Raw genomic sequence first — 227466 nt, 5'->3', positions numbered from 1 at the left:
AACCTGGCGAGCGCCGGGCGCACGTCGTCCCAGAGCGTGTCGTCGGCCATGTAGCCGGGGATGAGCAGGATAGACATCGCGCCATGATAGCAAAGGCCGGCAAGGCGCCGGCCCCAGCTACCCTGCGTCAGGTACCCTGCGTCAGGTACCCTGCGTCAGGTATTCCGTGACTGTGCCTGCGACACGTTGCTGCCCGGCGGGACGCTCTGCGTCAGCCAGACGTTGCCGCCGATGGTCGAGCCGGCGCCCACCGTGATGCGACCCAGCACCGTGGCGCCGGCGTAGATGACCACGTCGTCCTCGACGATCGGGTGGCGCGGCGCGCCCTTGACCAGGGCGCCGCTGGGGTCCACCGGGAAGCGCTTGGCGCCCAGGGTCACCGCCTGGTACAGGCGCACGCGCTCGCCGATGATGGCGGTCTCGCCGATCACCACGCCGGTGCCGTGGTCGATGAAGAAGCTGCCGCCGATGCTGGCCGCCGGGTGGATGTCGATGCCGGTGAGCGAGTGGCCGATGTCGGCGATCAGGCGCGCCAGGAAGGGCACGCCGAGGCGGTGCAGGCAGTGCGCCAGGCGGTGATACAGGATGGCGAGGGTGCCGGGATAGCACAGCATGATCTCGGCCACCGAGCTGGCCGCCGGGTCGCCCGCCAGCGCGGCCTGCACGTCGGACACCAGCAGCGCGCGGATCGCCGGCAGGCTGGCGGCGAATTCGCGCGTGATCGCCTGCGCGCGCTCGGCAAGCTGCGCTTCGGCGGCTTCCTCGAACTGGGGCGAGAAGCGCAGCGCGCGCCGTACCTGCCCGACCAGCCGGTCGAGCGTGACGTTGAGCGTGTCGCCGACGAAGTAGTCGATGCTCTCGTCGTTCAGGTCGGGGCGCCCGTAATGGGTGGGAAACAGCGCCGCCGAGACGCCGCCCACCACCTGCCCCAGCACCTCGCGCGAAGGCAGTTCGCGCACGCGGCCCTGGTGGCGGATGTTGTGGGTCGACTCGCGCGAGGTGCGCAGCGCGTCGATGATCGGGCCCAGGTGCCACTGCACCGAGCCGGTGGAGCTTGGAAAATCGCTGTTCATGCCGCCAGCCTAAGCGCTTTTGCGCCGCCCGCCAACGATTTACATCACAGATCGATATATGCAAAACCTTCGGTCGCATCGGCTGCGCATTCATTGAGCAACTTCATTACTTCCGGTCTATATTTTGCCTTATGGCAATGAACTGCGGTCCATCCATGACAGCACCGCCGACGCGGTGCGCCGCCGCCCCGCTCCGGGGCAGGCCGCACCAGCCTGGAAGCCCACCACCACCGGGAGCCAACGTGTCCAATGCCGTATCCAGTGTTCGTGCCCAACTACGCAGCGCTTTTGCGTTCGTCATCCTGATCTCCGCCCTGGCGACCGGCGTCGCGATCTGGCGCCTGCAGGTCATGGCCGGAGCAAGCGAAGCGCTCACCCAGCGCCCGCTGGCCAAGGAACGCCTGAGCGCGCAGTGGCTGCTCAACACCTCGGTCTCGGCCAAGCGCACCGCCGCGGTCGCCCGTTCGGCCGACCTGGAACTGGCCCGGGTCTTCGCGGCCGAGAGCACCGAGTCGAGCCGGCGCACCAGCGCCCTGCAGGAACAGGTCGGCGCCCTGCTCGACACGCCCGACGAGAAGACCTTGTTCGACGCCATCGCCGAGGCACGCAGCCAGTACATCGCCAGCCGCGACCAGGTCATGCAGCTGAAGGCCGACGGCCGTGCGCCCGAAGCGATGGCGATGTACGAGCGCGCCTTCGTGCCGGCCACCCAGCGCTACCTGGACGGGGTGTCGGCGCTGCAGGCGCTGCAGCACAAGGCCATCGACGCCGGCGCCCGGGCGGTGCTGGACGACGCCGGCGACAGCACGACCATGCTGGTCGCCCTGTGGCTGGTCAGCTTGGCCGGCAGCATCGCGGCATCCATGCTGTTCGCACGCGCGCTGTTCCGCCGCTTGGGCGGCGAGCCGGCGGAGGCGGCGCGCGTGGCCGGCGAGATTGCTGCCGGCAACCTGGAGGTGCGGGTCGACCTGCATCCCGACGACCAGTCCAGCCTGCTGCATGCGCTGCTGCGCATGCGCGACAGCCTGGCCGACATCGCCGGCCGGGTGCGCGCCGGCACCAACACCATCGGCGCCTCGGTGGCGGCCATGGCCGGCGAAGCGCAGGAACTGTCGCGCCGCACCGAGAGCCAGGCGGCGGCACTGGAACAGACCGCCTCCTCGATGAACGAGCTGGCGCACGCGGTCCAGCACAGCGCCGCCAGCGCCGAAGCAGCGAACGGGCTCGCGCTCGCCGCCTCGACGGTGGCGCAGCAGGGCGGCGCGATGGTCGGCCAGCTGGTCGATACCATGGGCGCGATCAATGCCTCGTCGGCGCGCGCCGGCGAACAGGGGCGCGGCTTCGCCGTGGTGGCCGGCGAGGTGCGCAGCCTGGCCCAGCGCTCGGCGGCGGCGGCGAAGGAAATCAAGGAGCTGATCGACGACTCGACCCGGCGCGTGTCGCTGGGCGCCGACCTGGCAGGCCGCGCCGGCACGACCATGACCGGCATCGTCGAGGGCATCGCGCGGGTGACCGCCATCATGGGCGAAATCGTCGATTCGAGCACGGAACAGGCGACCGGCATCCAGCAGGTGCACCGGGCAGTGGCGGACATGGACAAGGTCACCCAGCAGAATGCCGCCCTCGTGGAAGAATCGGCGGCCGCCACCGAATCGGTGCGGGAACAGGCCGCGCGCCTGGGCCAGATGATGGCCGTGTTCAAGCTGGCCGCGCGCCCGTCACGCGCCGCCGCGGCAGTCAAGCCGGCGCCGCGCGTGAGCGCGCCGCGCAAAAACGAAGCGCAGGCAGACACCAGGCACGGCGCTGAGTCCGGGTCGCCGTCCGCCAGGCGTGCGGCGCCGACGGAACCGGCCAGGGGCGCCAGGCCGTCACGCCGCCCTGCCCCTGCCACCGCAGCCGGGCGCAAGGCGGCCGAGGCCGAGTGGGAGGAGTTCTGACGATCCCGAGACTGCTCGACCGGGTCGGCTGAACAGCCTGCCGTGCGTCGGCGCACGGCAGGCGCCGTTACCATCGAGGTTCGATCATTTTCCGGAGCGCGCATGAAAACCGTCCTGCTTGCACCGCTGTTCGTGGCCCTGTTGTTATCGTCCCCTGTCGTCCGCGCCGCGGACCAGGCAGCAGGCGCCGCCAATCCGCTCGTGGCTATTCCGTCCCTCGATGTGAAGCGCTACATGGGCACCTGGTACGAGATCGCGAAATTCCCGAATACCTTCCAGAAGAAGTGCGTCGGTTTCACTACCGCCACCTACAGCCTGCGCGAGGACGGCCGCGTCGACGTGCTCAACCGCTGCCGGCTGGACGACGGCAGCACCGACACGGCCAAGGGCGTGGCGCGCCAGCTGGGCGGTCCGACCTCTCCCAAGCTGGAAGTACGCTTCGCACCGGCCGTCCTGTCCTGGCTGCCGATGGTCTGGGGCGACTACTGGGTGATCGACCTCGATCCGGACTACCAGCTGGCCGCCGTCAGCGAGCCGGAGCGCGAATACCTGTGGATCCTGTCGCGCACGCCCCAGGTCGCCCCGGCTGCCTACAATGCCTTGCTGGGCCGGCTGGCCGCCCAGGGGCTGGACCTGAGCCGGCTGCAGCCGACCAGGCAGGGGCAATAGGACTGGCCTGGTCGATGTTGCGCGAGCGGATTTCGCATGAGAACAATTTCGCATGAGAACCTACCGCCGCGCCAATGCCTGTGCTAGAATGCGAGCCCTTGGCCTGGTAGCTCAGTTGGTAGAGCAGAGGATTGAAAATCCTTGTGTCGGTGGTTCGATTCCGCCCCGGGCCACCAAGAACATTCTTGACGAAACGCCGATCCATGCAGATCGGCGTTTTTGTTTTCGACGCAAGAAGTCCTCGTGTCCGGTCTATTTCCGGCCCACCGCCCGCCCCAGCCCCCGGCAACCGACCGAATCGTCTGATACGCTCTACACGTCGCAGGTCAGCGCCGACTTCGACTAAATCGCCATAAAGTTTATCTACTCCAATCATATGAGATAGAGTATGGGCTGACCTACCATCAAAAAATGTAAATGGTGCAAAAAACAACCCGAGACACGAGATTAGTCGTCGCTAAAATGCTCCCTGATGGGAGGATTGATCAATCCTCAATACAGTCTTTAGATCAGTGGCAACGTGGCCCACGTGACATTGAACTGATGCGCCATGGTTACGGGCACGATTTACTCGAAATTTTGACAGACGAACTTAATTTGGTTTCTGTTGATGAAGACGGCTTGCTACGTTCCAAGATTCTTATCGTAGCCAATGAAGAAGATGTGCGAAATAAAGTGATGCAGTTGCTTGGGAAAATTGCAGAAGCACTAATCGTTCGCAGCTGCAATTCCGACGTTTATGCAAATCGTCGCTGGGGGCAAATCGGTCGAAGGGGAGCGTATGTCCATCATTCCTTGGATCAATATATAGCGATAGGAACAGGGCTCGAAACAACTCGCCAAAAATACCTTCACAAGTATCAGCCAAGTGACACTCAACGAGATGTGATTTGGATCCATCGCAGTAATGTGAGGCAAGAACTACAAACACTGCTAAATGGTAGGGCTGCAGGATATTCGGCGGGGCTACAACTCAAGGTTAGTATGAATGGGTTCCAGTATATTTATCGTAGCGACATTCGGCGCGCAAAGTACGAAGTACCGCTAGTCTATTTTGACCTCTGCAATGATTATTATCAGCTCGCAAACGCGATCTACAGAGAGGATAGAAATTTCGTGCTCGGTACAGACCTTGTTCGAGGAAAGGATATTGATCCCGCGATTCACGACCAACTTTGTTCTTACTGGTGGCTTGTCGAACAGCTTGTTCTTGGCCGCATGAGCATTGATCAGCTAGCGAAAGATGACCTGTTGTTCGACGCACACAAGAAAGAGATTTTCGAGAGTTCGGGTAGTACCATTATCACACTCTAGTCTCGCCGCAAACGTCACATAACGTTCGTAGGTTGGCCTTTGACATCACAGCAAGCTACAGTCAATATGCCCAGTTGGGTGAAAATCCTAGAGACAATTGTTGAAAATCCTTGTGTCGGTGGTTCGATTCCGCCCCGGGCCACCAAGAACATACCTCACGAAACGCCGATCCATGCAGATCGGCGTTTTTGTTTTCCGGAGATGTAGTCCCCGTGTCCGGGCCATTTCAGGCCTACCGTCCCCCAGCCCAGACATCCGTTCGAATCGTCCAGCGCATCCCTTCGTCCCAGAGAGCCCTACTTCAATCGTCCGATTATGGTAGGTCGCTACTACAGCGCAGGCCACTCGTCGTAGCGAAGATGCACAAAAGCAACTATGATGTTGTATTTAGACGTCCTAGGAAAAAAGTATGACCACGATTCTTCGCTTTCTTCACACAATGCATGAGGCTGCCTTCCTTGAACAGGCATTAAAAGATGGGCTCATGCTAACAGACCACCCTGTAAAGTTTGCTCCTCTAGACATCAATGATGGGAGGTCGATCGAAATAATGCAAAGCTATTCGATTGCTGCGCTAAGCGAACGTGCCAGCGCACTTGGCGTAAGCGATCTGAACCTGAATGCATTAATGTACGGTCTTGGCACCATAGCTGGAAAGATTCCCATGATCTGCTTTACCGAAGTTCATGAGGGCCGCAGCCTGGTGCCGCACTATGCAAACTTCGGAGCATATGGTGTCGTCGTAAGTAAGGAATGGCTAGAAGCCAATGGTGGTGATCGGGTCTTGTATGCGGGCCCAACTTCGGCAGTTACGAAACGATTGCACCGACTCTTTGTCGATCTCCAGATCGCGAAGCTGTATGTTCAAAATGGGAAAATGCTCTTTAACAATTCCAGTCTAGAACCTGTCTTAAATCTTCTCGCATACATCCAAAGCAAAGATCAACTTGATGAAGTGGAATGGCGCATCGCCGGCGAACATGGCTTCACGGGGCGCAGACGTGAAACCGGAGATCGACTTACGCTGCCATTTGACGCCATACAGGCGGTACTGGTTAAAAAAGAAGATGAGGTAGAAAAGTTCACAGATATCCTGAAAGCACTATCCACAACGCCAGGTAAGGAATTGCCGCCAGTCTTGGTTCAACCACGGATCTTGCCACTGGATATAGGAGACGTATCCCCCGCGTTTCAGTACTTTCTTTCTGGTGGGGACGAAGACAAACCATTTAATAGCAAGAATGATTGAAAATCCTTGTGTCAGTGGTTCGATTCCGCCCCGGGCCACCAAGAACATCCTTGACGAAACGTCGATCCATGCAGATCGGCGTTTTTGTTTTCAGTGCACGAAGTCCTCGTGTCCGGTCTATTCCCGGCCCACCATCTCCGCGCTCGCATAACCGTCCGAATCGTCCAAACGTCCGCCCCACTCAGCTCCTCGCTCAGCAGCACGGACCTCAAACGTCCAAACGTCCAAACGTCCAAACGTCTATTGTGACCTCCAGGCTACGGTGACAGAACGGACTTTTGGTCCGATGCTCGCAGGTTCGAAGCCCGCATGGCCTATCACGAACTGCCTAGTCATCCGAATCCGCCTCCGGCTTGTCTCCCTTGGCCTCGTCGATTGGAATGCTCAGCAGCGCGGCATTCATCTGCCGGTAGAGCGGCTCGACATCAGATTCGACCTCGTCGTAGCACTCGGGGAGCAACATGCTGTACTTCTTATCGAAAACGGTTGTCTTGTCGAGCTGAGCGTCCGAGTGTTTCGTGACGCAGACTATGAGCTGCATGGAAACCGGAAGGCTCTCTGCGATGAACCCGAGGACGACGTGGAGGTTCAGGTCGTCTTGGTCCTGCTGGTTCGGAGAGTCTATGACTACGGGGATCGACATGCCTAACTGTTCGCCGTGGCAGACCTTCCACAAGGCTGCATAGTAAGCAAGGAGCAAACGAGGCCCTCCGCTGCCTGAACGGTTAGGTCTGCTGACAAGGTTTGGATTTCCCGAAGGATCGGGTACGTTAAGCGACTTCCTCGCTAACTGGTAGGCTTCCCTGAACGCAGCCACAATCCTTTTGGCACGCTTCTTGTCGGTCAACGCGCCCAGTCGCGCCTCGATTTCCGCAAGTTTGGCGTTCCAGTCTGCCAGTTCGCCGGCGATCTGTTCTCTTTCGGCGTCGAATGCCCTATGGGCAGCCTGGGCTCCTTGGGATTCCACTACCTCTTGGAATCGGAGGTCCCCGCGCTTTTGCTCAAGGATCCCGTTGATTCTGGCGTAGTTGCCGCGCAGCGTCCGAAGTTCCCCGTTCGTCGATTCCAGTTGGCGTCTCGCGGTAACGAGATCCCTCTGGAGCGTACGCGTAAGCTCCTCCAGGATCCTGGCATCCTCGGCATAGCCCAAGTAGTGCAGGAACGACTGCTCGTGTTCCGCCCCACACGTCGGGCAGACGATTTCATTGGCATTGGCAATGTTCGCAAGGTACTTCTGGTCTCCGGCGTATTCCCGCAGCGACGCGAAGGCGGTTTGGATCTGGTGGTTGATGCTTGCAACCACTTCGCCCTCGCGGACATACTTAGCGCGCAGAGTTTCTTGCAGGCCGTTGAGCTCGTTCGCCTCCAATGTCAGGCGGCGGATTTCATCTTCGAAGCCCGCCTCCGACAGCTTGACGGTGCCGACCGGAAGAGTCTGGCTCAGCCGACCGCGAGCGCGTTCCAGAAGCTTCATCTCGCTGACACGCGCGTCGGCTTCCTTCGATATTGCACTTTGCTCGCTCTTGAGCTCGTAGTATTCGGCAGGCTTAATACCGCTGAAATATTCGAGGATGCTGCGGACCGGTGCCACATACTGCATCGTAGCGGGGAAAGTGTCCCATTTTTCCCGCCAGCTCCCATCTTGGTCAATGTAAAAGGGGAGGAAAAAACAGGAAGGATCGGCCAATACGCCCTGCCCTGTCTTTCTGGAAGTCAGCATGAGCTTGAAACCTACCAGCGCCGCGAACGTTTCTGCCCATGCGGCAGGCGAATCAGTTGCCTTGAGAAGGTTGCCGGACGAATCGTGAAGCGAGCGCGCACCACTATGGTGGATGACGGTGAACGATTCACCGTCTACCTTGAACCTGACTGCGGAAACGGTCTGAGGATCCCATTGTTCGAGGGTTCCCAGCGGTTTGGCACCAAGCGTTACGAAGAGGTGCTTAACGAGGCTTGACTTGCCCGTGTGGTTCTCCCCTTGGATCAGGTTCCTGTGCGGGTGAAAGCTGACCTTCCTGGCTTTTTTGTCGCGGTGCGATAGCAGCGATATGCTTTCGAATTGGAAGATTCTCATAGGATTTTGTAGCTAGGGCGCGAAGGAGTTTTCTGAAATTAGGCTGCGGCATTTTTCGTTACCTGGATTAGCAAATACGCGAAGACTTCGGTGTTCTTGAAGGCCGGATGGGACGCGGCTATCCTCGCGGTTTCCGCTTCCAGTGCGGGAAGCAACGAAGAGGATGCCAGTAGCGGAGGTGCTGCCTTGGCGCACTCGTCGATCAGGGCGAGCTCGTCGGCCCCCTGCGTCCCAGAGACGACGGCGGAGAAGTACTTCGTCACGCCGACGTCAATCGAGATACGCCTAAGCGGAGCAAGCCCTTCCAGCAGCAGTCCGTCAAGAACCTTGTCGAGGTACGATTTCAGGTCGGGAACGCCTTTGAGATCGGCAAGCGCAGAGTTCAGCTCAGCCATCGAGTAACCCCGCTGGCGACGCAGTTCCTCAAACGACTCCACGGGCTGGGTCTGTCGTCCGAGGGCACTGAGCTGCGCGAAGAGAGCGTCCACGAACGCTTTCGCTTGGCCTGCGCTCGCCGGGAGGTGCTTGCTGAGGTAAGCCGTAGCCGCGCCGAGAGCCATAAGGTGAGGGTCGTCCGGGTGCAGGGTGGTTTTCCGCAAGGCGAGCCGTTTGAGGTCCGGGACTTCTCCGGGCGCGGCGTGGAGCAGGGCCAAACCCTCGGCCAAAGGTGACGCGTGCGAAGCGTCAAGCTCCGACGCCAGGCACTTGAGCAGGGCCGAGGCTGATCCACTCGTGACTAGCGGAAGGTCGCAGCCCGCGTTCGACACGAAGTGAGCGTTGGCTTCCAAATGCTGGACGGCCAAGCCAGCCTTATACAATTTGCCGAGAGGGCTCTTCTCTACCTTAGACAAAGTGGGGGGTACTTTTTTCTTTGTTCGGCCGTCTGGCTTCAGTAAGCCCGTCAGTTCGTTGAATGACCACTCGCCGCTGTCTTTCTTCTTGATCTGGTATATATCGACACGGCTGGGTGCCGTTTCGGAATCGAACTCGGCGACGTCCTGGATCGACTCGAAAAGCAGGAGGAAATCGGTTAAGCCGTCTTGCTTGAGCTCGAATATGCGGAGGATCGCCCAGTAGCGCTGGAAGTCCACTCCCTTCTGCCCATGACCGCCCCCAGCTTCCGCCAGCTCAGGATCCTGGCTCAGGGAAAATATTTCGGTGAATTTATCTTCCGCTAGCGCCATATGTAGAGTTGGAAAACATGGTTCGTCAATGTGGGATGGGGACCCTATGGGGTTGCTCAGCATAACTGTTGGTAATTTATCAGTGAACATGCAAATTGCCAATTTTTGTTAGCTGCCATGAGGATCATGACTTGAAAATCCTTGTGTCGGTGGTTCGATTCCGCCCCGGGCCACCAAGAACATCGGTCACGCAACGTCCACTCATGCAAGTGGGCGTTGTCGTTTCTGAATTCGTAGTCCTTGTGTCCGGTCCATTTCCGGGCTCCTCCCAGATCGTTTTCCAGCATCGTTTGAACGCCTACACCATCAATTCCGGCACTTGAGCACAGTCAAGCCACCTGCCACGAGAAAACTTACCGACCGCTTGGCGCCATGTTTGACCGTGCCAGGTGCCTTACTTGCCTAACAATACGAACGATCTAGTACTGCCCTCAGCACGCCTAACGAAACAGTCAGGGGCGGGCCCGAGCTCATAAGTCCGCGTCAGTGATAAATAGAAGCACTTGCAGTTTTACCATCAGTAGGGCACAATCAGGCAGTCAATTACGCGAACGGTAGCAGGTAATAATAGCTATCAATGTCGGGCGTTTCGCCAGACTGAGAACAGGTGGGATACCAACCACGACACGAAAGCGGCCCGCGCCAAATCCGTGTCCGGTAGGTCCCGATTCGGCGCGAGCCGCTTTCGTGTCTATTTAGGTAATTGAGCACATTTTCCTTACTACTTGCTGAATTTGTCGGGCAGGTGGGGTCTGTTCGCGCGCAGATCATCCACCTACCGTCCATCGTTTTCGTATTCGGTCGTCACCTCCGTGATGCCCCGGGCGACGCGCCATCAGGCATGCGCGACATGTTTGTTTCTTGGGCGCACGAAACTGGCCATGAGATTGCCTCTAGTCTGAAGTTACCGGAAGACTATCCAGAGTGGAATCAGTTCGATGGCTATGATGACCTAACCGCATTTGAGTCGGATGCCGGGTGTATTTCACGAGCAGTATTACTGTTTGTGGAAAGCGAAGGAGCATTTGCGGAATTAGGCGCATTTTGCACACAAGTAGTATTAGCCGAGCGCTTATTTGTTGTCCTATACAGCAAATATTATAGGGCCAATTCATATATCGCACTTGGCCCACTTCGCGTTCTCAAACGTGTACAAGGTGACGAGCCCTCAATTTGTCCAGTTGATGGCGATACGTTAACTGACTTTGAAAAAGTTTTACCTGATTTGGCGAGCGAAGTACTTGAAAAGAGCAAACAGGCTCTGAAAGTCCGTGCGTTTGATCCGCAACAGGTCCGCGATCAATTCCTATTTATCGCCGATATAGTGGAATTATTCGGAGCTCTCACTCTCAAAGAAATAACTCAACTCTTGACTGCCTTTGGCATGGTGCTTACAAAGCAGCGAATTGGTCAAATGTTGAACTTACTCTGCCTTCTTGAAGTAATACAACCTTCTGAGCATTTGTCACGCCACTTTTACGTCCCGCCAAAAGGCAAGCGCGAAGGATTTATCGGATATAAGTTCCTGGACTCCAGTGCTCGAATAGACCGCGTCCAGTTTAAGCTACGCGCTATGGAATTTCTAAAGCAGGACCCATTTCGACGCCAAGCTTACGAGAAAGTCCATGGACGCCACTAATTCGGAACTGCTGGAATTGCTGTGCGACGAGCATCCGCTTACCCGCGCGGAGGCTTGGGAGCTCATTCTTACGGCACCTAGGCGATATAAAATCCACTATATAGAAAAGCGCAACGGACGTGGCAGACGATTGATTGCTCAACCAACTGCAGAGCTTAAAGCTATTCAACGTTGGATTATCAGCAAATACATCGCAGCAATGCCAGTACACGAAGCGGCGACAGCATATCGTCCGCACAAAAATATTTCAGACCATGCACGAGTACACGCAAAAAACAAATATCTTCTCAAGGTTGATTTTAAGGATTTCTTTCCCTCAATAAGAGATCGCGATTTCGTGCAGCATGCAGTTAAGCATCTTGGAATTAGTACAAGATTAGCATCTGAATTGTCATTCTTGCTTTTTAGGCGCGACGAGAATAAAGGGTTGTCCTTATCAATAGGCGCACCAAGCTCGCCTTCGGTTTCCAATTCTCTTATGTACGAATTCGACCTCAAACTATCGGAATATTGTGACGCCAATGAAATTGTCTACACTAGATATGCTGACGACCTAGCGCTATCGACTAACAAACCACACGAATTAGATAAAGCAAATGAGTTTATACGTGAATTGCTAGGCTGCATTAGATATCCACGCATAGAAATAAATCCGGAAAAGACCGTATTCACCTCTAAAAAATTTCAACGCCAGTTGACCGGCCTAATTTTATCCAATGAAGGTAAGGTATCGTTGGGAAGAGACCGAAAGCGATCTATACGTGCGATGGCAGACCATTACCGAAAAGGGAAGCTTGCACCGGAATTGCACACAAAACTTAAAGGCTGGCTGGCATTTTCACTCTCGGTTGAGCCTGATTTTGTTAGAAGTATCAGGACGATGATGGGTGAATTTCATTACTTCAAATTAGTTTCCGTAAATGAGAAAATGGAAGCAGAAGGCATTATTCCTTCCGGTGATGAGTGGTAATATCATAGGTTAATAGGTGTTTAGACTCGTGGGATCATGTACCCATCCGTAGCTGGCCGCTCTTCAAGGCCAGGCATGTTTTGCGGACACTATCCCAATCCGATCTTTCAGTGGCAACTCGATGACCCAGGCACTGCACAGCCGAGCCCGTACTACGCACCGGATCCGCGAGGAAATCAGGAACTCAACACTGCCGCAAGCCGAACTGGCTAGGCTGTACAACATGACCCGTCAGACCATTCGGAAGTGGCAGAACCGCGAGTCGCCTGAAGACAAGTCGCACGCTCCCAACAAGATGTACACGACGCTCTCGCCCGAGCAGGAACTCATCGTGGTGGAACTGCGCAAGACGCTGCTGTTGCCCACCGACGACCTGTTGGTGGTCACACGCGAGTTCATCAATCCAGCGGTCTCGCGTGCCGGCCTTGGACGCTGCTTGCGCCGACACGGCGTTTCGGACTTGCGCGACCTGGCACAGCAGGAAAGCGGTGCGCCAGCCACGAAGAAAACATTCAAGGACTACGAGCCAGGCTTTCTGCACATCGACATCAAATACCTGCCGCAGATGCCCGACGAGACCGCACGGCGCTACCTGTTCGTCGCCATCGACCGCGCTACGCGCTGGGTCTACATCGACCTGTATGCCGACCAGACCGACAACGGCAGCCAATTCACTGACCGCTTCACCGCTGGTGGCAAGAAGAAGGAACCCAGCGGTATCCACGTGTTCGACCGGCTATGCAAGCGGCTCGGCATCGAGCACCGCCTCATTCCGCCGCGCCATCCACAGACAAACGGCATGGTCGAACGCTTTAACGGCCGCATCAGCGACATCGTCAACCAGACCCGCTTCGGCTCAGCCGCCGAACTGGAATCGACGCTGCGCAATTACGTCAAGATTTACAACCACAGCATTCCACAGCGAGCGCTCGACCATAAAACACCTGTTCAGGCACTCAAGGACTGGCACGAAAAACGCCCTGAATTGTTCAGGAAACGCGTGTATAACCAGCCGGGTCTTGACACATAGAGCGAGCAAAAGCATTCATCCGTGAATACGAATTCACCGAGAAAGATGTCTTCCCAAACATCAAAAAATAGTGTGGCACTACCACCCGGCCTGCTTGCGCCACCGCGCCTAGCAGGCCGGGTATTACAATCACGCACTCATCAATTTACCTGCCTGCGCGCGAGAGAATACCCCACAAGGGCTTCCGATTGTCCTGTGCTGGTCTTTTCGTATGGTACTCAAGCAGGATGGGGCGGGGGCGAAACTATCGCGTCGGGAAGATACCTCGCCTCTATGTTCTCGATGCATTCAAACCGGCCGGTCCGTGGCCGGTCTCTTGTGCGAATTTCGCCGTCTGAGCGACCATGATGCTTGTTCAGAAGATCCCGCATGAGCAGGCAGAACCGCCGCGCGATACGCCAGCGGATCTGCCGTGGTGTTTGACCGGCGACCAGCTATGCAAAGTTGACGGGCCTTAGCAGAACCTCGGTGCGGCAAACCGATGAAGTAGTGGCAGACACGGCGCGAAGATTGAAAATCCTTGTGTCGGTGGTTCGATTCCGCCCCGGGCCACCAAAAACATCCCTCACGCAACGCCCACTCATGCAAGTGGGCGTTGTCGTTTCAGGGAGCCGTCGGTCTTGGCGCCGCACCCTGTTTCTGCACGATGGCATTGATCATGCTCGCCGAATACAATTCGCCTTCGGTTTCCGATACCTCCATCATCGCGCGCCACAGCGGAACGATCGCGAGGCCGGCATGGTTGAATCGGACCAGGCCGCAAGCGTAGATGTCGTCATACGAGTCCACGGAATTGCCCAGCTTGTCGCAGACTGCCGCCTGCTGCGTGTTGTAAGCCGCTACGGTATCCTCGCTCCACAGTCCTGTCTGCAGCACGCCATCGAGGGCCATCGAGGGCCATCGCATTGGCGCCCCCTTCGTGGATTCAGGGATCGTCCCCGCCCCAGCCGCCGCGGACAAGGTTCATTTGCCAGAGATGCGCCAGTTCATGTGCGACCAGTCGTTTCAGCACCTCGCGATATCTTGGATGATCGATGAGTGCTGCCTTGCCATCGAAGCGGTAGCTCATCTGACCCTTGACCGCACCGCCTTTGATTGACATCCCTGGCGCGTCGAATCCCGATACGGACAACATAATGAGCAACTCGTCCGTCAGCGGGCGCCCGTAGGCTTGTTCATAATAGGCGGACAGCTTCGCTCCCGCGTCCAGGAAAATGTCGCGCACCCAGCCGGGGGTGGCCGGATCGATCAGGAATGCGTCGCACCGGAGCGCGTGGGGCGGGCAGGTCCGAAATACGCGTAGCCTCGTTCGCCGCCTGCCAGACGCTTGTTCGGTGGCGGTGCGATGACATTCTCCTGCGCCAGGCCATGCAGGTGGATGTCGGCCAGCATCGGAATCTGACGTTTTCCCTGATACCCGTCTCCCTGCAGAAAACCCAGGAAAAAGGCCGTTGCCCCATCCGAGAAACGGTTGAAGGGAGCATACGACTTCGGCTCCAAGCCGTCGAAGGTGCGGATCTGGATACTGGCATACCTGAACGGCTTGCCCTTGAAATCGATAAGATCGTGGTCGAGATAAAGATTCATGCGCATGCCAGGCGTCAATACTTTCCAGGCTTTCTGGCGAAGTTCGACTACCGACTCAAACGTCAAGGCGGAGACCGGTCGTGCAAACCGGTAGTCGACGCGCCAAATGTCTTTTGCGACTTGATGCACGACGATTCTGACGACCACGCCAGGTAATGTCTTAGCGTTGAGGAAGGGCGCAACACAAATACCGTGCACAGTTCGATCATACGTTGGCGGATCAGGTAGATCCACCGCTTGTTAAGCTTGTTTGCGCCGATTCGGCGCGTCGAGTATCCCGCGCGGCGCCCCCGAATATGCTTGCTTATCTACAAAGTATGGAGACAAACCGAAAGTTGGCCAGCGACATTCCGTCTTGACGGCGCCAGTGCCTGTTTTGAAAATCTTTGTGTCGGTGCTGCGATTCCGCCCCCCGGGGCCACTTGGAATATTCTTTGCAAAACGCCCACTCATACGAGTGGGCGTTTGTCGTTTCCGGAACATGCGTTTCCGTTGGCCAGTCGATTCCCGGCCCTTTTTATCCGGGCTTAGCCGCCTTGCCCTTGACCGCCACGACAGCACCCTGTTTCACCACCATGGCCGGTTTCGCCAGCCGGCCCAGATCATGCGCCGGATTCTCATCATATACGTTGAAACTCGCCTCGCAACCTTGCTCCAGGCAGCCGACGCGGCGTTGCGGAAACATCCAGCGCGCCGTCGCCGATGTCGACATATTGATGAGCTCGGCCGGCTGGAAAAGACCCGTACCGTCCAGTGCCTTGAGCTCATCGAGCACACTGCCCTCAAAACGATCGGATCCGGTCAAGAGTCTGACTTTGTATTTCCGCAGCAAGCGCAGATTGTGCAGATACACTTGCGCTATTGCAGGGGCATCCTTCGGATGGGCAGATACGTGATAGAACGAGGCCGCCATTGTCGGGATGACCGCCACGGCATTCGCCGCGGCCGTCTTCACGACATCGTCGGTCAGTTGGTAGTCGGCCACGCTGTGGTTTTCAGCGATCCGGTAGCCCGGAAGATGCGCAATCGTATCGACGCCGGCGTCGGCCGCGAGCTTGAAATCGGCGGCGGTGTCCACATGGGCGACTGTCCGCAGCCCGGCAGCGCGGGCAAGCGGCACAAGCGCTTTCAGTACCTCTCGAGTAACGCCATTGAAACCGTCGTACTCCCGTAGCCGGGCATTGCGCAAGCCATTTTCCTCATCGACCAGTATCACTTTCACGAAGTCGGTTTTCGTCTTCGCAAATTGCTTCCATTTACGCTGAAGCTCGGAAGCGCTGTCAGCTATCAGCATCCCATCGACCAGCTGGTCGAAACTCATCTCCAAGCCAGCTTCTTTCGCCCCCGCACGGGCGATACCGATCGGATGCCCGGTGCTGCTGGTGATGCCGATACGGGCAAACGCAGTCGACGGCGCCGCGCGGCTGTCGAACAGCGGTGCGCATTGCAAGCCGGCCGGATCGGTCGCGAAAAGCTGAGCGGAATACAGGATTCCCCGCTCCAGGTAGCCTTGCGCCATCTGCGGAGCCAGATAGCAGTTTTGAAGATTATGGTTGTGCGCTTCCGCCAATCCCGGAAGCACATAGCCGCCGTGCAAGTCCACGGTCCTCGCCGCATGGCCCGTGCCGACAATCATACCGTCGCGCACAGTCATGTCCTTTTTCTCGAAGTTCTTCCCATCGAACCAATAGCCATTTACATAGCTTACCGTTTCTGCAGCAGCTACCTGGACGACGCCAACCACTGATGTCAGACATACAATCGCGCTTACCGAGAACCATCTCATTACGTGAACACTCCAGCAAGTACCAACAAAATGTTGCGTCATAATGCCGTGCAATCATGTCAGTGTCCAGAAGGAGCTTGCCGCCTCTGATGCATCCATGCGGGCCGTTGTCGTGTGGATCGCGAATCCTGTTGTTCCCAAGCGGTCCGCGCCGCTTTGCCGAGGCATCCCTACCCGCAAGTCCCCCGACCTTGCCGCCTGGCCGATGAAACCGGACGCAACGTCCTCGTAGCGGCGCCGGGCCACCAGGAACATCCTCGAGTCACACCAAGCGCCGGCGCTGATCGTTAATAGTTTCCTCCGGTATCCGTGTATCCGGTCTCTTTCTAGTATCCTTCAAGTGATAACTTAAGACGGCAGGCTGTAGCAGCATTACGCCGTCCTTGCCAACCGCTGGTTGCATCCGCTCCCACCAATGTGGCATCACGACCGGCCCATGGACTCCAGGCAGCCGGCATCGAATCGAGGAGATACATGGCTACCGGAAGCAAAAAAGTCATTTATGTTGCGTTGCTGGGCAACCTGCTCATTGCGCTCACCAAGTTTACTGCGGCAGCCTATACCGGCAGCTCGGCGATGCTTTCCGAAGGCATTCACTCCCTGGTAGACACCGGCAACGGTGGCTTGCTGCTGTATGGCATGCGGCGCGCCAAGCGTCCGCCGGACAAACGCTTTCCATTCGGCCATGGCAAGGAAATTTATTTCTGGAGCTTCGTGGTGGCCCTGCTGATCTTTTCGCTCGGCGCCGGCTTTTCCATCTACGAAGGCGTCCGTCACCTGCAGGAACCGAGCGAGATCGATAATCCGCTGGTGAACTACATCGTCCTCGGCGTGAGCATGCTGTTCGAAGGAGGGGCATGGCTCGTCGCGCTCAAGGAGTTCAGGCGCCAGAAGGGTAAGCAAGGGTATCTCGAAGCCGTTGAGGCAGGCAAGGATCCAACCGCATTTGCGGTGCTGCTCGAAGACAGCGCCGCACTTCTGGGACTGCTCGTTGCCATGGCGGGCCTCGCATTAAGTCAGCTGACCGGAAACATGATCTTTGACGGGGGCGCGTCGATTGTCATCGGATTGATCCTTGCTTCGACTGCGGTCATCCTGGCCAGGGAGACGAAAGGCTTGCTGATCGGCGAGAGCGCGAGTCCAGAAGTCGTAGATGGTATTCGTGCGCTTGTTGAAAAGATGCCTGGCGTCGACCGCGCCAATGAAATTCTCACCATGCACGTGGGGCCGGATTACGTCCTGGTCAATATTAGCCTGATGCTGTCTTCCAAGCTGGACCGCGCCCAGGCGCATGAAACCTTCGATCTCATCGACGCACAGATCAAATCGCGCTACAAGCGCATCAAGCGCGTCTTTATCGAATCGGAAACGCGTCTTCAGCCCGGCGATGGAGCGCATCATTCCACTTGAACGTCTCTTCGTTTCGGGAACGAGAAGCCGGCCGGCCCCGCCCTGCCGCCCGCGCTGATTACTTTGAAAACGAACCGGCTTGCCTAACCTGAGAACGGCGGGCATGCCAGTCCGGCAGCACCGGCACCGGCGCCCCGCTCGCGCACTGAGGATTGAACCGCCCCGCGCAGGGATGCTCGTGCCGTAGGTCGGTGCAGCCCCGGCCACCAGGAATGACGCCCGGTTGTCGCGCCCGGCCTTGTCGTTTTCGCCGCCGGGACGAAGCCGGGGCCGGCGCGGGGCTGCGCCATGGAAGGAGTATGCTGTTGGCATGTCCCCTATCCAGAAAAACCCGCCATGAATGCTTCCGCCCAGCACTCCCGCCGCGTCGCCAGTCCCTGGTCCACCCGATGGCTGGCCGGCCTCGCCTGCCTCTTGACGCTGTCGCTGCTGCCCGCGGCAAGCCACGCGATCGAAGAACCCGCTTACACCACGCTACGGTCCTTCCCCACGTTCGAGATTCGCCGGTATGCGGCCTACACGGTCGCCGAGGTGGTGGTGCCGGCGCCTGCCGATGATGCGGCGAACCGTGCCTTTCCCATCCTGGCCGGCTATATCTTCGGCAAGAACAAGGGCGAACGCAAGCTTGCCATGACCGCCCCGGTGACCCAGGCGCCGGTCCCGGCCAAACTGGAGATGACGGCGCCGGTGACGCAAAGCGCCGGCCCGGACGGCATCCTGGTGCAGTTCGTCCTGCCCAGCGATATCAACATGGACAATGCGCCCCTGCCGATCGACCCGCGCGTCAGGCTGCGCGAAGTGGCGCCGAGGCAGGTGGCGGTGATCCGGTACTCCGGCTTCTGGTCGCGGGCCAATTACGCAAAGCACCTGGCCGAACTGCAGGACGCGCTGCGCGCAGCGCATATCGCCTGGACCGGCGAACCGGTGCTGGCCCGTTACAACGGCCCGATGACGCCCTGGTTCATGCGGCGCAATGAGATCTGGCTGAACCTCGACTGAGCGGCGGCACCCATTCCCCGCTAGCGCGGGGCGGGCATGCGCCGCCATTTGAGCAGGCCGAGCACGACCGCCGCCACCGCCAGGCCGAGCAGCCAGGCCAGCTCCTGGCGCACCTCGTGCAGCGAAGCACCCATCTGGTTGGTGGCGACGAAGCCCTGGATCGCGGCGGTGGACGGCAACAGCCTGGCCAGCGCCTGCAGCGCGGCCGGCAGCGCGCTCATCGGCCAGGTCAGGCCCGACAGGAACATGATCGGCAGCGAGGTGGCGACCAGCAGCTGCATGCTGCGCTCGCGGGTTCGGAAGAACATGCCGATCAACATGCCCAATGCCGCCACGCTGCAGGCGAACAGCAGGGTCAGCACGGCGGTGCCGGGCAGGTTGCCGCCACGCGGGTAGTCCTGCCACCAGAACACGAAGCCAAAGAAATACAACGCATTCAGTATGACGACCAGCGCGAACGCAGCCAGGGCGCCGCAGTACGAGGCGGCATCCTGCCCGTAGGGATAGCTCTGCTCGCTCGTCCAGTTGCCGAACAAGAGTCCGATCCCGAGCAGGAAGGTTTGCTGCATCACCAGCACCATCACGCCAGGCACGACATACGAGGCATACCCCTCGCGCACGTTAAACAGGGGCAGCGCTTCGACCGCCAGGGGCTGGCGCAGCGCCGCGGCCTGCTCCGCCGACGGGCTTGCCGCCGCCAGGCGCTTGAGTTCAATGCCCGCCGAGACAGTGCCGACAAGCTCAGCCAGGCCGTTCAGGGCTACCTTGTTCAGCAAGGGATAGGACCCATGGCCGCTGACCTGCACTTCCGGCTGCAGGCCGGCCAGCACCTTGCGGCTGAAGTCTTCGGGAATGAAGATCGCCCCGGCCGCCTCGCCGCGCCAGATCATTTCCTGCGCGTCCTCCGGCCGCGCGCTGACGCCGGCCACGGCGATGCCGGGATGCGCACGGGCATAGCGGATCAACTGGCGAGACAGGGCCGACTGGTCCTGGTCGACCACCGCGACCGGTACCCGGCGTACCGTCTCGGTGCTGTAGGGAAGCGGGTAGAAAAACGAATAGATGATCCCGGAAATAAAGAACAGCAGCAGCGCCGCCTTGTCCCGCACGATGGCTTGCCAGGTGAGCACGAAGGCGTGCCAGGCCCTGCGCGGGGCGTTCACGTCTTGCCCCAGGTGGCCGGTTGCTGCACGCGCTGCCCCAGGCGCAGCCAGCCGAGCGCGCCCAGGCCGAGCGTGAATGCCAGCAAAATCGCCAGGGGTGCGAGATTGACGCGCAGCGGCGCGCCCGCCATCCAGGTGTTGTTCAGCATCTGCAGGTAATGGGTCAGCGGCAGCGACTCGGCCCAGATGCGCGCGCCCAGGGGCATGGCCAGCAGGGGAAAGCCCTGGCCGGCAAACGCGAACGCGGGTGCGGTGACGAAGGCGCTGGCCGACAGCGCCGCGCGCAGCGAGGATGAGACTGCGGCGATCGCCACGCCCAGGGCCAGGCAGGCGGTGATGAACAGGGCCGTCCCCGCCAGCATGGCCACCGCACTGCCCTGCACCGGCCAGCAAAGCACGACGCCGAACAGCAGGAACAACAGCAGTGCATGCACGGTGAACACGGCGCACGGGATGAGTAACTTCCCCAGCAGGGCCGCGGCCAGCTTGCCGTCGGCGGCGGCCAGCCATTCGGCCACCGTGGCGGCGCGGAATTCGCGGCCAATGGCCGTGACCGCCGCCAGCGTCACGAACATGTGCAGCAGCGTGAAAGCCACCGGCAGCGCCAGCGATGGGATGTAGCTGCCGTTCTCATTGAACAGCGTGCTGGTGCGGGTGCGCAGCGGTTCGAGCTGGGCGCCGGCCTGGCCGGGGCCGGCGCCGCGCTGCACCCGGCCCTGCAGTTCGATCCCCGCCGACAGCGTCGCCACCACGGTGCGCACGTCGCGCGTCATGGCGCCCGTGTGCGCCGCGAACTGGGCGTTGTAGGCCCATAGCACCCTGGCGCCCCGTCCCGCGCGCACCGCCTCCTGCAGGCCGGCGGGGATCGACACCAGGCCGAAGGCCTGGCGCGCGCGGATCAGGCCCAGGGCCTCGGCGTCGTTGTCGGCGGCCCGCAGCACCCGCAATCCGGGTGAAGCGTCGAGCATGCGGATCAGCTGGCGCGACATGACGGAGTGGTCGCGGTCCTGCACCACCAGCGGCAGCTCGCGCGCCACGCCGGCCGAGAAGATCCACCATGTCAGCAGGTAGAGCACGACCGGTATCGAGCTCAGCATGGCAATATCCCAGGGGTCGGCGCGCAGGCGCGCCCATTCGCGCCGCAGCGAAGACCGGATGGCATGGCCGGAGCGGCGCATCGGCTGGGCTCAGGGCTCGAACACGACCGTCATGCCCGGCCGCAGCCCCGGCACGGGCGTGACAGGACGCAGGCGGACCTCGAAGGTGCGCAAGTCGGTGCCGCCCGGGCGCGCCGCGCGCCAGGTCGCAAAGGCCGGCAATGCCGATACGGCGGTGGTCCGGAACTGGGCGCTGGTCTTCAGCGCCGGAATGCTGCCCCGGTGCACGGTGCCCTTGGCGTAGGCCTTGAATTCGTCTTCGCGCACCGCCACCACGGCCCAGGCATCGGACAGGTCGACCAGGGTTATCACGGGAAAACCCTGCGGCGCCAGCTCGCCGGCCTGGATTGCGACCTTGCTCACTTCGCCCGCGGCGGGCGCCTCGATGCGCGTCTCGTCGAGCGCCGCGGCGGCTTCGTCGGCCACGCCCGCCACCTGGCGCGCCTGCGCTTCGGCGGCCAGCCGGTCTTCCGGCCGGGCGCCCTGGCGCGCCAGCATGTATTGGGCCCGGGCCGCGGTGGCCAGTTCGCTGGCCGAACGCGCCTGCGCCTCGGCGTCGTCGCGCTTCTGGCGCGCGACGACGCCTTCGGCATACATTGCCCCGATGCGCTGGGAGGTCAGCCTGGCAAGCTTCGCGCCGGCCTCGGCGCGCTCCCAGTTGGCGCGTGCGGCCACGATTTCCTGCGGACGCGCGCCGGCCTGCACCTTCGCGCTGGTGGCGCGGGCGGCATCGCGCGCGGCCTCGGCCTGCGCCACCTTGGCGCGCACCTCCGGGCTGTCGAGCTCGAACAGCAGCTCGCCGCGGGCCACCACCTGTCCCAATTCCACATGGACCTGGCCGACCCGGCCCGGCACTTTCGACGAAACATTGATTTCCTGCGCCTCGATCTGCCCCTGGACCGGAATGCGGACCGGCTGGAAAGCCAGGTACAAGCCCCAGCCGAGCAGGGCGAGGACGACGAGGGCGGCGCCGGCGTACAGGCGCCTGGTGGACGGTTTGGCCATGGTGTTCATTCTTTCGGCGTATTTTCGGCTGATTCTGTCGTGAGGTCGACGATGTGCGTTGCGGTCCGCGACAAGGCGACCAGCCGGTCGGGGTCGCCGGTGGTGGCCAGCAGCCTGGCCAGTGCGACGACGTAGTCGTAGGCCGCCTGCGCGCGCTCGAGCGCGGACTTGGTGTAATTCAGCGAGGCGTCGGCCACGTCGGCCGAGGTCGCCTGGCCGTTCTCGAAAGCCACCTGCGCCAGGCGCCGCGTCTCGTGGGCCAGCTCGATCGCCGATGCCATCGCCAGGTAGCGCTGACGGGCATCCTCCATTGCCCGCCACTGGCTTTCCGCGAGGGTCGGAATGTCGCGTCCGGCCTGTTCGGCGGCGACCTCGACCCGCTGCTGCTCGAGGCGGGCGGCGGAGATCATCTTTGCGCGGTCGATCCGCTCGATCAGCGGGATGCTGAGCGACACGCCGACCAGCCAGTTGGCGCGGCTGGAGCTGCCACGGTTGAGGTTGTAGTTGGCGATCCCGATGACGGTCGGGCTGAAGGCGCGTCCCTGCAGCTGCACGGCCCCCTCGGCCTGCTTGCGCTTGCTGTCGATCTGTTTCCAGGCAGCGTTCGAGGCCATGGCCGCATCGATGAACGAGGCCAGCGAACCAGCCGGCCGCGCATGGACGAACAAGGGGGTGGTCGGCATGACGGCGCCGGACGCGTCGAGCAGGCGGCGCAGCGCCAGCTGCGCGATCTCGAGGTCGCTGCCCGCCTTTGTCGCTTCCCGGAGAGCATTGTCGACGGCCACATCGGCTTTCAGGCGCTCGACCTTGGCGATCAGTCCCGCGCGCTCCATCTTGCGCGCCATGCGCTGGTGCTCCTTGGCGACGTCCGCAGCGGCCTCGCGCAGTTGCAGGGCCTTCCTGGCCAGCTGCACCGTGAAGTAGCGCTGCGCCAGCTGGGTCGCCGCCTCGTCCTGCGCGGCCTGGACGCCGGCGCCGGCCTCGTCGGCGCGGGCGGCGGCGATCTGCTTCACCGCATCCAGGCGCCCGCCGGTATAGAGCGGCCAGACCGAGCTCAGGCCGAGCGAACGCACATCGAACACACGGTCGACGTTGAGGGCCGGCGGGATGTCCGGCAGGTTCAGGCCCGGCAGCGGCGGCAGCGAGTCGAGCACCGGATTGGCCAGCTGCGCGATGGCGCCGGTGTCGACGCTGAGAGTCGTCGACACCCGTCCCGCAAAGCCGGACAGGCGCACATCGGGGCCGTCGATACGGCGCAGCGCGTCAGCCTGCAATTGTTTCGCCTGGAAATCAAGCCGGGCGCCATTGACCGAGCCGGCACTGGCGCGCAGGCGGCGCAGTGCCTCGGCATAGTCGACGCCGGCGTCGGCGTGCGCGGTCCCGGCCAGCGCCAGCAGTGCCGCGGCCGCCATCGCCCCAGGCCGGACAGTACGCATTCTCATGTCTCGCTCCGGTTTTCGCTCGTCGATCTTCCATCCATGCGATAAACGCCCGGGCCATAGGGCGCGCATGGAGGACCTTGTGGCTGGAATGATAACGCTTTTAGCGCATCTGGCCCAGCCATCATCGCGCGCGGCTCAGGCCGCGGGCGCATCGGCGCCGGCCAGCCAGTCCTGCTCGCGCAGCCGTTCCAGCGCCCAGGCTGCGCTGGCGGACAAGGGCCACTCGGCGCGAAACACCAGCCACAGGCTGTCGATTACCGGCAGCGCGGTATCGACCACCCGGATCGCCTGCTGCTGTGGATAAGCCTGAACGGCGAAACGCGGCAGCACCGTGAAGCCCAGGCCAAGCGCCACCGGATCGAGGATGGCGACGATCTGGTTGGTAAAACCGCGCACCGGCAGCTGGTCGATGCGCCGCCCCGGATACACCCGCGCCAGCAGCCTGCGGCCCATGTCCATGCCATCCGGATGGTCGATGTAACCCAGCCGCGCCAGCGCCGGCCAGCTGACGTCGTCCACCTGCGCCGGCACCACGAGACACAGGCTCTCGCGTGCGAGCAACTCGCTCTTCAGGCGCTCATCGTCGGGCCGGTGCGTAACGATGCCCAGTTCCGCGCGGCTGGCCAGGACGGCGGCAATGATCTCGGCGGTCGGCGCCGCACGGTAGTTGACCGACAAGCCGGGATGGGCAGCCTGCAGCGCCAGCAAGCGCGGATACAACAGCAGGCCGATGCTGCCCGGGCTGGCGATCGCGATCTGCCCGACATGGGGATCATGGTCGGCAAGTGCCAGTCGCAAGCGCGCCTCCGCCTCTTCCATGTCGCGCGCGTAAGCGAGCACCTTTACCCCGGCCGGCGTCAGACTGGCCTGGCGTGCGCGCCGGATCAGCAAGGATCCGCATTCCGCCTCCAGGCGCTGTACCTGCTGGCTGACCGCGGCCTGCGTGAGATCGAGCATGGCTGCGGCGCGCGTGAAGCTGCCGGTATCGCACACCGCGGCGAACGCCCGCAGCCAGGCCGGATTCAGGTCTCCATTCATAAGAATACTTTATGGAATGCATTAGTTACCATCGGTTTTAATTATAGATCGCGCTGCCTATACTGAGATTCTTTCGCACAGGAGAATGCCATGACCTATCCCCGCAATTTTTCCCATATCGGCATCACCGTTACCGACCTCGACGCTGCCGTACGATTCTATGCCGACGTGCTGGGCTGGTACGTGATCATGCCGCCGACCTCGATCACCAGGGACGACTCGGCCATCGGCCTGATGTGCACCGACGTGTTCGGCCCCGACTGGACCTCGTTCAGGATCGCCCACCTGTCGACCGGCGACCGCATCGGCGTCGAGCTCTTCGAGTTTCCCCAAGGCGAGGCGCGCGAAAACAACTTCGAATTCTGGAAGACCGGCGTGTTCCACTTCTGCGTCCAGGACCCCGACCTCGAAGAACTGGCAGCGCGCATCGTCGCCGCAGGCGGCAAGCAGCGCATGCCGGTACGTTACTACTATCCGGGCGAAAAACCGTATCGGATGGTGTACATGGAAGACCCGTTCGGCAACATCCTGGAAATCTACAGCCACAGCTACGAGCTCACCTACGGTGCCGGCGCCTACCAACGAGCGGGCTGAACCGGCAAGGCCGCGCCAGAACGGCACGCACTCAAGACGACTGGTCTAATTTGCGCTATACTCCAGACCATGAGCACTGACCAGCACAGCGTACGGCAGCATATCCTCGCCACCGGCCGAGCGATCATCACGGGCAAGGGCTTTTCCGCCGTCGGCCTGAACGAGATCCTGTCGACCGCCGGCGTGCCGAAGGGCTCGTTCTATCACTACTTCAAGTCGAAGGAATTGTTCGGCCAGGCCTTGCTCGACGATTACGTCGGCAACTACCTGGCCGAACTCGACGCGCTGTTGGCGCCCGACGGCAACCCGGCCGCCACGCGCCTGCTGCGCTACTGGGATAGCTGGCGCGTCCTGTCCGACGGCGGCTGCGCCGGCAGCAACTGCCTGGTGGTCAAGCTCAGCGGCGAAGTGGCCGATATGTCCGAGGCGATGCGCGGCGTCTTGCTGCGCGGGACCAATGACATCGTGCAGCGCCTGGCCAACTGTATCGAGCAAGGTTTCGCCGACGGATCGATTCCCACCGGCCCCGATCCGCGGCACAGCGCGCTTGCCCTGTACGAAATGTGGCTGGGGGCCGCCTTGCTGACCAAACTGCGGCGCGAGCCGAGCGCCCTGGACGGCGCGATGCGCGCCACCCGGACCTTGCTTCGCCTGCCTGAATCCGGTCTCGCCTGAGGCCGATGCCACATTGACGGCCTCGGTCTCCACCGAGGCATTTTTTTCAAACAATTCTAGACGACCAGTCTAATAGGAGAAAGCATGCTGAATTTCGATTTTTACAACCCGACCAGGATCGTGTTTGGTACCGGCACCCTTGCATCACTGTCCGAACTGGTGCCGCAAACGGCGCGCGTACTGGTCCTCTTCGGCGGCGCCAGTGCCGAGAAGAACGGTACTTTGGCCGAAGTGCGCCAGGCCCTGGGCCAGCGCTTCGTGCAGGAATTCGGCGGCATCGAGCCGAACCCGAGCTACGAAACCCTGATGCGCGCGGTCGAGGGGGTGCGCCGCGAAAAGATCGATTTCCTGCTCGCCGTCGGCGGCGGCTCGGTGATCGACGGCGCCAAGTTCGTGGCCGCCGCCGCCCATCACGAAGGCGACCCGTGGAATATCATGGAAACCGGCGGCGCCAGCGTGACCGGCGCCCTGCCCTTCGGCACCGTGCTGACCTTGCCGGCGACCGGCTCCGAAATGAACAATGGTTCGGTGGTCACGCGCAAGGCGACCCAGACGAAATTGCCGTTTCGTAGCGTTCACGTGTTCCCGCAGTTCTCGGTGCTCGATCCGACCAAGACCTATACCCTGCCGGAAAAGCAGGTCGCCAACGGCCTGGTCGACGCCTTCGTCCACATTACCGAGCAGTACCTGACCTATCCGGTGCAGGCGCTGGCCCAGGACCGTTTCGCCGAGGGCCTGCTGCAAACGCTGGTCGAGATCGCACCGCAAGCGATCGCCGTCCCTGAAGACTATGCCACCCGCAGCAACCTGATGTGGACCGCGACGCTGGCACTGAACGGACTGATCGGCGCCGGCGTGCCGCAAGACTGGGCCACCCACATGATCGGCCATGAATTGACCGCCCTGTACGACATCGACCACGCCCGCACGCTGGCGATCGTGCTGCCGGCCCTGCTCGATGTACAGCGCGACAGGAAGCGCGCCAAGCTGCTTCAATATGGAGAACGCGTGTGGGGAATTACCGCGGGCAGCGACGAACAGCGCATCGACGCCGCCATCGCCGCCACCCGCGGCTTTTTCGAAGGTCTCGGCATCCCGACCCGCCTGTCCGCCTACGACCTGGGCATGACGGCGGTCAACGAGGTCGTTGGCCAGCTCGCAGCCCACGGCATGACGCGCCTGGGCGAGCATGGCGATGTCGATCTTGCGCTTAGCCGCGCGATTCTTGAAAACGCTCTTTGAACGAAGGATCACCACCATGCCGCAAAACGCCACCATCAACCGCAGCATCGTGCTGCAACAGCGCCCGCAGGGCGCTCCCGACGCCGATACCTTCCGCCTGGTGGAAGCACCGGTGCCGGTTCCGCAGGACGGCCAGGTGCTGCTGCGTACGCTGTTCCTGTCACTCGACCCTTACATGCGCGGGCGCATCAGCGAGGCCAAATCGTATGCCGAGCCGGTCGCCATCGGCGCCGTCATGGTCGGCGGCACGATCTCGCGCGTGGAAGCCTCGCGCCACCCCGGCTTCGAGGTGGGCCAGCTGGTGCTCGGCTACAGCGGCTGGCAGGACTACGCGCTGTCCGACGGCACCGGCCTGAACAAACTCGGCGACGACGTGCAACTGGCCTCGCGCGCACTTGGCGTACTCGGCATGCCCGGCTTCACCGCCTACATGGGCCTGCTCGACATCGGCCAGCCGCGGGCGGGTGAAACGGTCGTCGTCGCGGCCGCCAGCGGCGCGGTCGGCTCGCTGGTCGGGCAGATCGCCAAGCTCAAGGGCGCGCGTGCGGTCGGCATCGCCGGCGGCGCCGAAAAATGCCGCTATGTGGTCGAGGAGCTCGGCTTCGATGCCTGCATCGACCACCGCGCACCGGATTTCGCGCAGCAGCTGGCCGCAGCCTGCCCAGGCGGCATCGACGTGTATTTCGAGAATGTCGGCGGCGCCGTGTTCGACGCCGTGCTGCCCTTGCTTAACACGAAAGCGCGCGTCCCCGTCTGCGGCCTGATCGCCGACTACAACGCCACCGCACTGCCGCCCGGCCCGGACCGGCTCGGCCTGCTGGCGCGCACCATTCTCACCCAGCGCATCAAGATGCAGGGCTTCATTATTTTCGACGACTACGGGCCGCGCTACGGCGAATTCTTTGCCCAGATGAGCGCATGGCTCCAGGACGGCAAGATCAAGTTCCGGGAAGACGTGGTTGATGGCCTCGAGAATGCGCCGCAGGCCTTCAGGGGCCTCCTCGAAGGAAAGAATTTCGGCAAGCTCGTGGTGCGCGTCGCATCCAATTAAACAACCCACAGGAGAATCGCATGAAAGTATTGATGGTAGTGACCTCGCATGACCAACTCGGCGATACGGGCAAGAAAACCGGCTTCTGGCTGGAAGAATTCGCCGCGCCGTACTACACCTTCAAGGATGCCGGCGCCGAGCTCACCGTGGTATCGCCACTGGGAGGACAGCCCCCGCTCGACCCGAAGAGCGACGAACCGGATGCCCAGACCGAGGCCACCCGCCGCTTCAAGGCCGACGCTGCCGCGCAGGCCGTGCTCGCCAAGACCGGCAAGCTGGCCGAGGTCAACGCCGCCGACTTCGATGCCGTGTTCTATCCGGGCGGACACGGCCCGCTGTGGGACCTGGCCGAAGACAAGGCATCGATCGCCCTGATCGAAGCGATGGCCGCTGCCGGCAAGCCGGTCGCCGCCGTCTGCCATGCTCCCGGCGTGCTGCGTCACGTCAAAGGCGCCGACGGTAGCCCGCTGGTCAAGGGCAAGCGCGTAACCGGCTTCACCAACACCGAAGAAGAAGCGGTCGGCCTCACGCAGGTGGTGCCCTTCCTGGTCGAGGACATGCTCAAGAAAAATGGCGGCCAATATTCGAAAGGTGAGGACTGGGCGTCGTATGTGCTGACTGACGGCAAGCTGGTCACCGGACAGAACCCGGCCTCGTCGGAAGAAGGCGCAAGAGCGCTGCTCAAGCTGCTGGCATGATCGAAGGCGCCTTCATTGGCGCTTTCATCAGAGGAGTACAGGCCTGTCGCCTGCGGGGTGGGCGTCGACGCCCGCGCTTAGCGAGCGGCTCATGTCCTGCCGGAACGGGCCCTTACTCTTTCTTTTCCCGGAACTCAGCGTCAATCACGTTGTCGTCGGTATGTCGACGCGTGTTTTGGCCAGGGGCGAACCTGGAGAAGGACGATAACAGTCGATCGACGATTGTTTTCCTCAACCATGGGTAGGCGAGAACAAAAGCCGTCGTGAACCCTGTAAATAATGCCGGCGCGTATGCGTGCCGCGAGAGAAAACTCAACAAGCACAGTACGAGCACGCTCACGATGAATGGTCGCCGCACCGCTTTCGGCAATACGCCGACAATGCGCAGCCTACCATTACTTATCCAGGGAAACCTTGCCAACAAAGCGCCAAGCAGCAAGCCTGCCATGAACCGGCCTGTGCCGAGCTGTTCGGCCAATACCCCGACGACAAGGAAACCAGTGTAGGTCATCGTGCCGGCCAAGGCTGCCAGCACGCATAGCGCAACGACGGTGGTCAGCCTGGGCCTGCTGAGCGCCGCTCTGATAAGAAAACCAAGGATGTTATGTACTCCTGCAAGTGAGTGATGAAAGGCTATCGCGAATTCTAACAACACATTCCATGTAAGGGTTTTCGACCCAGGTGAACCCCGCAGATGTGCAGCAGCGCAGGCAGACTTCCCTAACTACCTTCCTGGGCGCGCGCCATCTCGAGCGCGGGCAAGGTCACCGTCAGGAACGAGGACACCTGGCCGACCAGGTCGGCGGCTTGCTGGCGCACCTGCCCCATCTGCAGCACCGACAGCTCCGCCTGGCGCACGGCCTGCTGGATCAGCGTGCGGCGCTGCAGGAGCGCATCGGCCAGGCTGGCATCCGCCGCGTCACCGGCGAGGGTCGACACCACCGCCAGCACCAGGCCGTGCAGGGCCAGGTTCTTCGCCGATTCTTCCAGCGCGCGGATGGCGGCCTCGCTGTCCGCCACCAGCTGCACGAGCTCGGCACGGCTTGCCGTCAGCGCCGGCTTGTACTCGGCCGGCGATGCCGTGCGGCGGAACAGCTTGCCGAACATGCCCGCCGGCGCCCTGCTGCTCGCGAGCGCTTCGTCGAGCAAGGCGGGCACGGCCATCTGGGTGAATGTCAACACCAGTTCGGTCACGGGCTGAAGCAGTGTGGCCTGCTCCATCAAGGGCCCCTCCGCCCACTCCGTGACCAGGCTCAGCTTCACCGGCAGGATGCGGCGAAACAGGGCCGCCAGGCGTTGCTCGGCGTGCCCGAACAAGGCGGGATGCTCGGCCCTGGCAATCGCCAGGGCGTCGCGCACCGCCGGATGGTCCTCGCTGTCGAACAGCGGCCTGGCGACGGCTTTGGCGGTCATGCTCGACGTTGCCGGCACCGCGGGAAGATCGTCGAAGGACAGCGCCCCGGGCAAGCTGCCGCCGGCATGCGGCAGCGCCGGCGACGCGTCGGCCTCGCCGAAGTCGAAGGCCTGCGGCAGCGCAGGACGCGGGGGCGGATCGGCGGACGGCGCCGGCTCCCCGTCGAAATCGAATGCCTTGGGCGTCTGATGGCTCATCGGTCACACGGCATCGCGGAACAGGCGATTCAGACGGTGCCGCCGAGCTTGCGGATGAAGGTCGCCAGATTCAGCTTGAAGCCTGCGCCGACCGCCTGGAAGCGCCATTCGCCATCCTTGCGGTACAGCGAACCGAACTGCAGCGCGGTCTTGTCCGCGTAGTCTTCGTCCAGGTCGTATTCGGCGATCACTTCGCCGGTCTCGTCGTTGTACACCTTCACGTAAGCATCGCTGACACGGCCGAACGTCTGCTTGCGCGCCTCGGCGTCGTGGATGGTCACCACGATCGGCATCTCGACGACCTCCGCGTCGACCTTGCCCAGGTCGACGGTGATGACTTCGTCGTCGCCGTCCTTGTCACCGGTGCGGTTGTCGCCGGAATGCACGACCGCACCGTCCGGGGAGGTGGCGTGGTTGTAATAGACGAAGTGGGCATTGCTGATCATGACCGGATGGTCGCTCGCATCTTTCCTGCACAGGAATACCGACGCGTCGAGGTCGAAGGGCTGGCCTTCGACCGGGTTGACCTTCCATCCAAGGCCGATACGGACACGTTTCAGGCCCGGGGCGGTTTTTTCGAGGTTGATGCGATGGCCAGTTGCAAGCGTCGTCGACATGACTCTCCTTCCATGGTGAAAACGGTATTGTTGCCTGATTATGCCGCAGCCGGCGACCCATTCGCGGAGAAGCGCGCAATCAGTTCGCGCTCCAGCTCCTGCAGTTTCGGCAGCTCGTCCTTGCGGCGCTGCTGGCCTTCGTTCGAGATCTGCTCGAGCTTGTCGAACGCGGTCACCAGCTGCGCCTGGACGTGCTGGGCGGTTTCCAGGCTGACCAGGGAACGCTGCTTGACGCGGGCCACGGTCTCGGTATTTTCCAGCAGCATGTCGGCCTGGGCGCGGAACGCCGCGTCGGTGGCGTCGTAGGCGGCGTTGGCGACCGCCGCGCTCTGCTTGGCTTCCAGTTGCAGCAGATACAGCGAGAACACGTTGCGCCAGGCCGGAATCGACACGTTGACGATATCGGTGAAGGTGTCGGTCAGCGCGCGCGCATTGTCCTGCGACAGGCGGATCTGCGGCACCATTTGCGTGGCCATCAGCATGGCGCGCTTCAGGTCGTCGATGCGCTTTTCGAGCCGCTCGAGACGGCGCTTGAGCTCAGTCGCCTGCTGCGCCTCGAAGGCATTGGCCGGCGCAGCCTGCTGCGCCACTGCCTGCCGGAGCTTGTCGGCCCAGGCTTCGCCCTTCTTGACGTCGGCATCCAGGCCTTGATAGTACATTTCGAGGCCCTTGTACATTTCGTCGAAATCCTGGATGCGGTTCCTGTGCACGGTCGCATGGCGCGTCATCTCCCCCACCAGGGTGTCCATGCGCGATTCGACCACCTGGTACTGCGACAGCATCTTTTCCTTCACCGAGCCGAACATGTTCGTCACGCGCGACAGCAGGCCGCCGGAACGCAGCTTGGCCGGGTCCAGGCCCTTGGAGGTGGCGATCAGTTCGTTCAGCTGCGTGCCGAACACGTCCGCATCGGACGCACGCACGGTGCCGAGCAGCTTGGCCGAGACCTTCGCCACCCCGGCGCCGGTCGAGCCGCCCAGGGATTCGATGGCCTTGTCGTCGATACCGGAAATATCGACACGGACCAGCGGGGCCGTGCCGGCCTCCGGACGCGAGGCCGGCAGCATGTCCTGCGTGCCGGCCGGCTCCAGCAAGGGCGGGAACGCCGGCGCAGGCGTTGCCGGCACCGGGGATGCGGCCTGGGCTTCTTCGTCGGAGGAGAACAGCGGTTTCATGGGATTCCTTCAGGTTGGAATTGACAACATGATTAGCTTATCACCGGATAATCCGGCTGGGTGAGCATCCATTCATGGTCCTGGCCACTTCGTGCCGGCCGTGCCATCGCACCATGCAGCGTGGATAGCGCGCGCCAAGAAAAAACGCCAAGCCCTGCGGCTTGGCGTTCTTGTTGCCGGCTCAGCCTTGCGGACCAGCCTTCAGACCACGCTGTTCCACGAGGCCGAGAGGCGCATCGCACAATTGATCAAGCCCACCATCGAATAGGTCTGCGGGAAATTCCCCCACATCTCGCCGGTGACCGGATGGGTATCCTCGGACAGCAGGCCCAGATGATTGCGCGCCGCGAGCATGGCCTCGAACACGGCACGCGCTTCGTCCACCCTCCCGATCCGCGCCAGCGCGTCGATGCGCCAGAAGGTACAGATATTGAAGGCGGTCTCCGGTTTGCCGAAATCATCCGGCGCCTCGTAGCGGCGCATGTAGGGGCCATCGCACAGCGAGCGTTCCAGCGCATCGACGGTGGCGACGAAGCGCGGGTCTTTCGGATCGATGAAATTGATTTCCGCCATCAGGAGGACGCTGGCGTCCAGGTCACGGCCACCCAGGCTTTCGGCGAAGGCCTGGCGCTCTTCGCTCCAGGCTTCCTTCAGCAGGCGGTTGCGGATCAGCTCGGCACGCTCGGCCCACAGCGTGGCGCGATCAGGCAATTCCAGCTCGGCGGCGATCTTGGCCAGGCGGTCGCATGCGGCCCAATTCATCAGCACCGACGAGGTATGCACCCGTGCCCGCGTGCGCAGCTCCCACATGCCGGCATCCGGCTCGGCATGCAGGCGGAAGGCCTGTTCGCCCACTGCCTCGAGTTGCCGGAACTCGGCATGCCCGGCGCGACGGAACAGGCGGTGATCGAAAAATGCCTGCGCCGCGCCGAGCACGATATTGCCGTACACATCGTGCTGGAAATGCTCCTGCGCCTGGTTGCCGACCCGCACCGGCTTGGTATTGCGATAGCCGGGCAAATGGTCGACGATCGATTCGGGCAGATGCTCCTCGAGTCCGATGCCGTACAGGGGCTGGATGTGGCCGCCCTTGGCGCGCGCCACCACATTGTGCAGCCAGCGCAGGTAATCCTCCATGGTCCCGACTTCCGACAGGCTGTTGAGCGCCCGGATCACGAAGAAGGCGTCGCGCAGCCAGCAGTAGCGGTAATCCCAGTTGCGCTCGCTGCCTGGCGCTTCCGGGATGCTGGTGGTCATGGCGGCGATGATGGCGCCGGTGTCTTCGAACAAGGACAGTTTGAGCGTGATCGCCGCCCGGATCACGACATCCTGCCATTCGAGCGGCAGGGCCAGCCGGCGCGACCAGGTACGCCAGTAGCCGATGGTGTCCTTCTCAAAACGGTGCGCGGTCTCCTCGATCCCGTCGGCCAGCGTCTCGTCCGGTCCCAGCATGAAATTCATCGGGCGATCGAGCAGGAAGAACGATTCGGCCAGTACATAGCTGAGCGATGCATCGGTATTCAGGCGCAAGGTCTGCGTCGCACCGACATAGCGGATGTGGTGGCTGCCCTGCGTGATCTCGGGGCGGCGCGCGCCCCATTCGAAGCGGGGCCGCAGCTTGACCCGGATGCGCACGCCAGTGCCGAGCGGCCGGACCCGACGCACCAGCATCAGGGGGCGGAACATCCGGTCGCGGCTCAGGAAGCGCGGCGCGAAGTCGGTGATCTCGATGCCCTCGCCGGCGCTGTCGTACAGGCGCGTACGCAGCACCGCCGTATTCGGTTCATAGACCTGCTCGCTGCGCGCGAAGTCCTCGACCTCGATGCTCCACAAGCTGCCGTTCTCGCTCGGATCGAGCAAGGCGTTGAAAACCGGGTCGCCGTCGAAACGCGGCAGGCAGCACCACACCATCCTGCCCATGCGGTCGATCATGGCGCTGAAAGCGCAATTGCCGATGACGCCGCAATCGAGGGATCCTGGCGCTTCATGCAGCCCGGGCGATGCTGGCTTTTGCGAAACATCAATCATCGTGTGTCCTTTCCTATGGTTGGCGTGGCGGCCACCTGCGCCAATGCCGTGCGCAAGGCCTCCGCCGACGCGATGCGGCACCGGGCCGCACTCGGACCCGGTCCCACCTTGAGGCCGATCCCGTCGGTGCTCTGCACGTAATCGAAGCCCGCCTCGTCGGTTGTATCGTCGCCGACAAACAGCGGCCGGTGGCCGCGGAACGGGGCTTCGTCAAGGAAGTCGCGGATCGCCGTACCCTTGCTGACGCCCGCAGCCTTGACCTCGATGATCATTTTGCCCTCCATCAGGACCAGGCCGGCGCCCTCCTGGACCGCGGCCCCGAGCTGCGCGCTGCACAAGTCATACAAATCCGGTGCCTGGCGGCAATGCAAGGCCAGCGCGCCATGCTTTTCCTCGACCCACAGGCCGGGATGGCGGGCGGCCAGTTCCTGAGCCTGTGCGCGCACGCGCGTGAAGTCGGGCGGCGGCAGGCGCCGCAGCACGCCGTCGGCGCCGCGCCGCTCCATGCCATGCACGCCGGCGGCCGGCAGCACGAGCGGCGCCAGCAAACTGTCGAGCTCGGCGATCGGACGCCCGGAAATGACGGCCAGCCTGCCGCCGAGCCGCAGCTGCAGGACGCCCAGCGCGGCGAGCAGCGCAGGCGGCACGATCACCTGGCTCGGCAGCGGCGCGATGTCGACCAGGGTGCCGTCGAAATCGAGGAACAGCGCGCCTTCGTGCGCGGCCAGCAGTGCCAGCGCCGCATCATCGGTCGGGCCGCGCCCGGTCGGCTTACGCTCGGTATCGCTCATGCCCGCCCCTTGCGTGCCCGGTCCTGGCTGAGCGAGATGATGCGCGATTTCACGCGCTCGCGCTGGCGCAGGCGGGCGGCATCCTGCAGCATGCGGCCGGCCCAGCGGTAGACGTTGAAGTCGCGCACCCGACGGCGCATGCTGCGCATCCGTTCGCGCTGCTCGCCGGCCGGCATGTGCAGCGCCCGGTACAGCGCCTCCGCCCCCTCTTCGATATGGTAGGGATTGACGATCAGCGCTTCATGCAGCTCGCGCGCCGCGCCGGTGAACCGGCTCAGGATCAGCACCCCCTGCTCGTCGTCTCGGGCGGCAATGAACTCCTTGGCCACCAGGTTCATGCCGTCGTGCAGGCTGGTCACGCTGCACACCTCGGCTGCGCGGAAATAAGAACGCAGGGCTTTCTGTTCATGATGCTCGGCCTTCAGGATGATCGGCAGGTAAGCATCGTTGGCAAAGCGCTCATTGATGCGTTTGACCAGCGCCTGCACGCTTGCCTCGAAACTCTGGTACTCGTCGAGCGAGGAACGGGTCGGCGCCGCGATCTGCACGAAGGTGAACTTCCCGATCATCTCCGGATACAGCTCGAGCAGGCGTTCGACCGCCTGGAAGCGTTCGATGATGCCCTTGGTATAGTCGAGGCGGTCGACACCGATCCCCAGCAAGCGGTCCGCCGGCACACCCAGCGCCCGCCGGACTTCGGCGCGGCAGGCATCGATATCCTGCTCGTCCGGGGGCGGCTCCGGCCAGGCGATCGAGATCGGATAAGGCTTGACCTGGGTCAGCTGGTTGCCATAGCTGATGGTCGATGCCTCGTCCTCGATGCGCGTCTCCAGGTAGCGGTCCACGGTATCGAGGAAATTCTTTCTGTGAAATGGCGTGTGGAAGCCCAGGATCGTGCTGCCCAGCATGCCGTCGAGGATTTCTTCGCGCCACGGGCAGATACCGAAGGATTCGGGGTTCGGCCACGGGATGTGCCAGAAGGTGATGATGGTCGCCTTCGGCAGCACCGCGCGTACCATTCGCGGCAGCAGGGCGAAGTGATAGTCCTGCACCAGCACGACCGGGTTGTCGGAATGCGCCTCGCTGATCACGGCGTCGGCAAAACGCTGGTTGACCTTGACGTATTCATCCCAGTCCGACGAGCGGAACACCGGCCGCACGTGGGCGATATGGCACAAGGGCCACAAGCCTTCGTTGGCAAAGCCGTAGTAGTAGCCCTGCTCCTCTTTCTTCGACAGCCAGACGCGGCGCAGCGTGTAGCTCGGGTTCTCGGGCGGGACGCGGACGTGGTCGTTGGCGTCCACCGTGACGCGGTCGGCCGACCCGGCGCCGTGCGCGATCCAGGTGCCGGAACAGGCGCGCATCACCGCCTCCACGGCGGTCACCAGGCCGCTGGCGGGACGCTGCACCCTGACCCCGTCGGGTGTGTTCACATGAATGTAGGGCTCCCGGTTCGACACCACCAGGATTTCGTCGCCGGCCAGGTCTTGATTCAGCAAGGACTTGAGCGTTTCCGCATCCCATGTACTCGCCTCGACATTACTCCCTTGCAAATCGCGCTGGTATTCCTGCAGCATCGAGCGCAGGTCGCTTGCCAGCGGCGCCAACTCCGGCGACGCCAGGCGCGGCGATTTGGGCCACAGTTCACCACGCATCATTTCCCGAACACCCCTTACCCAGCCGTGCCAGCTGAGCTGTGCGATCAGTATCGTGATGATCGACACGACACATGCAACCAGTACAAACAGTCCCACGATGTATCGCTTGGCATCTGAACCGCGCAGTTCGATGAAGCGCATGTCCTGGACCAGGATCAGGCGACCGGCACGATTGCCGTCCCGGGTCAGTTCCTTGGCGGAAACGTGGACCGCTCCCTGCGGCAGATACAGCACGGGATTGCGCGCCGCTGCGCTGTCCGCGCCCTGCCAGCAGCCCAAGGCATTGGGGTAGGTAACGGTCTTGTGGGACAACTTGCCATCAGGACCGCAGAAACCGATCGCATACAGGCGTTCGTCCTGGATGGCACGGTTGAACATGTCATCGATTTGCTCGTCCGCATTCGACTCGATGTAGTTGAGCAGGGGCTGCTGCAATGTACTCGACACCAGGCTGGAGCGCGCATCCAGGTCGCGGACGAACCAGCGCACGGTCGTGCTTTCGATCCAGGGGAGGGCGAAGTAGCCGATCAAGGCCAGCACGCACGCCAGGGGAACGATGAAGCGTAGTGAAAGATGAAGCGATCTTAAGCGCATATTGTCCCTTATTGACCGGTAATACCACCAAGCGCTTGATGATAAGCTTGTAAAAATTACATTGTTGTAATTGTATCAAATTGGGGACCTGGGCTGCCAGCCGTCTCGGACAGCCTGCGCCGGCAGTGGGTGCAGGATGGGCGCCGCCGCTCCCGGCGTCAGGCCTTCTTGAGCGCCTCGGGCTTGTGCGCCGCCTCGGCGCCGGTCTTGTCGCTGACCACCAGGTACTCGGGATGCGCGCGCGAGGCCGCCACGTGGTGGCCCTTGATCTCGGTTGGCGCAGTCAGCTTCTTCTTGATGGTGCCGTGCACCGTTCCTTGCGACGATTGCCACTGCACCTTGTCGCCGGGTTTGAACGCGTCTGCCATATCGGACTCCTCGAAGGGGAAGGTAAAAGGCCGGCCCGTCCTGAAAGTGCACCGCATCAGGACAAGCATGAACCGCGATCTGTATTGGAACACGGATCGATTCGCCCCTCCGCACGCCACAAGGAAAACGGGCCCGGCATGCACCAGGCCCTTTCATCGGATTCCGTCAGCGATCGAAAGAAATCAGCCGGGCTTGCCAGGCATCGGCAAGCCTTCCGCCAGCGCCAGCCTTTCCATCGCCGTTTCCAGCACCATGCGTGCGCGCCCCGAGGCCAGCTCGAGCTCGCGGTGCAGGCGCGCATCTTCCTGGTTGCGCGCGGCGCACTGGGCGCTGTAGCGCTCGAAGCTGCCGACCATCATCAGGATCTCGGACAGGTGGCGCGGGCATTCGCAGGACAGGCGGTTGCCGGCCGCCGTGATGGCGGCCAGCGCCTGGTCGTCGAAGCGGCGCGGCGCCACCGGTTCGCCGGCCGGCTCGGACGCGGGCAGGCCCTGCCCCGCCAGCGCGGACCGGCACAGCAGTACCAGCTCGCCGATCTCGGCCGGCACCCGCGCAACCAGGCAGCCCTGGGAGCGCAGCGCGCGGATCGTGGCGCTGCCGCAGAAGCGGTACAGCACCACGGTCGCCACCGGCCGCGTGATGTCGCGCGCCGCCGCGATCTGCGCCACCGCGGCCTCGTCGAGTTCCGAGGCTTCGATCAGCAGCACGTCCAGCGCCCCGCTGTCCGCGAGCGACGCTACCTGGTCGATCCGGGCGCAGTGGCCTTGCACCTGCAGCGCACGACCGTCGCGCCCGCTGGCAGCGATGCGGCGCACCAGGCTGTCGCCCACCACCAGCGCCCGCATCGGTCCGCTGACGTCGGCCACGCGCGCCGTGTTCGGCGCAATCATTTCTTCCAGGCGCTCGACCGGCAGGCCGGTGAGGACGCCGATCGGGTGCCCCAGGTCGACCAGTTGCTTGAGCAAGCCCAGGCGACGCACCTGCTCGGCCGTGTAAAGCCGCTGGCCGTGCGCCGAGCGCTGGGTGTCCGACAGCGCATAGCGCCGCTCCCAGACCCGCAAGGTCTCCACGGGCAAGCCGGCAAGACGCGCGGCAACCCCGCTCCGGTAGGTGACTTCGCGGCTCTCGACCCGCTGTTCATCCATTCTGTCGTTCATATGACCCGCCCTTGAACCAATTACATGATGAGCTTCCCGCTACAATTGCGAGACATGCCAAGTGTAACTCAAAATCGTCAAAGATAGCAGTTCAATATCGATTCAGATGCATGCCGGGCGCTTACCAGGTGAAGTCGTCCGGGATCTTGAAGTCGGCATACGGGTCGTCCTCATCGACTGCCGTGCTGGCCTGCCTGACCTGGATGACGCTTTCCGGGTCGCGCTCGGCGATCTTCTCGCCGATGACCTTCGGCACCAGCTCATAGTTCCCTTTCAGGAACACGATCACCAGCCGCCCCGCCACCAGGTGCTGCTGCACCTGCCCGGACACATAGATACGCTCGATCTTGCTGCCATGCGTAAAGTGATAGGCGATGTCGCCTTTGCCGTTCTTGCTGCGCGGCTGGCGATTCTGCTCCACCAGCTGGGCGATCTGCGCCTTGACCGCCTGCTGGGCGGCGGCGGCGTCGCGCTGCGCATTCAGTTCGCGTGCCCGCTCGGCATTCTTGCGTTGCAATTCCAGCGCAGCCTCGCGCGACTCGTTCACCGTTTCGGCGCCGGTGCGGCGCTCGATTTTTTTCTGCTTGCTCTTGTCCTGGTTGACCTTCTGAACCTTCTTCTTGTCCACCAGGCCGGCTTTCAGCAACTGTTCCTGCAGCGAGACCATCGTTGTGCTCCTTACTTACATGGGTGGCCGGCGGCACGGCGCCGACAGCGAAGCCGCTAGCATAGCAAACCGGGCAAGCAAGGGAAGATCATCTTTCCGCCTTTCCTGCCTGCGCGCGACCGACGAGGTCCGAGGCAGGCGGGCTGCGGCCGCCACCCGCGACGGCCAGGCTGGCGCATCGGCGCCGGCCGTAAACACGAGCGCCCCGTCGCTGTCGAATACTTTTACATATTTATAATCTTTTCTAATAGCAAATAGGCTATTTATAAGCAAAATCAATGGTTTATCTTTCTGGCATGATCCGTGCTTTTATGCATTTGATGAGAGGCGGATGGTAGTTGGCATTACCCAGGATGCATACTCTTTCAATTCAACGCACGGAGGCGAAACATGATCAAGAAGTGGATGCTTGCCCTGACTTTGGTGTCCTCGATGGGCTGGGCACAGGCAGCGGTCCTGCTGGCGGAAGATTTCGACGACGTCAGCGCCCTGCCGGGCCAGGGCTGGATTTTCGATAACCAAAGCCAACCGCCGGGCGTGGCGCCAGGCTGGGTGCAGGGCAACCCGGCGGTGTTCGAGGCCCATGAGGGCGCTCCGGACGCCTATATCGCCTCGAGCTTCGAAAGCGCGGCGCCGGGCGGAGAGCTCGACGACCGCCTGTTCACGCCCGTGTTCTCGCTCGATAACGGCGCTGTCGCCAGCTTCTGGCTGCGCGGCGCCGCCGACGCGGGCTTCAGCGATATCGTGGTCTACGGCTATACCAACGGCGCGCCGGACACGGGCGCCTTCATCAAGTCGATGACGGTCACCGCCCCGCAGGACGGCTGGACCGAGTTCACCCTGACCATCGATCCGATGGCAGGCATGTTCGCGCGCCTCGGTTTCGTCCATGCCGGCGAAGAAGCACGCGCCAACTACGTGGGCCTCGATACCCTGCGCATCGATACCCTGCGCGCACCGCCGTCGGGCGTGCCGGAACCGGCCACCCTGCTGATCTTCGGCCTCGGCATGGCGGGCCTGGCCGCGGCGCGCCGCCGCTGATCCGGCGGCCGCCTCGCGCGGCCTACGGCAAGGGTACGCGCGCCAGTGCGTCCTTCAGGGCCGTGAAGCAGGCCGGGTCGAGCGCGCTGCCGACGGTCTTTTCCATCATGCCGAGCGCCTGTTCCACCGGAATCGCGCCGCGGTAGGGGCGCTCGGCCGTGATCGCATCGAAAATGTCCGCGGTGGTGATGATGCGGGTCTCGATGCCGATCGCCTCCCCGCTCAGCCCCCGCGGGTAGCCGCTGCCGTCGAGGCGCTCGTGGTGGGCGCCGGCAATCAGCGCCAGTTCCGCAAACGCATCGATCCGTCCCAGGATGGTCTCGGTATAGGCGGCATGCAGCCGCACCGCTTCCCATTCATCACGATCGAGCGCACCTGCCTTGTCCAGCACGCTGTTGCTGACCCCGAGCTTGCCCACATCGTGCAGCAGCGCGCCGCGCCTGAGCCAGCGCCGGCGCTGCGCCGGCAGCCCGAGCGTTTCGGCGATCATGTCGGTGTACAGCGCCACCCGCGCGCTATGCCCGCTGGTGTACGGGCTCTTGGCGTCCACCACCTGGCCGAAGGCCATGGCGATGTCGTCCAGGTAATCGTCATCCAGCGTCACCGCGTGTGCGCCCGGTTCCAGCGCGGCCACGGCGGCATCGACGCCGGGCGAGGCCAGCACCTGCCAGAAACCGGGATCGGCCGCCACTTCCTCGAAGGCGCGCACCAGGCGCGGGTCGAACCAGCTGCCGGCGCGACCGCGCGCTTCGCGCAGCGCGCTGTCGCGTCCCGAGGCCGTGTGGAACACGTCGATCACCTGGGCCAGCAGCGCGATGCGCGCGTACACGGGAATCGCCTCGCCGACCAGCCGGTCCGGCTTGCCCCTGCCGTCGACATGCTCGTCGAGCGAAAAGATGCCGGCGGCGACGCCGACCGGAAAACGCAGCAGGCGCGCGATCTCGGCGCCGCGCTGGCAGCGGGTCGCGATCAGGTCCTGGGCGATCGCCGGGCCGTCGCGCAGGATCGTCATCACGCTGCGGAAGCGCTCGGCCAGGCCGGCTTTCAGGCCGGTGTGGGTGAGCACGAAGGACAGCACCTGCGGCAGGCTGTCGCCCACCGTCTTGAAGTCGCGCTTGAAGTGCAGGTCGTCGGTCAGGTACAGCGCGCAGATGCGCGCGGCATTGCTGCTGCAGCCGAGGTCCTTGAGCAGCAGCGTGTAGTACAGCTCCCACAACTGCTGCTCCGGCAGCCCGGCCGCACGGCCGATATGCATGCCGATCCAGCAGCAGCGCACGCAATGTCCGGCCGGCTGGCCTTCGGTGATGTCGAGCGCATAGCTCAGCGCGCCGATGAGTTCAGACAGCTTCATGGCGCTGGGGGCGCGCACTTCGGGCGGGATGGCAAGGTCCATACGGTTCCTAGAGGCAATACTCTGCAGCAATCTTTCTTGATTCTACGCCACGCGAACATGTTTGCCACCAGATATTGACGGTTCTGTCGACCAATGCGATATCGGCGCCACAGCAAGCCGGCGCCATCGTGCTCCGGCCTTTTGCAGGCCACAGTAGACTGTCCAGGCTTCGATGGACACGCGCCGCCCTGTCCCTTCCTTCTTGCGGCGCCCTTGCACAGAAAGGATGCGACATGACTGCTTCCACCAACGGCGCCTCGGTCTCGGTCTGGATGGACACCGCCGAGCTCCCCTCCCGTCCACCCCTGCCCGGCGACCTCGATACCGAGGTGTGCGTGATCGGCGCCGGCATTGCCGGCCTTACCACCGCCTACCTGCTCGCAAAGGAAGGTCTCGAGGTCACGGTGATCGACGCGCTCGGCATCGGCGCCGGCGAAACCGGCCGCACCACGGCGCACCTGTTTCCGCCGGACGAGTGGTACACCTACATCGAGGACAAGTTCGGCGCCGACCGGGCGCGCCTGGTGGCCGACAGCTATGCCAGTGCGATCGGCCTGGTCGAATCGATCGCGGGCGAGATCAAGTCCACCGAACACATCGACTGCGAATTCGAGCGCCTCGACGGCTACCTGTATGCCCTGCCCGGCAACGCCTCGCGCGACCTGCGCAAGGAATACCACAGCGCCACGCGCGCCGGGGTGGCGGTGGAACTGCTGCCGCGCGTGCCCGGCCTGCCCTTCGACAGCGGCCCTGCCGTGCGCTATGCGAACCAGGCCCAGTTCCATCCGCTCAAGTACCTGGCCGGACTGGCGCAGGCGATCGAACGCCTCGGCGGCCGCGTCCACGGCGCTACCCATGCCCACCGTCTGCGCGGCGACAATACGCAGCAGACGATCAGTACCGACCACGGAGAGATCCGCGCCCGCCATGTGGTGCTGGCCACGCACACGCCCTTCAACGACCGGGTGGTGATGCACACCAAGCAGGCCGGCTACCGCACCTATGTGATCGGCATGCGCGTGCCGCGCGGGTCGGTGCCGCGCATCCTGCTATGGGACACGGGCGACCCCTACTACTACGTGCGCCTGGAAACCCCCGATCCCGGCGCGGACCACGACATCCTGGTCGTGGGCGGCGCCGACCACAAGACCGGCCAGGACGATCACCCGGAACACCGCTACGACGAGATCGAACGCTGGAGCCGCGCGCACTTCCCCATGGCCGGGGCGGTGGCCTACCGCTGGTCGGGCGAGGTGATGGAACCATCCGACGGCCTGGCCTACCTCGGCCGCAATCCGATGGACGACGACAACGTCTACCTGATCACGGGAGACTCCGGCAACGGCATGACCCACTGCACCATCGGCGCCATGCTGGTGAGCGACCTGATCGCCGGACGCGGCAACCCATGGACAGCGCTGTACGACCCGTCGCGCAAGCCGGTGCACGGGTTCACCGACTTCGCGCACGAACAGGCCAACACCATGGCGCGCTACGGTGAATGGCTGACCGGCGGCGACGTCGATTCGGTACAGGAAATCGCCGCCGGCGAAGGCGCGGTGGTGCGCGACGGCCTGCGCAAGATCGCGGTCTACCGCGATGCCCAGGGCGGCCTGCACGCCGTATCGGCCAAATGCACCCACCTTGGCTGCGCGGTGCACTGGAACTCGGCCGAGCGCTCCTGGGACTGCCCCTGCCACGCCTCGCGCTTCGACATCGAGGGCAATGTACTGCACGGGCCGGCGCCGGACCCGCTCGAGAAGGTGGAACTGGCAGACGACACGCCGCCGCCGCGCGCGTCGCGCCCCGGCATGCGGGGCCGCAGCGTGCGCTGATGCGCATCCGGGCTCGGCCACGCCCCTGAGCGACGCCCCTGAGCGACGACACCAGCCCGCAGGCTGGTGTCGCATGCGACCGCGCTGGCCGCATCAGGGCACGACCGCGGCGCGGCGCGAATCAGTAGCCGCGGCCGGTGGTGCCGGTGGTGCCGGTGGTGCTGGTGGTACCGGTGGTGCCGGTGGTACCGGTGGTGCCGGTGCTGCCGGTGCTGCCGGTGGTGCCGGTGGTGCCGGCACGATCAGTGGCGTCCATGGTGCCGGTGCCGGTACCCATCGACTCGCTGGTGCCGGTGCCGCTGGTGCCCATCGAACCGCTGGTGCCCGACGCATCGTTCCACTCCGACGAGCCGCTGGTCGAGCGACGGGTCTCCGGCTCGCTCGAATGACCGGTGCTGGTGCGGCCCGCCTCGACACCCGAACTGCCGGTGTCCATCGAACCGCTCTGGCCGCTCATGCTGCTGGAACCGCTCGTATCCGTCGAACCGCTCTGGTTGCCCATGTTGCCCATGCTGCTGGAGCCACTCGTCCCCATCGCACCGCTGTGGCCCGATCCCATCGTGCCACTGCTGCTCGATCCGCTCGCGTCCATCTTGCCGCGCTTCTTGTCCCACTTGTCTTTCTTGCCTTGCTTGTCTTGCTTGTACTGCTGGTCCGGGCTGCCGGTTGCGCTGGCCGACGAACTGCCGCTGCTTTGATCGTTCATGCTGCCGCTCTGCCGGGTGTCGGCACTGCCGGTACCGGCGCCGCGGGTGTTCTGGGTGCCGTCCGAGGATTGGGCATGCACCGTGGTGGCGCCGAACATGGCAGCGGCGACGGAAGCGCCGAGCAGGCCTTTCAGTAGCTTGTTCATTTTCATGTCGATCTCCTCATTTATTGTCGGGGGCCTAAAAACTCAACAATATCAATAAGATATTGAATTAGGACTCCGAGTGTAGAGAAGCCGATGTGAGGCAGGCGCACGGTAGCCGCCCGGCAAAAACAAAAAGTCACATCATCGCGTCGGCGGCGCAGCGGCCACGGTGGCGGCATCGGTCGCCCGCACGCCCGCCGCCTGTGCCGACAGGGTGCCGAGCTGGGTATACAGCGCCAGCACGTTGCTCTTGTCGTCCGGATAGACGCGGTTCGACAGGAAAACGTAGAAGCTGCGCGACTGCGGATCGACCCACAGGATGCAGCCGGTGAAGCCGGTATGTCCATAGGAGCCGACCGGGAACACGCTGCCGCGCGGGCGCTGCGCATAGGGCGAGTCGATGTCCATGCCCATGCCGCGCAAGGCCAGCCCGGCCGGCGACTGGACGGTGGTGAGCAGGCGCACGCTGTCCTCGCTCAGGACCCGTACGCCGTCCAGCTCGCCCTTGTTGACGAGCATGCGGCCGAAGCGCGCCACGTCGCGCGCGGTGGAAAACACGCCGGCCGAACCGCCCACGCCGCCCATGCGGCGCACGGTCGGGTCGTGCACGACGCCGGCCAGCAGTTGGCCGGACGCCAGGTCGCCGTGCAGGGCCTGGTCGGCTGCGCCGGTGGCCGCGGCCCCGCGCTGGGTTGGCGCGATGCGCGCGGCCGTCATGCGCGCCAGGGGCAGGTAGCCGGTGTCCCGCATGCCGAGCGGGCCAAAAATGCGCTGCTGCGCGAAGCGCTCCAGCGGCATGCCGGACACGCGCTCGACCAGCTGGCCGAGCAGGATGTAGTTGATGTCCGAGTAGCGGAACAAGCTCCCCGGCGGGTGCGTCACGGTCTGGGAACAGGCCAGCACGTGCGCCGCCTCCTTGCCTTCCCAGGCCGGCCTGGCGGGCAGGCCCGCCGGCAGTCCGGACGAATGGGTCAGCAGCTGGCGCACCGTGATCGCTTCCTTGCCGCCGCCCGCGCACTCCGGGAAGTAGCGCACCAGCGGCGCCTCCAGGTCGAGCTTGCCGTCCTCGGCCAGCAGCAGCACCGAGGGCGCGGTGGACAGCACCTTGGACAGCGAGGCGGCATCGAACACGGTGTCCGGCGTTACCGCCGTCGCCCCCTCGTCATAGGTAAAGCGTCCATACGCCTTCTCGTAGACCGCGCCCGCGCGCTCGAGGTGGAACACGGCGCCGGGCAGCTTGCGCGCCGCGACATTGTCCAGGATGGCGCGGTCGATGTCGGCCAGCCGCGTGGCGTCGAAACGGGCGAACTGCGGTGCTTCAGCACGCATGGCGCCGCCCGGCCCCGGCAACTGCGCGCAGCCGGTCGCCAACAGGGCGGTGCACAGCGTGGCGAGAAGGGGAAGGCGGCATGGCGAGGTCGGGATGCTGGTCATGGACAGGAAGGATGGATGGCTGAATGGTCGGTCCGATCATAAGGACGGGGCCGCCACGGGTCAATCTTTACGCATGCGTATCGTGAGGACAATTCAAGGCCGCCGCGCACGCGAAAAAACGCATCGGCGTATCATGAATGGATGATTCCATTCTCCATACTCGACCTCGCGCCCATCACCGAAGGCAGCGATGCTGCAACTTCTTTCCAACGCTCACTCGACCTCGCCCAGCACGGCGAGCGCTGGGGCTACCGGCGCTTCTGGCTGGCCGAACACCACGGCATGCCCGGCATCGCCAGTGCGGCAACCGCGGTCCTGATCGGCCATGTGGCGGCCGGCACCAGCACGATCCGGGTCGGCGCCGGCGGCATCATGCTGCCGAACCATTCGCCGCTGGTCATCGCCGAGCAGTTCGGCACGCTCGCCTCGCTGTTTCCGGGACGCATCGACCTCGGCCTGGGCCGCGCGCCCGGTTCCGACCACACCACCGCGCGCGCGCTGCGCCGCAACCTGGCCTCGGATGCCGACGCATTCCCGCAGGACGTCGTCGAGCTGATGGATTATTTCGCCGGTTCGCCGCGCCGGACCGTCACCGCGGTGCCGGGTGCGGGCCTGGAGGTGCCGCTGTGGATCCTCGGATCGAGCCTGTTCGGCGCCCAGCTGGCGGCGGTGCTGGGCCTGCCCTACGCGTTTGCCTCGCACTTCGCGCCGCAGATGATGATGCAGGCGATCGAGCTCTACCGCTCAAGCTTCCGCCCGTCGAAGCAGCTCGACCAGCCTTACGTGATGCTGGGCTTTAACGTGTTCGCGGCCGACACCGACGCCGAGGCCCAGGTGCTGGCGACCTCGATGCAGCAAGCCTTCGTGAACCTGCGCAGCGGCCGCCCGAGCAAGCTGCAGCCGCCCGTGCCGGGCTACCTGGAGAGCCTGGGGACGGCCGAACGCATGATGCTCGACAGCGTCCTGTCCTGCACCGCGATCGGTTCGCCGGCCACGGTGGAAAGCCAGCTGCGCAGCTTCATCGCGCGCACCAGGCCGGACGAACTGATGATCACCTCGCAGGTCTTCGACCACGCGGCGCGCCTGCGCGCCTACGAGATCACGGCCGAGATCAACCGGCAAGGCTGATGCCCGTAGGGTGGGCGGCTGTATCGGGCAAGCGGATCCGCCCGCCTACTTGGGAGCCGCCCACGCGTTCAGGCAGCGCATGAATAGCCGCTCTGCCTGCCCGACCTGCGCTTGAACGCGTGGGCGGCGCACGTGGCGCAGGCTGCTCCCGCATATCGGCGGAGCCGCCCACCCTACGAAGGCGGCGGTTCAGGCGTCGCCGGTACCCGCCTGCAGCAAATCGATCAGCGCCCGGGTCGAGCGCACCCGGCCCATGCGCGGAAAGATGTTCTTGCAGGCAAAATGGTGCGCCTCGGCGTCCATGCTGGTCATCGCATCCTCGGCGAACAGCAGGCCATAGTTGCGGTCGAAGGCGGCGCGCGCCGTCGATTCGACGCCGAAGTTGGTCGCAATGCCTCCCAGCACCAGCGTGTCGATGTGGCGCCGGCGCAGCAACTGGTCGAGCTCGGTGCCGTAGAAGGCGCCCCACTGGCGCTTGGTGACCACGACATCGGCGGCGTCGACGCCAGCCATGTCCGCCAGCTCCGAGGCGTCGTAGGGCGGCGCGCCGGACGGGCGCATCGGCGCATCGGCCAGCGGCGCCGGCAGTTCGCCCACCAGCACCCGCACGTACACGACCATTGCCCCGCGATTGCGCATTTCCTGCGCCAGCAGCACGCAATTGCCGACCGCCTGCTCGGCGGTATAGGGCGCCAGCGCGCGCTGTACGTTGCTGTTCTGCAGGTCGATCAGCACCAGCGCCGTGCGCGCCAGGTTCAGGGTGTGTTCGGTCATGGCATTCTCCCGCTGCGGTATGCCTGCAGTATTCACGATTCGCGTCGGCTTTGGCGCACACGGCTACAATGGGCTGAACGATTCTTTCTGGAGCAAGCATGCAACGTCGCCAGTTCATCCGTCTTTCCGCGCTCGCCGCGACCGCCCCCCTGCTGCCCGGCTGCGCCGCCATCGCCAGGCTGAGCACGGGTCCACTCATCGAGCGGCACCTGCCCAAGGACTATAGCGGGGTCGCGGCCGTGCGCAAGGACCTGCGCTCGCCGCTGGTGGTCCATGCCAGCGGCCTGGCGCTGCGCGAGGAAAAGCAGCCCGTCACCAGGGACACGCGCTTCCTGGTCGGCTCGATCACCAAGTGGATCACCGCCGTGACGGTGCTGCGCCTGGCCGACATGGGCACGCTCGAGCTGGACGCGCCGATTGCACGCTACCTGCCGGAGCTGCCGGCGGCGAACGGCGCGGTCACGCTGCGCCAGCTGATGTCGAACCGCAGCGGCATCCCGAACGGCCTGGCCGAGGCCATGAAAAAGGACCGGGAGGCGGTCCAGAAGCTCGAGATCGGCCCGGTGGAAGCGGCCCTGCGCTTCGGTGCGGGTACGCCGAGCGCCGCCCCGGGCGAGCAATGGGATTACTCGTACACGAACTGGATCCTGGTGGCGGCGGTCGTCGAGCGCGCCAGGAAAGAACCCTTTACCGAAACGGTGGAAGAGCTGGTGTTGGCGCCGAGCGGCGTGCGCGACACCAGTTTCGCCGCCACCGGCTACGAAGACGAAGTCGGCATGGCGGTCGCGTACAACGCGCAAGGCCTGCGCCTGACTTCGCCGGTCCCGCCGATGATCGCCGCCAGCGGCACGCTGTACAGCACGGCCGGCGACCTGGTGAAGATCGCCGATACCGTCTACTTCGGCAAACTGCTGTCGGACCAGGCCCGCAAGACCCTGTCCACCGTGGTGGTGCCGTCGGAAGACTACGCGCTGGGCGGGAAAATGAAAAGCGTCGCCACGAAACAAGGCGCCCGCTCCCTGGCATGGGAAACGGGCGCCATCGGGGCCTACAAGACCCTGCTCGCCTACGACCCGGCGGATGGCCAGGTCGTGGTCCTGCTGAACAACACCGACATGCCGCAGTCGGAGCAGGCGAAGATTGCAAGCGCGCTCTTCAAGGATATGTAGGGTGGTCGGCTCTGCCGACCGCGCGTTCACGTCACATTTGCATGGAAGCTGCGGCGTGTCATCGGCTGCCTGAACGCGCGGGCGGCAACGCCGTCCACCCTGCAAGAGCGCTTCCCGTCAGCTTGCGGGCTGGCCGGCTGGACGCCCGCGATGTCGCGGTACTCGCGCACCGGCTCCTGCAACGCCTTGTCGTGCCGATGCCGGCATCCCAGCAGCTTTTCTTATTACAGATCCGCGTGAATCCGGCAGCTCACTGCGGCACGATCCGCAGCAGGCGGCCCCGCTTTTCGTCGGTAATCGCATACAGGTGGCCATCCGGCCCCTGGCGCACGTCGCGCACCCGCTTGCCGATGTCGAGCCGCTCCTGCGCCGCCACCCTGCCCTGGGCATCGAAGGCCACGCGGCGGATGTCCTCGGTCGCCAGCCCGCCCGAGAACAGGCTGCCGCGCCAGGCCGGGAATGCAGAACCGGTGTACCAGGTCAGGCCCGATGCGCCGGTCGACGGCGTCCACGCGAGCACCGGCTGCACCATGCCCGGCACCACCCGCCTGCCGACCGGCTCGCGGGTCTTGTAGTCCAGGCCGTAGCTTTGCAGCGGCCAGCCATAGTTGTTGCCGCCTTCGATCAGGTTGATCTCGTCGCCGCCGCGCGGACCGTGTTCGCTGGCCCAGACGCGCCCCTGCGGATCGACGGCCATGCCCTGGATGTTGCGGTGGCCGATGCTCCACAGCTCCGGCAAGGCCCCCTGCTGCCCCGCCAGCGGGTTGCCCGGCGCCGGCTTGCCCTCGGCGGTGAGATGCAGGATCGACCCATTGTGGCTCTTGAGGTTCTGGGCCTGCTCGCGCGCCAGCATGTGGCCCACGCGTGCCGGCGGATTGCCGCCGTCGCCGATGCTCATCAGGAGCGTGCCGTCCTTCAGGAACACGATGCGCGAGCCGAAGTGCTGGCCGCCGCTCTTCGAGGGCGAGGCCGTGAACAGGGTCTTGATGCCATGCACGCGCTTGCCGTCGAAGACGCCCCGCACCAGCACCGTGCGATTCGCATCCTCGGTGCCGCCGGCCATGGTCATGTAGATGCGCGGGTTCGGGCCCTTGTCCGCAGGATGGACGGCGATGTCCAGCAGGCCGCCCTGCCCGCCCGTAAACAGCGCAGGCAGTCCTTCCAGCGCAATGTCCTGGACGCGCTTGCCGTCTACCAGATGCAGCGTGCCCTTCTTGCCGGTAACCAGCATGCGGCCGTCGGCCAGCCAGGCCATGGCCCAGGGCTGCGGCAAGCCGTCGACCACGGTCTCGCGTTTCCAGCCCTTGGCGGCGGGCGGCTCGCCGGTCGGCTCCAGTGCCTGCGCGGATGCAGGCATGCTGGAGAACGTGAGCAAGGTGGCAACGAACGCGGCAATACCTTGATAAGTCATGAAAATATCTCCCGGGATTGATCAAATGATTAACAATAAGCGCTTTTTAGCGTATTTTCCTGCATTTTCTCTGCACATTTAACACAGGAGGCGTAGAATTGACCCTTCAGCGAACCCGCCAAAAGGATCCCATCCGATGATGCCACGCCGAGCATTCCTGAAGTCTTCCCTCCTCCTTGCAGCTCCCTCCCTCAGCATCCCAGCCCTTGCCAAAACAGCACAAGCCGCACCCGGCGAGCGCACCCTGCGCCTGTACAACACGCACACGGGCGAAAAGGTGAACACCACCTTCTGGGCCGAGGGCGAGTTCATCCAGGACGGCCTGAAGGACATCAACAAGGTGCTGCGCGACCACCGCAACAACAAGGTGGCAGAGATGGACCCCGAACTGCTGCTTCTGCTCACCCAGCTCAACCACAAGCTGGACAACAAGCACGAACTGCACATCATTTCCGGCTACCGTTCGCCCGAGTCGAACGCCAAGCTGCGCGCCGCCAGCGGCGGCGTCGCCAGGCATAGCCTGCACATGGACGCGAAGGCGATCGACATCCGCCTGCCGGGCAAGGACCTGAAGATGCTGCACAAGGCGGCCATGTCCCTCAAGGGCGGCGGCGTCGGCTACTACCACAGCTCGCAGTTCGTCCATATGGACACCGGGCGCGTCCGTTACTGGTAAGACCATGGCGCGGCTTCCCGTCCGCGTCATCCTCAGCCTGGCGATCGTGTCATCGCTGGCCGGGCACCGGGCCGCCCACGCGCAAAGCGCCGGCCAGCCCGCGACCGTCAAGGTGCAATCCACGCGCGACCCGGTCGACAAATCCTACCGAAAAATGATCAAGGGGATGGAACGCTTCGCGCGTGCGCATGCCCTGGCGCCGGAGGCGGCGCTGCGCTTTCGGCTGCTTCCGCGAATGCCGGCCGTGGATATGAGCGGGATCACGCTGCGCATCGCGGGCGACAGCCTCAGCATCCCGGTGCCGGTGGCGCCGGACAACAGTTTCGTCCTGCCGCGCATCGACGCCGCATTACGCGAGGACGCCGCCGTGGTCGCCAACCGCAAGACCAGCAGCATGACCTGGCGCGCGCAGATCGTCACCCCCGGCCTGCCGCCCGGTACCCGCCGCCTGGGCGACCTGCGCCTGGAGTGCCTGGTCGGCGTCGAGGCCGGGCTGGTGTCCAACAGTTCACCCCTGTTCGGCTGGATCGCGGATGCCTTGACCACGCCCGAGCAGGTGTGCAACAGCCCGAACGGCAATTACCTGTTCTTCGCCGAGCGCCCGATCTTCGCGGTGCGCCTGCGTGCCGGCAGCGGGCCAGATGCGCGGGTCGACACGCTTCCCTTCAGCATGCTGTACGCCGGCGGCGAACAGACCAGGGCCGACCTGCAGTACTGCGACTGCCAGGTCATGCTCGACCGCACCTTCTATGCGCCGATCTGGGACAGCTCCTGGCCGGACGATACGCTGGTGGAGTTCGAGACCATGGAAGATGCGCCATGAGGCCGGCCCTGTTCAGCGCCTGGTTCGCCACCCTGCTGCTGGCCGGCTGCGCCACCACGGCCGCACCGCCGGGGACGCAGGTGCCGGCCGAGCGCCTGCAGCAGACCGTGGTGCCGGGCACGACCACCAGGGCGCAGTTGCTGGCCGCCTTCGGCCCGACGAAAGGCGTCGTGTTCGACAGCGGCTACGAAGCCTGGGTGTATCAGTCGCCGGCCGGCGCGGGGCGCTTCGCCGAGTTCGTCGTGCTCATCAATCCGTCGGGCGTCGTCACCAAGACGCGCACCCGCGCACCCGACCGGCCCTGAACGCCCTTGCCCTGGCGCCGGCGCGGCTCGCCGCCGAGACGGACGCTAGTTGGCGGTCTTCTTCCGTCCTACCGCTGCGCCGACCGCGACCAGCGCGCAGCCAGTCCCCGCAAAGGCAGGCTGGCGCATCATTGCGGCAGTGACGAAAAATGCGCAGCCGGATGCAATCAGCAGGCGAGCTGCGAGCTTGTTGTTCTTCCTGATTCTCACGTTTTCTCCCGGGTTGACGCGGCGATTCGGCCAAGCCATCCGGCACGCCGCGAGGCGCCGGCGGACACTCGATACGGCCCAGTGTACGGCGCAGCTTGTTCCGTTAGCAAGCGCAGGATTTGTTCCATACTTTTTGACGTAGTAAAGTTGCGCATCTTCATTGCTCAGGATTCGACATGCCACGCAAGCTCGCCCTCTCGCTCGTACTGACAAGCCTGCTCGCCACGGCCGTGCAAGCCCAGGGACTGTCCCCGCTGGAACAGCGCATTGCCGACGAGGTCAAGGCCTGGCAACCCGACGCCATCGAGCTGCTCGAGCGCAGCGCGCGCATCAATAGCGGCACCCTCAACCTGGCGGGCGTGCGCGCCGTGGGCGACGTGTTCCGCAAGGAGCTGGAGGCGCTCGGCTTCAAGACCGTCTGGATCGACATGCCGCGCGAGATGGGCCGCGCCGGCCACCTGGTGGCCAACCGCATGGGCCCGCAGGGCAAGGGCCGGCGCCTGCTCCTGCTCGGCCACCTCGACACGGTGTTCGAGCAGGACGACCCGGCGCCGCTGTGGGAACGCGACAGCGAAACCACGGCGCGCGGCCAGGGAGTGGCCGACATGAAAGGCGGGAACGTGGTCGCGATCGCCGCCCTGCGCGCACTGCACCGCGCGGGCGCGCTCGACGACGCCACCATCACCGTCGTGTTCACGGGCGACGAAGAAGAAGCCGGCCACCCGCGCGACATCTCGCGCCGCGACATGATCGCGCTGGCCAAACGCAGCGACGTGGCGCTCAGTTTCGAAGGCTCGGTCACCGGGCCGGACGGCCAGGCCATGGCCACGGTCGGACGCCGCGCCACCGCCTTCTTCGACCTCGACGTCACCGGACGGCAGGGCCACTCGTCGCGGGTGTTCGGACCGGGCGGCTACGGCGCCGTGTACGAGGCCGCGCGCATCCTCGACGGCTTCCGCCAGCAGGTGGTCGAGCCGGGCCTGACCTTCAATCCGGGGGTGATCCTGGGCGGCACCGAGGTCGCCTTCGACGACGCCAGCGCGCAGGGCTCGGTTACCGGCAAGACCAACATCATCGCCAACACGGTCACCGTGCGCGGCGACCTGCGCTACCTCGACTATGCCCAGCGCGACCGCGCCCACGCGCGCATGCGCGAGATCGTCGCGCAAAGCCTGCCGGGCGCCGGCGCCAGCATCCGCTTCCGCGATTCCTATCCGCCGATGGCGGTCACGCCCGGCAACCTGAAGCTGCTCGACCTGTATTCGCAGGCCAGCCTTGACGCCGGCATGGGGCCGGTGGGTACGGTGCCGCCGACGGCGCGCGGGGCCGGCGACATCCAGTTCGTGGCGCCCATCATCGACAGCCTCGACGGCCTGGGCGCCAGCGGCGGCGCGGCCCATTCGCCGAACGAGCACGTGGACCTCACTTCGCTGGAACGTTCCGCGATCCGGGCCGCCCTGCTGATGTACCGCCTGACACGCCAGGCGCCATGAACCGGCGAACGGCGTCCGGCCTGGTGCGCCGGGCCCCGCACGCTTGACCGGAATGCGATGGCAAAGCCCGCAATTGCTGGCAAAATGGCCAGGCCGATGTGTTGGCCAATACAGGAAATCCCGGAGGCTGTCATGCGTGCGTGGACCCGATTGCAGTGCCTGTTGCCGGTCTTTGTCGCCCTGTTCCTGGCGGCCTGCGGCGGTGGCGGAGGCAGCCCCGGCACCCAGGGCCCGACGCCGCCTGCCGCCACCACCGGCACGCTGGACGTCGTCGCCGGCGGCCTGCCGGCAGGCGTCGACGCCGCGCTGCGGGTGAGCGGTCCTGGCAATTACCTACAAGACCTGACCGGGCCACGAACGCTGTCCGGCCTGGCGCCGGGCAGCTACAGCGTCGTGGCGGCGCCGGTCACCGCCGCCGGCGTCACCTACATACCGTCCCCCGGCACGCAACAGGCCGTCGTCAGTGCGGGCGCGACCACCACCGCCACCGTGGCCTATGGCGGCGCGGCTGTCGGCATCGCGCTGCGCGAGGTCGTCGCCAATCTCGACAACCCGACCTATCTCACCGCCCCGCCCGGCGATCCGCGCCTATTCGTGCTCGAACGGGCGGGACGCATCCGCATCGTCCAGAACGGCGCTACCCTGGCGATCCCCTTCCTCGACATCGGCGGTCGCGTCTTCACCGGCGGCGAAGGCGGCCTGCTGTCGATGGCCTTCGATCCCCAGTTCACGCGCAACGGCTACTTCTACCTCTATTACACCGACCTGCAGCAGAACATCGTCATCGAGCGCTTCACCGCCGGCGCCAATCCCGACCTGGCCGACCCGACCTCGAGCCTGGTCATCCTGCGCATCCCGCATCCCGGCTTCAGCAACCACTTCGGCGGCCAGCTTGCCTTCGGCCCGGACGGCAAGCTCTATCTCGGCACCGGCGACGGCGGCGGCGCGGGCGACCCGAACAGGAATGCCCGGAACCTGGACTCCCTGCTGGGCAAGCTGCTGCGTATCGACGTGGGCAACGCCAGCGCCACGCAAGCCTACGCCATCCCGGTCGGCAATCCCTATGCCGGCCAGGCCGGCCGACGCGCCGAGATCTGGGCGGCGGGCCTGCGCAACCCATGGCGCTTCGCCTTCGACGGCAGCCAGCTCTACCTGAGCGACGTCGGCCAGGACCTGCGCGAAGAGATCAATATCGTCGCCGCCGGCGCGGCAGGACTCGACTATGGCTGGAACACGATGGAAGGCACGCTGTGCTACGACGCCGCCGCCTGCGACCGGACCGGGCTGACCCTGCCCGCCTTCGAATACGAGCATGGCGGCAACGACGCCAATGGCTGCTCGATCACGGGCGGCTACGTCTACCGCGGCAGCGCGATCCCGGAGCTTGCCGGACGCTACTTCTATTCGGATTACTGCCGCGGCTTCCTGAAAAGCTTCCTCGCCGTCCCCGGCGGCGTCGCGGAGCAGCGCGACTGGAACACCGGCGACATCGGCAACGTGGTCTCCTTCGGACAGGATGGCCAGGGCGAGTTGTATCTCATGACCGCGCGCGGCATCGTCTATAAAATTGGAAGATCGACTCCCTGAGTTTAGAATAGAGAAATGGCACGCTTACAACTTAACTTCCCCGAAGACCAGTTCTATTATTCCACCCCGATGTCGGTACGCGTCACCGACATCAATGCCGCCAACCACCTCGGCAACGATTCGATGATCTCGATGATCTCCGAGGCGCGGGCGCGCTTCCTGTTCGAGTTCGGCGTGGCCGAAACCGAGCGCGACGGCACCGGCATCATCGTCACCGACCTGGCGACCACCTACCGGGCCGAGGCGCATGCGCGCGACCAGTTGCTGTTCGAGGTGGGGGTCATGGACTTCAACAAGTACGGCGGCGACATCATCTTCCGCATCAGCCGCCCGCGCGACCGCACGCTGATCGCCATGGCCAAATCGGGCTTCGTCTTCTTCAACTACAAGACCAGCCAGGTCGTCATGATGCCGGAAGAATTCCGCGGCAAGTTCGACCGCGTCAACTGGATCGACTGAGCCGGGCACGCAACACGCAACGCCGGATGCAACCCGTCCGGCGACGCCTGCCACGTCCACCGCCCCTGCCCGCCGCGCACGCCGGCGTAGCCGCCCGTGCGCGCACTCCCCGCCTGTTGTGCTTCACCCCGCACTGCCGTCCCCACCACCCCGCACACCGTCTCGAACGGCGACCCTCCGCAATTTTCGAAAAATAGCTGGAACTTTTCACTTCCGTCATCGGAATAGAGGTAAAGATGACGACCATGACCGCCCCCGCCGATACCGCCGACCACGAACTGCTGCGCCAGAGCCATGCCGGGCGGGCCGAGGCCTTCACGGCGCTGTACCGGCGCCACCAGGGCCCACTCTACCGCTACGTCCTGATGCGCTGCGGTGCGCCGGAGATGGCGGCGGACGTGGTGCAGGAAACCTTCATGGGCCTGCTGACGCAGCGCTTCGGCTTCGATCCGCTGCGCGGCCAGCTGCAGCACTTCCTGTTCGGGGTGGCGCGCAAGCTGATCCTGAAGCTGGAACAGGCACGCCAGCGCCAGGTGGCGCTGCCGGAGCCGGACGAGGATGGGGCGCTGGAGCTCGACGTGGCCGCCGACGGCGCCGAGCCGCTCGCCCGCCTGCTCGGCCACGAGGCGGCCGAGGAAGTGCGGCGCGCGCTGGCACTGCTGCCGGCCCACTATCGCGACGCGGTCATCCTGTTTGAACTGCACGAGCTGTCGTACCAGGAGATCGCGGCGATCTGCCAGGTCGACATCGGTACCGTCCGCTCGCGCCTGTCGCGCGGCAGGGCGGCCCTGGCCAGGCGCCTGCAGGCGCATTCGCCGGCGTGCCACACGCATTGATGGAGTACGACATGGACATGAAACCCGGGGACACGCATTTCAGGGATACGAACGACCAGGCCGATGACGGGCTCGATGCTGCCTTCGCGGCGCTGCGCGGCGAACTGGCCGGCATCGATGCGCCGCGCTGCGTCGAGAAGGAACTGCTGCAGGCATTCCAGCGGCACTGCGCACCCAGGCGCCGCTGGTACCACGCCCTGAGCCTGCCGCAATGGGGCACCGCCGGCGCCCTGTGCTCGCTGACGGCGGTGGTGCTGCTGCTGGCGCAGGCGCCGCACGAAACCGTCAGCGTGCGCAGCCAGCCGCTGGTCGCCATCGACAGGGGCGGCGCCTTCGTCGCCCTCGATTCGCTCGAGCGCATCGAAGCCGAACCCGATGCGCGGCTGGTCGAGGCCGAGGTGCCGCGCACCACGCTGGCGCCGCTCGGCGTACCGGTCAGCCCGGACAACGCCGCCGACACCGTGCGCGCCGAAATGCTCGTCGCCGCCGACGGCCAGCCGCTCGCCGTGCGGCTCAGTTCCATCAATTAGCACATGCCATCCACCCACAAGAGGAAGCCACGATGAACAAGAAGATCCTGATTGCAGCAACGCTGGCCTGCGCCATCGCGCCGGCCCTGGCCGAGGAAATCGGTTTCGAGGACGAGCCGCGCGTCGAGCGCCGCATCGTTACCCGCAGCGGCGGCGAGCCGCATGCCGACCAGCATCCCGGTATGCAGTTCGCCGACGCCATGGGCGGCGGGGGCGCGATGCTGCACATGGCCGGCGCCAGGCTGGTCAAGAATGCGCCCTACAGCGCCGAGATGGTCTCGGAACGCACCCAGACCCTCGGCGACGGTAACCAGATCGTGCGCAAGACCACGTCGATGAGCTACCGCGACAGCGCCGGGCGCACCCGCACCGACATGCGCAACGAAGACGGCGACGTGATCACCGTGACGATCCACGACCCCGTGGAAGGCGTGCGTTACATCCTGCGCCCGCGCAACAAGACCGCGATCAAGGTCGCGGCGCCCGCGGCCGCGGCCAGGATCGCGCGCGCGCAGGCCCGCATCGCCGCCGTCGAGGCGCGCGTCGCCGGCACCCAGGCCCGCATCGCGGCAGACCAGGCGCGCATCCGCATCGAAGCGCTGCGCCGCGAAGGCAAGCTGCCCGAAGGCGAGCGCGCCATCCTCAAGCAGGTCGAGCGCTCGGGCGACCGGATCTGGGTCGCCCAGGTGGCGGGGGCGCAGGCCGCGGCGCGCGTGGCGCCACTGATCGCCGGCGCGCTCGGCGACCGCAAATGGGCCGCGAAGGCGGAAACCAGGGAGCTCGGCACCCGCGAATTCAGCGGCGTGAAGGCGAACGGCGTCCAGCGCAGCTACGAAATCCCGGCCGGCGAAATCGGCAACCGCAGCCCGATCGTGGTCAGCACCGAGACCTGGACTGCGCCGGAGCTGCAGGCCGTGGTGTACCAGAAGCGCAGCGACCCGCGCAGCGGCGAGTTCGTGTTCCGGGTGGATAGCCTGAAGCGCGACGAACCGGCCGCCGCCCTGTTCACCGTGCCCGCTGACTACACCGTGAAGGATACGGCAGCGCTGGCGAAAACCGCGGCCGAGAAGGCGGCGAACGCGCGCGCCAGGGCCAACGTAGACGGCTGACAAGAATGCTTTGGAAAATAACCGGCGCTGCAGGCGCCGGTGTGCATGCGCGCCCCGGGGACGTTCAGGACGGCTTGTGCAGGATGGTCTTGTTGAACCACGCCTCGATCATGCGCTTTTCATAGCGCAGGGTGTCGTTGTCGGTCAGGCGGTTGATCTGGTTCAGGTAGTTCATGTCGCTCAGCCTGGCCTTGCCGCTGTCGAGGACCTGGCCGTTGGCGCTCAGGGTGTAGCGCAGCTCGATGATCGGCCAGTCGGCGCCGCCCTGCAGCACACGCAGGTCGCGCGTGCCGTGGCTGGTCGGATACTCACGGCCCGCGAGATCGATGTCGGTGACGTCCACCGTCAGGTCCTGCCCGGCCGGCAGCGACTTGCCCAGCTCGGCGAAATACCGCGCCAGCTCATCCAGCACTTCCTTGCGTTCCCACGGTACGAACGGCAGGTCGGCAAACTTGTCCGACTCCACGTAGTTGACGGTCACGCCCGCCGAGGCGGCGCCGGCGGCACCCAGCGCGAGCACGGCCGTGAAGGCCGCTTTGCCGATCAAGGCTTTCATCGCTTTCCCTTTCCATGTTCCATATGCACTCATGCATCGAATATACGCCCTTTCCACCGGCTTTCCAGTCCCCCCTTGTCGCAGTTTTGTATCCAAATGTTAGACCGCGCACAGCGCCGATGCCGGCAGCGCAGGTCAACAAAAACGGCGCCTAGGCGCCGTTTTCAGGTGTCAGCGGCGGGCCGCTTATTTTTTCAGGATGGTCTTCTTGAACCAGTCCTGGATCATCCGCTTCTCGTAGCGCAGGCTGTCGTTTTCCATCGACAGCTTGGTGGGACGGAGCAGGTAGCTCTGGTCCCTGAGCTGGGCCACCCCGTTGTCGATGACCTGGCCGTTGGCGCTCAGGGTGTAATGAATCTCCACGTAGGGCCAGTCCGACTTGCCCTCGCGCACCCGCATGTCGCCGGTTGCGCGCTGGCCCGGGTATTCACGGCCGGCCAGGTCGATGTCGGTGATGTTCACGGTCAAGTCCTGTCCCGCCGGCAGATCCTGGGCCAGCTTGTCGAAAAACTTGACCAGATCGCGCAGCACGTTTTCCCGCTCCCAGTCGCTGGTCGGAAGATCCGAGAACTTCTCGGGGTTCACGTAATTGACGCTCATTCCCGCCGAGGCGGCGCCGGCACCCAGCACGCATATGGCCGCGAGGACGGCTTTGCACATCGATGATTTCATGGCACTCCCTTGGTTGTTCAATATTGCCCGATCATCGAATATACGCTTTTTGTGCCGACGGTCAACTCCTCTTTGTGTCGAAGTATTACAAGCGCCCGATGCGCTTTTTCCTGCTATGTGAGGACGCGCACGGGGCGAGTTCCGGGCTCGGCCGACAATGAGGGCAAGGAGGCCGCCATGCCGGAAGGACCGTCGCTGTATATCTTGAAGGAGCTGGTCGGGGATTTCAGCGGCCAGGAGATCGTCCGTGCCGACGGCAACGTCCGCGCCATCGATCCGGCCCGCCTGGTCGGCCAGCGCATCGACGCGATCCACACCTGGGGCAAGCACCTGCTCATCGAGACCCCCGCCATGGTGGTGCGCGTCCACTTCCTGTTGTTCGGCACCTACCGGATCGACGAGGGACGCGAGGGCAAGACGCCGCGCCTGTCGCTCGAGACCGCCAGCGGCCATGTGCTCAACCTCTACGCCTGCCAGGTCCGCGAGATCGACCGCGCCACGTATGCGGCCTATGACTTCAGCGCCGACGTCATGGCGGATGCCTGGGACCCGAAGAAAGCGCGCAAGAAGCTGCGCGCCAACCCGGACATGCTGGCCTGCGACGCCCTGCTCGACCAGGACATCTTCTCGGGCGTCGGCAACATCATCAAGAACGAAGTGCTGTTCCGCATCCGCGTGCATCCGCTGTCGACCGTCGGCGCCCTGCCCGCTGCCAAGCTGCGGCTACTCGTCGACGAAGCCCGCCAATACGCCTTCGACTTCCTGGAATGGAAGCGCCGGTACGTCCTCAAGCAGCATTGGCTGGCCCATGCGAAGCGCATCTGCCCGCGCTGCGACATCCCCTTCCACAAAGCCAACCTGGGACACAGCAAGCGCCGCAGCTTCTATTGCGAACGCTGCCAGAAACGCTACGTGTAGCCGGGTTCCAACGGTTTTTACGCATCCAGCGCGCTTGGCTTGCCGCATGTGACATCGTTAACCAACACTTTTAATGTTGCCTGTTGTTAAGGACTGATGGTCGTGCTACAATCGATTTGACTTGCGGCTAAGTCTCTTTTTGCTTTTGCCGCTCGATTTTGCGAACGATCAACTCAAGACAACGGTAAGCCTATGTCCTTCCTCTCCAACGCGGCGCCAAAGTTGGCTCCATGGAAAGTCCTGCTGGTCGACGACGAGCCGGATATCCATGACATTACCAAGCTGACCCTGTCGCGCTTCCGCCTCGACGGCCGTGCCTTGCAGTTCCTGCACGCCTACAGCGGGGACGAAGCCAAGCAGGTATTGGCACGCGAGAAGGACATCGCGCTGGTCTTCCTCGACGTCGTGATGGAGAGCGAGGACAGCGGCCTGGAAGTGGCGCGCTGGATGCGCCAGGACCTGGACAACCAGTTCACCCGCATCGTGCTGCGCACCGGCCAGCCGGGCCAGGCCCCGGAAGAGCGCGTGATCGTCGACTACGACATCAACGACTACAAGGAAAAGACCGAGCTCGATCGCACCAAGCTGTTCACCACTACCTTCGCCGCCCTGCGGGCCTACCGCGACATCATGAAGGTGGAAGAGGCGCGCCGCACCCAGCAGACCTATCGCGAAGGCCTGGAGCGCGTGATCGCCGCCTCCACCCACATCTTCCAGCAGCGCAGCCTGAAGGATTTCGCCAACGGCCTGCTGCAGCAGGTGGTGGCGCTGCTGCGCCTGGAGCAGAGCATGCTGCTGCGCCTGAAGGGCGCGAGCGTGATCGCGGGCGAGAGCCAGTACGAGGTGCTGGCCCGGATCGGCGACATCGAAGGCGACGAGATCGGCCCGGAACTGGTGGCCCAGCTCGACGACGCGCGCCACAACCGCATCTCGCGCCTGCATGGCGACACTTATGTCGGCTACTTCCCGAACCGCACCGGCAAGGCCTCGCTGCTGGTGCTCAAGGGCGTGGAAGAGATCGCGGAAATCGACTCCCAGCTGCTCGAGGTGTTCTGCTCGGGCGTGGCGGTCGCTTTCGATAACATCCTGCTGAACCAGGAAATCACCGACACCCAGGCCGAGCTGATCCTGCGTCTGGGCGACGTGGTGGAGTCACGCTCCAACGAAGCCGGCAACCACGTGCGCCGCATGGCCCAGGTCTGCCACCTGCTGGCGCAGGTCTCCGGCATGCCGGAAGACGAGACCGCGACCCTGATGCACGCCGCGCCGATGCACGACGTGGGAAAGATCGCCACCCCGGACGCGGTGCTGCTCAAGCCGGGCCGCCTGACCGAGGACGAGTGGGAGATCATGAAGCAGCACCCGACCGTCGGACTGCAGATCCTGGACGGCTCGCAGCGCCCGATCCTGAAGGCCGCGGCCGTGATCGCGCACCAGCACCACGAGAAGTTCGACGGCAGCGGCTATCCGCAGGGGTTGAAGGGCCATGACATCCACCCGTATGCGCGCATCGTGGCGGTGGCCGACGTGTTCGACGCCCTGAGCCACAAGCGCTGCTACAAGGACGCCTGGCCGGCCGCGAAGGTGACCGAGCACCTGCGCGAGGTGGCGGGGCACCACCTGGATCCGTACTACGTGGACCTGCTCATCAAGAACATGGACCAGGCGCTGCAGATCAATGCGCAGTGGCCTGACTAAGCAGCCGTCCGGCAAACACGCCACCGCGCATCACTTCTTGAGCGAGCGCGGGAAGCGCAACTGATACTGCAGCCCCTTCCCCGGCGCGCTGTCCGCCTTCACCGTCCCCCCCAGCACCCCGGTCACCAGGTTGTGCAGGATGTGCGCCCCCAGCCCGCTGCCACCAGTGCCGCGCTTGGTGGTGAAGAAGGGGTCGAACAGCTTGCCCAGGGTTTCCTGGTCCATCCCGGCGCCGTCGTCCCCATACTCGAACACGATCTGCTCGCCTTCGAGCGATGCGCGGATGGCGATATTGCCCGGCTGGTCGCGCTCGAAACCGTGCAGCAGCGAATTCATGAGCATGTTGGTGACGATCTGCGACACCGCCCCCGGCGAGCTGTCCAGTATCAGGTCCGGCGGGCAGTCGATCGCCACCTTCAGCGGCCGGCCCTTGAGCTTGGGCTGCAGCGACAGCAGCACTTCGTCCAGGTAGGCGCGCAGCTTGAAGTGACGGATGTCGCCCGAAGAGCGGTCCACCGCCACCTGCTTGAAGCTGCGCACCAGGCTCGCGGCGCGCTGGGTGTTGGTGGTCATGATGCGCAGCGACTGGTCGACGATGTCCAGGAAGGAATTCAGGCTGTCCTCGGTCATCTCGCCCGCCGCCAGCTCTTCGCGGGTGAGCTTGAGTTCCTGCACCAGGTGGCTGGTCGCGGTCACGCAGATGCCCAGCGGCGTATTGATCTCGTGGGCCACGCCGGCCACCAGGCCGCCCAGCGAAGCCAGCTTCTCCTGGCGCACCAGCTCCGACTGCGCCTGCTGCAGCTGCTGCAGCGCCTCGTTCAGCGCCGCGTTCTGCACTTCCAGTGCTTCCTTGGTCTTGCGGATCTTGCGGTCGGCCTGCATGCGCGCCAGCGCCACGGCGACGTGGCTGGCCATGAAGGCCAGCAGGTCGAGGTCGGCCTTGGTGTAGATCACCGACGGGTCGTAGCTCTGCACCACCAGCACGCCGTAGGGCTGCTCGTGCACCAGCATCGGCGCGCCCATCCAGCTGGCGATGTCGAGGTTGCCGAAGGGCGCGCGCACCAGGCCGTTGGCCACCAGGTGGCGGAAGCTGGTCGCGTCGTGGAGCTGCGCCTGCTTGCTGGTCAGGATATACGAGCACATGCCCTGCCCCACCGGAAAGCGCTTCACCGGCGCCTCGGCGTCCTTCTCGTCCACGAAATAGGGAATGCTGATTTCGGCGGTATCGGCGTGGTGCAGGCCGATCAGGAAGTTCTTGGCCACCATCAATTCGCCGATGATGCGGTGCAGGCTGATGCTCAGCGTCGCGGTGTCGAGCGCCTGCGCCGACAGGCTGGCGATCTGGTACAGCGCATGCTGCACCTGCTCGGCGCGGCGGCGCTCGGCCACCTCGACCGCCAGCGCCGCGGTGCGCTCCTGCACCGCGCGCTCGAGCCGGTCCATGCTCTGCAGGCCCTGCAGCGCGTGCGACACGTGGTTGGCGATCTCCGAGAACAGCGCCTGGTCTTCTTCGCTGTAGGTGACGCCCTCGGTATAGCTCTGGATCACCATCGCGCCCAGCGCCTGCTGGTGGCGGTCGAGCAGCGGCGCGCCCATCCAGTGTTCGGCGGTGGCGCCGTGGCCCCACTGCATGCCTTCGCGCTCGCGCGCCTCGAAATCGTCCGCCGTGATCATCAGGCGCCGCTTGTTCACCACCACCCACGCGGTGGGCGATTGCTCGGGAGCGGCCAGCGCAACCTTGCGCCCGGTCACCGGCACTTCGTCATCGGCCTCGTCGACGAAATACGGGAACCAGATCGTCCCCTCCTCGCGGTCGCACAGCGCCACATAAAAGTTGGCCGCATACATGATGCGGCCAAGCGCGCGGTGCACCGCGCCGATGAAATCGACGATGTCGTTGCAAGTGGTCGACAGCTCTCCGATGTCGAGCAGCATCGACTGGACGGCTTCCAGCCGGGCGAGACGTTCCATTGCTTCCCCAAAGTATTAATTCCGAGGGGAAATATTAGCAGCTCGTGCCCGGTAGCCGAAGCCTATTCGGCGAAATCTGTCCCGGATGTATCGTTTACAGCTTATCCGCGCGGGGCGCGGAAATCGTTCTCGATCCAGGCATGGGCCGAGGCCGGTGTCAGCTTGAAACTCGCCGGCACCCGCACCCTGGCGACCTGTTCGCCCATCTCATCGACGGCGGCCAGGATCGCGTACGGATCGTCGTCGTCGGGCACGATGTCGAGCGTGACCTTCAGCTCGCCGTTCTCGGTGGAGACCACGGTATTCTTGTGCAGGATCGCGTGCAGGTGCTGCTCATGGCGGCGGATGACTTCCGAGGCGGTCTTGACCAGGGTGTTGAAGGCATTCACGTCGAGCGGCTTCGGGTTCTTCTTGTCGCGCCCCATGGTCCAGGGGCCGACCAGCGCCGGTTCCGGTTCGCCATCCTTGTACATCGCGACGGCCCAACCTTCGTCGTCCTCGTTCTTGATCACGCGCGCGGTCCAGCCGTTGGCCTGCCACAGGCGGGCTTCCTGGACCGGCGCGTTCTCGTCGGCGCGATCCTGCTCGTCCTCGTGCTCGTGTTCGATGTTGTCGTTCATGCTCGTGTTTCCTCTGCTTCAAAGTACAGATCATAGAGGAAACCGAGCCCATGAAGAAGCCCGATTGGCGTCGACGCGGCCAATCTCAAGCGTAGCGCGGACAGCGCCAGTCGGGACCACGCGGCGGCCGTACCGGAGGGCGGGCGGGCGTCGGACGCGGATCGACGGCCGGAGGCGGCGCCTCCCGATTGAACGGATTGATGATGATCGGCGGAATGGTGGGCGGCGCCGATGGTGGGCCCTTGGGACCGCTGTTGGCCAACGCGGGATGCAGAACGGCCAGGTGGTCCCCCTTTTTATGGATGACAGCGTACATAGGATCCCCCTGCTTCGGAACAGGCTGTCAGTATAGGAAAGGATATGTTCATTGCAAGGCCAAATCGACCATCTTTGTTGCCCCATGCATGCAGCGGCGCTTGCACGGATACCGGCCCATTCATCCGGTCTGCACGCGTCCCGGCGCGCAAAAATTGCAGCCTGTCGCAAAGCCGTGGCCGGTGCGGCGCGCCGCGCTTACAGTACCAACATGCCAGCGACAAAACGCGCATCCAACCGACCAATGAGCTACCGATGAGGACCGCCATGAAAAAATATGCCCCGTATATCATCCTTTTCCTGTTTGCCCTGCTGCTGTGGGACGTCGCCACCGAACCGGACTTCATGACGGTGAACTTCGACGGCGAGGAAATCGGCGGCCCCCTGGGCGCCTTGCTGGCCGTGGTCTTCGCCGGCGGCGGCATGGTGATTGCCGGCGTGGTGCTGCTGGTGGTGGGCGTGGTGCTGGCGGTGGTGTTCGCCGGCCTGGGCGTGATCCTGCTGGGCGCGTTGGGGGTCGCGGCCGTGGCCGTGGCGCTGGCGATCTCCCCGCTGCTGCTGCCGCTGCTGGTGCCGGTGGCGATCATCTGGTTCCTGGTCAGCCGTAGCCGCAAGGCCCGCGTCGTGCAGCCGGCCGCCTGATTCCGCCAGGTTTGCCGAAGGAAAACGGCCGGGTTGTTCCCGGCCGTGTGTTTTGCGGCGTGCCGGGATACGGAACAGGTAGAATTTGCAGGAGATCATTGTGGAACCGCCATGCCGCCTCCCACCCCGCTCACCAGACACACGATTCGGCCTTATTCCCCGTCCCGGCTCGTGGTCGTCACGGCGGGACTGATCGCCGCCCTGGGCCTGATCACCGGCTCGATACTGCATGCCAGCTACCGGGACGCACTGCGCGCGCAGGAGGTCACCCTGCGCAACGTGGCCATCGCCTTCGCGGCGCAGACCGCGGGCGTGACCCAGGCCATCGACAGCGCGGCGTGGCAGGCGGCGCGCATGGTGCTGGCAACCGGCGCCAGCCCCTCATCCGGCCTGAGCAAGGGCCAGGAGGCGCTGGCCTATCCCTACCTGCTGCAGGTCGTGCTGTTCGACGCCGCCGGACGGCCGGTAGGCAGTGTCGCGCCCGGCGGCGGCATGCGCACGCTTCCCGGCATGCGCATGCTATCCGCCGAGACCGTGCGGCGCCGGATCACGATCACCAACGTCGACCGCGCCACCGGCCGCGGCATCCTGAACTTCGCCCAGCCCGTGCGCGATCGCAGCGGCCGCCTGATCGGCACCGCCGTGGCACAGGTCGATTCGGTGCGTTTCGAGCAGCTCTACAACCTCGTCGAGCTCGGTAGAGGCGGCTCGGTCACGCTGCTGCACCGCGACGGCACCATGCTGGTGCGTGGCCCCGGCTTTCCGGCCGGCATCGGCCGCTCCTTCGCCGATACCCCGCTGTTCCGCGAGCAGCTGCCGCGCGCCGACCGCGGCGCATTCCAGTCCGTGAGCCCGATCGCCGGCAGTCCCGGCGTGTACGGCTACGACGTCGTGGAGGGTGGCAAGCTGGTGGTCATCACCGGCATGGCGCGCAAGGTCGCGCTGGATGCCTGGTACGGCCGCCTGTGGACCGCACTCGCCTTTTACCTGCTGCTGGCGCTGGTGCTGTCGCTGCTGGCCTGGCGGGTGGCGCGCGACACGCGCCGCCAGTTCGGCCTGATCGACCTGCTCTCGGCCAGCGAAGCGCGCCTGAGCAAGAGTTTCGACTACCTGTCCGCGATCGTCAACGCGGTGGGCGCCCCGATCTGGGTACTGGACGGCGCGCGCCGCATCGTGCTCGCCAACGATGCCTTCGCGCGCCTGGTCGGCCGGCCGCGCGCGAGCCTGCAGGGCCAGGAAGAGCGCGCCGTGCTCGATGGTGCCGACCCGGACCGCGAACGCCGCTACGACGCGGTGCTGGCCCATGGCGGCACCGTGGACGCGACCGGCACCATGCACGACGGCAGCGGCGAGAGCCGTACCGTGATCCAGCTGACCTCCCGCCTCGCCGGCGACGACGGCAAGGCCCACCTGGTCAACGTGCTCACCGACATCACCGAGCGCGAGCGGGCCGAGGCGCGCCTGGCCTGGCTGGCCGAATTCGACGCCGTCACCGGGCTGCCGAACCAGGCGCAGTTCTGGCGCCTGCTGGGCGCGCGGATCGGCGCCGGCGGACGCGAACTGGCGACCCTCGCACTGGTGCTCGAACGCCTGCACGAAATCGTCGACCTGCTCGGCCACGATGCCGGCGACCGCGCGCTGCGCCAGGTGGCGGACCTGCTGCGCGGGGCCTGCGGCGACACTGCGGTGGCGGCGCGCATCCGCGGCGCCGAATTCGCCTTCCTGCTCGATGCCGACAGCGGACGCGCAGGCGTGGAGCGTTTCGCGCTGGCGCTGCACGCCTTGATGTCGCGCCCGCTGCCGGTGGATGGCCGCGACTTCTTCCTCAGCCCGGCACTGGGGGTGGCGATCTATCCGCAGGACGGCCGCAGCGTGGACGAGCTGTACCGAAACGCCCAGGGCGCGGCCAGCGGCGCGGGAATCGAGGTGGACGAAGCCGTGCACTTCTTCTCGGCCAGCAGGCACACCGAACTCGGCCAGCGCCTGACCCTCGAAGCGCACCTGCGCCGCGCGCTCGAGCGCGGCGAGCTGCGCCTGGTGTACCAGCCCAAGGTCACCGTGCAGGCGCAACGGGTGACGGGCTTCGAGGCCCTGCTGCGCTGGAACTCCTCCGAGCTGGGCACGGTGTCGCCGGCCGAGTTCATCCCGATCGCCGAGCGCACCGGCCTGATCATCCCGATCGGCGCCTGGGTGCTGGAAGAAGCCTGCCGCCAGATGGACGAATGGGCGTCCCGGCTGGGCCGCCCGGTCAAGGTGGCGGTGAACCTGTCACCGCGCCAGTTCCACCAGAAGGCGCTGCTCGACACGATCCGGCGCTGCCTGGCGCAATACCGCGTCGGCAAAGGCTGCCTGGAACTGGAAATCACCGAAACCGCCCTGATGAGCCGCGAGCAGGAAGTGGACGTCCTGATGCACGAGATCCGCAAGCTCGGGGTGGACCTGGCGATCGACGATTTCGGTACCGGCTATTCCAGCCTGGCCTACCTGAAGCGTTTCCCGGTGTCGCGCCTCAAGGTGGACCGGGCCTTCGTGCGCGACCTGGGGGGCGACGAGGACAGCGCCGCGATCGCGCGCTCGATCGTGAATCTGGCGCGCGGACTCAAGCTGCAGGTGGTGGCCGAAGGGGTCGAGACCGAGGCCCAGCTGGCTGCGCTGCGCGAGATGGCCTGCGACGAATACCAGGGCTTCCTGTTCAGCCAGCCGCTGGAGCGGGACCAGGTACCGGAACTACTGACGCGCGGCTAGCAGCCTCACCAGTTGCGAGCCGACAGCAGCGCGCATCGTGGCGCTTCGCAAGAATGTACGCGGTGCAGCGCTTGTGTGTGCGGGCCGGCAAGCTCGCGCCCTGGTCCCATGGAAATGCAGATCATGTAGCTGAACAGCCTTCAACCGCATCAGGAGCGTTGCCATGTCACCGGAATTGTCGATTGCCTATGAACGCCTCGAATCCCTGGGCACCGCTGCGATGCGCCTCTTGCCCAGCCTGGCGGTCGGCATCGTCGTCCTGCTGCTGTTCCTGTTCCTGGCCCGCGTGACGCGGCGCATGGTGCAGCGCATCAATACCGGCAGGTTCCACGAAAACCTGGTGATCGTGCTCGGCAGGATGGCCCAATGGGCCATGATCCTGCTCGGCATCCTGCTGTCCGTGACGGTGGCTTTTCCGTCCTTCACTCCCGGCAATCTCATCAGCGCCCTGGGCATCACCGGCATCGCGATCGGCTTCGCCTTCAAGGATATTTTTGAAAATTTTCTTGCAGGAATTCTCATCCTGATCACCGAGCCCTTCCGTATTGGGGACCAGATCGTGTTCGGCGCATTCGAAGGCACGGTCGAGCAGATCGAAACCCGCGCCACCAAGATGCGCACCTACGACGGGCGCCTGGTGGTCATTCCGAACGCCGAACTGTACAAGGGCTCATTCGTCGTCAACACCGCCTATCCGAGTCGCCGCCTGCAGTACGACGTGGTGATCGGCAACGGCGACGACATCGGCCTGGCCAAGCGCCTGATGCTCGACGCGATCGGCAGCCTGTCCGATGTCGAAGCAGAGCCGGCGCCGGACGCCTTGCTGCTTGAGTATGCGGATGCCGGGGCCAAGATCCGTATCCGCTGGTGGATCAAGCCACCCTACCGGGCCGATGCGCTGGCGCTGCAGGACCAGGTGCTGGTAAAGGTCAAGGCCACCCTCACCGCGCACGGCATCGACCTGCCCTATCCGACCCAGCAGGTGCTGTTCCACGACCAGACCGAGGAAACCGATGGCGACCGGCGCCGCCAGCGCGAAGGATGGCCGGCCGGACAGGGCGAGGCGCCGCGCCCGGCGCGCGAGCTCGACCGGCAGGAGTAAGCGGCATTTCTTGTCGCGCCGCAGGCGGGCGTCGCCGCCGCCGCCTGCCCTGTACCATTGGCAAGACTGCAATCGACACCCGAGGAGGAGAAACCCATGTTTTTCGACAGCTGGAACGACATCTTCCGCGTCGTGGTGGTAGGGGTGCTGGCCTATGCAGGGCTGGTTTTCCTGTTGCGCATCAGCGGCAACCGCACGCTGTCGAAGATGAATTCCTTCGACCTGGTCGTGACGGTGGCATTCGGCTCCACCCTGTCCAGTATCCTGATCAGCAAGGACGTCAGCCTGATGGAAGGCCTGGCGGCGCTCGCCCTGCTGGTGCTGCTGCAGTTGGTCATCACCTGGACCTCGGTGCGTTCGCGCTTGGTCAGCAAGGCGGTCAAGACCGCACCGACCGTGGTGCTGCGCGACGGCCGGCTCCTGCACGACGCGCTCAGGACGGTGCGCATCACGGAAGATGAAGTACGCGCCGCAGTGCGCCAGAACGGACACGGCTCGCTCGCGGCCATCGACCTGGCGGTGCTCGAGGCCGACGGCAGCCTGTCGGTGATTCCTGCCGACAAGGCCGGCGACCGCTCGGCCTACGGCGGGCTCGGCGCCTCCGAGCGCCAGGGCCTATCTGACTGAGTTCACCGTCGTGACAAGGACATTCTTGTCACCCGTGCCCGGTATGAGTCAAGACAGACCCTCGTCGCCGTCCGATCCTGCGCCGCGGCGGCCGCGCAGCGAACGCAGCACCAGGTACTGGGTGAGCCGCTGCAGCCCGAGGAGCACGACGGTGATCCCGAGCGCCAGGCAGAACAGGACAAGGTTGCTGGCGTCGCCGGCCCGCAGCCCGAAGCCGAGCGCCGTGGCCACGGCCGGCGGATGCACGGCGTCGAGCACGATCATCAGGACGATGGCGGCGATCATCGCCAGGCCGGCGGAGGCATAGCCCGGACCGATGACAAGATAGGCCAGCAGCCCGATCATTGCCGCCCCCATCTGCGACAGCACCAGGGTGCGCGCCTGGTTGACACTGTGGCCCGGGTCGAGATAGATCAGAAAGGCGCTTGATGCCAGCGAAGCGAACAGCAGGCGCTGCTGGCTCACGGCTTCGACCAGGGCCAGTACCAGCAGCACCGTGACGGTGGGCGCGACCGCCAGCAGCAGCTCCTTGCGCAGCCCCAGGCGGCGCCGGCGCGACGGCACGGGCCGCTGATCCATGGCCTAGCCCTTTCCGGCCGGCACGCGCGCCCCGGAGTCCTGTGTTGCGGCCTCGTGCTGCAACTCCTTGTTCAGGAAGAAGTTCAAGGCGGTGCGGATCACGGCGATCGCCGCCAGCTTGCCGATCTGGTCCCAGCTCGGCGACACCGACGTCGACAGGACGTCGGCGGCCAGCTGCAGCTCCAGCGCCAGCGTCAGGTAGCGCGCGAACGCCAGCCGGATCGGATTGAAATCGCCGCTCTGCCGCGACAATAGCCGGCGCACCAGCGCCACCACCACCAGCACGATGCCCACGGCGATCACCAGCGCGCCCAGGGTCTCGACCAGCAAGCGCAGCCACTCGACACCGGCGCGCACTCCCTCCTCCACCCGTGCGAACATCATGGCTCCCTGGAGGTACAGGGAACCAGCCGGCGTACCAGCCGCTCGACGGTCAGGCCCTGGACCAGCACCGAGAACACGACCACGATATAGGTGATGGTCACCAGCGCATTGCGTTCCGGTCCGGGCGCCAGCGACAGCGCCAGGGCGACCGAAATGCCGCCGCGCAGGCCGCCCCAGGTCAGCACCTGCCAGGCCCCCGCCGGCAGGCCCGAGCGCCGGCCCAGCAGCGCCACCGGCAGGCCGGCGGTCAGGAGCCGCGCGCCCAGGGTGATGCCGATGGCGGCCAGGCCGGCCGTCAACAGCGTGCCCGAGAACGGCAGCAGCAGCGCCTCGAAGCCGATCAGCACGAACAGCACGACGTTGAGCATCGAGTCGAGCAGTTCCCAGAAATGGTCGAGCTGCTCGCGGGTCAGGTCGGACATGCCGTGTTCACGGCCGCGGTTTCCGATCAGGATGCCGGCCGCCACCATCGCCAGCGGGCCGGACACGTGCAGCACGTGCGCCAGGCTGTAGCCGCCCAGCACGGCCGCCACCGTCAACAGGACTTCTTCCTGGTAGCTGTCGATCGCCTTGACCATGCGATAGACCACATACCCCAGCACCAGGCCCAGGACCACGCCGCCGCCGGCCTCGCGCAGGAGCAGCACCACGGTATCGGCGCCCTCGGGCGCGCTGTGCCGGGCCGCCATCGCGGCCAGCACGGTGAACAGGACGATGCCGACGCCATCGTTGAACAGGGACTCGCCGGAGATCACGGTCTCGAGGTTGGCGGGCGCGCCGACCTTGCGCAGCAGGCCGGTGACCGAGATCGGGTCGGTCGGTGCGATCAGGGCGCCGAACACCAGGCAGTAGGCCAGCGGCAGGGGCAGCCCCACCAAGGGCAGCAGGTAATAGAGCCCGGCGCCGACGAGCAGGGCCGCGGCGACGGTACCGAACACCGCCAGCAGGCCGACCTGCCAGCGGTAGCGGGCCAGTTGCGCCAGGTCGACCTGCAGCGCCCCGGCGAACAGCAGGAAGCTCAGCATGCCTTCCATCAGCACCGCGGAGAAATCGATGGTGCCGAACAGCTCGGCGGCATAGTCGCGCGGCAAGCCGTGACCCAGGAAGTCCAGCAGCAGGGTCGCCGTCGACAACAGCAGCGCCGCCACCATCACGCCGATGGTCGAAGGAAGTTTCAGATAGCGGGCATTCACCCAGGCCAGCACTGCCGTCACGACAAGAAATACCGGTATTACCTGGGGCATGCCTCCTCCTTTGCAGCACAACTTGACGAGTTGTCATGTATAGCGCAATTCCCCCGGCCGTGCCGCACCGCTACGGCCGGGCAGCTCAGCCGGCTTTAGCGGCCACGTACTGCGCGTATCCGCGCGCGCGCAGCGCGCAGGCCGGGCAGCTGCCGCAGCCATGGCCCCATGGATGCGCCGCGCCGCGCTCGCCCAGGTAGCAGGTATGGGTGTCGAAGCGGATCAGGTCGACCAGCGCGTCGCCGCCGCAGTCCTGGGCCAGCTGCCAGGTCTGTGCCTTGTCGATCCACATCAGGGGCGTCTCCACCTTCAGGCGCGTGGCCATGCCGAGGTTCAGCGCCACCTGCAGCGCCTTCATGGTGTCGTCGCGGCAGTCCGGGTAGCCGGAGAAATCGGTCTCGCACATGCCGCCCACCAGGACATCGAGGCCGCGCCGGTAGGCCACCGTGGCCGCCACCGTCATGAACAGCAGGTTGCGGCCAGGCACGAAGGTGTTCGGCAAGCCATTTTCCTGCATGGCGATGGCAACGTTGCTGGTGAGCGCCGTATCCGAGATCTTCGCGATCAGGGACAGGTCGATCATGTGATCCTCGCCCAGGCGCGCATCCCACGCCGGGTTCAGCGCGCGCATTTTCGCGAGCAGCGTCGGGCGGACTTCCAGCTCGATGGCATGGCGCTGGCCGTAGTCGAAGCCGATTGTCTCCACCCGTGCATAGCGCTGCAAGGCCCATGCAAGGCAAGTGGTGGAGTCCTGGCCGCCGCTGAAAAGGACGAGCGCGCTGTCGTTGGTATGCATGATCGAGGTCCGTAGTGAGGCGCCGGGCGCCAGGGAAACCGCGAATTCTGGCATAAAACCGGCCCTGGCGTGAACTGCCCGTCCCGCACGGCTGGGCTAAGAGTCCGTCATTGTTTTTGCCAATCCGCTAAGATTGCCGTGAACTTTTCCATCGGAGCGTTATGTTTCCTGCAAGATTGCCTCCCGGCCGCCTGCGTCCCCTGCCTCGTCTGTTGACAGGCCTCGGTGCATTGGTATTCGCAACGGCGCTGCATGCCCAGGGGATCGACTACCAGGTCCGGATCGATGCCCCGCGCCAGCTCGAGAACATGCTCGAAGAGAATCTCGACCTGATGCGCTGGCGCGGCAACCCCCGTGTGGACATGGAGCAGCTGCAACGCCTGGTCAAGGAAGCGCCCGAGCAGGCCCGGACCTTCATCGCCACCGAGGGCTATTATTCGCCCAGGATTTCCGCCGGACTCGACACCAGCGGCGGCCGTCCGGTCGCACGCCTGATCGTCGACCCGGGCCCGCCCACGGTGGTCGGCGACGTCGACCTGGTGCTGCAGGGTTTCGCGCCCATCGACGAGGGCAGCGCACCCTTCGACGCCACCGCCCTGCGCCAGCGCTGGACGCTCCCCACCGGCGCGCGCTTCATCCAGGCCGACTGGGAAGCCGCCAAGCGCGGCCTGCTGCGCGAAGTGACGCAACGGCGCTTTCCGCGCGCGCGCCTGGTCGAAACCAGCGCCATCGTCGATCCGGAAGAACGCCGCGCCATGCTGCGGGTGGTCATCGACAGCGGCCCCGAGATGCATTTCGGCGAGCTGCGCATCCGCGGCCTGAAGCGCTATCCGCGCCAGGTCATCACCAACCTGAACAAGATCGAGCCGGGCGACCAGTACAGCGAGGCCGCCCTCACCGCCCTGCAGTCGCGCCTGCAGGATACCGGTTACTTCAGCAGCGTCGAAGTGAGCGCCGACATGAGCGCCGTGCTCAACGCCGAGCTGCAGGAACTCAAGGAAGGCGACGACGACGCGGATGCCAATCCTGCCACCCCGCAGCCGCCCACCGACGCAGCGACGCCCGACGCAGCGACGCCCGGCCCCACCGTGCTGCCGGTGCTGGTGCGCGTGGTCGAGAACAAGCAAAAGAACGTCGAGGTCGGCGTCGGCTTCTCGACCGACACCGGGGCACGCGCCCAGGCCAGCTACGACGACCTGAATGTGTTCGGCAAGCGCATGAAGAGCGACCTGATCTACGAACAGAAGCGCCAGACCGCGCGCGTCGATTTCTTCTGGCCGACCACGCCGAAGGGCTACAACGACAGCGTCGGCGCCGGCGTCGAGCGCAACGACGTGCGCGGCGAAATCACCACCCTGGCCACCGTGGCGGCGCGCCGCTCGTGGGGTTCGCCGCTGCTCGAGCGCAGCCTGACGCTCGAGGCGCTGGTCGAGAAACGCGAAGTGCCGCCGAGCGAACCCACCACGACCCGCAGCCTGCCGCTCACCTACGCCATCACCAAGCGCAAGCTCGACAGCCTGATCATGCCGACCGACGGCTACGTGCTGCAGGGCCAGCTGGGCGGCGCCCTGCTGCCGATCCTGACCGACGAAAAATTCCTGCGCCTGTACCTGCGCGGCCAGATGTTCAAGCCGCTGGGCGACGCCGGCACCCTGGTGCTGCGCGGCGAGTTCGGCGCGGTGGCGGCCAAGGAAAAACTGGGCGTGCCGTCCACCTTCCTGTTCCGCGCCGGCGGCGACCAGTCGGTGCGCGGCTACGGCTACCGCGAACTGGGCGTGCGCGAGAACGACGCCATCGTCGGCGGCAAGTACCTGCTCACCGCCAGCGCCGAATACCAGTACTACTTCCGCCCGCCATGGGGCGTGGCCGTGTTCTACGACGTCGGCAATGCCGCCGACAAGGTGGGCGACCTGAAACCGAAGTCCGGCTTCGGCATCGGCGCGCGCTGGCGCAGCCCGGTCGGCCCCATCAATGTCGACCTCGCCTACGGCCACGCCGTCAAGAAGGCGCGCCTGCACTTCTCCCTGGGATTCACCTTCTGATGGACACCAACGATACCTCCCCGGCACCGGCACCAGCACCGGCGCCAGACAAAAAGGCGCGGCGCTGGCCGCGCCGCGTCGCCATCGGCGTGGTCGCGACCGGCGTGGTCGTCGGCGGCGCGCTCTGGTACCTGGGGCGCGAGAGCACCCTGCAGATGATCGCGCAAAGGGTCGCCGCCTCCACCGACGGCAAGCTCAAGCTCACCGGCGTCACCGGTTCGCTCTATGGCGACATGCACATCGACCGCATCGTCTGGCGCACCGACGAGCAGCTGGCCGTCGCCGAGGATATCGACCTGACCTGGTCGCCCGGCCAGATCGTCTCGCGCGGCATCCTCATCAACAAGCTGCAAGCGGCCAGGCTGCGCGTCGAGACGCTCAAGGAAACCACGGAACGCTCGCCGATGCCGGCCAGGCTGGCGCCGCCCTTCCCGGTCTCGATCGACGACGCACGCCTGAACCGGGCCACCTTCGTCAACAAGGGCGCGGAAACGCGCATCGACAATATCCGCCTGCGCCTGCATGGGGACAAGCAGCGCTGGCAGCTGCGCGACGCCGCCGCCGTCACGCCATGGGGCGACGTGGCCGCCGCCGGCACCATCGGCGCCCAACGCCCGTTCAAGCTCGACGTCGCCGCCAGCCTGAGCCAGTCGCAGGCCAACGCCGCGGCCGGGCCAACGTCGAAGGCCGCCCAGCTGCGCCTGAAGGTCGGCGGCGACCTCCAGACCACCGTGGTCGACGCCACGGGCAAGGCCGGCCGCGCCGTCGGCGACGCCCACTTCGTGCTGTCGCCCTATGCCGAGATCCCGCTGCGCGAGATGCGCATCAACGGCCGCAACGTCGATCCGGGCATCTTCAACCCGGCGCTGCCGACGGCCGACCTGAGCTTTGCCATCGTGGGCAAGCTCGATGCGAAGCGCAACATCAGCGGCAGCGTGAACATCGTCAACGAAGGCCCGGAAGGCACGCTCGACCAGCAGCGCCTGCCGCTGCGCAGCATGCGCGGCCAGCTCGGCGGCAACCTGGAAGCGCTCAAGGTCTCCGACGTGCTGATCGACTTCGGCGAGGCCGGCCGCTTCACCGGCCTGGGGGGCGTCCAGCGCGAGCAGGACGCGGAAGGCCTCGGTACCGCGCGCTTCACGCTGCACACCGACCGCTTCGACCTGCAGGGCATCTACTCCACCATGAAGCCGACCGCGATCCGCGGCGACATCCAGGTCACGAATGCGGGCGACACCCAGACCCTGCAGGCCAACCTGGCCGACAAGGCCATGCGCCTGGCCGCGCTGGCGACGCTCGAGAACAACCAGGTGACGCTGCGCGAAGCGCGCCTGTCGAGCGGCGGCAGCCGGGTCGACGTCAGCGGGAGCATGAAGCTGCTCGAAGACAAGGCCTTCAAGGCGAAGGCCACGGCGAGCCGCTTCAACCCGGCAGATTTCGGCAACTTCCCCGAGGCCGACATCAACGCCAGCGTCAACGTCGCCGGCGCGCTGGCGCCAGGCTGGCGGGTCGACGCCGATTTCGCCGTGCGCCGCAGCCGCCTGCTGAACCAGCCGCTGTCGGGCGAAGGCAAGCTGCACGCCGACGCCAAACGCATCAGCGGCATCGACGCCGACCTGGCGCTGGGCCAGAATACGCTGGCGCTGAACGGCGCCTTCGGCGGCGCCGGCGACCGCCTGCGCTGGCGCATCGACGGCCGCCAGCTGTCGGCGCTGCGCAGCGACCTGTATGGCGCCGTGACGGCAAACGGCGTCGCCACCGGCACCATGGCCGCCCCGCGCACCACGTTCGAGGTCGACGCCAATGGCCTCGGCTGGGTGGCGGCGCAGCGCAAGAACGCCAAGGGCAGCCTGCGTGCGAACGGCGAAGCCTGGCTTGCGGGCGCGGAGGGCGCGCGTTTCGTGGAAGCAAAGATGAGCGGCGCGATGCGGCGCTTCAATCCGGCTGCCTTCGGTTCGCCGCTGGCCGGCTCGATCAACGGCGCCTTCGACGCCAGCGGCCGCAGCGGCGCCGACTGGCGCGGCGCGCTCGACCTGCGCGTGCAGGACTCGACCCTGTCGAATTCGCCGCTGTGGGGCCACGCACGCTTGACCGCCGACCGCCGCCACATATCGAATGCCGACGTCGACCTGCACGTGGGCGCCAACGTGGTGGCCGCGAAGGGCAGCTTCGGCGCGGGCAGCGACCAGTTGAGCTGGCGCATCGACGCCCCCCAGCTGGGCGCGCTCGGCCCCGACTTCGGCGGCATCCTGCGTGGCCAGGGCACCCTGTCCGGCACCATGGACACGCCGTCGCTCAACGCCGCGCTGGAAGGGCGGAACCTGCGCCTGCTCGGCACCCACAGCATCGGCTCCCTGCGCGCCGACGCCAGGCTCGGTTCCGGCCGCGGCGCGCGCGACGCGCTGGCGAGCGACATCCAGGTGACCGACTATGTCAGCGGCGACACCCGCGTGGCGTCGGCCAGCCTGAAGACCGAAGGCACGCGCGGCGCGCACACCTTGCGCGCGGCAGCCGTCGGCGATGCCTTCGATGCCAGTCTCGAGGTGCGCGGCGGATGGAAAGGCGACGCCTGGAGCGGCACCCTGGCCACGCTGCGCAATCGCGGGCGCTATGCGCTGGCGCTGCGGGCGCCGGCGCCGCTGCGCATCGGCGTTGCCCCCGGCAGCGGCGTGATGGGACTGGCCAAGCCGCAGAGCCTCAGCTTCAAGGACGCCGTCATCACGCTGCCATCGGGCAGCATCACGGTCGACTCCCTGCTCAAGAACGGGCCGCGCTGGAGCAGCCGCGGCCATGCGGACAGCGTGCCCCTGACCTATCTGGCGCAGTTCTCGCCGGCAATCAGCGACAAGGTACGCGGCGACCTGAGCCTGGGAGCACGCTGGTCCTTCGACCTGCGCACCGCGAGCGCCACCGGCGGCGCCCCGGCGCTGGACGGCATGGTCCGCGTATTCCGCGAAAAGGGCGACGTGATCGCCGGCGGCGACCGGCCCGTGCCGCTCGGACTGCGCAAGCTGGAAGCGCGCGCCGAAGTCGATAGCGGTACGCTGCGCATGCACGTCGACCTGGACGGCACCCGTACCGGCACCGCGGATGTCGATGCCAGCGCCCAACTGCTGCAGGGACGCCTGGATCGCGACAGCCCGATGCGCCTGACCGCCAATGCCAACATGGATTCGATTGCCTGGCTGGCCTCGTTTGCCGGGCAACCGGGGCTGGAGCTGGATGGCGCGCTGCGCCTGGCCTTGACAGGCAGCGGCACCATCGGCGATCCGCGCCTGGACGGCACCGTCCAGGGCGACAAGCTGGCGGTACGCTGGCCGGAACAGGGCGTGCGCCTGCAAAACGGCCAGCTGCGCGCCGGCCTGGGCGGCGACCGGCTCCAGGTACAGCGCCTGTATTTCGAAGGTCCCCGGGGCGGCAGCGCCTCGGCCGACGGCTTCCTGCGCTTTTCGGGCGGCCTGGCGGAGGCCAACCTGCGCCTGGCGCTCGACAAGATCGAAGCCTTGTCGCGCCCCGATCGCACGGTGGTCCTCAGCGGCCAGGCTTCGCTGGTGCGCAATGCCGAACGCTTCGCGCTCGAGGGCAACATCCGCGCCGACCGCGCCTTGATCGAATTCGCACCGCAGGGCCGCCCGACCATGTCGGACGACGTCATCGTGCTGGGCAAGGGCGGCGCCAAGCCGACCCCCTCGAACAAGAAAGAGGAACTGCCCTTGAGCATCGACCTGCGGGCCGACCTCGGCGACCAGTTCCGCCTGCGTGGCCTCGGCATCGACGCCACCCTCGCCGGCAACGTGCGCGTTCGCAAGGTCGGCGCCGGCGCGCCGCGCGTCAACGGCACCATTCGCGCGGTCGAGGGCAACTACGCCGCTTACGGACAAAAACTGGCGGTCGAGCGGGCCGTCATCACCTTCAGCGGCCCGTACGACAACCCTGCCCTCGACATCGTCGCGGTGCGCAAGCAGCCGGAAGGCGAGCAGCTGTCCGAGACCAATGTGGAGGCCGGCGTGCAGGTGCGCGGAACGGCCCAGTCGCCCCAGGCCAGGCTGGTGTCCACGCCGAACGTACCGGACAGCGAAAAGCTGTCCTGGCTGGTGCTCGGCCACGGCATGGAAGGCACCAGCGGCAACGAGAAGGACGTGCTGGCGGCCGCCGCCGCGGCCCTGATCGGCGGCAAGGGCGGCACCGGCGGCATCACGCAGAAACTGGCGAACTCGCTCGGCGTGGACGAAGTGGGCCTGAAGCAGGCCAATGGCGGCGGAGGCGGCCTGGAGAGCACCGTGGTGACAGTGGGCAAGCGCATTTCGTCGCGCACCTATCTCAGCTTCGAGCAGGGCGCGACCACGGCCTCGAGCCTGGTGCGCCTGCGCTACAAGTGGACACCGAGGATCACGCTGCAGTTCCAGACCGGCACCAATACCGCGCTGGACATCCTGTATTCCTGGGCCTTCGACTAGACGCGGGGCCGGCCGCCTACCGGACCTGGTAGCGCGGCCGGCGCAGCACGATCGGGCGGATGTTCGTGCTCCAGTCGGTGATCAACTTCTTCCTCCATGCGGGCAGCGGTCAGGCGGCGCTGGCCAGCGCCAGCCGCCAGAGCGCCCTCCCCGCCTTCCAACGGGCGAACTGCCCACGCCGATGATTCCGACCTCGTGCATCACCGTTGGCGTGCTGGCCCTGGCCCGCCCTCGCCAGGTGTCGGGAAATCTGACACTTTGCTATTTTTAAAGAGAAATTTCAGAGTGGGAATCTTGCGTGGATCGGCTAAGTCCATGTTTTCAATATGAAATTTCCGATAAGAAAATTAGCTGGCACGCTTCATGCTTACTTAGCAGTACGCAAGAACCTAACTCATTCCGCTACCCGAAAGTCGATTATGAACATCAAGAAACTTCTCGCTCCTGTCGCCGGCACCGTCCTTGCACTCGGCATGTCGCTGCCTGCACACGCAGTCATCCTGAACGTGGGCGATCTGAAGATCACCATCAACGCGTTTGACGCGGGCACGGTCAACTACGGCAACACCGTGAGCACGAAGTGCACCACCGTCGCCCAGTGCGACGCGGTCGCCGGCATCAAGAAGGCGCCAGGCGCCATCGGTAGCGAAGACACCTGGGGCATTTTCTCGGTGCAAAGCATCTCGCGCGTGTCGGACGGCGGCCTGCTGTTCACCGCCGGCCTGAACGGTGAGTACCTGACCGGCATGTTCGGCGGCATCAAGGATACCTACGTCGAAGTCAACGGCAAGATCAGCCCAACCACCCTGGCGCTGGGCACCGGCGGCTGGCTGAACATGTACCTGACCGGCCAGAACTACAATGCGTCCTTCGGTCCAGGCGGTCGTCTCGGCGAATACGGCTACAAGGGCATCACCAACGTCGGCGGCACCCTGGCCCTGTCGGCCGTGTTCGGCGCCGGCGTCCTGGGTGGCGAGCCTGACTACACCTACGTGTCGAGCTTCGCCAACAACTCGATCTCGGGTGGCGGCCAGGGCTTCCTGGACGTGACCGGCGGTTCGTGGAGCAATCTGTTCAACACCAACCAGCAGTTCGACCCGAACGGCAACGCACACGACATGTTCCTGAAAGTTACCTACGGTCAGACCGGCTCGTCGAAAGGCGCTGGCTGGACCGTCGATGCTTCGGGCGACGTTCAAGGCAATGTTCCAGAACCAGGCTCGCTGGCCCTGCTGGGCCTGGGCATCGCCGGCCTGGCAGGCCTGCGCCGCCGTCGCGCTTAATCGTCGCGTCGACCCGATAAAACTGCATGGCTGCGCGCCATGCAGTTTTTTTTACGTCTGCATCTTTATAGCGCCCCGACGCCCACCGGGTGCCGTTCAGGCGAACATGCTGGGCCTGGGATCGGGCACCGGATCGTCGTTCTGCGGCAGGTGCGTATGGCCGGGTTGATGATGCGGATGGGGCGTGTCGAACGGCTCTGGCGACGGTTCCTCGATGGGCGCCGGGTCGGGAGCGCGATGCGCCTTGACGGAAAATTCGGCGGGCAACACAGCATTCATGGCGGGAATCTCCTGGGAAGCAAGGGAGCGAATACCTTACCATGATGCGCACAGCGACGCCGTTTGGCGCCGCCCAGGCGTGCTCTCCGGTTTACAATGACGGACTGACCACTTTTACCCCGCCATGGATATCTCGATTACCACCCTCATCCTGCTCGCCCTGACCCCGCTGCTGGTCTGGCGCGTCTACAAGCGCATCAAGGACCGCATGACGCGCCAGCGCTCGATCGTCTCGCGCCACTACACCGGCGTGCTGGTGTTCGGCGCCATGATCCTGGTGCCGCTCGCGCAGTTGCTCGACAACCTGACCAACCTGGCCGCGCTGCTGGTCGGCGCCGCCTTCGGCACCGGCTGGAGCATGTTCGCCCTGAAGCGCACCCGCTTCGAGGACACGCCGCAGGGCTACTATTTCACACCGCCGGCACGGCTGGGCATCCTGATGGCGATGGTCCTGGTGGCGCGCATCCTGTACCTCGGGGTCGAGATCTATGCAAACCAGGGCAAGGGCATTCCGGCGCCGAAGCTGACCGACGACGCGCTGACCATGCTGTGCGTGGGGCTGACCGCGGGCTACTTCGCATGGTATTCGGCGGGCCTGCTGCAGTGGCGCCGCAGGCTGCGCCGCGCGATCGACATGGAATAAAAAAAAGGGAGCCTGCCGGCTCCCTTCTGCTTTACGCGGCCTTCGCCTCTTCTTTTCTGCGCTGCAGCACGAAGATCGGCTGCGCCCACTGCACGTCCTTCTTCTTCTTGCTGGTGATGAGCGTCAGCTCCGACGGGTCGTACACGTCGGTGTTGTGCGTCAGCGGCGTCGTCATCAGGTACTGGGCGTCGGTGTTCTTCAGGAACTCGCCCACCAGCTGGATGTTGCGGATGTCCAGGTGCGCGAACGGTTCGTCGATGAACACGAAGCCGCCCGAACCTTCTTCCGACTTCAGCAGGCCGATCAGGAGCACCAGCGACTTCATCACCTGCTGGCCGCCCGAGGCTTCGCCGTCGTTCATGCCGATCTGGTCCTTGCCGTCGAACTTGAAGCGCACGTGCAGGCCGGCCTGGGCCAGCTGGACGTCGTCGTTCTCCAGGCGCACCGGATCGGCCTGCACGTCGATGCCCGCCAGCTCGCCCAGCTCCTTGATGTTCTTCGAGTAGGTCTTGATGGTGTAGCGCAGGCGCTCGATGTAGGCGCCGCGCGCGTTGGCGGTGGCCTCGATCGCGCGGTTGTTCTGGTAGCGGCGCTCCTCGGTTTCCGATTGACGGCCACTGAGCTGGTCGTTCAGGCGCTGGTACTGGTCGATCACGGTGCCGTCCTGTTCCCAGTCGTCGCGGCCCAAGGAATGCTCGAGCGTCGACAGGCGCAGGTTGACCTGGTGCGCGTTCTGGTGCTTGGCGACGATCGTGCCGCGCCAGGCCGCGTTCTTCCAGTTGGTGGGCACCTGGCGCCAGCCTTTGCGCAATTCCAGCAGCGCCTTGGCGTGCTCGCTGCGCTGCTCGATCGTGCGGCGGTTGTTCAGGCGCATGCCGGCTTCGGCTTCGGACAGGGCCATGCGCGCGTTCTGCCATACGGTGTCGGCACGGGTGCGCGCCACCGTTGCGTTCTTGGTCAGCATCGACAGCTCGCCCAGGCGCCCGCCCACTTCCAGGCGTTCGGCCTTGAGCGGGGCAATCGCGCGCGTGGCTTCCTCGAACTCGGCCTGGCGCGCCGCCAGTTCCTTGGCGGCGTCGACGCCGGCGATGCGGCCCTTCAGGGCGCCCACTTCGGCCGCCAGCTTGCTGATCGCCAGGGTCAGCGCGTCTTCCTGCGCCTCCAGGGCCGGGAGCGACTTCTGGATCGCTTCCAGGCGCTGGGTCTTGCCGGCCGAGCCGAAGCGGTAGCGCGAAGGCTCCACGAACAGCGAGCGGCCGCCGCGGCGTTCGCGGTGGTAGGCGTCCGGCGTGATCCATTCGTCGCAATCGGACTTGAAGCCGGCGTCCACCGAATCGACACGCTCGATGCGTTCCAACTGGTCGATCAGCCAGCCCGGCGCCTTGCCGGAGAAGCGCACCACCGACAGCAGGCTGTCGTCCTTGACCACCGGCGCCTCGACGCAATCGGGGACGATGAAGTGGCGGTAGCGCTCCTTCTCGGCCAGGCGGTAGGCCGCGGGCGCATCCTTGGCTTTTTCCAGCAGCACCACCGAGGCGTAGCCGCCCAGCACGCCCTCGACCGCACCCTGCCACTTCGGATCGGTCACTTCGACGATGTCCGACAGCATGGCGTGCGGGATGCCCTCGTCGCGCAGCGCGCGGCGCATCTGGCGCTGCGCTTCCGGTTCCGGCATCGCGCTCTTGCCCTGCAGCGCGGAGATGGTGGCCAGCTCGCCGGCGATCCTGGCGGCGACGTTGTCGCGCTGCTGCTTTTGCTTGGCCAGCTCGGCTTCTTTTTCGTTGAGCTGGTTGGCGACGATGGCCAGGTCGGCGCCGGCATCAAGCGCCAGCTTCTGCAGGCGTTCCTTCTGCTCGAGCAGGCTTTCCAGCGGCTTGAGCTTCTGGTTGACCTGGCTCAGGCGGCTGGCCAGTTCGGTGGCTTCCTGCTCGAGTTGCGTTTCCTGCTTCTGCGCCTCGGTCAGGGCGCGCTGCTGGGCTGCGAGCTGCTGGCGCTTCTCGGCCAGAATCGAATCGGCGGCCAGCAGGGGCTTGCGCGCCTCTTTCAGATTGCGGCTGATGACGGCCGCCTTTTCGCGCGCCTCGTGGTATTCGAGCGCGGGAAGCACGTCTTCCTGCAGTCCGCGCTTTTCCTTGTGCAGGTCTTCCCACTGGTGGTAGTTGGCCACCCGCAGGCGCAGGCCTTCCAGGTTGATGCGCGAGGTTTCCAGCTCGGCCTCGAAGCGCTTCAGTTCGGTCTCGGTGTCGCGCTGGTGGCGCTTGGCTTCGTCGTAGGCGTCCAGCACTTCCTTGTCGCCGAAGACCTGGAACACCAGGTCGAGCAGCTGGCGCGGCGCGTATTCGCACAGCTTGTCGGTTTCGCCCTGCTCCAGCGCCAGCACCTTCGACATGGCCGGCGACAGGCCGGCCGAGGCCAGGCGCTTCTTGTAGTTCTCGACGCCCAGCCAGTCGCTGGCGTCGGTGACTTCCTCGATCTCGACGTTCCCGGGACGCATCAGGTACTGGCGCTTCCAGTCGCCGCCGTTCTTCTGCACCTGGCAGAACAGGGTGACCTCGTCGTCGGCGAAGAAGCCGGAGTGGCGGAACGGGCGGTTCGACAGTTGCTTGCCGACCGGCTTGTTGTCGACCACGGCGCGCAGCCAGGCGCTCTGCTGGCCCGAATGGCGCGCATAGTGCTTGTAGGTGCGGCCCATCGAGCAATCCAGGCCGAACAGGGTGCGCAGCGCATCGAGCAGCGTGGTCTTGCCGGAGCCGTTCTGGCCGGCGATCGTGATGATCTTGGCGTCCAGTGGGATATTCTTGATCCGCTGCCAGTAGTCCCAGTGGACCAGCTCGAGTGATTTGATGTGGAACATGGGCTACCTCAGTTCGGGCTCAGTGGGGTCGGTTCTTCGTCGGCCGCGTCTGCGGCAACGTCGGCCGCGGCGTCGTTGGCGGCGTCGCTATCGACGGCGATGCGGCGCGGCGCGGCGGCCAGCGGCGCGCGCTTGAACACCTCGGCCAGCGCGCCGTTGATGATGCGTTCCTTCAGCAGGTCGGTGTCCATCATCAGGTCCAGCAGCGGGCCTTCCAGGATCACGTCGCCGCGGCGCTCGATGAAGCCGAGCTTCGAGAGCACGCCCAGGTTCATGTCCATGCGGGTCTTCTTGCCCAGCTTGTCGCCGAAGTCCGACAGCAGCGCGGTGTAGGAGATGCCGATCGAGGTGTCTTCGGCGCGCGGGATCGGCGCGTCCTTGTCGAACATGTCGGTCTGGTCGTCGTCCACCGTGACGTGGGTCTCCTGGCGCTCGCGCTTGGGCAGGATGATCTGCGCCCACAGCACCACCAGCAGGGCCACGCCGTCGCGGGTCAGGCCGAAGTTGTTGTTCTGCCAGATGTCCTTGGCGCCGAAGATCTTCGGCTCGACGTTGCGGTGCAGGGCGATCGTCACGTGGTCGGCATACACGTTGTCGAGCAATTTGAGGCCGCATTCGAGCAGGCGCTTGTCGACCTCGATGCGGAACTGCTCGTCCGACAGCGCGCGCTTGACCATCTTGTCGTCGCGGCGCAGGGTCTGGTGCGTCAGCAGGCGCGCGATCAGGATTTGTGCGTCGTCATTCATCTTGAGTACCGCCTTCGGGACTATCTAGGTTCAGTGAGAGGGTGGCGATCGACATCGCCGCCACTTCCGGGTCGTCGAGCTGGATCATGGCATCGATCGGCTCGAACTTCACCGGCAGGCGCGCCAGCTCGGCGGTCGCGCCCTGCAGGCTGGCCTCGGCGGCGTCGCCCAGCAGCGGCAGCAGCGAGGCGCGGTAGGACGCGACGGCGAAGCTGGCCGGCAGCAGCGACTCGTGCAGCGCCACCTTCTTCGGGCCGATGTCCGAGAACTCGGGGAAGTTGCCCAGGTTGGCGAAGTCGGCCAGCTTGTTGATCCAGTCGTTCAGTTCGGCCTGCATCGCCGGGTTGTCGTTGATGCTCAGGGGAGCGTCCTGGCCGCTCGGCAGTCCTTTCGGGCCGGTCGAGACCACGCGTTCGAGCAGCAGCTCGGTCTCGGCCACGTCGATCATCTCGGCCGGGGTGCCGAACAGCGGCACCACGGGGCGATCGATCGCGCCCTCGGCCAGGCTGGCCAGGTCCTCGTGGGCCAGCAGCCAGCGCTTCACGTCGGTGGTCGACAGGCCGGACTGGCCCAGGTGCACGCGCTGGCGCTCGATCTGGTTCAGCGCGCGCGAGAACATGCCCTGCATGTTCAGGAGCGCGCTCTGGGCGCGGCCGATGGCCTGCGCCGCCTTGTGGGTGGCAGAATCGGCGTTCGGATCCTGGGTGATGGCGCGCAGGATCACGGAGCCCTTCTCGACCCAGTCGCAAGCCATGTGCCACTTGGCCTGCGAGGTGCGCAGGCGGAATTCGGAACCCGAGGCGATCGCGTCGCGGAACTCCTCGGTGAGTTCCACCAGGCGGCCCAGCAGGTGGCGCAACTGCTCCACGGTGACGCCGCCCACGGCCTGGGCGCCGGCCACCTGGGACAGCAGGAAGCCCATCTCGGCGTCGTCTTCTTCCGGCTTGCCCAGCGCGATCAGGGTGTCCAGCGCGGACAGCACGTTGCGCGCCAGCGGCGTGATGCGGTAGACCGCGGCCGGGGCGTCCCAGGCCAGCAGGCCATGGCCGCGCAGGCGGTTCAGCACCGTCTCCAGGCTTTCCGCGGCCAGGTAGGCCAGCTTGTTGTTGATGTCGGCGCGCGAGAAAGCCGAGCTGCCGGTGTCGGCGGCCAGCTCGCGCAGTACCAAGAGGCGCACCAGCACGCCGTCCTGGGTGCCGTGGAACAGCGCCGTGAAGGCCGACAGCATGGGCTGGGCACGCTTGAGATGGTAGACCTGCTCGATCTCGTCGGGCGCAACGCCGTCCTGGAAGTGCGCCTGCAGGGGGTCGTCTTCCGAAGCTGAATTAAGAGCTGTAATGCGGGGATCCGCGGCGAGCGCCGCGCCGGCAAGGTGGTCGATCATATAAGTACCGTTCTCTGGCGCGGACAAGCTCAACCGGTCCGCGGGGGCGCCAGTATAACAGTTTAGGATCGGCAACTAGCAGTCCGCGGGGAGCGGACATGGCAGGAAAGACACACCCATCCATTGTCTTGAAAACAAGACAATGTTGCAGAAACCCGAGCGGCGCGCGGTGTTCCGGTCAGCGTTGCGTGACCGTGTCCAGGGTCTGTTCGACCCGTTCCTTGTCGCCGTCAGCATAGCGCAGCTTGACCGGATACCACTCGTGACGGGGCGCCAGCCAGATCTCCAGTGTCTGGTCTTTCTTGTCGGCCACCGGCTGGCGCGCCACCAGCACGGCCTCGACCTCGCCCAGGCCGGTGCGTACTTTTTCGCGCTTGACGACCTTGAACACCCAGGTTTCGGCATCACGGCGCCCGGCCACGAAAAACGGCCACTCGGAACCCGGCTTGAAGCGCTCGCCCGCGGCGCGCGCCACCGCCGCCAGCTGCCAGGTGATCGAGGCGCGATCCTGCTCGCCGCCCTTGAGCGGATAAACCTGCTTGCCTTCGCTGAAGCGCAGTGTTTTCGCATCGCGGTCGAAGGTGGTGGTGGTCGGGTCCTTGCGCAGGCGCTTTTCGACGAATTCGCCCGGCGCCAGGCCGAAGCCATCGACCGTGCCGCTGCTGCGGTCCGCGGTGATGGTGCCCAGGATGGGCAAGCGCGATTCGGCATTGACGCTGTATCGACCGCCGCCGGCGCGCCAGTTGACCACGGCTTCGCCCTTGAGGCTGAAGCCGCGCTGGCGGGCCTGCAGCGTGTATTGCAGGTCGGCCGAGGGCGGCAGTTCGAAGGCGCGCTTGATGGCGGCCGGCGCATCCTGGGCAGCGGCGCCGCCCAGGGTCAGCGCGAGCAGCAGGCCAGTGGTGGCGCGTGGAGCGAATCCTTGCATATCAAATTCCTGGTTGGGTCATGGCGATGTTCTTCGCCGTTTGTGTCGTGATGGCGCCGTTGGCTTCGCTGCTGCGGATCTGCACCGGCAGCCAGCCATGTGCGGGCGCGAGCCAGATGTCGAGCCGCGTCTTGTACGAGCCCTCCTTGGGAGGACGCGCCACGCGTACGGTCTGCAGGCGTCCCATGGGCGTATCGATCTCTTCCGGCCCGACGACATTGAAAGTGTATACGCTGCCCCAGCGTTCTTCGCCGACGAACATGTCGATGTCGCCGCTCAGCTGCGACTGGTCGCCACGGGCGATGGCGGCCAGCTGCAGCGGCACCGTGGCCTTGTCCTGCGCACCGGGCAGCAGCGCGTGATGGTTCTGCGAGGCCGAGAATGTGACTTTGTTGCCGGGCCAGTCGAAATGGGTCGCAGTGAGGGAGCGGCCGCGGCGCTTTTCCGTCATCTTCACCGGCGCCAGGCCGGTATTGCCGAGGTAACCCTCGCTGGTGAGCACCAGCAGGTTCACGCGGGTAAACACGATCCTGATACCGATCTCGACCCGGACCTGGTAGGACTGCCGCTGCGGTTTCCACGACAGCAGGGCCTCGCCGCTCCACTGGGTGCCGTCGGCATCGGTGCGCGCGACGTCGTAGCTGAGCTCGGCCGGCGGCGGCACATCCACCTGGTAGCGGCGGATCGTATGAACGATCGGCGCCGGGCCGGGTTCCGCAGCGGCGGGCGCAACAGCGGGCGCAACAGCGGGCGTAACATCGGGCGCAACAGCGGCCGTGGCCACCGGCGGCGCCGGAAGGGGTTCGGCGGGCGGCTGCGTGTCTTCGGCCGGCGGACCGGGCGGCGCCGGCTCGCCTACCGCGTCTTCGGCAATGGCGATGGTGGGCAGCGGCGAAAAGTCGGGCACGGGCGGCTGCACCATCTTCGGCGCAGGGGGCGGCACTGCTTCCTCGACCGGCGCGAGGGACGGAAGCGAGGGCAGCGCCGGCAATAGCGCCGTGCTGACCATCGCTTCGCCATCGCGCGCCGGCAGCGCGATGCCCCGCGTGCCTGCGGTGAGCCAGCCCAACGCCAGCCAGTGCAGCAGCACGACCAGCGTGCCCAGCACCAGCGCGCGGCGCCGCTGGGGGAGGAAAGCGGAACTCATGCCGCTAGTGTAGCCTGTGCGCGCCTCTGGCGCAGGGGCGGGCGCTGATATTGGTTGCCACGCACTGCACGGGCTTTGTCCCGTGTTATTTATCTGCTACGCTTGGCGTGCCTAACAAGGGAGAACACCGATGCTCAAGCCACCCATGCCGCATGCTGCCGGAATGACCGATACACTGGAATTCGTAAAAAACCTCTGGGGTAACATGAACATCCCCGGCGTCGGCATGCCGGGCATGACCGGCATGACCGGCATGACCGGCTCCGGCCTGTCCACCGAAGACCTCGACAAGCGGATCGCCGACCTCAAGGCGGTCGAATCCTGGCTGAACCTGAACCTCGGCATGCTGCGCGGGACCATCCAGGCTCTCGAAGTGCAGCGCGGCACGCTGGCCACGCTCAAGGCCATGGGCGACAGCATGGCGCAGGCCATGCAGCGCGCCGGTTCCGATCCGGCGATGGCGGCGCCGTTCGCGCAGTTCTTCGCGCAACCGGCGGCCGTGCCGACGCCGCCCCCACCGCCGGCCCCGGCCCCGCAGGCCGACAGCGCCAGTGCCGCCTCGCCGGACGAGGCGAATCCGGCCGCCGACCACGCTGCCGCCGGCGGCGCCATGCCGGCAGCGGTCGCCTGGTGGAACCTGCTGCAAGACCAGTTCCGCCAGGCTGTGACCAGCGCCATGCCGGCAGCCGGCAGCGCGCCGGAAGCGTCCGGCGACAAGTCCGATAGCGCGAACAAGGCGCCGCCAGCCGAACCGACAGCCCAGGGCGGTTCGCCGCTGGACGTCTCCGGCGGCGCGGAGCAGCCGGCGGCAGGCTCCAAGCGGGTTGGGCGCAACCCGCGCGTCAATCCCGGCAAGGGCTGAGCGGGCCGGCCCGACGATGGCCGACACCACAAGCGAGACCACCGCGTAGCACGGCAGCTGGTCTTTCCATCTCAGGGCCAGGCGCCTGCTTGCCGCTCTCCGCGTTCAGCCCACACTCCATATTGGAGCCCATGGCTGCCCCGGCCAGCCAATATGCACTGTCATGCGAGCCAGAGGAAGAACGCGGGTTTGAGCTGCATGAAGGTACCAGTGAGTACAGCGTTGCCATGCCTGCCGAATTGCGAATCACTCTACTGTGACTACCGTGCGTTTCCGGCTGGCAAAGTTGGTGGAAAACCTGGGCCACCACATAACGCAAGCACTTGGAGCGGGGCCGCAGTTCAACAGCCGCTCTTTACTTCCCTAAATACTCCGGTTCTGTTTGCCAAGACTCCCATTTATTTCTTGTCGAGTACTTAGCTCGATGCCTGCTCGACCTGCCCGGCCGTGCCTGGATGGGCGCCAGATTCGATTGCACTCACCCTTTCACTCAACGATTTCAGTTGCTGTTCAACGGTTCGCTGTTCGTCCTTCGGCTCTGGCGTCTTGAGTTTGGCATTTTTTGCCTGGTAATCGAGGCGATTTCGTGAAAACTCCGCCCCTGATCGGCCGAGCCTGAACGAAGCGATGAAGACATACATGCCTGTAAAAATCAGCAGATAGATAATATCCTTCTCCGTTGCGGGATGCGTGTCATCCACTATTTCCCGAACGCTAAGGCTGTGAGCCTGGAAGTCGATGATTGTCCGCTTGATATCTGCAATGACAGGATCACACTGGTTCTCTGTACAGATAACAGGAAGATCGCTTTGCAAGATAACCCCCGCCGTAACGTGGTTAGCACGCGGCGCGTACAGCGAACGCTGCATCCTGCGAATGACGTCGCAGGTTGCCACCGCCTCCGTGCTTACACCCTCCACAGGGCAAAATTTGTCCTGCGCGCGATTTATTGCGTAAATCGCGGACTCTTGTTTTCCAATACCGATATTTCGTTTGGCGACGTCAATCTGTGACTGCTCCATGCTGAGCAAAGGACTCATCAACTTAGCGACACCTACAATCGTCACCGTAACGGCGAGGATATCGGCGATTGACCATATTTGCCGCCAGCGGTAACTATCTCCGTGTCCAGGATTACGAACCCCGACCGAAAAGAAGATCGCACCGCAAATCAAAGCGACAACAACGATGTTGAATAATCTGGGGTCCAGCCCAAGAATCTCCATTTATTATTTTCCTGGAAGCGAACCGGTTAGTAGGGACTGGTTATCGATCATAGAGACAAAAAACGACTGGAAGTGGATGCGGCATCCTCGCACACTTTTGCTTTCCACCACCAGGGCCGAGTTCCTCGACACAATAGCCAGATGCAAGCCATCCTTTACTTGCATCTGGCACAAGAAAACGTCGGACTACCCTGTTAACGCTTTTCCTTGTTGATCATCTGCAGGAGCTTGAACGCTTCACGCTCGATCACCGCTTCCGCATCCGCCAGCTCCTTGCTTGCCTGGACATAGGCCGCCCGCTTGCGTTCTTTCTTTTCTTCCGGCGGCACCACCGGCTTCATGCCCGGCATGATGATCTGGGAGGCGCTGTTGTATTTCCTGTGGATCAGCTGCTTGCCGTAGGGCGTGTTATAGAAACGGGTCATCTCACGCGCGGTATCGGCGGAAATGCTGCGCGCCAGCGGCGCCGCCAGGCGCCGGTACACTTCGGCGGGCGGCGTCTTGGCGAGTTTGGCGAATACCGCCTGCCGTTGCGCTTCGCTCGTGTAACGGCTGCGGGCGGCGACGCCGCGCAATACTTTCTCGACCTGCATGGCGGCCAGCAGATCCTGCACGGCCTGGACGTGGGCAGGGCTGATGGCGGCAGCCTGCGTTGCGGGCGCCGGGGGCGCGGCAAAGGCAGGGACGGCAAGGACAAGCGATAGACCGAATACGGCCGGGGCTGCAAACTTCATGAAGATTCCTTTGGATCAGAATGGGCGCATCAGGGCCTCGATGATGCCAGATCACATCATGCGAAGACGCACACATTCCCACCTTCCGAAAACGCCCGGGATTTCCTTGTCTTTGCCGCGGGCAAGATTTCTATACGAACTTAGCCACGCACTCTTGCGCTAATCGGTAGCGCTCGCTTGCCCGGCGTGCTGAACTGGCTTAGCGGGACAGGCTTTCGCCATTCCGCTCCCGTCTTCAGCAGGAGTGCACGTGCCCTCTTTCGATCCAGCCAGCCTGGCCCCGGCGCAAATCGCCGACCTGCGCCGCAAACTCGAGGCCGCCGACTGCCACCCGCCGGCGCATGCCTGCACGCTGGGCGAACTGGCCGAAGCCATCGTCGAGTTTCGCCGGCGCGAAGGCATCGCCGGCCGCGGCGTGCTCGACGAAGCAACCCTGCAGCGCCTGGACGAAGTCAGCGGCGCGACCTTCCAGGACGTCTTCCGCGACGAACTCAGGCTCTTGCGCCCGGAACCCGACGCTGCCCTCGACGCCGGGTTGCCGTCGCGCGCCCATAAGGCCGGGCTGGTCGGCCTGGCGCTGTCCGGCGGCGGCGTGCGCAGCGCCACCTTCGGGCTCGGCGTCTTGCAGGCCCTGGCGGCAAACGGGCTGCTGCGCCATCTCGACTACCTGTCCACGGTCTCCGGCGGCGGCTTCATCGGCGGCTGGCTGTCCAAGTGCATCCACGAACAGGGCGGCGACGTGCGCAAGGTCGAGGAGATGCTGGCGCAAGGAAGTGGCAATGCGGGCGGCGCTGCCGAAGCGCCGTCGATCCGCTTCCTGCGCCAGTACAGCAACTACCTGTCGCCGCGCGGCGGGATGTTCAGCGCCGATACCTGGACCCTGATCGGTACCTATGTGCGCAACACCGGCCTGAACCTGACCATGCTGGTCGCCTGGCTGTGCGCCCTGCTCCTGCTGCCGCGCGCCGCCGTGTGGGCCGTGCACCGCATCGTCGACGCCGGCGGACCCTGGGCCGTGTACGCCGACCTGGCCTGGATCGCCGGGGTCCTGCTGTTCCTGTGCGCCGTGTTCTGCATCGCCCTGAGCATTTCCAGCAAGCCTTCCGGCTCGCGCGGCCGGCGCCGCTTTCCACTGTCGCAAGGCGCGGTGCTCTGGTGGATCAACCTGCCGCTGTTGCTGGCGGGCTTCCTCGGCAGCCTGGGCCTGTGGCGGCATGGCGGCGAAACGCCGTTCTGGGAATGGAGCGCGCTGCCGGCCCAATTGCAGGGCCGCGCGCACTGGCTGCTGGCGCCGGGCTTCGTCTACTTCGTGGTGTGGGCCTGCGGCTGGTACCTGGCGCACGACCGCACCAGCGTCTACCGGCGCGCCGGCTACACCTTCTGCACCGCGGCCTTCATCGCCGTGCTGGCCGTGCTGTGCGCGGCGGCGCGTGCCTTCGCCCCCGAAACGATCGTCCGGTTCATGGCACGCGAGAGCTACGACTATCTGGTGAACGGCTTGCTGGCGCTGTGCGTGGTGCTGGTCATGCTGGCCCTTGTCCTGGGCGTCGTGCCCCGCCTGCTGCAGCCCCATCCGCCGCCGCCCGACCTGACGCGCACCGAGGTCGTCGAAGGCGTGTCGCACCTGGCCTGCGCTCTCGGCGCACTCGGCATCGGCACGATCCTGCTGCTTGCCGGATTGTCCCTGCTGCCCAACCCGAACACGCATCCGGTGCTGAACAATGCGATCGCCCTCACCACCTTCGGCATGCCGCTGATGATGGCGCTGTTCGCCGGCACCATGACGCTCATGATCGGCCTGATCGGTCGCATGTACAGCGACGCCAGCCGCGAATGGTGGAGCCGCCAGGGCGCCTGGACCTGGATCTTCGCGCTGGCCTGGGTCTCGATGTTCGGCGTGACCTTCTTCCTGGCGCCGCTGCTGCACTGGGCCTGGCTGACCCAGAACCCGTGGTCGCACATCGGCACCGCGCTCGGCTGGCTGGCCATGACCTGGTTCGGCCTGAAGGCCGGCAGCGGCAACAGGACCGGCATGAGCGGCGCCGGCAACCACCCTGCCGACTCGCGGTTCGACCCGCATCTCGACCTGGTTGCGCGGCTGGCGCCCTACGTGTTCACGGCCGGCGTGTTCGCGCTGCTGAGCGCCCTGGTGCAGACGGTGGTGGCGCCGCCGCAGCTGGACTGCCCTGCTCCGGTGAGCTTCACCTGCGTCTACGCCGCCCATACCGGCGCCACGCTCGCGACCAGCGGCCCCAGGCTGGCGTGGGCCTTCGTCGGTTTCCTCAGCGCCGCGCTGCTACTCGGCTGGCGCGTCGACATCAACAAGTTCTCGCTCTACATGCTGTACCGGAACCGCCTGGTGCGCGCGTATTTCGGCGCCAGCAGCCGCGCGCGCAAGCCGCATCCGTTCACCGGCTTCGACCCGGGCGACGATCCGCTGCTGGCGGACCTGAAGCAGCAGCGTCCCTGCCACATCATCAACACCTCGCTCAACCTGGTCGGCGGCGAGGAACTCGCCTGGCGCACCCGCAAGGCCGCGTCGTTCACGTTCACGCCGCACTACTGCGGCTTCGAGCTGCCGGCCGGGTCGCTGGGAAGCGCGGCCCTCGCCGGCGCGCAGTCGTCCGATGCCGCGCGCGGCTGCTATCGACCCACCGGCGCCTATGGCTCGCGCTCCGGCGCCGGGGCCGACGACGACGCCGGCGTGCGGCTCGGGATGGCGGTCGCGGTCTCGGGCGCAGCGGCCAGCCCGAACATGGGCGCCCACTCCTCGCCGCCGCTGAACTTCCTGATGACGATGTTTAACGTGCGCCTGGGACGCTGGTGCCCCAATCCGCGCAAGGCCGCCTGGCGGCAGTCCTCGCCGCCGGTCGGGCTGTTCAGCCTGCTGGCCGAGCTGTTCGGCCTGACCAATGCCGACGCGACCTACGTCTACCTTTCCGATGGCGGGCACTTCGACAATCTCGGCATCTACGAACTGATACGGCGGCGCTGCCGCCTGATCATCGCGGTGGACGTGGCCAGCGACGGCCGGCTGGCCTTCGAAGACCTCGGCAATGCGATCCGCAAGGTCGGCACCGACCTGCACGTGCGCATCGACCTCGACGTCTCCAGGCTGGCGCAGCTGGGCGGCGATGGCCTGTGCGGCGCCAGCTGCGCGGTCGGCACGGTGCGCTACAGCCAGGTCGACCAGGGCGGGGTGGACGGCACCCTGCTCTACCTGAAGCCGAGCATCGTCGGCAAGGAAAATGCCGACCTGCTCAACTACCGCAAGGTGCACCCGGCCTATCCGCATGAGAGCTCGGTGGACCAGTGGTTCGACGAAACCCAGTTCGAAAGCTACCGGGCGCTGGGACAGTACGTCGGAAACTGCGCGCTGGACGGGGCGAGCGCCGCGGCACGCAAGCAGGATGGGGGCCTGGACGTGGGCGCGCTGTGCGTGGAGCTGGCGCGACGGCATGGGGGCGCGGTGCAGGCACAGCGCTGCGCGGACGTCAGGGCGGGCTGGCGCTGAGGCGGAGCTCAAGCGGCGGCAGCTTCTCCCGCAGGCGCTCCAGTCGCAGGCTCCTCCGCCTTGGGCACCAGCCCGAGCAACTGCTCCATCAACTGCGCAAAGCGCTGCTGCCCCGGCTGCAGATGGTCCACATGCGTCAACACCGCATGGGCTTCGTCGTGCAGTTCGGCGCTGTAGCCGCGCTGCTGCATGTGCGAAATCAGGATCTGCGCCGAGTTGAACAGGATCCGCACGTTGTGCGGCAGCGCCGCGCGCGCGTTACGCATCCACTCCACCGCTTCACGCAGCTTGCCGGTCTTCCACAACAGCACGCCCTGGTTCATCAGGTCGATCGCTTCCTTGCGCGCCCCGCGGATCAGCCTTTCGCCTTCCTCGCCCATGCGCGCCTTCTCGAAGATCTGCTGCACCTCGTCCTGCAGCAGCGTATTGTCGTGGTTGTTGCGGATGACGTAGCACAGCAGCTCGACCGGCGCCTCCTTGACGCCGACCGCGAACAGCAGGGTCGCCATCTCCAGGCAGGTGGGCACGTCGGGGCGCTCGGGCGTCGATTGCAGCAGCGCTTCCAGCTCGTCGCCGGCCTTGCGCGCGCGGCGGTAGTCGCCGCTCTCGTGGTACACCAGGCCCTCGGTGATCTTGGTGCGCAGCTCCATGTCCGGATGCTCGGCGCCGAACTCGCGCTGCGCCGCGATCAGGAGCTGCAGCGCTTCCTTCGGGTCGTTCTTCAGGCCGCACACGCGCGCCAGGCCGAGGTAGGCGTCGGGCGTCTTGCGGATCGAGTATTCGCCGATCGCGATGCACTTGCGGAAGGCCTTCTCCGCCATGCCGACGTTGCCCAGCTTCAGGCAGGCCTGGCCGAGGTTGCGCTGGCGCGGCACGGAATTGGGCGACAGCTTGGCCGCGCGCTCAAGCACGCTCAATGCCTCTTCGTGCTTGCCCAGGTTTTGCCAGGCCAGCGCCAGCTGGTCGTAGGCGTCGATGTAGTAGCGGTTCTCGGCGATCACGGTCTGGAACATCTGGCGCGCCTGTTCGAAATCGCCGTCGGCCATGCGGATCTTGGCCAGCCCCGCGCGCGCCCACTGGTATTCGCGCTGCGCCAGCACGCGCTCGTAGGTCTCGCGCGCCTTCGCCGGCTCGCCGCTCTTCTCCATCAGGCGCGCCTTCATGCGCAGCAGCTCGATCTCGTGCGGCTTGTTGACCGCAACCTGCTCGTCGCACAGGCGCGCGGCGCGCAGGTAGTCCTTCTCGGCATAGGCATGGTCGATCAGGTTGAACACCTGCTTCTTGCGCCACACGCGGTTCAGGCGGCTGAGCAGCACGCCTTCGGTGATCGGCTTGACCAGGTAGGCGTCCGGCTGGTGCTCGGCCGCGCCCATCACCGATTCGACGCTTTTCTCGGCCGACACCATCAGGAACACGCTCGAGGGCAGCAACAGGTGGCGCATGCGCGCCTCTTCCAGCACCTGCTGGCCGTTCTTGCCCTCGCCCAGGTTGAAGTCGCACAGCACCACATCGTAACGGGTCTTGTTCAGCAGGCCCATGGCCTCGCCGCCGCTGGAGGCCTGGTCGATGGTGCGCGCACCCAGGCTGCGCAGGGCTTCGCGCAGCAGCTGGCGTACCCCGATGAAGTCGTCGACCACGAGGTAGGTCTTGGTGGCCCAGTCGACCTGGTCCGAGGCGGCGGCGGGCATGCCCGCGACGGCGTTGACGATGGCATTCATGGCAGGGTCAGGATAAAGCAGCCGCCGCCAAGGCTGCCGCCGTTCTCGAGACGCACCGCGCCGCTGCGCTCGCGGTGGCGATGCATGCGCGCGACCTCGCGCGCGAAGTGCAGGCCCAGGCCGGCGCTGTTGGTCAGGAAGTCGAGGCCGGCCGCGGTGCCGCTCATCGCTGCGCTCCCCGCCGCCAGCAGGGCCGCAGGGAAACCTGCGCCGTTGTCTTCCACGCGGATCTCGAGCCAGCCGTCGCGCTCGCGCGCCACCAGCAGCACGCGGTCACGCGTGTAGTGCACGGCATTGTTGACGGCGTGCGAGACCACGCCGACGATCAGGTCTTCGTCGAAGTGCCACACCAGTTCCGGATCGATGTCGAGCTCGAACCGGATGCCGCGCGACTCCAGCAGTACGCGCCCGAGGGCGACCACCTGCTCGGCCAGCTGCCCGACCTCCAGCGGCTGCACGTCGAACGGATATTCGGGCGTGCCCACCTGCTTGTACAGGGCCAGCAGCTGCATCAGGTTGTCGTTCAGGCGGCGGGTCTGGTAGAGCATCTGCGCCATCTGCGGGTAGGCCCGTTCGGTCTCGGGCGACGCGTCGTCGAGCAGGCGCTCGAGCGTGCCGGACAGGACGCTGATCGAATTCTTCATGTCGTGCGCGGTCGACGCGAGAAACATGGACAGTGGCGAATGTGGGTCTTCCATCGATCTGGCCGGGCGTCCGGCCGCAAAAAAGTTACCTTGGGTCAATTATACCGCCAGCGATTTGACATTTCCTGGCGGAATGTAACTTATTGCGCGATCACAACATCCTGCAATCATTCATGCATCGACACCGGGAACGCGTGGAGCACGCCGGGCCCGCAGCACGAAACGTGCCGGATCGAGCGCATCGACCAGCGCCGTCTCGAGCGGCAGCGGCTCGCCTTCCAGCTGCGCGGCCAGCAGTTCGGCCGCCAGGGGCGCCCAGATCAGGCCGCGCGAGGCATAGCCGAGCAGCGCATGCAGTCCGGGATGGCGCGGCACGTCGCGCAGGCGCTCGGTGGCGCCTGCGGCGCCGAAGTCGGGCAAGCGGCCCACCAGCGGCAGCCGGTCCGGGGCCACGCAGCGGAAACCCACGCGGCCGGCCAGCGGCGCCCCTGCCGCGGCGGCAGGATCGGACACCAGGCCGCGCAGGCGCGCGATATTCTCTTCGTGGCTGGCGATGCGCAGCTGCGGATCGTCGTCGAGGTCATAGGTGGCGCCGGCGCAGGTGATGTCGCCACCGGCCGGGGTCAGGTAGGCTTCGCGGCACAGCACCAGCGGCAAGGCGGGCAGGCTGGCGCTGGCCAGGTGACTCACCTGGCCACGCAGCGCCGCCAGCGGCAGCGCGCGCGATTGCGCCAGGCTGCGCGCGCCGGCGCCGTTGGCCAGCACCACGGTCGGCGCCTGGCCGACCACCGCGCCGTCTTCGCCGCGCGCCAGCCAGGCCGCGCCCTCACCCGCAGCGTCGCGTTCCAGGGTAATCGTGCCGACGCCGAAACGTTGCACGAGCCGATCCCCGCAAGCACGCAGCATCGCCTCGCACACGCTGCCGGGGCGCGCCCAGCCACCCTGCGGGAACAGCCAGCCGCCATCCGGCGCCGGCAGCCCGAGCAGCGCCTCGGCGTCAAGGCGTTCGAGCCAGCGCGCGAAATCCGGCGGATAGGCGTGTTCGCGCGCGATGCCGCGCGCGACCTCGGCGTGCCCGGCGTCGCGTGCCAGCTGCAGCACGCCGCAGGCCTGGCCTTCGATGGCGGCGCCGATACCGCCCAGCTGGCGCCAGGCCCGCAGCGCGTACAGGTAAGCCGCGCGCGTCAGGCGGGTCGGGATGTTGTCGTCGCGTGACAGCAGCGGCATGAAGATGCCGGCCAGGTTGCCCGAGGCTTCCATCGCGGGCGCCGGATGGCGCTCGACCAGCGTGACCTGCCAGCCGCGCGCGCACAGGCTGGCACAGGCGGCGGCGCCGGCCAGGCCCGCACCGATGACGAGGGCGCGCTTGTGCGCCGCGGGCAGCACCGGCGGCACCGGCAGGCGCGGCTTGCGGCTGGCGAAGACGGCGCCGTCACCATCGAAGACGAAACCCTGGGCCTGGAGCGCCGCGCGCTGCGCATTGTCCAGGCGCTCGCCATGCAGGCAAGCGCCGCTTGCTGCGATGCGTGCCAGCGGCCGTACGAAATCGGTGCCGGCCACGCCATGCAGCCGGAAGCAGTCGGGCTGCGCGCCCAGCTGGGCCAGCGCCGTATCCAGCGGCGCCGCCAGCAGGGTCAGCGTCAGCCGCGGGTCGTCTTGCGGAATGCGGTGGAAGCCCGGCAGCAATCCTGCGGCGAGCGCCACGATGTGCAGGCGCTGCGGCCGCGCCGGATCGCTGCGCCAGGCGTCCTGCAGCGCGCGCGCCCAGGCGCCGTCGCCGTAGTCGGTGTGGAAGACCGTGTAGCGTTCGCGGCCGCGCCAGTGCGTGCGCAGGTCCATCTCAGCGCCCGGCGTAGCAGAAGCAGGCCTTGTCGTGGTCGTTCACCACGCCGATGCCCTGCAGGTAGGCGTAGACGATGGTCGAGCCGACGAATTTGAAGCCGCGCTTGGCCAGGTCTTTCGAGATGCGGTCGGACAGCGCGGTCTTGGCCGGGCGCACCCCGTCCGGCCAGTCGTTGACCAGGGGCGTGCCGTCCACCCAGCCCCACAGGTAGGCGTCCAGGGTGAGGCCCTGCTCGCGCATCGCCAGGTAGGCCCTGGCGTTGGTAATCGCCGCCGCCACCTTCAGGCGGTTGCGCACGATGCCCGGATTGGCCAGCAACCCGGCCACCCTGGCGTCGTCGTAAGCGGCAATTTTTTCGGCATCCCAGGCGTCGAAGGCCGCGCGGTAGTTCTCGCGCTTGTTCAGGATGGTCTCCCACGACAGTCCGGCCTGCGCGCCTTCGAGATTGAGCATCTCGAACAGCGTGGTCTCGTCGTGGCAGGGCACGCCCCACTCATGGTCGTGGTAGGCGATGTAGCGGGGGTTGGCCATGTTGGCCCAGGTGCAGCGGGTCTGGTTCATGGCGGAAGTATAGATCAGACCCGGCGCCGGGATTCACGCCGCCGGTGAGCGATGCGCCGCCACCCCGTATCGTGGGCGAGTGGAAAGGCCCGCCCCCGGCGGCTTGAGGCCTGCCCTACTTCTTCATCGGTATCGGTTCCTTGCCGGTGGCGGTGCTGGTGTCGTCGCCGGGCGTACCCGCCGTACCGGTGGCGCCGCGCGCCGTCGTGGCGATCAGTTCATCCGCCGCCAGCAGGTGCTGTTCGACGACCGGCCGCATCTTCGTGGCCAGGGCCTTGATGTCCGGGTCCTTGATCTTCTCCAGGCTGTCGCGCAGCTGTTCGTGGGTGACACGGTGGTCGCGCCGGCCGGACTGCTTGATGTACGTGCGGTCGAAGATGTCGCCCTTGAGCGCATCGAGCAGTGCGCCCTTGGCCTTGAACTTGACGTTCAGCTCCTGCGGCAGCTCGACGCCCTTGGCCTGGGCCAGGGCCTGCACTTCGGCCAGGGTCTTGCTGTGTTCGTCGACCATGCGCTGGGCATAGGCCTTGATTTGGGGATTGACGGCCTTGCCGAGCGCCAGCTTGCCGGTGGCGATCTCGGCCATGTTGGCCTGGGCCATCTGGATCAGTGCCTTGCGGTCTGAACGGTCAAGCTTGGCTGCCGGGGCGCCGGGCGTCGCCGCGTCGGCTGCCTTTGTCGTTGCCGTGGCGGCGGCAGGCGCTGCATTCTGGGCGCCTGACTGGGTGCCGGTCTGCGCCTGGGCGGCGCCCGCGGCGAACATTGCGCTGGCAAGCGATAGCGCCAGCATACGGTGGATGCGCAGTGTCTTCTGCATGAAATTCTCCTTGAGGCACTTGCGTGCGGCTGGCTGCCGCAAAGCGCGGCAGCCGGTGATTCGCTGGCTGCTGCCGGGGGGCAGCATGCCCGCGATGGTTTGCCTACTGATTTACTGGCGTAGTTTCGCGCCTAGTTACCGGAAGTGGTGCCAGACTTGAGCGTCGTCATCTGCCGGGCCGCCTTCAGGTGCTGCTCGACGGTCGGCATCAGCTTGGTGGCCAGTGCCTTGACGTCAGGATCCTTGGCTTTCTTCGCATCCTTCTCCAGTTGCTTGTGGGTCTGCCGATGATCGGTCACGCCCACCATCTTCATGTACGCACGGTCGAATTCCGGGCCATCGAGTTCCGCCAGCCGGGCCGAGATGGCCTTGTGCTTGGCGTCCAGTTCGGTCGGCAAGGCCACGCCCTTCTGCCGGGCCAGCGCCTGCACCTCGTTCAGCGCCTTGCCGTGGTCGTCGATCATCTGCTGGGCGAAGGTTTTGACCTCGGCGGTCTGGCTCTTGCTCAGGGCCAGCTTGCCGGTGTCGACTTCGGCCATGTTGGCCAGCGCCATGTCGGTAAGGGCCTTCTTGTCGGCCGCGCTCAGCATGGCCGCGCCGGAAGCGGTGGCGCCGGCGGCGCCCGATGCACCCGAGCTGGCTTCCATGGCGCCGGTGTCCGCGGTGTGCGACTTGGCGCCCTCGGATCGGGTCGTGCCCTGGCTGGCCTGGGCCTGCACGCCGAAGGCGATCGACATCGCGGCCACGACGCTTACTGCTAGCAACTTCTTGACGACCTGCCTGTTCTGCATGAGGTTCTCCAGTTCTTGCAATGGCAGGAGGCTGCCAGACCGGGCTCGGCCGGACGGCCTCTCCTGCTTCCGACATCGCATGATGTCGAGCGCGTCGAGTGTATCGTCGCGTATGACGGACCAGCGCACGTTAGCCATATAGCAATTCCATGTCATGCCGGCCCAAAAACCGGCCATGGCGTGCGCCCGATACGGCCGCGCGGCGTATAGTGGACTGGCGCGGCCGGTGGCCGTAAAGCGAGGACACGATGAAAACCGAACTATCTCCCACGGACACCTGGCGCGGACTCCCGCTGAGCCCGGCCCAGAACCGGGAAGTGCTCAACTACATCCAGCGCTGCGAGCGGACCGGCGCCACCTGGGACACGCCCGAACTACGGGCCATGCTCGACGACATGCTCAGTCCCCCGGAACTCACGGAAGACAGCGGCGACGAGATCCACGACTGCACCGAAAGCGCCGCCTTCGCGGCGACCCACGAGGAACCCGGCGACAGCATCGACGACGACATTCGGTAGCTCGCCGGTCAAACGCCTGTCATAATCGGCAGGCAGAATGCGTGTGTCCTTGGGAAGGGATACCGGCGGTGCAAACCGCCCTACCGGCGCCGGCGGTCGGGAAACATACCGGCACCAGTTAACTACAGTAGCGGGATCAGGATGTCGTAGGCGTTATCCGGACGGTTGCCGTCGTGGAGCGCGGGCGTATAACGCCGGTCATAGCGCTCGATGCGCCAGCCTTCCTCGTCGCGCACCATGCCCAGCTGCTCGATCGCCGCATAGCCGGTCAGGTAGGTGGCTTGCACCCGCGTCATCGGCCCGCGGTGGGTCAGCATGGCATAGCGGCGCTCCGGAATGCGGATGGCGATCATGCCCGGCGGCAGGTTGTTCAGGTCGGTGACTTCGGCGGCGACGCACTCCAGGTGCTGCCCATCCTTGTCTTGCAGGCTGACGCCGTAGCGCAGCCCATTGGTTTCGCCGAGTTCGCTTTCGCGCTCGAGGAAGCTGCTCCAGATGTCCGGCATATCCGCTTCCAGTACTGAGAGCGGACCTGCAAGTGGCAGCCCGGCGAGCTTCATTTCAGGTAAGGTAACGGTAGAGATGTGCATGGTATCGGCTACGCAAGTGGACGAAAAAAATTATAGCCTTAACTCATCGACAATATTGTCACGCACGCAATCGTGCGCGCGGTTTTTTCGCAATCTGGCAGGACAAATGTGCAACAGCGCACACAGCCGTCATGACACCAGGCAGTTTCTGCTCGCGAAGTACGCATACTCCGCCCCCAGTACCGTCCAAGCGCGCAATTGTGCAGTTCGTCGCAAACGCTCGATGGAAGCCCATGCCTCTACCTAGAATGGATGCATACCACTTACCGGAGACCCCCATGCAACGTCCGATCCTCGCCGCCGTCCTGTCCCTCGCCGCCTTGAGCATGCCGCTCGGCGCGCACGCCGATGAACAGGCGCGCGCGCTCACCCCCTTCACGGGCGTCGCCGTGCGCGGCGCGGTCAACCTGACGGTGGAAGCCGGCAAATCGTATTCGATGAAGGTCCATGGCGACCCGCGTTACATTGCGCGCGTGACCAGCGAAGTGATCGACGGCGAGCTGCGCCTGGGCATGAAGGACAAATCGCGCACCAACATGGACAGCGACGACCGCGTGGTCGTGACGATGCCGGCGCTGCAGACCTTCAAGGGCGAAGGCGCAGGCCTGCTGCGCCTGGTGAACATGCGCGGCGAACGGCTCGACGTGAACTACCGCGGCGCCGGCCGCCTCGCCATCGACGGCGAAGTGCGCACACTACGACTGCACGCCCAGGGGGTGGGCGAAGTCGACACCAGGGCGCTGCGCACGCAGGATGCCGACGTGCGTTTCGAGGGGATCGGCGCAGTCCACGTCTACGCCCGAAACAGGCTCGACGCCGATGTGCGCGGCATGGGCAACCTCACCTACTACGGCAACCCGCGGGTGGTGAACAAGTCGGTGTCGGGCATCGGCAGCGTGACCGCCGCCGACTAAGGCCGGGCCGGGCGGTTGGCGACGTCGAGCAGGACCTCGGCATGGCAGGGCCCGTCGAGCGGGCACCAGCAGGCCAGGTTCTTGCCGCGCAGCTCCTCGCGCGCCTGCGCCGCCAGCCGGCGGCCGGCCCGGTCGTCTTCGAGCCAGCGCCGGAACGCGGCCACCGCCTCCGCCACGCCGGGCATGGCGATGTAGCGCGTACCCACCGGCGTGCCCGGCTCTGCTTCCGGCACCACCGAGAACGGATTGCCCCAGCGGCCGGGGCGCGCCACCGACACCGTGTTCGGTGGCAGCTTCCAGCCTTTCTTCCGGCTCAGCCGGACACGCGTCGCCTGCATTGCCTTGGCCTTCCCTACAGTTTTTCGATCTGGGCGTCGATCTTGCGTAGCGCCCGCTCGCTGCGCTCGCTATACCGGTCGGTCAGGTAGCCGCTGCGCCCGCGCATGAGCAGGGTGATCTTGAAAAGCTCCTCCATCACGTCCACCACCCGGTCGTAATAGGCCGAGGGCCGCATCCGGCCGGCCTCGTCGAACTCCTTGTAGGCCATCGGCACCGAAGACTGGTTCGGAATGGTAAACATGCGCATCCAGCGCCCCAGCAGGCGCATCGTATTGACCACGTTGAAGGACTGCGAACCGCCGCAGACCTGCATCACGGCCAGCGTGCGGCCCTGGCTCGGACGCAGCGCGCCCTGTTCCAGCGGGATCCAGTCGATCTGGTTCTTCATCACCGCCGTGATGGCGCCATGGCGCTCGGGGCTGCACCAGACCTGGCCTTCCGACCACAGCGAGAGTTCGCGCAGCTCGACCACCTTCGGATGGGTCTCGGGCACGCTGCCGGCCATCGGCAGTTCCATCGGGTCGAAGATCTTCACTTCGGCGCCGAAATGCTCGAGGATGCGCGCCGCCTCGTAGGTGAGGAAGCGGCTGAACGAGCGCTCGCGCAGCGAACCGTACAGCATCAGGATGCGCGGCGGATGGTCCATGTCGCCGACCGGCGCCAGCTTCTCCACGTTGGGCATGTCGAGCTGTTCGGGGTTGATGTTGGGGAGTCCGGGAATCTTGTCCATGTCATGTCCTTTCAACTCAGGCGCAAGGCCAGGGCGGCCAGGGTGACAAGCAGGATCGGCAAGGTCAGCACCACGCCCACCCGGAAATAATAGCCCCAGGAGATCGCGATCCCCTTGCTCGCCAGGACGTGCAGCCACAGCAGCGTGGCCAGGCTGCCGATCGGCGTGATCTTCGGACCGAGGTCGCTGCCGATCACGTTCGCATAGATCATCGCTTCGCGCACCGCGCCGGTAGTGGCGGTGGCATCAATCGACAGCGCGCCGACCAGCACCGTCGGCAGGTTGTTCATGATCGACGACAGCAGCGCCGTGATCACGCCGGTGCCCAGGGCCGCGCCCCACACGCCGTACTGGGCGCAGCGCTCCAGCAGCGCCGTCAGGTAATCCGTCAGGCCGGCATTGCGCAGCCCATAGACCACCAGGTACATGCCGAGCGAGAACACCACGACCTGCCAGGGCGCGCCGCGCAGCACCTCGCGCGTGGAGATGCGGTGACCGCGCGCGGCGACGACGAACAGCACCAGCGCGCCCAGCGCCGCCACCGCGCTGATCGGAACGCCCGCCTCGTCGAGCCAGAAGAAGCCGACCAGCAGCAAGGCCAGCACCCACCAGCCGGCGACGAAGGTGGCGCGGTCGTGGATGGCATCCATCGGACGGCGCAGCTGGGCCATGTCGTAGTCCTGCGGAATATCCTTGCCGAAGAACCAGAGCAGTGCGCCCAGGGTGGCGGCGACCGACACCAGGTTGACCGGCACCATCACGGCGGCGTAGCGCGCGAAGCCGATATCGAAGTAGTTCGCCGAGACGATGTTCACCAGGTTCGACACCACCAGCGGCAGGCTGGCGGTGTCGGCGATGAAGCCGGCCGCCATCACGAAGGCCAGCGTGGCCCGGGGAGAAAAGCGCAGCGCGGCCAGCATGGCGATGACGATCGGCGTGAGGATCAGCGCCGCGCCGTCGTTGGCGAACAGCGCCGCCACCGCCGCGCCCAGCAGCACCAGCAGCACGAACAGGCGCCGTCCGTTGCCGCGGCCCCAGCGCGCGACATGCAGTGCCGTCCATTCGAAGAAACCGGCCTTGTCCAGCAGCAGGCTGATGACGATCACCGCGACGAAGGCGCCGGTGGCGTTCCACACGATGTCCCAGACGACCGGGATGTCGCTGACCTGGATGACGCCGGCCAGCAGCGCGACGATCGCGCCGGCGGCGGCGCTCCAGCCGATGCCGAGGCCGCGCGGCTGCCAGATGACGAGGACCAGGGTGGCAAGGAAGATCAGGAATGCAGGCAGCAAGCTCGGTTCTCCCGTCATGCCGGCAGCAGGCTGCCGATGTGGTCCAGCGCCGCCTTGAAGCGAGCCCGGTCCTGCGCCAGTTCATCCAGGGGCAGCGCCAAGAAAGCCTCGATGCGGGCGCGCAGGATGGCATAGGCGCGCTCGAAGGCGGCCGTGATCCGTTCTTCGCTGCCTTCGACGTGGCTGGGGTCGTCCACGCCCCAGTGGGTGCGCAATATCGGGGTAGGAGATGCGGCCCCCAGGTAGGCCGGGCAGGTTTCGCCGGCCGCGCTGGCGCAGACGGTGACGACGATGTCGGGCGTGACCGGCAACGCGTCCCACGACTTGCTGTAATAACCCTCGGTCGGGATGCCTTTTTCGGCCAGCAGTTGCAGGGCGCGCGCGTTGAGGCGGCCAGTGGGCTGGCTGCCGGCGCTCAGGGCATGCCAGCCCCGCGGTGCGAGGTGATTGAAAACGGCTTCACTGATGAGCGAACGGCAGGAATTGCCGGTGCAAAGGAACAGGATGTGCATGTGAATCAGGTGGATGGGGTGGGAAGGCCGCAGACCGGCGTGCAGGGGTTGCCGCCGCAGCAGTTCTCGGTGAGGAAGGCCAGCAGGCCGTTCATGGTCTCGAACTGCGCCGCGTAGATGATGAAGCGCCCTTCCTGGCGCGGCGCGATCAGGCCGGCGTGGCTCAGTTCCTTCAGGTGGAAGGAGAGCGAGGATGCGGGGATGGCGAGCGCCTCGGCGATCCTGCTGGCGGCCATGCCGGCCGGGCCGGCCTGCACCAGCAGCCGGAAGGTCGCCAGGCGCGACTCCTGGGCCAGCGCGGCCAGCGCGGCGATGGCGGTCGTGGTGTTCATGGGGGCGTGCTTTGTCGTTTCCATCGTTATCGAATTATACCTTGTGTGCATGACCCTTCGAATCTTATCGAAATAATTTGACAGATTGATGACAAGGCATTTATTCTTATTTCGTCGAACTACGAATAACGAACAACCAAGTCAGGAGAGATGCCATGCCCCAGATCGATGCCACCCTTCCCGTCGCCGTGCTCGGTGCCGGCCCCGTCGGACTCGCCGCCGCCGCGCACCTGCGCGCGCGGGGCATGACGCCCCTGCTGCTGGAAGCCGGCCCTGCCGTCGGCGCCAACCTCGACAGCTTCCGCCACGTGCGGCTGTTCTCGCCCTGGCAGTACAACGTCGACAAGGCGGCGCGCAGCCTGCTCGAAAACGCCGGCTGGCGGATGCCGGCGCCGGACGCGTTGCCGAGCGCCGGCGAGATGCTCGACGACTACCTGGCGCCGCTGGCCGCCCTGCCCGGCATTGCCGATGCGCTGCGCCTGCGGCACCGGGTCACCGCCATCACGCGCACCGCGACCGACAAGGTGAAGACCCGCGGCCGCGGCGAAGCGCCGTTCCTGATCCGCGCCGACACCCCCAGCGGTCCGCGCGAATTCCTGGCGCGCGCCGTGATCGACGCCACCGGCACCTGGTCGCAGCCGAATCCCCTCGGCGCGAGCGGCATCCCGGCGCTCGGCGAAGCGGCGCTGGCGGCCCATATCGCCTACGGCATGCCCGACGTGCTGGGCAGCCAGCGCGCGCGCTATGCGGGCAAGCGGGTGCTGGTGGTCGGCGCCGGCCACTCCGCGGCGGGCACGCTGCTGGCGCTGGCGCAGCTGGCCGCCGAACATGCGGGCACGCAGCTGGTGTGGGCGACGCGCGGCAGCCAGCTGGCGCGCGTATTCGGCGGCGGCGACGCCGACGGCCTGCCCGCGCGCGGCCAGCTCGGACTGCGCCTGCAGGCGCTGCGCGACACCGGACAACTGGAGATGCGCCAGGACTTCCCGATCGTGCGCGTGATGCAGACGGACGGCCGCATCGCCGCCATCGACGCCGTCGGCCACAGCATCGAGGGCATCGACGAAATCGTCTGCGCCACCGGGGCCCGTCCCGACCTGTCGATCACGCGCGAACTGCGCACGCGCCACGACCCGTGGCTGGAGAGCACCGACGCGCTGGCGCCGCTGATCGACCCGAATGAGCACAGCTGCGGCAGCGTGCGCCCGCACGGCCACCGCGAGCTGGCGCATCCGGAAGCCGGCTACTACGCGGTGGGGGCCAAGAGCTACGGCCGGGCGCCGAACTTCCTGCTGGCCACCGGCTACGAGCAGGTGCGCTCGGTGGTGGCGGCCCTCGCGGGCGACGTCGCTGCCGCGGACGACGTCCAGCTCGACCTGCCGGAGACGGGGGTCTGCAACACCCGGCGGGCCTACCAGCAGCCGGCCAGCGGCTGCTGTACAGTACCGGCTGCCGAGGCCGCCGCCTGCTGCTGAGCGGCACACCATCACTGACAGGAGAAGCGCGTGCACCAGGCCCGCAAGACCATCGGCATCCTTGCCGCCACCCAGATCGTGTCGTGGGGCACGATGTATTACGCCTTCTCGGTGCTGTCGCCGGCGATCCGGCGCGACCTGGGGCTGAGCTTCGAAACCGCCTTCGCCGCCTTTTCCTGGAGCCTGCTGGTGGCCGGCGTGATCGCCACGCCGGTCGGGGCGCTGGTGGACCGCCACGGCGGCCGCTACGTGATGGCGGTCGGCTCGCTGGCCAGCGCCCTCGGCCTGGCCTGGCTGTCGCGCTGCACCAGCACGGCGGGCTATTTCGGCGCCTGGACGCTGATCGGCCTGGCGATGGCGCTGGCCCTGTACGAAGCGGCCTTCGCCACCATCAACCGCAAGCTCGACGCCGGTGCGCCGCGCGCGATCTCGACGCTGACCTTGTTCGCCGGCTTCGCCAGCACCCTGTTCTGGCCCCTGACGCTGGCCATCGACGCGCGCCTTGGGTGGCGCGACACCTACCTGGTCTACGCGCTGCTGCAAGTCGCCCTGTGCCTGCCGCTGCATCTCTGGCTCGGACGCGACGCACCCCACCCGCCGGCCTGCCCGCAAGCGCCGCGCGACAGCCACACGCTGGCGCAGGCGGTGCGCCATCCGGTCTTCTGGAAGCTGGCGCTGGCCTTCTCGGCGAACGTCTTCATCTTTTCGGCGCTGGCGGTGCACCTGATTCCACTGCTTCAGTCGCTCGGCCATTCGGCCGGCGCCGCCGTGTTCCTGGCGGCGCTGGTCGGCCCGATGCAGGTGGCGGGACGAATCGGCGAGCGCACCCTGGCGCGCGACACGCCACCCCAGGCGGTCGGGCGCTTCGTGTTCGCGACCCTGCCCGCCGGCCTGCTGGCGCTGGCCCTGCTGGGAACGCGGGCCTGGGCGGTGGCGCTGTTCTGCATGCTGTACGGGATGAGCAACGGCGTGCTGACCATCATCCGCGGCACCCTGCCGCGCGCGCTGTTCGGCGCACGCCACTACGGCGCCATCATGGGCGCGATGGCGGTGCCCTCGCTGCTGTCGAAAGCGGGCGGACCGCTGCTTGCCGCGGCCATCCTGTCCGGCGCATCGGGGAAGATGGTGCTGCCGCTGGTGCTGTTCGGCTGCGCCCTGGCCTCGCTGCTGCTGTACCTGTCGGCGGTCAAGCCCGCCACGACGGCGGACGCGCCGGAGCCTGCCGGAACTTGACGGCACGCCGCCGGCTTCCTATCCTCGCAGCTCAACCCGAACGAAAGCACCCATGACCAGTTCCTGCTGCGGCCCGGCGGCGGCGCCGCCCGCCCCCATCGACATCGACGAGCTTGCCGCGCTGTGCAAGGCGATCGGCCATCCCGCGCGGCTGCAGCTGCTGCGGCACCTGATCAGCCACGGCGACTGCTACTTCGGCAGCCTGGCCGAGGTGCTGCCGCTGGCGCCGTCGACGATTTCCAAGCATGTCTCGATCCTGAAGGAAGCGGGCCTGATCGAAGGCTCGTCCGACCTGCAGCGGGTGTGCTACTGCGTCCGCCCGGAGCGGCTGGCCCAGCTGAAGGCGCTGATCGGCGCGCTGTAGGACGCCTGGCCGTCCGGTTCAGCGGCGCCCCGGCGTCCCGATCCGGGGCAGCAGCACGGCCAGGATACCCAGCAAGGGCAGGAAGGAGGCGATCCGGTACACGTACTCGATCCCGGTGCTGTCCGCGATCGCCCCCATCGCCGCGGCGCCGATGCCGCTGATGCCGAACATCAGCCCGAAGAACAGGCCGGCGATCATGCCGATCTTGTTCGGCACCAGCTCCTGCGCAAACACCACGATGGCCGAGAAGGCGGAAGACATCACCAGCCCGATCACCACCGACAGCACGGCGGTCCAGAACAGGTTGGCGTAGGGCAGCGCCAGCGCGAAGGGCGCCGCGCCCAGGATCGAGAACCAGATCACGCGCTTGCGGCCGATGCGGTCGCCGATCGGGCCGCCCGCGAAGGTGCCCGCCGCCACCGCCGCCAGGAACAGGAACAGGTACATCTGCGCCGCCCCCACCGTGACGTGGAACTTCTCGATCAGGAAGAAGGTGTAGTAGCTCGACAGGCTGGCCATATAGATGTACTTCGAGAACACCAGCAGCGCCAGCACCGTCAGCGCCCACAGCACGCGCCCGCGCGACAGCTCCGGCCCCGCATGCACGGCGAGCTTGCGCGTCACCTTGCGCAGGTGGCCCGCGTACCAGCCGCTGACCTTGAACAGCACCGCGACCGCCAGCACGACCAGCAGCATCAGCCAGGCGATCCGGCCCTGGCCGCGCCCGACGATGATGGCGGCGGCCAGCAGCGGCCCGAAGGCCGAGCCCAGGTTGCCGCCGACCTGGAACAGCGATTGCGCAAAGCCGAAGCGCCCGCCCGAAGCCAGGCGCGCCACGCGCGAGGCCTCCGGGTGGAAGGTCGAGGAGCCGACACCGATCATGCCGGCCGCCAGCAGCAGCATGGCATAGCTGCCGGCCACCGACAGCAGCGCCACGCCGCCCAGCGTGACGCACATCCCGGCCGGCAGCAGGAACGGAATCGGCCGCTTGTCGGTGACCAGGCCGATCCAGGGCTGCAGCAGCGAAGCGGTGCACTGGAAGGTCAGCGTGATCAGGCCAATCTGGGTGAAGCTGAGCGAAAACTCCTGCTTGAGCAGCGGGTAGATGGCCGGCAGCACGGCCTGCACGCAATCGTTCAGCAGGTGAACAAAAGCGACCGAAAACAGGATCTGCATCACCGTCCCGGATTGCGCGGAGGGCGCTGCGGACGGCTGCGAAGGATGTGTGGACATGGGACGGCGTTGGGGGTGGCAAGCCTCGCCAGTGTACACGGCGCGACCGCGAAGCGTCGCCGGGCGCCGCCGCCGCGGTTCAGTAATTCACCGGATAGTCCTTCGGGAAGCTGCGTCCGCCGAACGCCTTCTTCTGTGTCCAGTCCTGCCCTGGTACGGTCCAGAACGCATCGCTGGCGGGCAGCCCCAGGGCCAACAGGCTCGAGGACGCGATATACATGCTGCCGTTGTTCGAGTACGCGTCTCCCAGCCCGGGCTGATGGCCGCGGAAGCCGATCGTGAGAAAACCGTCCTCGGTGAAGTTGCCCGGCGCATCCCAGATGGCCTGGTGTACCGCATGCAGGGCCGAGCGCACCTGCCCTTCCGGCAGCGAGGCCGGGAGCTGCTTGCGCCAGGCCAGTAGCGCCAGCGGCTGGAAGGCGGCGGTGCGGTAGGTGAGCGAACGCCCGATCGGCGGATAGCTGCCATCGGGGCCGACGAAGCGTTCCAGGTGTTCGCAATAGCGCTGCGCGCGCCTGCCTGCCTGCGCCAGCAGGTCTTGCGGCCTGGCCTGCCAGAATGTCCCCTTCTTCGCCACCAGGACGTCGAGCACCTCCAGCAGCATCGGATAGATGACGTAGGAATTGTAGTAATCGAAGTGGAAATCCTTGCCGTCCTTGATCCAGCCGTCGCCGGCGTACCACTCGTTGATCTTGCGGATCGCGCCGTTCATGCGCATCGGGTCGTACGCTTCCCCGATCGACAGCAGCCAGGCTTCGTTCATCGCGGCGAACAGCAGCCAATTGGTGTCCGGCGGCTCGATGCGGCGCAAGCCCTTGATCTCGGCAATGATGCGCGTCCTGGTGGTGGCGTCGAGCGGTTCCCACAAGGCCTTGGGGGCGCGCAGGAGGGCATTGGTGAAATAGGCGGAATCGACCAGCGCCTGCCCTTCTCCCATCCATGTCAGGTAGTCCGGACTGCGCGGGTCGACCGCGTTGGCATAGCTTTGCAGCGCCAGCTGCTGCAGGCGCCGGCGCAAGCGGCCCTCCTGCGTGTCGTCCACCGGCAGCGCAAGCCAGGGTGCGATGCCCGCCATCAGGCGGCCAACACACTCCAGGTAGGCGACCGACGGACTGCGCCCGTCCCAGGTCGGGCTTAGTTCGAGCGGGAACTTCTTTTTCAGCTCGCCCTGCGCCATCAGCGTCAGTACCGGCTCGGCCATCCGTTGCAGCAGGTGCAGCAGATACGTGCGCTCATCGCCTGCCGATGGTGCTGCCGCCACCGCATCGGCGGCCAGCAGGCCGGGGACGGCCGGCGCGGCGGCCAGCGTGCGCATGAAGTGTCGTCGTTCCATGTGCTCGCTCCTCCTTATCGGCCGGCCAGGCGCGCCATCTCGGCCGCGGCCAGCAGGACCGCGCCGACGCCGAAGGGCGCGGTCGACTCCTGGTCGACGACCTGCCCCGGGATCGCGCGCTCGCCGATCGGCTGCACGTAGCCGACCCGGCCGTCCGCCTGCACGGCCACCGTGCTCAGGTAGCGCCAGCCGCGCTGCGCCGCCGGCAGGTACACGCTGCGCGGCAGCAGGCCATTGTTGATCCCCCACAGCAGCCCGTAGGTGAAAAACGCGGTGCCGCTGGTTTCCGGTCCCGGCGCATGCGCGGGGTCGAGCATGCTGCGGGTCCAGTAGCCTTCCGGCTGCTGGCTGCGCACCAGGGCCGCCGCCATCGCCTGGAAGCGCGCGACGTACTGTGCGCGATACGGATCATCCTGCGGCAGGTCGGCCAGCACCTTGGCCAGTCCCGCGAACACCCAGCCGTCGCCGCGCGCCCAGAAATCCTTCTTGCCGCTGGCGCTCTTGTGCTTCGGGTAGACGTACTTGGCGTCGCGGTAGTACAGCTGCTCATCCGGGTCGTACATGATGCTGTTCGCGTACGCGAAGTAGTCGTGCAGCTTCTCGAGGTACTGGCGATCGCCGGTGATCCCGTACATCTTGGTCATGACCGGCATGACCATGTAGAGGCCATCGGCCCACCACCAGTAATCCTTGTCGGGAGTGCTCATCTGGTATTCCATGACCTCGCGGGCGCGCGCGATCTTGCGCGGGTCGCGCGGCTCCCGGTCCAGCTGATACAGGTCGGCATAGGTCTGGAAGCAGATCTGCCAGTCGCCGAACAGCACGTGTTCGGGGGTCTCGCCGTAGCTGTACTTCCAGCGCGCCTTGTCGTTCGAGGTCGCGCCCTGCCAGGCATTGTGTTCGGCCCACTCCTCGGAATAGCGCCGGTAGCCTTCGTTGCCGGTCACGCGGTAGGCTTCGATATTGCCGGTGTGGTAGGCCGCCACATCCCAGAAAGCCCACTGTTTCGCCGGCGTGCGCGATTGCCAGTAGGTGTTGACCTTGTCGATCACGGCGATCGCTTCGCTACGCTGGACGGTATCGGATGGCGCAGGCGTGGCGCAGCCGCCCAGCATGAAGCCCAGCGCGGCCAGCAAGCCGCTGAGGTAGTGTCGGAGAGGCATGGTGTTCATGGTGCAGGTGGGCAGGTGGGTGTCCATTCCAGGACGCCGACCGGCGTCGGCTTCGATGCCAGGACGCCTTCGGCATCGGCCTGGTGGACGGTCTGGAGGTAGAGATTCAGCTGGCCCGACTGGCGCCACAATTCGGTGTCGAAGCTCGGCTCCCACGCTCCCATGGAACGCTCGAGCAGGTCGGCTACTTGCCAGCCGCCCTGGCGCAGGTCGCGCGTGCAGGCGACAGAGACCTTGCTGCCCCGCTCTTCGTCGCGAAACACCAGCCAGGCCGCAGGCGCCGCGCCGGCACGATCGACCAGGATTTGCGGACGGGAGATCGGGATCGCCTTGGTCCCCAGGCCGGACAGCGAGAATGGCGTGCGCCGGAAGGCAAGGTCCTGCGCGCGCCAGGCCTGGCCGTCGTGGACCACCACGCGGTATTGCGGGACGGCGCCGCCCGGGTCGCGCCAATAGCTCGCGATGACCGGGTTGCCGTCACGGTCGGCCGCCATGGCGGTCTGGTTGATCAATTCGCTCCTGGCGGGGATGCGCGCCGCGACTTCCGCACTGCCGGCCGTGATCGGCAACGCGTAGCGCGCTCCATTGCTGCGCTCCCAGCTGCGTCCGCCGTCCAGCGACCGGGCATAGGCCAGGTCGTGGTTGCTGGCGACGTCGGGCGACGCGCGCCACACCCAGGACAGGTGCAGCGTTCCCCTGTGGTCGACAAAGGCCTGCCAGTAGGCGCTGCGCCGCCCTTCGCCGCTCAGGAGATTGTCCTGCAGCCGGCTCCAGCTGCGGCGCGCCGGGTCGTAGCGGTTGAGCACCAGGTTGCCGCGCCCGGAACCGCCGTCGCGGTACAGGAACAAGAGCTCGCCCTGCGGCGTACGGTAGAACTCCGGATAGGACACCGAGGCCTCGTCGCGTCCGGTCATCGCTTCCTGCGGACCCAGGGTGAGCGCGCCGGGCGCCGTGCCGCGGGCGTAGCGCAAGGGGCCATTGTGGTGGTCCCAGGCGACGTGCAGGACACCCGTGCCGTCGACCATGATGCTGATGCTGTTGTGCGCGTCGCGGGCATTGCCCAGGTACTGGGTGGGCGCCAGCTTCCACTGCGCGTCGCCTTGGCGGCGCTTTCCCAGCACTACCCTGCCCGCGCCGTCGTAGAAGGCGATGAATTGGTGGCCGTCGTGGGTGACGAGCGAGTTCTTGCGGAACACCACGGCATTGACCGAGTTCGCGGCCCAGCCGTCGGCCACCTCGACGACGCGCGCCCCGGCCTGCTGTCGTGCCGGCCCGGCGCACGCGCACAGCAGCACCGCAGCGGCAAGCGATACGGCGATCGGCAGTTGCCTGGCCGGGCGATTCCCTCTCATGTTCTCTCCACGCGAATCCGGCTACCTTACACCGCAATGCAAGGGCCCCGGAATCAAGCTGTTGAGCGTTTCGCAGGAGGGCCTGCTGCGGCAGGCGCAGTTCCTCTACCATGCAGGGCACACCATCCTCGCCCGGACTGCCATGACCCTCCACCCATCGCGCCGCAGCTTCCTCGGCGCCGCCGCCGGCACCGCCCTCGCGCTGAACGTCCCGCATGCCGCAGCCGCGGCTGCGGCGCCCCGCTTCGCCATCGGCGACAAGGATTTCCTGCTCGACGGGAAGCCCCTGCAGATCCGCTGCGGCGAGATGCACTTTGCCCGGGTGCCGCGCGAATACTGGGGGCACCGCCTGAAGGCGATCAGGGCCATGGGCCTGAATACGGTCTGCGCCTACCTGTTCTGGAACTACCACGAGTGGCGCGAAGGCCAGTACCGCTGGGACGGGCAGCGCGACGCCGCCGAATTCTGCAGGCTGGCGCAAGCGGAGGGCCTGTGGGTCATCCTGCGCCCGGGCCCCTACGCCTGCGCCGAATGGGAAATGGGCGGCCTGCCGTGGTGGCTGCTGAAACATCCGGGCGACAGCTTCTTGCGCACCCGCGCCCCGGCATTTGTCGCGCCGGCGCGGCGCTGGCTGCGGGAGGTCGGCCGGGTGCTGGCGCCGATGCAGGTAACGCAGGGCGGCCCGATCCTGATGGTGCAGGTCGAGAACGAATACGGCTTCTTCGGCGACGACCGCGACTACATGCGGCTGATGCGCCAGGCCCTGCTCGATGCACGCTTCGACGTGCCCCTGTTCCAGTGCAACCCGACCAATGCGGTGGCCAAGACCCACATCCCCGAGCTGCTGTCGGTCGCGAATTTCGGCAGCGACCCGGCGCGCGGCTTCAAGGCGCTGGCCGCCGTGCAGCAGGGACCCTTGATGTGCGGCGAGTATTACTCGGGCTGGTTCGATACCTGGGGCACGCCGCACAAGCGCGGCGACAATGCGCGCGCGATCCAGGACATCGACGCCATGCTGGACGCGAACGGCTCGTTCAGCCTGTACATGGCGCACGGCGGCACCACCTTCGGCCTGTGGGGCGGCTGCGACCGACCCTTCCGCCCCGATACGACGAGCTACGACTACGACGCCCCGATCAGCGAGGCGGGCTGGCTGGGCGAGAAATTCCGCACCTACCGCGAATGCCTGGGCCGGCACCTGGCGCCCGGCGAGACCTTGCCCGCCGCGCCGGCGCAGCTGCCGGTGATGGCGCTTCCCGCTTTTGCCTTGCGCGAGACCGCGCCCGTGTTCGCGAATTTACCTGGAGCGGCGATCAGGGACAGCTCGCCGCGCAATATCGAACAGTACGACATCAGCCGCGGCCTGGTTGCCTACAGCATCACGCTGCCGCCCGGCCCGGCCGGCAGGCTGGAAGCCGCGAACGCGCGCGACCTGGCCTGGGTCTACCTCGGCGGGCGCCTGGCGGGCACGATGGATACGCGCCGGCGCCGCTTCAGCGTCGAGCTGCCGGCGCGCCCGGCGCCGATGAAGCTGGAAGTGCTGCTGTACACGATCGCACGCGTGAATTTCGGCGTCGAGATCCACGACCGCAAGGGATTGCAGGGCCCGGTGGTGCTGCGCACAGCGGACGGTGCGGCCGGGGAACTGAAAGACTGGGAGATCCGCGCCATCGACTTCGGCGCCGATGGCGACCTGCCACCGCTGCGCTGGCAGGCCAAGCGTGCGGAAGGCCCGGCCTTCTGGCGCGGCAGTTTCGACGTGAACGAACGGGCCGACACCTTCCTCGACCTGTCCAGCTGGGGCCAGGGCATCGTCTGGATCAACGGCCGCTGCCTGGGCCGCTACTGGAGCATCGGCCCGACCCAGACCATGTACCTGCCGGCGCCGTGGATGAAGGCCGGCCGCAACGAGGTGATCGTACTCGACCTCACCGGCCCGCGCGCCAGCCGCATCGCAGGGCGCAGCACGCCCATCCTCGACGAACTGCATCCCGAGCGCGACCTCGCGCGTCCGGCCAGCAAGGCGCGCCCGAAGCTGGCCGGCATGACGCCGGTGCATAGTGGACAGTTCGCCGGCGGGGCTGCCACCCAGGACGTGGGGTTCGCGCAGCCGGCACGCGGGCGCCAGCTGTGTCTTGAGGTGCTCGACACCTTCGACGGCACGCCGCATGCCGCCATCGCCGAACTGGCGCTGCTCGGCCTGGACGGCAAGCCCATGAACCAGAGTGCCTGGACGATCGCCTACGCCAGCAGCGAGGAAGCGCACAAGGAAGACGGCAGCGCCCTGAACGCCATCAATGGCCAGGCAAGCGATTACTGGCATACGGCCTGGGGCAAGGGGGTTCCGCCGGGGCCGGCGCGCCTGGTCATCGACCTCGGCGCCCCCGTCGACATTGCCGGCCTGCGCTACACGCCGCGCCAGGGGCCGGATACCGTGACGGGGCGGATCCGGCGCTATCGGGTGTATGTGGGTGACAGGCTGGTGCAGCTGTAGGCCATACGAATCCGCCCGTCACTGCACAGGTGCGCAGCGGGCGTCACGTTTTTCGCCTCCGTCATATACTCCCTACCGCGGCCTGCGTACGCAGGTCATTGGTGTTCGCCTCCCCGGAGGAGGCCAGGTTTCGGGAGTGTATGAACGCGTCCGACGATCCAGGATTCCTCAAGGAATCACCAATGCAGCTCATCGTCTCTTCGGCGTGTTGCCTGTCGCCGTAACCCACTTATATTGTCATGACGATCGAGTTATTGCTGGAAGCAACCAAAAGCTTGCTGTTTGTGCTGGCAACCATGCTACCTATTCTGAATCCGGCTGCAACTGCACCGATTTTCCTGAGCATGACCGAAGGTGCATCGCCCGCAACCCGCACCCTGCTGGCGCGCCGTATCGCGCGCAACATGCTCTGGCTGATGACGGGTTCGATGCTGATCGGTTCCTACGTGCTCGATTTCTTCGGCATTTCGCTGTCCATCGTCCGTATCGGCGGCGGCCTTCTCCTCGCATCCGTGGCATGGCGCCTGCTCGGCGCGACGCCCAGCACACCCGACAGCCGGGCTGCCCTGGCCGAAGCGTTCACCCCCGATCATGCGCACCGCCAGGCCTTCTATCCGCTGACCTTTCCGATCAGCTGCGGCCCCGCCTCGATCTCGGTCGCCATCACCGTGGGCGTCGCCCTGCACGATGTCCGGCTGGTGGTATCGCTGGCGCGCATGGGGGGTGCATTATCGGCGCTGGCGATCATCGGCGTGCTGCTCTACCTCGCCTTTCGCTATGGCGAGCACTTTCTGCGCCTGATCGGCGATGCCGGCACAGCCGTCTTCCTGCGCCTGACCGCCTTCATCCTGCTGTGCCTCGGCGTGCAAATCGTATGGGATGGGGTCAGTGAATTGTTGCTCGGGATCCTTCCCGCCTCTCCCCAAGTGACTACCGTCCAGGCGTTCGTCCCAACCCAGCATAGGGAGATGATTCATGCTTAAGCTACACCTTACCTTGACGAGCTGCGCGCTCGGGATCTCGGGCTGCCTGGCCTGGACCGACGCCGCTGCCCAGAACACCCAGAGCACCCCCAATGTCGACTTCTACGCTTCGCTGCGCACCCAGGTCGAGGCAGTCGAGCCGGACCGCGACGATCGCCTGGACAGTTACACGGGATTCCGGGACGCCTACTCGCGGGTAGGCGTCAAGATCGACTATCCGCTGGGCGCCGAACTGGCGCTGACGGGCCAGCTGGAACTTCCGGTTGATTCGGCCAACTTCCGGATGCGCGACCCCTATGACCAGGGCGATGCCAATCGTCCTCACGGAGAGCGGATCAGGCTTGCCCAGCTGGGCTTGCGAAGCAGGTTCGGCACGTTCACCTACGGTCAGCAGTGGATGCCCTACTACAATGCGGTTGCGGCGCCGGTGGACATGTTCAGCACTTATTACAGCGGTTTTGCGACCTACACCGTGTTTCGCGTGGCGCAGACCCTGGCGTATTCGACGCCGGAAGTCGCCGGGTTCTCGCTCAGCGCGGGGTACACCGGCAGCAGCGGAAACGCGCGCTCGACCTCGCGCATCGATGCGCGGCGCCGGCAAATCGCCGCCACCTACAGCTTCGGCAACACCCGCCTTGCCGCCGGCATCGATGACCGGGGCGACGCGGGCTACGGGCGCAACCGCCTGTTCGGGCTGTCCGCCAGCCACCAGGCCGGCAATCTCTATCTGGCGGCCAAGTACGAGCGCTTCGACTCGGGAAATCGTGCGCCCGGCGGCTTTTCGAGCGACGGCAACCAGGCCATCAACCTGTTCGGCAGCTATGCCATGGGCAAGACGACCTTCAAGCTGATGCTGGCGCGCGTGGAAAATTATGGCGACAACATCGTCCATCTCGGTGTCGACCATCAGCTCAGGGATGACTTCAAGCTCTTCGCAGAGTATTACCGGGAGGGCTCGACCGCCGTCCTGACCCCGCGTCGCGGGGGCCTGGACGATTTCGATGCCGGCATCAGCGGCGGCCAGGCCATCGCGGTCGGCCTGCGCTACGATTTTTGAATCAATCGAACTTCGAAAAGTCCGGCTTGCGCTTTTCAAAGAAGGCGGTGAAGGCTTCCTTGGCTTCCGGCGCCAGCAGCATGGCGGCGAAGCGTTCGTTCTCGGCGGCGATCGCAGCCCCGATCGCGTCGGCGCGCGGACGCTTCATCAGCGCCTTGGTGGTGCGGATCGAGGCGGCCGGCAGCGCCACCAGCTTGGCGGCCTGCCGTTCCGCGAAAGCGCGCAACTCGGCGGCCGGCAGCACTTTCGTCAACAGGCCCATCTCGAAGGCTTCCTGGGCGCCGAAGGCTTCGCCCAGCAGCAGCTTCTCGGCGGCGCGCGGGTAGCCGGCCAGCTGCGGCAGCAGCAGGGACGAGCCGAATTCCGGGCACAGGCCGAGCTGGGTGAAGGGCACCGAGAACTTGGCGTTGTCGGCGGCGTAGACCAGGTCGCAGTGCATCAGCATGGTGGTGCCGATGCCGATGGCGGCGCCGGCCACCGCAGCGATCACTGGCTTGCTCAAACCGTTCAGGGCGCGCATGAACTGGAATACCGGGCGGTTCTCGCTTGGAACGCCCGGCACCGGCGCCGAGTTCTTCATGAAGTCGTCGAGGTCGTTACCGGCGGTGAAGATTTCCGGCTTGCCGGCGATGAGGATGGCGCGCACGGCGCTGTCCTGCTCGGCCTCGACCAGGGCGTCGGCCATCGATTGGTACATCGCGGCGGTGATCGCGTTCTTGCGCTCGAGGCGGTTGAATTCGATGGTCAAGAGGCCGTTGGCCTTGGTGATCAGCATGTCCATATTCAGGTCTCCGATTGTTCTTGGGCTGCTTGAACGCGCGGGCGGGAGACCCGCCCACCCTACAAGGGCAAACGGATGTCCCGCCCGCGCGGTCACTGCTTACTTACTACTTGATGCTTACACGCGCTCGATGATACCAGCCGCGCCCATGCCGGCGCCGACGCACATCGTCACCATGCCGTACTTCAGGTTGTTGCGGCGCAGTGCGTGCACGACGGTCGCGGCGCGGATCGCACCGGTGGCGCCCAGCGGGTGACCCAGGGCGATCGCGCCGCCCATCGGGTTCACTTTGGAGGTGTCGAGGCCCAGGTCGCGAATCACGGCCAGCGCCTGTGCGGCGAAGGCTTCGTTCAGCTCGATCCAGTCCAGCTGGTCCTGGGTGATGCCGGCGGCGGCCAGCGCCGCGGGAATCGCGACCTTCGGGCCGATGCCCATGATCTCCGGCGGCACGCCGCGCACGGCGAAGGAGGAGAACTTGGCCAGCGGGGTCAGGTTGTGCTCCTTCAGGATCTTTTCGCTGACGACGATCAGCGCACCGGCGCCGTCCGACATCTGCGACGAGGTCGCGGCGGTCACGCTGCCCTTGGCGGCGAACACCGGGCGCAGCTTGGCCATGCCTTCCATCGAGGCGTCGGCGCGCGGGCCTTCGTCGAGGTCGACGGTGCGGCGCTTGACGCTGATTTCACCGGTCGCCAGGTTCGGCGTGCGGGTGATGATTTCCACCGGGGTGATCTCGTCCTTGAACTGACCGGCCTGCTGGGCAGCGATGGCGCGGCGGTGCGATTCCAGGCCGAAGGCGTCCTGGTCTTCGCGCGAGATCTTCCACTGCTCGGCCACCTTCTCGGCGGTCAGGCCCATGCCGTAGGCCAGGCCCACGTTCTCGTCCTTGAAGGTCTCCATGTTGATGGAGGGATGGTGACCCATCATCGGGACCATCGACATCGATTCGACGCCGCCGGCGATCATCACGTCGGCTTCGCCCACGCGGATGCGGTCGGCGGCCATGGCCAGGGCGGTGATGCCCGAGGCGCAGTAGCGGTTGACGGTGACGCCGCCCACGGTGTTCGGCAGGCCAGCCAGCACCACCGAGTTACGCGCCACGTTGAAGCCCTGCTCCGCTTCCGGGAACGAGCAGCCGACGATGGCGTCGACGATCAGGGCCGGGTCCAGGTTCGGCACGGCGGCCATGGCGCCGCGGATCGCGTGCACCAGCAGGTCGTCCGGGCGGGTCGTTTTGAACATGCCGCGCGGCGCCTTGCCGATCGGGGTGCGGGTCGCTGCGACGATGTATGCGTCTTGAAGTTGTTTGCTCATGTCAGTTGTCCTGTTCTGTCGCGGCTATTAGCTACGTTAATTACGTACTGGCTTACCGGTCTGCATCATTCCCATGATGCGTTCCTGCGTTTTCGGATTGCCCAGCAGCTCGATGAAGGCCTTGCGCTCCATGTCGAGCAGCCACTGCTCCGACACCACGCTGCCCTGGTCGACGTCGCCGCCCGTGACGATCTCGGCGATCATGTCGCCCAGCTTGTAGTCGTAGGCCGAGATGAAGCCGCCATCGCGCATGTTGACCAGCTGGCCGCGGATCGTCGCCCAGCCGTAGCGGCCGGTGACGGTGACCGGGCGGCGTGCCGGGGCGCGGTAGCCGGCGTCGAACATGGCGCGCGCGGTGGTCTTGGCCACGTGCAGCAGTTCGTAGGGGTTGAAGACGATGACGTCGTCTTCCTTCAGGTAGCCCATGGCCTTCGCTTCCAGGGCCGACTTCGATACCTGCGCGGTGGCCGCGTTGGTGAAGCCGGTCTTCAGGAATTGCAGGATGTCGTTGCCCTTGGCGTCATTGAAGGCACGCACTGCCGCTTCCTTCAGGCCGCCGCCGGCCGGCACCAGGCCGACGCCCACTTCGACCAGGCCGATGTAGGATTCGATCGAGGCCACGCGCTTCGATGCGTGCAGCGCCATCTCGCAGCCGCCGCCCAGCGCCAGGCCCGCGACAGCGGCCACCACCGGGATGTTCGAGTACTTCATCTGCATGAAGACGTTCTGCAGGTCGCGCACCATCGGGTCCATCGCCTTGGCGCCGCCCATCATGAAGGCCGGCATGGCCGACTGCAGGTCGGCGCCGGCCGAGAAGGCGCCGCCTTCGGCCGCGTCGGTGTTCCAGATCACCAGGCCCTTGAAGTTCTTTTCGGCCTCAAGCATGCCGCGCTGCAGGCCCTTCACCACGCCTTCACCGATGACGTGCATCTTGGTCTTGAGCGAGATGACCAGTACCTCGTCGTCGGCGTGCCACAGGCGCACCGATTCGTCCTCGAACACGGTGGTGCCGAAGGTCTTCGGGTCGACCGTGGTCGAACCCAGCACGGGTGCGCGGAACTGCTGGCGCTGGTACACCGGCAGGTCGGACGCAGGCACGTAGGCGTTCTTCGAGGCCGAGTACGAACCCTCGGCGGTGTGCACGCCCTTCTCGGCGACCTGGCCTTCGAAGACCCAGCTTGGCAGCGGTGCGGAGGTCAGGGCCTTGCCGCTGTCGATGTCTTCCTTCACCCACTGGGCGATCTGGGTCCAGCCCGCGGCCTGCCAGGTCTCGAACGGACCGACGCTCCAGCCGAAGCCCCAGCGCATCGCGAAGTCGATGTCGCGTGCGTTGTCGGCGATGGTGTCGAGGTGGATCGCGATGTAGTGGAAGGCGTCGCGGAAGATCGCCCACAGGAACTGCGCCTGCGGGTTGGTCGATTCGCGCATGGCCTTGAACTTCTTGACCGGGTCTTTTTCTTTCAGGATGCGGGCGACGATGTCGGCCGCCTTGGCGCCGCCTGCCACGTACTCGCCGGTGGTGAAGTCGAGACGCTGGATCTCCTTGCCGACCTTCTTGTAGAAGCCGCCGCCGGCCTTCTGGCCCAGGGCGCCCTTCTCGATCAGCTTGGCCAGCACGTCCGGGGTCTTGTACAGGCTGAAGAACGGATCGTCCTGCAGGGTGTCCTGCATGGTCTTGATCACGTGGCCCATGGTGTCCAGGCCCACGACGTCGGCGGTGCGGAAGGTGCCGGATTTGGCGCGGCCCAGCTTGGCGCCGGTCAGGTCGTCGACCACGTCCACCGACAGGCCGAATTTCTCGGCTTCGTGGATGGTGGCCAGCATGCCGAAGATGCCGACGCGGTTGGCGATGAAGTTCGGGGTGTCTTTCGCGCGCACCACGCCCTTGCCCAGGGTCGAGGTCAGGAAGGTTTCCAGCTGGTCGAGGATGTCGGGACGGGTGCTGGTGGTCGGGATCAGTTCGACCAGGTGCATGTAGCGCGGCGGGTTGAAGAAGTGCACGCCGCAGAAGCGCGCCTTCAGTTCGTCATCGAAGCCTTCTGCCAGCTTGTTGATCGACAGGCCCGAGGTGTTCGAGGCGAAGATCGCGTTCGGGGCGATGTGCGGAGCGACCTTCTTGTACAGGTCGTGTTTCCAGTCCATGCGCTCGGCGATGGCTTCGATGATCAGGTCGCAGCCAGCCAGCACATCGAGGTTGTCCTCGTAGTTGGCCACTTCGATCAGGGCCGCGTCGTCCTTGTTGCCCAGCGGGGCCGGCGACAGCTTCTTGAGGCCTTCGATGGCCTTCAGGACGATGCCGTTTTTATTGCCTTCCTTTGCCGGCAGGTCGAACAGCACGACCGGGACCTTGGCGTTCACGCAGTGCGCAGCGATCTGCGCGCCCATCACGCCGGCGCCCAGCACGGCGACTTTCTTCACGATGAAATTGGACATGTAAGTATTCCTAAGAGTTAGCCCGTCGTTCCGGCGCAGGCCGGAACCCAATTGCTGCGTGCGTTATCGCATCGCTTGCAAACTTGGATCCCGGCCTTCGCCGGGATGACGGTGGTGTCGTTTAACGTGACGGGTTAGAACAGGTCGGCGTCCATGGCCAGCAGGTTCGCGGAACCCGAGCGTGCCTGGCGGATCAGCATCGCGGTTTCCGGATACAGGCGGGCGAAGTAGAAGCGTGCGGTGTGCAGCTTCGCCTCGTAGAACTTGTCGCCGGAATCCTGCTTGGCCAGCGCGATCTTCGCCATCTGCGCGAAGAAGTAGCTGAACACCAGGTGGCCCACGACGCGCAGGTAAGGCACGGCGGCGGCGCCGACTTCGTCCTGGTTCTGGAAGGCCTTCATGCCGATTTCCATGGTCAGCTTGGTGACCTTTTCGCCGAGTTCGCCCAGCGGGGTCACGAATTCCGACATCGACTCGTCCAGGCCGTTCTCTTCGACGAAGGCCTTGATCTTTTCGCCGAAGGCGCGCAGCTTGGTGCCGTTGTCCATCAGGATCTTACGGCCCAGCAGGTCGAGCGACTGCACGGTGTTGGTGCCTTCGTAGATCATGTTGATGCGGGCGTCGCGCACGTACTGCTCCATGCCCCACTCGCTGATGTAGCCGTGGCCGCCGTAGACCTGCATCGCTTCCGAGGTGGCGATCCAGCCGTTGTCGGTGATGAAGGCCTTGACGATCGGGGTCAGGAGCGCGACTTCGCCGGCGGCTTCCTTGCGTACCGCTTCGTCCGGGTGGTTCAGTTCACGGTCGATCTGCAGCGCGATGTACGAGGTCAGCGCACGGCCGCCTTCGGCGAAGGCCTTGGCGGTCAGCAGCATGCGACGCACGTCCGGGTGCACGATGATCGGGTCGGCCGGCTTGTCCGGCGCTTTCGGGCCCGACAGCGAACGCATCTGGATGCGGTCTTTCGCATACACCAGCGCGTTCTGGTAGGCGACTTCGGTCAGGCCCAGCGACTGCATGCCGACGCCCAGGCGGGCGGCGTTCATGAACACGAACATCGCCTGCAGGCCCTTGTGCGGCTGGCCGATCAGGGTGCCGACGGCGTTGTCCAGGTTCATCTGGCAGGTGGCGTTGCCGTGGATGCCCATCTTCTCTTCGATGGCGCCGCAGGCGATGCCGTTGCGCTCGCCGATCGAACCGTCCGCGTTCGGCAGGAACTTCGGCACCAGGAACAGCGAGATGCCCTTCGAGCCTTCCGGCGCATCCGGCAGGCGTGCCAGCACCAGGTGGACGATGTTCTCGGCCATGTCGTGTTCGCCGGCCGAGATGAAGATCTTGGAGCCGGTGATCTTGTAGGTGCCGTCAGCCTGCGGCTCGGCCTTGGTGCGCAGCAGGCCCAGGTCGGTGCCGCAGTGCGCTTCGGTCAGGCACATGGTGCCGGTCCACTCGCCCGACACCAGCTTCGGCAGGTAGAATTTCTTCTGGTCGTCGGTGCCGTGCTCCTTCAGGCACTCGTAGGCGCCGTGCGACAGGCCCGGGTACATGGTCCATGCCTGGTTCGAGGAGTTCAGCATCTCGTAGAACGAGTTGTTCAGCGAGACCGGCAGGCCCTGGCCGCCGTATTCCGGATCGCAGGCCAGCGCGGCCCAGCCGCCTTCCACGTACTGCTTGTAGGCTTCCTTGAAACCCTTCGGGGTGGTGACGTTCTTGCTGGCCGCATCGAAGCTGCAGCCTTCGCGGTCGCCCGAGTGGTTCAGCGGGAACAGCACTTCCTGGGTGAACTTCGCACCTTCTTCAAGCACCTGGTTGATGATGTCGGCATCGATTTCCTGGTAGGCAGGCAGGTTCTTGAACTCTTCGCTGACATTGAGGAATTCGTGCAGAACGAACTGCATATCCCGGATTGGCGCGACGTACTGACCCATGGTTTTCTCCTGACGAAGGTAAATGTGTGTTTGACTGCCGGCGCTTAGGCCGAAATGCCTTGAGGCACGCCTTTCGGCGTATTTGTATTGCGATAATTCTCGATCAGCCGCTCGAAACCGCGGCGTGCCCGCTCGACCGCGCCTGGCATGCGCAGGAAGCGTGCGTCGTGGTGCAGGGCCAGGATCAGCCCGTACATCTCGTAGACCAGCTGCTCGGCGTCGGTATCGGGGCGCAGGTCCCCGACCTCGATCGCCTGGCGCGCACTGCGCTGCAGGGCGCCCTGCCAGGCCTGCACCATCTTGACCAGCTCCTCGCGGATCGGGCCCGGACGGTCGTCGTACTCGACGGCGCCGCTGATGTAGATGCAGCCGGACGCGATCTCGACCGACACGCGCGCCAGCCAGCGGTCGAACATCGACTGCAGGCGCGGCAGGCCGCGCGGTTCGCGCACGCTCGGGAAGAACACTTCCTGCTCGAAGCGGTGGTGGTACAGCTTGACGACCTCCAGCTGCAGGTCTTCGCGCGAACCGAAGTGCGCGAACACGCCCGACTTGCTCATGTTCATCCGGTCGGCCAGCACGCCGATGGTCAGGCCTTCCAGGCCATCGCGGCTGGACAGCTCGAGCGCCACGTCGAGAATCGCTGCCCGCGTGAGTTCGCCCTTGCGCATGAATTTTGCTGAAGTAGTAATGACTGCCCCTGAATCGAAAAAAATCCGAACGCTCGTACTATTATCTACCAGAGTTGAAATGTCAAACGGGAACTTAGAGGCGAGATTCTATTGATGCAAAACAACGGCAGGCGGGTGGCGCGCCTGCTGGGCATCCCGCCCGGGTCTGGCGAGGACAACGTTGTCGCAGATGTAAAGGTACCGCATTTTCGGCGATCGTGGTGTACGCGGGCAGGTGTCCAGAACACTTGTTTGCTTAGCGGCACGCCACATGGCGTCCGGGGCGCCGTTCGGACAGCATCGGCGCATCGCGGCCGCGGCTACAATGGCGTCGTCCACCTCTTGCCGGAACCGCCATGCTCGTCAACGCAGATTTTTCGCGCCCCGTCGTCGTCACCCCCGACCACTACCAATGGATCGCATCGCCGCAAAACGGCGTCGAGCGCGTCATGCTGGACCGGATCGGGGCCGAACAGGCCCGTGCGACCAGTATCGTGCGCTACGCCCCGGATTCCTTGTTTCCCGCCCATACGCATCCGGACGGCGAAGAGATCCTGGTGCTCTCCGGGGTGTTTTCGGACGAAAGCGGCGATTTCCCGGAAGGCTGGTACCTGCGCAGTCCCTCCGGCTCATCCCACCAGCCGTTCAGCCGTGCGGGTGCCCTGATCTTCGTCAAGCTGCGGCAGATGGCCCCGGATGACGACTGCCGCGTGCGCATCGATACCCGCGATCCGGCCAACTGGGAGCAGCAAGGGCAAGCCGCCCTCTGCCGGCTGTTCTCGAACGCGCACGAACAGGTCAGCCTGCGGCGGCTCGGTCCCGGACAGGCGCTTGCCGGCCTGGGCGAAGGCGGCGCCGAGCTGCTGGTGCTCGCGGGCGAGATCGCCGACGGCGCGCAGCGCTACGGGCGCGGCAGCTGGATACGGCTGCCCGCCGGTGCGCAGCCCGGCTTCGTCGCGGGGCAGGCGGGCGTGAGCTTCTACCTCAAGACCGGCCACCTGCTCAGGTAAGCTCAGGTAGCCAGCGCCCGCAGCAGCAAGCCGGTCACGTAGGCGCCGTAGGTGCCGAGCGCATAGCCGAGCACCGCCAGCAGCACGCCCACCGGCGCCAGCGCCGGATGGAAGGCGCTGGCGACCACCGGGGCCGATGCCGCACCGCCCACGTTGGCCTGCGAACCGACCGCCAGGAAGAACAGCGGTGCGCGGATCAGCTTGGCCACCAGGATCAGCAGGCCGCCATGCACGGCCATCCAGATCAGGCCCAGCAGGAACAGCCAGGGCCGGTCGAGCAGCGCGTTCAGGTCCATCTGCATGCCGATGGTCGCCACCAGGAAGTACAGCATGGCCGACCCCAGGGTCGAGGCGCCCGCCCCTTCCAGGCTGCGCGCCTTGGTAAAACTGAGCAGCAGGCCGAAGGTGGTGGCGAACACCACGATCCAGAAGAAGGACGAGGTCAGGCTGTAGTCCTGCAGGCGCCACTCCTGGGGCAGGCTGGCGATCCAGCCCACGGTCGGGCCGCTCAGGGCATGCGACAGGCCGGTGACGCCGATGCCCACGGCCAGGATCGCCATCACGTCGGCCAGGCTCGGCATGCGCGCATGCGCGGCCTGGTAGCTTTCGATGCGCGCCTTCAGGGCATTGATGGCGCTCAGGTCGGCGCCGGTCCAGCGATCGAAGGCCCCGGCGCGGCCGGTCATGAACAGCAGCACCGCCGTCCACAGGTTCGCCACCAGCACGTCGACGGCGACGAACTGGCCGAAGACGTTGGCGTTCACCTCGAACACTTCCTTCATGGCGGCCTGGTTGGCCCCGCCGCCGATCCAGGCGCCGGTAATGGTGGTCATGCCGCGCCAGGTCTCGCCGGCGACCGTCTCCGGGTGGATCAGGCGCATGATCTCGAAGGCGGCCAGCGCGCCCAGCATGATACCGGCGGTCCCGGTCAGGAACATGATGATCGCCTTGGGGCCGAGCCGCACGATGGCGCCGAAGTCGATGGCGATGCACAGCAGCACCAGCGCGCTGGGCAGCAGGTAGTCGCGCGCCACCGGATACAGCTTCGACAGGTTGCCGTCGATGACGCCGAGGGTGTTCAGGATGGCCGGAACCAGGTAGCACAGCAGCAGGGCCGGCACATAGGTATAAAACTTCTTCCAGAAGCCGTCGGGCCGCGAGGCGGTCCAGAAGACGCCGCCCAGGATCGCGGCGAGTATGCCGAGCACGACGGCATCGTTGGTAACGAGGGGAACAGCAGTTTGCATGGAATGATCATCAAGAGCGGCCGGAACCGGACATTTTACATTCCTGCCAGCAAATGCAAACTACATATGGACGGACGCGCGAAGAGCGGCTGACAAAAACCCGAGGGCAACTCCGCCATCGGGGGATTGTCAGGCGCTCCTATTCTTCGCCGATGCGGGTGATGGCTCGCCGGTCGCGCTTGGTCGGCCGGCCCTTGATGTCCATGCTCGGCTCCGGGAACAGGCGGCGCGCCGTCTTGTCGTTCTCGCGCTTGGCGATGCTGTCGTCGGTCTCGAAATACAGGGTGCGCGCCACCGGCGCCGGGCCGCGCTTGTCCGAGATCGCGGCCACGATCACTTCCCAGCGGTCGGAGCCGTTGTCGATGACCAGCTTGTCGTTGACCTTGACATTGCGCGAGGGCTTGATCGGCTCGCCATCGATGCGCACCCGGCCGCGGTCGACCGCGTCGGTCGCCAGCGAACGCGTCTTGAAGAAGCGCGCCGCCCACAGCCATTTGTCGATCCGTACGTTGTTGTCTTCCATGTCTTGCCTGCTTGTCAGTTACGCATAGCCGATCGCGAAGATCCGCATCACCAGTTTATACATCATGTAGGCCAGGCCGTAGCTCGCGCGGCGAATCCAGCCGATGTTGGCGAATTCCTCGGCGCGGATCGGCACGCCGTCCGCGATGCCGTGCTCGATATGGGCGCGCATGGTGGCGGCGAAGTGCTCATCTTGCACGACCACGTTCGCTTCCTGGTTCAGGAACAGGGACAGGCCGTCGCAGTTGCTCGAGCCGACGGTGGCCCAATCGTCGTCGACCACCGCGACCTTCGCATGCAGCTGGGTCCTGCGATACTCGACCACCCGGATGCCGTCGGCCAGCAGCTTGGGGTAGAAGGAATGGGCGACCATGTCCTGGATCGTGAACTCCCCCACGCCGATCAGGAGCGTGACCTGCACGCCGCGTTGCGCCGCATGGGCCAGCGCCTTGCGGAACTTGCGGCCCGGTGCGAAATACGGCGTGGCCAGCAACACGCTGTGCTTGGCGCGCCCCAGGGCCTGCAGGTAGGCGCGCTGGATGGTGCCGCGGTTGCGCAGGTTGTCGCGCACCACGAAGGCGGCGCGCGCCGGATGGTCGCAGGACGGCGGCGGCTCCCTGCGCATCTCGCGGAACAGTTCGATGCGCTGCTTCAGCTTGAGGCGGCCGGCGCGCAGCCACTGGCCCTGGGTTTCGTCGTGGATCTGCGCCACCAGCGGACCGGTTACCCGTACGGTGAAATCCCAGCGTGGCGCCGGCAGGCGGTGCTTGTCGGCGTGGTCGCACAGCCAGTCGTCGTTGATGTTAATGCCGCCGACAAAGGCGATGTCGCGGTCGACCACCACAATCTTGCGGTGCGAGCGCGCGATGCCGCGCCGGCACCAGGGGTTGAAGATGCGGTACTGCACGTTCGCTTGCGCGAAGATGGCGCCGAGGCGCTGGGCGGGAAGGTGTTCGGTGCCGATCCAGTCCACCAGCACGCGCACCTTGACGCCGCGTGCCGCGGCGCGGATCAGCGCGTCGCGCACGGACTGCGCGGTCTCGTCCTCGCCGAAGATATAGGTCTCGAACAGGACGTCGTAGCGGGCCGCGTCAAGCGCGGCGATCAACGCGGGGAAATAGGCAGTGCCGCTTTCCAGCAGAGTGACATCGTTGTTGTCGACAAAGCTGACCTGTCGCATGGGCGCTATGCCAGCTGAAGTTCGGCGACGATCGGTGCGTGGTCGGACAGCTTCGCCCACAGCGCGCCGTGCATCACCTGGGCATTGTCGACCTTGAAGCCGCGCACGTAGATGCGGTCGAGCCGGAACCAGGGCAGCATGGCCGGAAAGGTACGCGCCGGCGCCAGCCGTGGCTGGCGGCGCGGGGGCGGCTGGCGCCCGGCCCAGCCACGCACCATGTCGCCCAGCGGCGTCTTCGGACCCAGCTCGTCGAACACCTCGGCCACGCCGAGCGCATTGCGCAGGCGGTCGCTCAGCGTATTGCGCCAGTCGTTGAAATCGCCGGCGATGATCACCGGTTCGCCGTGCGAGGAGGCGTTGACGTGCTCGATCAGGGCTTCGGCCTGGCGCCCGCGGCTGCCTTCGAACAGACCCAGGTGCACCACGTAGCAATGCACCTTGCCGGCCTGCGTGTTCAGCACGCAGTGCAGGATGCCGCGCTGCTCGTAGGCATGGTCCGAGATGTCGTGGTTGTGCGAATTCTCGATCGGGAAGGCGCTCAGCAAGGCATTGCCGTGGTGGCCGTGGTCGTACACGGCATTCATGCCGTAGGCGCTGTGGTGCTTCTCGTTCTTGAAATAGTCGTACTGGGCGGTCTCGGGCCAGTGCCGGTGCGCGTGCTCTTCCTTGCCGTAGCGCGCCTGGAAACGGTCGTGCCTGCCCTGCACTTCCTGCAGGAACACGACGTCCGCGTGGAACTCGGCGATGGCTTTCTTCAACGCGATCACGCGCGGCTGGCTGCGCAGCGAGGAGACGCCCTTGTGGATGTTATAGGTGGCCACACGAATCTTCATGGGAACATTCTAACAACAAGCTGCCATCGGCCCTCGGAACCAGCCCCAATCGTGCGCTTACGGGGAAATATGCCTTGGCAACTGCAGGATCGCTTCGGCGTTCGAGGCCGAGAAGCAGCGGTCGGCGGCTTCCAGGCAAGGCAGCCAGGCGTAGCGCGTGTGTTCGCGCGGGCTCAGGGTAATCGGGATGTCGCGCGGCACGCAGACCGAGAACACGTGCTCGGTATTGTGGGTGACGCCGGGCGCGTAGCGGTGGCGCCAGACCGGATAGATCTCGTAGATGTTGGAGAGCTGCCAGTCGTGTAGGCGGATGTTGTCGCCGTCGGCCACGATGCCGGTTTCCTCGAACAGTTCGCGGGCGGCGGTCAGCGCCAGCGCTTCGTCGGGGGCATCGAGCGAGCCGGTGACGGATTGCCAGAAGCCCGGGCGGTCGGCGCGTTCGATCAACAATACCTCCAGGGCGGAGGTGTGGATGACGACCAGGACCGATTCGGGGATTTTGTGGGGCATGGGGCTCAGATGGACAAACGCGGGCAAGGCCGATGAGTTGGCCAAGCCCGCGTGAGTTGAACGCGCGGTCGGCGAAGCCGACCACCCTGCATTAAGCTACTTTCGCTTCGGTCCGCAGGCGGATGTGCAGTTCTTTCAACTGCTTCTCGTCGACTTCCGACGGCGCGTTGGTCAGCAGGCACTGGGCGCGCTGGGTCTTCGGGAAGGCGATCACGTCGCGGATCGACTCGGAGCCGGTCATCAGGGTGATCAGGCGGTCCAGGCCGAAGGCCAGGCCACCGTGCGGCGGCGCGCCGTACTGCAGCGCGTCGAGCAGGAAGCCGAACTTCAGCTGCGCTTCTTCGGCGTCGATCTTCAGGGCGCGGAACACCTTGCTCTGCACTTCTTCGCGGTGGATACGGATCGAGCCGCCGCCCAGTTCCCAGCCGTTCAGGACCATGTCGTAGGCCTTGGCGACGCAGGCGCCCGGATTGGTCTCGAGCATGTCTTCGTGGCCGTCCTTCGGTGCGGTGAACGGATGGTGGGTGGCGTTCCAGCGGTCGCCGTCTTCGTCGTACTCGAACATCGGGAAGTCGATCACCCACAGCGGCGCCCAGACATCGTCGAACAAAGCGGCCTTCTTGCCGAATTCCGAGTGGCCGATCTTCACGCGCAGCGCGCCGATGGCGTCGTTGACGACCTTGGCCTTGTCGGCGCCGAAGAAGATCAGGTCGCCGTCTTCGGCCTTGGTGAGTTCCAGGATCTGGGCCAGGACTTCGTCCGAGATGTTCTTGACGATCGGCGACTGCAGGCCGTCACGGCCCTTGGCCTTCTCGTTGACCTTGATGTAGGCCAGGCCCTTGGCGCCGTAGATGGCGACGAACTGGGTGTACGCGTCGATTTCCGAACGCGGCATCGACGCGCCCTGCGGCACGCGCATGCCGACCACGCGGCCACCGGCCATGTTGGCGGCGCTGTTGAACACCTTGAACTCGACCGACTTCATCAGCTCGGTCAGTTCGGTGAATTCGAGCTTGACGCGCATGTCCGGCTTGTCCGAACCGTACATGCCCATCGCGGTGGCGAAGTCCATCACCGGGAACGGGTTCGGCAGGTCGATGCCGGCCGCGTTCTTGAAGACGACGCGCATCATGTCTTCGAACAGGTCACGGATTTCCTGTTCGGTCAGGAACGAGGTTTCGCAGTCGATCTGGGTGAATTCCGGCTGGCGGTCGGCGCGCAGGTCTTCGTCGCGGAAGCACTTGGTGATCTGGTAGTAGCGGTCGAAGTTGGCGACCATGAGCAGCTGCTTGAACAGCTGCGGCGACTGCGGCAACGCGAAGAAGTTGCCCGGGTTGACGCGCGACGGCACCAGGTAGTCGCGCGCGCCTTCCGGGGTCGACTTGGTCAGCATCGGGGTCTCGATGTCGATGAAGCCCAGGTTGTCGAGGTACTTGCGCACTTCCATCGACACCTTGTAGCGCAGGCGCAGGTTGTGCTGCATCTGCTGGCGGCGCAGGTCGAGCACGCGGTGGGTCAGGCGGGTGGTCTCCGACAGGTTGTCGTCGTCCAGCTGGAACGGCACCGGCACCGAGGCGTTCAGCACTTCGAGCTGGGTGGTGTTGATCTCGATCTTGCCCGACTTCAGGTTGGCGTTGGCGGTGCCTTCCAGGCGGTTCACCACGGTGCCGGTGATGCGCAGGCAGTACTCGTTGCGCACGTGTTCCGCAGCCTTGAACACCTCGGCGTTATCCGGGTGGCAGACCACCTGCACCAGGCCTTCGCGGTCGCGCAGGTCGATGAAGATCACGCCGCCGTGGTCGCGGCGACGGTGCACCCAGCCGCACAGGCTGACGGTTTGGCCCAGCAGTTCCTCGGTGACGAGGCCGCAGTAGTGAGTACGCATGGAGGACATAGTTTTCGTTCCAGGTTGGTTGATTCGTAGAGGCCGAAGCCCTGTATTTTGCTCTGTTCTTTATTCCGGAGCGACCACGCCCATCGAGACGATGTGCTTCAGGGCCGCGTCCACGGACATGTTCAGTTCCACGACCTTGCTGCGTTCCATCATCAGGAAGAAGCCCGAGGTCGGGTTCGGGGTGGTCGGCACATACACGCTCACGTAGTCGCCCACCAGGTGGTTCTTGACGTCGCCGCCCGGCACCCCGGTCAGGAAAGCGATGGTATAGGAATCCGCGTGCGGATACGGAATCAGGACCGGCGTGCGGAACGCATTGCCCGAGGACGAGAACAGCGTGTCCGAGACCTGCTTGACGCTGCCGTACAGCGAACTGACCACCGGGATGCGCTTCATCACGCGGTCGCCCAGGCGCACCACGTAGCCGCCGATCAGGTTATTGGTCAGCAGGCCGGTAACGAACACGATGGCCAGGGTCAGGACCGCGCCGAAGCCCGGCACGTCCATGCCGAACAGCTGGCGCGGCTGCCAGGCTTGCGGCATGAACAGCAGCGACTGGTCGAGCGTGCTGATGATCATGCTCAGCACCCAGGCCGTGATCACCAGGGGCACCAGTACCAGCAGGCCAGTCAGGAAATATTTGCGCATCGCGTTCTCTTGTTCTTGTTCGGGCTGCGGCCGTCGGCCGCAGCATTCGGGCTAATGGTGCTTCAGGTACTGCTCTTGTCAGCCGCGGCGGCCGGAGCGGGAGCCGGGGTGCTGGCCGCACTGGCGCTGCTGTCGGACGCAGCGGCCGGCGCAGCGCCGCCGCCGTTGGCGCCTGCCGTACCCGTCGCCGGCGGCGTGCCGCCGCGGAAATCGGTCACATACCAACCCGTGCCCTTCAGCTGGAAGCCGGCAGCGGTCACCTGCTTTTTGAAGGCTTCCTTGCTGCACGACGGACAGACCGTCAGCACCGGGTCAGAAATTTTTTGCAGCACATCCTTGGTAAAACCGCATTCATCGCAGCGGTAGGCGTAAATCGGCATTTGATACTCCGCAAAAATCTTCAAAACCCTGAATTATAAAGCTTTTGTGGGCAGGCTTGCCCGTTTCGGCTCGGCAGCCAAGCTGGACCGCTTCCCGGAAGCACACGGGCCTGTGCCAGGTGTTGTTTTTCTTCATCGTCGCGCACTGTTTCGTTTGCTCAACAACAGCCGGGGTGATTAAATAGCATCTTTCTTGAGAGCATGATGGCAGCAGGCAAGCTCTGCTGCTCACAGTTAAGAAGAAACAGAAGATTTTGCGCGGTGCCCTGCACCGCCGCTGGTCCGTAAAAGAACGCTGTACTTATGAAGCCCGCGCATGCGGGCTTTTCTTTTATGGGGGCTTCGCCGGCCACCCTAGGCAAATGCGCTATCCCCTGCCCGGCATGAGTCAGACAGGCCCTAGCGGCGCTGCCAGAGCATCCAGCGCTCCTTGCCGGCGAAGACGGGAATCGAATCGGCCACCTGGGCGTCCTCCACCAGGTCGAAATACGGCGCCATCAGGTGTTCCAGCGCTGCCCGCTCGATGCCGAAAGGCGGACCTTTTACCGTTTGGTCAACAAAGAAGAAGCCGCCCAGCAGGCCGCCCGGCGCCAGCAGCCCGGCCCAGCTTGCCACCACCCGCGGCCGCATGGCGGGCGGCAGCGCGCACAGGAAGGCGCATTCATAGATGAAGTCGAGCGAATGCTGCGGCTGCCAGGTAAAGAAATCCGCCTGCACCACGCGATCGGCCCACTGCCCCGCCAGCGCCTTGCCGCGCGCCACCGCTTGCGGCGCGAAGTCGATCGCGATGGCGTCCCAGCCGGCCTGGCACAGCCAGGCCAATTCGTAGGCACTGCCGCAACCGGGAATCAGGCTCGCCAGCGGGCGCGGACGGGCGGCGACGAAATCGCGCAGCGCCTGCGGCACGCCGCCGCGGTCCCACGGCGTAAACGCGCTGGCGAAGCGCTCGTCCCAGAATTGCGGACTGAGCGGATCGCGGCTGGCAAAGCTCGGCGGATCAGCCGGCATGCATCAGGCCGTAACCGGCGGCAATGCCGCCCACCACGACCACCACCGCCGCCAGGAAAGCCAGCAGGCGGTTGGTGCGGCGCTGCTCGATCAGCACCATCAGCAGCAGGTCGGCCTGCGGCATCTGCTGGCCGCGGTGGGTTGGCGTGATGTTGGAATGCGCCTGGCGCTCCAGCGTCTGGTGCAGCAGGCGCGGCAGCTGCGGGAAGATATGCGCATAGCGCGGCGCCTCGGCGCGCAGGCGCTCGACCATGCCCTGCCAGCCCATCTGCTCGCCCATCCAGCGCTCGAGGTAGGGCTTGGCGGTCTTCCACAGGTCGAGGTCGGGGTCGAGCTGGCGGCCCAGGCCTTCGATGTTCAGCAAGGTCTTTTGCAGCAGCACCAACTGCGGCTGGACCTCGACATTGAAGCGGCGCGAGGTCTGGAACAGGCGCAGCAGGATCTGGCCGAAGGAAATGTCTTTTAGCGGACGGTCGAAGATCGGCTCGCAGCAGGCGCGTACCGCCGATTCGAGCTCGTCCACCCGGGTGTCGCGCGGCGCCCAGCCCGATTCGATGTGGGCCTCGGCCACGCGCTTGTAGTCGCGGCGGAAGAAGGCCAGGAAGTTCTGCGACAGGTAATCCTTGTCGAAATCGTTGAGCGTGCCGACGATGCCGAAGTCGAGCGCGATGTAGCGGCCGAAGCTTTCCTTCTCGACCGACACCAGGATGTTCCCCGGGTGCATGTCGGCGTGGAAGAAGCCATCGCGGAACACCTGGGTGAAGAAGATCTCCACACCATCGCTCGACAGTTTCTTGAGGTCCACACCCTCGGCCGCCAGCCGGTCGATCTGCGACACCGGAATGCCGCGCATGCGTTCCATGACGATCACGCTGCTCGAGCAATAGTCCCAGTACATCTCCGGCACCATCAGCAGCGTCGAGTCGGCGAAATTGCGGCGCAACTGGCTGGCGTTGGCGGCCTCGCGCATCAGGTCGAGCTCGTCGTGCAGGTATTTGTCGAACTCGGCGACCACCTCGCGCGGCTTCAGGCGGCGGCTCTCGGCCCATACCTTTTCGATCAGGCGCGCCGCCATGTCCATCAGCGCCAGGTCTTCGTCGATGGTCTTGCGCATGCCGGGACGCAGCACCTTGACCGCCACCTCGGTACCGTTCTTCAGGGTCGCGAAGTGCACCTGGGCGATCGACGCCGAGGCCACCGGCACCCGCTCGAAGCTCGCGAACAACTGGTCGGGGTGGGCGCCGAGCGCCTCGGTGATCTGGGCCACCGCCAGGTCGGAATCGAAGGGCGGCACCCGGTCTTGCAGCAGCGACAGTTCGTCGGCGATATCGGGCGGCATCAGGTCGCGCCGGGTCGACAGCACCTGGCCGAACTTGATGAAGATCGGCCCCAGCTCTTCGAGCGCCTGGCGCAGGCGAATGGCGCGCGGCGAGGTGATGCGGCGCCAGAAGAATACGGTATTCATGAAGCGGGCGGTACGCGGCGCATGCAGGCTCGTGACCGCGATTTCGTCGAGACCGTACTTGGTCGCGACGGTAAGGATTTTCAGCAGGCGCAGGAATTTCAATATCATCAGTTATCCGGACTCAGTATCACGCTCGGCCGGCCCGGCGCGAGGCTGGGCGCGGCGGTGGACGCCAGGCGCTGTTCCAGCCTGGCGATGCGCTTGGCGGTGCGCTCGACGTCGTCGCGCAGGCGCACCACTTCGGCGGCCAGTTCGTCCACCGCGCTCGGGCGCACCAGCACCGGCCGCTCTTCCAGCAGGAATTCGGCCACGTTCTCGGCCAGCCGGCGCCCTGCGCCCAGCACGCCGGTCGCGGCGCCCTGCGCGCCCTGCACCAGGCCGCGCGCGCCCAGCGGGCCGACGATGCGTTCGAGGTCGTACTCGGCATCCCAGCGCAGGCCTTTCGACAGCGACGAGATGGTGTTGGCAAACTCGGCGTCGCCCGCGATTCTTACGTAGGAAAAGGCGCGGTCGCGGTTCTGTGCGATCAGCGGCAGGTCGGCCAGCTTGACGTGGATGGTCACGTGCGCCGGCTCGTCGGACGTGCCGGGCTCGAGCATGCCGTCACGCGCCACGCGCAGGCGCAGCGCCAGGTGGCCGGTGTCGATGCAGGCTTGTTTGCCGGCATGGCGGAGCAGCGCTTCACGCGCCCAGGCTTCCTGGGCCAGCAGATGGTTGATCGTGGCGACGGCAGGTGTCGTCAGCATGGCAGAACTCGGGAACATGGCAGCACACAGGTTAATCAAAAAAAAACCGCCCGGTATCAGGGCGGTTTCGATCTTACCAGTTTGCCGGGCACAAACCCGGCAGCACGAAGCTTTACCGGAAAATAATTATAAAGAACTAACTGAGCTGCTGGATCCCGGCCAGCACCCAGCCGCCCTGCCCCGACAAGGGCTTGGACATGTTCCAGACTTCCACGAAAGGCTCGGCCGGCGCGTTCGGGGCGGTACGGATCATGCCGTTGAACTGGACGCTGGCCAGGTAGTCGGTGGCGCTGGTCTCGATGCCCAGCAACTGGCCGTCGATCGTCACCACGTCGGTGAAGTCCGCATTCCCGCCCCGCTCCTGGATCTGCATCTTGAGCTCGGCGAAGACTTCGGGGGTGGTGAATTCGCGCAGGTCGTTGCTGTCGCCGCGGTCCCAGGCGGCCTGCATGCGGATGAACGAGGCTTTCGCATGGCGCAGGAAGGCGTCCTGGTCGAAGTCGCCCGGCACGCCCCATTGCCGATGCATGGCCGGCGCGCCCGCGCCCGGCTTGCCGAGGTCGACGCTGCCGAACTGGCCCGACTGCTGCCCCTGGAAGGCCGCGGGCTGGCGCAGGCCGGAGCCGATCTCCGGGGTCGACACGGCGCCCGCTGCGCTGCCCGCCGCCGGGCTGGCGGCGCCGACCGGCACCGGATTGGTGTAGCCGCCGAAGGCGGGGTTGGCCGGGGTGTCCTTGCGGCGGAACATGCGTACCACGAACAGCACGGCCAGCAGCAGCAGGCCGATCATCAGGATCGCCGAGATCACGCTGGCAAACGCGCCGCCGATGCCGAAGTGCGACAGCAGCGCGCCCAGGCCGAGGCCCAGCAGGGCGCCGCCGAGGATACCCTTCCACATGCCCGATCGCTGGGTGCTGCGTGCGGCGGCCGCGGCGCCTGCGGCGCCGGCGGTGGCCGGCACGGCCGACGGCTGGCGCTGCTGGAAGCCCGGGGCCGGCGCCGGGGCCGGGGCCGGCATCTGGCGCACGGCCTGCGACTGGCGGCCGAAGGAGCGCTTGCCGCCCATCGGGCGTGCCGTGGCTTCCGCGATCATCGAGACCGCGGTGACCGCCAGGACCATCGTTGCCACGAATTTCTTCATCGTCGTTCTTCCTTCAAAAATGCGCTTACAGCTTGATGCCAGTGTGCAATGCGGCCACGCCCGCCGTCAGGTTGTGGTACTGGACCCGCTCCAGTCCGGCATCGAGCATCATGGCCTTCAGGGTTTCCTGGTCGGGATGCATGCGGATCGATTCTGCCAGGTAGCGGTAGCTCTCGGCATCGCCGGCGATCTTCTGGCCCAGCCACGGCAGCACCGAGAACGAATACAGGTCGTACGGTTTTTGCAGCGGCGCAATCACTTTCGAGAACTCCAGCACCAGCAGCTTGCCGCCGGGCTTGAGCACGCGGCGCATTTCAGCCAGTGCCTGGTCCTTGTGCGTCATGTTGCGCAGGCCAAAAGCCACGCTGACGCGGTCGAAGTAATTGTCCGGAAATGGCAGTTTCTCGGCGTCGCACAACAGGGTCGGGGTGACCATGCCTTTATTCAACAGTCTGTCGCGGCCGACGCGCAGCATCGATTCGTTGATGTCGGTGAGCCAGACCTCGCCGCTGCGGCCCGCCTGCCTGGCGAATGCCTTGGCCAGGTCGCCGGTGCCGCCGGCGATGTCGAGCACCTTGAAGCCGGGACGCACGCCCGCCTGCGCGATGGTGAACATTTTCCAGGCGCGGTGCAGGCCGGCCGACATCAGGTCGTTCATGACGTCGTATTTCGAAGCGACCGAATGGAAGACCTTGGCGACTTCCTGGACCTTCTGGTCCTCGGCGACGGTCTTGTAGCCGAAATGGGTGGTATTCGTCATATGTGCATGCGGTTGAGGGTTGCCACATTATACAAGCTGCCCGGCCCATGCACGGCCCGGCATGCCGGCCGTGTCCGGCGCACGCGCATGGCGGCGACATGCTGAAATTAATATTGCCTCTGTATAATCGTCAAATTGCCCAATTCCCGGCCCGCAGCGGTCTCCCATACGTATCCGTAGCCGCCTCCTGATCCTCGTCCTGGCCATCCTGGTGCCGTCGTTCATCGCGGCCGCGCTGGCGGTCAGCTACGTGTATCACGAGGAACAGACGGCGCAGACCCGCAACGTGGCCGATGCCACGCGCGCCTTCGCGCTGTTGGTGGACAACGAGCTGCAGGCGCGCGCCGACATCCTGAGCACGCTGGCCGAGTCGGCCAGCGTGCAAACAGGCGAGCTGCGGCAGTTCTACGATTATGCGCGCCGCATCGCGCCCGCGCGCGACACCGTCATCGTACTGAGCGACCTCGACGGACGCCAGCTGCTCAATACACGCCAGTCCTTCGGCGCCGCCCTGCCGCTACGGCGGGTGGCGACGATCGAGGCACTCATGGAGCGCCACGGCGCCGGGAGCATGCTGGTGTCCGACGTGTTCATCGCGCCGCTGGACAAGCGTCCCGACTACGCCATCCAGGTACCGGTCAGAATCGACGGTCGGGTACGCTATCACCTGGCAATGGGCATCAATCTCGCGACCCTGCAGCCGCTGCTGGAACGCCAGCATTTCCGGCCCGAGTGGATCGTGACACTGGTCGACCGCCAGGGCGTCGTGCTGGCCCGTTCGCGCAATCCCGAACGCTACGTGGGCGAGCGGGCCGGCGCGGCCGCCCTGCACAGGCTCCAGGCCGCCCAGCGCGGACTGTGGCAAAGCCGCACCCTCGACGACATCGACGTGCGCGCCTTTTTCGATACCGTGCCGGCCTCGGACTGGAAGGTGTTGATCAGCATCCCGAACAGCGACATCCGCCGCGTGCCGCTGCGCGCCGCTGCCCTGCTGGGCACACTGATGGCGGCACTGCTGGCGGCCGGGATGCTGGCGGCGCACCGGCTGGCGCGGCGCGCGATCGTCCCGATCGAGTATCTCGGGCAAGGCGCGGACGAACTGGGCCAGGGCAAGGAGATCAGCTACCGGCCACAGGGCTTGGTCGAGATCGACAACGTCGCGCTGCGCATGGCCGAGGCCGGACGCCAGATCCGGCAATCGCAGCAGGTGCTGGAGCAGCGGGTCGCCGAAGCGGTGGCGACCACCGAGCGTGTCCAGAACGCCCTGCTCAAGGCGCAGAAGCTGGAAGCGCTGGGCCGCCTGACCGGCGGCATCGCCCACGAATTCAACAACCTGCTCCAGACCCTCAGTACGGCGCTGCAACTGGTCGAACTCAGGAACAAGGACGAGAAGGTAAGTGGCCTGGTCCAGACCTGCAAGAAGACCGTGCAGCGCGCCACCGCCCTGACCGGCCAGCTCGGCTCCTTCGGCCGCATCCAGGAAGCGCGCCAGGAGACGGTTGATGCCTGCCGGCAACTGCGCAGTGCGCGCCAGCTGATGAGCGGAGCGCTGCGTGACGACATCGTCTTGCAGATCGACTGCGACGAGCCGTCCTGGCCGGTGACCGTCGAGCCCCTGCAATTCGACCTGGCGCTGCTGAACCTGGCGGTGAATGCGCGCGACGCGATGCCGCACGGCGGCGTGCTGCGCATCGAGGCGCGCCATCTCGGCCTGGGCCATCCTGCCGCGAGCGCGGCCCTGGCTGCGCTGCCACCCGGCGACTACGTGCGCGTCAGCGTGAGCGACACCGGCAGCGGGATGACACCCGAGGTGTTGGCGCGCGCACTCGACCCCTTCTACACCACCAAGGCCCAGGGCCAGGGCACCGGCCTCGGCCTGCCGCAGGCCTACGCGTTCGCCCTGCAGTCGCAAGGCCTGCTGCTGCTCGACAGCGAGCCCGGCCGGGGTACGCGGGTAGACATCTACCTGCCGCGCGCGCAGCAGGCGGCGCCGGACGCATTGCCGGCGGCGCCTGGCGCGCCATTGCCGCGCGCGCGCGGCAGCGTGCTGTTCGTCGAAGACGACCCGCTGGTGCGCGAAGCGGTCGCGCACGCACTCGAAGAAGCCGGCTTCGAGGTCATGGTTGCCCACGACGGCGAGCAGGCCGTGGCCCTGCTCGACGGCGGCCTCCGACCCGCCGTGGTGTTCTCGAACATCGTCATGCCCGGCACGGTAAACGGCATCGACCTGGCCACCATCGTGCGCCAGCGCCACCCCAGCTTGCCGGTACTGCTGGCCACCGGCTATACCGAACGCCAGCCTGCGATCCCGGGTGTGCGGGTGCTGGCCAAGCCCTATGCGATCGAGCGCCTGGTGACGCTGCTGGCGCGCGCCGCCGCCAGCAGCACGGCGCCTTCGTCAATACGCTAAGGCATTGATTCCTGTAAGAATTTTTACGATGTGAATTAGCAACTCTGCAATTCCTGTGCGCCAAAACCTGTTCTTTTCTGGTTAAATATACATCAAGCGATGTCGGACTAGTCCGGCATTTTCCGCCCGAAATTTTTCCCTATAGAACTTTCGGGAGCGGGCCCACAGCGTCGACTGCACGACCGGTAAAACGAATAAGAACGAGGTGAATGTGTCGGTCAAACGACTCTTATGCATCACGAACGAGGGCAACGCCGGCGTGCGCGCGGCCTGCGGCGAGTTGCGGGGTTGGGACGTGTGCACGGTGGACAGCATCGGCGCCGCGCGCAAGGTCCTGACGCAGCAGCATTACCCGGTCGGGCTGCTGCTCGACGGCGACGGCAGCCTCGAAGGCGACGACACCGAACGCTTCCTCCAGCAGCACCACCACATCCGCTGGATCGGCGTGTTCGGTCCCGACCTGCTGCACCGCCCGCAACTGCGCCAGGCCATCGCCACCCACCTGTGCGACTTCCATACCCGTCCGGTCGATACGATGCGCCTGCACCATGCGCTTGGTCATGCGCACGGCATGGCGATGCTGGCCACATCCACGCCGCCCCACCAGCGCGCCTGCGGCACCCGCCATATCGACGGCGAGTCGGTGGCAATCCGCCGCCTGCGCGCCCACATCGACAAGATCGCCGCGGTCGATGCGCCGGTGCTGATCTCCGGCGAAAGCGGCAGCGGCAAGGAACTGGCGGCAATGGAAATCCACACGCAGTCGCCGCGTGCCGGCGGGCCTTTCATTGCCATTAATTGCGCCGCCATTCCGCCTGCGCTGATCCATTCCGAACTGTTCGGCTACGAGCGCGGCGCCTTTACCGGGGCGACCAGGGACAAGCCCGGCCTGATCGAGGCGGCTTCGGGCGGCAGCATCTTCCTGGACGAAATCGGCGACCTGCCGCTCGACCTGCAGGCCAGCCTGCTGCGCTTCCTGCAGGAGCGCACCATCTACCGCGTCGGCGGCACGCGGACGATGGCGGTCGATGCGCGCGTGATCACCGCCACCCACGTCGACCTGCCCAAGGCGGTGGCCGAGGGACGCTTCCGCGAAGACCTGTACTACCGGCTGAGCGTGTTCCCGATCCGCGTGCCGCCGCTGCGCGAGCGCAAGGACGACCTGCCCCTGCTGACCGACATCATCTTTAACAAATTTGCCGATGAGAAGAGCCCGCAACTCAAGGGTGTCAGCAAGCAGGCCTTGCGCGCCATGGCCCAGCACGACTGGCCCGGCAATATCCGCGAGCTAATCAACCGGATGCGGCGCGCCATGGTCCTGGCCGAGCATCGCCTGATCATGCCGGAAGACCTCGAACTGGCGCCGCAGGACGACGCCATCATCCTGCGCGAAGGACTCGACAAGTCGCGCGGCAGCGCCGAACGCATCGCCATCTGGAACAGCCTGGCCAAGTGCGGCAACAACATCAGCCAGGCCGCGCGCGAGCTCGGTGTTTCGCGCATGACCTTGTATCGCCTGATGGCCAAGCATTCCATCGCGCCCTGAGGCGCGCTTCTCCCCGCCTTTCCACTTTCTTCTCTTCCTACAGCCTGTGTGCGGGCGCCTTGCCGCGCCTGCCTGCGCTCGCCCGTGCTTGCTGTGACCGCTTGATACAGTTCCGTGACAATCCCGTGTCAACTGTCACAACTTTGCGACATCTTTCCTCGGAGTTGTTGAACGGGCTCATCAACCGAGTCCTACAAACTTTCCAATTATAAAAATAACCACATTTATCAAGGACTTGCGACGCCAACCGGAGGCTGGCACGCAAACTGCTAATAGGAGGATGGACCGGTATTCATGGAACGCCGGGCATATCAACTTTCAGTGATACACAAAGGGGAGTAACAGATGAAGCGCACTATTCTGGCGACCGCGATCGCCCTGTCTTTCGGCATGGCCCACGCACAAAACTCCAACACGGTGGAACGTGTCCGTGGCGACAACACCCAGACCACCAACGTGGACCGTTCGAACAACAGCACCACGACGAACACCGACAGCAGCGACCGTTCGGACAACAGCTCCCGTACCACCACGAATACCGACAGCAGCGATCGCTCCCGTACCAACACCAATACCGACAGCAGCGATCGCTCGGATAACAGCATGCGCGACTCCTCCGGCCAGAACAACAGCTCGGGCGATGCCCGCGCCACCGCAGCCGGCGCGGCCTCGGCCAATAACGGCGGCACCTCGACCTCGAGTGTCGCGAATTCGTTCAACAACTCGACCGCCAGCTCGACCAGCACCCTGACCGGCAACGTCAGCGACAACCAGATCAACAACATCGGCAACTCCGCCATGAACAGCGGCAACGCCAACGGCGCAGCCGGTTCCGGCGCGGCCGGCGGCGACGCGACCGGCGGCGCAGCACGCGGTGCTGCAGGCGCGGCAGGCGGCGCCGGCGGGTCGGCCAACGGCGCATCCGGCGGTGACGCCGGCGACGGCATGAGCGGCGCTGCCTCGAGCGGCGCAGCCTCGGTCGGCAACGCGGCCGGCGGCACCGGCGGCATGGGCGGCAACACCGGCAACGCCAGCACCGGTGCGGGCGGCGCGGGCGCGGCCGGCGGCATGGGCGGCGCGGGCGCCGCAGGCGGCATGGGCGGCGCAGGCGCAGGCGGTAACACCGGCGGTGCCGGCGCGGCAGGCGGCGACGGCGGCATGGGCGGCGCGTCGAGCGCAAACGGCGGCATGGGCGGCAACGGCGCAGCAGGCGCGGCCGGCACCGGCGGCCTGGGCGGCGACGCCACCGGCGGCGCAGGCGGCGCAAGCGGCGCGCTCGACGGCGGCAACGGCGGCAGCAACGGTTCGACCACCGCCGGCGCCGGCGGCATGGGCGGCGGTTCGGGCGCCACCGGCGGCGCAGGCGCTGCCGGCGGCATGGGCGGCAATGGCGGCATGGGCGGCGCAGGCGGCTCCTCGACCGGCTCGGACCAGACCGCATCGGCCGGCGCCACCGGCGGTTCGGCAATGAACGGCGACAACACCGCCACCTCGGGCGCCGGCGGCATGCCAGGCTCGGGTGACGCGGCCGGCACCGGCGGCGCAGGCGGCGCTGCCGGCACCACCAGCGGCGCGATCAGCGCAGGCGCAAGCAATGCCGACGGCACCACCAACACCGGCGGCGACTCGACCGCCGGCATGGGCGGTAACGGCGCAGCCGGCGCAGAAGGCGGCGCAGGTGGCGCAGGCGCTTCGGGCACCTCGACCGGCGGCGCCGGCGCATCGGGTGGCGAGGCAATGGGCGGCACCGGCGGCGCCGGCGCAGCCCTGAGCGGCACCGGCGGCGCAGGCGCCGCGGGCACCGCGGGTGCGGGTGCTTCCGGCACCGGTGGCGAAGGCGGCATGGGCGGCGCAGGCGCAGCCGGCACCTCGACCGGCGGCGCGGGTGCGGCCGCTGGTGAAGGCGGCATGGGCGGCGCGGGCGGCTCGGGCGGCGACGGCGGCGCGGGTGCTGCGGGCGGCGCGGGCGCAGCCGGCGGTAACGGCGGCAACGGCGCAGCCAGCGGCGCAGCCTCGAACATGGGCGGCACCGGTGCGGCAGGCGGCGACGCCACCAACGGCGATGCAAGCGGCGGCACCGGCACCTCGGGCTCGGGCACCGGCGGCAACGGCGGCGAAGGCGGCATGGGCGGCAGCTCGACCGGCGGCGAAGGCGGCATGGGCGGCTCCAACACCGCCGGCATGGCGACCGGCGGCAACGGCGGCAACGGCCAGGGCGGCAACGGCGGCACCCAGTCGGTGACCACCGGCGCCTTCGACATGTCGAACCGCATGTCGAACATCGCCCAGTCGGCTGCAGGCGTCTCGGTGATCAGCCAGAACAACGGCTTCTCGTCGCTGATCCAGCAGAGCGTCAACGTTCAGTCGAACATGAACGTGGGCAGCGGCCAGTAAGGCCTGCAAGGACCGCCGCGCGGTGCAAGCCGCGCGGCGGTTTTCCGACTCGAAGGGGAAATGTATGAAACCTGTGAACCGATTCGTGCTGGCGGCGCTGGTCGCGCTCCCGCTGGCGGTCCAGGCCGCCGATCCTGCGACGCTTCCGGTCAAGATCAGCTTCCTGACTGAAGTGAACGTGGCACCGGCCGAGGCTAGCGCCGGCAGCGCCTGGGGCGAAGCCGCAAGCAGCGAGCGCCTGGGGCGCACCACCGGCAAGGACGATACCGTCCACACCGAGGCGGTATTGGGCGGCACGGTGGGCAACAACACGGCCGTCAACACGGTCAGCGGCAACAACGTCATCGACAGCGGCTCCTTCGCGAATGCGCAAGGCCTGCCGATGGTCATCCAGAACAGCGGTTCGAACGTGCTGATCCAGAACGCCACCGTCATCAACCTGCGACTGCAATAGGCATGAAGGCTTTATGAACAAGTTCTTCGCCATCTCTGCCGCCTTGTGCGGCATGCTGCTGGCACCCCGGTGCCCGGCATCCGGCATCGAACTGGCCGTCGGCCAGCGCGCCACGGTGCCGGTCACCTCCCTCAAGGACATCAAGTTCCGCAATACCACCCGCCAGCAGTTCGACTTCAGCTGCGGCTCGGCCGCCCTGGCCACCCTGCTCACCTACCACTACGGCACCCCGGTGAGCGAGAAGGAAGTCTTCGAGAAGATGTACCTGAGCGGCGACCAGGCCAAGATCCGCCAGCAGGGCTTTTCGATGCTCGACATGAAGCGCTACCTGGCCACCCGCGGCTTCGTCGGCGACGGCTTCCAGCAGCCGCTCGACAAGCTGCTCGAAGCGAAACTGCCGGCCATCGTTCTGATCACCGACCGCGGCTACAACCACTTCGTCGTCATCAAGGGCGCCGAGGACGGCCGCATCCTGCTGGGCGACCCGTCCAGCGGCGCGCGCTCGGTCACGCGCGAACGCTTCATGGAACTCTGGGCCAACAAGCTGCTATTCGTGGTGCACAAGTACCCGGGCACGGTGGCCTTCAATGCGGTCGAGGACTGGCGCAGCGCCCCGCGCGCGCCGCTCGGCGCCGGCATCAACCAGGAACAGTACAGCCAGAGCTTGCCGAAATTCGGCCCGGGCGACTTTTGAAAGGATTCACCATGCACTGGCTCACACATGCATGCCGCGCCCTGGTGGCCACGCTGCTGGCCGGAGCCTGCGCCGCGGCCCTGGCCCAGCAACAGGCCGTGGTCATCGACGCCGCCGAATGGGCGGCGGTGGATACCGCCACGCTCGACGGCGCCCGCGGCGGCTTCGAGGTGCCCGGCGGCCTGAATATCTCGCTCGGGATCGAGCGCGTGGTCTCGGTCAACGGCGAGGTGCTGTCGCGCACCAACGTCGCGATTCCCGACGTGGCGTCGATGAATGCCGACCAGCTGCTGCAGGCGCGCGAAGCGCTGGGCAGCGCCCGCCTGATCCAGATCGGCGGCAGCAACTTCGCCCCGGGCGACCTCGGCCTGGGCAGCGGCGCCACCTTCGTGCAGAACAGCCTGGACCACCAGGCGATCCTGGCGCAGACCACCATCACCTCCACCGTCAACAGCATGGCGCTCATCAAGGACATCAATTTTCAGTCAACCATTCGCGACGCAATCGTGCGCTCGGCAGGAAGCCTGTAACATTGCAATATTATAAATTTTGTCGATGGAGAAACGAATGCCCACTCATGTCGCGCGTCTCGGCGCCGCCGGCCTGGCGGCAATGCTGCTGGCCCCGGTCGCCTATGCCCAGGCCATGCCGGACGCCGAGCACGACAAGGCGACCGAACTGGCCCAGTTGAAGGCCGAACTGGCCGCCCAGCGCGAACTGGTCGACAAGCTGATGCGCGAACTGCAGGCGCAACGCGCCAAGATCGACCGCATCGAAGAACGCCGCGACGACGCCGCCCCGCTCCTGGCCGACGGGCCGGCCCTGCCGCCGCGCGCCGACGACCAGCTGCTGTCCGAGCAGCGCGGCACGGGCGGGCAGAACAGCGGCGCGCCGAACAACAATCGTCCAGCGGCGCCGGTCCCGGCCGGTCCGGCCCCGGCCCAGCCGGCGGCGCGTGCGCCCGCGCAGGCCCAGCAGAACACCGCCGCCCGCAAACAGGACAAGCCGAACAACCAGCGCCCGCCCGAGGTGGCGCCGCTGTTCGAAGCCCCCGGCGTGCTGACCCCGCGCGGCAAGTACATCCTGGAACCGGCCCTGCAGTTCGGCTACTCGTCGAGCAACCGCGTGGCCCTGGTCGGCTATACCGTGATCCCGGCCCTGCTGATCGGCCTGGTGGACGTGCGCGAGGTCAAGCGCAACACCTTCACCGGCTCGCTCACCGCCCGCACCGGCCTGAGCAACCGGATGGAAGTCGAGCTCAAGCTTCCCTACGTGTACCGCTCGGACGCCACCGTCAGCCGCGAGATCTTCACCGGCACCGCGGTCGAGCGCGTGTTCAACACCAGCGGCAAGGCCCTGGGCGACATCGAGCTGGCCGGCCGTTACCAGCTGAACAATGGTGGCCCGGACAAACCCTATTACATCGCCGGCCTGCGTTATAAATCGGTGACCGGCAAGGACCCGTTCGAAGTCGTCACCGATTGCCAGACCCGCTGCATCGGCGAGAACGTGACCGGCACCGGCCTGCCCTTGAGCCTCCCGACCGGCTCGGGCTTCCATTCGCTGCAGGGCAGCCTGACCTGGCTGTTCCCGTCCGACCCGGCGGTGTTTTTCGGCAACCTCAGCTACCTGCACAACTTCAAGCGCAGCAACGTCGAGCGCCTGGTGCGCAACGACATCCGCGAGCCGCTGGGAGAGCTGGAACCGGGCCCGATCATCGGCTTCAATTTCGGCATGGGCCTGGCGCTGAACGACAAGGCCTCGCTCAGCCTCGGCTACGACCACAGCACGGTGGGACGCATGAAGCAGAATGGCCGCACCGTGCCGGGATCGGTCCGCACCCAGCTCGGCACCCTGCTGCTCGGCTATTCCTACCGTTTCAATGACAAGCGTTCGCTCTCGGTCGCAGTGGGTGCGGGCGTGACCCGCGACACCCCGGATGTGTCGCTGACGGTACGCATGCCGTTCAGTTTCTGATGGCCGTGGCGGCCGTTGCCGGAGACGGGCGGGCGCAATGTTAAAAAAGCGCGACACACAATTGAAAAAGTTGCTTCCCTTTTAAAAATTTGTCTCTATAATCATTTTTGCAATGTTGAGCACGCAGCTGGATCGAATACCTCCTGGACGGCCGACAACGCGATAATACAGATAAACTTCAAGAGGGAATTACCATGGCGACTGGCACTGTAAAGTGGTTTAACGATGCAAAAGGTTTCGGCTTCATCACCCCGGACGGCGGCGGCGAAGACGTCTTTGCGCATTTTTCGGCCATCAATTCGCAAGGCTTCAAATCGCTGGCCGAAAACCAGCGCGTGAGCTTCGACATCACTGCCGGCCCGAAGGGCAAGCAGGCCGCGAACATCCAGCCGCAGGCGTAATGCGCCGCTGCCTGTAAAACAGGCAGGTGTCACGTCCTAAGGTAGGTTGACAGGGTCACGGCCTTTTTCGTTACCCTGTAGATCTGATGTTACTGACGCCCAGTGCACCGCATCGGGCGTTCTGTATTGCAGCGCCGTATGCGGGCGCTCATGGTTATAGATGTGGATCGCCTGCTGCACCATGGTAGCGGCTTGCTCCAAGTTTTGAGGCACTGCAGTCAAGAGCTCGGCCTTCAAAATACCGTTGATTCGTTCTGCCAAGGCGTTCTGGTAGCAGTCGTAGCCGTCGGTCATCGAGCACAAAACGCCGTGCCGGCGATGAATCTGCTGATAGGCTTCTGCACAGTATTGCAGGCCGCGGTCGGAGTGATGGATCAGCTGGCGTTCGGTGCCCCGGCAGCGTAGTGCCATGCTCCATGCTTTCAGCACTCCGTCGGTGTGCAGGTCATGGTGCAAGTGGTGCCCCATGATCCTGCGCGAGTAAGCGTCGGTCACCAGGCTAAGGTAGCCGGTCGCTTCCCGCGTTTCGATGTAGGTGATGTCGGCCACCCACAGCTGCTCGGCCATCGTTGGCTTAGCCTGCGCTTTCACCAGATTTGGATGCTTGCGCATCCAGTGTTTGGAGTTAGTGGTCTTGCGGTAGCAGCGTTTTGGATGCACCAGCATCCTGGCGCGCCGCAGTGCATCGAACAGTCCATCCCGTCCCAGCTTTAATCCTGCCTGCACAAATTGGCGTTTGAGCAAAAAGTAGAGCTTGCGCGTGCCGATCCTGGGTTGGCGTAGCCGTACTTGCTGCACTAACTTCTCGGCCACACGGTTGCGTGCCGTTCGTCCAATTTCTGCATGCAATCGCTTGTAGTGTGCTTGACGGCTGATCCCGAACAACTGGCAGACCCGGCTAACGCTCAGGTCTTCTTTTTCCGTAAGGATTTGCGTTGTTCGGGCAAAGGCTTTTTTACGACAGCCACTCCATGCTCCTTGGCCAGGACGTCGAGCATCGTCTTATAGACGAGCGACTGCTGCCGGGAGGTTTCCAGCTCGGCTTCCAGCTGCTTGATCCGTTGCTCGGGGGTGAGAGGTCGCGTCATATCCGGTTGGGCTCGTACAAGTTGCAAAGCTAGCGAACTCCAGTCCTGCTGCCCGTATCGTCTTAACCATACTAGCACCGTACTTCGACCCTGGATGCCGAACTTCCTCTGCGCCTCTTTGTAAGTCATCTCGCCTTTTTCGACCGCGGCAACTACCCCCTGTTTAAAAGCCAAGGTGTAGTCAGCCTGGGTACGCTTTCCCTCAATCGCCATCTCGCTCTCCTTGAATAAGGCAAGTTTAGACAACCGATTTCAGGACGGGACAAGGCGAAAATAAAAGAGCACGTCGATCGACGTGCTCTTTTGCTTTTGTACGCCAGCACCGCTGACGACCTGGCTCAATCGACCACTGGCATGAATAATTGGGTGCGAGCGTCTCTTGCGAGCGATGCGCCTGCAGGCGCTTTGCGCGAGGCGCTGCTCCTGATCTACAGGAAGTTGAACGCGTGTGCGGCAAAGCCGCACACCCTACGATCAGTGGTGATGGCCGCAGCCTGATGTCGGCGCCGCGCCCGGCAGTTCGGTACCCGGTTCGCGTCCGCTGTCGCCCGCGAAGCCGGCCGCGTGCAGGCGGCCCAGGTACTGCTGCCACAAGGACTCCCCCTCGCTGCCCAGTTTATACAGGTAATCCCAGGTGAAGATGCCGGTGGCGTGGCCGTCGTCGAACAGCGGCTTGATCGCGTAGTTGCCGACCGGCTCCACGCCGGTGATGCCGACTTCGCGCTTGCCGACTTGCAGCACTTCCTGGCCCGGTCCGTGGCCTTTCACTTCGGCCGAGGGCGAATACACGCGCATCAGTTCGAACGGGATCGAGAACGCGCTGCCATCGTCGAAGGCGATGTCCAGCAGGCGCGACTTCTGGCGCACGGCGATGTCAGTTGGGGTGGGCATGGCGGCTCCTCTTATTCGTTGAAACGTTGGGCGATGGCGGCCGCCAGCGCCGGCAGCAGCGCGCGGCGTTCGGCCAGCACCGCTTCATCGGTCTGGCGCGCGGCCTGGGCCCATACCGGCGCCGGGAAGTGCGCATCGTCCGCATAGCGCGGAATGATATGCCAGTGCAGGTGCGGCACCACGTTGCCGAGGCTGGCCACGTTGATCTTGAGCGGCGCCATCACCTCGCGCACCGCGTCTTCGACGCGGAATACCGCATCGTTCAGCAGCAGGCGGTCATCAAATGACAGGTCGCTCATCTCGCGCACGTGCTCGCGCCAGATCACGCGGCAAAAGCCGGGATAGGCCGCGTCGTCGACCTGGATCACCGAGAACTTCTCGTCCTGCCAGACGGCGGGCAGCGGCAGGTCGCACAGTTCGCAGCCGGGCTCGCGCCGCACTTCCTTCATCCCTTCCCTCATACCAGCACCCTTTCGATGCCGCCGTTGTTGGCGCGGGCGACGTAGTCGGGCATCCAGTTCTCGCCCAGCAGGTGCCTGGCCATCTCCACCACGATGTAGTCGGCGGTGGTGCCGGCATCGTGGTTGTAGCGCGACAGGCCCTGCAGGCAGGACGGGCAACTGGTCAGGATCTTGACCTCGCCCTTGAAGCCGTCGTCGCGCAGCTTGTCGGCGCCCTTCTCCATCTCGCCCTGCTTGCGCGAGCGGACCTGGGTGGCGATGTCCGGACGGCTCACGGCGAAGGTGCCCGACTCGCCGCAGCAGCGGTCGTTCTTCTCGATCTTCACGTTGTCGACGGTCGAGACCAGCGCGTTGACGGTCTTGAGCGAGTCCTGCATCTTCATCGGCGTGTGGCAGGGGTCGTGGTACATGTAGCGGGTGCCGGTGACGCCTTCGAGCTTCACGCCCTTCTCCATCAGGTATTCGTGGATGTCGATGAGGCGGCAGCCCGGGAAGATCTTGTCGAACTCGTAGTTCGCCAGCGAGTCGTAGCAGGTGCCGCAGGACACCACGACCGTCTTGATGTCGAGGTAGTTCAGCGTGTTGGCCATGCGGTGGAACAGCACGCGGTTATCCGTCACCATCTTGTCGGCCTTGTCGTACTGGCCGGCGCCGCGCTGCGGATAGCCGCAGCACAGGTAGCCCGGCGGCAGCACGGTCTGCACGCCCACTTCCCACAGCATCGCCTGGGTGGCCAGGCCCACCTGCGAGAACAGGCGCTCCGAACCGCAGCCGGGGAAGTAGAACACGGCTTCGGTGTCGGCGTTGGTCGCCTTCGGGTTGCGGATGATCGGGATGACCTTGTCGTCCTCGATGTCGAGCAGCGCGCGCGCGGTCTTCTTCGGCAGGTTGCCCGGCATTTTCTTGTTGATGAAGTGGATCACCTGCTCGCGCACCGGGGCCTTGCCGGTGGTCGGGGGCGGCGCTTCCACCTGCGGCTTGGCCAGGCCGCGCAGCATCTGGTTGCCCAGGCGCTGGGCCTTGTAGCCCCAGTCGACCATCACCTTGCGGGTGGCGTTGATGGTGGTCGGGTCGGTCGCGTTCAGGAAGAACATGGCGGCGCGGTTGGCCGGCTTGAAGCTGCGCTTGTCCATCTTGCGCAGCAGGTTACGCATGTTCATCGAGACGTCGCCGAAGTCGATGTCGACCGGGCATGGTGTCACGCACTTGTGGCACACGGTGCAGTGGTCGGACACGTCTTCGAATTCTTCCCAGTGGCGGATCGACACGCCGCGGCGGGTCTGCTCTTCGTACAGGAAGGCTTCGATCAGGGCCGACGTCGCCAGGATCTTGTCGCGCGGCGAGTACAGCAGGTTTGCCTCCGGCACGTGGGTGGTGCAGACCGGCTTGCACTTGCCGCAGCGCAGGCAATCCTTGATGCTGCCCGCGATCTCGCCGATGTCGCTCTGCTGCATGATCAGCGATTCGTGGCCCATCAGGCCGAAGGACGGCGTGTAGGCGTTGGTGAGGTCGGCCGATACCGCCGTGGTGTTGAGCAGCTTGCCCTTGTTGAAGCGGCCTTCCGGATCGACGCGGGTTTTGTACTCGCGGAATTCGCGGATCTCGTCGTCGGTGAGGAATTCGAGCTTGGTGATGCCGATGCCATGCTCGCCCGAGATCACGCCGTCCAGCGAACGCGCCAGCCGCATGATGCGCTCGACCGCCTGGTGGGCGTCCTGCAGCATCGCGTAGTCGTCCGAGTTCACCGGGAGGTTGGTGTGCACGTTGCCGTCGCCGGCGTGCATGTGCAGGGCCACGAACACGCGCGAGCGCAGCACGCGCTTGTGGATCGCGCTACACTCCTCGAGGATGCATTTATAGGCCGCGCCATTGAAGATCTGGCGCAGCGGCGCGCGCAGTTCCTGCTTCCACGAGATGCGGATGGTGTGGTCTTGCACCACGTCGAACAGCAGCGCATCCGGCTGCTTGCCGATGCGCAGGTCGATGGCCTGCGACAGTGCATCCAGGCCCAGTTCACCGAGCCTGCCGCGCACCTCGGCCAGCGGCTGGTCGAGCTTGGCCAGGATGAAGCCCCAGCGCGCCGCGACCTGCTCCACCAGCGCCACCGCCTGCTGCGGGCGGTCGCCCAGGATCTCGGCGCGGTCCACGCTGTCGCCCGTGGCGTCGTCGCTCTTCTCGATCGGCAGGTGCTCGTTCGACAGCCAGGCGTGCAGCTCCCCTGCCAACTGCAGCTTGTTCTTGATCGACAGCTCGACGTTGATGCGCTCGATGCCGTCGGTGTACTCGCCCATGCGGTTCAGGGGAATCACCACGTCTTCGTTGATCTTGAAGGCGTTGGTGTGGCGCGCGATGGCCGCGGTGCGGGCCCGGTCCAGCCAGAATTTCTTGCGTGCTTCCGGGCTGACGGCGACAAAACCTTCGCCGACGCGGGTATTCGCCAGGCGCACCACTTCCGAGGCGGCGATGGCGACCGCGTTCTCGTCGTCGCCGACGATGTCGCCGAACAGCGCCATCTTGGGCAGCACGCCGCGCTTGGATTTGGTGGCGTAGCCGACCGCGCGCAGGTAGCGCTCGTCCAGGTGTTCCAGGCCGGCCAGGCGGATGGTGGAAAAGGCGGGGTCGCCGTTCTTCGGCAGGCCGTCGAGGTAATCCTTGATCTCGACGATCGACGGAATCGCATCGCGCGCCTGGCCGAAGAATTCCAGCGCCACGGTGCGGGTGAACTTCGGCATCTTGTGCAGGATCCAGCGGCTCGACGTGATCAGGCCGTCGGTGCCCTCTTTCTGGATGCCCGGCAGGCCGGCCAGGAACTTGTCGGTGACGTCCTTGCCCAGACCTTCCTTGCGGAAGCGGCGGCCCTCGATGGTGAGCGTCTCGGTGCGGAACGGCTCGCCTTTGGCCGCGCCGCGTGGCGACGGATGGGTCCACTCCAGCTTGAAGGTGGCCACCGGCGCGTCGTGGATCTTGGACAGGTTGTGGTCCATGCGCGTGACGTCGAGCCAGTCGCCGTTGGGATCGACCATGCGCCAGGAAGCCAGGTTATCGAGCGCGGTGCCCCACAAGACGGCCTTCTTGCCGCCCGCATTCATGGCGATGTTGCCGCCGATGCAGGAGGCGTGGGCCGAGGTCGGGTCGACCGCGAACACGAAACCGGCCTTCTCGGCCGCCTGCGAAACGCGCTGGGTGACGACGCCGGCAAAGGTATGGATGGTGGCGTATTCGCGGTCCACGCCCGGCAGGCGGGTCATTTCGACCTCGCCCAGCTGGATCAGCTTTTCGGTGTTGATCACGGCCGACACCGGCGTGAGCGGAATCGCGCCGCCGGTGTAGCCGGTGCCGCCGCCGCGCGGGATGATGGTCAGGCCCAGTTCGATGCAGCCCTTGACCAGGCCGGCCATCTCGTCCTCGCTGTCGGGCAGCAGTACCAGGAAGGGATACTCGACGCGCCAGTCGGTGGCGTCGGTGACGTGCGAAATGCGGTGCATGCCGTCGAAGCGGATGTTGCGCTTGTCGGTGTAGGCGCCCAGCACCTGCTTCGCGCGCTTGCGCAGGTCGTAGGTCGCGCGGAACTCGTGCGCGAAATCGTCGACGGCCTTGCGCGCGGCGGCCAGGAGCTGCTCGACCGCGGCGCTGCGCGCGGCGGCCGCTTCACCATCGGCACCGTCGCCGGCGTCCACGCTCAGGCGGCGCTTGTCGACTTCGCCCAGGCGGTGGTGCAGCGCGTCGATCAGCTTCTGGCGGCGCTTGGGGTTATCCAGCAGGTCGTCCTGCAGGTAGGGATTGCGGCGCACCACCCAGATGTCGCCCAGCACCTCGTACAGCATGCGTGCCGAGCGGCCGGTCTGGCGCGCCCCGCGCAGCTCGTCGAGCAGGCGCCACGAGGACTCCCCCAGCAGCCGGATCACGATCTCGCGATCGGAAAACGAGGTGTAGTTGTAGGGGATCTCGCGCAGGCGAGCAGGAGCATTGTCGGCGAGCAGGGTATGGATGTGTGCGGGCGCGTTCATGGATTGCTTGGCGTCGGTCGGACGGGTCCGAAGGAGGTTCATTCTAGCTTATTGCGGTGCACCACGCAGGCAGGCAGTAAGAAAACGACAAATACGCGGAGCAAGGAAATGCCAACAAGGCTCATCCAATGCAAATTTCCTTTGCACAAAATGGCCGCATTGCATCACTTATTTGCATGCAGACAAATAATGCCTCATTGCGTATGGCTCGCTTGCAGGCGATACCGCGCCGGGCGCGTCGCGTCGCTATCCTTACGGCGCTTGCTTGAGCAAGCGGTCCAGCCGCGCAGTCGCGCTCGCATCCATCTCGACCGAACGCAGGCAGTTGATCACTTCCGCGCGCACCGGCGGGCGCTCGACCACGTTGCAGGTCAGGGCCAGTTCGGTGAGAAAGCCGCCGTCCTGTTCCGGCAGGCTGGCGACGCCGGGCCAGACGATGCGCAATTGCTCCATGGTCGATTCGGAGTGCGAGTTCAGCATGTAGCGGGCGCCGAAGTAGCCGAAGACGGCCAGGGCGACGAGTACGAGGACCAGCGAAAGAATGCTTGGAGTTTTGTTCATGGCGCCATGATACAGGGCCGCCAGCACTTGGGTGTCGGGCAAGCCGGCATGCCGGCGTCGTGGCGCCGGCGGGCCCGCTCAACCGATCAGGCGCTCGAAGAAATCCCCGACCGTCTTCCAGAACCCGTCCGGGATGTACAGCAGCACCGCCGTCATGGTGACGTAGCGCAGAAATTTCCCTATCGCCATGTACATCACACTCGGCCAGAACGGCAGGTGCAGCCAGCCGGCCAGCGTACACAGCGGGTCGCCCACACCCGGCACCCAGGACAGCAGCATGGTCTTGGCGCCGTACTTCTTGAGCCAGCCGAACCAGCGGCTCTGGCGCTCCTTGGCGAAGGCGATCTTGGCGCGGTAACCGACGAAGTAATCCACCGCTCCGCCCAGGGTGTTGCCCAGGGTGCCTACGAAGATGGCCGGCCAGAACATGGCCGGGTTGGCTTTGACCACCGCAAACACGGCCGGTTCCGAGCCCAGCGGCAACAGCGTAGCCGAGATGAAGCTGATGACGAAGATGGAAGTCAGGCCGATGGTCGGCGCGGCAAGGACATTCAGGAGCCAGAGGACGGCGTTTTCGATCATCGATGGGTGAGCTTGAATTCTAGCTTCGGCAACAGGCTTGAGCGGTTGAGAGGATGGTCCATTATAATGAGGATCACTTAACGTAACGACACAATACGCCGAGCCTGATATCCAGCGCGCCGTATCGCCACTTCGTCCCCGGTCACCCTCCGAGCAGAACAGTGTGCGTCGTCCGGACCGTCGGCCCATCCCCTGCCGGCATTGCAGCCTACCGATCGCCGACCATGACTACCGACTACCTCAAGAGAATCCTGACCGCCCGCGTCTACGACGTGGCCGAAGAAACCCCGCTCGAGTACGCGCCGACCCTGTCGCAGCGCATGGGCAACCGCATCTACTTCAAGCGCGAGGACATGCAGAGCGTGTTCAGCTTCAAGCTGCGCGGCGCCTACAACAAGATGGCCAACCTGACGCCGGAACAGCTCAAGCGCGGCGTGATCTGCGCCTCGGCCGGCAACCACGCGCAGGGCGTCGCCCTGTCGGCCGCGCGCCTGGGCTGCCGCGCCCTGATCGTGATGCCGACCACCACCCCGCAGGTGAAGATCGACGCGGTGAAGTCGCGCGGCGGCGCCAGCGTCGAGGTGGTGCTGCACGGCGACTCCTATACCGACGCCTACAACCACGCGCTGCTGCTGGAAAAAGAGCAGCGCCTTACTTTTGTGCATCCCTTCGACGACCCCGACGTGATTGCCGGCCAGGGCACCATCGGCATGGAGATCCTGCGCCAGCACTCGGGCCCGATCCACGCGATCTTCGTCGCCATCGGCGGCGGCGGCCTGGTCGCGGGCGTGGGCGCCTACGTCAAGGCGGTGCGCCCCGACATCAAGGTGATCGGCGTGCAGACCATCGATTCGGATGCGATGGCCAGGAGCCTGAAGGCCGGCCAGCGCGTCACGCTCACCGATGTCGGCCTGTTCTCGGACGGCACCGCGGTGCGCCTGGTGGGCGAAGAGACCTTCCGCGTGGCGCAACGGGTGGTGGACGAGATCATCATCGTCGACACCGATGCGATCTGCGCGGCGATCCAGGACGTGTTCCAGGACACGCGCAGCATCCTGGAGCCGGCCGGCGCGCTGGCGGTGGCCGGCGCCAAGGCGTATGTCGAACGCTCGCAGATGGGACGCATGCCGGTCAAGGGCGAAACCCTGGTGGCGGTGGCCTGCGGCGCCAACATGAACTTCGACCGCCTGCGCTTCGTGGCCGAGCGTGCGGAACTGGGCGAATCGCGCGAAGCCGTGTTCGCGGTGACCATCCCCGAACAGCGCGGCAGCTTCCGGCGCTTCTGCGCGCTGGTCGGCCCGCGCAACGTCACCGAATTCAACTACCGCATCAGCGACGCGCGCGAAGCGCACATTTTCGTGGGCGTGCAGGTGGGCAGCCGCAGCGAGTCGGGCCTGCTGGCGCGCACCTTCGAGGAACACGATTTCCGCACCCTCGACCTGACCCACGACGAGATGGCCAAGCTGCACATCCGCCACCTGGTGGGCGGAAAAAGCGCACTGGCCGAGAACGAATTGCTGTATCGTTTCGAGTTCCCCGAACGCCCGGGCGCGCTGATGCGCTTCCTCGACAGCATGGCGCCGAACTGGAACATCTCGCTGTTCCACTACCGCAACCAGGGCGGCGACGTGGGACGCATCCTGGTCGGCCTGCAGGTGCCGGCGGCCGAGATGGACGAGTTCCGGCAGTTCCTGGCGACCCTCGGGTACCGGTACTGGGACGAGAGTGCCAACCCGGTGTACAAGCTGTTCCTGGGGACCTGACAATCGGTCGATCTCGCCCCTATCGTGAGCACGTCGCACCGGCGAAGGCCGGTGTCCAATGACTGTCCCGCAGTGTTATCCCCACCGCGGTACGCAACTTTTCGTTGAACGCGTGGGCAGGAAAACCTGCCCACCCTACGAACGTCAAAAGCGTTCTGTTTTCCTATGAATACTCCTGATCAATCGCCTCTCGGCAAATCCTCCGCTTACCAGAGCCAGTACGCTCCCGAGCTCCTGTTCCCGATCCCGCGCCTGCAAAAGCGCGAAGAGATCGGTCTGGGCGCGGGCGCGGGCCCCCTTCCCTTCTTCGGCGTCGACATCTGGAACGCCTACGAACTGTCGTGGCTGAACATGCGCGGCAAGCCGCAGGTGGCGATCGCCACCATGACCGCACCCGCCGATTCGCCCAACATCGTCGAGTCGAAGTCGTTCAAGCTGTACCTGAATTCCTTCAACCAGACCCGCCTGGCGGGTACCGATGCGCTGGTCGAGCTGTTGCGCCAGGACCTGTCCGCCGCCTTCGGCGCGCCGGTCCACGTCGCGATCACCACGCCGGATGCCTTCGGCAGCCTGAAGATGGGCGAGCTCGACGGCACCCTGCTCGACCGCCTCGACGTGGAAATCGACCAGTATCTTCCCTCGCCCCAGTTGCTGGGAGCGAATGTCGACGAAGCGCCGGTCGAGGAAACCCTGGTGTCGCACCTGCTGAAGTCGAACTGCCTGGTCACCGGCCAGCCGGACTGGGGCACCGTGCAGATCCGCTACGTCGGCCCGCAGATCGACCAGGAGGGTTTGCTCAAGTACCTGATTGGCTTCCGCGAGCACAACGAATTCCACGAGCAATGTGTTGAGCGCATCTTCATGGACGTGCTGCGCCAGTGCAAACCGACCAAGCTCGCGGTGTATGCCCGCTACACCCGCCGAGGCGGCCTCGACATCAATCCCTGGCGCGCCAATTTCAGTACCGGCAAGCCGGGCAACCTGCGTACCGCGCGCCAATGAGGCGAATAGCCGCCTGGATGCCAGGCGGCTGTGCGTTTTCGGCCACACCCACTCGAATTTTCCATATCAAAACTACACGGGAAGAGGCTGCTTAAAATATGAGCAGCATGCAGGCAAAAAACGGTATGACGCCTGCATAGCCGCCGATTGCGGTGGATTTCAGGTGATTTCGTTTCGGAAATTGCGTTTTATTGCAGCTCCGATTTCATGGCAAAACACTGGGTTTTTGCCACATCGTCTCCATGTAGTCGACTGTATGCCCGTACAGATGCGAAATCGAATGTCACTGCCATGAAACAGGCCTATAATTCCGCCTCGCAAGCAGCTACCCTGTGCATCGCACACTAGTCATGACGAACCTAAGCAAAATCCTCTCGCTCGAAAATGTGCAGCTGGACCTGGAAGTCTCCAGCAAGAAACGCGCGTTCGAGCAGGCCGGCCTGATCTTCGAAAACAATTGCGGCATCGCACGTTCGACCGTGTCGGACAACCTGTTCGCACGCGAGCGTCTCGGCTCCACCGGCCTCGGTCATGGTGTCGCCGTCCCGCACGGCCGGATCAAGGGCGCCAAGAGCCTGAAGTCGCCCCTGGCGGCCTTCGTGCGCCTGAAAGAACCGATTCCCTTCGAGTCGCCGGATGGCCAGCCGGTCAGCCTGCTGTTCTTCCTGTTGATTCCGGACCACGTCACCCAGCAGCACCTCGAGATCCTGTCGGAAATCGCCGAGCTGTTCTCGGACGAAGCCGTGCGCACCGCGTTGGCCACCGATCCGGATCCGAAATCGGTGTACGAGCGCATCATCAACTGGCAACCCAGCCTGCAGGCTTTGGGCTAAACTGTCTACGCGGCAATTCGCCGCGTACGGAACGACATGCCCATGCTGCAGACTCCGCTGACCATCCAGCGCCTGTATGACGACAACCGCGACAGCCTCCAGCTCGGCTGGTTCGCGGGTTTCCCCGGCGGCGAACGCCAGATCGCGGGCGACGCGGCCTCGGCCGCCGACCAGGTCGGCCACCTGAACCTGATCCACCCGGGCCGCATCCAGGTCTTCGGACACCAGGAACTCAACTACTACCACCGCCTGAAGTCCAGCTCGCGTTCCCACGTGATCGGCGAGCTGATCGGCGGCGGTCCGCCGGCCCTGATCATTGCGCAGGGGCTGGAAACGCCACCCGACATCCTGGCCATCTGCGACGAGCAGAACATCCCCCTGTTCTCGACCCCGCTGCCGGCGGCGCAGGTGATCGACTTCCTGCGCGTCTACCTGTCCAAGAAGCTGGCGCAGCGCGTGATCATGCATGGCGTGTTCATGGACGTGCTGGGCGTGGGCGTCTTGATCACCGGCGACTCGGGCCTGGGCAAGAGCGAACTCGGCCTGGAACTGATCTCGCGTTCGCACGGCCTGGTGGCCGACGATGCGGTGGAGTTCTCGCGCATCGCGCCGAACATGATCGAGGGCCGTTGCCCGCCGCTGCTGCAGAACCTGCTGGAAGTGCGCGGCCTGGGCCTGCTGGACATCAAGGCGATCTTCGGCGAAACCGCGGTGCGCCGCAAGATGCGCCTGAAGCTGATCGTCCACCTGGTCAAGCGCGGCACGCTGGACGAGGAAGTCGAGCGCCTGCCCTTCCATTTCCCGACCGAGGACGTGCTGGGCCTGCCGATCCGCAAGGTGGTGATTCCGGTGGCAGCCGGCCGCAACATCGCGGTGCTGCTCGAGGCTGCGGTGCGCAACACCATCCTGCAGCTGCGCGGCATCGATACGCTGCAGGAATTCATGGAACGGCAACGTCAGGCGATGAGCGGAGATTGAGTGTTGCCAGGGAGTCTGCCCTTGCAAGGGCAGACCGTTCCGCAGGCGCGGAGCATGCTCCGCGAATTCCCTGCTCCACCAACGTCAAGCGATGAGCGGAGATTGACCCATTTGGGGTATCATCCCGCCCATGCACATCGTCCTCATTACCGGTATTTCCGGCTCGGGCAAGTCGGTTGCCCTGAATGTTCTGGAAGACGCAGGCTACTACTGCGTCGACAACCTGCCGCCGGCCCTGCTGCCGGCCCTGGTCTACGCGGTCAGTGAAAAAGGCACGGAAAAAATCGCCGTCGCGGTCGATGCGCGCAGCGCCGAATCGCTGGTCGAACTGCCGGTGAGCGTGCGCCACCTGAAGGAAGAAGGCCACAACGTCAAGGTGATGTTCCTGACCTCGAGCACGCATTCGCTGGTGGCGCGTTTCTCGGAGACCCGCCGCAGCCACCCGCTGTCGCACGAGCTGCGCCCGGGCGAGAACCCGGCCTCGCGCCGCACCCTGATCGAATGCATCGCCGAGGAGCGCGAGCGCCTGTCGGCGATCGAGAACCTGGGACACGTGATCGACACCTCCGAGCTGTCGGCCAACAAGCTGCGCGCCTGGGTCAAGGAACTGGCCGACATCGAGCAGGCGCCGCTGACGCTGTTCTTCGAATCCTTCGCCTTCAAGGTGGGCGTGCCGCTCGACGCCGACTTCGTATTCGACGTGCGCGCCATCCCGAATCCCTATTACGACCTGTCGCTGCGCCCGTTGACGGGCAAGGACGCGCCGGTGATCGCCTTCCTCGACGCCCAGCCGAGCGCCACCGAGATGCTGGAAGACATCCGCGCCTTCGTGGAAAAATGGCTGCCCTCGTTCAAGACCGACAACCGCTCCTACCTCACGGTGGCGGTGGGCTGCACCGGCGGACAGCACCGCTCGGTGTACATGGCGGAACGGCTGGGAGCCTACTTCGGCACGAGCGAGCGGGTCATCGTGCGGCACCGCGAGCAGCCGAAGCACGTGGCGGCTTGATACTTCACGCGGCATGTGTTTGCCGCGACATCGTAGGGTGGTCGGCTATGCCGACCGCGCGTTCAAACAGAATACGAACTTAGGGGGCGCATCAATTCGCCCTTTGATTGGACGCGCGGACGGCGAAGCCGTCCACCCTACGCCAGATGCCGCAGCGGATGCGCATACGCCGGCCACACCGGCTCGAAGAACCTGTCCACCATCGAAGGCGTCACCTCCTCCAGCGTCGCCGGCTTCCATTGCGGCGCATTGTCCTTGTCGATCACCAGCGCGCGCACGCCTTCCAGCACTTCGCCGTGCTCGAAGTTACGGCGCACCAGGTTGCGCTCCATGCGCAGGCAATCGGCCACGCCGAGCGAGGCGCCGCGCAGCAGCAGCTCGCGCGTCACGCACATCAACAAGGGCGAGCGCTGGCGCATGGCCTTGAGCGCCTTCTGCGCGAACGGGTTCTCGTCGCGCGCCAGCGAAGCCATGATCGCCCCCACCGACGCCGCGCCGAAGTGTGCATCGATCACGCCGCGCTGCGCCTGCAGTTCGCTCGGTCCGGCCTGCGCCGCATACTGCGCCGCCAGGCTGCGGATCGCCGCCGGCAGTTCCGCACCCGGCGTCGACTCGACCAGCGCCATCAGGCCGCCCAGTTGCGCGCCCGGCACGAACACGTCCGCCAGCCCCACATAGAGCGCATCGGCCGCGCCGATCGTCAGCCCGGTCAGGCCCAGGTACTGGCCCAGCTGGCCCGGCGCGTGCGACAGGAAGTGGCTGCCGCCCACGTCCGGGAACAGGCCGATGTTCACCTCGGGCATAGCCATCCTGGTCCGCTCGGTGACGATGCGCAGGCCGCAGTCCGGACCGCCCTGGGCGATGCCCATGCCGCCACCCATCACCACGCCGTCCATCACCGCGATGTAGGGTTTCGGATAGAAGTGGATCAGGTGGTTGAGCGCGTATTCTTCGGTGAAGAAGTCTTCCAGCAGCGCGCTGCCGCCGGTCGGTCCGACCTGACCCATCTCGTGGAAGAAGCGGATATCGCCGCCCGCGCACAATGCCTTCTCGCTGCTGCTGGTGATCAGCACCGCGTCGATGCCCGCATCATCCTTCCAGCGCAGCAGGGTGGCGGTCAGGACACGTACCATGTCGAGCGAGAGGGAATTCAGGGCCTTTGGCCGGTCGAGCGTGATGACGCCGGTGCGGTTGGCAACGCGGGTCAGGACGTAATCGGTCATGATGGTGCTCTATGGTCGAAAAGACATGCATTCTACAGAAGGAAACCGTCAAACCGAAGCCTTGAAAAGTAACAAGCGCAGTAATAGTAGAGGTTTGACGGAAACACCGATCGAAACTGGCTGGATCAGCAAAAAGGGCGTCCCCTCAGACGCCCTTGCTGTGTTTGCGGTCGCCCGTGTTTACGCGGCGGCGGCTTCTTCTCCGATGTCCGGCAGGCGCTTGTGCGCCACGTGGCTATGGTCCTGCAGCATGGATTTGTGTTTCAGAACCTGTCTGTCCAGCCTGTCCATCAGCGTGTCGATGGCCGCGTAAAGATCCTGTGCCGCACTGGCGACGTGCAAAATCTTGCCCGATACCTGGAGGTTGATCTCGGCTTTCTGCCGTTTTTCTTTTTCGGTAAGGTTATCGATGGCGAGGAACACGTGGGTGTCGATCACGTGGTCGAAATGGCGGGTGATGCGCTCGAGCTTATTCTGAACGTATTCACGGATGGCGGGGGTGACGTCGAGATGGTGGCCGCTGATTGTGAGGTTCATACACACTCCTTTGGGAAGGTGCCCTGCCCGCGCCACAAGGTAAGAGTGGGCAGTAGCTTTACAGGGATTTGCGGAGGCTGACGGGCGGAATCTTGAGCGCTTCGCGGTACTTGGCAACCGTGCGGCGCGCAATGACCATACCTTGTTCCCCGAGCATCTCCGCGATCTTGCTGTCGGATAAAGGGTTCCTAGGGTCTTCTGCTCCTGTCAATTGCGCAATGAGCGCGCGGATCGCCGTCGAGGAAGCTTCTCCCCCCGCTTCGGTGGCGACGTGGCTTCCGAAGAAGTATTTCAGCTCGAACATGCCGTGCGGGGTCAGCATGTATTTCTGCGTTGTGACACGAGAAATCGTGCTCTCATGTAGGCCTAGTGTATCAGCTATCTCACGCAAAACAAGAGGGCGCATCGCAACCGCGCCGTGGCTGAAAAAGTTGCGCTGACGCTCGACGATCGCCTCGGCAACACGCAGGATCGTGTCGAAACGCTGGCGCATGTTCTTGATGAGCCACTTGGCTTCCTGCAGCTGCGCGCCCATCTGGCTTTCGCTTCTGCCCTGCTTGAGCAGGTTGGCGTACAGGCTGTTCACGCGCAGCTTCGGCATCACTTCCGGATTGAGCGCTACCTGCCAGCCGTCCTTGGCGTGGCGCACGATCACGTCCGGCACCACGTAGTCGGAGACGCCCGCGCCGAAGGCCGATCCGGGGTGCGGATTGCACTGGCGGACCACGGCCTGCACCTCGCGCAGGTCTTCGTCGTCGCAGTCGAGCGCCTTTTTCAGCTTGGTGTATTCGCGCTGCGCGAACCAGGTCAGGTAAGCCTCGACGATCTTGAGCGCCAGGCGCCGCGTCACCAGCGGCACGCCGGGCATGCGGCGGATCTGCAGCGCCAGGCATTCGGCCGCGCTGCGCGCGCCGACGCCGACCGGGTCCAGGCTCTGCACCAGCGCCAGCGCGCAGCGCAGCTCGTCCATCTCGATGTCCAGTTCGGCCGGCAGGCGCCCGTGGATCTCGTCCAGCGGTTCTTCCAGGTAGCCGTTGTCGTCGAGCGCATCGATCACCAGCTCGGCCAGCGCGCGGTCGCGCATGCTGCAGCCGGTCAGGCGCACCTGTTCCACCAGGTGCTCGCGCAGCGTGATGCTCTCCGCTTCGAGCTGTGGACGGCCGTCTTCGTCGTCGCCGCTGCGCGCGCCGCCACCCTCCCCGCCCCAGTCGCTGTCGGCCTCGCCGCGCTCCGTGTGCTCGCCACCGTCGTCGTTGCCGGCGTCCGGCTTGGCGCCCTCCTCGGCCGCATGCTCGCCGCCCGGCGCCGGCGCCGCTTCGCCACTGACCGGCGCACTGTTGATGGCGCCGTCGGCCAGCAGCCGCACCGAGCGGTCGAGCGGATCGTCGAGCCGTTCCAGCAAGGGATTATCGGACAGGATCTGCTCGATCTCCTGGTGCAGTTCGAGCGTGGACAGTTGCAGCAGCCGGATCGACTGCTGCAACTGCGGCGTGAGCGCCAGGTGCTGCGAGGTGCGAAGCTGGAGCGACTGTTTCATCGTTACATTCTAAAATGCTCGCCCAGGTACACACGCCGCACCGACTCGTTGGCGATGATGTCGTCGGGCCGGCCCGATGCCAGCACCGCGCCCTGGTTGATGATGTAGGCGCGGTCGCAGATGCCGAGCGTCTCGCGCACGTTGTGGTCGGTGATCAGGACGCCGATGTTGCGCTCTTTCAGGAAGCGCACGATGCGCTGGATCTCGATCACCGCGATCGGGTCGACGCCGGCGAAGGGTTCGTCCAGCAGCACGAAGCGCGGATTGGTCGCCAGCGCGCGCGCGATCTCCACGCGCCGCCGCTCGCCGCCCGACAGCGACAGCGCCGGGTTCTCGCGCAGCTTCTCGATCTGCAGTTCGGCCAGCAGGGTATCGAGGCGTTCGTTGATCTGGTCCTTGGAAAGCGGCTTGCCGTCCACGCGCTGCAGTTCCAGCACGGCGCGGATGTTCTCCTCCACCGTCAGCCTGCGGAACACCGAGGCTTCCTGCGGCAGGTAGGACAGGCCCAGCACCGCGCGGCGGTGGATCGGCAGGCTCGAAATGTCGGTACCGTTGATGTCGATGGTGCCGGCGTCCGAGGGCACCAGCCCGACGATCATGTAGAACGAGGTGGTCTTGCCGGCGCCGTTCGGGCCCAGCAGGCCGACCACCTCGCCGCATTCCACCTGCAGCGACACGTCGCGCACCACCAGGCGCTTGCCGTAGCTCTTCTGCAGGCCCTTGACGATCAGGGTGCTGCAGCCTTCGCGCGCGCTCGTCATTGCTTGGCGCCCTCGCTTGGTGCCGGGCGGCGTGGCGCGATGATCAGCGTGCCGCGGCCACCGCCCACCTTGCTGGCGCCGCTGGCGTCGTTGCGCACCTGCGCGACTTCGCGGCGGTTGTCGTAGGAGATGAAGGGCCCCTTGATCTCGTTGGTCATGCGCCCGTTTTCCAGTTCGCGCACTTCGGCATTGGTGAACAGCTTGACCAGTTCGGCGCGCTCGTCGTATTCGATGCGCTGGGCCTGGCCCTCGACCCACAGGTCGGGGCCGCCGTCGCGCTTCTGGCGGAAGGTGGCGGCCTTGCCGCTGTTGGCCGTGAGCGTGACGGTGAGGTAGCCTTCCGGCGTTTCCTTCATCAGGGCGCGGTCGGACTTGAGGACCAGCGTGCCGCGCGTGAGCACGACGTTGCCGGTCAGGATGCGGGTCTGGGTGACCTCGTCGACGTCGAGCGAGTCGAAGTTGATCACGGCCTGCTTGAGCGAATCGGCACGCTCCGCCGAGGCGCCGAAGGCGACCAGGCTGAGGAGTGCGGCTGCGATGATGTTTTTCATGTTGCTTGTCCTGGTTGACGCGCTGCGCGCTTATTGGCGCGCTATTGGCGCGCGCGTGGCGGATAAACGATCTGGCCGCGGCTCGCGAGGTGCAGCTGCTGGGTCGCGTTGTTGGCCACCATGCCGGTGCCGGTCACGGTCGCCGCGCCGAGCTGCATCTGGATCGGGCGCTTGGTCTTGAGGATTTCTTCGTCGGGCAGCACGGTGAGCGCCTCGGTCTGCACGCGCAGCGCTTCGCTGGTGGGCGTGGCCGGGCGCTGCACGTCGACCTGGCCGAGCAGTTCGACGCGGTGCTCTTCGTGGAAGATCTCGGCGCGCTTGGCGACGATGGTCATGCGCGGGCGGCCCGGTGTCATGGCCTGCATCACCGGCTGCTCGACCTGGGACACGTCGCCCAGCGGCGTATGGGCCAGGCGCTTGCCCGATACCACGTAGCTCGGCTTGCCCTCCTCGGTCATGCGCACGACCGAAAAGTTCTCGACGATGTAATCCGGTTCGCTCATCGGTCCGCCAAGGCGGGCGTCGCCGTCCGCGCGCTCCATCAGCTGCACCAGCCAGAAGCTGCCGAAGGCGCAGAAGGCCGCGAGCATCATGATCGCCAGCAGTTTCCAGCGGTGGGCGGTGCGCTTGTAGTTGACCATGTCCCGGGCGTTCCCGCGCTAGGCGAAATACGGCGCGAGCGCCTGTTCGTAGGTGCCCTGGGCGCGCATCACGAGGTCGCAGACCTCGCGCACGGCGCCGCGGCCGCCCGCGTTGTTCGTGACGTAGTGCGCGCGGTGCCGCACTTCCGGGTGGCCCGAGGGCACGGTGACCGCAAAGCCCACGCGGGTGAACAGCGGCAGGTCGATCACGTCGTCGCCGATGTAGCCGCATTCCTCGGGCGCGACGCCGGTAGCCGCGAGCAGTTCGGCGAAGCCGACGCGCTTGTCGTGGATGCCCTGGTAGACGTGCCCGATGCCCAGGTCGGCGGCGCGCTTGAGCACGATCGGCGACTTGCGCGCGCTGATGATGGCGGTCTTGACGCCGGTCTTGTTCAGCAGCTGGATGCCGAGGCCGTCGAGCACGTTGAAGGTCTTGGTGACCTCGCCCTCCGGGCCATAGGTCAGGCTGCCGTCGGTGAGCACGCCGTCGACGTCGAAGATCATGACTTTCACGCGCGCGGCGCGCTGCATGTGTTGAAGCGAAGTGTCCAGGTTGCTCATCGGTTCACTCATCAGATGACCTTCGCGCGGGTCAGGTCGTGGATGTGGAGCGCACCGACCAGGCGGTCGTCGCCGTCGACGACCAGCATCTGGTTGATGCGGAATTCTTCCATCACGGCGACTGCATCGACCGCCAGCTGTTCCGGATGGACGCGGCGCGGGTTCGCGTGCATCACGTCGCGAATCGTGATGTTGGAGAAGTCCTGCACGCGTTCGATCAGGCGGCGCAGGTCGCCGTCGGTGAACACGCCGACCGGACGCCGTTCTGCGTCGACGATGGCGGTCATGCCCATGCCCTTCTGGCTGATTTCGAGCAGCGCGCGCGTCAGCGGGGCATCCGGCGACACCGCCGGGATCGCGTCGCCGCTGCGCATCACGTCGCGCACATGGGTCAGCAGGCGGCGGCCCAGGGCGCCGCCCGGGTGCGACATTGCGAAGTCTTCCTCGCGGAAACCGCGCGCATCGAGCAAGGCCACGGCCAGCGCGTCGCCCATCGCCAGGGTGACGGTGGTGCTGGTGGTCGGCGCCAGGTTGAGGGTGCAGGCTTCCTTGGCCACCGAGATGTCGAGGTGGATCTCGGACAGCTTGGCCAGGCGCGAATGCGGCTTGCCGGTCATCGCCATGACGGGCGTGCCCATGCGCTTGATGGCCGGCAGGATTTCCAGCAACTCGGCCGACTCGCCCGAATTCGAGATGGCAATGAACACGTCGTGCGCCGTCACCATGCCGAGGTCGCCGTGGGCGGCTTCGCCCGGGTGCACGAACATGGCCGGGGTGCCGGTCGAGGCCAGGGTGGCGGCGATCTTGCGGCCGATGTGACCCGATTTGCCCATGCCCGAGACCACCACGCGCCCGGTGCAGCCGTACAGCAGCCCGACGGCGCGCACGAAACTGTCGTCGTCACCCAGGCGCGCATGCAGGGCGCGAATGGCGTCGGCTTCGATGGCGAGGGTCTCGCGACCCAGCTCCAGCACACGGCGGGCCTGGTCCGCGTCAAAACTTTTCAGCATTATTTTTTCATGGGTTACACTCATCATGGCAGTATAAACGAATTGGGAAAGCAAAAAACTTGCCAGTCGTAACAAACTGCGTCAAAGCCTACAACAAGAACACGACAACAACACCTGGGGAAGATGCATTCCGGACTTGAACTAACCCTGCTCCTGCTGGGCTGCGCCGTGCTGGGCGTGGTCGCCTTCCGGATGCTGCACCTGCCGCCGATGCTCGGCTATCTGGCCGTCGGCGTATTGATCGGCCCCCATGCACTCGCGCTTGCGGACGACAGTCCCGCCACCCATACGCTGGCCGAATTCGGGGTGGTCTTCCTGATGTTTTCGATCGGGCTCGAGTTCTCCCTGGCCCAGCTCAAATCGATGCGGCGCATCGTTTTCGGCCTGGGTCTGGCTCAAGTCGTATTGACAATTGCGGCGGCAATGGCCTTCGGATTGTTCATTTCCTGGTGGGCGCCCGAACTCCACGTGAGCTGGCAGGCCGCCTTCGCCCTGGGCGGCGCGCTGGCCATGTCGTCCACCGCCATCGTGGTCAAGATGCTGACCGAGCGCCTGGAGCTGGAAAGCGAGCACGGCCGCCGGATCATCGGCATCCTGCTGTTCCAGGATCTCGCCGTGGTGCCGCTCCTGATCATGATTCCGTCGCTGGCGCGGCCGGCCGAGGAACTGGCCATCACGCTCGGCTGGGCGGCGCTGAAGGCCGCCTTCGTGCTGGCCCTGCTCCTGAAGTTCGGCCAGAACCTGATGCGCAGGTGGTTCACCATCGTCGCCAAGCGCCGCTCGCAGGAGCTGTTCATGCTCAACCTGCTACTGGTGACGCTCGGCCTGGCCTGGATTACCGAACAGGCCGGCCTGTCGCTGGCGCTGGGGGCGTTTGTTGCGGGCATGCTGATCTCCGAGACCCAGTACAAGCACCAGGTGGAAGAAGACATCAAGCCCTTCCGCGACGTGCTGCTCGGGCTGTTCTTCATCACGGTGGGCATGCTGCTCAACCTGCAGCTGGTGCTGCAGCACTGGTGGGTGGTGCTGGCGCTGGTGATCTTTCCGGTCATGCTCAAGTTCGCGATCATCGCGGCGTTGGCGAAAGCCTTCGGTTCGAGCGACGGCGTGGCGATGCGCACCGGCCTGGCGCTGGCGCAGGCCGGCGAATTCGGCTTCGTGCTGCTCAACCTGGCGATGGGCTCGAACCTGGTCGATCCCTTCCTGATCCAGCTGGTGCTGGCCTCGATGGTGCTGTCGATGCTGCTCGCGCCCTTCATGATCGAGAACATGGACCGGATCGTCATGAAGCTCGCCTCGAACGAGTGGATGATGCAGTCGCTGCAGCTGACCCAGCTCGCCAGCCGCACCATGAAGACCCAGAAGCACGTGATCGTGGCCGGCTTCGGGCGCAGCGGCCAGAGCCTGGCGACCCTGCTCTCCGAAGAGAAACTGCCCTGGTACGCGCTCGACCTGGACCCGGAACGGGTGCAGGAAGCCCAGAGCGCCGGCGCCAACGTCTCCTACGGCGACGCGGCGCGCCGCGAGAGCCTGATCGCGGCCGGCATCCACCGCGCCAGCGCCCTGGTGATCACCTTCGCCGACACCCGGCTGGCGCTGAAGGTGCTGCACCTGGTGCACGAACTGGCGCCGAACCTGGCCGTGATCGTGCGCAGCCACGACGACAGCGACCTCGACGTACTCAAGAAGGCCGGCGCCACCGAGGTGGTGCCGGAAGCGCTGGAGAGCAGCCTGATGCTGGCTTCGCACGCGCTGGTGACGATGGGCGTGCCGCTGCGGCGCGTGGTGCACCGCGTGCAGGTGGCGCGCGACGAGCGCTACGCCTCGCTGCGCGGCTACTTCCACGGCGCCAGCGACGTCTCGGACGACCTGGAACACACCTATGTGCGCCTGCATTCGGTGACGCTGCACAGCGGCGCCATCGGCATCGGCAAGCCGGTCCGGGAGCTGGCGCTGGAGGAATTCGGGGCCGAGGTGACCACCCTGCGGCGCAATGGGCAAAGCCTGCACTTCGACCCGGAGACGGTGCTGCTGACGGGCGATGTGCTGGTGTTGCGTGGTGAAGGCGAAGCCGTCAGCCGGGCCGAGAGCCGCTTGATTTGATTACCGTCGGGTGGTCGGCGGCGCCGACCGCGCGTTCACATCACGTTGGACATGACGCGCCACGATGACATCGATGCCGGTTGAACGCGCTGTTGTAGGGTGGGCGGCTTCGCCGCCCGCGCGTTCAAACATCATCTGCGTCATCGCGGCGCGTCAATGCATAGGTGATTTGAACGCGCGGGCGGGAGACCCGCTCACCCTACGAACACACCGGGTGCCGTCGTAAGGATTACGACAGCGACACGACGCAGTTGCGCCCCTTGGCCTTGGCCCGGTACAGCGCCGTATCGGCCTGCGCCACCAGCTCCTGCGCCACGCCCTCGATCGCATGATCGCGCTCGAAATCGTCGAGCGTCGCCACCCCGATCGACACCGTCACCGCTACCCGCTCGCCGCTGCCCAGGTCCACCGGATCGAGGGCGACGCTGGCGCGGATGCGCTGCGCCACCATGCTGGCGCTTTCCAGGTCGGCGTCGATCAGCAGCACCACGAACTCCTCGCCGCCGAAGCGCGCCAGCGCATCCGAGATGCGCAGTTCGGCCTTGATCCGGTTTGCCACTTCGCGCAGCACCTCGTCGCCGCCGCCGTGGCCGACACTGTCGTTGACCTGCTTGAAGTGATCGATGTCGATGTACATGCACGAGATGCGGTAGCCCTGGCGGCGCGCCCGCGCAATCTCTTCCACCAGGCGGCGGTCGATGTAGCGGCGGTTGTAGACGCCGGTGAGCGAATCGGTCAGCCCGATAAACTTGAGCATCTCGTTGCTGATGACGTTCTCGAGGCAGATCGCGACGATCGAGCCCATGTGCTCGATGAAGTCGGTGCCGAGCGCCGGCGTAAACCGGTTCGGATCGGCGCTGCCCAGGTTCAGGCTGCCGATCAGGCGGGTATTGCGCAGCAGCGGCACCAAAGCCACGCTCTGCAGGTTCGTCGGCGGATGCGGGAACATCCCGCCATGGCGCGAGGGCGCGTACGGCCCCAGCACCGGCCGCGGGAGCCGATCACCGATCGCCATGAACCCGAGTTCGTCCGCATGCTCGCAGAACAGCAGGTTGGGCAGCTGTTCGTAGTCCACGCCCAGCTTGTGCATGACGGTGTAGATGTCGGCTTCCGGGTCCACCAGCGACAGGGTCACGGTGTCGAGCTCCGAGATGACGGGCAGCGTGCCGAAGATGGTCGACACCAGTTCCTGGAACGAGCCGGCGCCGACGATCTTCAGGTCGAAGGCCTGGTGCCGGGTCATGATCGAGTGGTTGCGCTCGGCCTGCTCGAGCAGGTAGGCCATGCGCGAACGCAGGGTCTCGTTCTCCAGCATCAGTTCTCGCGTCTGCGCATCCGGCTCGTGCATTGAAAATTCCTTTCGGCAATAGGCGTAACAGTACGCCATCTTTCCGGCCTTGGAAACGAAAAATCGCCCGGATGGGCGATTTAGCGACAGTGCACGGCCATGCCGGCTGCATATTCCGCTCTAGCCGGGGCCGCCTCAGAATGCGATGGCGGCGTCCAGCTGTTGGCCGACCCGTAGCGCGCCCCCCGCACCGGCCGTGACGATGCAATTCATGCCCATGCAGACCGCCCCTTCCATGCGCGGGTTGGCGCGGTAGGTGTGCAGGATGTCGAGCGGATCGGGGCCGGGGATGCCGGTGGCCTGGTCGATCGCCGGGATCGGGCAGCGGGCGCAGGGCTTGACCGGACGCAGCGCCAGGCCCGCGGCCGCGAAGGACGCCACGTAGTCTTCCTCGAAGGCGTCGATGCCGCCCACCACCAGGTTCGGGCGGAAGCGGTTCATCGGCAGCGGCGCGCGGCCGGCCCGCACCAGCTTTGCATTCAGGTCGTCGAGCGAAGCCTGGCCGATGACCAGGATCGGGTAGCCGTCGGCGAAGCGGGTTTCGGCGGGAACGCCGCCGGTCCACTTGGTGCTGGTGGGACGGTGCACTTCTGGGCGGAAGCGCACCAGGCGGCAGGGCCCTGAAATAGCATCGACGAACCAGGCGGCGGCGGCATCGCCGCAGTCGGCGGCCTGCACGCTGTGGTCCCAGATCCGGACCGTCATGCCGGACGCTTCGCGGTCGTGGGCGAGCGGCAGGCGCAGCGGCGGCATGCCGGGAGCGTTGACTTCTACGGTATCGCCGTCGATCCGCGGCGTGACCAGCGCCATGCGCGGGTACTCGCGCTGGGTCAGGAACTGGCCGTCGTGGGTGACCAGCATCCACTCGCGGTCGTGCACGCCCTGCGCCACCAGGCCCGAGACGTGGAACTGCGCTTCCGGCACCGCGATGCCGGCGCAGGATTTGATCGGGTAGATGAGGAGTTCGGTAAGCGTTGCCATGCTGTCAGACCTTGCGCGTGAAGGCCGACAGTATGGCAGCAATCGGGGCCCTTGTCCTTCAGCCCTGGGGGAGCTTGGCCTTGTCCTCGCGTTCGCGCTGCAGGCGTGCATCCAGGTTCTTGCCGGCGCCGGCCGCCAGCTTGCGGCAGCCGTCCGGATCGATGAAGGGATTGGCTTGCGCGCTCTTGCGCGCCGCCTTGCCGAAGGCGTCGGTGGCGGACGGATGGGCGGCGATCACGATGTCGCACTTCAGGCCGGCGACCTTGGCGATGGTGCTGCGAAACGCTGCCGAGCGATCCGGATAGCCGGCGCCGCCGCTAAAGTAAGGTAATCCCCCCATTTTTAGAGCGAGCTAAAAGTAGAGGTTACGCGGCAAGTGCCAGTTTCTGTTTCGGTGTGATACCGCCGAGGGCCATATTGGGCCGATCGTTATTGTAGGTCCACAGCCAGCGAGTGGCAAAGTCCTGGATTTCGTCGAGCGTTTCAAACAGATGATGGGCAAGCCAGTCGTAGCGTACGGTCCGGTTATAGCGCTCCACGTAAGCGTTTTGCTGGGGCTGACCTGGCTGTATGAAATCGATGCGAATACCTCGCTTCGCTGCCCAAGCCAAGGTGACTGCACTGATGTACTCAGGGCCGTTGTCGCAGCGAATAGCGTCGGGCTTGCCGCGCCATTCGATGATCCGGTCGAGCGAACGAATTACGCGCTCAGATGGCAGCGAGAAATCGACCTCGATCCCCAGGCCCTCACGATTGAAGTCGTCGATGACGTTGAACAGACGAATACTGCGGCCATTGGAGAGTTGATCATGCATGAAGTCCATCGACCAGCTTTGGTTGATCGCGGTCGGCACAGCCAATGGCAACGGCTTTTCGCGCACCAGACGATGGCGCGGCTTGATCCGAAGGTTCAGCTCAAGCTCGCGGTAAATCCGGTAAACCCTTTTATGGTTCCACCTGAAGTTTTTCACGTTGCGCAGGTACAGGAAGCATAGCCCGAAGCCCCAGTTACGCTGGTTGTTGGTCAGCCGTACCAGCCAGTCAGCAATGACCTCGTTTTCCGCATCCAGCTTGGCCTTGTATCGGTAGCAGGTCTGGCTAATGCCGAACGCCTGGCAGGCCAGCTTGATTGTGGCCGATCGCTCCGTCACGGCACGTTGCGCCATCTCTCTCCGCCGAGATGGCGCTACCACTTTTTTGCGAGGGCCTCGGCGACGATTTCAGCTTTCAGGCGCTCCTCGGCGTACATCTTCTTGAGGCGCCGGTTCTCCTCCTCCAACTCCTTCATACGGGCCATCAGGGACGCATCCATACCGCCGAACTTGGTGCGCCACTTGTAGAACGTGGCGTTGCTGATGCCGTGCTCGCGGCACAGCTCCGGGACCGGGCTGCCGGCTTCGGCTTGCTTGAGAATGGCGATGATCTGGCTGTCGGTAAAGCGGGACGTCTTCATGTAGAGCTTTCTGTCTTAAGTAGAAAATTCTACTTCTAAACGCGCTCTTTTTGCGGGGGGATTACCGTAAAAGCCGTCGGTCGAGACCGGAGTCAGACTGTCGGCATAAACCATATCCAGGCATGCCTTGCCTTCGCAGGACTGCCAGCTCCAGGTGATGCCGCCGGGCGTGTGGCCGGGCGTAGCGTGCGCGGTGAAGCGCAGCGGGCCGACCGACAGGGTCTGGCCGTCCGCAACTTCCTTCACCTGCGCGAGCTTCGGGATGTGAAAGCGGTCTTTCGGGTCGTACTGCGGATCGTCCGTGCCCGGCGTGCCGTCGCGCAGCACCTGGGCGCCGTGCGGGCTGTGGACGACCGTGGCGCCACTGAGCTTCTGCAGCGCGGCGATGCCGCCGGCATGGTCGAAGTGGGCGTGCGAATTCAGGATCAATTTGACGTCCCGCATCTTGAAGCCGAGGGCTTCGATGTTCTTCCGGATCAGCGGGGCGGACTGCGGCAGCGCCCCGTCGAGCAGGACGTGGCCTTGCGGGCTGGTGACCAGCAACGCGGACAGGCCGGCAGTGCCGACGTAGTAGGTGTTGCCGTGGATGTTGAAGGGTGTCAGCAGCGGTTGTAAACTGATACAGGCAGCGATTGAAAACTGATACACCATTTTGAGAAGATGGCCGCTTTGCGGAGCGGCCTTGAAACCCAAAGAGGTGTACGTGGAAATTCAACTCCTGAAGAGGCATGGGTTAAGCCTTCGGCAGATCGCCGCCGAGGTAGGCTGCGCAGTGAACACGGTACGCCGGCATCTGGCCCTGGAGGCCGTGCCGAAGTACGAACGCAAGGTCAAACGCCAGACGAAGCTGGCGCAATTCGAGCAGTACCTGAGAGATCGGCAGCAAGCCGCTCAGCCCGACGTGATTCCGGCCACCGTGCTGTACCGCGAGATCGCCGCTCGCGGCTACGAGGGCGGCATGAGCCAGTTGAGGGCCTTTCTGCGCACCTTGCGCCCGGCGCCTCCAGCCGACCCGGTGGTGCGTTTCGAGACGGCGATGGGCGAGCAGCTGCAGGTGGACTGGGTCGAATTCCGTAAAGGCAGCGCACCCTTGCACGCGTTCTGCGCGACGCTCGGCTTTAGCCGGGCGAGCTACGTGGAGTTCGTCAGCAACATGAAGGTGGAGACCCTGATCGCTTGCCACGAGCGCGCCTTTGCGGCGTTCGGTGGCGTGACGCGGCGGGTCCTGTACGACAACATGAAGACGGTGGTGCTGGAACGCGATGCGTACGGCGAAGGCGAGCACCGCTTCCACGCCGGCTTCCTGGACTACGCCAGGCATAGCGGTTTCGTGATCAAGCTGTGCCAGCCGTACCGGGCCAAGACCAAGGGCAAGGTCGAACGATTCAACGGCTACCTGCGTCGTTCGTTCTACGTGCCGCTGGCGAGCCGGCTCGCGCAGAGCGGCCAGAAGCTCGACGTCGTGACGGCCAACGTGGAAGTGGCCCACTGGTTGCGCGACGTGGCCAATGCGCGCATCCACGGAACAACCGGAGAGCCGCCAGCCGAAGCATTGAAGCGGGAGGTGGAGCACCTGCAAGCGCTACCGGCACCGTGGCGGGCGGACATCGCGGCAGCCAGGCCGCAAACGAGTACTGCAGCACCTGCGGCGCCGCGGCCGGCGGCGGTGGTGGAGCGGATCGCGCAACCGTCTCCAGTACAGCATCCGCTACAGGTGTACGACGCGCTGCTGGTGCGGGTTACTGAAGGGGTGGCGGCATGAACCTGCAGCATGAGCGTATCGCGGCGTTGTGCGAGAGCCTGAACCTGCCGTTCGTGGCACAGGGCTATGGCGCCGCAACCCAGAAGGCGGCGAAGCAGGAGATGGCCTACAGCGACTTCCTGGAGGGGCTCTTGAGGGAAGAAGCCGCCGGACGCAACGTACGCAAGCAGAGCATGATGACCAGGCTGGCCGGGTTCCCGGCAGTGAAGACGCTGGACGAGTTCAACTATGACTTCGCCAAAGGCGTCAAGCGCAGCCAGGTCGAGGAACTGGCCGGCCTGGGCTTCGTTGAACGGCATGAAAACGTGGTGCTGGTCGGGCCCAGCGGCGTAGGCAAGACGCACCTGGCAATGGCACTGGGCTACAAGGCCACGCAGGCAGGCATCAAGACGCGCTTCACGACGGCGGCCGACTTGATGTTGGCGTTGTCGACGGCGCATACGCAGAACAATCTGAAAGCGGTGATGCACCGCGCGATCAAGGCGTATCGGCTCTTGATCATCGACGAGATCGGCTATTTACCGATGAACCGGGAACAGGCCAACCTGTTCTTCCAGGTGATCGCGGCCCTGTATGAGCGTAGCAGCCTGATCGTGACCAGCAACCTGCCGTTCGGGCAGTGGGACACGACCTTCGCGCAGGACACGACGCTGACCGCGGCCCTGCTCGACCGGCTGCTGCACCACGCGCACATCGTGCCGATTGCAGGGGAAAGCTACCGGCTGAAGCACCAGCGCCAGGCCGGGATGATGAGGGGGAGCGATGTTGCAGAAGTTGGCTGAACGCGGACGGTGTTCGGCAACGGCGGTGTATCAGTTTTAAATCGCTGGCACGACGAAATCTGTATCAGTTTTCAATCGCCGTTGACAACGACCGGGTCAGCAGTCCTCTCATGTTCTCTTTTCTGTGCTCTTGGGCGATCTGGAACTACCGGCTGCTGATCATTCTGTTTTCGAGCACCGACCCGGAGAAAAAGTTTGCGCACGTTGAGGCGCTGTCAGCAAAATCATATCTCTTGCATCTGTTCCCAAGCTTCCCGCCCGAAGCATACTGGCTGTGCATCGGCTTCATGGGACCACTTCTAACAACACTCTTCTATCTACTTGTTCTTCCGAAGTTTGAGGCGATGGCGCTTAAAATTTCGCTTGAGAAGTCGGTACAGTTAAAAGGGATCAAGCTGGAGGCAGAGAACGCCACACCGATAGCTCACGACGAAAGTATTCATCTGCGTGAAATGATTCGTGAGGCTGAGGAAGCGCGAGATGCTGCTATTGAAAGACAAAGAATTCTCATGCAAAAGGAAGTCGATAAGAAGCAGAAGGAACTTGATGATGCGCAAAACGCCATCAACGCGAACCACCATGACTCGATTAGCAAAGAGACAACGATGCAGAACGAGATTAACGCGCTCAGACAAGCGAAAGATAATCTGGAGCATGAGCTTGCAAATTCTGAAGATCTTATCAAAGCGGTTTTCTCACTTGACCAAGGCGCACGCGAAATGTTGTTTTCGATTAGCGACGGGAGAGTGAAAAATTTAAAGGTGTTTGCTCAGCAGGACCATAGGGCTAATGAGTGGTTCGGTCAACTATATGCTACTGGACTTGCTACCTCTTTCGACGGGATTGCTAGTTTGACGCCGCTAGGCCAGAAGCTGGTGCTCAAGCACCAGCTTCTTTCAAACAGTTGAGATGCAACGGACCCGCCGGAGATAAAAGCATGAAGTCAGCAGAATCACAATTGGTTTCCACATAAGTAAAAAATATCACTATACAATCAAGAGAGAATGACGTTCAAAGATATTCCTGACCAGCTCCTTGTAGGAGACGACTCTGCGCTCACGCAATGGTTCAGCAGAGGTTCCGAACCGTTTCCAGGTAGCGATGATCACGTACCTTACCTACGTGACAATGCATTGACCCCTGCGGGAACAGACCTGTTCCTTCATCGCACTAAACTGGGTAGCGAGTGGATTGGGTACCTCCAGGATCTTTATTGTGGCCGCTCCATTGAACCCAAGATACTTGCAGTCCTGTTGCGACTCGGATTGGTAAATCAGTTGCACCAATTGACTCGCGCGGCATTTTATAAGTTAGTAGAGGCATCCCGTCTCGAGCAACAAGTTGCCATGCTTGACGTACAGTTGACTACGTCCATAGCGGCTCGTTGTGACGGTTTGACGACGGAGATGCACGCGCTATCTCATCTCGAGCAGAAAGGATGGTCTGGTTTGCACGACGAAGGTAGCGCGATTCACCGTCTGATTCTCATGTCATGGATGAATGATGTTTCTTTGCTTAAGGAACTACTGTATCGCAGACCATTCATGAGGGAAGGCCGCTATTTCATGCCTGGCAGCCTATTCATGATGGGGTATGCCGACTGCGTAGTGGATGGCGAATTGGCATACAGCCCAGCCAGTAAGGCGGCGCTACTCGACCTTGTCTCCCGGCTCACGCCTGCGCGACTCGAATCCGGCTACGCCAACTACTGTGAGGAGGTCGAAAGTCGCGGCAACGGTGACCCTAACACTCTTGCCGGCATTGATCAGGAGCGGAAACTACTGCAATACATGGACATAGATATCTTAGTAAAAATCGCGGACGGAATGATGTCGGGGACAATTCCTATTGATGGATGGCCTGACTTGACAATGTTCGGACCAGAGGGCCTAGCGCTTGTCGAAATCAAACGCGGCGATAAGCTCAAATATCATCAGGCCCGCGCCATTGATCGGCTTGCTTCGCTTTCGCCTCAACTGTTCAAGAGCGTATCGCTACATAAAATAAAAATTTTATAACTATCGATTAAACAAGTACGAACGCTTAACGAAACCTACTTTTTCCAAGGGATACTTCGTCCCTGTAGATAGCATTCTGCAACAGCGACGTGCCAGTCTAGATGCCCTGCCCACTAACGTTGACGGGACAGATACCGGCAACAAAAAGGTAGAACCATCGTCTCCACTCTGTCCGCTTCAGGTCGAAGGCGGACATAAAAAACCATTTCAGAGTGCTACTACATGGTAATTAAAAGAATACTGGCTAGGCCAACCGGAAAAATATACGAGGCGAAGTCTAAACATTACCCTGACGGATCGGCTTTACTTGTATACGATTCAGGAGTACTGGTATTGGTCGAAAAACATACACCCTATTCGTTAAATTCATCAGCGCTTCATATATCTGAACAGGTTAGCATAACCGATGTAGAGAAAGCCGCTTTGCGCGCGGATTAACGACCTTATGCCAAAACATAGTAGCCAGGCATGCGCATGCTTTGGCAAAAATCATACTTACCGAACATAATTTGGGTCTTCTGTTGAACAGCTATCTTTGCTAACCGAGCTGCTAACTGCGAAGCGCTAACTGGTTGGCTACTCATTGGCTAGCCATCTAGCCAACTGCGTTGCTGTGAACCCTACAGAGACATAGGGTTTCCATCTACTGATCACCTAATTGAGTGCGAAATTTTGACATTAGCGCTAAGCCCCAAGGGTACGAATTCGCCGATACCAGCGGCAAACCCTAGGGAATATGACTCATCTGATGCTATGATTTAGCATCATGAAGCTAGTACCGCTCCCGCTACGTGGGCGATGTCATAATTTCTACAAACGTTTTTTTACGTCGAGCTGGTCTTACCGCTGGCGAGATAAGACCTATTGCAGCTTGTAATCGTTCTGGTTTCGCCGCAATTAGTTCGATTAGAATTTCGCAAATGGTTGGGATGCTCAGTAACTTTAAATCCGCACAGATCTTTCGTAATACTGTTGCTGCAATTTTCCGACGCTCTTCGCTGTTTGACTTAAATGTCTTTGAACTGTACAAGAGTCCATAGTTCGCACCAACCTTCCGGTTAAAGTCCTGCTGAATATCTTGCAGTTTCGACTTGTACCCCATCAAATCCGACCCGATCATGCGACCATTGACTAATGGCAGCACGATGATGTGGCAGTGTGGGGCGCCTTCGTCCAAGTGGACAATGGCACTGATAACGGGGGCCCCAAAATATGATTCGCACCAAGCAGTAGCGTCAATAAAAAACTGACGCTCGTTGACATTGCTTCCCGGATTGAGACTAACAATAATTTCTAAAGCTCTCACAGCATCTTTGCGCAGTGTTTTGATTCCGCTTGCTACCATGCGGTCTTGTGCTTCCTGTGCAATATCAGCGGCCGTGCAACCGCCGCAAATTACATAATTGCGATTGATACGGGTGAGATCGATAGAATTGTACTCATGGCCAAGTTCTGTCACAATTTCGCGATGGTTATGTCGTCCTGCCACCTCCACAATATCTGCACCTGTTAGCTTCTTCACCCGCAGAAATTGTGAATTAGCCATAGATTCGCACCAAGGCAATAATGGCAATTAGCATTATCAACTCTACAATTTCGACTATGAATTTCTTTGAGCGTACGTTGCGGTTATTTCTCTGCTTCATCGGTGTGCTTTTGGACAAAAGAGTTTAGCCATTCTGTGAGCATTGCGTGCCCTTCTGATGTGAGTGAGTAACGTCCGGGATGACTCACCCTACCGTCGCGGTCAATTACCTTAAAGAGTGTGGTCACTAGGTGCTTACGGCCCAAGCCAAGCCGGCGAATTTCAGCGATCAGATCGGGGCTGTTAGAGCACCCAGCAATACGGTCGGCATCTTCGCGCGTTACGGTTCCGCATAGCAGCGCGCGGACTAATCGGATCATGCGTTGATTGACACTCGAACTGACATGAATGGATCGGCTGCTTTGTTTGTTGTTGGACATGGCGTGTCCTTATACAGATGCAATGAGGGCACGAATATCCTCAACACGCCACATTGTGCAGCGGCCGAACTTAATTGGTTTCGGAAAGCGGCCTGTGCGCACGCCTTCCCACCAGCACGACTTCTTCACTGGGATGATCGCGGGAATGGGCGGTACAGCTTTAGAATCGCCAATAATTTGAGGAAGACGAAGGAATCCGGTTTCGGGAAGTGTGTACATGTGCATCCATTACAGTGTGTGTTTGAATGGGTGCATCCTGACTCATCCGTACTTGAAAAAAAAGAAAAAGGGGTTCACCTTTAAAGGTGCCCCCCTTCGGAACCTGCACTAGTACGGGTGCTCCAAGTATCTCTATTTTTCAGGCTTCCTTCCGGAGGGAGCCCATTCTGGACGGATGACACTCGCTACCTTGTCAGCAAGCGTTTCAGAAAAACCATGCTGGGAAAGCCAGCTAGCTACAGCAGAGTTAGAGGGATGTGTATCCCGGTCACCTCTGCTAGCGTTGCTCCAGAACTTTTTCGCTGCTTGGATTGTTCTAACCAACTTATCCGACATATAACTACGGTCTTCGGGAACATCGCGTTCGGCAGTATCAGGCTCCTCACCGAGGAGCAACCGCTCGAAATCCTGAAGCACAGCAGTGCGAACTACAAGCATCCCGTCTTTTGGAAGATTACTTGCTGGGCGAGGCTTCGCTGGTGGAGCATTTCCTTCTTCGTCATCCTCTGTTTCAACGAGCTGAACAATTTTCCCGTCTATGCTTTCTAAAAATACGCCATCATGACACTTGATCTTTACAGTATGCCCATCAGTTCGATTTTGAAGCTCCTGTTGGATACTCATGCACTCGTTACCAAGCATAGGAAGGTCCCACACACCATGAATCGGCATGGAAAAGTTGTCCAATGTCAAATAGCGGTCTTCTCCAAGCGGAATGGATGCCAGCAAAAGCAACGACTTTTGCAGTTGTTCAGCAAAAAAATCGCCAGCAAACAACTGCATCTTCCCGTCGCTCCAGGTTTCCCAGGTTAAGTCCTGAGGAAGTAATCCGGATTCCACCGCACGCTCTAGCTCAGCCCTAGTATATTGAACGACAGTGCCTGCTCGAGCTTTGGCGTGATTCAAAAAATAGACCGAAATTCGTAGTTTTCGATCAAGTGCCAATTGAAGCACATCGGCCTCTGTTACCTGTTCGCCGCAAATTATCGTTAGGTGTTGGGCAGTCTGCGGCAGTGTTAACCACTGTTTTAGTTTGAATAATTTTCCCATTGCGGCGCCACCGCCTCTCTTACCAGAAATTTCAAGTTGATTTACTAACTTTCCACTCATCTAACATGTCAGCCCATTTCTGCATCATTTCGGCACGAGCTGCGAAGTATTCCGCATGATTGTATGTACGGCGCACGGTGTTTGGCTCAGCATGCGCTAACTGACGCTCAATCCAGTCTGACGCGAATCCCATTTCGTTTAGTCGCGTACTTCCGGTTGTCCGAGTGGCGTGTGGACTGTATTTACCACCCCAACCCAGTGCGTTTAGCATCTGTCTAAACGACGCACTCACCATTGGCTTTTGCCTGTCATCCCGATGCGGGAACAAATGTTCTCGATGACCGGTAATGCCATGCAAGGCACGCAGCATAGCGACAGCTTGGTTGGGCAACGGCACGGCGTGCTCCTTCCGCTTCTTCATCCGTTCCGCTGGGATACGCCAGATTGCTGAGTCAAGGTCGAACTCGGCCCATCTTGCTTCCACCGCTTCACTTGGCCTACATAAAGTCATCCACATGAGACGGAACGCAGTGATGGTCTCGTGCCGTCCTCCATGGCCGTCTACGTCGCGTAATAGTTTGCCAACTTCTTCTCTATTAAGTGGCCGCTTGTGCTGAGTCTTGTTGGCTGGTAGCGCCTTACGAACCGGGTGGACTGGATCGGCATCAGCGCGCAGGGTGGATATGGCAAGCTCGAACACGCTGGACATTGTTCGCTTTGCTTCCGCAGCTACGGTCAAGCCGTTGTTCTTAGCTGTACTGCTCAGCACATCAAGGATATGCGCAGGCGTGATGCTCTTGACCGGTAACGCCCCGATTTTCGGAAACACCACACGCGCCAGCATATCGAGGCGACGCACTTTTGTCGTGTCTGCCCAGTCCTTCAGCGCTACCCATTCCTTGGCAACAGCCTCGAACGTGGTAGCACTCTCCTGTTCTCGCTTGATGCGCTCCAGTTGACGCTTGTGGGCTGGATTGATGCCTTGTTTAACGAGTGCACGGCACTTAACGCGTTCTTCCCTTGCCTCGGCCAGCGTAAAACATCGACCAGCACGTCGCGCTTGTGCCTCTTCCAGGGTTTCACCCCGAGGAGCGACTACATAATCGCCAACTGCAAAAACGCTTTCCTTGACAGACCCATCCTCGCGGAGCTCAAAACGGTAGCGCCAGGCCTTGACGCCGTTTGGCTTTACTTCCAAGTAAAGCCCTTTACCATCTGTCAGCTTGTAAGGCTTGTCTTTTGGCTTCGCATTGCGACATTGAGTATCGGTTAGCACGTTACCTCATGATCGCACCTATACCCGGTTTTAATTTTCGGGACTCTAAGTACGTACCCGGCATCGTACCCGGTATGTGGCAGGATGGCAACGATCTCAGCCGGACAATCATGGATAGAAAAAGCCCCGGCTCTAGAGTAAAGCCGGGGCCCTCGTTGTCCATTGGAATCCGTTGGATTCCAACCTCATGCTTAGACGTTGAACAGGAAGTTCAGCACATCCCCATCCTTGACGATGTACTCCTTGCCCTCAGCACGCATCTTGCCCGCTTCCTTGGCGCCCGCTTCACCCTTGTAGGTAATGTAGTCGTCGTAGGAAATGGTCTGGGCACGGATGAAGCCGCGCTCGAAGTCGGTGTGGATCACGCCCGCGGCTTGCGGCGCGGTGGCGCCGACCTTCACGGTCCAGGCGCGCACTTCCTTGACGCCGGCGGTGAAATAGGTCTGCAGGCCGAGCAGTTTGTAGGCGGCGCGGATCAGGCGGTCCAGGCCTGGCTCTTCCATGCCCATGTCGGCCAGGAAGTCCTTCTTGTCGGCGTCGTCCATCTCGGCGATTTCCGATTCGATCGCGGCGGAGATGGCCACGATCGGCGCATTCTGCTTCTTCGCGAACTCGGTCAGCTTGTCCAGCAGCGGATTGTCGGTGAACCCGGTGTCCGACACGTTGGCGACGTACATCGCGGGCTTGGCGGTGATCAGGTGCAGTTCGCGGATCAAGGCCATCTCGTCGGCATCCAGGCCCAGGGTGCGGACCGGCTGGCCTTCGTTCAGGTGCGGCAGCATGCGTTCGCAGATTGCCACCAGCTTGGCGGCATCCTTGTCGCCCGAGCGCGCCTTCTTGTTCTCGCGGTGAATCGCTTTCTCGACGGCGCCCAGGTCGGCCAGCGCCAGTTCGGTCTGGATGACTTCGATGTCGTCGATCGGGCTGACCTTGCCGGCCACGTGGATCACGTTGTCGTCTTCGAAGCAGCGCACCACGTTGACGATCGCATCGGTCTCGCGGATGTGCGACAGGAACTGGTTGCCCAGGCCCTCGCCCTTCGAGGCGCCGGCCACCAGGCCCGCGATGTCGACGAATTCGACAATGGCCGGCACGACGCGTTCCGGCTTGACGATGTCAGCCAGCGCCTGCATGCGCGGATCCGGCACCTCGACCACGCCGACGTTCGGCTCGATGGTGCAGAACGGGTAGTTCTCGGCCGGGATGCCGGCCTTGGTGAGGGCGTTGAACAGGGTGGACTTGCCGACGTTCGGCAGGCCGACGATGCCGCATTGGAGGCTCATGGGAACTCTTTCTCTCGTATAGATGCGGAGCGGAAGGAAGCCCGGCTCCAAAACCCCACATTGTAACCGGGGACGCCTTGGGTTGCTGAAAAAAACGGCGTGCGCGGCGGGTTTCGCAACGAACGAACGCGCATTTTGCAGCGTCACCGCGAAGGCGTGCAGTTCAGCGCCGGGGTGCTGCTGTGCTGCCTCCCCCGCCATTGCCGCGCATCGCAATCTACCTTCCTTGCTCAGTGTCAAGGCTGTGCTTGTGCCTCAAGAGCAGAGTACGCTTTTGTAGAATTTTCTTCCAAGCCATCTATCTAGATCACTAGGTTTGAACTGTTCTCTATCCTGGGAAGTATTTGCGTAGGGGATAAGACTTCGTGCGGCGGCACAGTGGTAACTGGGTCACCCTTTTCCGACGTGAATGGCCGAGGCATCGCCCGCCAGGGCGACAGGATCACCTGCAGAAAAAACTGTGTCATCGTGGACGGCAATATTACGGAAATCATCGATGGTGCGGCCATGGCGCTTCATGGCGCACGCACTTCGGGCGGATGCACTTGCCTCTCCCAGAATAATGACTATCACGGAGATGGCCATGCGCCGGCCAGCGCTGCCCAGGTGCCGCCTGCTGCAGATGCAGGGATCGCTTTTATGCCGGACACAGCGGAGCTACTCAACGAAGATCACTGGATCGAGTTCCAGTTATCAGATGGGAACGATCAACCGATTCCTCATCAGCCCTATGTGGTCATCGATCCGGGAGGCGCCCAGTTCTCCGGACAACTCGACGAGAACGGGTTTGCTCGCGTCGAGCAGATCAAAGCGGGGCTATGCACAGTCAATTTTCCTGAACTGGGCTATTCGATGGGCGTCGAGTCATGCCAGCGCTAAGCGTCCCGGTAAAGACGGCACAGCAAGGGGTGCGAGCTACGACAAACCAGCTCACACGCATCCAGGTGCGGTTAGCATCAGTCGAATTCTTGGTGGGCGGCCCCTACCGTAATCACCCCTACGGCCATACAGCGCTTCGTGTCACTACTGCAGACGTTGATAAAGTATTCGATTATGGGCGGTACGGACGCACCTGGGGCTTGGGGGATTCAGAGGGTGAAGGGATTCTAAAAGTCTGGAATAATTTCAACGCATATATTGCGGAAGAAAATAGTACTGGCCGGGTGACGACTGGTTTCGTCTACGAAACCACGGAAGAAAACGCAACAAGAATTCTGCAGTTCTTTGAGCGAAAGACGTCGGGGAAAAAGCCGATATCTGAAGACCGGACCAAGATCAAATTGCGGATCGAGGACTATTATGCGCTCGGGCCAAACTGCACAACATTGAGCGTCGACGCCATCAAAACGATATTTCCCGATATCGACAGAGGCTGGTCAGTCTTCCAAAAAGGACTCGGACTGGGCATGATGGAAAAGGCAGCGGTCACTGCGAGAGGATGGCCTAAACACATCTTTATGCCGGCAGACCTCCAGGCGATGCTGGAGAGTCCCTCCGCGAAGAAGGCCAAGAAAATCAACAAGTACGGGAAGAGTCGATGAATACCCGGAATGCTCTTGCCGTCACCGCCCTGATTGCGGCCGCCTTCTTGTGCGGGATTCTTTTTCAAAAATTTGGAGTTATCGCAATGTCGAAGACGACCTACCTGAAATTGCAAGAACCCCTTTTGCTTGACGCGGAAGGCAAATCACAAGATTTCCATGTGCTACCCGTGGGGACAGCTCTGTACAAAGACCGTGAATTTCCGGAAGGATTCACGCGCTACATCGTGTACCTCAACATCAAATCGGAGTTCGCAGCAGAACAGATTGTTTCTGACAAACCGAATCTGATCGATCCGATCTGGGGACACCCGGTACAACGCGACGACCTTCCTTTTCTGATGGCGAACACGCCTGTCAGCAAGGACGACCTGGTTCGAATACTTAAGGCCCGCAAGATGACGCGTGAGGACCTTGCTCAGATTGTTAGAGAGTGGAAAGAGTAAGGATCCCCTTCGGGGCGTGAACACCGTTTAGATCGGCTTAATCAGCGCCAGATCGGGCCTCGCTACGAATTCCGCCAGCTCATCCCGCAACCGCTCCCCTTCCCCCATCGCGCGCGTCCAGTTGCGGATGCGCTCATCATGGTCGAGCCCGTAGAACTTGAAGTCCGCCCGGTCCGGCAGCTTGCCGCGCGGCAGGGTGCGCAGGAATTCGTCCGATGGCGCGACGATCAGCACATTGTCCAGCCAGCCGCGGTGGGCGCGCGCCGCGCGGCGCCACGGGAAGCCCTTGTCGAGCCAGCCCGGCACGATGTGCTGGGTGAAGTGCGGGTACAGCACCAGGTCGCCCTTGGTCGCATCTGTTCCCCCTGCCGCCGCCTTCGAGTAGGGCAAGGCCAGGTGGTAGTCGATGATGCCGCCGTCCCAGTAGCTGCCGGGTGGCAGGTCGGCGATGCCGGTGACCGGCTTCATGATGAGCGGCAGCGTGCCCGAGGCCAGCAGGCTGGCCGCGAGGTTCTGGCGCGTGAGCGATGAAAAATGGGTGGTGAAGGCGTCGAAGCGCTCGCGCAGCCAGGGCGCCTGGGCGCGCGCGTCGCCGATCACGACCCGCTCCATCATGCGTCCGAGCCAGGCACGCGAGCAGGCGTTGTGCAGCGCCGCCGTCGCGAAACCGCGCAGCTCGGCGCGCGGATGACAGGGTGCGGCGAGGCCGCCCTTGCCGCGCACCGCCAGCAGGTGCAGGCGATGGTGGGGATGGCTGACGATATCGTCCTCGTGGCCGCGCACGAATTCTCCCAGCAGGCCCTGCACCACCTTGTCGATCTCGTGCGGGGTCGGCTTACGACTGGTGTAGCGCTGGCCCGCGTACAGCTCGCCCAGGCGCGCGAAAGCCTTGGCCGGGTCGCGCTGGCAGGCGGCGGCCATGCGCCAGGCGCCGATCGAGGAACCGATGAGCACGCGCTCGCGCGGCGCGCCCGGCAGCCATTCGCCGAACATCCACGCGTCGAGCGCCTGGAAGATCAGCCCCTTGGGGCCGCCGGCCGCGGCCGGCACGACGCCGATGTCCTGCGCGCGCAGGCCCTGCGCGCCGATCTGGGCCAGGGCCAGCGGCCCGGCGTGGAATGTGATTGCCTTCATGGGGCAAAATTATCGCAGGAAGAGCGGGCTTGCGCAGGCTCAAGGGAGGCACCAGGCTGCTGCGTAACATGGGTCGGTCGCTTTCGCGGAGCCCGCCATGCCCTTCCGACTTGCGCCGCATCTGGCGCGCTTGCCGATCTTGCTGACCTTGCTGACCTTGCTGTTCGCGTGCTGCCGGCCGGCGGCAGCCGAGGGCGGCACGGATGATGGCGTCGTCATCGAACGCCATTGGCAGTATTTCACGGTCGATGCCGATGGCGCGTACACCCTCGATGTCGAACTGGTCAAGAAGATCGGCAGCGCGGCCGCCGTCGAGCAGCATGCCGAACAAGGCATCCCCTTCAACGGCTCGCTCGACCGGGTAGTGAGCATCGAGGCATGGACACTCAAGCCGGACGGGCGCCGGGTGGCGGTCGGTCCGCAGCAGATCCGCGAGCAGCACGAGGCCGCGTCCGCGGACGCTCCCATGTTCCAGGACACGCGCCTGAAAGTCGTGATCTTCCCGGGCGTGCAACCCGGCGACACGCTCACCCTGCGCTATACGATCCGGCGCCATACGCCGCTGTTTCCCGGGCAGTTCGAAGATCTTACTGTGGGCCAGCCCCACCGCCACCAGGATTTCCGGCTGAGCTACGACCTGCCCGCTTCGATGCCGCTGCAGGCCGATGCCGTCGGCTTCGTGCCGGAGGCCAGCGCCAGCGCGCCCGGCCGGCGCCGTTATACCTGGCGTGTCGTGGACGGCGACGACGCGCGCATCGAGCAAGGCGCGGTGAGCTACCTCGACTACGGCCGGCGCCTGGCGGTCTCCACCTTTGCGGACTACCCGGCCTTCGCCCGCGCCTACCACGCACGTGCGGCGGCTGCGGCAGCGCCCGACGCGGCCATTGCGCAGCTCGCGGCCCGGCTCACGCAGAGGCTGACGGATCCGCAGGCGAAGGCAGCCGCGCTGTCCGACTGGGTCCGGCGCAACATCCGCTACGTGGCGGTCTACCTTGGCCCGGGCGGCGTGGTGCCGCACCCGGCGCCGTCCGTGCTGGCCAACCGCTACGGCGACTGCAAGGACCACGCCGCGCTGCTGCAGGCCCTGTTGGGGGCGGCGGGCATCGCGTCGAGCGCCGGGCTGGTGAATGGCGACGACGCCTACCGCCTGCCGGCGGTGCCCACCCTGGGGGTGCTGAACCACGTGATCGTCTACGTGCCGCAGTTGCAGCTCTTCCTCGACCCCACCGCCGGGACGGTCGCGGCCGGCTTCCTGCCGCCTGCCCTGCTGGGCAAACCGGTGCTGCTGGCCGATTCCGGCGGATTCGCGGTCACGCCGGTGTCGCAGGCGGCGCGCAGTCGCACAGCCACGCGCTTCGACATTGCCCGCGACGGCAGCAGCCGCTTTCACTTCCGGCGCACCAGCGGCGGCGCCATCGCCGAACCCTATCGGCATGCCGTGCGCAGCACGCCGCAAGCCGAGCGCGAGCGCTTTGTACGCCGCATGCTGGCCGGGCTCGGCCAGACCGGCGACGGCCTGTTCGAGCCGGGCGAGGCCGATGCGCCGGACAAGGCATCGCCGCGCGACGACTACACGCTGGCCTTCTCCGGCGCGACCGAGGGTTTTGTCCGCCTGCCGGGGCCGGTGGCGCTGGCCACGACCTATAACTTCTGGGGCGGAATGGGCGACGCGGTGTTCGGGCTGGGGCGCGAGCCGGAGCGGCGCCAGGAATTCGTTTGTCCCGCCATCGATGCCGAGGACGAACTGCGCTATGCGCTGCCGCCGCGCACCCGCGTGCTGGCGCTGCCCAAGGGGCTGGTGGTGGATGACGGCAGGTTCTACTACCGCGCGCAGTATGCGCGCCAGGGTAATGAGGTGGTGGTCAAGCGCCGCCTGCAGTTCCGGCATACGGCGGCCACCTGCACGCCCGACGATTACCGCCGGATGCGGCCGGCGCTCGAGCGCATGATGGGCGACCTGCGCGGGCAGGTGGTGGTGCAGGGACGCTAGCGCGCCTGCACGCAGCCTCTCAGGCGGTGTGCAACTGCATCATCGCCACGTCCATCTTGCCTTCGCAGCACAGCGGAATGATGCGCAGGGCCTTGTCGATCGATTCCTCGATCAGGGTCTGCTCTTCGCGGCGCGGACGGTGCAGCACGAAGTCGGCCACGGCCTGCTGCAGGTTCAGGCTGCGCGGGTGACCGATGCCCAGGCGCAGACGCCAGTAGTCCTGGGTGCCGAGGCTGGAGGTGATGTCCTTCAGGCCGTTGTGCCCGCCTGCGGAGCCGCCCTTCTTGAGCTTGGCCACGCCCGGCAGCATGTCGAGCTCGTCGTGCACGACCAGCACTTCATCCGGATTGATCTTGTAGAAGCGCGCCAGCGCGCCGACCGACTGCCCGGAACGGTTCATGTAGGTCAGTGGTTCCAGCAGCCAGACCTCGCTGCCGGCGATCCGGGTCTTCGCCACCATCGCATTGAAGCGCGACTCGCGCTGCAGGCGGCAGCCCGGCAGCGAATTGGCCAGGTTGTCGACCAGCCAGAAGCCGGCATTGTGGCGGGTTTGTTCGTACTCCGGGCCCGGGTTGCCGAGGCCGACGATCAGACGGATGGACATGCGTTGTCTACTTTGATTCTGGGAAAACAGGATTATCGCTGAAAAACTTCGGAGCAGGCCTTTCGTAGGGTGGGCGGCTCCGCCCGGTATTGGGTTCAGCCCGTACATCGACGCCGCCCACGCGTTCAAACAGCGGGAGAAGAGACGCACAGGCAACATTGCCGTGGTTTGAACGCGCGGGCGGCGTCCAGCTTCCGGCCTGCCAGCGTTGCAGGTGCAGCCGCCCACCCTACGACTCGCGGCGATGCCGCTCGTAGGGTGGGCGGCTGAAATCGCTAGTGGCACGGGTCATCCGTAGGGTGGGCGGCTCTACCGAGCAGTGTGACGGGCCTGTACGCTGACGCCGCCCGCGCGTTCAGCGCCGGCAAGCGTCACGTTAACGCACGCGACAGTTGGACGCGCGGTCGGCAAAGCCGACCACCCTACGAAAACAAAAACCCGTCGGACTTGCGCCACGACGGGTTTCGTTTCCGATAGGCCACCGCAACGGCCCACAAGGAAGGTATTACTCAGCAGCAGCTTCAGCCGAAGCGACGCCGCGCGGGATCGAGGTGGTCACCAGGGTCAGGTTCTGGCCGTGGGTCAGCGCGGTCACGCCTTCCGGCAGGACCAGGTCGTTCACGTGGATCGACTGGCCGGCTTCCAGCTTGCTCAGGTCGACTTCGATGAACTCCGGCAGTTTGCCCGGCAGGCAAGCGACGTCCAGCTCGTTGGCCACGTGCGAGATCACAGCGCTGCTCATCTTGACGGCCGGCGAGACGTCGGCGTTGACGTAGTGCAGGGTGACCTTGGTGTGGATCGGCTTCGATGCGTCGACGCGCTGGAAGTCAGCGTGCAGGACCAGTTGCTTGTATGCGTGCATCTGGAAGTCGCGCAGCAGGACTTGCTGGGTCTTGCCTTCGATTTCGAGGTCCAGGATCGAACCGTGGAAAGCTTCTTTCTTGAGCGCGTGGTACAGGGCGTTGCCGTCCAGGGCGATCAGTTCCGGGGTTGCTGCGCCACCGTAGATGATGCCTGGGGTCTGGCCAGCCTTGCGCAGGCGGCGGCTCGCTCCGGTCCCCTGCTGAGTGCGGTTGAATGCGACTACTTTCATGTGAAACTCCAAAAATAAACGGGTTCGAATGCCGGCTTTGACGCCCGCCCGGTAACCCAGTGGTGACCGCCCCGCGACCAGGGCCGTCGTGAATAAGCGCCATGTTGCGCGCTCAAGAATACAAAACCGACATATCGGCACCGCCAACATGTCGTCCCCGCGCAGGCGGGGATCCAGGTTCTACTTACGTCAACGGCGCGCCGGCTTCATCAGCCAGGCGCGCCGCAAGATACGACGGAGTGTTGCTTAGTCGACGAACAGCGACATCACCGAGTCGCCCTTCACGATCCGCTTGAAGGTCTCGGCCAGCAGCGGTGCGCAGGTCAGCTGGCGGATCTTGGTGCAGGCGGCGCCGGCCGCGCTCAGCGGGATGGTGTCGGTGACGACCAGTTCATCGAGCGGCGAATTCTGGATACGCTCGATAGCAGGACCCGACAGGACCGGGTGCGTGCAGTAAGCGACAACTTTCTTGGCGCCGCGCTCTTTCAGCACTTCGGCGGCCTTGCACAGCGTGCCGGCGGTGTCGACCATGTCGTCCATGATGACGCAGTTGCGGCCTTCGACTTCACCGATGATGTTCATGACTTCCGACACGTTCGCCTTCGGGCGGCGCTTGTCGATGATCGCCAGGTCGCAGCCGAGGCGCTTGGCCAGCGCACGGGCACGCACCACGCCGCCGACGTCCGGCGAGACGACCAGCAAGTCGTCGTAGTTGCGCTTTTGCAGGTCACCCAGCAGCAGCGGCGAGGCGTAAATATTGTCGACCGGGATGTCGAAGAAGCCCTGGATCTGGTCGGCGTGCAGGTCCATGATCAGGACGCGCTCGACGCCGGCTTCTTCCAGCATGTTGGCGACCACCTTGGCCGAGATCGCGACACGCGCCGAGCGCGGGCGGCGGTCCTGGCGGGCGTAACCGAAATACGGGATGGCGGCGGTGATGCGGCCTGCCGATGCGCGCTTGAGCGCGTCGACCATCAGCATGATTTCCATCAGGTTGTCATTGGTCGGTGCGCAGGTCGACTGCAGGACGAAGACGTCCTTGCCGCGCACGTTTTCGTTGATTTCGACCATGACTTCGCCGTCCGAGAATTTCGAAACGACTGCTTTGCCGAGTGGAATGCCGAGGTTCTTAGCGACCCCCTCTGCTAGTGCCGGATTGGCGTTGCCGGTAAAAACCATCAGGTTTTCGTAAGCCATGGAGGGAGTCCCAAGAGAAAAACGTTGACACTGGAAAAACAATCAGCCGGAAGAACCGGCTGATTAGCTTATCGATGCAGACTGGGCTGCACCGCTATTTATCCCGCTGGAGGATCATGCCTCGACAGCCGGGAAAACTTTGGCAGGGGAACAAGGATTCGAACCTTGGAATGCCGGAATCAAAATCCGGTGCCTTAACCAACTTGGCGATTCCCCTACACGACTGAACTGCTTGCCGTTACATTCTGCGTATTTTAACGCCTAACGTCGCGACAGGCAAAATTTTATTCTATAACTGCTTGATTATGCAAGAGCGATTTCATCGGGTGACTCTCTAGCGAATGCGCTTTCCAGGCTTTCCACTGTCTTGGCACCTGTGCCAGAACCTGGTCCGCCTCACGCTCGCTGGAGAAGGCACAAAACACACATGCCCCCGAGCCAGTCATCCTGGCATCGCCGTAACTTCCCAACCATGTCACCGCCTCTGCTACCGGCGGGAACAGGCGCTCAGCCACGTCCTGCAAATCATTCTTTCCGAAGCCTAACTGCTTGCCTGAAACACCGCAGTTACCAACATAGCTGCTGGAAAAGTCCGCTATTGTAACGGGTCTGGTGTCCCTCGTCAAATCGGGCGCTGAAAAAATCGCCGGGGTCGGCACCGACACGCCCGGCTCGATCACCACATACCAGCAATCCGGGCCTGGCACGGGCTGCAGGGCTTCGCCCACGCCCTCGACGAACGCGGTCTCGCCGAACAGGAAGAAGGGGATGTCGGCGCCCAGCGGCAAGCCGATCTCCATCAGTTTCTGCTGCGTGAATCCGGCCTGCCACAGGTGGTTGCCCGCCATCAGCGCAGTGGCGGCATCCGAAGAGCCGCCACCCAGCCCGCCTCCCATCGGCAGGATCTTCTCGACCGCCACGTCGATGCCCGGCGGCACGCGGCCATGGCGGCGCGCATATTCCGCCTGCAGCAGGCGCAAGGCGCGCACGATCAGGTCCTGGTCTTGCGCAACGCCCGGGACCTCGGTGGTGCGCACGATCCGGTCGTCTGCGCGCAGGTCGAAATGCAGGGTGTCGCCGTGGTCGATCAGCTGGAACACGCTTTGCAGCAGATGGTAGCCGTCGGCGCGGCGGCCGGTCACGTGCAGGAACAAATTCAGCTTGGCCGGCGCCGGGCAATGATGCAGCGAACGCATGTGTGCTCAGCCCTGCCCTGCGGGATTGATGACGATGCGAATCGACAGGTCTTGAATGTCGCCGGCCGCGCTGCGCGTCGCGTGAATTACGCGCGGCAAGGGCTTGGCCGCGTTCGGGTCTTGCCACTCGACGAAACGCAGGCGCCAGCCGTCCCGGGTGCTCACCTCGTTCTTCGCCGGCGACGCGGCAAAACGTTGGCCCTGCGCATCCACGGCATAACCCTGCAGCCAGTCGCGCAGGCCGGACACCGGCAGCGGCCAGCCCAGCGTGCGCTGGGTCAGGGTATCGATATTCGCCTCGGTCAGCGGCTCTCGGCCGGCCTGGGTCAGCGTGGCCGACTGCGGCGTCACCTGGATCGTCGCCACGGTCTGCCCCAGCGGATTGGCCAGGGTGACGTCCACGCTGCCCGGACGCTGCGCCCAGTCGAAGCTGCCGGTCAGCGATTCCACCTTGCCGTCCTTCTGGTAGTTCACCGACAGGCGGCCGCCCAGGTCGATCGTGTCGCGGTAGGCGCCCACGGTGGCGACATTGGTGCTGGTGGTGGCGCAGCCGGCCAGGGCGGCGGCGAGGGCGAGCAGGGTCAGGCGTCGGGTAATCGGCATCGGCAAATGAATGGGTAGTTGATGGAACGGGCTTGCTTCGATGCGCGGCCGCATCGAAGCGGCCGGCAAGGCGTGGATTATTTCACAAGCTCTGGCGCAGGCGCGCCAGCGTACTGCGCAGCGTGTCGTTCTGCGGATCCTTGGCGCGCGCTTCGCGCCACAACGCCTGCGCCGCGGCCTGCTGCCCTTTCTGGAACAGCACCTCGCCCAGGTGCACGGCGATCTCGGGATCGCGCCGCAGCGCATAGGCATTGCGCAGGTGCTTCTCGGCCTCGTCGAGATTGCCCATGCGGTACTGCACCCAACCCATGCTGTCCATGATGAACGGGTCGCCGGGCGCCATCGCGAGCGCCTTGGCCACCAGGGCCTGGGCTTCCTGCAGGCGCACGTTGCGTTCGGCCAGCGAATAGCCGAGGGCGTTGTAGGCGTGGTGGTTGTCCGGCGCCAGCGTCATCACCTCGCGCAAGGCCTTTTCCATCACGTCGACGCGGCCGACCTTCTCGGCCAGCAACGCGAAGTCGTACAGCAGGTCGGGATTCTTCGGGAAGCGTTTGGCGGCGGCCTCCATCAGCGCATAGGCCTCGAGCGTGCGGCCGGCGTCGCGCAGCAGTTGCGAGTCGGCTGCCGCCACCTGGGCCTGCTGCGCTGGCTCGGCCGGCTTCAGGCCGGCCAGCAGCTTGCGCGCGCCCGCCAGGTCGCCCTGGCGGGCCAGCAGTTGCGCGCGGCGCAGTTGCGCGCTGAACTGCAGTTGCGGCTCGGTGCCGGCGGGGATTTTCTCGAGCCAGGCCAGCGCCGCCGCGTCATCGCCCCGCTCTTGCGCGATTTGCGCCAGCGTCAAGAGCGCGCGGGTCGGGTCGCGCTCGTCGCCCGGATTGCGGCCGAGCACCTCGACGAAGCGCGTGAAATAGGTTTCGGCGCCCTGGACATCGTTCATCTGCGCCGCCAGCACGCCCAGCGCGTACAGGTTGCCGGCGTCGTCCGGACGTTCCTTGAGCAAGGCCTCGAACTGGGCGCGCGCCTGCGGATACCGCTTCTGGCTGACCAGCACGCGGGCATGGGCGGCGCGCACCTCGCGCGCTTCCGGATGGGTCTCGAGGAAGGCCTCCAGCATCGGGCCGACCTTGGCGTCGTCGTCGAGCACCTGGGCCATCATCAGCACCGCGATTTCCGAGTCGGGCCTGGCCTCCAGGGCGGCCTGGGCCGCGCGCCGGGCCGCATCCTTGTCGCCGCGCGCCAGCGCCGCCTGGGCGCGCACGATGTGCGCTTCGAAGCTGTCGTTGTAAGGCGCGATGACGCGCTCGAGCATCGCCGCGGCGGCCTCCTTGTCCTTGGCGCGCCCCAGCAGTTGCTGGATCTGGAACAGCAGCAGGCCGCGCTTGTCGGCCGGGGCTGCGCGCAGGCGCTCCACGAAGATCGGTTCGACGTCGGCGATATTGTCCGAGCCGACCACCATGCCGACGAAGTACTGGGTCGCCTCGTCCGATTCCGGATCGAGCTCGCGCCACAGGCGCACCGCGGCCAGCGTGTCGTCCGCCTGGCGGGCCGTGACCGCCATCTCGGCCGCGCGGCGCGCCAGGCGCGGGTCGCGCGTCTGCTGGGCCAGCGAGAGCATGGTCAGGTACGGTCCCTGCCAGTCGCCCTTGCGAAAAGCAAACTCGGCCTTAAGTAACTGCTTCAGCATCGTGCTGGTCAGCTCGACCTTCGGCAAGCGCGCTTCCGCCTCGGCCCGGGCTTTCGCCGCGAGCGCTTCTTCGCTGGGCGCGTCTGCTGCGGCGCCTGGCTCCCCGTCCTGGCCGGAGGCCGCTTCGGCGGCCGCGGGGGCGCCGGAGGACGCGCCTGCCGCACCCTGCTGTGCAGGCTGCTGTGCCTGCGCGACAGTGCATGCCGCCAGGATGCTGGAGAGGGTTACAATGACGAAAGCGTTTTTCAAGGCAATTCCAGGGGTTCTGAGATGTTGTCTGATTCTACGCTCAAGCATGCGCCCGCGTGCACGGCAGCGCCATTTATCTCCGCAGCTTAATCGCTGCCTAAGAATTGACACTCCCCATGCCTGAACTGCCAGAAGTCGAAGTCACCCGGCGCGGTGTCGCGCCCCATATCGAAGGCCGCATCGTCGAGCAGGTGGTACTGCGCCGCGCAGGCCTGCGCTGGCCCTTCCCGCCGGAGCTGGCCGAGCTGCTGGCCGGGCGCCGCATCCTGGGCACCGGCCGCCGCGGCAAGTACCTCCTGATCGAATTCGAGCACGGCACCCTGATCGTCCACCTCGGCATGTCGGGCCACCTGCGGGTGCTGCCCCCGGGGATCGAGCCGCGCAAGCACGACCACTTCGACCTGGTCGTGGCCGGGGCCGATGCGGGTCCCGAGGGCAGGCAGGTCTTGCGCCTGCACGATCCGCGCCGCTTCGGCGCCGTGCTCTGGCACGGCAAGGAAGAAGGCGAACTCGACGCGCACCTGCTGCTGCGCGGCCTCGGCGTCGAACCGCTGGGCGAGGGTTTTTCGGGCGAACTCCTGTGGCGCGCGACGCGCAAGCGCAATGCGCCGATCAAGCAGGTCCTGCTGGCGGGCGACATCGTGGTGGGGGTCGGCAACATCTACGCCTGCGAAAGCCTGTTCCGGGCCGGGATCAACCCGAAAACCCCAGCCGCGCGCATCAGCCGCGCCCGCTATGACCGGCTGGCCGAAGCGATCAAGGACATCCTCGCCGCCGCGATCGTGCAGGGCGGCAGCAGCTTGAAAGACTTTATTGCAGTAAACGGACAATCTGGGTATTTCCAGCAGACATATTTCGTCTATGATCGTGCTGGAGTGCCCTGCCGCAACTGTGGGACGCCGGTCCGCCAGATCAAGCAGGGCCAGCGCTCGACCTTCTACTGCGTGCAGTGCCAGCGATGAATCGTAGGGGTGATCTGGTCCGGTGGACCGGATCACGCTTCGCCGACCGCGCGTCCAGCTCCGGTATGCATCGCCTCAGCGCGTCTACTGTCTGGACCCGCGGCCGGCATGGCCGGCCGCCCTACAAGAACCGGGTCTTAGAAACATGCAGGATTTTCAACAGTATGGCGCATGGCGCGCCACCGTCGCGGACGCGCTGGAAGGCTACGGAGCTGCGCTGCGCGAGGCGGCGCTGATCGACGGCACCGGCGAGCAGCAGCTCGAGCGGGCCCTGGCGCGGCTGCGCGACGACCGCCTGTCGGTGGCCTTCGTGGCCGAGTTCTCGCGCGGCAAAACCGAGCTGATCAACGCGATCTTCTTTGCCGACTACGGCCAGCGCATCCTGCCGTCCAGCGCCGGGCGCACCACGATGTGCCCGACCGAGCTGCTGTACGACGCGGCGCTGCCGCCCTGCATCCGCCTACTGCCGATCGAGACCCGCAGCCAGCACCTGTCCACCAGCGACTATCGCGAAGACACCGGCGCCTGGACCGTTCTGCCGCTCGAGCTCGACGCACCGGAACGCATGAGCGAGGCGTTCCGCCAGGTGAGCCAGACGCGCCGCGTCCCCGCCGGCGAGGCGCAGCAGTACGGCCTGTGGGACCCGGACGATCCGGACAGCGCCACCAGCCTGGCGGCGGACGGCACGATCGAGATCCCGCGGTGGCGCCACGCCATCATCAACCTGCCCCACCCGCTCCTGAAGCAGGGCCTGGTGATCCTCGACACGCCGGGCCTGAACGCGATCGGCACCGAGCCCGAGCTGACCCTCAAGCTGATTCCGAACGCCCACGCGGTGCTGTTCATCCTGGCCGCCGAGACCGGCGTCACCAAGAGCGATATCGCCGTGTGGCGCACCCACATCGGCGCCGGCCCGGGACGCATGGCGGTGCTGAACAAGATCGACGCGATGTGGGACGAGTTGCGCACGCCCCAGGAAAACGATGCCGAGATCGCGCGCCAGCAGATCGAGGTGGCCCAGTTGCTGGGACTGGACAGCGCGCGGGTGTACCCGGTGTCGGCGCAGAAGGCCCTGGTCGGCAAGATCAACGGCGACATGGCCCTGTTCGAGAAAAGCCGCCTGGGTGCGCTCGAAGCGGCCCTGTTCCACGACCTGATTCCCGCGCGCCGCGCGATCATCGCCGGCCAGCTGCGCGGCGACCTGGCATTGCTCGCCGGCGGTCAGCAGGTGCTGGCGACGGCGCGCATGCGCGACCTGCTCGAGCAGCAGCAGGAACTGAAAAGCCTGCGCGGCAAGAACCAGGGCATGATCGCGCACATGATGCGCCGCGTCGAGATGGAAAAGAAGGAATTCGACGCCAGCCTGGTCAAGCTGCAGGGCACGCGCGCGGTATTCGCCCGCCTGTCGACCGAACTGTATTCGACGCTGGGCATGGAGGCGGTGCAGGAGCAGGCCGAGGCGGTACGCGCCGCCATGCAGGCCTTGCGCTTCGCGACCGGCATGCGCGCCCCGGTGCGCAGCTATTTCGAGGCGATGCGCGCCAGGCTCGACGCCTCGGCCGGCAAGGTGGAAGAGATCGGCGCCATGATGGACAGCATGCTTCGCAAGTTCTCGGCCGAGCACGGCCTGTCCCTGGGCAGCCCGATGGCGCTCTCGCTCGAGCGCTACCGCCGCGAACTGATCGAGATCGAGGAGCTGTTCCTGAAGCAGTTCGGCACCGCTACCCTGCTCATGACCAGCCGCGCCACGCTGCTGGAGCGCTTCTTCGATTCGATCGCCTCGCGCGTGCGGCACTGCTTCCGCGCCGCCAACCTCGAGGCCGAAACCTGGCTCAAGCTGATCATGGCGCCGCTCGAGACGGCGGTCCGCCAGCACCGCGACCAGCTGCGCCACCGCCAGTCCTCGATCCAGCGCATCCACGACGCCACCGACAGCCTGGAGCAGAAGATCGCCGCCTTCGCCAGCACGCAAGCGGCGCTGGAAGCCACCCGCACCCGGCTGGCGCAGCAAGCGTCGCAGGTCGCAGCGGCACTGGAGACCCCATGAAACGCCTTACCGAATTCGACCAGCTGGCCGACCCGACCTTCTCGCAGGCGGTGATCGACTGGCAGCGCAGCCACGGCCGCCACACCCTGCCCTGGCAGAACACGACGGATGCCTACCGCATCTGGCTGTCCGAGATCATGCTGCAGCAGACCCAGGTGGCGGCGGTACTCGGCTACTACGCGCGCTTCCTGGAGCGCTTCCCGACCGTGCAGGCGCTGGCCGAAGCGCCGCCAGAGGACGTGATGGCGCACTGGAGCGGCCTGGGTTACTACACCCGGGCACGCAACCTGCATGCCTGCGCCAAGCGCGTGGTGCAGGATTACGACGGGGTGTTCCCGAGCGACCCGGCGCTGCTGGCCGGGCTGCCCGGCATCGGCCGCTCGACCGCGGCGGCGATCGCCGCCTTCTCCAGCGGCGCGCGCGCCGCGATCCTGGACGGGAACGTCAAGCGCGTGTTCGCGCGGGTGTTCGGCATCGACCAGTATCCGGGCGAGAAGCGCGTCGAGGACGCGTTGTGGCGCCGCGCCGATGCGCTGCTGCCGGAGCAAGGCATCGAATCCTATACGCAGGGCCTGATGGACCTGGGCGCGACCTTGTGCACGCGCAGCCGGCCGGATTGCCCGCGCTGTCCACTACAGGCGCGTTGCGTGGCCCATGCCAGCGGGCGCACGGCCGAGCTCCCGGTGCGCAAGCCGAAGAAGACCACGCCGGAGAAGCGCGCGGCGCTGCTGGTCATCATCGATCGCGGACAGGTGCTGCTGGAGCAGCGGCCTGGCAGCGGGATCTGGGGCGGCCTGCTGTCGCTGCCGGAAGTCGACGGACACCTGGCCGTGGACGTCGAGGCGGTGTCGTCCCCCGACGTGGCTGCCGCTGCGGCGCAGTTCGGAACGGTGGACGAAGTGGAGGCGCTCAGGCCGCTGGTGCACGTGTTCACGCACTACAAGCTGCACATCGCGCCGTGGCAGGTGCGGCTGGCGGCGCGCGCGGGCGCGACCGGGCGCCACCTGTGGTGGGACCTGCATGCGATCGGAACCGCCCCGCTGCCGGCGCCGGTGAAGAAGCTGCTGCAGGAATTGGCGCAGCCGGGATTGTTCGGGTGAGGTCGCGGCGCACCAGCTGGTCGTAGGGTGGGCGGCTCTACCCGGGAATATGACCAGGCGGTCCGTGAGCGCCGCCCACGCGTTCAAACCACGCCGATGTCGCCCGTGCGTCTGTTCGTGCGCATGTTGAACGCGTGGCCGGCGGCTCCAGTTCGTAGGGTGGGCGGCTCTACCCGGGAAGATGACAGGCGGGTCCGTGAGCGCCGCCCACGCGTTCAAACCACGCTGATGTCGCCCGTGCGTCTGTTCGTGCGCATGTTGAACGCGTGGCTGGCGGCTCCAGAGTCAGAAATGGTCGAGCGAGAAGATGCGCCGATGTTCCCGGATGGCGTAGCGGTCCGTCATGCCCGCGATGTAATCCGCGATCTTCCTGGCCTGCAGCATCGCGTTTTCCTCACCCTCCCCCTGCACCTGGTAGTCGTTCGGCAGCAGCACCGGGTCCGTCATGAAGGCGTCGAACAGTTCGCGCACGATGCGGCTGGCCTTGACGCGCATGCGGTTCACCTGGAAGTGGCGGTAGAGATTCGCGTACAGGAAGCGTTTGAGGGCGGTGGTCTCGGCGCGCATCTGCGGCGAGAAGCGGATCAAGGGCGGCGACGCGCGCACGTCATCGATGCTCTGCGGCGCCGCTTCCAGCAACAGGGCCCGCGAGGTCTCGACCAGGTCGGCCGTCATTGCCGTGATCATCAGGCGGATCGTCTCGTACAAGGCGCGCCGCCCCGGCAGGCCCGGATACTGCATTTCCACCGTATGCCGGTGGCGCGCGAACAGCTCCACTTCGTCCATCTGCGCCATCGTCAACAGCCCGGAGCGCAGGCCGTCGTCGATGTCGTGGTTGTTGTAGGCGATTTCGTCGGCCAGGTTGGTCAGCTGCGCTTCCAGGCTGGGCTGGCTACGGTCCATGAAGCGGTGCCCGAGCTCGCCCAGCTGGCGCGCATTGGCCAGCGAGCAGTGCTTGAGGATGCCCTCGCGCGTCTCGAAGGTGAGATTGAGGCCGTTGAAGGCGCCGTAGTGCTCTTCCAGCTCGTCCACCACGCGCAGGCTCTGCAGGTTGTGCTCGAAGCCGCCGTGGTCCTTCATGCACTCGTTGAGCACGTCCTGGCCCACGTGGCCGAAAGGCGTGTGCCCGAGATCGTGCGCCAGCGCGGTGGCCTCGACCAGGTCTTCGTTCAGCTGCAGGCTGCGCGCCAGGGTACGGCCGATCTGCGCCACTTCGATGCTGTGCGTGAGCCGCGTGCGGAACAGGTCGCCCTCGTGGTTCAGGAAGACCTGGGTCTTGTACTCGAGCCGGCGGAAGGCGGTCGAGTGGATGATGCGGTCGCGGTCGCGCTGGTATTCGCTGCGCGATCCTGCCGGCGGCTCGATGTGCGTACGGCCGCGCGACTTCGACGAATGGGCTGCGTAAGGGGCAAGGCGTGCGTCGAAGTCCATGGCGTTCACTCCTTGTCGGCGGCCACGCAGGCGTCCAGGGTGGCCTTCAGGACCTCGGGCGGCACCGTCGTGATCGACGGGCTTCCCAGCGGCTTGAGCAGGATGAACTTGATCTCCCCGCCCTCGTTCTTCTTGTCCACGGCCATCAGCTCGATCCAGCGCTCGGCGCCGAGGTCCGGCGCCACGGTCGGCAGGCCGGCCGCCTTCACCAGGCTGCGCACGCGCCGCACCGTCGCCACGTCGACCAGGCCGAGGCGCGCCGACAGGTCGGCCGCCATCACCATGCCGCAGCCCACCGCTTCGCCGTGCAGCCAGGTGCCGAAGCCCAGGCCCGCCTCGATCGCGTGGCCGAAGGTGTGGCCGAAGTTGAGCACGGCGCGCAGGCCGCCTTCGCGTTCGTCCTTGCGCACCACCTCGGCCTTGATCTCGCAGGAGCGTGCGATGGCATGGGCCATCGCTTCCGGCTCGCGCGCCACCAGCCTGGCGATGTTGGCCTCGATCCAGTCGAAGTAGGCGGCATCCAGGATGGCGCCGTGCTTGATCACCTCGGCCAGGCCGGCCGCCAGCTCGCGCGCCGGCAGGGTGTCGAGGGTGGCGGTGTCGGCGATCACGGCGCGCGGCTGGTAGAACGCGCCGATCATGTTCTTGCCCAGCGGGTGGTTGATGCCGGTCTTGCCGCCCACCGAGGAATCGACCTGCGACAGCAGCGTGGTCGGCACCTGCACGAAGGGCACGCCGCGCATGTAGCTGGAGGCGGCGAAGCCGGCCAGGTCGCCGATCACGCCGCCGCCCAGCGCCACGATCGTGGTCTTGCGGTCGCATTTGTGCTGGAGCAGCGCGTCGAACACCAGGTTCAGCGACTGCCAGGTTTTATGCTCTTCGCCATCGGGCAGGACGATCTCGACCACTTCGCGGCCCGCCGCGCGCAGGGCGCCGGCGACGCGCGCCAGGTACAGCGGCGCGACGGTGGTGTTGGTGACGATGGCGGCCTTGCCGCCGTCGATGTGGCGCGCCAGCAGCGCGGCGTCGTCCAGCAGCCGCGGGCCGATCGTGATCGGGTAGCTGCGCTCTCCCAGTTCGACGTTGAGAATGGTGGGGCCGGGTTGGTTCATCGCGTTCATGGGGTCGCTTGCCAGCCGGCGCGCAAAATGGGCTGCATGGGCGGCTGCGTGAGCGCTTGCATGCGCGGCCTCCTGCACGGCGAGCTGGTCCAAAATGGTCTGTACCATCGATTGTACGTTAGGTCGGCCGGTGTCGATGACGAGGTCCGCAATCTCGCGGTACAGGGGGTCGCGCTGGGCCAGCAGTTCTTCCAGTTTGGCGCGCGGGTCGGCGGTCTGCAGCAGCGGACGGTTCTTGTCGTGCGAGGTGCGCTGAAGGATGCTGCCGATCGAGGCGCGCAGGTAGATCACGGTGCCGCGCTCGGCCAGCAGCGCGCGGCTGGCCGGGTTCAGCACGGCGCCGCCGCCGGTGGCCAGCACCAGGCCGGCCTGCGCGGTCAGCGCCCGGATCATGTCCGCTTCACGGCGCCGGAAGCTGCCTTCTCCCTCGATCTCGAAGATCCAGGGGATCGAGGCGCCGGTACGGGCTTCGATCTCGTGGTCGGAGTCGACGAAGCGCATGCCGAGCCTGCGCGCAAGCTGGCGCCCGATGGTGGTCTTCCCCGACCCCATCAGGCCGACCAGGAAGATGTTGTTGTTCTTGGGATGAGGCACTGCCAGGTCCGCAGAAATAAAAAAAGACGGCCAGTATAGACTGGCCGCCTCTTTTTGCGTCAAAACCCTTGCTTCAAGCTCAAGGGCAGCTGAACGTGACCTTGAATGGAACCGAGGTCGTGCTGCCCTTCGGCGTAGTCACCGTCACGTCGAAGGTGGCGACGCTGCCTGCCGTGCAAGGCTTGGGAGCGGCGCTGCTGATGGTGAAACGATGGGTCGAACCCTGGGGGCCGGCGGCGTTGCTGCCGGTATGGTCGTCCACGCCCGCCAGGTTGTGTGGCAGGATGTTCGGCACGGTCGCCGGGACCACGCCGACAACCGAGGCGTTGGCGATGGCGGTAACCTCTACGGTCGAGCTGGCTGGCAGCGGATTGAGGTTCAGGTCATTCAGCTGCAGCGTAAAGACCAGCGGATTGTCCGAAGGAACCGGGCCGATCTCCACCAGCCGGTTCGGCAGCGGCGTGGTCGAGCCGTTGAGGTAAATGTTGTCAGCAAAGCTGCCGCTGAAGAAGATCGCCGTCTTCGCGAACTGCGTGTTGCTGCCGTCGGTCGTGCTGGCGCAGATCGTTGCGACGCCCGCGCGCGGGCTGTCGGGCGTGCTGCCGGCCAAGGTATTGCAGGGAGTTGCCGGCTGTCCAGGCACCGCAACACGGGGATTCTGGGTGCGGAAGTCCACCGAGCAGCCACCGTTGACGGTATTGCAGCCCCCCTTGTCGGACGAGCCGATCGCGCCGAGGTTCGTCTGGAACACGACTGGCGTGCCGTCCGGGACCGGATTGCCAGACTGGTCGGCAAGCAGGATGCTGACGACGCTGGCTGGCGTGGTCGTACCGCTGTCGACGCGCCATCCCTCGACGTTCGAAACAGAGGTGCTCAGCGACAGCGAGCGCTGCACCGGCAGGCCGGTGGTGACGACGATCGAGTCGGAAAGGGTGGAGATGTTCGGGCGCGTGGCGGTAGCCGTGTTCGGCAACGTCGCCTGGACCCGGAAAGTGGTCGGCGTATCGAGCGAATTGACCGTCGTGATGACCTCCCCGTTCTGGTCGGTCGTGTCGGTGGCCTTGTTGAGCGTTACTGCGCTATTCGGGATCACCGAGAAGTCGACGCGCTGGCCCACCAGCGGGCGGTCGAAGATGTCAAACACGCGGTAGCGCAAGGTGGCGGTTTCGGTACGACCGACGCCGCCCTGGCCGCGGATCACGATGGACTTTTCCAGCGGCGCGGCCGACACGAACTGCACCGACGACGCCGCAGGCGGCGCGATCTTGAGCGTTGCGGTCACGGGCGTGCCGACGCCATCGGCCGACGCGGTGATGACATCGTCGTTGCCGCAACCCTGGTCGCGGTAGACTGCCATGGCTTTGCCCTGGTTGGTCGCGACGGAGGCCGCCAGCGTGGCCTTGCCCGCGGTAACGCAGGCGGAACTGAAGCGCACGGTGACCTGCTGTCCGGTATAGGCGACGCCGTTTGCCAGAACATCGACCGACACCTCGGTCGAACCATAGGCGGCAATGCTCGTCTGCGATAGGCGCAGCGTGCTGAAGGTGAGCGCGGTAGCGCCGACCGAATAGTTGGCTTCGCTGGTCAGCGTGGCGCCGGCGACGGTCGTGGTCGCCGTGACCTTGCCGGCGCCGCCGGCCGACAGGCTGGCGGTGCGCAGGGTCACGGTGGCGACGCCGCTAGCATCAGTCAGGCTGGTGCCGGCAGTTGGCGAAAAAACCGCCAGCGCCGGATCGGTGGCGAACGAGACGAGCGCATTCGGCACCGGCTTCCCGGCCTGGTCGAGCACCAGGGCACGCACGGTGAGCGGGGTAGCGCCCGTGAGCGAATTGCTGGCCTGGCCGCTCGCGTTCACGAAGCTGACCGCCACGGTCGGCGTGGCCGGCACCGTCGGGGTCGGGGTGCTGCCGGTGCCGCCGGAACCGGTGCTGCCGCTGCCGCCGGCGCTGCCCGGATCGCCGCCGCCGCCGCCGCAGGCGCTCAAGAGGGCTGCGGCCAGGCCGATGGCGGTCCAGCGGCCGATCGACGCCAGGGTGTCCTGTTTTGGAGAGTGGTCCATGACTTCTGTTCTTCCTGTTGTTATGTCGTTGTGATGCTTTCCCCGAGGGGGATCAGCGTCCCGCCGCGGCGTCGTTCACGATCTTCGGCGTGATGAACACCAGCAGTTCGGTCTTGGTGCTTTCGCGGCCGGTGGTCTTGAACAGGTAGCCCAGCACCGGCACGTCGCCCAGCAGCGGCACCTTCTGCTCGTTGTTGCGCTCGGTCTGCTGGTAGATACCGCCCAGCACCACCGTGCCGCCGTTCTCGACCATGACCTTGGTCTTCACGTGCTGCGTGTTGATGGCCGGGCCGGCGCGGGTTTCCTCGCCCTTCGAATCCTTGTTGACGTCGACCTCGAGCACGACGTTGCCGTCCGGGGTGATCTGCGGCGTCACTTCCAGGCGCAGGTTGGCCTTCTTGAAGGTGATCGAGGTCGCGCCGCTGCTGGTGGCGACCTGGTACGGCAGTTCGATGCCCTGCTCGATCACGGCGATCTGCTTGTCTTCGGTGACCACCCGCGGGCTCGAGATGATCTTGCCCTTGCCGTCGGCTTCCAGTGCCGACAGCTCCAGGTTGAGGAAACGGTTGGCGGCCGAGGAGAACAGGCTGAAGGCCAGCGAGGAAGCCGGGGTGCCGCCGATCGGCGCGGCCGGCAGGTTGACCATCGTGGTATTGGTGTAGCCGTCGCCGGTGTCCGGGGTCTGGCCGGTGACCTGGCCGACGCCGGTGAGGTTGCCGCCGATGGCGACGCGCTCGTTGCCCTTGACCTGCCAACCCGAATCGCCGCCGCGCAGGGTGCGCAGGTCGGCGAAGCCGAGCTTGGCGCCGAGGTTGCGCGAGAAGCCGTCGTTCGCTTCCACCAGGCGCGCCTCGATCAGCACCTGCTTCGAGGCGACGTCGGTCTTCTGGATCAGCTTGCGGATGTCCTCGATCTTCGACGCGACGTCGGTCACGAACAGCTGGTTGGTGCGCGGATCGACGATGGCGCTGCCGCGCTTGGACAGCACCCGGTTCCTGCTGTCGCCGGCAACCGAGGCGCCGCTGGCGTCCAGGCCGAACACGGTGCGGAAGGCCTCGACCTTCTGGTAGTTCAGCTGGAAGATCTCGGAGCGCAGCGGCTCGAGCTCGGCGATCTGGGCGCGCTGCTCGAGTTCGAGCTTTTCCTTGGTCAGCAGCTCTTCCTTGGGCGCGATCCACAGCACGTTGCCGTTCTTGCGCATGTCCAGGCCCTTGGCCTGCAGGACCACGTCGAGGGCCTGGTCCCAGGGCACGTCGCGCAGGCGCAGGGTCAGGTTGCCGGTGACGGCATCGCTGGTGATGATGTTCAGGCCCGAGATATCGGCGATCGCCTGCAGCGCGGCGCGCACTTCCACGTTCTGGAAGTTGAAGGACAGCTTCTCGCCACGGTAGCCATTGGCCGTGCCGCCGGGACGGTTCGGGTCTTCCTTCACCGGGCGTACGTCGACGATCAGCTGGGTGTCGCTCTGGTACACCGACTGTTCCCAGGCGCCTTGCGCATCGATGGTCATGCGCACGTTCTCGCCCTGGGCGCTGGTGGTGATGCGCGATACGGGGGTGCCGAAATCGGTCACGTCGAGGCGCCGGCGCAGCGTTTCCGGAAGGCCGGTGCGCAGGAAGTCGACGAGCACCTGGTTGCCGACCTGGCGCACGTCCACGCCAACCTGGCCGTTCGGCAGGTCGACCACGACGCGGCCTTCGCCGTTGCTGCCGCGGCGGAAGTCGAGGTCGCGCAACATCTGGCGCGGCGCCGGCACCGCTGCCGGGCCGGTCACCGGCATGCCGGCCGCGTTCACGGCCTGGGCCACGCCGCCCGAGCCCTCGACGGTGACGATGACCGACTTGCCGTCGATGGCAGTGGCGTAGTTCAGGGCGCGCGCCAGGTTCAGCACCAGGCGGGTACGCTCGCCGGCCTGCACCACGTTCAGGCTGCGTACGTCGCCGAGATTGATCTCCTGGGAGCTCTTGCCGGTGGCATTGCTGGTGGCGCCGAAGTCGAGCGCGATGCGCGCCGGATTGGTGATCGAAAAGCCGATCGGCGGCTTGGCCGGGGCCTGGCGCATCGCGATGTTCAGGACCACGTTCGCGCCCTGCTGGTTGGCGGTGATCGATTCGATGGCATTTCCCTGCGCCGCGGCCGCGCCGGCACAAAGGGCCAGGACGACCGCCAGGGGAAGCCTTGCACAGCGCGCCAGGAAGCCCGGCACGGTGAGTCGAATGGTGCTGCGATTGTTCATGCCTGGGGTCATTTCCCGGTCTCCTTGCTGTCCGCCAGCTCGATCGTCGCCTTGCGCTCGACCCAGTCGCCGGTGGCGTCCTGCACTACTTCCCTGATGTCGATCGCGCCTTCGCTGATGCGCGTGACCGACCCGTGATTCTGGCCGATGCGCTGGCCCGCCTTGACCCGGTGGATCGCTGCGTCGATCTGTACCAGCGCATAATTGACGCCGCCCTTCTGCAGCGTGCCGACCATGCGCATGGTGTCGAGCGGGTAGTTCTCGAGCACCTCGCGCGGGCGGCTGTCGTCCGGCTGCAGCGGATTCGTGCTGCGTGCCGCCACCCGCGCCATCTCGTCGAGCAGCTTGGCTTCGCTGAACGGCTCGACCTCGGCGCCCGGATTATAGGCATAGGGGACGAATTCCTTCGGTTCCGGCAGCGGCTTCACCTTCGGCACGGTCTCGCGCTGGACCTGCTTCATCCAGTCGCGCACTTCCTGGACGTCACCGTCGCCGCAGCCGGCGAGCAGCGCTGCCGCGCCGAATGCACACAATAGGCGCATCATTTCACCGCTCCTTTGTTTTCCTTGGCCTTGCCGCCTTTGGCTTTTCCTTTGCCCTTCTTGGCCTCGCGCGCCGACTTCTGCGCGCTGATCTCGTCGGGGTCGAGGTAGCGGAAGGTCTTGGCCACCGCTTCCAGCTGCAGGCCGCCGTCGCGCGTGCTCAGCACCATGTTGTTGAGCGTGACGATGCGCGGCAGATTCGCCATGTCGGCGGCAAAGGCGCCGACGTCGTTGTACTTGCCGCTGACCTTGATGGCGATCGGGAGTTCGGCGTAGTAGTCGCGGATGACCTCCTGGCCCGGCTTGAACAGCTCGAACTGCAGGCCGCGGCCGACGCCGGCCTGGTTGATGTCGGACAGCAGGTCCGCCATCTCGGACTTGCTCGGCAACTGCTTCTCGAGGCGCGCCACGTACTGGTCGACCTGGGCCTTCTGGGCCTGCAGGGCGTCGAGGTTGATGGCCTGGGCCATCTTGCTCTTGTATTCGGTGCGGAGCACGGTTTCTTCCTTGGCGCCCTTCTTCTGCTTTTCGAACTGACCGTCCCAGTAGAAAAAATAGCCGAGGCCGATGACGGCCGCCATCACGCCGGCCGCGCACAGCAGGCGCGGCGCCAGCGGCCACTGGCCGGGCTGGCGGCCCTGCAAGTCCTGGAACTGCCCGGCGACCTGGCTGCCGAGGTCCTTGAGATCGATGTTCATGTGCTCAGCCTCCCTTGCCCGGCTGTTGAGCGCCGGCCTTGGCCACCTTGGCCACGTCGGCAGGGTCTTCCTGCTCGCGCAGGCGCTTGATCGCCACGTCCATCTGGAACTCGACCACCTTGCGCCCGGTCTTGCTCTGGTTCAGGGTAGCGACCTTCACTTCGGTCAGGTTGGGACGCTCGAGCCAGGGCGAGACGCCGGACACATTGCGCAGCAGCTCGGCCACCCGTTCCTGCGACTGGGCGTAACCGTTGAGCGTCACCTTCTGGCCTTCCTGCCGGAACGACTTCAGGTACACGCCCTGCGGCGTCTGGCGCACCAGTTCGTCGAGCACGTAGACCGGCTGGTTGCGGTCGCCCTGCAGGTCTTCGACCGCCTGCTGGCGCGCCTTCAGGGCCTCGATTTCTTCCTTCAGGGTCTTGATCTGGCCGATCTTCTTGTCCAGTTCCGCGCTGGCGGTCTTGAGCACCAGGTTGCGTTCGTTCTGGACCGCGATGCGGCTGGCGTTCCAGCCGCCGACCAGCAGCACCACGGCGGCGCCGACGATGCCGCCCAGCGCCAGCATGGCCACAAACGCAGCCTGCTTCTGCTTGCGCTTGGCTTCGCGGTGGGGTAACAGGTTAATGCGGATCATCAGCCGAACCTCCGCAAGGCCAGGCCGCAGGCGACCAGGTAGGCCGCACCTTCCTGGCGCAGCTGCTGTTCGCGCACCAGCGGGCCATGGGACATGCCGGTGAACGGGGCCACGACGCTGCTCGGGATGCGGGTGCGGCTGCCGATCAGCTCCAGCAGTCCGGGCAGCGCGGCGCAGCCGCCGGCCAGGTAGAGCTGGTCGATCCGGGTGTAGGGCGTGGAGGTGAAAAAGAACTGGATCGCACGCGTGATTTCCAGCGCCGCGCTTTCCAGGAAGGGGCTCAGCAGCTCGGCGCGGTAGTTCTCCGGCAGGTCGTCGGCCTTCTTGCGGGCTTCTGCCTCGTCGAAGGCAAGGCCATAGGCGCGCACGATGTCCTGGGTGAGCTGGGTGCCTCCGAAAGGCTGCTCGCGCTCGTAGATGGTCTCGCCGTTCTGCAGCACCGACACGTGGGTGGCCTGGGCGCCGATCTGGAACAGCGCCACGATCTGCTCGGGCCTGGCATTGGCGGCGCGCACGAGGGCGGCGCGCGCCGCGTAGGATTCGATGTCCATCACGGTGGCACTCAGACCGGCCGCCTCGGCGATCGCCACGCGGTCCTCGACCTTCTCGCGGCGCGCGGCGGCCAGCATGACTTCCATGTCTTCCTGCGAATTCGGGGCCTGGCCGATCACGTCGAAGTCGAGACTGACCTCGTCGAGCGCGAAGGGGATGTACTGGCTGGCTTCGGATTCGACCTGCACTTCCAGCTGGTCTTCCGACAGGCCGGCTGGCAGGATTATTTTCTTGGTGATGACCGCGGCCGGCGGCATGCCCAGCGCCACGTGCCTGGCCCTGGTGCCGCTTTTTTTCCAGACCCGGCGCACGGCCTCGGCCACCTGGTCGATGTTGTCGATGTTGCCGTCCACGACCGCGCCGCGCGGCAGCGGTTCGGCGGCATAGCGCTCGAGGCGCAGTTCACCTTTGCCGGCGTCTTCCAGCTCCACCAGGCGGACGCCCGACGTGCTGATGTCGAGACCGGCCAATGGCGGGCTGGACTTTCCGAACAAGGAACCTAGATTGATCACGAGCGTACTCCTTGGCTGCCCTTCCCGCCTGAAGCAGGATCTTGTGGGCACCTGTGAGGTGCCCTATTGAACGCCCGCTGGGGGATATGTCCTGTTAAATCACTCAGTTAGTGCATATTTATGAGGCACCGCTTCAGATCGTAGCGAAAAGGATGCACCCAGACAAGATATTTCTATGAAGGAACACCCCAATCCGGGGCATGTACGCCACACTCTGGCAGTCACTGTTATCACCCCTGCCACGACCATTACTTGCTTGATATCGCAGCTTGTCAATCTTGAACTTGGTTTGCTTGAGCTCGCACTCAGCAGCGCGTGTGTCGGGCTTGAAAGGCGTGACTTATAATGGGATGGTTCAAGGGAGCAAAGACCAGCATGAAAGAGAAACAAACCCCGGGCGCGTCCTCCGCCGCCTCCAAATACAGCCCCAAGCGCCTGTTCCTGCTGGCGCTCGGCGCCATCACCGGCCTGGCCGTGATCGGCGTGCTGGTACTCGTGTTCGCGCTTGCGATGGCCTATCCGAACCTGCCCGCGCTCGACACCATCACCGACTACCGGCCCAAGATGCCGCTGCGGATCTTCACCGCCGATAACGTCCTGATCGGCGAATTCGGCGAAGAGCGCCGCACCCTCGTGCACTTCAAGGACATTCCGGATGTCATGAAGAAGGCCGTGCTGTCGATCGAGGACGACCGCTTCTACGAGCACAGCGGCATCGACTACTGGGGCATCCTGCGCGCCGCGTTCAAGAACGCCACCGGCGGCGCGCGCCAGGGCGCCTCGACCATCACCCAGCAGGTGGCGCGCAACTTCTTCCTGTCGTCGGAGCAGACCTTCAAGCGCAAGGCCTATGAAGCGATGCTGGCCTGGAAGATCGAGAAGAACCTGAGCAAGGACCAGATCCTCGAGCTCTACATGAACCAGATCTACCTGGGCCAGCGCGCCTTCGGCTTCCAGTCGGCGGCGCAGATCTACTACGGCAAGGACCTGCGCGACATCAGCGTGGCCGAAGCCGCGATGCTGGCCGGCCTGCCGAAGGCGCCGTCGGCCTACAATCCGGTCGTCAATCCGACCCGCGCCCGCACCCGCCAGCAGTACATCCTGCAGCGCATGCATTCGCTCGGCTACATCACCGACGCCCAGTACCAGCAGGCCAAGAACGAACCGCTGAAGATCAAGACCGACAGCACCGCCTTCGGCGTGCACGCGGAATACGTGGCCGAGATGGCGCGCCAGCTGGTCTACGAGCAGTTCAAGGAAGACACCTATACGCGCGGCCTGAACGTGTTCACCACCATTACCAAGGCCGACCAGGATGCGGCCTACCTGGCGGTGCGCCGCGGCGTGATGGAATACGAGCGCCGCCACCCCTACCGCGGCCCGGAGTCGTATATCGACATCCCGCGCGCCAAGGCCGATGCCGAGGAAGCCATCGAGGCCGAGCTGGCCGAGCATCCGGACAGCGACAACATCGTGGCCGCCATCGTGCTGCAGGCCTCGCCCTCGAAGGTGAGCGCCACCATCGCTTCCGGCGAGACCATCGACATCACCGGCCCCGGCCTGTCCTTCGCCAAGTCCTGGCTGTCCGAGAAGGCCGCGCCGAACCGCCGCCTGCGCCGCGGCGCCGTGATCCGCGTGATGCAGGACGACGAGTCGAAGTGGATCATCACCCAGATGCCGGAAGTGGAATCGGCCTTCGTTGCGGCCAGCACCGAGGACGGCGCGATCCGCGCGCTGGTGGGCGGCTTCGACTTCAACCGTAACAAGTTCAACCATGTGACCCAGGCCTGGCGCCAGCCGGGTTCCTCGTTCAAGCCCTTCATTTATTCGGCCTCGCTCGAACGCGGACTGTCGCCGGCCACGATCATCAACGACGCCCCGATCAGTTTCGATGCCGGCCAGACCGGCGGCCAGGCCTGGGAGCCTAAGAACTACGACAACCGCTACGAGGGCCCGATGACCATGCGGCGCGGCCTGACGCAGTCGAAGAACATGGTCTCGATCCGTATCCTGAACAAGATCGGCGCGCGCTACGGCCAGGAATTCGCGACCCGCTTCGGCTTCGACCCCGACCGCAACCCGGCCTACCTGACGCTGGCACTGGGCGCCGGCTCGACCACGCCGCTGCAGATGGCCGGCGCCTACGCCGTGTTCGCGAACGGCGGCTACCGCATCAGCCCTTACCTGATCTCGAAAGTGACCGACAGCGACGGCAAGGTACTGTCGGAAGCGCGTCCCGAGCGCGCCGGCGTCGAGGCCAACCGCGTGATCGACGCGCGCAACGCCTTCCTGGTCGACAGCATGCTGCGCGACGTGGTGCGCCACGGTACCGCGACCAAGGCGCTGTCGCTCAAGCGCCCCGACCTCGCGGGCAAGACCGGCACCACCAACGACTCGATCGACGCCTGGTTCGCCGGCTATACCCCGCAGCTGGTGGGCGTGGCCTGGATCGGCTACGACCAGCCCAAGAACCTCGGCAACCGCGAGACCGGCGGCGGCCTGGCGCTGCCGATCTGGATCGGCTACATGGGCAAGGCGCTCAAGAACGTGGAAGTGGCCGAGCGCGAAGTGCCGCCGGGACTGATCCTGTTCAATGGCGATTACTACTACGCCGAGACGCCGCCGGGCACCGGGGTGCAATCGCTCGACGTCGGCCCGCCGCCGGCGCCGGCCGAGCAGAAGCAGCGCGACGCGGTCAGGAACGAGCTGTTCTGATTTGACCGATCGGTAAAAAAATGGCGACCAGCTGGTCGCCATTTTTGCAGGTGGACCGGGCCACCCTGTACATCAGCCCAGCGCCACCGGCGCCCCGCCCTGCTCGGTGACATACTGCGACAGCGACACGAACAGTTCCGAGTCGTCGCGCGTGTTGCGCCACTGGTCGCCGACGCGCTTGTAGTGGTAGCCGCCCGAACGCGCCGCCACCCACATTTCCTGCAGCGGCGCCTGGCTGTTGATGATGATCTTGGTCGCGTTGCGCAGGAATTCGACTTCCAGCACGTTGCCGCTACGCTTGCATTCGACATCGACCACGTCTTCGTCGTTCAACTTGTCGAGGCAGGCCTCGATGCGGTCGAGGGTGCTTTCGGCCAGCGCCAAAAAATCGGATTCGGTCATGCTACACTCCAAAGTCTGCTAATCAAAACACCATTCTAATCGTGAACTCCACCATCGCACGCGGCATCGTGCCAATCGCGGGCGCCGGCCTGGTTGCCGTGTTCCTGGCCGGCTGCGGCCAGACGGGTCCGCTCTACATGCCGACGCCGCCGGCCAAGCCGGCGCCCGCCGCCGACACCCCGCGGCCAGCTCCACCCGTTCCGTCCAATAACGCCTCGATTCCGGCGCCGACCAGGTAAGCTTTTTTCGCACCCTTTTTCGCACCCTCTCGCCCTCTTTCTCGCCCTCTTTCCCGCACCCTCTATGTCGCACTTCCAGTACCAGAACGGCGTCCTGCACGCCGACAGCGTTTCCCTGCCCGCCATCGCCGAAGGGTTCGGCACGCCGACCTATGTCTATTCCAAGTCGGCGCTGCTGGAGAATTTCAGGGCCTATGCCGATGCCTGCCGGGGCCGCGACGCCGTGGTGTGCTACGCGATGAAGGCCAATTCGAACCTGGCCATCCTCGACCTGCTGGCGCGCGAAGGCGCGGGCTTCGACATCGTCTCGGGCGGCGAACTGCTGCGCGTGATCGCGGCCGGCGGCGACCCGCGCAAGACCATCTTCTCGGGCGTCGGCAAGACCGTCGAGGAAATGAAACTGGCGCTGGAAAAGAACATCCTGTGCTTCAACGTCGAGTCGATCCCCGAACTGCACCGCCTCAACGACGTGGCCGGCAGCATGGGCAAGCGCGCGCCGGTGTCGCTGCGCGTGAACCCGAACGTGGACGCCAAGACCCATCCCTATATCGCCACCGGCCTGAAGGCCAACAAGTTCGGCGTGGCCTTCGATGATGCGCTGGATACCTACCGCACCGCCGCATCCCTGTCGAACCTGGACGTGGTCGGGATCGACTGCCATATCGGTTCGCAGTTGCTGGACGATGCGCCCCTGCTCGAGGCACTGGACAAGCTGATCGAACTGATCGACACCCTGGCGGCAGAAGGCATCATTCTCCACCACCTCGACATCGGCGGCGGCCTGGGCGTGAACTACGGCGCCGAAGGCGACCAGCCGCCGGTGCCGGTGGGCGACTACCTGGGCCGCCTGTTTGCCCGCATCGATGCCTGGCGCGCCGACAAATACGAGGGCAAGCCGGTCAAGGTGATCTTCGAGCCGGGCCGCTCGATCGTGGCCGATACCGGCGTGCTGCTGACTAAAATCGAGTTCCTCAAGCCCGGCGCGGAAAAGAACTTCGCCATCGTCGATGCGGCCATGAACGACCTGATGCGCCCGACCCTGTACCAGGCCTGGATGGGCGTGCAGCCGGTGGTGCCGCGCGAGGGCGACAAGCTGGTCTACGACGTGGTGGGACCGGTGTGCGAATCGGGCGACTGGCTGGCGCGCGAGCGCGAGCTCGCCGTCGAGACGGGCGACCTGCTGGCGATCATGACCGCCGGCGCCTACGGCATGACCATGGCCTCGAACTACAACACCCGCGGCCGCGCCGCCGAGGTGATCGTCGACGGCGACCGGGTCCATGTGATCCGCCAGCGCGAGAATCCGGCCGACCTGTTCGCGCTGGAATCGATGCTGAAGTGAACTGTAGGGTGGACGGCTTCGCCGTCCGCGCGTTCAACACAATCATGCGTCGTCACAGCGCATCCGGGAGTTGAACGCGCGGGCGTCTGTCATTCCGGGCATTGCCCGAAAATTACCCCGCCCACCCTAGCTTACTGCGGCTTTCCGTGTCTTCCTGGCCGCGCTCCAATACACCCGTACTCCCAGCAGCGCCGCCACGATCAAACCAAAAATGATCGGCTCCTGGAAGTCGTTCTTACCCGCCTTCATCCACCAGAAATGCAGGATTCCCAGCGGCGCGATCACGTAGATGAGCCGGTGCAGCCACTGCCAGCGCTTGCCGCCCAGCCGCTTGATCATCGCATTGGTGCTGGTCGCCGCCAGCGGAATCAGGAGCACGAAGGCGATGAAGCCGACCGTGATGAAAGGCCGCCTGACGACATCCTTGAGCATCGCCGCGACGTCGAAGAAATGGTCGAACCAGAAGAAGCAGGTGAAGTGCAGCAGCGCGTAGAAGAACGCGAACAGCCCCAGCATGCGCCGCAGCTTGATTACCCAGTTCCAGCCGGTGAGGCGGCGCAGCGGCGTCACGCCCAGGGTGATGCACAGGAAGTACAGGGTCCAGTCGCCGGTGCCGCGCGTGAGGTATTCGAGCGGCTCGACCGGCACGCCCTGCGCCACCAGCCACGCCATGCGCAGGAAAGGCAGCAGCGCCAGCACGAACACGACGGCCTTGATGGCGCCGACCTGCCTGGTCGATGGATTGAAAGCCATCGTCAGAAGTAGCGCTTCAGGTCCATGCCGCTGTACAGCGAAGCGACCTGGCCATAGCCATTGAACATCAGGGTCTTGCGCTTGGCCTTGAAGAAGCCGTCCTCGCCGATGCGGCGCTCGCTGGCCTGCGACCAGCGCGGATGGTCCACGTTCGGGTTCACGTTCGAGTAGAAACCGTACTCGTTCGGGGCCGAATCGTTCCAGGCGGTGCGCGGCTGGCGGCTCGTCAGGCGGATCTTGACGATCGACTTGGCCGACTTGAAGCCGTACTTCCAGGGCACGATCAGGCGTACCGGCGCGCCGTTCTGGTTGGGCAGCACCTGGCCGTACATGCCGACCGTCAGCAACGTCAGCGGGTGCATGGCTTCGTCCATGCGCAGGCCTTCCACATAGGGCCAGTCGAGCACGGGGCTGCGCAGGCCCGGCATCTGCCGGTTATCGGCCAGGGTGGTGAACTCGACGTACTTGGCATTGGCGGTCGGCTCGACCTGTTTCAACAGGTTCGACAGCGAATAGCCGACCCAGGGAATCACCATCGACCAGCCCTCGACGCAGCGCAGGCGGTAGATGCGCTCTTCGAGCGGGGCGAGCTTGAGGATGCGGTCGATGTCGAGGGTGACCGGTTTCTTCACCTCGCCCTCGATCGTCACGGTCCAGGGACGGGTGCGCAGGCTGTCCGCGTTCTCGACCGGATCGCCCTTGTCGGTACCGAATTCGTAGAAATTGTTGTAATGCGTGGCGTCCTTGAACGAGGTCAGCTTTTCGTCGGTGGACAGGGCCGCGTTGCGGGTGGCGGCCAGGCGCTGGCCGGCCGTCTGGGCAAATGCCTCGCGGTTGGCCATTTCCCACACGCTGGAGCCGACCGCAGCGGTGGCGGCGATGCGGGCTATAAAGGCGCGCCGGCCTTCATACACCTCGCGCGGCGTGATCTCGGAAGGATACGGAAGGTCGATTCCGTTCGGATTGCGTTTGAAAAGCATGATTGACTCCGCTTCAGAGTGAAAGTTCAGCTTACACCAGACAGCTTAAGTGCACGTTAGCACTTTCCCAGCCTGGCCCAGAGACGGCATGGCGCGCAGGACAAAAGCGTGTCATGCGCCGGCGTCCGCCTTGCCCATCGGAAAGGCGAGCGTAAAACGGGTGTCCGGCCCATCGGCCTGCACGGTGACGCTGCCTCCATGCGAGTGCATGATGGCGCGCACGATCGACAGGCCCAGCCCGGTCGATCCTTCCGCATCGCTGCGGGCGGCGTCGGCCCGGTAGAAGCGCTCGAACAGGTGCGCCAGGTGCTCGGGCGCAATCGCGGTGCCGCGGTTGTGGACGCTCAGTTCCACCGTGCCTTCGCGTGGCTGCGCATGCAGGGTGACGACGCTGCCCGGGTCCGCATGGCGCAGCGCGTTCGAAACCAGGTTCGCCAGCGCCCGGCGCAGCAGGGACGGATCGGCCGGGAACTGGCCGGCACCGCTGCAGGCCAGGCGCAGCCCGCGCTCTTCCGCCATGCCTTCGAAAAAATTCGCCACCCGTTCGAGCTCGTCCAGCGCCTGTACCTGGCGCCGCGCGAGCACCAGTTCGTCCTGGCCGGCGCGCGCCAGGAACAGCATGCTCTCGATCATGCGCGCGAGCCGCTCCAGTTCCTCGATGTTCGAGGCGATCAGCGTTTCGTATTCTTCCCTGCTGCGGCCTTGCGCGAGCATGACCTGGCTCTGGCCGATCATGTTGGTCACCGGGGTGCGGAACTCGTGCGCCAGGTCGGCGGAAAAGCCCGACAGGCGCGCATAGCCCTCCTGCAGGCGCGCCAGCATGGCGTTGAAGGCGTCGATCAGCGGGCGCAGCTCGGACGGCGCCGTGGCGATGTCGAGCCGGTGCGCCAGCGTACCGGGCCTGACCAGCGCGGCATGCTCGGCCACCGTCCGCAGCGGGCGCAGGCCGCGCCGCAGCATCAGGGCCGCCAGCAGCGCCGCGGCCAGGGCGCCGACGCCGCAGGCGGCGCCAATGCGCAGGCGGTAGCGGGCGAACATGGCGCTGCGTTCGCCGTAGGCGCGCGCCACCACCACCGTGACCGGGGTCGCTCCCAGGCGCGCGCTGCCGGCGACGACCCTGCCGGGAACGCCGCCACGGCCGGTCCAGCCGGCGATCGACGCGATGCCTGGCGCCGCGCCCGCGGACGGCGGCAGCGGATAGCGTTCGCCGGCCGGATTGATATCGGCCAGCACCACGCCGCCGGGCGCGACGATCCGCACCAGCGAATTCTCCTGGCCGCTCATGGTGTCGCGGAAAAAATCCGGCTGCGAGGCCACCAGCTCGGCGGCGCCGGGCCGCCCGAGCAGGATCTGCACCTGGCGCAGCTTGCCCAGCAGCTGGATGTCGTCGCGCCGCGTGATCTCGGCCACGAAGGCGCGGTACAGGTACAGGCCCAGGCCGGCCGCGGTGAACGCGACGATCAGCACGAAGATCAGCGTGACCCGCAGGGTCAGCGAATTGCGCCAGGATGCCTTCATGCCGGGTCCTGCGCTTCGCAGACATAGCCCATGCCGCGCCGGGTATGGATCAGCTTTTGCGTGAAAGGGTCGTCGATCTTGCGCCGCAGGCGGCGCACGGCGGCGTCGATGACATTGGTGTCGCTGTCGAAGTTCATGTCCCACACCTGGGACGCGATCAGCGCGCGCGACAGCACCTGTCCGTGGCGCCGCGCCAGCAGGTGCAGCAGGCCGAACTCCTGGGCGGTCAGGGCGATCGCCGTCGTGCCGCGCCGCACGCGGCGGCGCAGCACATCGATTTCGAGGTCGGCAATCCGGATCAGCTCTTCCTCGCGCACCGGGCCGCGCCGCAGCAGCGTGCGGATGCGCGCCACCAGTTCCACGAAGGCGAAGGGCTTGACGAGATAGTCGTCCGCGCCCAGTTCCAGCCCGCGCACGCGGTCCTCGAGCTCGTCGCGCGCGGTCAGGAACAGGACCGGGATCTGCTCGGTGGCGGGGCTGGCGCGCAAGGCTTCCAGCACCTGCCAGCCGTCCATCCGGGGCAGCATGACGTCGAGCACCACCAGTTCGATCTCTTCCTCGTGCACGATTGCCAGGCCGTCGCGGCCATTGCGCGCGAGCCGCACCGGAAAGCCCGATTCGGCCAGGCCGCGCTGCAGGTAGTCGCCGGTCTTCGGCTCGTCTTCGATCACCAGGATGGTCATGGCAGGCAGGGAAGCAAAATCCCATTCTATGCCGGAGCGGCCCCGTCCAACATGACAGGATTGTCATCCGGCGGTCAGGCTGGCGTCGCCGGGGGCGTGACAAGATGATGCTCATCCCGTTTCGAAGGTCCACCATGTTCAGGCAGTCATCCATCATTCTTCTTGCGGCCCTGGCCGCAGGCCCGGCCGGCGCACAGCTGCGCCAGCATCCCGAACTCGGCCTGGAGGCGGCGGAGCGCCTGGCGGCGCGCGCCATCCAGTCCTGCCGCAGCGAAGGCCGTGCGATCGTCGTCGCCGTGCTCGACCGCGGCGGCAACCTGGTCGTCGTGCAGCGCGACGATGGCGTCGGTCCGCACAACACCGAGGCCAGCCGGCGCAAGGCCTATACCGCGCTGTCGACGCGGCGGCCGACGCTTGCCCTGGCGCGCGACGCCCGGGCCGGCGCCGATACCCGCAACCTGGCGACCCTGCCCGAACTGCTGCTGCTCGGCGGCGGCGTGCCCTTGCTGGCACAAAGCCAGATCGTCGGCGCCATCGGGGTTGCCGGCGGCGGCGGCCCGGTGCATGACCACGCCTGCGCGCTGGCCGCCATCGGCGCCGTCCCCGAGCTCGATCAACCCACCCCTTGATACCTCAATTTTAGGAGAACCCATGCGCACCACCCCACAACTCGCCCTTGCCGGCCTGCTGTACGCCGCCAGCCTGGCGGCCGCCGCGGCGCCGAATCCACTCAGCGTCCACGTGCTCGAACTGCAGAGCGGCCAACCGACCGCGGGCATCGAGGTCAGGCTGGAGCAGCGCGTCGGCGCGCAGTGGCGCGAACTGGCGAGCGGCGTCACCAACGAACAGGGCCGCGTCCCCGCGCTGTATCCGGAAGATAAACCGATGGCGAAGGCCGACTACCGCATCGTCTTCGAGACGGGCGAGCATTACGCGCGCCGCGGGCAGGCCAGCTTCTTCCCGCGCATTCCGGTCGAGTTCACCGTCAACGGGCCCGCGCAGCACTATCACATTCCCTTGCTGCTGAGCCCATTCGGCTACTCGACCTACCGCGGTAACTGAGGCGGCCTGGAACCTGTCTCAGTAGGGAGGAGGAAGTTGATGGTGATGCATGGCAAGCGAGGGCAAGGCGCGCCAGCAACGACTCATTCCCTACTGGGATAGGTTCTTACAGTTCGCCGTAGGAGTGCAGCCCCGACAGGAACATGTTGACGCCCAGGAAGGCGAAGGTCGTCACCAGCAGGCCCACCACCGCCCACCAGGCCGCCACGCGCCCGCGCAGGCCCGACATCAGGCGCATGTGCAGCCAGGCCGCGTAGTTGAGCCAGACGATCAGGGCCCAGGTCTCTTTCGGGTCCCAGGACCAGTAGCCGCCCCAGGCCTCGGCCGCCCACAGCGCGCCGAGGATGGTGGCGACGGTGAAGAAGGCGAAACCGACCGAAATCGACTTGTACATCACGTCGTCCAGCAGTTCCAGGGAGGGCAGGCGGTCGGCCAGGATGCCGTGCGATTTCAGCAAATAAGCGGTGCCGACCATCGCCGCCAGTGCGAAGGTGCCGTAGCCGATGAAGTTGGCGGGCACGTGGATCTTCATCCACCAGCTCTGCAGCGCCGGCACCAGCGGCTGGATCTGCGCGGCGTCGCGCGACACCGTGTACCAGAGCAGGAAGGCCACCGCGGCCGAAATGACGAGCAGCACGAAGGGGCCCAACTGGCGGGTCGCGTAGCGCTGCTCGTAGTAGAGGTAGAACATCGCGGTAATCAGCGAGAACAGGATGAACACTTCGTACAGGTTCGACACCGGGATGTGGCCGATGTCCGGGCCCAGCAGGTAGGACTCGAACCAGCGCACCATCATGCCGGTCCAGCCCAGCACCACGCCTGCCCAGCACAGCTTGCTGCCGACCGAGCTGCCGAAGTTCGATCTGCCGGCCAGGCCGATCCAGTAGAACACGGTCGAGAACACGAACAGCGCACTCATCCACAGGATGGCGGACTGGCTCGACAGCATGTATTTCAGGAAGAACTTCTGGTTGGCCGCATCCAGGGTTCCGCCGTACAGCGAGATCGCCCACAGCGACAGCACGGCCACCAGCGGGATCAGCCAGCGCACCGGTTTCCAGTGCCAGCCCAGCAGCGCGAAGGTCGGCGCGCTCAGCACCAGGATGGCCTGCTCGTAGATGTCCATGTGGTGCGCGTAGCGGTTCAGCGCGAACAGCGCGGCGGCCAGCAGGGCGGCGCCGTACAGCCAATCGAGCGCGTTCAGGCCGCGGAAAAAGCCCGGCTGCTGGACATAGGCCTTGCTCTGGCCGTTTTGGGCTTGCGACAGTTCCATCGTATTCTCCAGTGCCGCGGCCTCAGGCCGGCTGCGGCAGTTTTACTTTCAGGTCGTCGAATTCGCGTTCGAAGTCGAGGGTCTTGCGCTGGGTGCTCATGGCCATCAGCGCGTGGGCGCCACCGCTCTGGTCGCGCACCCACACCCACATGCGTCGTTCACGAATATAAAACATTGCGAACACGCCCGCCACCAATAGCACGCAGCCGAGGTAGACGATGCTCTTGCCCGGCGAGCGCGTCAACTGCAGTACGGAAGCTTTTACCTCGTTGAATTCTTCCAGCTGCAGGTAGACCGGCGCGCCGTAGAACACGCTGTCCGACAGGGCATTGGTGGCCAGTTGCAGGTAGCGGCCGTGGGCTTCGGTCGGCTCGACCGGCGGCAGGCCGGCCTGCGCGTTGGCGGCCTGCCACAGCTCCCACAGGGCGCCGTTGAGCATCTTCATGAAGATGGCGGCGGCTTTTTCCTGCTCTGCCGGCGGAATCTTTTCCAGGAACTGCGAGACACCGACGAAGCCGCCGCGGCCACCCGCGTTGCTCGCATCTCCGGCAAAAATCGCCAGGGTGCGGCTGGCGGACTCTTCCAGTTGTTGCGTCAGGCCGCCCTGCCCCTGCTGCTCCGGCGCCAGCGCCCGCGCCGCGTAGCGCCGGGCCGCCTCGCGCCGCAGCGCGGGATCGGCCAGCGCGGCGCGCAGGCGCATCCAGGTGCGCACGCTGTAGGCGTCGTCGGCCGGAATGCGCAGGAAGCTGAAGTTCTCCGAGGGGTTGGTGCGCACGCCGGCAAGGTAGACCTGGGCGCCCTCGAGCGTCACCGGCTGCATGTAGTTCAGGAATTCGCGCGCCTGGCCGGTCTTGTCGCGCAGCTTGTACTGCACGCTCGGGCCGACGTTCTTGAGGTCCTTGTTGTCGGCGTGCTTGGCCGCCGAGCCGGAAGCCTTGCCCAGGGTGGCCGCGAACTGTTCGTTGAACGACCGGTTCCTGGCGACCGCGCGCGCATCCTGCTCGGCCGCCACGTTCTCGACGTTGAACGGGCGGAAGCCCGACCATTCGACCGACCAGGTCTCGTTGCCCTGTTTCAGTTCGGTCGCCGAGCCGACCGTGCCGTCGATCTGGAAGGCCTTGTCGGTGACACCGCTCATCGGGAAGCCGGTGAGCTTGAGCTTGCTGCCGCCGTCCTCGAAACTCGACTGGTACACCGCCACGCCCTTGTAGATCAAGGGATGGTTGACCTTGATCGTCGCCGGGAAGGTCTTGCCGGTGGCGTGGTCGCGTACGATCACGTCGCTGGCGAACAGCTTGGGCATGCCGGTCGAGTAGAAATCGATGTGGAACTTCTTCAGCTGGATCGAGAACGGCAGCTCCTGCACCAGCACGCCCGAGGCTTGCGGCAGCAGCGCGGTGTCGCTGGTCTGGCCTTCGGCGATCAGGGTGTTGCCGCGGAAGGTCGGGTTCGACACGCTGAGTCGGTGCTGGGCCGGGATGTCGGCGATCACGCCGCTGCCGCCAAACGGGGTCTTGCCCAGGAACCACTGCTGGAACTTGATCGGCAGCTCCGAGTCGAGCATGCCGCCCAGCAGGATCACGATGATGGCCGTGTGGGCGAAAATGTAGCCGAACTTGTTGCCGGCGCCCTTCTTCGCCGCCACCAGCATGCCGCCCTCTTTCTCGACCAGCTTGACCGCGTAGCCGGCATGGCGCAGGCGTTCGGCGGTCTGGGCGGCGAGATCGGTGCGGGCCAGCGGCGCGGTCCACTCGACTTTATGGTGGAAATTACGCAGCGATTCTTCGCGTACCCCCTCGCGCCAGCTGCGCATGTCGCGCAGCATCTTGGGGGCGTTGCGCACCACGCACAGGGCGGTGGAGATGATCAGGACGACCAGGATCAGCAGGAACCACCAGCTCGAATACACACTGTACAGGCCGAGCCGGGCGAACACCTCGAACCAGAATGGCCCGAACTGGTTCACGTAGTTCGGCATCGGCTCGTTCTGCTTGAGGACGGTGCCGATGACCGAGGCGATGGCGACGATCGTGAGCAGGCTGATGGCAAAGCGCATCGAGGATACCAGCTCGACCGCTTCGGCGAACCCGCGGCGGCGGGTGTTCAGTTCAATTCCGGTGGTACTCATGTTCTATCTTCTACAGCGCCCACGAAACCGGGCAAACCTGCCGAGCATACAGCAAAAAGGGCAGCCAGCTCAGCGCCGCTGCCCTCTCGTCGTCCTATTTGTGCCGATTATTTCAGGCCCGCGATATAGTCCGCGACCGCCTTCATTTCTTCCGGCGACATGCGCTGCGCGAGCGTGGTCATCTGGATGCTGTTCTTGCGGGTGCCGTTCTTGAAGTTTTCAAGCTGGGCGTACGTGTAGTCCTGGTGCTGGCCCGACAGGCGCGGGTACTGGACCGGGATGCCGCCGGCGGTGGCGCCGTGGCAGCTGGCGCAGGCGGCGACGCCCTTCTCGGCGATGCCGCCGCGGTAGATCTTGCGGCCCAGTTCGACGGTGTCCTTGTTCTTGGCGGCGCCCGGCTTGGCCTGCTGGTCGGCGAGGTAGGCCGCGATGTCGCGTTTCTCGCCCTCGGTCAGCAGCTTGGCGTAGGTCGTCATGATCGGGTTCTGGCGGCTCGGAGTGGTGAAGTCGACCAGCTGCTTGTGGGTGTACGCGCCGATCTGGCCGGCCAGTTTCGGGTTGGCGACGATGGTCGAGTTACCGGCCGCGCCGTGGCAGGACATGCAGGCGGGCAGGCCGCGCGCGGTATCGCCTGAATCGTAGAGGGTTCCGCCCTTGGCGGGGTCGGCTTTGGCGGCAACGCCTTGTGCTTCGGCCGCCGACACCGTTGCGGAGACAGCCAGGCTTGCAAGCAACAAGGACTTCAACAGCGAAAACGTCAAACGATTCATTCAAGCACCCTGAAAAAGTCAAAAACAGATTTTGGAATTTACAGTGAAACAGTGCAGCAGCCTTACTGGTGCTCCCCCACCGGAGCATCAATTAACCCCTTATTGTACAATAGCTTTGTTTCCTCATCGCCATTTCGTTGCCTTTTGCACCTTGGCATTTAAACTTCATCCCCACGTCTACACGCATGTCCAAACTATGGCAGGCCCGGTTCTTTACGACCGTTAACCAGTTGCGCGATCTTCCGGGCACGCAGGTTCCCGAAATCGCCTTCGCCGGCCGCTCGAACGCGGGCAAATCCACGGCGATCAATATTCTCACCAACCAGAAGGGTTTGGCTTTCGCGTCGAAGACGCCGGGCCGTACCCAGCACATCAATTACTTCTCGATCGGCGGCGCCCACGTGGGCCAGCACCGCAAGGACCCGACCATCGTCGAAGAGATCCGTGCGCTGCTGGTCGACCTGCCGGGTTACGGCTACGCCGAAGTGTCCGGCACCGCCAAGCTGCACTGGCAGAAGCTGCTGGGCGACTACGTCCAGCGCCGCGAGCAGCTGGCCGCACTGGTCCTGATCATGGACTCGCGCCGCCCCTTCACCGACCTGGACGTGCAAATGCTGGAATGGTTCGCCCCGACCGGCAAGCCGATCCACTGCATCCTGACCAAGGCCGACAAGCTCAACCAGAACGAAAAGACCAACGTCCTGCGCCAGGCGCAAAAAATCCTCGACAGCTATGTCGACGAGGATGGCGAGGGCTTCCCGTTCACGGTGCAGCTGTTCTCGGCGCTCAAACGCATCGGCATCGACGAGGCGGACGCC

203 protein-coding genes, 2 tRNA genes and 1 pseudogene (2 of these 206 only partly in view) are annotated in these 227466 nt (G+C 65.0%); 80 read left to right on the top strand and 126 right to left on the bottom strand.

Annotation, left to right across the window (positions count from 1 at the left end):
* Positions 1 to 77, bottom strand: partial view of an alpha/beta hydrolase gene (locus tag IM543_04310; protein ID QOY95123.1) — the start only. 619 nt of this gene lie to the left of the window's left edge; the window shows 77 of its 696 coding nt (coding positions 1-77); its start codon is at positions 75 to 77; its stop codon lies off the left edge, out of view.
* A 78-nt stretch (positions 78 to 155) separates the two neighbouring features.
* The gene (locus IM543_04305) at positions 156 to 1073 is read right to left on the bottom strand and encodes a serine acetyltransferase (protein QOY95122.1); all 918 of its coding nucleotides are present in this window, start codon (positions 1071 to 1073) and stop codon (positions 156 to 158) included.
* A 242-nt stretch (positions 1074 to 1315) separates the two neighbouring features.
* Between IM543_04305 and IM543_04300 the strand changes: the two genes are divergently transcribed.
* The 5 genes from IM543_04300 to IM543_04280 all read left to right on the top strand — a co-directional run bounded on the left by IM543_04300 (position 1316) and on the right by IM543_04280 (position 6242).
* Positions 1316 to 3010 carry an MCP four helix bundle domain-containing protein gene (locus tag IM543_04300; GenBank protein ID QOY95121.1) on the top strand — a complete coding sequence of 565 codons (1695 nt, stop codon included), beginning with the start codon at positions 1316 to 1318 and terminating at the stop codon, positions 3008 to 3010.
* 102 nt (positions 3011 to 3112) lie between these two features.
* Positions 3113 to 3679, top strand: a complete 567-nt coding sequence (locus IM543_04295) for a lipocalin family protein (protein QOY95120.1) — start codon at positions 3113 to 3115, stop codon at positions 3677 to 3679.
* A 100-nt stretch (positions 3680 to 3779) separates the two neighbouring features.
* Positions 3780 to 3855: transfer RNA gene (locus IM543_04290), tRNA-Phe, on the top strand.
* A gap of 502 nt (positions 3856 to 4357) precedes the next feature.
* A complete protein-coding gene (locus IM543_04285; GenBank protein ID QOY96518.1) occupies positions 4358 to 4993 on the top strand; it encodes a hypothetical protein in 636 nt (211 codons plus the stop codon).
* 409 nt (positions 4994 to 5402) lie between these two features.
* Positions 5403 to 6242: a hypothetical protein gene (locus IM543_04280; GenBank protein QOY95119.1), complete on the top strand. Its 840-nt coding sequence runs from the start codon at positions 5403 to 5405 to the stop codon at positions 6240 to 6242.
* A 328-nt stretch (positions 6243 to 6570) separates the two neighbouring features.
* Here the strand turns inward: IM543_04280 and IM543_04275 are convergent, their stop codons facing one another.
* Positions 6571 to 8316, bottom strand: a complete 1746-nt coding sequence (locus IM543_04275; GenBank protein QOY95118.1) for a hypothetical protein — start codon at positions 8314 to 8316, stop codon at positions 6571 to 6573.
* A gap of 38 nt (positions 8317 to 8354) precedes the next feature.
* Positions 8355 to 9590: a DUF4297 domain-containing protein gene (locus IM543_04270; GenBank protein QOY95117.1), complete on the bottom strand. Its 1236-nt coding sequence runs from the start codon at positions 9588 to 9590 to the stop codon at positions 8355 to 8357.
* A 613-nt stretch (positions 9591 to 10203) separates the two neighbouring features.
* Here IM543_04270 and IM543_04265 point away from each other — a divergent pair.
* The 3 genes from IM543_04265 to IM543_04255 all read left to right on the top strand — a co-directional run bounded on the left by IM543_04265 (position 10204) and on the right by IM543_04255 (position 13139).
* Positions 10204 to 11139, top strand: a complete 936-nt coding sequence (locus IM543_04265; protein ID QOY95116.1) for a hypothetical protein — start codon at positions 10204 to 10206, stop codon at positions 11137 to 11139.
* Positions 11126 to 12109, top strand: a complete 984-nt coding sequence (locus IM543_04260) for an RNA-directed DNA polymerase (GenBank protein ID QOY95115.1) — start codon at positions 11126 to 11128, stop codon at positions 12107 to 12109. Before IM543_04265 ends, IM543_04260 begins: the two co-directional genes overlap by 14 nt.
* A gap of 121 nt (positions 12110 to 12230) precedes the next feature.
* Positions 12231 to 13139, top strand: coding sequence for a DDE-type integrase/transposase/recombinase (locus IM543_04255; GenBank protein QOY95114.1), 909 nt, complete (start codon positions 12231 to 12233; stop codon positions 13137 to 13139).
* Between the two features lie 603 nt (positions 13140 to 13742).
* Here IM543_04255 and IM543_04250 read toward each other — a convergent pair.
* From IM543_04250 to IM543_04235, 4 genes are all read right to left on the bottom strand, one after another.
* Positions 13743 to 14030 carry a hypothetical protein gene (locus tag IM543_04250; protein QOY95113.1) on the bottom strand — a complete coding sequence of 96 codons (288 nt, stop codon included), beginning with the start codon at positions 14028 to 14030 and terminating at the stop codon, positions 13743 to 13745.
* Positions 14031 to 14064: 34 nt separating this feature from the next.
* The gene (locus IM543_04245; GenBank protein QOY95112.1) at positions 14065 to 14364 is read right to left on the bottom strand and encodes a hypothetical protein; all 300 of its coding nucleotides are present in this window, start codon (positions 14362 to 14364) and stop codon (positions 14065 to 14067) included.
* A gap of 23 nt (positions 14365 to 14387) precedes the next feature.
* Complete coding sequence (locus tag IM543_04240) at positions 14388 to 14873, bottom strand: hypothetical protein (GenBank protein ID QOY95111.1); 486 nt, start codon at positions 14871 to 14873, stop codon at positions 14388 to 14390.
* Positions 14874 to 15243: 370 nt separating this feature from the next.
* Complete coding sequence (locus IM543_04235) at positions 15244 to 16512, bottom strand: amidohydrolase family protein (GenBank protein ID QOY95110.1); 1269 nt, start codon at positions 16510 to 16512, stop codon at positions 15244 to 15246.
* 474 nt (positions 16513 to 16986) lie between these two features.
* Between IM543_04235 and IM543_04230 the strand changes: the two genes are divergently transcribed.
* Together IM543_04230 and IM543_04225 are read left to right on the top strand one after the other, a co-directional pair.
* Complete coding sequence (locus IM543_04230; GenBank protein QOY95109.1) at positions 16987 to 17922, top strand: cation transporter; 936 nt, start codon at positions 16987 to 16989, stop codon at positions 17920 to 17922.
* Positions 17923 to 18258: 336 nt separating this feature from the next.
* Positions 18259 to 18921, top strand: a complete 663-nt coding sequence (locus IM543_04225; GenBank protein QOY95108.1) for a heme-binding protein — start codon at positions 18259 to 18261, stop codon at positions 18919 to 18921.
* Positions 18922 to 18941: 20 nt separating this feature from the next.
* Here IM543_04225 and IM543_04220 read toward each other — a convergent pair whose 3' ends face one another.
* The 5 genes from IM543_04220 to IM543_04200 all read right to left on the bottom strand — a co-directional run bounded on the left by IM543_04220 (position 18942) and on the right by IM543_04200 (position 24726).
* Positions 18942 to 20084: an ABC transporter permease gene (locus IM543_04220; protein ID QOY95107.1), complete on the bottom strand. Its 1143-nt coding sequence runs from the start codon at positions 20082 to 20084 to the stop codon at positions 18942 to 18944.
* On the bottom strand, positions 20081 to 21262 hold the full coding sequence (locus IM543_04215; protein QOY95106.1) for an ABC transporter permease: 1182 nt from the start codon (positions 21260 to 21262) through the stop codon (positions 20081 to 20083). Before IM543_04215 ends, IM543_04220 begins: the two co-directional genes overlap by 4 nt.
* Before the next feature lie 9 nt (positions 21263 to 21271).
* Entirely contained in the window at positions 21272 to 22255 is a 984-nt protein-coding gene (locus IM543_04210) for an efflux RND transporter periplasmic adaptor subunit (GenBank protein ID QOY95105.1), read from the bottom strand.
* Positions 22252 to 23658, bottom strand: a complete 1407-nt coding sequence (locus IM543_04205) for a TolC family protein (GenBank protein ID QOY96517.1) — start codon at positions 23656 to 23658, stop codon at positions 22252 to 22254. Before IM543_04205 ends, IM543_04210 begins: the two co-directional genes overlap by 4 nt.
* A gap of 165 nt (positions 23659 to 23823) precedes the next feature.
* A complete protein-coding gene (locus IM543_04200; GenBank protein ID QOY95104.1) occupies positions 23824 to 24726 on the bottom strand; it encodes a LysR family transcriptional regulator in 903 nt (300 codons plus the stop codon).
* 90 nt (positions 24727 to 24816) lie between these two features.
* On the opposite strand from IM543_04200, the gene IM543_04195 reads away from it, so the two are divergent.
* From IM543_04195 to IM543_04175, 5 genes are all read left to right on the top strand, one after another.
* Positions 24817 to 25320: a lactoylglutathione lyase family protein gene (locus IM543_04195; GenBank protein QOY95103.1), complete on the top strand. Its 504-nt coding sequence runs from the start codon at positions 24817 to 24819 to the stop codon at positions 25318 to 25320.
* 69 nt (positions 25321 to 25389) lie between these two features.
* A complete protein-coding gene (locus IM543_04190; GenBank protein ID QOY95102.1) occupies positions 25390 to 25995 on the top strand; it encodes a TetR/AcrR family transcriptional regulator in 606 nt (201 codons plus the stop codon).
* Positions 25996 to 26079: 84 nt separating this feature from the next.
* Positions 26080 to 27237: an iron-containing alcohol dehydrogenase gene (locus IM543_04185; protein ID QOY95101.1), complete on the top strand. Its 1158-nt coding sequence runs from the start codon at positions 26080 to 26082 to the stop codon at positions 27235 to 27237.
* Between the two features lie 16 nt (positions 27238 to 27253).
* Complete coding sequence (locus IM543_04180) at positions 27254 to 28288, top strand: NADP-dependent oxidoreductase (GenBank protein ID QOY95100.1); 1035 nt, start codon at positions 27254 to 27256, stop codon at positions 28286 to 28288.
* 20 nt (positions 28289 to 28308) lie between these two features.
* Positions 28309 to 28986: a type 1 glutamine amidotransferase domain-containing protein gene (locus IM543_04175; protein ID QOY95099.1), complete on the top strand. Its 678-nt coding sequence runs from the start codon at positions 28309 to 28311 to the stop codon at positions 28984 to 28986.
* 112 nt (positions 28987 to 29098) lie between these two features.
* On the opposite strand, the gene IM543_04170 is transcribed toward IM543_04175, so the two are convergent.
* The 10 genes from IM543_04170 to IM543_04125 form a co-directional block, all read right to left on the bottom strand.
* Positions 29099 to 29638 carry a hypothetical protein gene (locus IM543_04170; GenBank protein QOY95098.1) on the bottom strand — a complete coding sequence of 180 codons (540 nt, stop codon included), beginning with the start codon at positions 29636 to 29638 and terminating at the stop codon, positions 29099 to 29101.
* 68 nt (positions 29639 to 29706) lie between these two features.
* The gene (locus IM543_04165) at positions 29707 to 30597 is read right to left on the bottom strand and encodes a hypothetical protein (protein QOY95097.1); all 891 of its coding nucleotides are present in this window, start codon (positions 30595 to 30597) and stop codon (positions 29707 to 29709) included.
* A gap of 29 nt (positions 30598 to 30626) precedes the next feature.
* Positions 30627 to 31214, bottom strand: a complete 588-nt coding sequence (locus IM543_04160; protein ID QOY95096.1) for a TerD family protein — start codon at positions 31212 to 31214, stop codon at positions 30627 to 30629.
* A gap of 38 nt (positions 31215 to 31252) precedes the next feature.
* On the bottom strand, positions 31253 to 32389 hold the full coding sequence (locus tag IM543_04155) for a toxic anion resistance protein (GenBank protein ID QOY95095.1): 1137 nt from the start codon (positions 32387 to 32389) through the stop codon (positions 31253 to 31255).
* 201 nt (positions 32390 to 32590) lie between these two features.
* Positions 32591 to 34417 (bottom strand): glycoside hydrolase family 15 protein, encoded by a 1827-nt coding sequence (locus IM543_04150; GenBank protein ID QOY95094.1) that lies wholly within the window; start codon positions 34415 to 34417, stop codon positions 32591 to 32593.
* Positions 34414 to 35208, bottom strand: a complete 795-nt coding sequence (otsB, locus tag IM543_04145) for a trehalose-phosphatase (GenBank protein QOY95093.1) — start codon at positions 35206 to 35208, stop codon at positions 34414 to 34416. Before otsB ends, IM543_04150 begins: the two co-directional genes overlap by 4 nt.
* Complete coding sequence (locus IM543_04140; protein ID QOY95092.1) at positions 35205 to 37460, bottom strand: trehalose-6-phosphate synthase; 2256 nt, start codon at positions 37458 to 37460, stop codon at positions 35205 to 35207. Before IM543_04140 ends, otsB begins: the two co-directional genes overlap by 4 nt.
* A gap of 158 nt (positions 37461 to 37618) precedes the next feature.
* Positions 37619 to 37828, bottom strand: a complete 210-nt coding sequence (locus IM543_04135; protein QOY95091.1) for a DUF2945 domain-containing protein — start codon at positions 37826 to 37828, stop codon at positions 37619 to 37621.
* Between the two features lie 183 nt (positions 37829 to 38011).
* Positions 38012 to 38974: a MerR family transcriptional regulator gene (locus IM543_04130; protein QOY96516.1), complete on the bottom strand. Its 963-nt coding sequence runs from the start codon at positions 38972 to 38974 to the stop codon at positions 38012 to 38014.
* 133 nt (positions 38975 to 39107) lie between these two features.
* Positions 39108 to 39653, bottom strand: a complete 546-nt coding sequence (locus tag IM543_04125) for a DUF2058 domain-containing protein (protein QOY95090.1) — start codon at positions 39651 to 39653, stop codon at positions 39108 to 39110.
* Positions 39654 to 40043: 390 nt separating this feature from the next.
* Between IM543_04125 and IM543_04120 the strand changes: the two genes are divergently transcribed.
* Entirely contained in the window at positions 40044 to 40694 is a 651-nt protein-coding gene (locus tag IM543_04120) for a PEP-CTERM sorting domain-containing protein (GenBank protein ID QOY95089.1), read from the top strand.
* A 22-nt stretch (positions 40695 to 40716) separates the two neighbouring features.
* Here the strand turns inward: IM543_04120 and IM543_04115 are convergent, their stop codons facing one another.
* Entirely contained in the window at positions 40717 to 42087 is a 1371-nt protein-coding gene (locus IM543_04115) for an HD domain-containing protein (GenBank protein QOY95088.1), read from the bottom strand.
* Between the two features lie 233 nt (positions 42088 to 42320).
* Here IM543_04115 and IM543_04110 point away from each other — a divergent pair, with 233 nt between their 5' ends.
* Complete coding sequence (locus IM543_04110; GenBank protein ID QOY95087.1) at positions 42321 to 43922, top strand: FAD-dependent oxidoreductase; 1602 nt, start codon at positions 42321 to 42323, stop codon at positions 43920 to 43922.
* Positions 43923 to 44043: 121 nt separating this feature from the next.
* Here the strand turns inward: IM543_04110 and IM543_04105 are convergent, their stop codons facing one another.
* Positions 44044 to 44781 (bottom strand): hypothetical protein, encoded by a 738-nt coding sequence (locus IM543_04105; GenBank protein QOY95086.1) that lies wholly within the window; start codon positions 44779 to 44781, stop codon positions 44044 to 44046.
* Between the two features lie 135 nt (positions 44782 to 44916).
* A complete protein-coding gene (locus IM543_04100; protein ID QOY96515.1) occupies positions 44917 to 46104 on the bottom strand; it encodes a beta-lactamase family protein in 1188 nt (395 codons plus the stop codon).
* A 246-nt stretch (positions 46105 to 46350) separates the two neighbouring features.
* On the opposite strand from IM543_04100, the gene IM543_04095 reads away from it, so the two are divergent.
* Positions 46351 to 47337 carry an LLM class flavin-dependent oxidoreductase gene (locus IM543_04095; protein ID QOY95085.1) on the top strand — a complete coding sequence of 329 codons (987 nt, stop codon included), beginning with the start codon at positions 46351 to 46353 and terminating at the stop codon, positions 47335 to 47337.
* A gap of 189 nt (positions 47338 to 47526) precedes the next feature.
* Here IM543_04095 and IM543_04090 read toward each other — a convergent pair whose 3' ends face one another.
* On the bottom strand, positions 47527 to 48111 hold the full coding sequence (locus IM543_04090; GenBank protein QOY95084.1) for an isochorismatase family protein: 585 nt from the start codon (positions 48109 to 48111) through the stop codon (positions 47527 to 47529).
* A gap of 98 nt (positions 48112 to 48209) precedes the next feature.
* Here IM543_04090 and IM543_04085 point away from each other — a divergent pair, with 98 nt between their 5' ends.
* On the top strand, positions 48210 to 49280 hold the full coding sequence (locus tag IM543_04085; GenBank protein ID QOY95083.1) for a beta-lactamase family protein: 1071 nt from the start codon (positions 48210 to 48212) through the stop codon (positions 49278 to 49280).
* A 250-nt stretch (positions 49281 to 49530) separates the two neighbouring features.
* Here IM543_04085 and IM543_04080 read toward each other — a convergent pair whose 3' ends face one another.
* Positions 49531 to 50691 carry a PQQ-dependent sugar dehydrogenase gene (locus IM543_04080; protein ID QOY95082.1) on the bottom strand — a complete coding sequence of 387 codons (1161 nt, stop codon included), beginning with the start codon at positions 50689 to 50691 and terminating at the stop codon, positions 49531 to 49533.
* A 136-nt stretch (positions 50692 to 50827) separates the two neighbouring features.
* On the opposite strand from IM543_04080, the gene IM543_04075 reads away from it, so the two are divergent.
* The 9 genes from IM543_04075 (at position 50828) to IM543_04035 (ending at position 58719) form a co-directional block, all read left to right on the top strand.
* A complete protein-coding gene (locus IM543_04075; GenBank protein QOY95081.1) occupies positions 50828 to 51367 on the top strand; it encodes a DUF882 domain-containing protein in 540 nt (179 codons plus the stop codon).
* 4 nt (positions 51368 to 51371) lie between these two features.
* On the top strand, positions 51372 to 52190 hold the full coding sequence (locus IM543_04070) for a hypothetical protein (GenBank protein QOY95080.1): 819 nt from the start codon (positions 51372 to 51374) through the stop codon (positions 52188 to 52190).
* Entirely contained in the window at positions 52187 to 52495 is a 309-nt protein-coding gene (locus tag IM543_04065; GenBank protein ID QOY95079.1) for a hypothetical protein, read from the top strand. Before IM543_04070 ends, IM543_04065 begins: the two co-directional genes overlap by 4 nt.
* A gap of 386 nt (positions 52496 to 52881) precedes the next feature.
* A complete protein-coding gene (locus IM543_04060) occupies positions 52882 to 54198 on the top strand; it encodes a M20/M25/M40 family metallo-hydrolase (protein QOY95078.1) in 1317 nt (438 codons plus the stop codon).
* A 132-nt stretch (positions 54199 to 54330) separates the two neighbouring features.
* A complete protein-coding gene (locus IM543_04055) occupies positions 54331 to 55785 on the top strand; it encodes a PQQ-dependent sugar dehydrogenase (GenBank protein QOY95077.1) in 1455 nt (484 codons plus the stop codon).
* A gap of 15 nt (positions 55786 to 55800) precedes the next feature.
* Positions 55801 to 56244 carry a thioesterase family protein gene (locus tag IM543_04050; protein QOY95076.1) on the top strand — a complete coding sequence of 148 codons (444 nt, stop codon included), beginning with the start codon at positions 55801 to 55803 and terminating at the stop codon, positions 56242 to 56244.
* A gap of 236 nt (positions 56245 to 56480) precedes the next feature.
* A complete protein-coding gene (locus IM543_04045) occupies positions 56481 to 57080 on the top strand; it encodes an RNA polymerase sigma factor (protein ID QOY95075.1) in 600 nt (199 codons plus the stop codon).
* 17 nt (positions 57081 to 57097) lie between these two features.
* Complete coding sequence (locus IM543_04040) at positions 57098 to 57610, top strand: hypothetical protein (GenBank protein QOY96514.1); 513 nt, start codon at positions 57098 to 57100, stop codon at positions 57608 to 57610.
* Between the two features lie 32 nt (positions 57611 to 57642).
* Complete coding sequence (locus IM543_04035; GenBank protein ID QOY95074.1) at positions 57643 to 58719, top strand: hypothetical protein; 1077 nt, start codon at positions 57643 to 57645, stop codon at positions 58717 to 58719.
* A gap of 64 nt (positions 58720 to 58783) precedes the next feature.
* Here IM543_04035 and IM543_04030 read toward each other — a convergent pair whose 3' ends face one another.
* Entirely contained in the window at positions 58784 to 59275 is a 492-nt protein-coding gene (locus IM543_04030; GenBank protein ID QOY95073.1) for a DUF3016 domain-containing protein, read from the bottom strand.
* A 186-nt stretch (positions 59276 to 59461) separates the two neighbouring features.
* Positions 59462 to 59947 carry a DUF3016 domain-containing protein gene (locus IM543_04025; GenBank protein ID QOY95072.1) on the bottom strand — a complete coding sequence of 162 codons (486 nt, stop codon included), beginning with the start codon at positions 59945 to 59947 and terminating at the stop codon, positions 59462 to 59464.
* Positions 59948 to 60124: 177 nt separating this feature from the next.
* Here IM543_04025 and IM543_04020 point away from each other — a divergent pair, with 177 nt between their 5' ends.
* Together IM543_04020 and IM543_04015 are read left to right on the top strand one after the other, a co-directional pair.
* Positions 60125 to 60865: an endonuclease gene (locus IM543_04020; GenBank protein QOY95071.1), complete on the top strand. Its 741-nt coding sequence runs from the start codon at positions 60125 to 60127 to the stop codon at positions 60863 to 60865.
* Positions 60866 to 61057: 192 nt separating this feature from the next.
* A complete protein-coding gene (locus tag IM543_04015; GenBank protein QOY95070.1) occupies positions 61058 to 62563 on the top strand; it encodes a DUF3369 domain-containing protein in 1506 nt (501 codons plus the stop codon).
* A gap of 30 nt (positions 62564 to 62593) precedes the next feature.
* Here IM543_04015 and IM543_04010 read toward each other — a convergent pair whose 3' ends face one another.
* Positions 62594 to 64534, bottom strand: a complete 1941-nt coding sequence (locus IM543_04010; GenBank protein ID QOY95069.1) for a GAF domain-containing protein — start codon at positions 64532 to 64534, stop codon at positions 62594 to 62596.
* Between the two features lie 101 nt (positions 64535 to 64635).
* Positions 64636 to 65154 (bottom strand): hypothetical protein, encoded by a 519-nt coding sequence (locus tag IM543_04005; GenBank protein QOY95068.1) that lies wholly within the window; start codon positions 65152 to 65154, stop codon positions 64636 to 64638.
* Between the two features lie 582 nt (positions 65155 to 65736).
* Here IM543_04005 and IM543_04000 point away from each other — a divergent pair.
* The 4 genes from IM543_04000 (at position 65737) to IM543_03985 (ending at position 70585) form a co-directional block, all read left to right on the top strand.
* Positions 65737 to 66111: a hypothetical protein gene (locus IM543_04000; GenBank protein QOY95067.1), complete on the top strand. Its 375-nt coding sequence runs from the start codon at positions 65737 to 65739 to the stop codon at positions 66109 to 66111.
* Between the two features lie 111 nt (positions 66112 to 66222).
* Positions 66223 to 68856, top strand: coding sequence for an EAL domain-containing protein (locus tag IM543_03995; protein ID QOY95066.1), 2634 nt, complete (start codon positions 66223 to 66225; stop codon positions 68854 to 68856).
* 163 nt (positions 68857 to 69019) lie between these two features.
* Entirely contained in the window at positions 69020 to 69958 is a 939-nt protein-coding gene (locus tag IM543_03990) for a mechanosensitive ion channel family protein (GenBank protein QOY95065.1), read from the top strand.
* A 96-nt stretch (positions 69959 to 70054) separates the two neighbouring features.
* On the top strand, positions 70055 to 70585 hold the full coding sequence (locus tag IM543_03985; protein ID QOY95064.1) for a DUF421 domain-containing protein: 531 nt from the start codon (positions 70055 to 70057) through the stop codon (positions 70583 to 70585).
* 48 nt (positions 70586 to 70633) lie between these two features.
* Here IM543_03985 and IM543_03980 read toward each other — a convergent pair whose 3' ends face one another.
* The 4 genes from IM543_03980 to queC form a co-directional block, all read right to left on the bottom strand.
* Positions 70634 to 71164, bottom strand: a complete 531-nt coding sequence (locus IM543_03980) for an HPP family protein (protein ID QOY95063.1) — start codon at positions 71162 to 71164, stop codon at positions 70634 to 70636.
* 3 nt (positions 71165 to 71167) lie between these two features.
* Positions 71168 to 71545, bottom strand: a complete 378-nt coding sequence (locus IM543_03975) for a DUF1622 domain-containing protein (GenBank protein QOY96513.1) — start codon at positions 71543 to 71545, stop codon at positions 71168 to 71170.
* Complete coding sequence (locus IM543_03970) at positions 71545 to 72792, bottom strand: sodium:proton antiporter (GenBank protein ID QOY95062.1); 1248 nt, start codon at positions 72790 to 72792, stop codon at positions 71545 to 71547. Before IM543_03970 ends, IM543_03975 begins: the two co-directional genes overlap by 1 nt.
* An 85-nt stretch (positions 72793 to 72877) precedes the next feature.
* Positions 72878 to 73588 (bottom strand): 7-cyano-7-deazaguanine synthase QueC, encoded by a 711-nt coding sequence (gene queC, locus IM543_03965; protein ID QOY95061.1) that lies wholly within the window; start codon positions 73586 to 73588, stop codon positions 72878 to 72880.
* 161 nt (positions 73589 to 73749) lie between these two features.
* Between queC and IM543_03960 the strand changes: the two genes are divergently transcribed.
* The 3 genes from IM543_03960 (at position 73750) to IM543_03950 (ending at position 81370) form a co-directional block, all read left to right on the top strand.
* The gene (locus IM543_03960; protein QOY95060.1) at positions 73750 to 75630 is read left to right on the top strand and encodes an outer membrane protein assembly factor; all 1881 of its coding nucleotides are present in this window, start codon (positions 73750 to 73752) and stop codon (positions 75628 to 75630) included.
* Positions 75630 to 80087: a translocation/assembly module TamB domain-containing protein gene (locus IM543_03955; protein ID QOY95059.1), complete on the top strand. Its 4458-nt coding sequence runs from the start codon at positions 75630 to 75632 to the stop codon at positions 80085 to 80087. Before IM543_03960 ends, IM543_03955 begins: the two co-directional genes overlap by 1 nt.
* 419 nt (positions 80088 to 80506) lie before the next feature.
* Positions 80507 to 81370 carry a PEP-CTERM sorting domain-containing protein gene (locus IM543_03950; GenBank protein QOY95058.1) on the top strand — a complete coding sequence of 288 codons (864 nt, stop codon included), beginning with the start codon at positions 80507 to 80509 and terminating at the stop codon, positions 81368 to 81370.
* Positions 81371 to 81466: 96 nt separating this feature from the next.
* Here IM543_03950 and IM543_03945 read toward each other — a convergent pair whose 3' ends face one another.
* Positions 81467 to 81649, bottom strand: coding sequence for a hypothetical protein (locus IM543_03945; protein QOY95057.1), 183 nt, complete (start codon positions 81647 to 81649; stop codon positions 81467 to 81469).
* A gap of 124 nt (positions 81650 to 81773) precedes the next feature.
* Here IM543_03945 and IM543_03940 point away from each other — a divergent pair, with 124 nt between their 5' ends.
* Entirely contained in the window at positions 81774 to 82292 is a 519-nt protein-coding gene (locus IM543_03940) for a hypothetical protein (GenBank protein ID QOY95056.1), read from the top strand.
* A 31-nt stretch (positions 82293 to 82323) separates the two neighbouring features.
* On the opposite strand, the gene IM543_03935 is transcribed toward IM543_03940, so the two are convergent.
* The 5 genes from IM543_03935 to IM543_03915 form a co-directional block, all read right to left on the bottom strand.
* The gene (locus IM543_03935; protein ID QOY95055.1) at positions 82324 to 85146 is read right to left on the bottom strand and encodes a chromosome segregation protein SMC; all 2823 of its coding nucleotides are present in this window, start codon (positions 85144 to 85146) and stop codon (positions 82324 to 82326) included.
* Positions 85147 to 85154: 8 nt separating this feature from the next.
* Positions 85155 to 85892, bottom strand: coding sequence for a hypothetical protein (locus IM543_03930; protein QOY95054.1), 738 nt, complete (start codon positions 85890 to 85892; stop codon positions 85155 to 85157).
* Entirely contained in the window at positions 85885 to 87276 is a 1392-nt protein-coding gene (locus tag IM543_03925; GenBank protein QOY95053.1) for a hypothetical protein, read from the bottom strand. Before IM543_03925 ends, IM543_03930 begins: the two co-directional genes overlap by 8 nt.
* 178 nt (positions 87277 to 87454) lie before the next feature.
* Complete coding sequence (locus IM543_03920) at positions 87455 to 88204, bottom strand: DUF3108 domain-containing protein (GenBank protein QOY95052.1); 750 nt, start codon at positions 88202 to 88204, stop codon at positions 87455 to 87457.
* Between the two features lies 1 nt (position 88205).
* Positions 88206 to 89351, bottom strand: coding sequence for a DUF3108 domain-containing protein (locus tag IM543_03915; GenBank protein QOY95051.1), 1146 nt, complete (start codon positions 89349 to 89351; stop codon positions 88206 to 88208).
* A gap of 205 nt (positions 89352 to 89556) precedes the next feature.
* On the opposite strand from IM543_03915, the gene IM543_03910 reads away from it, so the two are divergent.
* On the top strand, positions 89557 to 90213 hold the full coding sequence (locus IM543_03910; protein QOY95050.1) for a hypothetical protein: 657 nt from the start codon (positions 89557 to 89559) through the stop codon (positions 90211 to 90213).
* 416 nt (positions 90214 to 90629) lie between these two features.
* Here IM543_03910 and IM543_03905 read toward each other — a convergent pair whose 3' ends face one another.
* Both IM543_03905 and IM543_03900 read right to left on the bottom strand, forming a co-directional pair.
* On the bottom strand, positions 90630 to 91439 hold the full coding sequence (locus IM543_03905) for a hypothetical protein (GenBank protein QOY95049.1): 810 nt from the start codon (positions 91437 to 91439) through the stop codon (positions 90630 to 90632).
* A 194-nt stretch (positions 91440 to 91633) separates the two neighbouring features.
* Positions 91634 to 92173 (bottom strand): hypothetical protein, encoded by a 540-nt coding sequence (locus tag IM543_03900; protein QOY95048.1) that lies wholly within the window; start codon positions 92171 to 92173, stop codon positions 91634 to 91636.
* 250 nt (positions 92174 to 92423) lie between these two features.
* Between IM543_03900 and IM543_03895 the strand changes: the two genes are divergently transcribed.
* Positions 92424 to 95687, top strand: a complete 3264-nt coding sequence (locus IM543_03895) for a hypothetical protein (protein ID QOY95047.1) — start codon at positions 92424 to 92426, stop codon at positions 95685 to 95687.
* Between the two features lie 8 nt (positions 95688 to 95695).
* On the opposite strand, the gene IM543_03890 is transcribed toward IM543_03895, so the two are convergent.
* From IM543_03890 to IM543_03865, 6 genes are all read right to left on the bottom strand, one after another.
* Positions 95696 to 97375 carry a response regulator gene (locus IM543_03890; GenBank protein QOY96512.1) on the bottom strand — a complete coding sequence of 560 codons (1680 nt, stop codon included), beginning with the start codon at positions 97373 to 97375 and terminating at the stop codon, positions 95696 to 95698.
* A 26-nt stretch (positions 97376 to 97401) separates the two neighbouring features.
* Positions 97402 to 98103, bottom strand: a complete 702-nt coding sequence (locus IM543_03885) for a HAMP domain-containing histidine kinase (protein QOY95046.1) — start codon at positions 98101 to 98103, stop codon at positions 97402 to 97404.
* 117 nt (positions 98104 to 98220) lie between these two features.
* Complete coding sequence (mnmC, locus tag IM543_03880; protein QOY95045.1) at positions 98221 to 99888, bottom strand: FAD-dependent 5-carboxymethylaminomethyl-2-thiouridine(34) oxidoreductase MnmC; 1668 nt, start codon at positions 99886 to 99888, stop codon at positions 98221 to 98223.
* Position 99889: 1 nt separating this feature from the next.
* The gene (locus IM543_03875; protein ID QOY95044.1) at positions 99890 to 100453 is read right to left on the bottom strand and encodes a DNA-3-methyladenine glycosylase I; all 564 of its coding nucleotides are present in this window, start codon (positions 100451 to 100453) and stop codon (positions 99890 to 99892) included.
* Positions 100454 to 100568: 115 nt separating this feature from the next.
* Positions 100569 to 101270 carry a DUF4142 domain-containing protein gene (locus tag IM543_03870; protein QOY95043.1) on the bottom strand — a complete coding sequence of 234 codons (702 nt, stop codon included), beginning with the start codon at positions 101268 to 101270 and terminating at the stop codon, positions 100569 to 100571.
* 131 nt (positions 101271 to 101401) lie between these two features.
* On the bottom strand, positions 101402 to 102061 hold the full coding sequence (locus tag IM543_03865) for a DUF4142 domain-containing protein (GenBank protein ID QOY95042.1): 660 nt from the start codon (positions 102059 to 102061) through the stop codon (positions 101402 to 101404).
* 248 nt (positions 102062 to 102309) lie between these two features.
* Between IM543_03865 and IM543_03860 the strand changes: the two genes are divergently transcribed.
* Positions 102310 to 102579, top strand: coding sequence for a hypothetical protein (locus IM543_03860; protein ID QOY95041.1), 270 nt, complete (start codon positions 102310 to 102312; stop codon positions 102577 to 102579).
* A 122-nt stretch (positions 102580 to 102701) separates the two neighbouring features.
* Here IM543_03860 and IM543_03855 read toward each other — a convergent pair whose 3' ends face one another.
* A complete protein-coding gene (locus IM543_03855) occupies positions 102702 to 103169 on the bottom strand; it encodes a GyrI-like domain-containing protein (protein ID QOY95040.1) in 468 nt (155 codons plus the stop codon).
* Positions 103170 to 103447: 278 nt separating this feature from the next.
* Here IM543_03855 and IM543_03850 point away from each other — a divergent pair, with 278 nt between their 5' ends.
* Entirely contained in the window at positions 103448 to 104083 is a 636-nt protein-coding gene (locus tag IM543_03850; protein ID QOY95039.1) for a DUF2807 domain-containing protein, read from the top strand.
* Here the strand turns inward: IM543_03850 and IM543_03845 are convergent.
* From IM543_03845 to IM543_03825, 5 genes are read right to left on the bottom strand one after another with little or no spacing between them, the layout of a single operon-like run.
* Entirely contained in the window at positions 104080 to 104421 is a 342-nt protein-coding gene (locus IM543_03845) for a DUF4326 domain-containing protein (GenBank protein ID QOY95038.1), read from the bottom strand. The genes IM543_03850 and IM543_03845 overlap by 4 nt on opposite strands.
* Positions 104422 to 104435: 14 nt before the next feature.
* Entirely contained in the window at positions 104436 to 105152 is a 717-nt protein-coding gene (gene arsH, locus IM543_03840) for an arsenical resistance protein ArsH (protein ID QOY95037.1), read from the bottom strand.
* Positions 105153 to 105163: 11 nt separating this feature from the next.
* On the bottom strand, positions 105164 to 106444 hold the full coding sequence (locus IM543_03835) for an arsenic transporter (GenBank protein ID QOY95036.1): 1281 nt from the start codon (positions 106442 to 106444) through the stop codon (positions 105164 to 105166).
* A gap of 14 nt (positions 106445 to 106458) precedes the next feature.
* Positions 106459 to 106956: an arsenate reductase ArsC gene (locus tag IM543_03830; protein ID QOY95035.1), complete on the bottom strand. Its 498-nt coding sequence runs from the start codon at positions 106954 to 106956 to the stop codon at positions 106459 to 106461.
* Between the two features lie 5 nt (positions 106957 to 106961).
* Entirely contained in the window at positions 106962 to 107288 is a 327-nt protein-coding gene (locus IM543_03825; protein ID QOY95034.1) for a helix-turn-helix transcriptional regulator, read from the bottom strand.
* A gap of 155 nt (positions 107289 to 107443) precedes the next feature.
* On the opposite strand from IM543_03825, the gene IM543_03820 reads away from it, so the two are divergent.
* The 3 genes from IM543_03820 to IM543_03810 are packed head-to-tail and all read left to right on the top strand — an operon-like array spanning position 107444 to position 110357.
* On the top strand, positions 107444 to 108760 hold the full coding sequence (locus IM543_03820) for an NAD(P)-binding domain-containing protein (protein ID QOY95033.1): 1317 nt from the start codon (positions 107444 to 107446) through the stop codon (positions 108758 to 108760).
* Positions 108761 to 108790: 30 nt separating this feature from the next.
* Positions 108791 to 109993 (top strand): MFS transporter, encoded by a 1203-nt coding sequence (locus tag IM543_03815; protein ID QOY95032.1) that lies wholly within the window; start codon positions 108791 to 108793, stop codon positions 109991 to 109993.
* A 52-nt stretch (positions 109994 to 110045) separates the two neighbouring features.
* Positions 110046 to 110357: a winged helix-turn-helix transcriptional regulator gene (locus tag IM543_03810; GenBank protein QOY95031.1), complete on the top strand. Its 312-nt coding sequence runs from the start codon at positions 110046 to 110048 to the stop codon at positions 110355 to 110357.
* An 18-nt stretch (positions 110358 to 110375) separates the two neighbouring features.
* Here IM543_03810 and IM543_03805 read toward each other — a convergent pair whose 3' ends face one another.
* The 4 genes from IM543_03805 to IM543_03790 all read right to left on the bottom strand — a co-directional run bounded on the left by IM543_03805 (position 110376) and on the right by IM543_03790 (position 115447).
* On the bottom strand, positions 110376 to 111590 hold the full coding sequence (locus IM543_03805) for an MFS transporter (protein QOY95030.1): 1215 nt from the start codon (positions 111588 to 111590) through the stop codon (positions 110376 to 110378).
* Between the two features lie 79 nt (positions 111591 to 111669).
* Entirely contained in the window at positions 111670 to 112923 is a 1254-nt protein-coding gene (locus tag IM543_03800) for a DUF2264 domain-containing protein (protein QOY95029.1), read from the bottom strand.
* Between the two features lie 14 nt (positions 112924 to 112937).
* Positions 112938 to 114038 carry a glycoside hydrolase family 88 protein gene (locus IM543_03795; protein QOY96511.1) on the bottom strand — a complete coding sequence of 367 codons (1101 nt, stop codon included), beginning with the start codon at positions 114036 to 114038 and terminating at the stop codon, positions 112938 to 112940.
* A gap of 53 nt (positions 114039 to 114091) precedes the next feature.
* Positions 114092 to 115447: a BNR repeat-containing protein gene (locus IM543_03790; protein ID QOY95028.1), complete on the bottom strand. Its 1356-nt coding sequence runs from the start codon at positions 115445 to 115447 to the stop codon at positions 114092 to 114094.
* Between the two features lie 142 nt (positions 115448 to 115589).
* Here IM543_03790 and IM543_03785 point away from each other — a divergent pair, with 142 nt between their 5' ends.
* The 3 genes from IM543_03785 (at position 115590) to IM543_03775 (ending at position 119981) form a co-directional block, all read left to right on the top strand.
* A complete protein-coding gene (locus IM543_03785) occupies positions 115590 to 117941 on the top strand; it encodes a beta-galactosidase (GenBank protein ID QOY96510.1) in 2352 nt (783 codons plus the stop codon).
* Positions 117942 to 118180: 239 nt separating this feature from the next.
* Complete coding sequence (locus IM543_03780; protein QOY95027.1) at positions 118181 to 118924, top strand: NAAT family transporter; 744 nt, start codon at positions 118181 to 118183, stop codon at positions 118922 to 118924.
* On the top strand, positions 118917 to 119981 hold the full coding sequence (locus tag IM543_03775; protein ID QOY95026.1) for a porin: 1065 nt from the start codon (positions 118917 to 118919) through the stop codon (positions 119979 to 119981). The genes IM543_03780 and IM543_03775 overlap by 8 nt, the downstream gene beginning before the upstream one ends.
* Position 119982: 1 nt before the next feature.
* Here the strand turns inward: IM543_03775 and IM543_03770 are convergent, their stop codons facing one another.
* The 5 genes from IM543_03770 to IM543_03750 all read right to left on the bottom strand — a co-directional run bounded on the left by IM543_03770 (position 119983) and on the right by IM543_03750 (position 127105).
* Positions 119983 to 120762 carry an enoyl-CoA hydratase gene (locus IM543_03770; protein ID QOY95025.1) on the bottom strand — a complete coding sequence of 260 codons (780 nt, stop codon included), beginning with the start codon at positions 120760 to 120762 and terminating at the stop codon, positions 119983 to 119985.
* Positions 120763 to 120879: 117 nt separating this feature from the next.
* Positions 120880 to 122076 carry an acetyl-CoA C-acyltransferase gene (locus IM543_03765; protein ID QOY95024.1) on the bottom strand — a complete coding sequence of 399 codons (1197 nt, stop codon included), beginning with the start codon at positions 122074 to 122076 and terminating at the stop codon, positions 120880 to 120882.
* Positions 122077 to 122112: 36 nt separating this feature from the next.
* Positions 122113 to 124509, bottom strand: a complete 2397-nt coding sequence (locus tag IM543_03760; protein ID QOY95023.1) for a 3-hydroxyacyl-CoA dehydrogenase/enoyl-CoA hydratase family protein — start codon at positions 124507 to 124509, stop codon at positions 122113 to 122115.
* A gap of 134 nt (positions 124510 to 124643) precedes the next feature.
* On the bottom strand, positions 124644 to 126434 hold the full coding sequence (locus IM543_03755) for an acyl-CoA dehydrogenase C-terminal domain-containing protein (protein ID QOY95022.1): 1791 nt from the start codon (positions 126432 to 126434) through the stop codon (positions 124644 to 124646).
* A 44-nt stretch (positions 126435 to 126478) separates the two neighbouring features.
* Positions 126479 to 127105, bottom strand: a complete 627-nt coding sequence (locus tag IM543_03750; GenBank protein ID QOY95021.1) for a TetR/AcrR family transcriptional regulator — start codon at positions 127103 to 127105, stop codon at positions 126479 to 126481.
* Positions 127106 to 127461: 356 nt separating this feature from the next.
* On the opposite strand from IM543_03750, the gene IM543_03745 reads away from it, so the two are divergent.
* Positions 127462 to 128115 carry a cupin domain-containing protein gene (locus IM543_03745; protein QOY95020.1) on the top strand — a complete coding sequence of 218 codons (654 nt, stop codon included), beginning with the start codon at positions 127462 to 127464 and terminating at the stop codon, positions 128113 to 128115.
* Between the two features lie 2 nt (positions 128116 to 128117).
* On the opposite strand, the gene IM543_03740 is transcribed toward IM543_03745, so the two are convergent.
* The 13 genes from IM543_03740 to ubiE form a co-directional block, all read right to left on the bottom strand.
* Positions 128118 to 129362 carry a DUF819 family protein gene (locus tag IM543_03740; protein ID QOY95019.1) on the bottom strand — a complete coding sequence of 415 codons (1245 nt, stop codon included), beginning with the start codon at positions 129360 to 129362 and terminating at the stop codon, positions 128118 to 128120.
* A gap of 139 nt (positions 129363 to 129501) precedes the next feature.
* Positions 129502 to 129885, bottom strand: a complete 384-nt coding sequence (locus IM543_03735; GenBank protein QOY95018.1) for an RNA-binding S4 domain-containing protein — start codon at positions 129883 to 129885, stop codon at positions 129502 to 129504.
* 18 nt (positions 129886 to 129903) lie between these two features.
* Entirely contained in the window at positions 129904 to 131064 is a 1161-nt protein-coding gene (clsB, locus tag IM543_03730) for a cardiolipin synthase ClsB (protein QOY95017.1), read from the bottom strand.
* Positions 131065 to 131069: 5 nt separating this feature from the next.
* Positions 131070 to 131897, bottom strand: a complete 828-nt coding sequence (locus IM543_03725) for an endonuclease/exonuclease/phosphatase family protein (protein ID QOY95016.1) — start codon at positions 131895 to 131897, stop codon at positions 131070 to 131072.
* 57 nt (positions 131898 to 131954) lie between these two features.
* Positions 131955 to 132407 carry a dihydroneopterin triphosphate diphosphatase gene (nudB, locus tag IM543_03720; protein ID QOY95015.1) on the bottom strand — a complete coding sequence of 151 codons (453 nt, stop codon included), beginning with the start codon at positions 132405 to 132407 and terminating at the stop codon, positions 131955 to 131957.
* Positions 132408 to 132498: 91 nt separating this feature from the next.
* On the bottom strand, positions 132499 to 134292 hold the full coding sequence (aspS, locus tag IM543_03715; GenBank protein QOY95014.1) for an aspartate--tRNA ligase: 1794 nt from the start codon (positions 134290 to 134292) through the stop codon (positions 132499 to 132501).
* Between the two features lie 69 nt (positions 134293 to 134361).
* Positions 134362 to 134949, bottom strand: a complete 588-nt coding sequence (locus IM543_03710) for a DUF502 domain-containing protein (GenBank protein ID QOY95013.1) — start codon at positions 134947 to 134949, stop codon at positions 134362 to 134364.
* 62 nt (positions 134950 to 135011) lie between these two features.
* Positions 135012 to 135329 (bottom strand): zinc ribbon domain-containing protein, encoded by a 318-nt coding sequence (locus IM543_03705; GenBank protein QOY95012.1) that lies wholly within the window; start codon positions 135327 to 135329, stop codon positions 135012 to 135014.
* Positions 135330 to 135728: 399 nt separating this feature from the next.
* Positions 135729 to 136337 carry a methyltransferase domain-containing protein gene (locus IM543_03700; protein ID QOY95011.1) on the bottom strand — a complete coding sequence of 203 codons (609 nt, stop codon included), beginning with the start codon at positions 136335 to 136337 and terminating at the stop codon, positions 135729 to 135731.
* A complete protein-coding gene (ubiB, locus tag IM543_03695; GenBank protein ID QOY95010.1) occupies positions 136327 to 137910 on the bottom strand; it encodes a ubiquinone biosynthesis regulatory protein kinase UbiB in 1584 nt (527 codons plus the stop codon). The genes IM543_03700 and ubiB overlap by 11 nt, the downstream gene beginning before the upstream one ends.
* Positions 137910 to 138566, bottom strand: coding sequence for a sterol-binding protein (locus IM543_03690; GenBank protein ID QOY95009.1), 657 nt, complete (start codon positions 138564 to 138566; stop codon positions 137910 to 137912). Before IM543_03690 ends, ubiB begins: the two co-directional genes overlap by 1 nt.
* Before the next feature lie 118 nt (positions 138567 to 138684).
* The gene (locus IM543_03685; GenBank protein ID QOY95008.1) at positions 138685 to 139689 is read right to left on the bottom strand and encodes a Tim44 domain-containing protein; all 1005 of its coding nucleotides are present in this window, start codon (positions 139687 to 139689) and stop codon (positions 138685 to 138687) included.
* Positions 139690 to 139714: 25 nt separating this feature from the next.
* The gene (ubiE, locus tag IM543_03680) at positions 139715 to 140449 is read right to left on the bottom strand and encodes a bifunctional demethylmenaquinone methyltransferase/2-methoxy-6-polyprenyl-1,4-benzoquinol methylase UbiE (protein QOY95007.1); all 735 of its coding nucleotides are present in this window, start codon (positions 140447 to 140449) and stop codon (positions 139715 to 139717) included.
* 211 nt (positions 140450 to 140660) lie between these two features.
* Here ubiE and IM543_03675 point away from each other — a divergent pair, with 211 nt between their 5' ends.
* The 8 genes from IM543_03675 to IM543_03640 all read left to right on the top strand — a co-directional run bounded on the left by IM543_03675 (position 140661) and on the right by IM543_03640 (position 150325).
* Positions 140661 to 142859, top strand: coding sequence for a response regulator (locus IM543_03675; protein ID QOY95006.1), 2199 nt, complete (start codon positions 140661 to 140663; stop codon positions 142857 to 142859).
* Between the two features lie 211 nt (positions 142860 to 143070).
* Positions 143071 to 144405 (top strand): sigma-54-dependent Fis family transcriptional regulator, encoded by a 1335-nt coding sequence (locus tag IM543_03670; GenBank protein QOY95005.1) that lies wholly within the window; start codon positions 143071 to 143073, stop codon positions 144403 to 144405.
* A gap of 345 nt (positions 144406 to 144750) precedes the next feature.
* Entirely contained in the window at positions 144751 to 146799 is a 2049-nt protein-coding gene (locus tag IM543_03665; GenBank protein ID QOY95004.1) for a hypothetical protein, read from the top strand.
* Between the two features lie 64 nt (positions 146800 to 146863).
* Positions 146864 to 147253 (top strand): hypothetical protein, encoded by a 390-nt coding sequence (locus IM543_03660; protein QOY95003.1) that lies wholly within the window; start codon positions 146864 to 146866, stop codon positions 147251 to 147253.
* A 13-nt stretch (positions 147254 to 147266) separates the two neighbouring features.
* Complete coding sequence (locus tag IM543_03655; GenBank protein QOY95002.1) at positions 147267 to 147947, top strand: C39 family peptidase; 681 nt, start codon at positions 147267 to 147269, stop codon at positions 147945 to 147947.
* A gap of 11 nt (positions 147948 to 147958) precedes the next feature.
* Complete coding sequence (locus tag IM543_03650) at positions 147959 to 148477, top strand: hypothetical protein (GenBank protein QOY95001.1); 519 nt, start codon at positions 147959 to 147961, stop codon at positions 148475 to 148477.
* Between the two features lie 37 nt (positions 148478 to 148514).
* A complete protein-coding gene (locus IM543_03645) occupies positions 148515 to 149924 on the top strand; it encodes a hypothetical protein (protein QOY95000.1) in 1410 nt (469 codons plus the stop codon).
* A gap of 194 nt (positions 149925 to 150118) precedes the next feature.
* Positions 150119 to 150325: a cold-shock protein gene (locus tag IM543_03640; protein ID QOY94999.1), complete on the top strand. Its 207-nt coding sequence runs from the start codon at positions 150119 to 150121 to the stop codon at positions 150323 to 150325.
* A 36-nt stretch (positions 150326 to 150361) separates the two neighbouring features.
* Here IM543_03640 and IM543_03635 read toward each other — a convergent pair.
* The 6 genes and pseudogenes from IM543_03635 to IM543_03610 all read right to left on the bottom strand — a co-directional run bounded on the left by IM543_03635 (position 150362) and on the right by IM543_03610 (position 157915).
* Positions 150362 to 151626 (bottom strand): annotated as a pseudogene (locus IM543_03635) (IS3 family transposase).
* A gap of 261 nt (positions 151627 to 151887) precedes the next feature.
* Complete coding sequence (locus IM543_03630; protein ID QOY94998.1) at positions 151888 to 152304, bottom strand: DUF971 domain-containing protein; 417 nt, start codon at positions 152302 to 152304, stop codon at positions 151888 to 151890.
* 11 nt (positions 152305 to 152315) lie between these two features.
* Positions 152316 to 152753, bottom strand: coding sequence for an HIT family protein (locus tag IM543_03625; GenBank protein ID QOY96509.1), 438 nt, complete (start codon positions 152751 to 152753; stop codon positions 152316 to 152318).
* An 8-nt stretch (positions 152754 to 152761) separates the two neighbouring features.
* The gene (locus IM543_03620; GenBank protein ID QOY96508.1) at positions 152762 to 156772 is read right to left on the bottom strand and encodes a DUF3683 domain-containing protein; all 4011 of its coding nucleotides are present in this window, start codon (positions 156770 to 156772) and stop codon (positions 152762 to 152764) included.
* Between the two features lie 252 nt (positions 156773 to 157024).
* On the bottom strand, positions 157025 to 157333 hold the full coding sequence (locus IM543_03615; protein QOY94997.1) for a hypothetical protein: 309 nt from the start codon (positions 157331 to 157333) through the stop codon (positions 157025 to 157027).
* Positions 157334 to 157411: 78 nt separating this feature from the next.
* Complete coding sequence (locus tag IM543_03610) at positions 157412 to 157915, bottom strand: DedA family protein (protein QOY94996.1); 504 nt, start codon at positions 157913 to 157915, stop codon at positions 157412 to 157414.
* A gap of 224 nt (positions 157916 to 158139) precedes the next feature.
* On the opposite strand from IM543_03610, the gene ilvA reads away from it, so the two are divergent.
* The 5 genes from ilvA to rapZ all read left to right on the top strand — a co-directional run bounded on the left by ilvA (position 158140) and on the right by rapZ (position 163500).
* On the top strand, positions 158140 to 159678 hold the full coding sequence (gene ilvA, locus IM543_03605; GenBank protein QOY94995.1) for a threonine ammonia-lyase, biosynthetic: 1539 nt from the start codon (positions 158140 to 158142) through the stop codon (positions 159676 to 159678).
* 165 nt (positions 159679 to 159843) lie between these two features.
* A complete protein-coding gene (gene queF / locus IM543_03600) occupies positions 159844 to 160680 on the top strand; it encodes an NADPH-dependent 7-cyano-7-deazaguanine reductase QueF (GenBank protein ID QOY94994.1) in 837 nt (278 codons plus the stop codon).
* 350 nt (positions 160681 to 161030) lie between these two features.
* Positions 161031 to 161513 carry a PTS sugar transporter subunit IIA gene (locus IM543_03595; protein ID QOY94993.1) on the top strand — a complete coding sequence of 161 codons (483 nt, stop codon included), beginning with the start codon at positions 161031 to 161033 and terminating at the stop codon, positions 161511 to 161513.
* Between the two features lie 42 nt (positions 161514 to 161555).
* Positions 161556 to 162491: an HPr kinase/phosphorylase gene (locus IM543_03590; GenBank protein QOY94992.1), complete on the top strand. Its 936-nt coding sequence runs from the start codon at positions 161556 to 161558 to the stop codon at positions 162489 to 162491.
* Positions 162492 to 162621: 130 nt separating this feature from the next.
* Positions 162622 to 163500 carry an RNase adapter RapZ gene (rapZ, locus tag IM543_03585; protein QOY94991.1) on the top strand — a complete coding sequence of 293 codons (879 nt, stop codon included), beginning with the start codon at positions 162622 to 162624 and terminating at the stop codon, positions 163498 to 163500.
* Positions 163501 to 163637: 137 nt separating this feature from the next.
* On the opposite strand, the gene IM543_03580 is transcribed toward rapZ, so the two are convergent.
* The 8 genes from IM543_03580 to IM543_03545 all read right to left on the bottom strand — a co-directional run bounded on the left by IM543_03580 (position 163638) and on the right by IM543_03545 (position 170345).
* Complete coding sequence (locus tag IM543_03580) at positions 163638 to 164723, bottom strand: enoyl-CoA hydratase/isomerase family protein (GenBank protein QOY94990.1); 1086 nt, start codon at positions 164721 to 164723, stop codon at positions 163638 to 163640.
* Between the two features lie 180 nt (positions 164724 to 164903).
* Positions 164904 to 165260 carry a ribosome-associated translation inhibitor RaiA gene (gene raiA / locus IM543_03575; GenBank protein QOY94989.1) on the bottom strand — a complete coding sequence of 119 codons (357 nt, stop codon included), beginning with the start codon at positions 165258 to 165260 and terminating at the stop codon, positions 164904 to 164906.
* A 58-nt stretch (positions 165261 to 165318) separates the two neighbouring features.
* The gene (locus IM543_03570; GenBank protein ID QOY94988.1) at positions 165319 to 166797 is read right to left on the bottom strand and encodes an RNA polymerase factor sigma-54; all 1479 of its coding nucleotides are present in this window, start codon (positions 166795 to 166797) and stop codon (positions 165319 to 165321) included.
* 2 nt (positions 166798 to 166799) lie between these two features.
* Positions 166800 to 167558, bottom strand: a complete 759-nt coding sequence (lptB, locus tag IM543_03565) for an LPS export ABC transporter ATP-binding protein (GenBank protein ID QOY94987.1) — start codon at positions 167556 to 167558, stop codon at positions 166800 to 166802.
* Positions 167555 to 168109: a lipopolysaccharide transport periplasmic protein LptA gene (lptA, locus tag IM543_03560; GenBank protein ID QOY94986.1), complete on the bottom strand. Its 555-nt coding sequence runs from the start codon at positions 168107 to 168109 to the stop codon at positions 167555 to 167557. The genes lptB and lptA overlap by 4 nt, the downstream gene beginning before the upstream one ends.
* 41 nt (positions 168110 to 168150) lie before the next feature.
* On the bottom strand, positions 168151 to 168750 hold the full coding sequence (gene lptC, locus IM543_03555; GenBank protein QOY94985.1) for an LPS export ABC transporter periplasmic protein LptC: 600 nt from the start codon (positions 168748 to 168750) through the stop codon (positions 168151 to 168153).
* Positions 168751 to 168768: 18 nt separating this feature from the next.
* Positions 168769 to 169281 (bottom strand): HAD family hydrolase, encoded by a 513-nt coding sequence (locus IM543_03550; protein ID QOY96507.1) that lies wholly within the window; start codon positions 169279 to 169281, stop codon positions 168769 to 168771.
* Positions 169282 to 169322: 41 nt separating this feature from the next.
* On the bottom strand, positions 169323 to 170345 hold the full coding sequence (locus IM543_03545) for a KpsF/GutQ family sugar-phosphate isomerase (protein QOY96506.1): 1023 nt from the start codon (positions 170343 to 170345) through the stop codon (positions 169323 to 169325).
* A gap of 99 nt (positions 170346 to 170444) precedes the next feature.
* Here IM543_03545 and IM543_03540 point away from each other — a divergent pair, with 99 nt between their 5' ends.
* Positions 170445 to 172424 carry a cation:proton antiporter gene (locus IM543_03540; protein ID QOY94984.1) on the top strand — a complete coding sequence of 660 codons (1980 nt, stop codon included), beginning with the start codon at positions 170445 to 170447 and terminating at the stop codon, positions 172422 to 172424.
* Positions 172425 to 172653: 229 nt separating this feature from the next.
* Here the strand turns inward: IM543_03540 and IM543_03535 are convergent, their stop codons facing one another.
* The 5 genes from IM543_03535 to bla form a co-directional block, all read right to left on the bottom strand.
* Complete coding sequence (locus tag IM543_03535; GenBank protein ID QOY94983.1) at positions 172654 to 173772, bottom strand: sensor domain-containing diguanylate cyclase; 1119 nt, start codon at positions 173770 to 173772, stop codon at positions 172654 to 172656.
* Between the two features lie 135 nt (positions 173773 to 173907).
* Positions 173908 to 174753 (bottom strand): MOSC N-terminal beta barrel domain-containing protein, encoded by an 846-nt coding sequence (locus IM543_03530; GenBank protein ID QOY94982.1) that lies wholly within the window; start codon positions 174751 to 174753, stop codon positions 173908 to 173910.
* 58 nt (positions 174754 to 174811) lie between these two features.
* Entirely contained in the window at positions 174812 to 175093 is a 282-nt protein-coding gene (locus IM543_03525; protein QOY94981.1) for a hypothetical protein, read from the bottom strand.
* 25 nt (positions 175094 to 175118) lie between these two features.
* A protein-coding gene (locus IM543_03520; GenBank protein QOY94980.1) for an IS3 family transposase occupies positions 175119 to 176206 on the bottom strand; the annotation gives its coding sequence in 2 pieces (ribosomal slippage) (positions 175119 to 175945 and positions 175945 to 176206; 1089 coding nt in all).
* Between the two features lie 15 nt (positions 176207 to 176221).
* Positions 176222 to 176857: a subclass B3 metallo-beta-lactamase gene (gene bla / locus IM543_03515; GenBank protein QOY96505.1), complete on the bottom strand. Its 636-nt coding sequence runs from the start codon at positions 176855 to 176857 to the stop codon at positions 176222 to 176224.
* Between the two features lie 31 nt (positions 176858 to 176888).
* Between bla and IM543_03510 the strand changes: the two genes are divergently transcribed.
* The 4 genes from IM543_03510 (at position 176889) to IM543_03495 (ending at position 180768) form a co-directional block, all read left to right on the top strand.
* Complete coding sequence (locus tag IM543_03510) at positions 176889 to 177968, top strand: IS21 family transposase (GenBank protein ID QOY94979.1); 1080 nt, start codon at positions 176889 to 176891, stop codon at positions 177966 to 177968.
* On the top strand, positions 177965 to 178750 hold the full coding sequence (locus IM543_03505; GenBank protein ID QOY94978.1) for an AAA family ATPase: 786 nt from the start codon (positions 177965 to 177967) through the stop codon (positions 178748 to 178750). The genes IM543_03510 and IM543_03505 overlap by 4 nt, the downstream gene beginning before the upstream one ends.
* A 110-nt stretch (positions 178751 to 178860) precedes the next feature.
* Entirely contained in the window at positions 178861 to 179658 is a 798-nt protein-coding gene (locus IM543_03500) for a hypothetical protein (GenBank protein ID QOY94977.1), read from the top strand.
* A gap of 96 nt (positions 179659 to 179754) precedes the next feature.
* Positions 179755 to 180768 (top strand): hypothetical protein, encoded by a 1014-nt coding sequence (locus IM543_03495; protein QOY94976.1) that lies wholly within the window; start codon positions 179755 to 179757, stop codon positions 180766 to 180768.
* A gap of 787 nt (positions 180769 to 181555) precedes the next feature.
* Here the strand turns inward: IM543_03495 and IM543_03490 are convergent.
* The 5 genes from IM543_03490 to ychF all read right to left on the bottom strand — a co-directional run bounded on the left by IM543_03490 (position 181556) and on the right by ychF (position 186561).
* Positions 181556 to 182314, bottom strand: a complete 759-nt coding sequence (locus IM543_03490; GenBank protein ID QOY94975.1) for a plasmid recombination protein — start codon at positions 182312 to 182314, stop codon at positions 181556 to 181558.
* 83 nt (positions 182315 to 182397) lie between these two features.
* On the bottom strand, positions 182398 to 182733 hold the full coding sequence (locus IM543_03485; GenBank protein QOY94974.1) for a hypothetical protein: 336 nt from the start codon (positions 182731 to 182733) through the stop codon (positions 182398 to 182400).
* Positions 182734 to 183084: 351 nt separating this feature from the next.
* Entirely contained in the window at positions 183085 to 184002 is a 918-nt protein-coding gene (locus IM543_03480; protein ID QOY94973.1) for a hypothetical protein, read from the bottom strand.
* A 31-nt stretch (positions 184003 to 184033) separates the two neighbouring features.
* On the bottom strand, positions 184034 to 185278 hold the full coding sequence (locus IM543_03475) for a tyrosine-type recombinase/integrase (protein ID QOY94972.1): 1245 nt from the start codon (positions 185276 to 185278) through the stop codon (positions 184034 to 184036).
* Positions 185279 to 185469: 191 nt separating this feature from the next.
* A complete protein-coding gene (gene ychF / locus IM543_03470) occupies positions 185470 to 186561 on the bottom strand; it encodes a redox-regulated ATPase YchF (protein QOY94971.1) in 1092 nt (363 codons plus the stop codon).
* A gap of 330 nt (positions 186562 to 186891) precedes the next feature.
* Between ychF and IM543_03465 the strand changes: the two genes are divergently transcribed.
* From IM543_03465 to IM543_03455, 3 genes are all read left to right on the top strand, one after another.
* Positions 186892 to 187440 (top strand): PAAR domain-containing protein, encoded by a 549-nt coding sequence (locus tag IM543_03465; protein ID QOY96504.1) that lies wholly within the window; start codon positions 186892 to 186894, stop codon positions 187438 to 187440.
* A gap of 92 nt (positions 187441 to 187532) precedes the next feature.
* A complete protein-coding gene (locus IM543_03460) occupies positions 187533 to 188102 on the top strand; it encodes a hypothetical protein (GenBank protein QOY94970.1) in 570 nt (189 codons plus the stop codon).
* Positions 188099 to 188548, top strand: a complete 450-nt coding sequence (locus tag IM543_03455) for a hypothetical protein (GenBank protein ID QOY94969.1) — start codon at positions 188099 to 188101, stop codon at positions 188546 to 188548. The genes IM543_03460 and IM543_03455 overlap by 4 nt, the downstream gene beginning before the upstream one ends.
* A gap of 27 nt (positions 188549 to 188575) precedes the next feature.
* Here the strand turns inward: IM543_03455 and IM543_03450 are convergent, their stop codons facing one another.
* Entirely contained in the window at positions 188576 to 189682 is a 1107-nt protein-coding gene (locus IM543_03450) for a patatin-like phospholipase family protein (GenBank protein ID QOY94968.1), read from the bottom strand.
* Between the two features lie 97 nt (positions 189683 to 189779).
* On the opposite strand from IM543_03450, the gene IM543_03445 reads away from it, so the two are divergent.
* On the top strand, positions 189780 to 191672 hold the full coding sequence (locus IM543_03445) for a DUF3857 and transglutaminase domain-containing protein (protein ID QOY94967.1): 1893 nt from the start codon (positions 189780 to 189782) through the stop codon (positions 191670 to 191672).
* Between the two features lie 19 nt (positions 191673 to 191691).
* On the opposite strand, the gene pth is transcribed toward IM543_03445, so the two are convergent.
* The 7 genes from pth to IM543_03410 all read right to left on the bottom strand — a co-directional run bounded on the left by pth (position 191692) and on the right by IM543_03410 (position 198295).
* The gene (pth, locus tag IM543_03440) at positions 191692 to 192276 is read right to left on the bottom strand and encodes an aminoacyl-tRNA hydrolase (protein QOY94966.1); all 585 of its coding nucleotides are present in this window, start codon (positions 192274 to 192276) and stop codon (positions 191692 to 191694) included.
* 505 nt (positions 192277 to 192781) lie between these two features.
* The gene (locus tag IM543_03435) at positions 192782 to 193369 is read right to left on the bottom strand and encodes a 50S ribosomal protein L25/general stress protein Ctc (GenBank protein ID QOY94965.1); all 588 of its coding nucleotides are present in this window, start codon (positions 193367 to 193369) and stop codon (positions 192782 to 192784) included.
* A 246-nt stretch (positions 193370 to 193615) separates the two neighbouring features.
* Positions 193616 to 194566: a ribose-phosphate pyrophosphokinase gene (locus IM543_03430; protein QOY94964.1), complete on the bottom strand. Its 951-nt coding sequence runs from the start codon at positions 194564 to 194566 to the stop codon at positions 193616 to 193618.
* Between the two features lie 140 nt (positions 194567 to 194706).
* Positions 194707 to 194783, bottom strand: a tRNA-Gln gene (locus tag IM543_03425).
* 67 nt (positions 194784 to 194850) lie between these two features.
* On the bottom strand, positions 194851 to 195762 hold the full coding sequence (ispE, locus tag IM543_03420) for a 4-(cytidine 5'-diphospho)-2-C-methyl-D-erythritol kinase (GenBank protein ID QOY94963.1): 912 nt from the start codon (positions 195760 to 195762) through the stop codon (positions 194851 to 194853).
* A gap of 6 nt (positions 195763 to 195768) precedes the next feature.
* Positions 195769 to 196365 carry an outer membrane lipoprotein LolB gene (locus tag IM543_03415; GenBank protein QOY94962.1) on the bottom strand — a complete coding sequence of 199 codons (597 nt, stop codon included), beginning with the start codon at positions 196363 to 196365 and terminating at the stop codon, positions 195769 to 195771.
* A gap of 82 nt (positions 196366 to 196447) precedes the next feature.
* Positions 196448 to 198295, bottom strand: coding sequence for a tetratricopeptide repeat protein (locus IM543_03410; GenBank protein QOY94961.1), 1848 nt, complete (start codon positions 198293 to 198295; stop codon positions 196448 to 196450).
* A 116-nt stretch (positions 198296 to 198411) separates the two neighbouring features.
* Between IM543_03410 and mutM the strand changes: the two genes are divergently transcribed.
* From mutM to mutY, 3 genes are all read left to right on the top strand, one after another.
* The gene (gene mutM, locus IM543_03405) at positions 198412 to 199257 is read left to right on the top strand and encodes a bifunctional DNA-formamidopyrimidine glycosylase/DNA-(apurinic or apyrimidinic site) lyase (protein ID QOY94960.1); all 846 of its coding nucleotides are present in this window, start codon (positions 198412 to 198414) and stop codon (positions 199255 to 199257) included.
* A 145-nt stretch (positions 199258 to 199402) separates the two neighbouring features.
* Positions 199403 to 201304: a dynamin family protein gene (locus IM543_03400; GenBank protein ID QOY94959.1), complete on the top strand. Its 1902-nt coding sequence runs from the start codon at positions 199403 to 199405 to the stop codon at positions 201302 to 201304.
* A complete protein-coding gene (gene mutY / locus IM543_03395) occupies positions 201301 to 202404 on the top strand; it encodes an A/G-specific adenine glycosylase (GenBank protein ID QOY94958.1) in 1104 nt (367 codons plus the stop codon). Before IM543_03400 ends, mutY begins: the two co-directional genes overlap by 4 nt.
* A 285-nt stretch (positions 202405 to 202689) precedes the next feature.
* Here the strand turns inward: mutY and IM543_03390 are convergent, their stop codons facing one another.
* From IM543_03390 to IM543_03355, 8 genes are all read right to left on the bottom strand, one after another.
* Positions 202690 to 203835, bottom strand: a complete 1146-nt coding sequence (locus tag IM543_03390; GenBank protein QOY94957.1) for a deoxyguanosinetriphosphate triphosphohydrolase — start codon at positions 203833 to 203835, stop codon at positions 202690 to 202692.
* A 5-nt stretch (positions 203836 to 203840) separates the two neighbouring features.
* The gene (gene aroB, locus IM543_03385) at positions 203841 to 205550 is read right to left on the bottom strand and encodes a 3-dehydroquinate synthase (GenBank protein ID QOY94956.1); all 1710 of its coding nucleotides are present in this window, start codon (positions 205548 to 205550) and stop codon (positions 203841 to 203843) included.
* Positions 205551 to 205629: 79 nt separating this feature from the next.
* A complete protein-coding gene (locus IM543_03380) occupies positions 205630 to 207609 on the bottom strand; it encodes an Ig-like domain-containing protein (GenBank protein QOY94955.1) in 1980 nt (659 codons plus the stop codon).
* 52 nt (positions 207610 to 207661) lie between these two features.
* A complete protein-coding gene (gene pilQ / locus IM543_03375) occupies positions 207662 to 209845 on the bottom strand; it encodes a type IV pilus secretin PilQ (GenBank protein ID QOY94954.1) in 2184 nt (727 codons plus the stop codon).
* Between the two features lie 8 nt (positions 209846 to 209853).
* The gene (locus IM543_03370) at positions 209854 to 210390 is read right to left on the bottom strand and encodes a pilus assembly protein PilP (GenBank protein QOY94953.1); all 537 of its coding nucleotides are present in this window, start codon (positions 210388 to 210390) and stop codon (positions 209854 to 209856) included.
* Positions 210387 to 211085 carry a type 4a pilus biogenesis protein PilO gene (locus IM543_03365; protein QOY94952.1) on the bottom strand — a complete coding sequence of 233 codons (699 nt, stop codon included), beginning with the start codon at positions 211083 to 211085 and terminating at the stop codon, positions 210387 to 210389. Before IM543_03365 ends, IM543_03370 begins: the two co-directional genes overlap by 4 nt.
* A gap of 4 nt (positions 211086 to 211089) precedes the next feature.
* Complete coding sequence (locus IM543_03360; protein QOY94951.1) at positions 211090 to 211719, bottom strand: PilN domain-containing protein; 630 nt, start codon at positions 211717 to 211719, stop codon at positions 211090 to 211092.
* Entirely contained in the window at positions 211719 to 212783 is a 1065-nt protein-coding gene (locus tag IM543_03355) for a pilus assembly protein PilM (protein QOY94950.1), read from the bottom strand. Before IM543_03355 ends, IM543_03360 begins: the two co-directional genes overlap by 1 nt.
* A 375-nt stretch (positions 212784 to 213158) precedes the next feature.
* On the opposite strand from IM543_03355, the gene IM543_03350 reads away from it, so the two are divergent.
* Entirely contained in the window at positions 213159 to 215498 is a 2340-nt protein-coding gene (locus IM543_03350) for a penicillin-binding protein 1A (GenBank protein ID QOY94949.1), read from the top strand.
* A gap of 72 nt (positions 215499 to 215570) precedes the next feature.
* Here IM543_03350 and cyaY read toward each other — a convergent pair whose 3' ends face one another.
* A complete protein-coding gene (gene cyaY, locus IM543_03345; protein QOY94948.1) occupies positions 215571 to 215900 on the bottom strand; it encodes an iron donor protein CyaY in 330 nt (109 codons plus the stop codon).
* Positions 215901 to 215941: 41 nt separating this feature from the next.
* Here cyaY and IM543_03340 point away from each other — a divergent pair, with 41 nt between their 5' ends.
* Together IM543_03340 and lysA are read left to right on the top strand one after the other, a co-directional pair.
* Entirely contained in the window at positions 215942 to 216139 is a 198-nt protein-coding gene (locus IM543_03340; GenBank protein QOY94947.1) for a lipoprotein, read from the top strand.
* A 64-nt stretch (positions 216140 to 216203) separates the two neighbouring features.
* Complete coding sequence (gene lysA, locus IM543_03335) at positions 216204 to 217481, top strand: diaminopimelate decarboxylase (GenBank protein QOY94946.1); 1278 nt, start codon at positions 216204 to 216206, stop codon at positions 217479 to 217481.
* A gap of 126 nt (positions 217482 to 217607) precedes the next feature.
* On the opposite strand, the gene IM543_03330 is transcribed toward lysA, so the two are convergent.
* From IM543_03330 to IM543_03315, 4 genes are all read right to left on the bottom strand, one after another.
* Positions 217608 to 218234, bottom strand: coding sequence for a sulfoxide reductase heme-binding subunit YedZ (locus tag IM543_03330; GenBank protein ID QOY94945.1), 627 nt, complete (start codon positions 218232 to 218234; stop codon positions 217608 to 217610).
* 2 nt (positions 218235 to 218236) lie between these two features.
* The gene (gene msrP, locus IM543_03325; protein QOY94944.1) at positions 218237 to 219214 is read right to left on the bottom strand and encodes a protein-methionine-sulfoxide reductase catalytic subunit MsrP; all 978 of its coding nucleotides are present in this window, start codon (positions 219212 to 219214) and stop codon (positions 218237 to 218239) included.
* A gap of 111 nt (positions 219215 to 219325) precedes the next feature.
* Positions 219326 to 220732: a heavy metal sensor histidine kinase gene (locus IM543_03320; GenBank protein QOY94943.1), complete on the bottom strand. Its 1407-nt coding sequence runs from the start codon at positions 220730 to 220732 to the stop codon at positions 219326 to 219328.
* Positions 220729 to 221415 (bottom strand): heavy metal response regulator transcription factor, encoded by a 687-nt coding sequence (locus IM543_03315; GenBank protein ID QOY94942.1) that lies wholly within the window; start codon positions 221413 to 221415, stop codon positions 220729 to 220731. The genes IM543_03320 and IM543_03315 overlap by 4 nt, the downstream gene beginning before the upstream one ends.
* 134 nt (positions 221416 to 221549) lie before the next feature.
* Here IM543_03315 and IM543_03310 point away from each other — a divergent pair, with 134 nt between their 5' ends.
* Positions 221550 to 222044: a heme-binding protein gene (locus IM543_03310; protein QOY94941.1), complete on the top strand. Its 495-nt coding sequence runs from the start codon at positions 221550 to 221552 to the stop codon at positions 222042 to 222044.
* A 22-nt stretch (positions 222045 to 222066) separates the two neighbouring features.
* The gene (gene uraH, locus IM543_03305) at positions 222067 to 222477 is read left to right on the top strand and encodes a hydroxyisourate hydrolase (GenBank protein ID QOY94940.1); all 411 of its coding nucleotides are present in this window, start codon (positions 222067 to 222069) and stop codon (positions 222475 to 222477) included.
* A gap of 106 nt (positions 222478 to 222583) precedes the next feature.
* Here uraH and ccsB read toward each other — a convergent pair whose 3' ends face one another.
* The 3 genes from ccsB to IM543_03290 form a co-directional block, all read right to left on the bottom strand.
* Entirely contained in the window at positions 222584 to 223750 is a 1167-nt protein-coding gene (gene ccsB / locus IM543_03300) for a c-type cytochrome biogenesis protein CcsB (GenBank protein QOY94939.1), read from the bottom strand.
* Between the two features lie 22 nt (positions 223751 to 223772).
* A complete protein-coding gene (locus IM543_03295; GenBank protein ID QOY94938.1) occupies positions 223773 to 225878 on the bottom strand; it encodes a cytochrome c biogenesis protein ResB in 2106 nt (701 codons plus the stop codon).
* 107 nt (positions 225879 to 225985) lie between these two features.
* Positions 225986 to 226648 (bottom strand): cytochrome c4, encoded by a 663-nt coding sequence (locus IM543_03290; protein QOY94937.1) that lies wholly within the window; start codon positions 226646 to 226648, stop codon positions 225986 to 225988.
* A gap of 185 nt (positions 226649 to 226833) precedes the next feature.
* On the opposite strand from IM543_03290, the gene IM543_03285 reads away from it, so the two are divergent.
* A protein-coding gene (locus IM543_03285; protein QOY94936.1) for a YihA family ribosome biogenesis GTP-binding protein crosses the window boundary here: on the top strand, positions 226834 to 227466 show its 5' portion. It continues 108 nt past the right edge of the window; the window shows 633 of its 741 coding nt (coding positions 1-633); it begins with the start codon at positions 226834 to 226836; the stop codon falls past the right edge of the window.

The sequence above is a fragment of the Massilia sp. UMI-21 genome (genome assembly GCA_015277795.1).
In the GTDB taxonomy this organism is placed as follows: Bacteria; Pseudomonadota; Gammaproteobacteria; order Burkholderiales; family Burkholderiaceae_D; genus Telluria.
Note: the sequence above shows the minus strand (reverse complement) of the source record. Positions and strands in the feature narration are given on the sequence as shown.

What these genes read in the sequence shown, in the direction of transcription:
- IM543_04305 (QOY95122.1), bottom strand. Translation starts at nt 1,073, where the DNA reads ATGAACAGCGATTTTCCAAGCTCCACCGGCTCGGTGCAGTGGCACCTG.
- IM543_04295 (QOY95120.1), top strand. Translation starts at nt 3,113, where the DNA reads ATGAAAACCGTCCTGCTTGCACCGCTGTTCGTGGCCCTGTTGTTATCG.
- IM543_04285 (QOY96518.1), top strand. Translation starts at nt 4,358, where the DNA reads ATGCAGTTGCTTGGGAAAATTGCAGAAGCACTAATCGTTCGCAGCTGC.
- IM543_04280 (QOY95119.1), top strand. Translation starts at nt 5,403, where the DNA reads ATGACCACGATTCTTCGCTTTCTTCACACAATGCATGAGGCTGCCTTC.
- IM543_04275 (QOY95118.1), bottom strand. Translation starts at nt 8,316, where the DNA reads ATGAGAATCTTCCAATTCGAAAGCATATCGCTGCTATCGCACCGCGAC.
- IM543_04270 (QOY95117.1), bottom strand. Translation starts at nt 9,590, where the DNA reads ATGTTCACTGATAAATTACCAACAGTTATGCTGAGCAACCCCATAGGG.
- IM543_04260 (QOY95115.1), top strand. Translation starts at nt 11,126, where the DNA reads ATGGACGCCACTAATTCGGAACTGCTGGAATTGCTGTGCGACGAGCAT.
- IM543_04255 (QOY95114.1), top strand. Translation starts at nt 12,231, where the DNA reads ATGACCCAGGCACTGCACAGCCGAGCCCGTACTACGCACCGGATCCGC.
- IM543_04250 (QOY95113.1), bottom strand. Translation starts at nt 14,030, where the DNA reads ATGGCCCTCGATGGCGTGCTGCAGACAGGACTGTGGAGCGAGGATACC.
- IM543_04235 (QOY95110.1), bottom strand. Translation starts at nt 16,512, where the DNA reads ATGAGATGGTTCTCGGTAAGCGCGATTGTATGTCTGACATCAGTGGTT.
- IM543_04230 (QOY95109.1), top strand. Translation starts at nt 16,987, where the DNA reads ATGGCTACCGGAAGCAAAAAAGTCATTTATGTTGCGTTGCTGGGCAAC.
- IM543_04225 (QOY95108.1), top strand. Translation starts at nt 18,259, where the DNA reads ATGAATGCTTCCGCCCAGCACTCCCGCCGCGTCGCCAGTCCCTGGTCC.
- IM543_04215 (QOY95106.1), bottom strand. Translation starts at nt 21,262, where the DNA reads ATGCGCCGCTCCGGCCATGCCATCCGGTCTTCGCTGCGGCGCGAATGG.
- IM543_04210 (QOY95105.1), bottom strand. Translation starts at nt 22,255, where the DNA reads ATGAACACCATGGCCAAACCGTCCACCAGGCGCCTGTACGCCGGCGCC.
- IM543_04205 (QOY96517.1), bottom strand. Translation starts at nt 23,658, where the DNA reads ATGGCGGCCGCGGCACTGCTGGCGCTGGCCGGGACCGCGCACGCCGAC.
- IM543_04200 (QOY95104.1), bottom strand. Translation starts at nt 24,726, where the DNA reads ATGAATGGAGACCTGAATCCGGCCTGGCTGCGGGCGTTCGCCGCGGTG.
- IM543_04195 (QOY95103.1), top strand. Translation starts at nt 24,817, where the DNA reads ATGACCTATCCCCGCAATTTTTCCCATATCGGCATCACCGTTACCGAC.
- IM543_04190 (QOY95102.1), top strand. Translation starts at nt 25,390, where the DNA reads ATGAGCACTGACCAGCACAGCGTACGGCAGCATATCCTCGCCACCGGC.
- IM543_04185 (QOY95101.1), top strand. Translation starts at nt 26,080, where the DNA reads ATGCTGAATTTCGATTTTTACAACCCGACCAGGATCGTGTTTGGTACC.
- IM543_04180 (QOY95100.1), top strand. Translation starts at nt 27,254, where the DNA reads ATGCCGCAAAACGCCACCATCAACCGCAGCATCGTGCTGCAACAGCGC.
- IM543_04175 (QOY95099.1), top strand. Translation starts at nt 28,309, where the DNA reads ATGAAAGTATTGATGGTAGTGACCTCGCATGACCAACTCGGCGATACG.
- IM543_04165 (QOY95097.1), bottom strand. Translation starts at nt 30,597, where the DNA reads ATGAGCCATCAGACGCCCAAGGCATTCGATTTCGACGGGGAGCCGGCG.
- IM543_04160 (QOY95096.1), bottom strand. Translation starts at nt 31,214, where the DNA reads ATGTCGACGACGCTTGCAACTGGCCATCGCATCAACCTCGAAAAAACC.
- IM543_04155 (QOY95095.1), bottom strand. Translation starts at nt 32,389, where the DNA reads ATGAAACCGCTGTTCTCCTCCGACGAAGAAGCCCAGGCCGCATCCCCG.
- IM543_04150 (QOY95094.1), bottom strand. Translation starts at nt 34,417, where the DNA reads ATGATTGATGTTTCGCAAAAGCCAGCATCGCCCGGGCTGCATGAAGCG.
- otsB (QOY95093.1), bottom strand. Translation starts at nt 35,208, where the DNA reads ATGAGCGATACCGAGCGTAAGCCGACCGGGCGCGGCCCGACCGATGAT.
- IM543_04140 (QOY95092.1), bottom strand. Translation starts at nt 37,460, where the DNA reads ATGCGCTTAAGATCGCTTCATCTTTCACTACGCTTCATCGTTCCCCTG.
- IM543_04135 (QOY95091.1), bottom strand. Translation starts at nt 37,828, where the DNA reads ATGGCAGACGCGTTCAAACCCGGCGACAAGGTGCAGTGGCAATCGTCG.
- IM543_04130 (QOY96516.1), bottom strand. Translation starts at nt 38,974, where the DNA reads ATGGATGAACAGCGGGTCGAGAGCCGCGAAGTCACCTACCGGAGCGGG.
- IM543_04125 (QOY95090.1), bottom strand. Translation starts at nt 39,653, where the DNA reads ATGGTCTCGCTGCAGGAACAGTTGCTGAAAGCCGGCCTGGTGGACAAG.
- IM543_04120 (QOY95089.1), top strand. Translation starts at nt 40,044, where the DNA reads ATGATCAAGAAGTGGATGCTTGCCCTGACTTTGGTGTCCTCGATGGGC.
- IM543_04115 (QOY95088.1), bottom strand. Translation starts at nt 42,087, where the DNA reads ATGGACCTTGCCATCCCGCCCGAAGTGCGCGCCCCCAGCGCCATGAAG.
- IM543_04110 (QOY95087.1), top strand. Translation starts at nt 42,321, where the DNA reads ATGACTGCTTCCACCAACGGCGCCTCGGTCTCGGTCTGGATGGACACC.
- IM543_04105 (QOY95086.1), bottom strand. Translation starts at nt 44,781, where the DNA reads ATGAAAATGAACAAGCTACTGAAAGGCCTGCTCGGCGCTTCCGTCGCC.
- IM543_04100 (QOY96515.1), bottom strand. Translation starts at nt 46,104, where the DNA reads ATGCGTGCTGAAGCACCGCAGTTCGCCCGTTTCGACGCCACGCGGCTG.
- IM543_04095 (QOY95085.1), top strand. Translation starts at nt 46,351, where the DNA reads ATGATTCCATTCTCCATACTCGACCTCGCGCCCATCACCGAAGGCAGC.
- IM543_04090 (QOY95084.1), bottom strand. Translation starts at nt 48,111, where the DNA reads ATGACCGAACACACCCTGAACCTGGCGCGCACGGCGCTGGTGCTGATC.
- IM543_04085 (QOY95083.1), top strand. Translation starts at nt 48,210, where the DNA reads ATGCAACGTCGCCAGTTCATCCGTCTTTCCGCGCTCGCCGCGACCGCC.
- IM543_04080 (QOY95082.1), bottom strand. Translation starts at nt 50,691, where the DNA reads ATGACTTATCAAGGTATTGCCGCGTTCGTTGCCACCTTGCTCACGTTC.
- IM543_04075 (QOY95081.1), top strand. Translation starts at nt 50,828, where the DNA reads ATGATGCCACGCCGAGCATTCCTGAAGTCTTCCCTCCTCCTTGCAGCT.
- IM543_04070 (QOY95080.1), top strand. Translation starts at nt 51,372, where the DNA reads ATGGCGCGGCTTCCCGTCCGCGTCATCCTCAGCCTGGCGATCGTGTCA.
- IM543_04065 (QOY95079.1), top strand. Translation starts at nt 52,187, where the DNA reads ATGAGGCCGGCCCTGTTCAGCGCCTGGTTCGCCACCCTGCTGCTGGCC.
- IM543_04060 (QOY95078.1), top strand. Translation starts at nt 52,882, where the DNA reads ATGCCACGCAAGCTCGCCCTCTCGCTCGTACTGACAAGCCTGCTCGCC.
- IM543_04055 (QOY95077.1), top strand. Translation starts at nt 54,331, where the DNA reads ATGCGTGCGTGGACCCGATTGCAGTGCCTGTTGCCGGTCTTTGTCGCC.
- IM543_04050 (QOY95076.1), top strand. Translation starts at nt 55,801, where the DNA reads ATGGCACGCTTACAACTTAACTTCCCCGAAGACCAGTTCTATTATTCC.
- IM543_04045 (QOY95075.1), top strand. Translation starts at nt 56,481, where the DNA reads ATGACGACCATGACCGCCCCCGCCGATACCGCCGACCACGAACTGCTG.
- IM543_04040 (QOY96514.1), top strand. Translation starts at nt 57,098, where the DNA reads ATGAAACCCGGGGACACGCATTTCAGGGATACGAACGACCAGGCCGAT.
- IM543_04035 (QOY95074.1), top strand. Translation starts at nt 57,643, where the DNA reads ATGAACAAGAAGATCCTGATTGCAGCAACGCTGGCCTGCGCCATCGCG.
- IM543_04030 (QOY95073.1), bottom strand. Translation starts at nt 59,275, where the DNA reads ATGAAAGCCTTGATCGGCAAAGCGGCCTTCACGGCCGTGCTCGCGCTG.
- IM543_04025 (QOY95072.1), bottom strand. Translation starts at nt 59,947, where the DNA reads ATGAAATCATCGATGTGCAAAGCCGTCCTCGCGGCCATATGCGTGCTG.
- IM543_04020 (QOY95071.1), top strand. Translation starts at nt 60,125, where the DNA reads ATGCCGGAAGGACCGTCGCTGTATATCTTGAAGGAGCTGGTCGGGGAT.
- IM543_04015 (QOY95070.1), top strand. Translation starts at nt 61,058, where the DNA reads ATGTCCTTCCTCTCCAACGCGGCGCCAAAGTTGGCTCCATGGAAAGTC.
- IM543_04010 (QOY95069.1), bottom strand. Translation starts at nt 64,534, where the DNA reads ATGGAACGTCTCGCCCGGCTGGAAGCCGTCCAGTCGATGCTGCTCGAC.
- IM543_04005 (QOY95068.1), bottom strand. Translation starts at nt 65,154, where the DNA reads ATGAACGACAACATCGAACACGAGCACGAGGACGAGCAGGATCGCGCC.
- IM543_04000 (QOY95067.1), top strand. Translation starts at nt 65,737, where the DNA reads ATGAAAAAATATGCCCCGTATATCATCCTTTTCCTGTTTGCCCTGCTG.
- IM543_03995 (QOY95066.1), top strand. Translation starts at nt 66,223, where the DNA reads ATGCCGCCTCCCACCCCGCTCACCAGACACACGATTCGGCCTTATTCC.
- IM543_03990 (QOY95065.1), top strand. Translation starts at nt 69,020, where the DNA reads ATGTCACCGGAATTGTCGATTGCCTATGAACGCCTCGAATCCCTGGGC.
- IM543_03985 (QOY95064.1), top strand. Translation starts at nt 70,055, where the DNA reads ATGTTTTTCGACAGCTGGAACGACATCTTCCGCGTCGTGGTGGTAGGG.
- IM543_03980 (QOY95063.1), bottom strand. Translation starts at nt 71,164, where the DNA reads ATGGATCAGCGGCCCGTGCCGTCGCGCCGGCGCCGCCTGGGGCTGCGC.
- IM543_03975 (QOY96513.1), bottom strand. Translation starts at nt 71,545, where the DNA reads ATGTTCGCACGGGTGGAGGAGGGAGTGCGCGCCGGTGTCGAGTGGCTG.
- IM543_03970 (QOY95062.1), bottom strand. Translation starts at nt 72,792, where the DNA reads ATGCCCCAGGTAATACCGGTATTTCTTGTCGTGACGGCAGTGCTGGCC.
- queC (QOY95061.1), bottom strand. Translation starts at nt 73,588, where the DNA reads ATGCATACCAACGACAGCGCGCTCGTCCTTTTCAGCGGCGGCCAGGAC.
- IM543_03960 (QOY95060.1), top strand. Translation starts at nt 73,750, where the DNA reads ATGTTTCCTGCAAGATTGCCTCCCGGCCGCCTGCGTCCCCTGCCTCGT.
- IM543_03955 (QOY95059.1), top strand. Translation starts at nt 75,630, where the DNA reads ATGGACACCAACGATACCTCCCCGGCACCGGCACCAGCACCGGCGCCA.
- IM543_03950 (QOY95058.1), top strand. Translation starts at nt 80,507, where the DNA reads ATGAACATCAAGAAACTTCTCGCTCCTGTCGCCGGCACCGTCCTTGCA.
- IM543_03945 (QOY95057.1), bottom strand. Translation starts at nt 81,649, where the DNA reads ATGAATGCTGTGTTGCCCGCCGAATTTTCCGTCAAGGCGCATCGCGCT.
- IM543_03940 (QOY95056.1), top strand. Translation starts at nt 81,774, where the DNA reads ATGGATATCTCGATTACCACCCTCATCCTGCTCGCCCTGACCCCGCTG.
- IM543_03935 (QOY95055.1), bottom strand. Translation starts at nt 85,146, where the DNA reads ATGTTCCACATCAAATCACTCGAGCTGGTCCACTGGGACTACTGGCAG.
- IM543_03930 (QOY95054.1), bottom strand. Translation starts at nt 85,892, where the DNA reads ATGAATGACGACGCACAAATCCTGATCGCGCGCCTGCTGACGCACCAG.
- IM543_03925 (QOY95053.1), bottom strand. Translation starts at nt 87,276, where the DNA reads ATGATCGACCACCTTGCCGGCGCGGCGCTCGCCGCGGATCCCCGCATT.
- IM543_03920 (QOY95052.1), bottom strand. Translation starts at nt 88,204, where the DNA reads ATGCAAGGATTCGCTCCACGCGCCACCACTGGCCTGCTGCTCGCGCTG.
- IM543_03915 (QOY95051.1), bottom strand. Translation starts at nt 89,351, where the DNA reads ATGAGTTCCGCTTTCCTCCCCCAGCGGCGCCGCGCGCTGGTGCTGGGC.
- IM543_03910 (QOY95050.1), top strand. Translation starts at nt 89,557, where the DNA reads ATGAACATCCCCGGCGTCGGCATGCCGGGCATGACCGGCATGACCGGC.
- IM543_03905 (QOY95049.1), bottom strand. Translation starts at nt 91,439, where the DNA reads ATGGAGATTCTTGGGCTGGACCCCAGATTATTCAACATCGTTGTTGTC.
- IM543_03900 (QOY95048.1), bottom strand. Translation starts at nt 92,173, where the DNA reads ATGAAGTTTGCAGCCCCGGCCGTATTCGGTCTATCGCTTGTCCTTGCC.
- IM543_03890 (QOY96512.1), bottom strand. Translation starts at nt 97,375, where the DNA reads ATGCCCGCCGCCGCCTCGGACCAGGTCGACTGGGCCACCAAGACCTAC.
- IM543_03885 (QOY95046.1), bottom strand. Translation starts at nt 98,103, where the DNA reads ATGGAAGACCCACATTCGCCACTGTCCATGTTTCTCGCGTCGACCGCG.
- mnmC (QOY95045.1), bottom strand. Translation starts at nt 99,888, where the DNA reads ATGGACCTGCGCACGCACTGGCGCGGCCGCGAACGCTACACGGTCTTC.
- IM543_03875 (QOY95044.1), bottom strand. Translation starts at nt 100,453, where the DNA reads ATGAACCAGACCCGCTGCACCTGGGCCAACATGGCCAACCCCCGCTAC.
- IM543_03870 (QOY95043.1), bottom strand. Translation starts at nt 101,270, where the DNA reads ATGCAGAAGACACTGCGCATCCACCGTATGCTGGCGCTATCGCTTGCC.
- IM543_03865 (QOY95042.1), bottom strand. Translation starts at nt 102,061, where the DNA reads ATGCAGAACAGGCAGGTCGTCAAGAAGTTGCTAGCAGTAAGCGTCGTG.
- IM543_03860 (QOY95041.1), top strand. Translation starts at nt 102,310, where the DNA reads ATGAAAACCGAACTATCTCCCACGGACACCTGGCGCGGACTCCCGCTG.
- IM543_03855 (QOY95040.1), bottom strand. Translation starts at nt 103,169, where the DNA reads ATGCACATCTCTACCGTTACCTTACCTGAAATGAAGCTCGCCGGGCTG.
- IM543_03850 (QOY95039.1), top strand. Translation starts at nt 103,448, where the DNA reads ATGCAACGTCCGATCCTCGCCGCCGTCCTGTCCCTCGCCGCCTTGAGC.
- IM543_03845 (QOY95038.1), bottom strand. Translation starts at nt 104,421, where the DNA reads ATGCAGGCGACGCGTGTCCGGCTGAGCCGGAAGAAAGGCTGGAAGCTG.
- arsH (QOY95037.1), bottom strand. Translation starts at nt 105,152, where the DNA reads ATGGACAAGATTCCCGGACTCCCCAACATCAACCCCGAACAGCTCGAC.
- IM543_03830 (QOY95035.1), bottom strand. Translation starts at nt 106,956, where the DNA reads ATGCACATCCTGTTCCTTTGCACCGGCAATTCCTGCCGTTCGCTCATC.
- IM543_03825 (QOY95034.1), bottom strand. Translation starts at nt 107,288, where the DNA reads ATGAACACCACGACCGCCATCGCCGCGCTGGCCGCGCTGGCCCAGGAG.
- IM543_03820 (QOY95033.1), top strand. Translation starts at nt 107,444, where the DNA reads ATGCCCCAGATCGATGCCACCCTTCCCGTCGCCGTGCTCGGTGCCGGC.
- IM543_03810 (QOY95031.1), top strand. Translation starts at nt 110,046, where the DNA reads ATGACCAGTTCCTGCTGCGGCCCGGCGGCGGCGCCGCCCGCCCCCATC.
- IM543_03805 (QOY95030.1), bottom strand. Translation starts at nt 111,590, where the DNA reads ATGTCCACACATCCTTCGCAGCCGTCCGCAGCGCCCTCCGCGCAATCC.
- IM543_03800 (QOY95029.1), bottom strand. Translation starts at nt 112,923, where the DNA reads ATGGAACGACGACACTTCATGCGCACGCTGGCCGCCGCGCCGGCCGTC.
- IM543_03795 (QOY96511.1), bottom strand. Translation starts at nt 114,038, where the DNA reads ATGCTGGGCGGCTGCGCCACGCCTGCGCCATCCGATACCGTCCAGCGT.
- IM543_03790 (QOY95028.1), bottom strand. Translation starts at nt 115,447, where the DNA reads ATGAGAGGGAATCGCCCGGCCAGGCAACTGCCGATCGCCGTATCGCTT.
- IM543_03785 (QOY96510.1), top strand. Translation starts at nt 115,590, where the DNA reads ATGACCCTCCACCCATCGCGCCGCAGCTTCCTCGGCGCCGCCGCCGGC.
- IM543_03780 (QOY95027.1), top strand. Translation starts at nt 118,181, where the DNA reads ATGACGATCGAGTTATTGCTGGAAGCAACCAAAAGCTTGCTGTTTGTG.
- IM543_03775 (QOY95026.1), top strand. Translation starts at nt 118,917, where the DNA reads ATGCTTAAGCTACACCTTACCTTGACGAGCTGCGCGCTCGGGATCTCG.
- IM543_03770 (QOY95025.1), bottom strand. Translation starts at nt 120,762, where the DNA reads ATGGACATGCTGATCACCAAGGCCAACGGCCTCTTGACCATCGAATTC.
- IM543_03765 (QOY95024.1), bottom strand. Translation starts at nt 122,076, where the DNA reads ATGAGCAAACAACTTCAAGACGCATACATCGTCGCAGCGACCCGCACC.
- IM543_03760 (QOY95023.1), bottom strand. Translation starts at nt 124,509, where the DNA reads ATGTCCAATTTCATCGTGAAGAAAGTCGCCGTGCTGGGCGCCGGCGTG.
- IM543_03755 (QOY95022.1), bottom strand. Translation starts at nt 126,434, where the DNA reads ATGGGTCAGTACGTCGCGCCAATCCGGGATATGCAGTTCGTTCTGCAC.
- IM543_03750 (QOY95021.1), bottom strand. Translation starts at nt 127,105, where the DNA reads ATGCGCAAGGGCGAACTCACGCGGGCAGCGATTCTCGACGTGGCGCTC.
- IM543_03745 (QOY95020.1), top strand. Translation starts at nt 127,462, where the DNA reads ATGCTCGTCAACGCAGATTTTTCGCGCCCCGTCGTCGTCACCCCCGAC.
- IM543_03740 (QOY95019.1), bottom strand. Translation starts at nt 129,362, where the DNA reads ATGCAAACTGCTGTTCCCCTCGTTACCAACGATGCCGTCGTGCTCGGC.
- IM543_03735 (QOY95018.1), bottom strand. Translation starts at nt 129,885, where the DNA reads ATGGAAGACAACAACGTACGGATCGACAAATGGCTGTGGGCGGCGCGC.
- clsB (QOY95017.1), bottom strand. Translation starts at nt 131,064, where the DNA reads ATGCGACAGGTCAGCTTTGTCGACAACAACGATGTCACTCTGCTGGAA.
- IM543_03725 (QOY95016.1), bottom strand. Translation starts at nt 131,897, where the DNA reads ATGAAGATTCGTGTGGCCACCTATAACATCCACAAGGGCGTCTCCTCG.
- nudB (QOY95015.1), bottom strand. Translation starts at nt 132,407, where the DNA reads ATGCCCCACAAAATCCCCGAATCGGTCCTGGTCGTCATCCACACCTCC.
- aspS (QOY95014.1), bottom strand. Translation starts at nt 134,292, where the DNA reads ATGCGTACTCACTACTGCGGCCTCGTCACCGAGGAACTGCTGGGCCAA.
- IM543_03710 (QOY95013.1), bottom strand. Translation starts at nt 134,949, where the DNA reads ATGCGCAAATATTTCCTGACTGGCCTGCTGGTACTGGTGCCCCTGGTG.
- IM543_03705 (QOY95012.1), bottom strand. Translation starts at nt 135,329, where the DNA reads ATGCCGATTTACGCCTACCGCTGCGATGAATGCGGTTTTACCAAGGAT.
- IM543_03700 (QOY95011.1), bottom strand. Translation starts at nt 136,337, where the DNA reads ATGCCGGCTGATCCGCCGAGCTTTGCCAGCCGCGATCCGCTCAGTCCG.
- ubiB (QOY95010.1), bottom strand. Translation starts at nt 137,910, where the DNA reads ATGATATTGAAATTCCTGCGCCTGCTGAAAATCCTTACCGTCGCGACC.
- IM543_03690 (QOY95009.1), bottom strand. Translation starts at nt 138,566, where the DNA reads ATGTTCCCGAGTTCTGCCATGCTGACGACACCTGCCGTCGCCACGATC.
- IM543_03685 (QOY95008.1), bottom strand. Translation starts at nt 139,689, where the DNA reads ATGAAGAAATTCGTGGCAACGATGGTCCTGGCGGTCACCGCGGTCTCG.
- ubiE (QOY95007.1), bottom strand. Translation starts at nt 140,449, where the DNA reads ATGACGAATACCACCCATTTCGGCTACAAGACCGTCGCCGAGGACCAG.
- IM543_03665 (QOY95004.1), top strand. Translation starts at nt 144,751, where the DNA reads ATGAAGCGCACTATTCTGGCGACCGCGATCGCCCTGTCTTTCGGCATG.
- IM543_03660 (QOY95003.1), top strand. Translation starts at nt 146,864, where the DNA reads ATGAAACCTGTGAACCGATTCGTGCTGGCGGCGCTGGTCGCGCTCCCG.
- IM543_03655 (QOY95002.1), top strand. Translation starts at nt 147,267, where the DNA reads ATGAACAAGTTCTTCGCCATCTCTGCCGCCTTGTGCGGCATGCTGCTG.
- IM543_03650 (QOY95001.1), top strand. Translation starts at nt 147,959, where the DNA reads ATGCACTGGCTCACACATGCATGCCGCGCCCTGGTGGCCACGCTGCTG.
- IM543_03645 (QOY95000.1), top strand. Translation starts at nt 148,515, where the DNA reads ATGCCCACTCATGTCGCGCGTCTCGGCGCCGCCGGCCTGGCGGCAATG.
- IM543_03640 (QOY94999.1), top strand. Translation starts at nt 150,119, where the DNA reads ATGGCGACTGGCACTGTAAAGTGGTTTAACGATGCAAAAGGTTTCGGC.
- IM543_03630 (QOY94998.1), bottom strand. Translation starts at nt 152,304, where the DNA reads ATGCCCACCCCAACTGACATCGCCGTGCGCCAGAAGTCGCGCCTGCTG.
- IM543_03625 (QOY96509.1), bottom strand. Translation starts at nt 152,753, where the DNA reads ATGAAGGAAGTGCGGCGCGAGCCCGGCTGCGAACTGTGCGACCTGCCG.
- IM543_03620 (QOY96508.1), bottom strand. Translation starts at nt 156,772, where the DNA reads ATGAACGCGCCCGCACACATCCATACCCTGCTCGCCGACAATGCTCCT.
- IM543_03615 (QOY94997.1), bottom strand. Translation starts at nt 157,333, where the DNA reads ATGAACAAAACTCCAAGCATTCTTTCGCTGGTCCTCGTACTCGTCGCC.
- IM543_03610 (QOY94996.1), bottom strand. Translation starts at nt 157,915, where the DNA reads ATGATCGAAAACGCCGTCCTCTGGCTCCTGAATGTCCTTGCCGCGCCG.
- ilvA (QOY94995.1), top strand. Translation starts at nt 158,140, where the DNA reads ATGACTACCGACTACCTCAAGAGAATCCTGACCGCCCGCGTCTACGAC.
- queF (QOY94994.1), top strand. Translation starts at nt 159,844, where the DNA reads ATGAATACTCCTGATCAATCGCCTCTCGGCAAATCCTCCGCTTACCAG.
- IM543_03595 (QOY94993.1), top strand. Translation starts at nt 161,031, where the DNA reads ATGACGAACCTAAGCAAAATCCTCTCGCTCGAAAATGTGCAGCTGGAC.
- IM543_03590 (QOY94992.1), top strand. Translation starts at nt 161,556, where the DNA reads ATGCTGCAGACTCCGCTGACCATCCAGCGCCTGTATGACGACAACCGC.
- rapZ (QOY94991.1), top strand. Translation starts at nt 162,622, where the DNA reads ATGCACATCGTCCTCATTACCGGTATTTCCGGCTCGGGCAAGTCGGTT.
- IM543_03580 (QOY94990.1), bottom strand. Translation starts at nt 164,723, where the DNA reads ATGACCGATTACGTCCTGACCCGCGTTGCCAACCGCACCGGCGTCATC.
- raiA (QOY94989.1), bottom strand. Translation starts at nt 165,260, where the DNA reads ATGAACCTCACAATCAGCGGCCACCATCTCGACGTCACCCCCGCCATC.
- IM543_03570 (QOY94988.1), bottom strand. Translation starts at nt 166,797, where the DNA reads ATGAAACAGTCGCTCCAGCTTCGCACCTCGCAGCACCTGGCGCTCACG.
- lptB (QOY94987.1), bottom strand. Translation starts at nt 167,558, where the DNA reads ATGACGAGCGCGCGCGAAGGCTGCAGCACCCTGATCGTCAAGGGCCTG.
- lptA (QOY94986.1), bottom strand. Translation starts at nt 168,109, where the DNA reads ATGAAAAACATCATCGCAGCCGCACTCCTCAGCCTGGTCGCCTTCGGC.
- lptC (QOY94985.1), bottom strand. Translation starts at nt 168,750, where the DNA reads ATGGTCAACTACAAGCGCACCGCCCACCGCTGGAAACTGCTGGCGATC.
- IM543_03550 (QOY96507.1), bottom strand. Translation starts at nt 169,281, where the DNA reads ATGCAGCGCGCCGCGCGCGTGAAAGTCATGATCTTCGACGTCGACGGC.
- IM543_03545 (QOY96506.1), bottom strand. Translation starts at nt 170,345, where the DNA reads ATGAGTGTAACCCATGAAAAAATAATGCTGAAAAGTTTTGACGCGGAC.
- IM543_03540 (QOY94984.1), top strand. Translation starts at nt 170,445, where the DNA reads ATGCATTCCGGACTTGAACTAACCCTGCTCCTGCTGGGCTGCGCCGTG.
- IM543_03535 (QOY94983.1), bottom strand. Translation starts at nt 173,772, where the DNA reads ATGCACGAGCCGGATGCGCAGACGCGAGAACTGATGCTGGAGAACGAG.
- IM543_03530 (QOY94982.1), bottom strand. Translation starts at nt 174,753, where the DNA reads ATGGCAACGCTTACCGAACTCCTCATCTACCCGATCAAATCCTGCGCC.
- IM543_03525 (QOY94981.1), bottom strand. Translation starts at nt 175,093, where the DNA reads ATGGGGGGATTACCTTACTTTAGCGGCGGCGCCGGCTATCCGGATCGC.
- bla (QOY96505.1), bottom strand. Translation starts at nt 176,857, where the DNA reads ATGGTGTATCAGTTTTCAATCGCTGCCTGTATCAGTTTACAACCGCTG.
- IM543_03505 (QOY94978.1), top strand. Translation starts at nt 177,965, where the DNA reads ATGAACCTGCAGCATGAGCGTATCGCGGCGTTGTGCGAGAGCCTGAAC.
- IM543_03500 (QOY94977.1), top strand. Translation starts at nt 178,861, where the DNA reads ATGTTCTCTTTTCTGTGCTCTTGGGCGATCTGGAACTACCGGCTGCTG.
- IM543_03495 (QOY94976.1), top strand. Translation starts at nt 179,755, where the DNA reads ATGACGTTCAAAGATATTCCTGACCAGCTCCTTGTAGGAGACGACTCT.
- IM543_03490 (QOY94975.1), bottom strand. Translation starts at nt 182,314, where the DNA reads ATGGCTAATTCACAATTTCTGCGGGTGAAGAAGCTAACAGGTGCAGAT.
- IM543_03485 (QOY94974.1), bottom strand. Translation starts at nt 182,733, where the DNA reads ATGTCCAACAACAAACAAAGCAGCCGATCCATTCATGTCAGTTCGAGT.
- IM543_03480 (QOY94973.1), bottom strand. Translation starts at nt 184,002, where the DNA reads ATGGGAAAATTATTCAAACTAAAACAGTGGTTAACACTGCCGCAGACT.
- ychF (QOY94971.1), bottom strand. Translation starts at nt 186,561, where the DNA reads ATGAGCCTCCAATGCGGCATCGTCGGCCTGCCGAACGTCGGCAAGTCC.
- IM543_03455 (QOY94969.1), top strand. Translation starts at nt 188,099, where the DNA reads ATGAATACCCGGAATGCTCTTGCCGTCACCGCCCTGATTGCGGCCGCC.
- IM543_03450 (QOY94968.1), bottom strand. Translation starts at nt 189,682, where the DNA reads ATGAAGGCAATCACATTCCACGCCGGGCCGCTGGCCCTGGCCCAGATC.
- IM543_03445 (QOY94967.1), top strand. Translation starts at nt 189,780, where the DNA reads ATGCCCTTCCGACTTGCGCCGCATCTGGCGCGCTTGCCGATCTTGCTG.
- pth (QOY94966.1), bottom strand. Translation starts at nt 192,276, where the DNA reads ATGTCCATCCGTCTGATCGTCGGCCTCGGCAACCCGGGCCCGGAGTAC.
- IM543_03435 (QOY94965.1), bottom strand. Translation starts at nt 193,369, where the DNA reads ATGAAAGTAGTCGCATTCAACCGCACTCAGCAGGGGACCGGAGCGAGC.
- IM543_03430 (QOY94964.1), bottom strand. Translation starts at nt 194,566, where the DNA reads ATGGCTTACGAAAACCTGATGGTTTTTACCGGCAACGCCAATCCGGCA.
- ispE (QOY94963.1), bottom strand. Translation starts at nt 195,762, where the DNA reads ATGCGTTCGCTGCATCATTGCCCGGCGCCGGCCAAGCTGAATTTGTTC.
- IM543_03415 (QOY94962.1), bottom strand. Translation starts at nt 196,365, where the DNA reads ATGCCGATTACCCGACGCCTGACCCTGCTCGCCCTCGCCGCCGCCCTG.
- mutM (QOY94960.1), top strand. Translation starts at nt 198,412, where the DNA reads ATGCCTGAACTGCCAGAAGTCGAAGTCACCCGGCGCGGTGTCGCGCCC.
- IM543_03400 (QOY94959.1), top strand. Translation starts at nt 199,403, where the DNA reads ATGCAGGATTTTCAACAGTATGGCGCATGGCGCGCCACCGTCGCGGAC.
- mutY (QOY94958.1), top strand. Translation starts at nt 201,301, where the DNA reads ATGAAACGCCTTACCGAATTCGACCAGCTGGCCGACCCGACCTTCTCG.
- IM543_03390 (QOY94957.1), bottom strand. Translation starts at nt 203,835, where the DNA reads ATGGACTTCGACGCACGCCTTGCCCCTTACGCAGCCCATTCGTCGAAG.
- IM543_03380 (QOY94955.1), bottom strand. Translation starts at nt 207,609, where the DNA reads ATGGACCACTCTCCAAAACAGGACACCCTGGCGTCGATCGGCCGCTGG.
- pilQ (QOY94954.1), bottom strand. Translation starts at nt 209,845, where the DNA reads ATGAACAATCGCAGCACCATTCGACTCACCGTGCCGGGCTTCCTGGCG.
- IM543_03370 (QOY94953.1), bottom strand. Translation starts at nt 210,390, where the DNA reads ATGATGCGCCTATTGTGTGCATTCGGCGCGGCAGCGCTGCTCGCCGGC.
- IM543_03365 (QOY94952.1), bottom strand. Translation starts at nt 211,085, where the DNA reads ATGAACATCGATCTCAAGGACCTCGGCAGCCAGGTCGCCGGGCAGTTC.
- IM543_03360 (QOY94951.1), bottom strand. Translation starts at nt 211,719, where the DNA reads ATGATCCGCATTAACCTGTTACCCCACCGCGAAGCCAAGCGCAAGCAG.
- IM543_03350 (QOY94949.1), top strand. Translation starts at nt 213,159, where the DNA reads ATGAAAGAGAAACAAACCCCGGGCGCGTCCTCCGCCGCCTCCAAATAC.
- cyaY (QOY94948.1), bottom strand. Translation starts at nt 215,900, where the DNA reads ATGACCGAATCCGATTTTTTGGCGCTGGCCGAAAGCACCCTCGACCGC.
- lysA (QOY94946.1), top strand. Translation starts at nt 216,204, where the DNA reads ATGTCGCACTTCCAGTACCAGAACGGCGTCCTGCACGCCGACAGCGTT.
- IM543_03330 (QOY94945.1), bottom strand. Translation starts at nt 218,234, where the DNA reads ATGGCTTTCAATCCATCGACCAGGCAGGTCGGCGCCATCAAGGCCGTC.
- msrP (QOY94944.1), bottom strand. Translation starts at nt 219,214, where the DNA reads ATGCTTTTCAAACGCAATCCGAACGGAATCGACCTTCCGTATCCTTCC.
- IM543_03320 (QOY94943.1), bottom strand. Translation starts at nt 220,732, where the DNA reads ATGAAGGCATCCTGGCGCAATTCGCTGACCCTGCGGGTCACGCTGATC.
- IM543_03315 (QOY94942.1), bottom strand. Translation starts at nt 221,415, where the DNA reads ATGACCATCCTGGTGATCGAAGACGAGCCGAAGACCGGCGACTACCTG.
- IM543_03310 (QOY94941.1), top strand. Translation starts at nt 221,550, where the DNA reads ATGTTCAGGCAGTCATCCATCATTCTTCTTGCGGCCCTGGCCGCAGGC.
- uraH (QOY94940.1), top strand. Translation starts at nt 222,067, where the DNA reads ATGCGCACCACCCCACAACTCGCCCTTGCCGGCCTGCTGTACGCCGCC.
- ccsB (QOY94939.1), bottom strand. Translation starts at nt 223,750, where the DNA reads ATGGAACTGTCGCAAGCCCAAAACGGCCAGAGCAAGGCCTATGTCCAG.
- IM543_03295 (QOY94938.1), bottom strand. Translation starts at nt 225,878, where the DNA reads ATGAGTACCACCGGAATTGAACTGAACACCCGCCGCCGCGGGTTCGCC.
- IM543_03290 (QOY94937.1), bottom strand. Translation starts at nt 226,648, where the DNA reads ATGAATCGTTTGACGTTTTCGCTGTTGAAGTCCTTGTTGCTTGCAAGC.